The following is a 164,094-nucleotide window of genomic DNA, read 5'->3' on the forward strand; positions in this document are numbered from 1 at the left end:
AACACTAGGAGCGCTGGTCAGCACCCACATCGGACGTTGTGGACCAAGTTTTCGGCCGTGCATCGTCCGCTGCGGACAGTGTGATCTGGTTGACACCTCGAACGCGGCGCTGCAAACTCCCCGGACATGTCAGCTGGATCACAACTGCTCGGCTACTCCGATCCGGTACACGCCGAGCGAGCCCGGATCGTCGGGTGCGCCTACGACCACGCCGACGAGATCGCCGACGATGTGATGGCCAAGCTGCGCGTCGAACTGCCCGGCTACGACACCGCCGACCCGGGGTTCCTCGCCGACGTGCACGACCAGCTGGCCCGGCTCAGCCGCACCGGGCTCGGTGCCCTGCTCGAGCACAAGCGAGTCACCCCGGCCGACGTCTCCTACGCCAGGCAGGCCGCCGCCCGCCGCGCCCGCTGCGGGCTGCCGCTGGTCGACTACATCGCCGCGTTCCGGCTGGGTCAGCGCGCGATCTGGAAATCGCTGCTCGCTCACGCGGGCGACACCGAAGCGGGACGTGAGGCGGTGTTGTCGCTGGCCGGACCGCTGGCCCGCTACACCGACCTGATCAGCACCCAGGCCACCGACGCGTACCTGGAGTTCCAGCAGTACGTCACCGCGGAATCGAGCCGCGACGGCCAGGCGCTGATGGACTCCCTGCTCGACGGTGCCCTGCCCGCGAGCGGACCGCACCTGTCCGTGGCCACCGCGCACGGGATCGGCGCCGAACGGACCGCGCCGTTGGTGGTGGTCACCGCGATGGTTCTCGATTCCGCGCCGTCGGCCGACTCCCTGTGCGAGACGAGGCAAGTGGTGTCGGCCGCGCTGGCGCGCACCGGTGTCAACGGGTTGCGCACCCTGTCGGTGGTGCGTGACACCGAGATCGTGGCGATCCCGGCGCTGCGACCCGACGGGTCGGCCGAGCAGCTGTGCGAACGACTGCGGGCGCTGCGTGAACAACTCGCCGCCGACGGTGTGGCACTGGCCGTCGGGGTGAGTACCTCGGTCACCGAGGTCGGTCAGATCCCGCGGGCGCACCGGCAGGCCAGGGCCGCCCTCGCCCTGCTCCCCGAGGACGGTGGCGTGCTCGCGCTGCCGCAGATGACACCGTTCCGGTACCTGCTGCTGCGCGCCGACGACACCACCCGTCAGCTCGTCGATCCTCGTGTGGGCGCCGCCCTCGCCGACGACCGCGCCCGGGGCGGCACCCTCGCCGACACCGTGCGCGCGTTCGCCGCCGCCGACATGAACCTGCGCGAAGCCGCCGACGCCCTGCACATCCACCTCAACACCGCCAAGTACCGGCTGGGCCGCATCCAGGAACTCACCGGACGCAATGTGCGCAGCGTCAACGACCTCGTCGAACTTCTGGTGGCGATCGAGCTGTTATAAACGACGGATGAGTCTGGATCCTGCTATTGCCGCTCGCCTCAAACGCAACGAGGCCGGGCTCGTCGCCGCGATCGCGCAGGAGAAGGCGACCGGCGACGTGCTGATGATGGCCTGGATGGACGACGAGGCCCTGGCCCGCACCCTCGAAACCCGCAAGGGCACCTACTATTCGCGTTCACGGCAGCAGTACTGGGTGAAGGGGGAGACCTCCGGGCACACGCAGTACGTGCACGAGGTGCGGCTCGACTGTGACGGTGACACCGTGCTGCTGATCGTCGATCAGGAAGGGGCGGCCTGTCACACCGGCACCCACACCTGCTTCGACACCGATGTGCTGCTCGCACGCGAGGCCGAGTGAGATGACCGTGCCGGAGTTGCTCGCCGAGCTCGCCGCCCTCGACAATCCGCGCGTTCGCGAGGTCAACGAGAAGCACGGCGACGATCACGGCGTGAACCTCACCGAGTTGCGCGCGGTCGCCAAACGGCTGAAGACCAACCACGACCTCGCCCTCGAGCTGTGGGCCACCGACGACACCGCCGCGAAACTGCTCGCCCTGCTCGTCTGCCGCCCGAAGGCTTTCGACCGGGCCGAGCTCGACGCGATGATCCGCGCCGCCCGCACTCCGAAGGTGCACGACTGGCTCGTGAACTATGTGGTGAAGAAGAACCCGCACGCCGAGGAGCTGCGCGTGGCCTGGCTCGCCGACCCGGATCCGGCGGTCGCCGCCGCTGGTTGGGCGCTCACCGCCGATCGAGTGGTGAAAAAGCCTGCGGGACTGGATCTTCCCGGGCTCCTCGACGACATCGAAGCGCACATGAAAACCGCCCCCGACCGCCTGCAATGGGCGATGAACACCTGCCTGGCCCAGATCGGGATCACCCACCCCGAACACCGGGCTCGCGCCGTCGATATCGGGGAACGGCTGCGGGTGCTCGCCGACTATCCGACCTCGCCCGGCTGCACCTCGCCGTTCGCACCCACCTGGATCGCGGAAATGGTGCGCAGACAGGGCGATTGAGCCTCAGCGGAGCCGTTCGCCGGCGACCTTCGACGACGGCAGGCGCCCGGCTTTGGAGGTTCCCCGCAGGGTGTCACCGTCGACGGTCACGTCGAATGCCAGGTTCAGCCGAAGGGGTTTGGTGACGGCCTGTTTCCAGGTGAGCCGATCGCCGTCGGCGCGGAGCTCGGTGAGTGGCACGTCCTCGCCTGCTCCGCGCGCGACGCCGGTGAGAACACCGTCCTGCTCGCGGATTTCGACCACGGCGTCGATCTTGCCGATCGGGGTGGCGATGGACATGTTCCAGGTGCCTGCGAAAGACATGCTGATGCGTTCCTGACTGTTCGAATGGTGGGGTTCGCTGCTCAGAAGGCGGTCGGTGTCAGGCCGTCGGCGCGCCAGACGGTGCCACGTCGCTCGTGTGCGAAGAGCTCTTCGACGGCGTGCGCGACGCGGGGCCCCAGTTCGCGCTCGAGCAGATACAGGCCGAGATCCAGGCCGGAGGTGACACCCGCGCCGGTGACCAGGTCGCCGTCGTCCACGATCCGGGCCGAGACCGCGTGCGCACCGGTGGCGTCGAGCAGATCCAGGCCGAGATGGTGGGTGGTGGCGTGACGGCCTTCGAGCAGGCCGGCCATGGCCAGGACCAGTGAGCCTCCACAGACGGTGGCGACAGTGACGTCTGGGGCCTTCATCGCCTGCGTGAGGAGCGCGGGCAGCTCGGTGCTCAGCGTGCGACCGAGGAGCACCGGGATGGGCTGGTCCGGTTCCCATTCGCCCGCACCCACCTGTGCTTCCGGCACCTCGCCGAGGTCGCCCACCCGGCCCGAAGCGCCGGGCACCACAACGATGTCCGCACGTTCCGGGTCGAGGGTGCCGGTGGCGCGCAACGTCAATCCGCCGGTGCCGCTGACCACCTCACGAGGACCCTGTGCGGAGACCAGCTCGACGGTGACCGCACCGTCGGACGCCACGCCGCCCGCGTACAGCACTTCATAGGGAGCGATGGCATCGAGTGGGTCGAAGCCGTCGAAAAGGACGATCTGAACATGCATGGATGATTTCCCTCGCGCCGTTATCCGCTGGACATCCCACAGTCAACCGGTGCTCGCCGCGAGAGCCCAGTGGCACTGGCGACAGGTTTCGACGGAAAAATGCCAACCTCGCTACCCTCGTGCCATGCATACCGTGGCCGTCCTGGCACTGGACAAGGTGATCCCGTTCGACCTGTCCACCCCGATCGAGGTCTTCTCGCGGACCCGGCTGCCCGACGGACGACCCGGCTACCAGGTGCGGGTCTGCGCCGAGCACGCCGAGGTCGACGCGGGCGCCTTCACCCTGCGTGCCCCGTGGGGCCTGGACGGCCTCCGGAACGCGGACACGATCATCGTGCCGGGCATCGCCGATCCGACCGCCCCGCTCTCACCCGCCGTCCGCGAGGCGCTACGTGCGGCCGCCGCCGATGGCACCCGTATCGCCTCCATCTGCGTCGGCACCTTCCCGTTGGCCGCCACGGGTCTGCTCGCCGGGCTGCGCGCCACGACCCACTGGCATGCGGCCGACGCACTGGCCGCCACCCATCCCGACATCGACGTCGACCCGGACGTCCTCTACGTCGACAACGGTCAGTTCCTCACCTCGGCGGGCGCCGCGGCGGGAATGGACTTGTGCCTGCACATGATTCGCCGTGACTACGGCTCGGCCACGGCCGCGCACGCCGCCCGGCTGTCGGTGATGCCGCTCGAACGCGAAGGTGGACAAGCGCAGTTCATCGTCCACGACCACGTCCCGACACCGCAGGGCTCTGAGCTCGAAAAGCTGCTCACCTGGTTACAGCAGAACCTGGCCGAAGACCTCACCCTCGCCGATATCGCCGAGCGGGCCGGAACCAGCACCCGCACGCTCATCCGGCGCTTCCGTGAACACACCGGAACCACCCCGCTGCAATGGCTGCATCGCGTCCGGATCCGGCAGGCGCAGCATCTGCTCGAGACCACCCAGCATTCGGTCGAACGGATCAGCGGCCAGGTCGGTTTCGGGTCGGCCACCGCCTTCCGGGAGCGCTTCAAGCGCACCACCGGCGTCAGCCCGCAGAGCTACCGGCGCATGTTCAGCTGAACCGGATTCGAGGCCTAGTCGCACCCCTCGGCGAGGACCTGGTCCAATTGACTGGACAGGCTTTCGCCGAGGGCGGCCAGCTGGGCTGTCTGGGCGCAGTCGAGACCGTCGAGCACCAGCTTGCGGACGGCCTCGAGATATCCGGGCGTGGCCTCGATGACCTTCTCGAAACCGTCGTCGGTGAGCACCGCGTACACCCCGCGTCTGCCCGCCGCCGAATCGCGGCGCGCCCAGCCGAGTCGCTCCAGTTTGGACACCACATGCGACAGTCGCGATAGCGAAGCATTTGCCTTGTGGGCGAGATCACTGAGCTGCATTCGGTGCCCGGCTTCCTCCGACAGCAGGCTCAGCACCCGGAATTCGAAATGGGTGAGCCCGGACTCGCGCTGCAGCCGAGTGTCGAGGGCGGCCGGAACCCTTGTCATCAGGGCGACTACGGCCTGCCAGGCGCGCTGTTCTACCGGATCCAGCCATCTGGTCATGGCTGAGGCCGCCTCGCGGTCGGGCGGCACGGATCGAAGGGAGGGACGCGCACCGGACCGAGTTTGCCACGACGTCGCTGTGGCGTCCGCCGGATCGCCCGGGTCGTGAGGTCACTCACAACCCGGGACGCGTCATCGAAGCCTCAGTACTCGCGAGACTCCTGCGGCGGGACCGTCGGTTCGGGGGTGGCCTTGGCGGCCCGGCGGCGGTTGATGCCCCGCTTACCCATCAGACCGAGCACGAGGGCGAACACGATCGCGGCCACGATCGCACCGACCAGGCAGGCACCGCGGAACGCGGGCGCGTCGACATCGAGGATGCGTTCACCGGCGTGCGCCGCATTGTTGCCACCGAGCACGATGGTGAGCGTCATCAGGTTCGGAAGGGAGCCGAGCAGCGCGATGACGACTGCCACCCCGGCGATGAACTTGCCGCCTTTGCGCTTCCACATCCGCACCGCGAGCAGCAACAGCAGCAGCGGCACGAGGGTGAACACCAGGCCGTAGACCAGGCCCCACCAGATGCCCTGGGTGAAGCTGCCGTGCACGAGGCTCGCCAGGCGCTGCGCCCACCATCGTGGGATGAACGAGGCCAGGATGAAATAGGCGATCACCAGCACGACCGCTGTCGCCAGGATCATGATCGCCCGGTTGCGCCACACGGTAGCCGTGGACTTCTGACCGCTCGACCGCACTTCGCCGGATGTCATTGCCCCAGCGTAGGCGCGCCGAGGGCGCCGGGCGCCGATCCGTGCCCGGCGTTTCGCCAGATCGCTATCCGGCGGATTTCGCCCGTTCGCGCAGGAAGCGCAACGCCTCGTCGGCGTGCACGGCCGCGCGCAGTTCACCGGTGACGACCTTCAGGATCGTGCGATCGGTATCGATGACGAAGGTGTGCCGTTTGACCGGGGCCAGCTTGCCGAGTAGCCCACGCTTGACGCCGAAACCGGCCGCGACCTCGCCGTCGGCGTCGGAGAGGACCGGATAGTCGAGCCGCTGTTTGCCTGCGAAACCGGCCTGCACCTCGACACTGTCGGTGCTGATCCCGGCGCAGGACGCGCCGACGGCGGCGAACTCGGCGCTCAGATCACGGAAATGGCAGGCCTCGGCGGTGCAGACCGGAGTGTTGGCGGCCGGGTAGAAGAACAGCACGAGCGGCCCGCCTGCCAGCAGGGCGTCGAGGGAACGGAGTTCGCCGGACTGATCGGGAAGTTCGAACTGGGGCGCGGTCTGACCTGGCTGCATGCGCACGACCCTAACGGCCGGTACCCGAGCGCAAAAGGTCCCCGTTCACGGACGCGAACGGGGACCCGCCTTTTCGACCCGCCCTGCGGCTCTAAGGAATCCGCAACAGCGCTTTGATCTCCGGGTTGCGGATCTCCATCACGTCGAGGATGCCGTGCACGCGCAGCATCGGCTCCAGCTTCAGGAGACGATCGCGGTGCGCTTCGTATTCGACCGGGAACGACTTCTCGTCCAGATCCTGCATGGCCTTGGCGTAGGTGACGAACGACGTGAGCGCGCTCGCCGCGGACTGCTGTCCAGGACCGTTGTAGTGCTGCGACACAGGGGCCTGCCTGCCCAGCTGTGCGCCCTGATGCGAGGGATTCAACATGGCTCCTCTCGGAAGAAGGGATACCGCATGCGACATGGAACGCGCGCGAGTGTAGTGATGCCGGTCACGGCCGCATTCGGCGCCCGGTCGTGACGGCCTTCGGCGGGGTGATCGGGGCAGGATGCGGCCACGTCGCGGCGCCTGGGATGATGGCCGAATGCAGGGCGCGCCGACACCGACCACGACCACCCGCGAGCAGTTCCGGTTGCTCGCCGCCGAGCACCGGGTGGTCCCGGTGACCCGAAAGGTGCTGGCCGACTCCGAGACTCCGCTCTCGGCCTACCGCAAACTGGCCGACGACCGGCCGGGCACCTTCCTGTTCGAGTCCGCCGAGAACGGGCGCTCCTGGTCGCGCTGGTCGTTCATCGGCGCGGGCAGTCCGTCGGCACTGACGGTCGTCGACGGTGCGGCCGCCTGGCTCGGCACGGTCCCCGCCGACGCGCCCTCGGGCGGTGACCCGCTGCGTGTGCTGCACGAAACCCTCGAACTGCTGCGCACCGAACGCCTGCCCGGCCTGCCCCCGCTCACCGGTGGCATGGTCGGCTATCTCGGCTACGACGCGGTCCGCCGCATCGAGCGCCTGCCCGAGCTGGCCGAGGACGATCTGCGGCTGCCCGAGCTGGTCCTGATGCTGGCCACCGACCTGGCCGCCTTCGACCACCACGAGGGCGCGATCACGCTGATCGCCAACGCGGTGAACTGGAACGGCACCGACGAACACGTCGACGCCGCCTACGACGACGCCGTGGCCCGGCTCGACCGGATGACCGCCGCGCTGGCCACGCCTGCATCATCGACGGTGTCGGTCTTCGACCAGCCCGAACCCGACTACCTGCGCAGGCGGACCACCGAGGAATTCTGCTCGGGCGTGCGTCGGCTCATCAAGGAGATCGAGGCGGGCGAGGCGTTCCAGGTGGTGCTCTCGCAGCGCTTCGAAATGGACTACACCGGCTCCCCGCTCGCGGTCTACCGGATGCTGCGGGCCTCCAACCCGAGCCCGTACATGTACCTGATGCACATCCCCGACGGCGACGGCGGCACCGCGTTCTCCATCGTCGGCTCGAGCCCGGAATCGCTGGTGACCGTGAAAGACGGTGTCGCCACGACACATCCGATCGCGGGCACCCGCTGGCGTGGAGCGAGCGCCGAGGACGACATCCTGCTCGAGAAGGACCTGCTCGCCGACGACAAGGAGAACGCCGAGCACCTCATGCTCGTCGATCTCGGCCGCAACGATCTGGGCCGGGTGTGCCGTCCGGGCACGGTGCGCGTCACCCAATACCGGCACGTGGAGCGCTACAGCCACGTGATGCACCTGGTGTCGACGGTGTCGGGTCAGCTGGCCGAGGGCAGGATCGCGCTCGACGCTGTGCGCGCGTGTTTCCCGGCGGGCACCCTGTCCGGTGCGCCGAAGGTGCGGGCGATGGAACTGATCGAGGAACTCGAACCGACCAGGCGCGGAATCTACGGCGGCGTGGTCGGCTACCTCGATTTCGCCGGTGACGCCGACACCGCCATCGCCATCCGCACCGCCCTGCTCAAGGACGGCACCGCCTACGTCCAGGCGGGCGCGGGCGTAGTCGCCGACTCCGACCCGGTCGCTGAGGACACCGAGGCGCGCAACAAGGCCATGGCGGTCCTCAAGGCGATCGCGGCCGCCAAGACCCTTCGCACCTACGAGGGCGGCGCCGAGTGAGTGCGCGGGACGCCGACACACCGAACGAGGGCGCTACGGCGCGTGACAGCGGTCCGGTGGGCGATAGCGGCGCGGCGCGTGACAGCGGCCCGGTCGGCGATACCGGCGCGGCGCGTGACAGCGGCCCGGTGGGCGATAGCGGGTCGGTGGTCGACGGCGGCACAGCGGGCGACAGCGGCGTGAAGGGCGAAGGCTTGACAGCGGGCGCGCAAATGGCCGCACCCGCCGCCAAACCGGTACTTCCGGTGATCTTGCTGGCAGTGGCGGCGGCCGGACTGTGGGCGTCCTCGCGGATGACTTGGGTGACGGTGCACTCGGCCGACAACCTCACCGAGCCGCGCACCGACAACCTCGACGGCGGCACCTGGTTCGGGGCGCTCACTCCGCTCGCGCTGGTGCTCGTCGCCGCGATCGCCGCCGTGTTCGCGGTGAAGGGTGTGCTGCGTCAGCTGCTCGGCGTGGTGGTCGCGGTGGTCGCCGCGGTGGCGGCCGTCCCCGGCTTCGCCCTGACCATCGGGGCGGGCAGAACCGACGAACGGGCAGGCACGCTCGCCGAACTGCCCGGCCGGGCGACGGTCACCGGCGCCGAGACCCACATCTTCCCGGCCGTGCTCTCGGTGCTGGCGGCGGCGTGCGCCTTGGCCGCGGGTGTGTTGCTGACCCGGCGGGCCGAGACCACCGCCCAGCTGTCCGGCAAGTACGACAACCCCGTCTTCCGCCGGGCCGACGCCAGCGCCCAGGTGAACAACTCCGACGGCGCCGCGCCGCTGTCGGACCGGGTGCTGTGGGATGCCCTCGACGCGGGCACCGATCCCACCGACACCGCCGATACCCGGGACGACGACGACCGCCCGGGCCGGCGCGACCCGTGACCGGGCACGTGACCCCCGGCACCCCCGCCGCAGTGACACGCGCGGCGGCCATTTATTCTTGTCAGGCATCGGTGAGACAGCGCCCGGGGGGACTCTCGGGTGAGAAGTTCGTCTCCCCAGAAAGGATTCGAGCCAGATGACGGTACTCGACTCGATTCTCGACGGGGTTCGGGCGGATGTTGCCGCTCGCGAAGCCCTCCTCGATTTTCAGGCGATCAAAGCTGCCGCGGCTGCCGCGAAGGCACCGCTGGACGCGCGCGCCGCGCTGCACGAGGACGGGATCGGTGTCATCGCCGAGGTGAAGCGGGCCAGCCCCTCCAAGGGCGCGCTGGCCGACATTCCCGATCCGGCAGTCCTGGCCAAGGCCTACGAAGACGGTGGCGCCCGCATCATCAGCGTGCTCACCGAGCAGCGCCGCTTCGGCGGTTCGCTCGACGATCTCGACGCCGTGCGCGCCGCGGTGAACATCCCGGTGCTGCGTAAGGACTTCGTCGTCGGCCCGTACCAGATCCACGAGGCCCGCGCCCACGGCGCCGACGTGATCCTGCTGATCGTGGCCGCGCTCGAACAAGACGTGCTGTCCTCGCTGATCGACCGCACCGAATCACTCGGTATGACCGCTCTCGTGGAAGTACACACCGAAGAGGAAGCCGATCGTGCCCTGGAAGCGGGCGCCTCGGTGATCGGTGTGAACGCGCGCAACCTCAAGACTCTCGAGGTCGACCGCGACGTGTTCGCCCGGATCGCACCCGGTCTGCCCTCGGAGGTCATCCGGGTGGCCGAATCCGGCATCCGTGGTACCGCCGACCTGCTGGCCTACGCCGGCGCGGGCGCCGACGCGGTGCTCGTCGGTGAAGGCCTGGTGACCAGTGGAAACCCGCGCGCTGCCGTCTCCGACCTGGTGACCGCGGGCGCCCACCCCTCCTGCCCGAAGCCCGCACGGCGGAGCATCCGATGAGCGCGCTGCCCCAGGCCAGCGCGGGGGTGGCCCAGCACAGCGACTACGAACCCGACGCGGGTGGGCACTTCGGTGTCTACGGCGGACGGCACGTGCCCGAGGCGTTGATGGCCGTGATCGAGGAGGTCACCGCCGAATACGACAAGGTGCGCTCCGACCACACCTTCCTCGACGAACTCGACCGGTTGCAGCGCGACTACACCGGTCGCCCCTCGCCGGTGTTCGAATGCACCCGGCTGGCCGAACATGCCGGTGGCGCAAGGATTTTCCTCAAGCGTGAGGACCTGAACCACACCGGTTCGCACAAGATCAACAATGTGCTCGGTCAGGCCCTGCTCGCCAAGCGGATGGGCAAGACCCGCGTCATCGCCGAGACCGGTGCCGGTCAGCACGGTGTCGCCACCGCCACCGCCTGCGCGCTGCTCGGCCTGGACTGCGTGATCTACATGGGCGCGGTCGACACGGCCCGCCAGGCGCTCAACGTGGCCCGCATGCGCCTGCTCGGCGCCGAGGTGATCTCGGTGACCAGCGGTTCGCAGACCCTCAAGGACGCCATCAACGAGGCGCTGCGCGACTGGGTCACCCACGCCGACGACACCTACTACTGCTTCGGCACCGCCGCGGGCCCGCACCCGTTCCCGCTGATGGTGCGTGATTTCCAGCGTGTGGTCGGCATGGAGGCGCGCGAGCAGATGCTCGACCGCGCCGGTCGCCTGCCCGACGCCGTGGTGGCGTGTGTGGGTGGCGGCTCCAACGCCATCGGCATCTTCCACGCCTTCATCCCCGACGCGGACGTGCGGCTCGTCGGTTACGAAGCGGCCGGCGACGGTGTCGAAACCGGAAGGCACGCAGCCACTTTCACCGGCGGTACGCCCGGTGCGTTCCAGGGCGCCTACTCGTACCTGCTGCAGGACGAGGACGGCCAGACCATCGAATCGCACTCGATCTCGGCCGGTCTGGACTACCCGGGTGTCGGCCCCGAGCACGCCCACCTCAAGGACATCGGCCGCGCCGAGTACGCGCCGATCACCGACACCGAGGCGATGGACGCGCTGCTGTTGCTCTCGCGTTCGGAGGGCATCATCCCGGCGATCGAGTCCGCCCACGCCGTGGCCGGTGCGCTGAAGCTCGGCAAGGAACTCGGCGAGGGCTCCATCATTCTGGTCAACCTGTCCGGTCGTGGTGACAAGGACATGGACACCGCGGGCCGCTGGTTCGGTCTGTTCGACGACAACGCCGAGGAGAACGCTCAGTGAGTCAGCAGTCGCGCCTGGCCAATACGTTCGCGGCCGCGCGCAGCGAGGGACGGGCGGCGCTCATCGGGTACCTGCCCGCAGGCTATCCCGACCTGGCCGGTTCCATCGAGGTGTGCCGGACGATGGTCGAATCCGGTTGCGACATCGTGGAAGTCGGCGTCGCCTATTCCGATCCGGTGATGGACGGCCCGGTCATCCAGGCCGCCGCCGAGCAGGCGCTGCGCAGCGGTGTGCGCGTGCGTGACGTGTTCTCCGTCGTCGAGGCGATCACCGACGCCGGTGGTCAGGCCGTGGTGATGAGTTACTGGAACCCCGTCCTCAAGTACGGCGTCGACACCTTCGCCCGCGACCTGGCGGCCGCAGGCGGCGCAGGCATCATCACCCCGAACCTGATCCCCGACGAGGCCGACGACTGGTTCGTCGCGTCGTCGACCCACAACCTGGACCGCATCTTCCTCGTCGCCCCCTCCTCCACCGAGGAGCGACTGGTCAAGACCCTGGAAGCCTCCCGCGGATTCATCTACGCCGCCTCCACCATGGGCGTCACCGGCGCCCGCGACGCGGTCTCCTCAGCCGCCCCCGCCCTGTGCTCCCGCATCCGCGCCCACTCCGACATCCCGATCGGCGTCGGCCTCGGCGTCCGCTCAGGCGCCCAGGCCGCCGAAATCGCCGCCTACGCCGACGGCGTCATCGTCGGCTCGGCGTTGGTCTCGGCCGCCGCCGAAGGCCTCGACGCTGTGCGCGCACTGACTTCCGAGCTGGCCGAAGGCGTCCGCGCAGCTACCGTTCGCTCGTAGTCGAACCCGATTTCCCTGGGACACGGGTCGCTCGTCAGGGGACGGGCTGACCCGATTCCGGCCTCTCCACTAACGTGGTGGCCGTGAACTCAGTCCTGGCCTATATCCCGAGTCCGCCACAGGGTGTCTGGCAGCTCGGACCCTTTCCGTTGCGGGCGTACGCGCTGTGCATCATCCTCGGCATCGTCGTCGCCATCTGGTGGGGTGAGCGCCGGTGGCAGCAGCGTGGTGGGCAGGCCGGGGCGGTGCTCGACGTGGCCATGTTCGCGGTGCCGTTCGGTCTGGTCGGTGGCCGGATCTATCACGTGGTCACGGACTGGCACAAATACTTCGGGCCGGACAAGAACCCTGTCGAGGCGCTCTACATCTGGCAGGGCGGGCTCGGTATCTGGGGTGCTGTGTTCTTCGGCGGCATCGGGGCCTGGATCGCCTGCCGGATCTACAAGATCCCGCTGCCCGCGCTCGGCGACGCCATCGCCCCCGCGGTGCTGCTCGCCCAGGCGATCGGCCGGCTCGGCAACTACTTCAACCAGGAACTCTACGGACGCACGACCGAGGTGCCGTGGGGTCTCGAGATCTTCGCGCGCTACGACACCGAGACCGGCGCGCGCGACATGATGAACGGGGTGTCCACCGGGCAGGTGCTCGAGGTGGTCCACCCGACGTTCCTCTACGAGATGATCTGGAACGTCCTCGTCGTCGTGCTGCTCGTACAGATCGACAAGCGTTATCGAATCGGGCACGGCCGCCTGTTCGCGCTCTACGTCGCCGGATACAGCTTCGGCCGGTTCTTCGTCGAGCTGATGCGTAGCGACGAAGCGACACACATCCTCGGCATCCGGATCAACTCGTTCACCTCCGCGCTCGTATTCCTCGGCGCCATGGCCTACTTCGCGCTGGCCACCAAGGGCCGCGAGGACCCGGCCTTGCTGCAGCCGGGAGCGGCGCCGCGCCCGTGGCCGTGGCAGCTGTCGAAACTGCGCGCGCTCGGCGCCGCCGAGAACGCCGACGGCGGACAGGTCGACCTCGCGAAGAAGGCGGATTCCGCAGTGGGAAACAATGATTCGGCCGTAGCCACTAACGAACCGGCCGAGGACACGGCTGCTACCGAGGAAGAGGCCGACAAGGCAGGCGAGCCGACGAAATCGGACGCGAAGAAGGCCTGATCCCTCGAGAAACCGAACTGATCGACGGGTGTTCGTCAACACGACGAGCACCCGTCGCGATATTCCCGTGAGTGCTGCGTGCTCGTGACGACGAGGCACCCGAGAAGACAACGGCCGGTGGTACCGGCCACAATGACCGTGATCGTCGCGGGCGCACCGCCGTTCGGCCGATCACCACATGGCCGGGGGCCACGACGGGTACCCGCACGAATGATGGAGGACATGAGTGACCGACCCCTACAACCCCAATCCGCAATACGGCCCTGATCTGAGCAAGCAGCCCGATTCGGGCGCGCACCAGCAGTACGGTCAGCCGGCCTACGGCCAGCAGCCGTCGGACCCGTACGCCCAGCAGCCCGGTTACGGTCAGCCGCAGTACGGCGCGCCGCAGCCGCAGTACGGTCAGCCCGCCGACCCGTACGCCCAGCCGCAGCCGGGCTACGGTCAGCCGCAGCCGTACGGCATGCCGCAGGGGTACAACCCGGCCGACCCGGAGGCCCCTTACGGCCGGGACATGTACGGGGTTCCGTTCTCGGACAAGCAGAAGCTGATGGCCGGTCTGCTCGAGATCTTCCTCGGCAGCTTCGGTGTCGGCCGCTTCTACCTCGGCTACACCGGTCTCGGCATCGCCCAGATCGCCGTGGTCTGGCTGACCTGCGGTCTCGGCGCCATCTGGCCGCTGATCGACGGCATCATGATGCTCACCGGCAAGGTGCCCGACGCGCAGGGCCGCCCGCTGCGCGACTGAACCGACACGCGTCGCCGACGGGTGTCCTGCCTCGGCAGGGCACCCGTCGTGTTTCCCCGCCCCCATTCCGATCACGATGAGCGATACTCTGTGTCGGTCGTGCGCGGCGCCGTAGCGTCGCTTGGCCTGCGCGTGCCCTATGCGCGCAGCGGAGAAAGGGATGTCCGTGCGCAAAGTTCTTGCCGCCGTCGTACTCGCCGTCGTCGCGGCGACGGGTCTGTCGGCCTGCTCGTCCGCGTCCGACCCGAATGTGCTGAAGGTGGGCACCGAGGGCACCTACGCGCCGTTCAGCTACCAGGAGAACGGCGAGCTCACCGGATACGACGTCGAGGTCGCCCGCGCGGTCGGCGAGAAGCTCGGCAAGCGGGTCGAATTCGTGCAGACACCGTGGGACTCGATCTTCGCCGGACTGGAATCCAAGCGCTTCGACCTGGTCGCCAACCAGGTGACGATCAACCCCGAGCGCACCGCGAAGTACTCGCTGTCGCAGCCCTACACCACTTCCGAGGGTGTGATCGTCACCCGCGCCGACAACACCGACATCACCGGCCTGGCCTCGCTCGCGGGCAAGACCACCGCGCAGTCGGCCACCAGCAACTGGAGCCAGGTCGCCAAGGACGCGGGTGCGAAGGTCGAGGCGGTCGAGGGCTTCGTGCAGGCGGTGCAGCTGCTGAAGGCGGGTCGCGTCGACGCCACCGTGAACGACACTCTCGCGGTGGGCGAGTACACCAAGAAAACCGCTGACACCGGTATCAAGATCGCCGCCAAGACCGGCGAGGTCAGCAAGCAGGCCTTCGCCGGCCGCAAGGACGACGCAGCGCTGGTCGCCGATGTCGACCGGGCGCTCGCCGAGCTGGCCGCCGACGGCACCCTGGCCCGCCTGTCGGAGAAGTACTTCGGCACCGACGTCAGCAAGTAGCGGATGGATCAGGCGACCTGGGAGCTGATCCGGCGCAACCTGTGGCCGATGCTCGAGGCGACGGTCACGATGACGTTGCCACTCACCGCGATCAGCTTCGTCATCGGCCTGGCCATCGCGGTGGGTGTCGCGCTGGCCAGGATGTCGGCGCGGCGGGTGCTGTCGTGGCCCGCCCGCTTCTACATCTCGATCATTCGCGGCACCCCGCTGCTGGTTCAGCTGTTCATCGTGTTCTACGCGCTGCCGCAGTTCGGGGTCGTGATCGATCCGTTCCCGGCGGCGGTGATCGCGTTCAGTCTCAATGTGGGCGGTTATGCCGCCGAGGTGGTTCGCTCCTCGATCATGAGTGTGGCCCACGGTCAGTGGGAGGCGTCCGAATCACTCGGCATGACGTACGTGCAAACCCTGTGGTACGTCGTGTTTCCGCAGGCCGCCCGGATCGCGGTTCCCCCGCTGTCCAACACCCTGATCTCTTTGGTGAAGGACACCTCACTGGCTTCGACCATCCTGGTCACCGAACTGCTGCGCACCGCCCAGCTCGCCGCTGCCCCCACCTTCGACTTCTTCGCCCTCTACGGCGTCGCGGCCCTCTACTACTGGGCCATCTGCCTGGTCCTCGGCTTCGCCCAAACCCGCCTCGAGACCCGGCTCTCGCGCCACGTTGCCGTTCGGTAGCGAGCTCTTTCGGTGAACACGAAGGGAACTCGGGGTGTGACACGGCAGGCGAAAAGACTCGGCGCTCCCCGAGTACTAGGCTGGGCACTGTGATGCGACGGACGAAGATTGTGTGCACCCTAGGACCGGCGACTGCCTCCCAGGACCGAATTCGTGAGCTCGTCGAAAGCGGCATGGATGTAGCCCGGCTGAACTTCAGCCACGGCGAGCACGCCGACCACGCCGACAACTACAAGATGGTCCGCGCGGCCTCCGACGAGACCGGTCGCGCGGTCGGCATCCTCGCCGACCTGCAGGGCCCCAAGATCCGCCTCGGCCGCTTCACCGAGGGCAAGACCCACTGGGCCACCGGTGAGCAGGTGCGGATCACCGTCGACGACGTCGACGGCTCCCACGACCGGGTGTCGACCACTTACAAGGAACTCGCCAAGGACGCCAAGGCCGGTGACCGCCTGCTCGTCGACGACGGCAAGGTCGGGCTCACCGTCGAGGCCGTCGAGGGCAACGACGTGGTGTGCCGGGTCACCGAGGGCGGCCCGGTGAGCAACAACAAGGGCCTGTCGCTGCCCGGCATGAACGTGTCGGTGCCCGCGCTGTCGGGCAAGGACGTGGAGGACCTCGAGTTCGCGCTGAAGCTCGGCGTGGACTTCATCGCCCTGTCGTTCGTGCGCTCGCCGTCCGATATCGAACTCGTGCACGAGATCATGGACCGGGTCGGGCGCCGGGTGCCGGTGATCGCCAAGCTGGAGAAGCCGGAGGCGATCGAGAACCTCGAGGCCATCGTGCTCGCGTTCGACGCGGTGATGGTCGCGCGTGGCGATCTCGGTGTCGAGTTGCCGCTCGAGCAGGTGCCGCTGGTGCAGAAGCGCGCGATCCAGATGGCGCGCGAGAACGCCAAGCCGGTCATCGTCGCCACCCAGATGCTCGAATCGATGATCGAGAACTCCCGCCCCACCCGCGCGGAGGCCTCCGACGTCGCGAACGCGGTGCTCGACGGTGCCGACGCGGTGATGCTGTCGGGGGAGACCTCGGTCGGTGCCTGGCCGATCGACGCGGTGCGCACCATGGCCCGCATCGTCACCGCCGTGGAGTCCGAGACGTCGCGGGTGCCACCGCTGACCCACGTGCCGCGCACCAAGCGCGGCGTGATCTCCTACGCGGCGCGCGACATCGGCGAGCGGCTCAACGCCCGCGCCCTCGTCGCGTTCACCCAGTCCGGTGACACCGTGCGCCGCCTGGCCCGCCTGCATACCCCGCTGCCGCTGCTCGCGTTCACCCCGCTGCCGGAGGTGCGCAGCCAGCTCACGCTCACCTGGGGCACCGAAACTTTCATCGTGCCCATGGTCGACAGCACGGATGCGATGATCCACCAGGTGGATCAGGCGTTGTTGTCGCTGGATCGATACCGCAAGGGCGACCTGGTCGTCATCGTGGCCGGCTCCCCGCCGGGTACCGTCGGTTCCACCAACCTGATCCACGTGCACCGCATCGGCGAAGAGGACCATTAGCAGTGAGTAGTTCGGTAGACGAGATGATCGACATCGGGCCCGGCGAGCCGACATCCGACCTGCGGGTGCTGCTCGATCTGCTCGACCTGGAGCAGATCAGCGAGGACGTCTACCTGGGCAACCACCCGGAGAAGGTGTGGAGCCGCACCTTCGGTGGTCAGCTCGTCTCCCAGGCGATCGTCGCCGCGGGCCGTACCGCGGGTGATCGCCCGCTGCACGCGATCAACGCGCATTTCGTGCGCGGCGGCGACGTGAAGAAGCCGATCGAGTACCACGTGCAGCGGCATCGCGACGGGCGCGCGCTGGCCAACCGGACGGTGACCGCGAGCCAGGACGGCCAGGAGCTGTTCGTCATGCTCGCCGCGTTCCAGGACTGGGGCAAGGGCCTCGAGCACGCCCACGACGCGCCCGTGGTGCCCGATCCGGAGTCGTTACCCCGGATCGAGGAGCATTTCGCGGGGTTCGAGGACAAGCTCGAGATGTTCATCAACGCCCCGCACCCGATCGATATGCGCTACACCAACGATCCGGCATGGATCCTCAAGGGCAGCGGCGCCAAGCTCAACCACAACCGGGTGTGGATGCGCACCGACGGCACGCTGCCCGACGATCCGCTGCTGCATGTGGCGGCACTCGGCTATTCGTCGGACACCACGGTGCTCGATTCGATCATCACCACGCACGGTTTGTCGTGGGGGCTGGACCGGATTCTCGCGGCGACGGTGAATCATTCGATCTGGTTCCATCGCCCGTTCCGGTTCGACGACTGGTCGCTGTACGCCACCGAGTCGCCGGTGGCGGCGGGTTCGCGTGGGCTGGCGACGGGCCGGTTCTATTCGCGCAGTGGCGAATTGCTCGCCACCACGGTGCAAGAGGGCGTCATCCGCCACTTCCCGGCGCGCTGAGGCAGGTATTTCAGAGGCGCTCGACGTCGGGTTCGAACTCGACGTCGCTGCGCTGATGAGCGCGCAGCGTGAACGGCACCGTCTGATCCGCGCCGTACACGGCGAGCGCCAGCCCGGATTCGAGGTCGGCGATGTCGTCGTCGCTGAGGTCGGTGGGTTCACCGACCAGGCTCAGCGCGATCTCGAAGGTCGCCTCGGTCTCCGGCTGGTGGCCGGGATGGGTTGCGCGCCACTGGTTTTCGAGGTCCTGGTGGACGGTGTCGGTGGCGTCGACCGGGAGGGTGAAGCGCCAGGCGAATACGTCGCGGTCCTGGATGTGGTCGGCGAGGACGCCTCGGATGTCGCCGACGATGCGGTCGAGGACGTCCGGTGTCACGTACACATGGAGAGAAACATCCGAAATGCGTTTCGGCATGTCCGAGTCCTGTCGTGTGTCGAACCAGCATGGGTAACTTCCACGTCCGCGCCGAAGTGTAATCGGTGTCCGCTCTCGCGAACAGACCTTCATCTCCTGCGTTGCGCGGCGAGGAAGGCCGCGAGCGGGCGTGCACCGCCGGGCTCGATCACCAATCCCGGCCGTTCGTCCTCGCTGAGTTTGGTCTGCTCGTGCGGTGCGAGCGCGCTCAGCAACGGGAAGAGCACCTCGGCGATGCGGTCACCGACCTCGACGAATGCCTCGGCGGACAGTCCGATCGGGTCGGCGATGTTCTCCCGGCCCACATAGGCGAGGTCGTTGCGGGCGCGATGCAGTGCGGCAATGGATTTCGCGCCGGTGACCTTGGCGATGCGGTGCGCCTCGATGAGGGTGAACGTGCGCGGTGCGGCGCCGAAGGCCAGTTCGGCCACCTGGTCGCGTAATGCCTCGGTCATGGTGAGCACCAGATCGGCGCGATCGACCATTTCGGGCTTGAGTTTGCGGGCCTTGAATCCGGTGGTGTCGCCACCGAGCCCGGCGATCGTCTCCGCCGCGAGCGGTTCGGCCGGAAAGCCGACGAGGGCACGGGTTCCCGCGCTTTCGGCGGTGAGGCCTGGCAGTCCGTTGTGCGCCGCGAATGCCCGGGTGAGCCGTTCGGCGATCACCGACCGGCAGACATTGGAGTTGCAGACGAACAGCACGTGCATACCGATACCGTAATCCCGGTCATTGTCGTGCAGTAGGCCAGAATTGTAACCATCACAGGCGTGCTGCTATTTATTCACCTTTCGGTTGAATTCCGTACATTCATCGCGACGCGAAATCCGTTGTGTGTGACCGTGATACCCGTGTGATCGGAGTGGTAAACCTTCGTTCCGGATGTGTCGATCATCACTGGTTCCGGACCACGATAATTCGGTTCGGAAATAAATTCCGATCGGCCGGTCGATGCCGCCGACCCGCTCGGCGGGCCGGGGTCCGACGGCGGGCAAGGCCCGGTTCGCTTCCGGGCGTGCCGGGACGCTATAGTGACCGCGGTGCGCCGGGTTGGCGGAACTGGCAGACGCGACGGTCTCAAAAACCGTTGTCCGAAAGGACGTGTGGGTTCGAGTCCCACACTCGGCACCAACGGCGGTAGCGCGGCATCGGCCGCGCTCCGCGGGGGAGTATCTGTCGCGGGGCACGCGATGACCTCGCACACGTGTCACCCGCGGTTCCGGCAGCTCCACGCATTCGGAAGTGGACGCGATAGGTACTCTCGACATCGGCAGTCGGAATCCAGAGGGGTCGAACCTATGAGCACGAATGCAGCAGGCGCTGGCGCCGCGGGTGACGTGGTGGCCAAGCGCGTTGTCGTGGCCGAGGACGAGGCCCTCATCCGCATGGACCTCGTGGAAATGCTCAAAGAAGAGGGCTACGACGTCGTCGGCGAGGCCGGCGACGGTCAGCAGGCCGTCGAACTGGCCGAGCAGCTGCGCCCCGATCTGGTGATCATGGACGTGAAGATGCCGCGCCGCGACGGCATCGATGCCGCCGCCGAGATCGCGACGAAACGTGTTGCGCCCGTGGTGATCCTGACCGCGTTCAGTCAGCGCGACCTGGTCGAGCGGGCCCGTGACGCCGGCGCGATGGCGTATCTGGTCAAGCCGTTCACCAAGTCGGATCTGGTGCCCGCGATCGAACTCGCGGCGAGCCGCTTTCACGAAATCTCCGCGCTGGAAACAGAAGTCGCGAATCTGTCCGATCGGCTCGAGACCCGCAAACTGGTCGAGCGTGCCAAGGGCGTGCTCATGCAGACCCAGGGTTTGACCGAACCTCAGGCGTTCAAATGGATTCAGCGCACGGCGATGGATCGGCGCACCACCATGAAGGCGGTGGCCGAAGTCGTGCTGGAGAACCTCACCCCGCAGTGACGTCGAACCGTAAAGCTCCGGTGCGCGCCCAGGAAACCGGAAAAACTTTACGTAAGCGAAACAATAACGTGAACTATGACCGCACACGAAGCATCCGACATGATGCGAATGTGATGCGGATCTAACAAAGCGGCGATATGTTCTCACCGGGTCGAACGTGGGTCGGCCCCCTCGGTGACCCCGGGGTGCACAGGACATAGAGGTGAGACGTGCTCAGTTCGACATGGCGCAGTCGTTCGACGCGAGGAGTTCTGGTAATCGGAGCTGCCGCGTCGTTGGTGTTGTCCGGATGTAGTGACAAGTCGTCCGACGGCGGCGGTGGCGGCAACACCGACCTCTCCATCCAGCCCGTCGTGCAGCTCGATACCGAGGGCAAGGCCGTCGCCCAGACCGACGCCGGCGCGGCCGCCGATCCGGCCGGTGACGGCAAGGCCAAGTGCGCGCCGACGAGCATCGCGATGGCCGGACCGCTGACCGGTGGCAACGCCGCGCTCGGCATCAACATCACCATGGGCGTCAAACTCGCCCTGGACAAGCACAACAAGGCGAACCCGGATTGCCAGGTCTCGGTCAAGGAATTCGACACCGAGGGCAAGCCGCAGAACGCCAGCCAGAAGATCCCGACCATTGTCGCCGATCCCAGCATCGTCGGCCTGATCGGCCCGACCTTCTCCGGTGAGACCAAGGCGACCGGCCAGATCCTCAGCGAGGCGGGCATGCCGACGCTGACGGCCTCGGCCACCAACCCGACGCTGACCCAGAACGGCTGGAAGACCTTCTTCCGCGGCCTGGGCAACGACAACTCGCAGGGCCCGGCCGTGGCGAACTACCTCACCAAGGAGAAGGGCTTCAAGAAGATCTGCGTCGTGCAGGACAACACCGACTACGGTGCCGGTCTCGCGCAGGCCTTCCTCACCGCGGCCGGCGGCGCCGCCGATCCCTCCTGCGCGGCCAGCGTCAAGGAAGGCGACAAGGACTTCTCGGCGACGGTCTCCAAGCTGTCGGCGGCCAAGCCCGACGCAATCTTCTACGCCGGGTACTACGCCGAGGCCGCGCCGTTCGTGCAGCAGCTGCGTTCCGGTGGCGTGACCGCGACCTTCGTCTCGGCCGACGGCAGCAACGATCCCGAGTTCGTGCGCCAGGCCGGTTCGTCGTCCAAGGACGCGTTGCTGTCGTGCCCGTGCAGCCCGGCGCCGGAGAAGTTCGCCGCCGAGTACACCGCGTTCAACGGACAGGCACCCGGCGTCTACTCCGTCGAAGGCTACGACCTGGCCACGATCCTGCTCAAGGGCATCGACTCCGGCAAGGTGACCCGCGCCGACCTGGTCGAGTACGTGCGTACCTACACCGGGACCGGTGTGGCCCGTGAGTACAAGTGGGGCGAGACCGGCGAATTGGCCAACATCCAGATCTGGATGTACGAGGTCAAGTAGTCCCATCTGAGCGTGTTGCGGTGCGCGTGGCAGCTGTTGCCACGCGCACCGCTCGCCTGACGCGAGAGTAACCATGACATCAGCCGCATCGCTCGGTGTGACCCTGCTGGCCGAGGGGTCCATCGATTTCAATGTGTCCGGGGTGATCGACCAGTTCTGGAAACTGACGGTCGACGGTCTCACCTACGGCTCGATCTACGCGCTGGTCGCCGTCGGCTATACGCTGGTCTACGGCGTGCTGCGACTGATCAACTTCGCCCACTCCGAGATCTTCATGCTCGGTATGTTCGGTACCTACGTGGGGTTGGAGCTGCTCGGCTTCGCCCCGAGCGGCAATGTGTATTCCCAGGGTGTCGTCCTGACGATCACCTATCTCGGCCTGGCGATGCTGTTCGGCATGCTGGTCTCGGGCATCGCCGCCGTCGGCCTGGAACGCGTCGCCTATCGGCCACTGCGCAGGCGCGGCGCGAAACCACTCGCCTTCCTCATCACCGCGATCGGTATGTCGTTCGTGATCCAGGAATTCGTGCACTACATCCTGCCCAAGATCAAGCCGGGTCTCGGCGGTTCCAACGCCCAGACCGGCATCCGGCTGGTCGAGCCGAAGGTGCAGTTCACCTTCCTCGGCGCGCAGGTGACCAACGTGGCGCTGGTGATCTTCGCGGCGGCGATCGTGCTCGCGATCATCACCGAGGTCGTCATCAACCGGACCAAGTTCGGCCGTGGCATCCGCGCGGTCGCCCAGGACCCCGACACCGCGACCCTGATGGGTGTCTCGCGGGAGCGGGTCATCATGCTGACCTTCCTCATCGGCGGTCTGCTGGCCGGCGCGGCCGCCATGCTGTACACGCTCTACATTCCCACCGGCATCATCTTCTCCGGCGGATTCATTCTCGGTATCAAGGCTTTCAGCGCCGCGGTACTCGGTGGCATCGGCAACCTGCGCGGCGCACTGCTCGGCGGGTTGATCCTCGGCGTCGCCGAGCAGTACGGGCAGATCCTGTTCGGCACCGAATGGCGTGACGTGGTCGCGTTCGTGCTGCTGGTGACCGTGCTGATGTTCCGGCCCACCGGCATCCTCGGCGAGAGTCTGGGGAGGGCACGCGCATGACCGACACGACGAAAACCGCAGTGGCGCAACAGGACAAGCGTGGCATCGGCGACGCGATCCGCAGCTGGTGGGACGGGCTCTCGCGGCCCGGCCAGTGGGCGGTCGGCATCCCGGTGATCGCCGTGCTCGCGCTGCTTCCGCTGTTCCCCCCGCCGTTGCTCGACACGCCGGGCGCGAGTTTCGCGGGTGTGATGGCGCAGTTCGCCATGTACGCGCTGATCGCGATCGGCCTGAACGTGGTGGTCGGCCAGGCCGGTCTGCTCGACCTCGGTTACGTCGGCTTCTACGCCGTCGGCGCCTACACCGTCGGCCTGCTGACCAGCCCGAACAGTCCGTGGAACCAGACCGATGGTGGTTGGCTCGAACCCGGCTGGGCCTGGGTGGCGTGCCTGCCGCTGGCGGTGGCGCTCACCGCGGTGGCCGGCCTGATCCTCGGCGCGCCGACCCTGCGGTTGCGCGGTGACTACCTGGCCATCGTGACGCTCGGCTTCGGTGAGATCGTGCGCCTGATGGCCGACAACCTCGGCGATCTCACCAACGGCAGCCTCGGGTTGTCCAAGATCTCCTATCCGGAAGTCGGCGAGTCCGAGACCAAACCGGGCGGATTCTTCTCCCCGGGCAACCTCGGTGACCCCGACAGCTGGAATCCGTTCACCAGGGCGAGCAACGGCGCCTGGTGGTTCTGGCTCGGCCTGGCACTGGTCGTGGTCGTGCTGCTGGTGATCGGCAACCTCGAGCGCAGCCGGGTCGGCCGCTCCTGGGTCGCGATCCGCGAAGACGAGGACGCCGCCGAGATCATGGGCGTGCCGACGTTCAAGTTCAAGCTGTGGGCGTTCGTGATCGGTGCGTCGGTCGGCGGCCTGTCGGGCGCGATGTACGCCGGTCAGGTCACCTACGTCAACCCCAAGCAGTTCGACATCATCTTGTCGATGCTGTTCCTGTGCGCGGTGGTGCTCGGCGGATCGGGCAACAAGCTCGGCGTGATCGTCGGCGCTTTCCTCATTGCCTACCTGCCGGTTCGGCTGCAATCGGTGCAGCTGGTGTCGAACGAATCGACCGGTTATCTGCTGCTCGCGGTCGATGTCGCGGTCCTGGTCGGGCTGTGGCTGCTGTGGCGGTGGCGGGGCAACACGCTGGGGGTGTGGGCCACGCGCGCGGTGACCACCGTCGCGGTGGTCGCGGTGATCCTCGGGCTGCTGTTGCTCGGCAGTGTGCTGCTGCACCGCCAGGGCGGCGCGCAGTCCCTCGGTGACCTGAAGTACCTCTACTTCGGCATCGCGCTGGTGGTGATGATGATTCTGCGACCGCAGGGCCTGTTCCCGGTGCGGCAGAAACTGCTCACCTACGGCAGACAGGTGTACCAGGCCGTGCGCAAGCCGGCCGAACTGATCGGAGCAAGGCGATGACCGGGCCGGGCGCGGGCGACGCGCTGTACGACAACGAGGACATGGCCGCCGGGTACAAAGCGGCACCGGAGGTCGAGCCCGCGGGCGAGGTCGACGTGACCGCGGTGATGCCGGAACTGGGCGACGCCGAGGCCGTGGCCGACGCCGTCGCACCGCACCGCGCGATCGAGACCGCCGTCGGTGAGCCGCTGCTGCGCACCGACGGGCTGACGGTGAAGTTCGGTGGCCTGACGGCTCTGGACGGGGTGAGTTTCGAGATCCGCCGCGGCGAGATCCTCGGGCTCATCGGCCCCAACGGCGCGGGCAAGACCACCTGCTTCAACGCCATCACCGGTGTGTACAAGCCGGCGGCGGGCAGCGTGCACTTCGACGGCAAACCGCTGGCCAAGACCAAGCGCAACGAGATCACCCGGCTCGGGATCGCGCGCACCTTCCAGAACGTGCGGCTGTTCGGGGAGATGACGGCACTCGAGAACGTCGTCGTCGGCACGGACGCGCGCCACACCACCTCGGTGCCCGGCGCGGTGTTCCGCACCGCCAAGCACCGGCGCGAGGAACGCGACGCCATCGAGCGCGGCATGGCCCTGCTCGAATTCGTCGGCATCGCACCGCGCGCGGTGGAGAAGGCGCGCAACCTGTCCTACGGCGACCAGCGCAGGCTCGAGATCGCGCGAGCGCTGGCCACCGAGCCGAAACTGCTGTGCCTGGACGAGCCGGCCGCCGGGTTCAACCCCAGCGAGAAGTCGGCGCTGATGGACCTGATCCGCAAGATCCGCGACGACGGGTACACGGTGCTGCTCATCGAGCACGACATGCGGCTGGTGATGGGCGTGACCGACCGCATCGTGGTGCTCGAGTTCGGCCGCAAGATCGCCGACGGGCTGCCGACCCAGGTGCGCGAGGATCCGGCGGTGATCGCGGCCTACCTCGGTGTGCCCGACGCGGATACGGTGGCCGAGGTGCGGGAGGGAGCCGATGCCGCCGCGGCGGAGGGCGCGACCCCGACGGCGGGGGCGACCGTGGCGAGTACCACGGCGCTCGAGAAGGACGAACCCGCCGAGCCTGCCGCACAGACACCGCTGCTCGAAGTGCGCGACATGGTGGTGCACTACGGCCGGATCGAAGCGCTGCACGGTATTTCGCTGTCGGTCGCGCCGGGCGAGCTGGTCACGTTGCTCGGCGCCAACGGCGCGGGCAAGACCACGACCATGCGGGCGCTGTCGGGTCTGCTGCCGCTCACCTCGGGGCGGATCCTGTTCGAGGGCAAGGACATCACCACGATGAAGGCCCACGACCGGGTGGTCGAGGGTCTCATCCAGGCACCCGAGGGCCGCGGGGTCTTCCCCGGCATGACGGTGCTGGAGAACCTCGATATGGGTTGCTACGGCAGGCCTTTCGACGACAAGGCGGAGTATCAGAAGACGCTCGAGTGGGTGTTCGAGTTGTTCCCACGGCTGGCCGAGCGCCGCAAGCAGGTGGGTGGCACCCTCTCCGGTGGTGAGCAGCAGATGCTGGCCATCGGGCGCGCGCTGATGGCACGGCCCAAGTTGCTACTGCTCGACGAGCCGTCGATGGGTCTGGCGCCGATGGTGATCCAGCAGATCTTCCGGATCATCAGTGAGATCAACCGGCAGGGCACGACCGTGCTGCTGGTCGAGCAGAACGCCCAGCAGGCGCTGACGCGCAGCGACAGGGCCTACATCCTGGAAACCGGTGAGGTGACCAAGACCGGTGCCGGTGCCGATCTGCTCACCGACTCGGCGGTGATGTCCGCGTACTTGGGCGTGGATTGACCGGGTACTGAGGAGGCCGGGCACGCTGCCACAGCGTGCCCGGCCTTTTTTCCGAGCACGCCCGCGCACCAATAGCCGCGGTGTCGGTGGGTGTCCCTACACTCATGCGGGTGAGTTCACCGACGACTGCTCAGGCATCGACTACGACCACTGCCGCGGAGGGCGAGCGGCCGACGCTGCTGCTGCTCGATGGGCATTCCATTGCCTATCGTGCGTTTTTCGCGCTACCGGCGGAGAACTTCAAGACCGTCACGGGGCAGACGACGAACGCGGTGTACGGGTTCACGTCGATGCTCATCAACCTGCTGCGCGACGAACAGCCGACGCATGTGGCGGCGGCCTTCGATGTGTCGCGCAAGACGTTCCGGACCGAGGCGTACCCGGAGTACAAGGCGAATCGCAGCGCTACGCCCGACGAGTTCCGCGGGCAGGTCGAGCTCACCAAAGACGTGCTGGGGGCCATGGGCATCCCGGTGATGGCGATCGACGGGTACGAGGCCGACGATGTGATCGCCACGCTCACCACCCAGGCACAGGCCCAGGGGTACCGGGTGCTGATCGTCACCGGTGACCGGGACGCGATCCAGCTGGTCAACGACGATGTCACGGTGCTCTACCCGAAGAAGGGCGTCTCGGATCTCACGCGGTTCACCCCGGCCGAGGTGGAGACGAAATACGGACTCACTCCCGCCCAGTACCCGGACTACGCGGCGCTGCGCGGCGACCCGAGCGACAACCTGCCCGGCATTCCGGGGGTGGGGGAGAAGACGGCGGCGAAGTGGATCCGCGAGTACGGCGACCTCGCCACGCTGGTCGAGCGGGTCGACCAGGTGAAGGGCAAGGTAGGCGACGCGCTGCGCGCGAACCTGTCGAGTGTGGTCCTCAACCGCCAGCTCACCGAAATGGTGCGTGAGGTACCGCTGGCCTACACCCCCGATCAGCTCATCAAGGCGCCCTGGGACCGGGAGAAGATCCATCAGCTCTTCGACGACCTGGAATTCCGGGTGCTGCGCGATCGGCTGTTCGACACCCTCGGTTCGCCCGAGCCCGAAGCCGAGTCGGGTTTCGAGATCAGCGGCGGCGCACTCGACCAGGGCGCGGTCGCGGACTGGCTGGCAGAGCATGCGAAAGCAGGTGCGCGCCACGGGCTTTCGATCGTCGGCACGGGTACGCCGGTGCACGGTGAAGCCCGGGCGCTCGCCATCGCCGCGGCCGACGGCGAGGGCGGCTACATCGACCTGACCGTGCTCACGCCCGAGGACGAGACCGCGCTGGCGGCCTGGCTCGCCGACCCGGCGGTCGCCAAGGCGCTGCACGAGGCGAAGTCGGCAGGCCACGCCCTGCGCGGGCGCGGTTTCACCCTGGCCGGGCTCACCACCGATACCGCGCTGGCCGCCTACCTGGTCCGTCCGGGCCAGCGCAGCTTCAACCTCGACGACCTGTCGCTGCGCTATCTCAAGCGCGAACTGCGCGCCGAGACCGGCGAGCAGACCCAGCTGTCGCTGCTCGACGACGAGGACAGCGTCGCGGAGGGCATCGCCCGCGAGGAAATGCTGCGCGCCCGCGCGGTCGCCGACCTGGCCGTCGCCTTGGACGAGGAACTGGCCAAGATCGAATCCACCGCCCTGCTCGAGGAGATGGAGCTGCCGCTGCTCGGGGTGCTCGGTGAGCTGGAGCAGGCGGGTATCGCCGTCGACGTCACCCAGCTCGAGAATCTGCAGCAGCAGTTCGCCGACCGTGTCAGCGAGGCCGCCAACGCCGCCTACGACGTGATCGGCAAGCAGATCAACCTCGGTTCGCCCAAGCAGCTGCAGGTGGTGCTGTTCGACGAACTCGACATGCCGAAGACCAAGCGCACCAAGACCGGTTACACCACCGACGCCGATGCGCTGGAATCGCTGTTCGAGAAGACCGGCCACGCCTTCCTCGAACACCTGCTCGCCCACCGCGACGCGACCCGGCTCAAGGTGACCGTCGACGGCCTGCTCAAGTCGGTCGCCGACGACGGTCGCGTGCACACCACGTTCAACCAGACCATCGCCGCCACCGGTCGCCTGTCCTCGACCGAGCCGAACCTGCAGAACATCCCGATCCGCACCGATACCGGCCGCATGATCCGCGACACCTTCGTGGTCGGCCCCGGCTACTCGGAGCTGATGACCGCCGACTACAGCCAGATCGAGATGCGCATCATGGCGCACCTGTCGGGCGACGCGGGCCTGATCGAGGCGTTCAATTCGGGGGAGGACCTGCACACCTTCGTCGCGTCCAAGGCGTTCGACATCCCGCTGTCGGAGGTGACGCCGGAGATGCGCCGCCGCATCAAGGCGATGTCCTACGGCCTCGCCTACGGTCTGAGCTCATACGGCCTCAGCGCCCAGCTCAAGATCAGCACCGCCGAGGCGAAGGACCAGATGGAGGTCTACTTCGACCGCTTCGGCGGCATCCGCGACTACCTGTCGGAGGTCGTCGAGGCGGCCCGCAAGGTCGGCTACACCCAGACCCTGTTCGGTCGTCGCCGCTACCTGCCCGATCTGGACTCGAGCAACCGCCAGCGCCGCGAGGCCGCCGAGCGGATGGCGCTCAACGCCCCGATCCAGGGCACCGCCGCCGACATCATCAAGGTCGCCATGATCAACGTCCACACCGCGATCCGCGAGGCGGGCCTGCGCTCGCGCATGCTGCTGCAGATCCACGACGAACTCGTCTTCGAAGTGGCCGAGGGCGAGCGCGAAGCGCTGGAAGCACTCGCGCACGAACAGATGGCGAACGCGATCGAGCTGTCGGTCCCGCTCACCGTCTCGGTGGGCACCGGGCGCAGCTGGGACGCCGCCGCACACTGAGTCCACCGTCCACGACCTGGCGCGTTTGTCCAAGACGGCGCGCCGGTCGCGGTCCTAAGGTGGTGGTGATCGACCGAAGGAGTTGAGCATCATGACCGGATTCGTCGCGACCGTGCGGACCGACGTCGACGCCTCTCCACAGCGGGTGTGGGAGGTGCTGACCGACCCAGCGCAGATCCGCAAGTTCATGTTCGGTGCCGAGGTGCGCACCGATTGGCAGCCGGGTAGTTCGATCACCTGGACGGGGGAGTTTCAGGGCAGGGCATACGAGGACCGCGGTGAGATCCTCGCCGCAGAGCCCGGCCGGTTGCTGCGGATGACGCATTACAGCCCCCTGAGCGGGCAGCCCGACATTCCCACGAACTACCACACGCTCACCTACGAGCTAAGCGGCGACGACACGACGACACACCTGTCGATGAGCCAGGACAACAACGCCACCGAGGCGGACGCCGAGCACTCCCGGCAGATGTGGACCGCCCACGTCGACGGGATCAAGGCGGCCGCCGAAGAGTGAGCGCCCGGCATGCGGTCGACGCCGAGCATGCCGAGCATGCCGGGCCGGTCCGTGGACGCGTCGGCCGTGGCCGCACGACGTGACCTGGTCGTGCCGGTGCACCAGGGACCGCCCGCACAGTTGTGAGCACCCGCGACTCGCGAGTCGTCCCCGGCCACCGACCCCGATGTGTGACAGCATCGGCTCATGCCCGTCGACGTCATCCCCACCCCGCTGCCCGACTGCCTCGACATCACGCAGGCCTTCGCGCGCTCGTGGCCGGTCCGCCTGGGCGATACCGACGACCAGGACCGGCTGCGCCTCGACGCGGTCGCCCGGTACCTGCAAGACATCGGGTTCGATCATCTCGACGCGGTCGAAGACGGTGATATCCACCAGGCCTGGATCGTGCGGCGCACCGTCATCGACGTGTACGAGCCGATCGTGTTCGGCGACCGGGTGCAGTTGCGCCGCTGGGCCGACGCCCTGTCGAACCGCTGGTGCGATATGCGGATCCAGCTGAAAGGCGAGCGCGGTGGGCACATCGAAGCGGCCGCGTTCCTGATCCATATCGACCCAGTGGCCGGGCGACCCGCCCGCATGACCGACACCTTCATGGCGCCGATGCTGGCCAGTACCACCGAGCACCGGTTGCGCTGGAAAGCCGCCCTCACCGAACTCGACGACCCCGACGTGGAGACGGTGCCGTTCCCGCTGCGCGTCACCGATGTCGACCGCCTCGGCCACGTCAACAACGCCGTGTACTGGGAAGCTCTCGAGGAAACCCTCGCCGCCCACCCGGACACCCACGAACTGCCCTACCGGGCGATCATCGAACATGTCGGCCCGGTGATGGCCCGAGACAAGGTCGTCCTGCGTACGAGCGTTCGTCCGAACGGTCTGCGGATGCAGATGGACGTGGACGGCTCGGCTCGCGCACTGGCGTCGGTGACTGCGCTGTCTGCCCGCGCCGCGACCTGACGGCATCTTATTGCCGCACAGCGGCTTCCGTGCTCAGCGCTCGCGCGCGATCAACCGCGCGGACCTGCGGCCCAGATCTATTTCGTCGCGTGGCGGCGCACCGTCGGACGGGTTCTCCCGGTGCATCAGCGTGGTCTGCCGCTGTTCGAATTCGTGATGCTTGGACCCCTGGAACATGGCAGCCAGATGCTCGAAGCCCGTCGCGGCGACGGCCGGTCCACGGCGCTTGCGGGTCCAGGGCAGCACCCGGCTGCCGGTGAGCCGGTTGACAACCACTTCCAAGAGCGTGAGCAGGATGAGCCCGATCGCCAGCCCGGGGATCGTCATCGCGAAGACCGTACCCATGCGCTCACGGTACCCCGCCTTCGGTGAGTGGTCCCTGAGCTGCAGTGATGGTACTCACGAGTAGACACGTCGAGCGGGAAACAAGGTTGCGATTTCGCGACGACGCCCCTATTGTCGTAGTCGTGCCGAATCCCGCCGACCGCTTCGCCGCGCCGCTTGTCGCTCACCGCGACCGCGCGGTCGCTGCTGCGCAGACCGCGCCGGCAGCCACACGGCAGATTCTTCTCGTAGTAACCCGCCGTAGCGGGGTCTGATTCGGACCGGCCCCCTCGCTGCGGGCTGATTTCTCTTTTGTACTGCTGGTCCCCTCTGCCAACGAAGACATCTTCGGGAAGACCTCACCTGCAATGACACTGCTCACACTGGACCATGCCATGTTCGACGCCGCGCCCAAGGCCCTGCGCGCCGAGCTCCGTGACCTCGACCCCGCCGACTTCGCCGACCGCTACATCCGGATCACCGGACCGGTCACCCTCGGCGAATTCACTTGTTCCGGAACGGATTTCACCGCCACGCTGGAACTCCGCAACCACCTGCGCACCGTCATCGCCGCCGGTAACCCGGTCGCCGCGATGACCTCGGCGCTCTACGACGAGGGATACCCCCTCGAGATCCTCCGCTTCCACCAGCGCCGCACCGAGGCCGGTATCGCCACCTTCGTGCAGTGCGAGTTCAACGGCAAGCGTGGATGGGCCGCCGCCATGGGCGCCGGCGGCGCCGAGTCGACCGTGCGCGCCATGATCGCGGGCGTCAACTTGCTCGCCAACTGACAGATCGACGCGCAGGGCCCGTTCACCTCATGAAAGGTGAACGGGCCCTTGACGTTTCAGCGGTCGAGCAGGCGACCTATTCGGCAGGCGAGTTCTGCTGCTCGGCGATCTGCTTGCGCACCTCGTCCATGTCCAAACCCTTGACCTGGGTCACCAGATCCTCGAGCGCGGCGGCGGGCAGCGCACCGGGCTGGGCGAACACGAGCACGCCCTCGCGGAAGGCCATGATGGTCGGGATCGACCGAATGTTGGCGGCGGCGGCGAGCCCCTGCTCGGCCTCGGTGTCGACCTTGCCGTGGACGACGTCGGTGTGCTTCTCCGACGACGCCTCGAAGGTCGGTGCGAAACTCTTGCAGGGCCCGCACCAGGAAGCCCAGAAATCGACGAGTACCACGTCGTTTCCGGTGACGACTTCGTCGAAGTTCTGCTGGGTCAGCGTCTGGGTGGCCATGACGTCCTCTCCTTGTCGGTGTCCTCGGCTGTAACGCCTCGGCGTCCCTCTATCTTCCACCGACTACCACATGCTCTTGCCGCGCGTCTCCGTCCCAACGGCGAATGCCCACCACAACGGCCGGAAATTCGTGGTCGGTGGCCACCGCGTCCACCGCCGCACCGAGCTGTTCCGGGTTCACGCGGCGGGCGAGTGTCACGTGTGGTGTCCACGCGCCCGGCCGCGTGTTCGCCGGCATACCGGGGCACGGGCCGACCAGCTCGTCGACCCGGCGGTGCAGGTCGAGCAGTTCCTCGGTGACGATCACCGATCGCACGAGAATCGGCCTGCGTGCCCCGAAGATCAGCAGTCCGCCCAGGCGGACCGGCAACGGTGCGAACTCCAGGCCCGCCAGCGCCCGGTCGATCCTCGGCCAGATCTCGCGGGCCACCGCGACGGTGATGTGTGGTCGATGGGTTTCCCCGCGCGGGGCGGCAAGCCCGAGACGGGCCAGCTCGGCCCACTGCCTGCGGACCTCGGCCTCGCCCGCGTCGTCCAGGAGGAGCTCCACCGACTGCACCATGATCTGCAGAAACTAGTCGCTCCGGTATGTCCGCGTGCCGGTGGCGTGGCGGCAGGGGCGAGGATGGAGCGCGTGAACACGACGAAGGCGAGCGTGCGGCTCGGAGTGATCGACGGTGACGGCATCGGACCCGAGGTGGTGGCCGCCACCCGCGTGGTGGTCGACGAGGCGGTCGGCGCGGCCGGGCTCGACCCGGTGGACTGGGTGCCGCTGCGCATCGGCCACGACGCCATCACCGAATTCGGTCATCCGCTGCCCGAGCAGACCCTCACGGCACTCGACGAGCTCGACGCCTGGATCCTCGGCCCGCACGACAACGCCTCCTACCCGGCCGACATGCGGGTGGCGCCCGGCGGTGCCATCCGCAAGCGCCTCGGTCTGTACGCGAATATCCGTCCCGCCGTGGCCTTCCCGGGAGTGCGTGCCACGGCAGCCGATATCGACCTGGTGATCGTGCGGGAGAACAGCGAGGGCTTCTATGCCGATCGCAATATGTTCGCCGGGTCGGGGGAGTTCAAGCCGACCGAGGGCGTGGCCATGGCGGTGGCCGTGGTCACCCGGCAGGCGTGCGAACGGATCGCCCATCAGGCGCTGCGGCTGGCGCGGGGACGGCGCAAGCGGGTCACGGTGGTGCACAAGGCGAACGTGCTCCCGATGACCACCGGCCTCTTCCGTGACGTGTGCTACGAGATTGCCGAGCAGTATCCGGACGTGCGGGTCGACGACGCGCACGTCGACGCGATGGCCGCGCACCTCGTGCGCGCGCCCGGCGAGTTCGACGTGATCGTCACCGAGAACCTCTTCGGTGACATCCTCTCGGACCTGGCGGGCGAGCTGAGCGGGTCGCTCGGCATGGCGCCCTCGCTCAACTGCTCCGATACCAAGGCGATGGCGCAGGCGGTGCACGGTGCCGCACCCGGTCTGGCCGGGCACAATCGGGCGAATCCGGTGGCCTTGCAACTGTCGGCGGCAATGTTGTTGCGCTGGTTGGGAGTTCGCGACGGAAATCGTGCGCTGAATGCGGCGGCGGACCGGATCTCCGGTGCGGTCGCGGCCACGCTCGCCGCCGGAGTCGCCACCGCGGATCTCGGCAGTCTCGCCTCGACCAGCGAATTCACCGAACAGGTCGCCGCCCGCGTGCACCGGAGGTGAACCCACCCCTTTCACATTCGCTGATTAATCTTCGGTTACTGTCGCACCACGCTGTGTCCGGTTCGCATACATTGCCAAACAGGCGCTGACACGTGGCCGGCGTCGACGTGAAATGTGGAGGCTCCTTTGTCTGTTCGAACTGTGCTCGGCCGCGGTGCCGTGCGGTTGCTCTGTACCGCCGCCGTGGGCGCGATGGTGTTGACCGGCTGCGCGGAAAACACCGAGGGCGATACCACCGAGGTCACCAAGGTCTCGGCCGAGAAGGTCGATGCGATCGCCGCGACGCTGCCCGACAAGGTGAAGCAAGCAGGCAAGATCGTCGTCGGCGTGAACGTGCCGTACCAGCCGAACGAGTACAAGGACGCCAGCGGCAAGATCGTCGGCTTCGACGTGGACCTGCTCGACGCGGTCGCCGCCACCCTCGGGGTGACGGTCGACTATCAGGAGTCCGCCTTCGAGAAGATCATTCCCGCGATCCAGGCAGGCACCTACGACGTGGGTATGTCCTCCATCACCGATTCGCGCGAACGCGAGCAGCAGGTCGATTTCACGACCTACTTCAACGCCGGTATCCAGTGGGCCCAGCAGACCGGCAAGACCATCGACCCGAACAACGCGTGCGGTAAGCGCGTCGCCGTTCAGGCCACCACGGTCGAGCACACCGAAGAGATTCCCGCCAAGAGCGCGAAGTGCGTCGCCGAAGGCAAGCCGCCGATCGATATGAAGCCGTTCGACGAGCAGAGCGCGGCGACCAACGCGCTCGTCCTCGGTCAGGTCGACGCGATGTCGGCCGATTCGCCGGTGACGGCGTACGCGATCAAGCAGAGCGAAGGCAAGATCGAGTCCTCGGGCCCGCTGTTCGACTCGGCGCCCTACGGCTGGGCCGTGCAGAAGGGTTCGCCGCTCGCGGTGTCGCTGCAGAAGGCGCTGCAGCACCTGATCGACAACGGCAAGTACGGCGAGATCACCACGAACTGGGGTGTCGAATCCGGTCAGATCAAGACCTCGGTTATCAACGGCGCAGTGAGCTGACGTGACCGACGAGAAAGACACGGTGGAGGTGCCCCGACCGGGCACCGAACCCGAACCGATCAAAGCGGTCCCGCTGCGCAGGCCGGGCCGCTGGATCGCGGCGGCAATCATCCTGATCCTGGTCGGATTGTTCGTCTACGGCGCTGCCACCAACCCCGCTTACAAGTGGGACACCTACGGCAGGTACCTGTTCGACAGCCGGATCACCCAGGGCGCGATCGTCACCCTGGAACTCACCGTGCTCGCGATGGCGATCGCGGTGGGTCTCGGCACAATCCTCGCGGTGATGCGCCTGTCGCCGAACCCGGTGCTGCGCACCACCGCGTGGGTGTACCTGTGGATCTTCCGCGGCACCCCGGTGTTCGTGCAGTTGGTGTTCTGGGGCTTGGTCCCGTCGCTGTACAAGCAGATCGACCTCGGTGTGCCGTTCGGTCCGCAGTTCTTCCATATCGACGTGCAGAACCTGCAGGCCGCGTTCCTGTTCGCGGTGATCGGTCTCGGCCTCAACGAAGCCGCGTACATGGCCGAGATCGTGCGCGCGGGCATCAACTCCGTCGGCGAGGGTCAGCGGGAGGCGTCCATCGCCCTCGGCATGTCATGGACGCAGACCATGCGCCGCACGGTGCTGCCGCAGGCGATGCGGGTGATCATCCCGCCCACTGGCAACGAGCTGATCGGCATGCTCAAGACCACCTCGCTGGTGACCGCGATCCCCTTGAGTACCGATCTGTTCGGCCGTGCCCGCGACATCTACGGCGTGAACTTCCAGCCGATCCCGCTGCTGCTCGTCTGTGCCACCTGGTACCTGGCGATCACCAGCGTGCTGATGGTCGGGCAGTACTACTTGGAACGGTATTACTCGCGCGGTGCCACCCGGCAGCTGACGGCCAAGCAGCTCGAGGAACTGGCCACGGCGCAGGCGGCGGTGAAGGCGAAATGAGCGAAGCAGTGACCGCACCTCCCATGGTGCTCGCCGATCGGGTGTGCAAGAACTTCGGTGCGCTGCAGGTGCTCAAGGGCATCTCGCTCGAGGTGCACCGGGGCAAGGTGCTCACCCTGGTCGGCCCGTCGGGCTCGGGTAAGTCGACCTTCCTGCGTTGCATCAACCACCTCGAGCAGGTGAACGCCGGCAGGCTCTACGTCGACGGCGAACTCGTGGGGTACCGGGAGAAGAACGGCAAGCTCTACGAGATGCATCCGCGCGATGCCGCGGTCCAGCGCCGCGATATCGGCATGGTGTTCCAGCACTTCAACCTGTTCCCGCATCGCACGGCCCTCGAGAACGTCATCGAGGCGCCCACCCAGGTGCGTGGTATCCGCAAGTCCGAGGCGATCGCCCGGGCCGAAGAACTGCTCGAGCGGGTCGGTCTGTCGGCCAAGCGCAATGCCTACCCCGCGCAGCTCTCGGGCGGTCAGCAGCAGCGGGTGGCGATCGCGCGTGCGCTGGCCATGGATCCCAAACTGATGCTGTTCGACGAGCCGACCTCGGCGCTGGACCCCGAACTGGTCGGTGAGGTGCTCACGGTCATGCGTGAGCTGGCCGATTCGGGTATGACGATGCTGGTGGTGACCCACGAGATGGGCTTCGCCCGCGAAGTCGCCGACGAGCTGGTGTTCATGGACGGCGGTGTGGTGGTGGAGTCGGGACCGCCGCGTGAGCTGCTGTCCAATCCTCAGCACGAACGGACTAAATCCTTCCTCTCACGTCTGCTCTGAGAGATCGACCCGAACGGCCCCGCGGTGATCCGCGGGGCCGTTCGTCGTCAGGACTCCAGTCGTTCGAGGGACACCTGGGCCTGGGCGATGCGGCGGATGGCGGCGAGGGCGGTGTCGCCCAGGACGGTCAGGACGACGACCGCGTCGACGACCGCGTCGCGCTCACCTGCCGAAAGTGCCGTGGCGACATCGGTTTCGGCGACGATGCGCGCGCCGTCGAAGTAGGCGGGCAGCGCGGTCTCGCCCCACTCGGGGTAACCGAGCTGGGTGGCGCGCACGAGGACGGCGCTGAGGGCCTCGATCAGCGGCTGGGCCGGTTTCATCGACCATCCCCGCCGATCCATTTCCCTGCGCACGGTCTCGTAGGCGCGCTCCCACTCGGCGTCGGAGGCGGCGGGGGCGGGGGAGATGAGGCTGCCCTGCACCACGCCCAGCAGGCTGAACATCGGCAGGTCGGGGGTGTCGACGGCCCGCAGTACGTCACCGACCGTGGCCACCGGTAGCCCGCCGACCTCGATCAGCGCGCGCACCAGGCGCAACCTGCGCAGATGCTCGTCTCCGTAACTGGCCTGGTTGGGGCCGGTGCGTTCGCCGGGCGGCAGCAGCCCTTCACGCAGGTAGTACTTGATCGTCGCCACCGCGATGCCGCTGCGTTCGCTCAACTCAGAGATCCGCACCGTCGCCTCCTTCGTTCGCCCCCTCTTGCTTAGCGCCCCATTCGTGGATAGTCTAACTATCCATAACGGATAGTGTAGCTATCTAGAACGTCGGGAGATTCGCATGTCCGTCCCCATCACAGAGTCCTTGCCTCGCCGCCACGCCCCACTGCATCGGCCGCTGCTGTACTTCGCCGCCGTCAACGTGGTCCTGGCGGTGGTGACCGTCGTCGGGATGCTGGTCGACGACCGGGTGATCGCCGGATCGACCGCCTGGTTCAAGCCGTCCAAGTTCGCACTGTCGTTCGTGCTCTACAGCGTGGCGCTGGCCTGGCTGATCTCGTTGCGGCCCAAGCCATCCCGATTCCTGTGGTGGATGGCCACCGTGATCGTGATCGCCGGAACCATCGAGCAGGTGATCATCGTCGGGCAGGTGGTGCGCGGCACCCGCAGTCACTTCAACACGACGACAGTGTTCGACACGGTGCTCTGGGTGACGATGGCCGTCACCATCGTCGTGCTGTTCCTCGCGACGATTGCCGTCGCGGTCGGTCTGTGGCGCGCCCGTATCGGCGATGCCGCCGTCACCTGGTCGATCCGGCTCGGGCTCGCGATCACCCTCGTCGGTCTGGCGCTCGGACAGCTGATGCCCATGCAGAAAACGGGGGTGGAGGGCATCGCGGGCGCGCACACCGTCGGTGCGCCCGACGGCACACCGGGTATGCCGATCACCGGCTGGAGCACCACCAACGGTGACCTGCGCATTCCGCACTTCGTCGGCATGCACGCGTTGCAGATTCTGCCGCTGCTCGCCGCCGGGCTCGTGGTCCTCGCGCCACGGATTCCGCTGCTGCGGCACGCCCGCGTGCGGCTCGGCCTGATCCTCACCGCCTCGGGTGGTTACGCCGCGGTGCTGGCCCTGGTGACCTGGCAGGCGCTGCGTGGGCAGCCGCTCGTCCACCCGGACCGGACAACCCTTGTCGTCGCCGCGGTGATCGCCGTGGGAGTTGTCGTCGGAGTATTGGTTTCGTTCGCGAGCGCGATCGGGAACCGGAAGGTGGTCACCGCATGAGCACGCTGTTCGACCTGTCGTTCTATGTCACGGTGCCGTTCTGGGCACTGATGATCTTCGCGCCGACCTGGCGACGCACCCGCCCGGTCATCGCCTCGCCGTGGATCGTCGCGCCGTCCCTGGTGATCTGGGCGATCGTGGCGATCCCGGTCCTGGGGACCCTCTGGTCGCTGGTGACCTCGCCGTCGCTGGCCGCCATCACCGACGCCGCCGCCGAACCCGCGGTCCTGACCGCGCTGTGGGCCCAGATCCTCGCCTGGGACCTGTTCCTCGGCCGCTGGATCTACCTCGACAGCCGTGACCGCGCCATCCACCCGCTGCTCATGGGACCCCTGCTGGTCGGCACGATCCTGTTGTCGCCCATCGCGTTCCCGATCTATCTCGTGTTGCGGACAGTGGGGAGCCGGGCGCCGAATCCGCCCGCACCGCAGGCGGATCCGGCCATCGTGTGAACGCTGTCGGCGAGGTCAGCTGAGCCTGGTCAGTACGACGCGGTCGGCCAGCCGCTCCGGTTCGCCGGGCGGGGTGAAGTAGAGCTCCATGACCGTCCGATCCGACGACTCCGGCCTGATCACCGTGCGCATCGGGACGGACTTGCCGACATTGGCCGGTCCGGTGATGCCGGGGTCGGTGAACTCCCCGGTCATCGACAGCTCCGGTGCGTTGGCGCTGCCCTTGGCGCCACGGTAGGCCATGGTCAGCGGGGTGACGCTGTCGAAGGTCGACCATTCGTAGCGGTCGTCGACAGGGGAGTAGCCGAGCAGACCGAGCCGGTAGTAGGGGCGGTCGCCGAAGGTACCGGTGACCTCCTCGCGCAGGAAGTTGCCGCCGGTCTCGGCGACCCAGCTCCACCGTGAGACCGCGTCGCGGGTGACGATCGGGTTCTCCGGCGTGCCGCCCGCGACGAACGTGGACTTCTCGGCCGTCCACTGGCCGACCAGTTGGTTCAGCCGTGCGTGCCCCGCGTCCTGGGGCACCTGCTGGGCGGTCGTCGGCGGTACCGGAGCGGCCGAGGTGTTGTCACCGCAGGCCGATCCGAGCAGCGCGGCGGTGACCAGGAACAGCGGAGCGAGAGTGCGGAACAGTCTGGTGCGCATCGTCTTTCAGTTCTCGTCGAAGGTGGTGTCGCGCGAGACTTTCTCCCAGGTCAGCACGTCGTCACGGACGGCGTCGAGGTGGCCCAGCACCGCGTCGACCGAGTCGGACCCCAACGGCAGTCGCAGCGGGGTGTGCTCGGCGGCGAGGGCGGTGCGGATGGCGGCGGCGGCCTTGGCGGGGTCGCCCGGCTGGGCGCCGTCGCCGCCCTCGACCATCCGGCGGGTGGCGCCCGCGGTGTCGGCGTACACCTCGGACTCGGCGCTGAAGGCGGCCGCGCCCGGCCCGAACAGGCCCGTGCGGAAGGCGCCGGGCTCCACGATCAGCACCTTGATCCCGAAAGGCGCCACTTCCTCGGCCAGCGCTTCCGACAGGCCCTCCAGTGCGAATTTCGTCGCGCTGTAGGCGGAGAACCCGGCGAAGGACAGTTGCCCACCGACACTGCTCATCTGCACGATCGCACCGCTGCGCTGGGAGCGCATGTGCGGCAGTACCGCCCTGGTCAATGCCGCGGGACCGAACAGATGCAGGTCGAACAGGCCGCGCAGTTCGGCATCGGTGGTCTCTTCCACCGCACCCACATGGGTGCGGCCCGCATTGTTGACCAGCACATCGATGCGCCCGTGGCGGGCCACGACATCGGCGATCACCGTGTCGATACGGTCGGTGTCGGTAACATCGAGGGCGACGGTCTCGAGCTGATCGGGATGCGCGGCGACCAGATCGTCGAGGGCAGCGGTGCGCCGGGCGACGGCGATGACGATGTCGCCCGCCTCGATCGCCGCCTGCGCGATGGCCCGGCCGAAACCACTGCTCGCCCCGGTGACCAACCAGATCTGCGGAACACTCATCAGAACTCCTCTACCCGTTGATGTTTCGTCCCCGATCCTGCTCGAGTCCGCGGATGCCGTCCAAGACCCGTTGTGATAACCAATGGTTATGGATGTGCACGGGCGCGATCTGCGCTACTTCGTCGCGGTCGCCGAGCAGCTCACCTTCACCGGCGCCGCCGAACGGCTGTATGTGTCCCAGCCCGCGCTGAGCAAACAGATCCGCAAGCTCGAAAAGCAAATCGGCACCGCATTGTTCGTGCGTGGACCGCGGTCGGTCACCTTGACGGCGGCGGGTGCGGCGCTGCTGCCGCACGCCCGCCAGGTACTCGCGGCGTGGGAGCTCGGCGAAGCCGCGGTCGCGGCCGCCAAGGCCACGCAGGCGGCGGTCCTGACGATCGGGATCAGTACGAGCCCGGGTCGCGGCATCCTGCCCGCCATCCGCTCCCGGTTCGGCACCGCGTTTCCACACGCGAAACCGATACTGCGCCAGTTCAGTTGGGAAGATCCGTCAGCAGGGCTAGCCGATGGATCAAGTGATGTCGCCTTCGTCTGGTTGCCGCTCGACCGCGCCCGCTACGACTGGCACGTGGTCGCGACGGAACCGCGGCTGGTCGCCTTGCCGAGCACACACCGGCTCGCCACCCGCGAGCAGATCGCCTTCGCGGATCTCCTCGCGGAACCCTTTCTGGCACTTCCGCATTCGGCCGGGATTCTGCGCGACTACTGGCTCGCCCTCGATGCCCGTGACGGGCGTGAACCCGTCATCGGCGCCGAGGTCTCGAGCACCGAGGAAACCTACGAGGCCCTGGTCAACGGCGACGGCGTCGTGCTGCTGGCCACCGGAAACGCACCGATGGTGACCCGCGACGGCGTGGTGTGCCGACCGGTCACCGGGATCAGCCCCTGCGAACTGGCCCTGGCCTGGCGGCGCGACGACACCCGCCCCCTGGTCCGCGGCTATGTGGCGGCGTGCGGGCTGGCCCGGCGTGGGCGCCGGGCCGAGCACGGTGTCACAACGGCATGAGCAGGTGTTTGCGTGGCCCTCGGATCTCGCGCTTGTCGGCGAGCAGGCGCAGGGCCCTGCGGATTTCCAGGCGGGTCCGCGACGGTTCGATCACCGCGTCGATGTAGCCGCGTTCGGCGGCGATCCACGGGGTGGCCACGGTGGTGTTGTAGAAGTCGATCATCTGCTGACGCACCTGGCGGCGCTGTTCCTCGGGAACTGCGGCCAGCTGCTTCCGCTGCGTCAACCCGACCGCCGCCTCCGCGCCCATCACCGCGATACGCCCGGTCGGCCACGCCAGGTTCACATCGCCGCCGAGCTGCTTGCAGCCCATCACCGCGTAACCACCGCCGTAGGCCTTGCGCACGACGACGGTGACGATCGGCACGGTCGCCTCGACCACCGCGTAGAAGAACCGCCCGCCGCGCTTGATGACGCCGATCTTCTCCTCCTCGACCCCCGGCAGCACGCCAGGTGTGTCGACGACGAACACCAGCGGCAACCCGAACGCGTCGCAGAGGCGGATGAAGTGGGCCGCTTTGTCCGAGCAGCGGGCATCGATCGCGCCGCTGGACACGAGCGGCTGGTTGGCGATCACGCCGACGCTTCGGCCGTCGACGCGCGCGAAACCGGTGATGAGATTGCGGGCGGCATTGCCACCGATCTCGTGGAAATCGCCGTCGTCGAAGATGCGTAACAGCACGTCGTACATGTCGTAACCGGCGCGATCGGAATCCGGGATCAGCGAGTCGAGTTCGTGATCGGACTCGGTGATCCCGGGTTCTAGGCCGGGATTCACCACCGGCGCCTCGTCGAAACAGCTCGACGGCATGTAGCTCAAATACGCTCGCGCCCAGTCGAAGGCGGCCTGCTCGTCGGCCGCGACGTGATGGATGTTGCCGTTCAGCGCCTGGTTGAACGCGCCGCCGAGCTCCTCGAGGGTGACCACCTCGCCGGTGGTCTCCCGGATGATCTCGGGACCGGTGACGAACATGTACGCCGACTCGGTGGCGATCAGCACATCGGTGTTGATCGGCGAATACACCGCTCCCGCAGCACATTTGCCGAGCATGATCGACACCTGCGGCACCAGGCCCGACAGCCGGAGCTGGCGGCGGCTCATGGCCGCGTACCAGGCCAGCGAGGTCACCGCGTCCTGCACACGGGCGCCGCCGGAGTCGTTGATCGCGATGAACGGGCACTGCACGTCGGCCGCGCGGTCCATGGCCATGGCCACCTTGCGGCCGAACATCTCACCGACCGACCCGCCGTACACGGTCTGGTCGTGGGCGATCACCACCACGGGGCGCCCGTCGACGGTTCCGTGCCCCGTGACCACGCCGTCGCTGTAGAGGCCGTCGCCCGGCTGCCGCACGAGGGCGCCGATTTCGACGAAACTGCCCTTGTCCAACAGCATGTCGATCCGTTCACGCGGACTCGGTATCCCCTTGGCCGCCCGCTTGGCGACGCCGGCTTCCCCCGCCGGCTCCTGTGCCGCCACCAGATTCTGCCGCAGCTCCCGCAACTTCCCCGCGGTTGTCGACTGCCCCATGTCGCGCCCTTCCTGTCGTGGTCGAGCTCTCCTTCATCAGTGTGGTGCGAGCCTAACGCCGCCGTGACGACGGCGGCGCGGGCGGCATCAGGTGCCGGTGCGCAGCGCGATCCGCAGCTGACCGAGCAGCACCTTGGCCGCCGGGGTGAGTGGCCGATCGGCTCGCCAGGCCAGCGCCAGCCTGCCGCGGATCGCCGGCTCGACGATCGATAGCACCCGAACCCCGAATCCCGCGGCTTCCTCGGCGCCGAGCGCGGGCACCACCGCCGTGCCGAGGCCGCGTGCGGCGAGCTCGAGCAGCAGCGGGGGAGCGGCGGCCTCGAAGGCGATCTCCGGAACGAAACCCGCGGCAGCACAGGAACGTTCGAAGATTCCGCGCAGGCCGGTGCCGCGGGGCAGACAGATGAGGCGTCGCCCGGTGAGCGCCCGCAGGGTGATGGTGTCGGCGGGTTCGTCGGCCTCGGCGGCGACCGCGGCGACGAGCGGCGTCTCGAGCACCACGTCGGTGGCGATGCCGGGTCCGAGTTCGGCGCCGGTGAGGCCGACCAGGGCGAGGTCGAGGTCGTCGCGGTCGAGTGCGGCGAGCATGCGTTCGGACGTGTCCTCGGTCAGGCTGATCGCGACACCGGGATGGTCGTGGTGGAAGCCGGCCAGCACACCCGCGATGTCGAACTCGTCGGCCGCCGCACCGGAGATGGCACCCAACCGCACCCGGCCGCGCAGTAATCCGCTGAACTCCTGGACGGTCTGGTCGATGCGATCGACGGCGGCCAGGGCGGCGCGGGCATGGTCGAGAACCGCCCGGCCGACCTCGGTCGGGGTGACGGTTCGGGCGCCGCGATCCAGGAGCCGCTGGCCGAGTTCGCGTTCGAGCTGTTTGAGCTGGGCGCTCAGCCCCGGCTGACTCAGGTGCAGGCGCTGGGCCGCTCGCGTGAAGCCGCCCTCGTCGACGACCGTCACGAAGTAGCGCAGCTGCCGCAGTTCCATAATCAGAGATTATAGGATCCAGAAAAACTATCTGTTGGGCTTATTGCACCGAGGTGAGCACAGTGGAGTCATGACTGAAACCGCCACTTTCACCGGGCCCGTGTTCACCCCGGACGACGCCGGGTACCAGCAGGAGATCGCCGGGTTCCAGACCGCCTACACTCACCGGCCCGCACTCGTCGCCGGTGCCGTCCACGCCGAGGACGTGCGCGCCGCCGTGGAATACGCGGCACGACACCGTCTTCCCCTCGCGGTGCAGGCCACCGGGCACGGTCTGTCGGTCGCCGTCGACGGCGGTGTGCTCGTCACCACCGGCCGGATGAACGCGATCACCGTCGACCCGGACAAACGAACCGCGAGGGTCGGCGCCGGTGTGCGGGCCGGCGCACTGGTCGAGGCGGCCGCCGCGCACGGGCTGGCCCCGCTGAACGGTTCCTCACCGTCGGTGGGTGTGGTCGGCTACGTGCTCGGCGGCGGCCTCGGCCTGCTCGGCCGCGAATTCGGTTACGCCGCAGACCATGTGCGCGCGATAGAACTCGTCACGGCGGACGGTCGCGTCCGTACCCTCGGCCCCACCGACGAACTGTTCACGGCGGTCCTCGGCACCGGCGGCAACTTCGGTGTGGTGACCGCCCTCGAACTCGACCTCGTGCCCGTCACCGAAATCTATGGCGGCCAGCTGCTTTTCGACACCCCGCTCGTCGACACGGTGCTCGACACCTGGCGGCAGTGGAGTGCGACCGTGCCCGAGGAAATCACCTCAACCGTCGCCGTGCTGACCTTCCCCGACATCCCGCCGGTCCCGCCGCCGTTGCGCGGCAGGCATGTAGCCTCCATCCGGGTGGCGAGCACGTTGCCCGCCGAGGAGGCCGAGCGCCTGGTCGCACCGTTGCGCGCGATCGGTGACCGTCTGCGCGACGACCTGCGCACCATGCCCTACACCGAATCCCACACGGTGCACAGCGATCCCGACTTCCCGCACGCCTACGCCGCGACCAACGCGCTGCTCGCCGACCTCACCCCCGAGGCGCTGGCCGCGCTGCGGGCGCAGACCGCACCCGGCGGACCGGTCGACGCCGTGGTCGACATCCGTCATCTGGGTGGGGCGCTGCGCCGGGGGACCGCGTCGATCGGTCACCGTGACGCCGAGTACATCGTGCGGGTCATCACCGACGCGGGCGCCGGCGACGCCGCTCCCGACGCGCTGGACACGGTGCGAAAAGCGCTGGCGCCGTGGACGATCGGCCACAACCTCAACTTCCTTTACGGAGCGGGCGCCGCGGCAGGCCCCGAGCAGACCGCGGCGGGCTATCCACCTGCCGATTTCGACCGGCTGCGGGCCTTGAAGACGAAGTACGACCCGTACGGCATGTTCCGCGCCAATCGCACCATCTCCCGCGCGTAACCGGCGTTGTCGCCGCAGTCTGTATCTGCTATTGTAATGATATCACTCAGATATCGGAGGATGTCATGGAACTGCGGCCCGCCTTTCGCTTCAACGGATTTGCCGTCCTACTCGGGTGGTTGGTGTCCACCCTGCTGTTCGGCGCCCTCGCGGTGCTGTCGCTGATCTCGGTGTCCCAGCACGACGGCGGCGCGCTCGCCTGGGCAGGCGCGGTGGTCGGTGTTCTCGGCGTGGTGGTCGTCGCGGCGCTGGCCACCGGGCTGATCGTGGTCGACCCCAACGAGGCCAAGGTCGTCACCTTCTTCGGTCGCTACATCGGCTCGGTCAGCGAACCGGGCTTCTTCTCGGTGGTCCCGCTCAGCGACCGCAAGTCCATCTCGCTGCGAGTGCGCAACTTCGAGACCCAGAAACTGAAGGTCAACGACGCCGACGGCAATCCCGTCGAGATCGCGGCCGTCGTGGTCTACAAGGTGGTCGACAGCTTCAAGGCCGCCTTCGCGGTCGACGACTACGAGGAGTACGTCGAGACCCAGTCCGAGGCCGCGGTCCGTCACCTGGCGACCACGCACCCCTACGACGCTCACGACGACACCCGCACCAGTCTGCGCGACGGCGCCGAGGTGGCCGAGGAACTCACCGTCGAGCTGCGCGAACGCACCCTTACCGCCGGTATCGAGGTGATCGAGGCCCGCATCACCCACCTGGCCTACGCACCCGAGATCGCGCAGGCGATGCTGGTCCGTCAGCAGGCCGCGCAGGTGGTCGCCGCCCGCACCCAGATCGTCGAGGGCGCTGTCGGGATGGTCGCCCTGGCGCTCGACCGCCTCGCCGAGCAGGGCACCGTCGAACTCGACGAGGAACGCAAGGCCAACATGGTCTCCAACCTCCTCGTCGTCCTCTGCGGCGACCGCGCGACGCAACCGGTCGTCAACGCCGGATCCCTCTACTGAGGTCGACTGTGCCCGCGCCGAAGAGGGAACCCAAAAAGGTTCTGCTGCGGCTCGACCCGGCCGTCCACGAGGCCATCGCCAAGTGGGCGGCCGACGACCTGCGCAGCATCAACTCCCAGATCGAATACGCCCTGCGCCTAGCCCTCGAGCAGGTCGGCCGAAAACCCAAGCGCGACTGAGTCGCTCGGATCGAGGCCCTCGGTGGCTCACCGTGGTGATCTGTCACGGCACCCGACCGGCCGACCTGGGCGAACACCGGGTTTCGTCTGGAAGGACGCGCCGAGCCGTGCACGGCGACAACCGAACTCGACCACGCCGGTAAATTGATCCGGTGCCCATCTCGTTCGACATTCCTGGAATGCAACAGTTGGACGACACGACCTGGGGGAATCCGGCCACTCGTGATGTCGTCGCGCTGAACTACGTCAACGGCGCACCCGATCTGCCCGCGCGGCTCGACGACCCGAAGCGGCTGCGCAGGCGGCTGGCCGAACACCACGCGCGCACCGGCTGCCTGATCGAGGCATTCGTGGTGTGGGTCGACCAGTTGCCCGCGTTGCTGCGCGTCGAGAAGACGCGAATGCCGGGTCCACACGGTGAGCTCGTCTTCGCGGCGTCCATCGTGGTGCCCAAGGACCGCTGCTCGGCGGTGTTCCAGATCATCTGCCCGGAGACGGGGCCGCCGGGGGAGCGGGAACGGACGATCGGCCGCCGATTCCGCCGCGACGAGATGTGCCCGCCCCACCCCTACGCGCCGGGTCTGCGCGGGAAACTGCCGTACCTGCTGTCCGACGACGTCCGCTTCGACGCCGAATTCCCGCATCACGCGCTCACCAGGGCGCGTCGCTGGGTCGCCGAAACGGTGCCGAACGTCCAGGTCGCCCCGTCGTTCGCGGCGCTTCCCGAGTTCTAGGCGCCGGGCCGTCCGGTGCCGCCGGGCTTCTCGGTGACGAAGATGGCGGTGCCGGGGAAGATCTCCCCGCGCAACGGCGACCACTGGCCCCATTCGCGGTCGAGCCATTCCGGCCAGTCCGGTTCCACGATGTCGAGCAGGGTCAGCCCCGCGCCGACGATCTCGCGCACCCGGTCACCGATCGTGCGATGGTGCTCGACGTAGGTCGGCACACCGTCAGCGTCGACCTCTACATAGGGCGTGCGGTCGAAATACGGAATACGGGCCACCAGGCCGGCCTCGCCCGGATCGTCGGGAAAGATCCAGCGCATCGGGTGATTCACCGAGAACACCCACCGGCCACCCGGCACGAGCACCCGCGCCACTTCGCGCATCACCCGCGCCGAATCGGCGACGAACGGCACCCCGCCGAACGCGGAACAGGCCAGATCGAAGGTGGCGTCCGCAAACGGAAGCGCCTCCGCGCCCGCCTGGACCAGCGGCACCCGCGGTCCACCCTGCTCCATCGCCGCCACGCCGCGCGCGAGCATCCCCATCGACACATCGAGCCCGACCGGATGCGCGCCCTGCCCCGCCAGCCAGCGCGAACACGGCGCCGAACCGCACCCGATCTCGAGCACCCGCTTGCCCGTCACGTCGCCCAGAAAATGCATGTCGCCCTCGTGCAGCCCCTCCGGGCACCACACGAACTCGCCGCCGGGGGAGTCGACACCGAGGAAATCGGCGTGGGTCTGGTGGTACTGGTCGGCGTCGGCGTCCCACCAGCGCCTGCTGGCGCGTTCGCTGTCGGCCGAGCCGATCCTGGTTCGGGTGGTCGCCGCGGTTCCCAGCAGCGCGTTTGCCTGCGCATGGCGTTCGTCATCGGACACGGCGCCAAGGGTATCGGCGGGAACGGGGGGTGGTTTGCCCGGCTGGAACACCCTCGCGTACGCTGAGGCACGCGAGTGTCTTTCGAGGAACCTCTCACGAGGAACGCTGTGCGCCGGGGTTGATGCGTACAGTATCCGATGACGGAGTCGCCCGTGCTGAGTTTGATCAGCGGCAATGTCGGCGGTCCGTGCGATACTTGTTCGGTCCCTCGTCGCCTCGTCGCGGTGATCTCGCAGCGTACCGAAAGTTCCAATGTCCGCAACCGACCACAATCCGTCCGGAGCAAACCCACATATGCCCACCACCGTCACCTCGCCGCAGGTAGCCGTCAACGACATCGGCTCCGCCGAGGATTTCCTCGCCGCCATCGACGCCACGATCAAGTACTTCAACGATGGCGACATCGTCGAGGGAACCATCGTCAAGGTCGATCGTGACGAGGTCCTGCTCGACATCGGTTACAAGACCGAAGGCGTCATCCCCTCCCGTGAACTCTCCATCAAGCACGATGTCGACCCGAACGAGGTCGTTTCCGTGGGCGATGCGGTCGAGGCCCTGGTTCTCACCAAGGAGGACAAGGAAGGCCGCCTGATCCTGTCGAAGAAGCGGGCTCAGTACGAGCGCGCGTGGGGCACGATCGAGGAGCTCAAGGAGAAGGACGAGGCCGTCAAGGGCACCGTCATCGAGGTCGTCAAGGGCGGCCTGATCCTCGACATCGGTCTCCGTGGCTTCCTGCCCGCCTCGCTCGTCGAGATGCGTCGTGTCCGCGACCTCCAGCCGTACGTCGGCAAGGAGATCGAGGCCAAGATCATCGAGCTCGACAAGAACCGCAACAACGTGGTCTTGTCGCGTCGCGCCTGGCTCGAGCAGACCCAGTCCGAGGTCCGCAGCGAGTTCCTGCACCAGCTGCAGAAGGGCCAGGTCCGCAAGGGTGTGGTCTCCTCGATCGTCAACTTCGGTGCCTTCGTGGACCTGGGCGGCGTCGACGGCCTGGTGCACGTCTCCGAGCTGTCCTGGAAGCACATCGACCACCCGTCCGAGGTCGTCGAGGTCGGCAACGAGGTCACCGTCGAGGTTCTCGACGTCGACCTGGACCGCGAGCGCGTCTCCCTGTCGCTCAAGGCGACCCAGGAAGACCCGTGGCGTCAGTTCGCCCGGACCCACGCGATCGGCCAGATCGTGCCCGGCAAGGTCACCAAGCTGGTTCCCTTCGGTGCCTTCGTGCGCGTCGAAGAGGGCATCGAGGGCCTGGTGCACATCTCCGAGCTGGCCGAGCGCCACGTGGAGGTCCCGGACCAGGTCGTGGCAGTCGGCGACGACGCGATGGTCAAGGTCATCGACATCGACCTGGAGCGTCGCCGGATCTCGCTGTCGCTGAAGCAGGCGAACGAGGACTACCACGCCGAGTTCGACCCGTCGAAGTACGGCATGGCCGACAGCTACGACGAAGCGGGCAACTACATCTTCCCCGAGGGCTTCGATCCCGAGACCAACGAATGGCTCGAGGGCTTCGACAAGCAGCGTGAAGAGTGGGAAGGCCGCTACGCCGAGGCCGAGCGTCGCCACAAGATGCACACCGCTCAGATGGAGAAGATGGCTGCCGACGCGGCTGCCGAAGCCGCCGCTGGCGGTCCGGCCGCGGGCAACTACTCCTCCGAGAGCGGCAACGCCACGCAGGCCACCTCCGGTCCGGCCGAGTCCACCGGCGGTTCGCTCGCCAGTGACGCGCAGCTGGCGGCTCTGCGGGAGAAGCTCAGCGGTAACGCCTGATTCAGGTAGAGCAACACAGTCGAAGGCCCCGGTCCACACGGACCGGGGCCTTCGGCCTGTTTCCGGCCCGGTCATCACACAGGGCTTGCACGACAACGAGCCCACCCGTTCGTAACGGGTGGGCTCGGGTGGTCGGTGCTCAGTTCGCGGCGGCGGCGGGCACCCAGTAGGTGGCGCCCATGCTGGTGCGCTTGCGCATCGCGGCGAAACTGTGTCTGGCGGGCGAGATCAGAGCGGTGAACCAGGACCGGCGATACTCGGCGAGACTCGCTGCCACAGCAGGGAATTCAACGCAGTGCACACCGCCGGGCATGCCGAGGCGGTGGCGAGCCGTCCGGTGTTGTGTGGTGCCCATGATCATCCTTCGCTCGCTGGTGATTGGCCTTCTCGCCTGCGCGAAGGTTAGTCGACGCGACGCGCCCGGCCCCGGATTTGCCGCCGCCGCACATCGGCGTGTCGGGAACACCTGACCTGCTCCGGGCGCGGGGATGCGAGACTTGGCGCATGTTGCGGATCGGCCTCACCGGAGGCATGGGAGCGGGTAAGTCCACAGTGGCGCGGACCATGGTCGAACTGGGGGCGGTGGTGATCGACTCCGATGCCATCGCCCGCGAGGTCGTCGCGCCGGGAACGCCGGGTCTGGCCGCGCTCGTCGCCGAGTTCGGTGACGCGATCCTGGCTGAGGACGGCAGCCTCGACCGGCCCGCGCTGGCGGCGGTGGCCTTCGCCGACGACACCTCACGCGGCAAGCTCAACGCCATCACCCACCCGCTGGTCGGTGCCCGCACGGCCGAACTCATCGGCGCCGCCCCCGCCGATGCCATTGTGGTGCAAGACATTCCGTTGCTGGTGGAGAACGGGCTCGCCCCGCTCATGCAGCTGGTGGTCGTGGTCGGCGCCGATGTCGAGACCCGCCTGCGCCGGCTGGTCGAGCAGCGCGGTGTCGCCGAGGCCGATGCCCTGGCCAGGATCGCCGCCCAGGCCACCGACGAGCAACGCCACGCCGTCGCCGATGTGTGGCTGGACAACAACGGGGCCCCCGGTGTGGTCGAGGAGCAGGTGCGGGCGCTGTGGGAGCGGCGGCTGGTGCCGTTCGAACGCAATCAGCGCGAGGGGGTGCGGGCGCGGGCGGAGTACCGTTTGGTGCCGCACGACCCGGAGTGGGGAGCGCAGGCGCGCCGGATCATCGCGCGGCTGCATCTGGTGTGTGGTGCTGCGGCGGTGCGCATCGACCATGTCGGTTCCACGGCGGTGAGCGGGTTGCCCGCCAAGGACCTCATCGATATCCAGGTGACGGTGGCGAACCTGGAAACCGCTGACGCACTGGCGGATTCGCTGGCAGCCGCGGGATTCCCGCGCGCGGTCGGCATCACGCACGACACCCCGAAGCCCACGCCCGAGGATCCGGCGGGCACCGACGTGGACCTGTGGGCAAAACGCTTGCACGGCAACGCGGATCCCGGCCGACCGGCGAATATTCATCTGCGCGTGCAGGATTCGCCAGGCCAGCGGTTCGCGCTCGACTTCCGCGACTGGTTGCGGGCAGAGGAGGACGTGCGGACGGAGTATCTGGAGATCAAGCGGACGGCCGAACGGGCGGCGGCGGGGAAGTCGGGCGAGGCGGCGGGCGAGGCCTATTACGGGGTGAAGGAACCGTGGTTCGACGTGGTCTACCCGAGGGTCGGTGAGTGGGCTCGCGCCCGCGCGTAACCCCGGTCGGCATCTGTTAAACGTCAATGTTTCAAAAACTGTCCGTAGCGGGCGGCGCGCTGGTTACATTGTGGCGAGTCACTACCGGGTGACTCGATTCACAGGGAAGTTGTAGCGCGTATGACAACACATCACCGTCTCGGCCGTGCGGGCTTCGGCATCACCGCGTTCGGCGCTGTCGCCGCCACCATCGTGCTGGCCGCCCCGCAGGCCTCGGCCTGGGTGGGCAACCTCAGCGTCGCGGGCACCGATCACAAGGTCGGGTGCAGCTACAAGCTGACGGCCAGCGTCGAGGTCGACAGGCTGACCTCGGTGAAGTTCACCGACAACGGCCGCGACATCGGCACGGTCTCCCCATCGCTGCTCTCCGGCACGGTGAGCATGACCTGGAAGCCGACCACGACCGGCCAGCACAAGCTCGAGGCGCGGCAGCTGCTGATCAGCGACTCGATCACCGTCACCGTCGGTGAGGCGGCCGCGACCGGCAGCGCAGGCTGCGGTGGTGGCCTCGGCGACCTGCTCGGCAGCGGTTCGGCAGGCTGATCGATACCGAAACCGCCCGCGACCTGTCCGGTCGCGGGCGGTTTCGTCGTTTCAGCGCCAGGTCAGGGTCATACCGAGGGTGGCGAGCCACGCCTCGAGCGAGTACCCGTGCGCGGCGATCCCGTCGACCGCCGCGACCGCGTGTTCGATCGCCGCCTGAGCCTGTTCGGCATCGAGCAGACCGTCGGTCTGCGCGGCGAGCAGTTCGTCGATGTCGACCAGGCGCACATCGCGGCCCGTGCGGACCAGCAGGTCCAGGTAGTGGTCCAGCGAGCGCCACAGCGTCGGGGAGTCCCTGGTGAAGACGCCGACATCGACGTACACGTCCTGCCACTGCTCGATGCCGGGGTTGTACCAGAGTTTGGACGCGCGCAGCGACAGACTCGGGAGCAGCCACGACTCCAGATAGTGGAAGCTGGCATGGTCGGAGTGCCGCCCCATGTAGAGGCCCCACGGCTCCTCCCGGTACACCTCGACCGGCCGCACGAAACCCTTCGGATCGGTATTGGTCTTGGCCGCTACGTCGAACAGCTCGATTTTGGGCGGGTGCACGTGCACGGTCGAGGCCTGGGTCATGTGCGCAGAATCTACCGGCACGCGGGCCGGGCGCCGAGCGCTTTCCGCCGCCGCGAATCTGTCGGTGGGTACGCCTAACCTGGTGTGCATGGCATTCGCAACCGAGATCCCGGCCGAAGGGTACGAAGAGCGGGGGCACCCGCTCGCGCATTCGGAGCACCGCCCGGTCGGTGAGATCGAGCGCAAGGGTGGCCGCTTCGAGGTGGTCAGCCCGCATCAGCCGGCAGGCGATCAGCCCGCCGCCATCGCCGAGCTCGAGCGCCGCATCAACGCGGGGGAGAAGGACGTGGTGCTGCTCGGTGCCACGGGTACCGGCAAGTCGGCGACCACCGCGTGGCTGATCGAGAAGCTGCAGCGGCCCACCCTGATGCTCGCGCCGAACAAGACCCTCGCGGCCCAGCTGGCCAACGAACTGCGGGAGATGTTGCCGCACAACGCGGTCGAGTACTTCGTCTCGTACTACGACTACTACCAGCCCGAGGCCTACATCGCCCAGACCGATACCTATATCGAGAAGGACAGCTCGATCAACGACGACGTCGAGCGGCTGCGGCACTCGGCCACCTCCAGCCTGCTGTCGCGTCGCGATGTGGTGGTGGTCGCGTCGGTGTCGTGCATCTACGGTCTCGGTACGCCGCAGTCATACCTGGATCGCTCGGTGCAGCTCGAGGTCGGCGGCGAGATCGACCGCGACGCGCTGCTGAGGCTGCTGGTCGATGTGCAGTACACCCGCAACGACATGGCGTTCACGCGCGGGTCGTTCCGGGTGCGTGGCGACACCGTCGAGATCATCCCCTCCTACGAGGAGCTCGCGGTCCGCATCGAGTTCTTCGGCGACGAGATCGAGGCGCTGTACTACCTGCACCCACTCACCGGCGATGTGGTCCGCCAGGTCGACTCGCTGCGCATCTTCCCCGCCACCCACTACGTGGCGGGCCCGGAGCGCATGGAGAAGGCCGTCGCCGCCATCGAGGAGGAGTTGGCCGCCCGCCTGGCCGAGCTCGAGGGCCAGGGCAAACTGCTCGAGGCGCAGCGCCTGCGCATGCGCACCGAATACGACCTGGAGATGATCCGTCAGGTCGGGTTCTGCTCGGGCATCGAGAACTATTCGCGTCACATCGACGGTCGCCCCGCCGGGTCGGCGCCCGCCACCCTGCTCGACTACTTCCCCGACGACTTCCTGCTGGTCATCGACGAGTCCCACGTCACCGTCCCGCAGATCGGTGGCATGTACGAGGGCGATATGTCGCGCAAGCGCAACCTCGTCGAATTCGGGTTCCGGCTGCCCTCGGCGGTCGACAACCGGCCGCTCACCTGGGAGGAGTTCGCCGACCGGATCGGGCAGGCGGTGTACCTGTCGGCTACGCCCGGGCCGTACGAGCTCGGCCAGGTGGGCGGTGAGGTCGTCGAACAGGTCATCCGCCCGACCGGCCTCGTCGACCCCCAGGTGGTGGTGAAACCGACCAAGGGCCAGATCGACGACCTGGTACACGAGATCCGGCAGCGCACCGAGCGCGACGAGCGCGTGCTCGTCACCACACTCACCAAGAAGATGTCCGAGGACCTCACCGACTACCTGCTCGGGCTGGGGGTCCGGGTGCGGTACCTGCATTCGGAGATCGACACCCTGCGCCGCGTGGAACTGCTGCGTCAGCTGCGCCTCGGCGAATACGACGTGCTCGTCGGCATCAACCTGCTGCGCGAGGGCCTCGACCTGCCCGAGGTGTCGCTGGTGGCGATCCTCGACGCCGACAAGGAGGGCTTCCTCCGGTCGAGCACCAGCCTCATCCAGACCATCGGCCGCGCGGCCCGCAACGTGTCGGGTGAAGTGCACATGTACGCCGACAAGATCACCGACTCGATGCGCCACGCCATCGACGAGACCGACCGCCGCCGCGCCAAGCAGATCGCCTACAACGAGGCCAACGGCATCGACCCGCAGCCCCTGCGCAAAAAGATCGCCGACATCCTCGACCAGGTGTACCTGGAGGCGGGCGACGAGGTGGCCGTCGGCGGTTCCGGCCGCAACGTCAGCCGCGGCAGGCGGGCACAGGGCGAACCCGGTCGCGCGGTGAGCGCGGGCATCTACGCCGAACGCGACGTGAAGTCGATGCCGCGCGCCGAACTGGCCGACCTGGTCGCCTCCCTCACCGATCAGATGATGAACGCCGCCCGCGAACTGCAGTTCGAGCTCGCAGGCCGCTTACGCGACGAGATCGCCGACCTGAAGAAGGAGCTGCGCGGAATGGACGCCGCGGGGTTGAGCTGAGTATGTCGACCCGGCGACGGCCGGAAACCCCGCGGCGCCGGCCGCTAATCAGACCCAGCCATCCATTCGGCGATGCGGCGGTCGGCTTCCTCGCGGGAGACGTTCTCGACGCGGGTCATGACCGCCCAGCGGTGGCCGAACGGGTCGATGACGACGCCGTAGCGGTCACCGGTGACGAAGGTCTGGACGTCCTCGGCAACGCGGGCACCGCGGGCGACGGCACGCGCGAAGGCCTCGTCGACATCGGGGCAGTAGTGCACTATCGAGGTGTGCACCCAGCCTTCGGGGGCGCGAACGCTGTTGTCGGCCAGCGGGATTCCGAGCTGCAGAGTGGAGTCGCCGATGAGCAGTTCGGCGTGCACGGGTCTGCCCTCGGCATCGTCGGCGCGGCTGAGCACCTTCGCGCCGAAGACCTCGGAGTAGAAGTCGATGGCCGCCTCGCCATCGGCGACGGCCAGGAAACAGGTGATGGAGTGGTAGCCCTCCGGGATGGGCGCAACAGGATTCGTCATGGCTTCGATCCTGCTCACCCGGCGCCCGCCGGTCTTGTAAGAACGCGACACCGGCGATGACGACCGGCGACCTCGACGACGCGAAGGGGATCCTCCTCCCGCGCGAGCAGGCCAGACACCGCTCGCTGCGACGGCTCGAGGTCGGTCCCGCGCTGGCGGATTTCGCCGACCGGTACTGGGTGGTGCGCTGGGATCTGCGTGGCAGGCCCGCGTTCCGTGCCGAGGTGCTGTCGTTTCCGTGCGTGAACCTCACCTTCGAACGCAGCAGTACCCGTACCGGCGGATTCGTGAACGGCGTGTGCACCACCAAGTACGTGCGCGATCTCGACGGCGAGGGCGAGACATTCGGAATCCGTTTCCGCCCCGGCGGTTTCGGAGCCTTCACCGGCTGTGATGTCGGTGCCTTACGCGACGGTTCGGCGCTGCTCACCGAGGTGCTGCCCGAAGCGGCGGGACTGGCCGAGCGGGTGCTGGCGGAATCTTCCGACGAGAACCGGGTCGGGATCGTCGAGGAATTCTTCGGCGGCCGTGGCGGTGCCGACGATTCGCAGTTCGCGCTGGTGTCGCGCATCGTGACGGCGATGGAGCGGGATCCGGAGCTCACACGCGTGGACCAGGTCACCGAACGGTTCGCGGTGCCCATGCGCACCTTGCAGCGGTTGTTCCGCCGCTATGTGGGCGCCGGCCCGAAATGGGTGCTGTGCCGGTTCAGGTTGCAGGACGCCGCCGATCTGCTCGCTCACTCCGACCCGGATCTGGCCGAGTTGGCCACCGATCTGGGCTATTTCGATCAGGCGCATTTCAGCCGGGAATTCACCGCGCAGATCGGGATGCCGCCCCGCGAATACGCGCGCCGCGCCCGCGCGACGGGCGCGGCCGCCGCAACGCTGTGAACGGGCACGGCGCCGTCGGTGTTGTGACGAAAATCCCAGGCCCGCAGCGGCGTTGATTGTGTTGTGATTTGCCACAATTTCGTCGGCTCACCGTTCGATCGGCGCAGGTGAATGCCGACGACGGCGCCCATAATCCGGTACTGCCGGACAAAGTGACCCAACACTCCCGGTGTGATCTGTTGCGAATTGTCGATAAATCGGCGCGTTGTGGCGTTATGGTCGACGCAATTGCCGCGCCGATGCTCGATTCCCGGGTCGTTCGGCGCTGCACCGACCAAGTTGGAGGAGAGATGACCGCCTACCGGACCATTGTCGTCGGTACTGATGGCTCGGATTCGTCGTACGTCGCGGTGGAGAAGGCTGCGGCGCTCGCTGCCGACGCGGACGCGACTCTCGTGCTGGCCTGCGCCTACTTCCCGACCGATGATCGCGATGTCGCCGCGGCCGCCGATGTGCTCAAGGACGAGGCCTACCAGGTCCGTGGCTCGGCGCCGACCAACGAGATCCTGCACGTCGCCCGCGAGAAGGCGGTGGCCGCCGGTGCGAAGAACATCGTCGAGCGCGCCATCGTCGGCGAGCCGGTGGATTCCCTGCTCGACCTGATCAAGGAGACCAAGGCCGACCTGCTCGTCGTCGGCAACCGTGGCCTCAACACCCTCACCGGCCGCCTGCTCGGCTCCGTCCCCTCGGACGTAGCCCGCAAGTCGCGCTCGGACGTCCTGATCGTCCACACGGTGCGCTAGTACTGGACCGACGAGAAGTGCCGGTACCCGCTGGGTGCCGGCACTTCGTCGTCTCAGGCCAGTGCCGACAACACCTCGGGCAAATCCTCGGTGTGCACCACCGCGAGCCGCTGGGTGGCACGGGTGAGGGCGACGTAGAGGTCGTTGAGACCGCGCGGGGACTCCTTGACGATGGCCTGGGGTTCCACCAGGTACACGCGGTCGAACTCCAGGCCCTTGGCGTCGTGCACCGTGAGGACCTGCACCGATTCGCCTGCCAGCGGGGACAATTCGGGGACGAGAGCGGCGGGGGCGAGGACGGCGGCGGTGCCGGGGGCCTGCTCGGCGGCGATCAGCCGGGCCAGTTCGTCCTGTACTTCCGCAGGTGAAACACGATGTGCGCGAGGGGGATTGCCGGTTTCGCGGACCGAGCGCGGTGCCTGGGCGGTGGGATCGATGGCGGTGAGGACGTCGGCGGCCACCGCCATGATCTCGGCGGGGGTGCGGTAGTTGACCGTGAGCTCGGTGAGCTTCCAGCGTTTGGCCACATAGGGTTCCAGCACCCGCTGCCACGACGACGCGCCCGCCGGGTCACCGGTCTGCGCCACGTCACCGACGACGGTGATCCACCGATTCGGGATGCGGCGCATCACCATTCGCCACGCCATCTCCGACAGTTCCTGCGCCTCGTCGACGATCACGTGCCCGTAGGTCCAGGTGCGGTCGCCCGCGGCGCGTTCGGCCGTGGTCTGCCGGTTGCCGAACTCCTGGCGCTGGGCCAGCTGGGAAGCATCGATCAGGTCGTAGGCCATCAGGATCTCGGGGTCGAGTTCGTCCTCGATGTCCTGGGGTGCGGAACCGGTGAGGATGTCGAGTGCGTCCTGTGCCTCGGCCAGCTGCGCACGCCACCGGCGGCGGGCCCGTTCCCGCTCCTCGGTGTCGTCCACGCCCAGCAGTTCGGCGAGTTCGTCGAGCAGCGGCGCGTCGGCGGCGGAGAACGTGCCGTCGTCGGAGCGGACGAGTTCGGCACGGTCCTCGGGACTCAGCGACTTGGCGGCGCGGTCGAGCCGGGCCGGGTCGGCGAGCAGATCGGCGAGGACCTCCTGCGGGGAGAGCACCGGCCACAGCGCGCTGATCGCGGCCTGTACCTGCGGGTCGGCGCGCATCTCGTCGCCGATCTCGCTGAGATCGGCCGAGCTGAGCAGGCTGGTGCCGCCGGACAGATCGGCGCCCATCGTCGCGGCCAGCTGATCGGTGAGCGCGTCGATCACCGACGAGGCGAAGATCGGCCGTGCGAGATTGTGCGGACGGCGCGAGGAACGCGCCCGGCCACGCGCCCGGGTCGCGATCTTGCGGTCCAGCAGCACCGGGTAGCCGTCGAAGGTGAGCCGCACCGGTTCGGCGGGCACCTCCTGCCGGTCGCGCACCGCCTGCTTGAGCACCTCGAGCATGTCGAGCGAACCCTTGATCTCACCCGCGCGCAGCGAATCCTCCCGGACCGCCTTCACTCCCGGATACAGGTCGCCGATGGTGGACAGCAGCACACCGGTCTCACCGAGCGAGGGCAGCACCTGCCCGATGTAGTCGAGGAAGGTGGCGTTCGGGCCGATGATGAGCACACCACTCTTGGCCAGCTGCTGACGGAAGGTGTAGAGCAGGTAGGCGGCCCGGTGCAGCGCCACCGCCGTCTTGCCGGTGCCCGGCCCACCCTGCACCACGAGCACACTCTTGTGCTCGGAGCGGATGATCGCGTCTTGTTCGCTCTGGATCGTCTCGACGATGTCGTTCATGTGCCCGGTGCGGGCCGCGTTCAGCGCGGCGAGCAGGGCGCTCTCGCCGCCCACGCCGTCGTCGGTACCCACGGCACCGTCGCGTTCGGCGGCGCCAAGGTCGAGGTACTCGTCGTTGATCGCGGTGACCGTGCGGTTGCGTGAGCGGATGTGACGGCGGCGGACCACGTCCTCGGGATTGGCGGTGGTCGCCAGATAGAACGGGCGCGCCAGGGGAGCGCGCCAGTCCAACAGCAGCGGCTCGTAGTCGTTGTCCTCGTCGAGGATGCCGAGGCGGCCGATATAGCGGGCGGCGTCCTCGGTGGCGTCCAAGTCGATGCGGCCGAAGCACAGGCCGTGCTCGGCGGCGTCGTATTTGGCCAGGTCCTCGCTGTAGAGCGCGGTGAACGACTCGCGTTCGCTGCGCGCCTGCGGGGTCCCGCCCGCTTCCAGCAGCACGGTCTTGAGCCGGTTCTGCGCGTAGTCGCGCATGGCGTCGAGGCGGTCGTAGAGCACCGTGAGGTACTGCTGTTCCTGTTCGATCTCGCGGCCGCGCCCGCCCTGGTCGGTGCTGGCGCGGTCGTCGGCGAGGCGGTCGGGCAAAACAGGACTCCTTTGTCACCGCGTTGAGAACAGAGTTGTCGAGTCTACTTGCCCCCGGACGGCAGCGCGCCCGTCGCGGGGAAGAGTTCGTCACCGGTCACCGGCGTGAAGTGCTCGACCACCGGGAAAGGCTCGTAGAAGTGATGCAACAGCGCACGCCAGCGCTGATATTCCGGCGACCCGCGAAACCCCTCGGTGTGATCGCTCAGCCGCTCCCATCGCACCAGCAGCAGATAGGTGTCGGTCCGCTCCACACACCGCGACAACGACAGCCCGCCGAAACCGGGCATACCGGCGATGATGGGGTAGGCCTGCGCGAAGGCCTCCTCGAAGGCGGCGGCGCAACCGGGACGGACGGGCAGCAGGGCGTGTTCGACGATCACGCCGACCAGTGTGTCAGGACGCGTGCGTGGTGTGGTTGCGGCGACCGGAGGGCTTGTCGCGGTACATGGCCAGATCGGCGTCGTGCAGCACCGCCTCGGGGGTGCGGCGTTCGTGCGGGCCGAGTTCGGTGACGCCGATCGAGGCGCTGACCTCGAGACGGTGCCCGCTCGCGATGATCGGCTCGGCCATGGTGACGCGCAGCCGTTCGATCAGACGCGGCAGATCGGTGCGCTGCGGTTGCCCGGCGAGCAGCACGAGGAACTCGTCCCCACCGAGCCTGCCGACCACGTCCTCGGCGCGCAGCGCCCGTTGCAGCCGCTGGGCGACGATCTGCAGGACCGTGTCGCCGATGGCGTGGCCGAGTGTGTCGTTGATCGCCTTGAACCCGTCGAGATCGATGAACAGCACGGTAGTGACCAGGGTGCCGCCCTCGTCGGCCAGTGCCGCCGACAACTGCGACAGGATCAGCGACCGGTTCGCCAGCCCGGTCAGGGCGTCGTGGGTGGCCTGGTACTCGAGCTGCATCTTGCTGGCCCGGTACTCGGTGACATCGGCGAACGACGACACCCCCGCCGAGTCCGGGCTGTCGGGATTGAGCAGCCGACAGTTACACGACAGCCACACCTGCTGACCGTCGGCCCGGCGCACCCCGAACACGAACCGCGTCACCGGTTCGCCGGTCGTCAACGTGTGCGCCATCGGATGCCTGCCCACGGGCAGCGGCTGACCCTCCCAGTCGATCATCGTGACGGGCAGCTCGTCGAAGCGCGCACCGAGGACCGGCGCGGAGTCGGCGATGCCGAGGATGCGCCTGCCCGCCGGATTGATCGATTCGAGCCTGCCGCGCCGGTCGACGACAAGCACACCCTCCTCGAGCTGGGAGACCACGGTGGTGAAGTACGCTTCGGCCTGCCGTGCGGAGGCCTCGGCGGCCCGCTGCGCGGTCAGATCGTGCACCACCACCTGATAGGCCAGTTCGCCCTGCCAGGCCGTGAGCACCGACACCGTTTGCACGGGCACCTTCCGCCCGTCGATGCGCAACAGGTCCATCTCGGTCGGCGGTGACGCCGCGCCCTCGGCGGTGAGCTGGGCGATCCGGTCGAGCATCGGTGGAATGGAGTCGGGGTGCACGAAATGGGTGATCCGCAATCCGAGGAGATCCTCGGCCGTGTGCGCACCGAGCAGTTGCACCATCGCCGGATTCACGTAGACGATCACACCCGCCTCGTGCACGCAGATGGCATCGGGTGTGTGCTCGACCAGCGAGCGGTACCGCTGCGCGAGCAGCTCGGCGTTCGCCGCGTCGGTGTTGGGTTTTCTCACTGCGATACCCCCGATCTCGGCCTGGTCTTCGGATGACACACCGGACTATCGTGGTGACCCTCGACGAGATCCGCGAGGAGCGACGTGAGACCGGAAGGACGTCCCGGCGGCATGGCCCACCGAGTCGATTCTATGTCGATCGGTGGTATCGGTGTGGTCTCCGGTTACGGCTGGGGCCGTGAACAATTGTTTCAGGGGGTGCTGGGGGGAAAACCGGCCGCCGGTCTGTATCCGGGTTACGGGCCGGGACGTGACGAGCACGCCTGGGTCGGCCGGATTCCCGACGGCGGCGACCCGGCGCACGGTCGCGGATTGTTCGGGCGTGCCGTGGTCGCCTCGGCTGCCGAGGCGGTGGCCGACGCCCGCTCGCGTGGCTGGCGCGACGAGGGCCGAACGGTCGGTCTGGTGCACGCCATCACCCTCGGCGACGTGGCCGACTGGCGCGATTTCTACCTGCGCGACGGCGGACACCGCCGCTCCCGCGACTACCTGCCGATGCTGCCCTCGACGCCCATCTCCGTGGTGATGCAGCGCTACGGCTTCCACGGGCCCGCCATGAACGTGTCGGCGGCGTGCAGTTCGGGCAATGTCGCCGTGCTCACGGCGCGGCAGTGGCGCGACGCGGGCCTGGTGGACGACGTGCTGTGCGTGAGCACCGACCTGTCGGCCACCCCGGAGATGCTCGAGCATTTCGTCGGGATGGGTGCGGCCGTGTCCGATGTGGACCCGTTCACCGCGTGCCGCCCGTTCCAGGAGGGCAGCCTGGGGTTCGTGATGGCGGAAGCGTCGGTGGCGATGCTGCTCACCGACGCGGTGGATGAGCCTTACGCGCGGGTGCTCGGCGGCGCCATGAACAACGACGCCTACCACGTGGTCTCGGTCGAGCCGACGCACGAGCAGTACCTCGAATGCGTCCGGAAAGCCTTGCGCGACAGTGGGGTAGCGGCCTCGGAGGTGCACTACGTGAACGCGCACGGCACCGGTACCCGCCAATGCGACGCCGCCGAACGCGACGTGCTCACCACCGTTTTCGACGACCAGCCGTCGATCATCTCGGTCAAGCCGCTCACCGGTCACTGCCAGGGCGCCGCGGCGGCCGTCGAACTGGCGTTGATCGCGATGTCCTACGACAGCGGCGTCGTCGCGTCGGCACCGGTCGTCGCGCCTGCGCATCCGCGATTGCTCGACGGGCCGACACCGATGCGCGGAGGCCTCACCGTGAATCTGTCGATGGGGATGGGCGGCAACAACTCCGCCCTCGTCGTCGGTCCGGCCTGAGGTTCAGTCCTCGCCCGCCTCCGGCCCACCCGCCAGGGCGAAACCGCCGGTGTTCGGTTGGTCCTGTGGGAGCGGAACCGCCCAGCGCAGCCGCGTGCCCGGCATCTCCGAATGCTCGCCGTCGGCGTCGGCTCGCATCGCGGGTGCGATCTGGAACCGGCCGCCCGCCTCCACGGCGCGCTGCTCGAGATTGCGCAGTCCGCTGCGGATGACGTGATTGGGGATGCCCCACCCGTTGTCGCTCACGGTGATCGTGAGATCGTCGGCCACCTCGATCACGATGGCAACGGTGTCGGCGCCGGAGTGGCGCACCGCGTTGCTCACCGCCTCGCGCACAACGGCTTCGGCGTGATCGGCCAGTTGTGGGTCGAGCACCGAGAGCGGTCCCGATACCTGGATGGTCGCGCGCATCGCGATGTCGGCGGTCTGGCGCCGGATCGCCAGTTCGAGCCGCTGTTGCAGCCCCTCGCTGTGGCCCGAACCGCTGGCGTGCAGATCGAAAATGGAGGTGCGGATCTCCTGGACCACCTCCTGTAGATCCATGATGACTGTCGAAAGGCGTTGCCGCACTTCGGGAACGACCGCCTTGGGCATGGTGGCCTGCACGGTGAGGCCGATCGCGAACAGCCGCTGGATCACATGGTCGTGCAGGTCGCGGGCGATACGGTCGCGGTCGGCGACGATATCGAGCTCACGCATCCGCCGTTGCGCGTCGGCCAGGCGCACCGCCAGCGCCGCCTGATCGCAGAACGCGGCGGTGAGCTCGAGCATCTCGTCGGAATAGGGCGCGAAGCCGGGTGGGCGGATGGTCACCAGCACGCCGAGCGTGGCGTCGGGTGTGCACAGCGGAAGGACGAGAGCCGGTCCGGCACCGGGTAATTCGGCGACCGGGAAGTCCACGCCGAGGACGACCTCGGACACGTCGTCGAAGCGCAGCGGTGTGCGCCTGCTGAAAGCGTCGCCGAGTACCGTGCCCGCGATCGGGATCGTCTGCCAGTCCTGGCCGGCGTCCGGGCCGGTCCACTGGGTGACGACCAATTCGCTGACCTCGCCGGGGGATTCGTCGGGCACCGGTACCGAGGCCAGAAACGCCTGGTGCGAACCGGTCAGCCCGCGTGCGTGGTCGACCACGTGGGCGAGCACCCGGTCGGATTCGGTGCCCGCCAGGAATTCGGTGGCGATGTCGCGCGTCGCCTCGATCCAGGCCTGTCTGGTGCGTGCCTGCTCGTAGAGGCGCGCGTTGTCGACCGCGATGCCCGCCGCCGCGGCCAGCGCGAGGACGAGCACCTCGTCCTCCTCGGTGAACGGCTGCCCGTCGGACTTCTCCGTCAGGTACAGGCTGCCGAACACCTCGTCCCGGATGCGCACGGGGACACCGAGAAACGAGTGCATCGGCGGATGGCCGGGCGGGAAACCCACCGAGGACTCGTGCTCGGTGAGATCGTCGAGCCGCAGCGGTGCCTTCTCCGCGAACACGGCGCCGAGCACACCGCGGCCCGCCGGTAATCGCCCGATCCGGTCGCGGATGTGTTCGGGCATGCCCTCATCGATGAACTGCGCGACCTGCTGACCGTGCCCGCGGACCGCGAGCGCGCCGTAACGGGCATCGACCAGGTTCATCGCCGTCCGCACCATGGTGCGCAGGGTTTCGTCGAGATCGAGACCCGCGGTGACCGTGAGCATGGCCTCGACCAGGCCGTCCATCCGGTCGCGCGAGCCGATCATCACCTCGACCCGGTCGGCCACCTCGCCGAGCAGGGCGCGTAGGCGCTGCTGAGACGCGGTGCGGCCCGCCGAATAGCGGCCGCTCCGACCGTCATTCGCCATCGCCGTATCCCGTCGCCGCCCACCTTCGTACCGAGTCAGGAGAAGTCTAGTCCTCGAGGTTGGGGACTTTCGGCCCTTCTACCGCACCGCGCACAGTGGTGGCATAGGGCAGCGGGGGGACGCCGGATCGAGAAGTGGGGCAAGAGATGTATTCGTTGTCGAGCACCCAGCACTGGACTACCGCCGCCGACCCCGAGCTCGCGGTGACCACCCGTGGCGAGGTACCGGCTCAAGACGTCACCCGCGCGGTGCGTGCCATCACCCGCGTGATGCGGCGCCATCATCTCGACAGTCCGGCCCGGGTGCGCGTCACCGCTCCGCGCGGAAACGACGAGCCGACCCTGGTGCAGGCCAACATCCGCACCAACGACACCCTCACCCGTGTGCAGGTCACCGGCCCGGGCGGGTTCGCGGTGACATTCGCCGCCGAACGTCTGGACCGGCAGCTGGCGCGCCGCGCTGGTAAGGAAGCACGTGGCGCCTGGCCCGACCCGGCCCGGCGCCCGCTGGCCCAGGTCACCGAGACCCGCCCGATCATCCGCCGCAAAGACTGCGCCCTGATGACCGGTACTCCGCTGGAAGCCAGCACCGTCCTGGACGCGATGGACTACGACGCCTATCTGTTCACCGACGCCGATACCGGCGAGGACGCCATCGTCACCTGGGCCGACCCGCACGGTGTACGCCTGGCCCGCCAGCACCGCACCGTCGCCGCGGGCGACTCGGCGCACCTGCCGCTCACCGCCAGCGCCATGCCGGTGCGGGTGGTGCAGGACGCGGCCCCGGTCTTCGCCGAGGACGAGGCATCGGATGTGCTGTGCCGTGGCGGCCTGCCGTATCTGTTCTTCACCGACAGTCACAGTGGCCGGGGCAACCTGCTCTACCGCCGCTACGACGGGGACCTGACCATCGTCGTCCCGTCCTGATTCTCTATGGTTCGCGCAGCTTGGTCGCCAGGACCGCGGCCTGGGTGCGGCGTTCGACGCCGAGTTTGGCCAGCAGGCGCGAGACGTAGTTCTTGACCGTCTTCTCGGCCAGGAACATGCGGGCTGCGATCTGCCGGTTGGTGAGGCCCTCGCCGAGGAGTTCGAGCAGGCGGCGTTCCTGGTCGGTCAGACCCGCGAGGGGACCGGTCGGTTCGGTGCTGCGGCGCAGCCGGGCGCGCAGGGCGTCGGCCGCGCGGGTGTCGAGCAGGGAGTGACCGGCGCCGACCTGCTTGATAGCGTCGGCCAGCTTCATCCCGTCGATGTTCTTCACCACATATCCGCTGGCACCGGCCAGAATGGCGTCGAGCATCGCGTGCTCGTCGGAGAACGAGGTGAGGATCAGGCAGCGCAGGTCCTCGAACTCGGCCAGCAGATTGCGGCACAGCTCGATGCCGTTGCCGTCGGGTAATCGGACATCGAGCACCGCCACATCGGGCCGGCTCTCCCTGATCCGCACCATCGCCTCGGCCACGCCACCTGCCTGACCGATCACAGTGAGTTCAGGATCACCCTCGAGCAGGTCGATCAACCCTCGCCGCACGATCTCGTGGTCGTCGACCAGAAACACCTCGAGCACGGCGGCCCCTTCATCACGTAGAACGTCCCCCCTGTGCGGTCCAACATAATCCGCTAACCCACATCCCGTGCAGAGACAGACAATCGCCCACCCAAACCCTGTGCGCAGACAGCAAACTCGCTCACCCAAAGTCCGCCATGACCGCCCTCCCGACCCCGCACGACCCGACCTCGAGGAGGGTCCGCCGCGCAGCGGCGTAGCGGCCCGGCCGCGCGAACAGCGCTCGAAGCGCACGCGCGAAGCGCAAGTCTCGAGCGCTGTTCGCGCGGCCCCTCAGGGGCCGCGCTCGAGCGCGCCAGCGCTCCAACAAACACAGCTCAACCGTTCTTGTCGGTGGGTCCACCTAGCATTGATTCCTGGGGGTTCATGTCCGGCGAGCGGATGACGATGGAGAAGGGATTCACCAGGTGGCGGAACGCCTCACTGTGCGCGGAGCTCGGGAACACAACCTGAAAGGTGTGGACCTCGATCTGCCGCGCGACAGCCTGATCGTGTTCACCGGTCTGTCCGGTTCGGGTAAGTCGAGTCTGGCCTTCGACACGATCTTCGCCGAGGGACAGCGACGGTATGTCGAGTCGCTGTCGGCGTACGCGCGTCAGTTCCTCGGGCAGATGGACAAGCCGGACGTGGACTTCATCGAGGGCCTCTCGCCCGCGGTGTCGATCGACCAGAAGTCGACCAACCGCAACCCGCGTTCGACGGTCGGCACGATCACCGAGGTCTACGACTACCTGCGCCTGCTGTATGCCCGCGCGGGCACGCCGCACTGCCCGGTCTGTGGCGAGCTGATCGCCAAGCAGAGCCCGCAGCAGATCGTCGACCAGGTGCTCGCCATGGACGAGGGCCTGAAGTTCCAGGTCCTCGCGCCGGTGGTGCGGACCCGCAAGGGTGAGTTCGTCGACCTGTTCGACCAGCTCAAGACCCAGGGTTACTCGCGTGTGCGGGTGGACGGCGTGGTGTATCCGCTCACCGATCCGCCCAAGCTCAAGAAGCAGGAGAAGCACGACGTCGAGGTGGTCGTGGACCGCCTGTCGGTGAAGGCCGCGTCCAAGCAGCGGCTCACCGACTCGATCGAGACCGCGTTGCGGCTGGCCGACGGCATCGTCGTGCTCGACTTCGTCGACCGCGACGAGCACGCGCACGACCGGGAACGCCGTTTCTCCGAGCGTCTGGCCTGCCCGAACGGCCACCCGCTCGATATCGAGGATCTCGAGCCGCGCTCGTTCTCCTTCAACTCGCCCTACGGCGCCTGCCCCGACTGCACCGGTCTCGGCATCCGCAAGGAGGTCGACCCCGAACTGGTCGTCCCCGATCCGGATCTGAGCCTGGCCGAGGGCGCGATCGCGCCGTGGTCGCGTGGTCAGACGGCCGAATACTTCAATCGCCTGTTGTCGGGGTTGGCCGAGGCCATCGGTTTCTCCATGGACACGCCCTGGCGTGAGCTTCCGGCGAAGGCGCGCAAAGCGGTCCTCGAGGGCAGCTCCGATCAAGTGCATGTCTCCTACACCAACCGCTACGGGCGCAAACGCTCCTACTACGCCGATTTCGAAGGCGTGATGCCGTTCCTGCAGCGGCGCATGGACAACACCGAGTCCGAGCAGATGAAGGAGCACTACGACGGGTACATGCGCGATGTGCCGTGCCCGGTGTGCAACGGTGCCCGGCTCCGCCCGGAGATCCTGGCCGTCACCCTGGCCGCCGACGGCAAGAACAGGTCGATCGCCGAGGTCAGCGACCTGTCGATCGGGGAGTGCGCGCACTTCCTCAACTCGCTGACCCTGGGGGAGCGCGAGGCCGCGATCGCCGGCCAGGTGCTCAAGGAGATCCAGGCCCGGCTCGGCTTCCTGCTCGATGTGGGCCTGGAGTACCTCACGCTCTCGCGCGCGGCGGCGACGCTGTCGGGCGGTGAGGCACAGCGCATCCGGCTGGCCACCCAGATCGGTTCGGGCCTGGTCGGCGTGCTCTACGTGCTCGACGAGCCGTCGATCGGTCTGCATCAGCGCGACAACCGCAGGCTCATCGAAACCCTGCTGCGGCTCAAGAAGCTGGGCAACACCCTGATCGTTGTCGAACACGACGAGGACACCATCCGTGCCTCGGACTGGGTGGTCGACATCGGTCCGCTCGCCGGTGAGCACGGCGGTCGTGTGGTGCATTCGGGCCCCTATCAGGAATTGCTCACCGAGCCCGAATCCCTCACCGGCGCTTATCTTTCCGGCCGCGAGCAGATCGAGCTGCCGCTGGTGCGCCGGGCGGTGGACAAAAAGCGCAAGCTCACCGTCGTCGGTGCCACGGAGCACAATCTGCAGGGCATCGATGTGGCATTCCCCCTCGGTGTACTCACCTCGGTCACCGGCGTCTCCGGTTCCGGCAAGTCGACGCTGGTCAACGACATCCTGGCCACTACGCTCGCGAACAAGCTCAACGGCGCGCGGCAGGTGCCCGGCAGGCACACCAGGATCAACGGTGTCGACCAGCTCGACAAGCTGGTGCAGGTCGACCAGTCACCGATCGGGCGCACCCCGCGCTCGAACCCGGCCACCTACACCGGTGTCTTCGACAAGATCCGCACCCTGTTCGCCTCGACCACCGAGGCCAAGGTGCGCGGTTACCAGCCGGGCCGCTTCTCCTTCAACGTCAAAGGCGGCCGGTGCGAGGCGTGCTCGGGTGACGGCACGCTCAAGATCGAGATGAACTTCCTGCCGGACGTGTACGTCCCGTGCGAGGTGTGCCACGGCGCCCGCTACAACCGCGAGACACTCGAGGTGCACTACAAGGGCAAGACCATCGCCGAGGTCCTCGACATGCCGATCGACGAGGCCGCCGAGTTCTTCGAACCGGTTACCTCGATCCACCGGTACCTCAAAACCCTCGTCGAGGTCGGTCTCGGGTACGTGCGCCTTGGCCAGAGTGCCCCGACTCTGTCCGGCGGTGAGGCGCAGCGCGTGAAGCTGGCCGCCGAGCTGCAGAAACGCTCGACCGGTCGCACGGTGTACATCCTCGACGAGCCGACGACCGGTCTGCACTTCGAGGACATCCGCAAGCTGCTCAAGGTCATCAACGGCCTGGTCGACAAGGGCAACACGGTGATCGTCATCGAGCACAACCTCGATGTCATCAAGACCTCCGACTGGGTCATCGACATGGGCCCCGAAGGCGGTTCCGGCGGCGGCACGGTGGTCGCCACGGGCACTCCCGAGGAAGTGGCCCAGGTCGCCGACAGCTACACCGGTCAGTTCCTGAAGGAAGTCCTCGCGGCACCGGCGCCGAAGAAGCCCGCGGCGAAGAAGAAGGCCGCGCCGGCGGCGAAGAAGGCGCCCGCCGAGACGGCGACGGCCAAGCGGCTGGCCAGGAAAGCGGCCGCATTGCGCTGACCGGCAGGTGCGTCGGGGCGGAACGGGTTACCGTTCCGCCCGGGACTTCCCGAAAACCCTACGAAGTGAAACGGCCATAGGTAACATTCGCCTCGCCGTCGCCGGAAGACCGGTCAGTAGCGGTTTGTCGATCGACATCCAGTGGTGTCACGCGCGGCGTGGGCAGCGCGGTCGCGGATGTCGTGCAGTACGAAAGGAACGTCCCAATGGATGAAGCCACGATGGCGCTCATCGGCCAGATTCTGAATTTCCTCAGTGGCGGGTCCTCGCTGGCCTACGAGCCCACGACGCCGACGCCGACTGCCTGACCCGGCAGCCCCGAAAGGACCACCAGCAATGGATACCGGAAGCGCGGCCATCTTCACCGCCCTCGCCAACATGATCTCCTCCGGCTCGGCCGTCTCGGTCACCCCCGGTCAGCCGCCGACTCCGACCCCTACGGTCTGAGCGGCGCTCACGACGTAAAAAGATCCGCCGGCACCCAGGTAGGTGTCGGCGGATCTTCGCGTTTACGGCTCAGTGCACCGGGCCGGTGTACTTCTCACCCGGGCCCGCACCCGGCGCGTCCGGCACCGACGACGCCTCACGGAAGGCGCGCTGCAACGCCTGCAGGCCCTCGCGGATCGGCCCGGCGTGCGGCCCGAGGTACTCCACCGACGAGGTGACCAGGCCGGCCAGCGCGGTGATGACCCGGCGCGCCTCGTCGAGGTCGACATTGGCGCCGGTGTTCGGGTTCTCCTCGGCAAGGCCGAGCTTCTCCGCCGCCGAACTCATCAGCATCACGGCGGCCCGGCTGATCACCTCGACCGCGGGAATGTCGGCCAGGTCGCGCACGGGAGGATCGAGCTCGTCAGTCATGGGCATCAGGCTATCGCCAGCCCCGTGCGGGCCACCGCCGCCGGGCCGATTCGGCGATAGCGGAATGCGATGCTAGACTTTCTGCTGACGACCGCCCCTGGTCGTGTCATGCACGTCCTGGGGCAGATAAGTGGAGCCCGACTCCCACCGTTGCCGGCGAGCAATCGTACTGGACAAACGGTCCCGGTCACCCGCTCGTAGTGGCGGGTTCCTCGCGTGTTGTTCGCGCGGGGGTCGACATCGTGCCCTCGGGCGTGATGTCCGATGATCGGTCGACTCGGGCCCCGTCGCGGAGAAATACCGCAACGGGGCTTTCGCGTTGAATCAGGGGTTGCAGTTATTGCGTGCGGTCGTTAAGACGACACCGCTTGACCTAGGAGGCCCCATCAGCACTGAGACCCGCATCAACGATCGCATCCGAGTTCCCGAGGTTCGACTCATCGGACCCGGCGGCGAGCAGGTTGGGATCGTGCGTGTTGAAGATGCACTTCGCGTCGCGCTCGAAGCCGATCTCGACCTGGTCGAGGTGGCACCCGATGCCCGTCCGCCGGTGTGCAAGATCATGGACTACGGCAAGTTCAAGTACGAGACCGCACAGAAGGCGCGCGAGTCCCGCAAGAACCAGGTCCAGACCGTGATCAAGGAGCAGAAGCTCCGCCCGAAGATCGATGATCACGACTATGCAACCAAGCGGGGCCACGTGATGCGGTTCCTCGAGGCCGGGTCGAAGGTCAAGGTCACCATCATGTTCCGCGGTCGTGAGCAGTCACGTCCCGAACTGGGCTACCGGTTGTTGCAGCGTCTGGCTGCCGATGTCGCCGACCTGGGTTTCGTCGAGACCTCGGCCAAGCAGGACGGTCGCAACATGACCATGGTCCTCGCCCCGCACAAGGGCGCGAAGACGCGGGTGAAGGCACAGCAGGACTCCGCCCCGCGTCCGGCCGAGCCGACCGCGCCGGCACCGGCACAGCCGACCGCTCCGGCCGCCGCCGAGCAGGCCGCGCCCGCGGAGCAGGCGCAGGCCGACCCGCAGTAACACCGATTTCACCGACTAGATAGAGGAATCCATGCCGAAGAACAAGACCCACAGCGGCGCCAAGAAGCGATTCAAGGTGACCGGCCGGGGCAAGCTGCTTCGCGAGCAGGCGAACCGTCGCCACCTCCTGGAGCACAAGTCCTCCCGCCGGACTCGTCGTCTGGAAGGCACGGAGTCCGTTGCCGACGTCGACGCCCCCCGCGTGAAGCGGCTGCTCGGTCTCGCCTGATCCAGGCAGACCGTCGCACCCCGACGACTGCGCGGCCGGGATGACCGGACGCCGACAACTACCGAATTCGGGCGCCGCCGCGCCCCCCAGATGATCAAGGACTGAAAAGTGGCACGCGTCAAAAGGGCTGTCAACGCTCAGAAGAAGCGCCGTTCCATCCTCGAGGCCTCCAAGGGCTACCGGGGCCAGCGTTCGCGCCTGTACCGCAAGGCCAAGGAACAGCAGCTCCACTCGCTGACCTACGCCTACCGCGACCGCAAGGCGCGCAAGGGTGACTTCCGCAAGCTGTGGATCGCTCGTATCAACGCCGCCGCGCGTCTGAACGACATCACCTACAACCGCTTCATCCAGGGCCTCAAGGCCGCTGGTGTCGAGGTGGACCGCAAGATCCTCGCCGAGCTCGCCGTCTCCGACGCCGAGGCCTTCGCCGGTCTCGTCGCTGTCGCCAAGGCCGCGCTGCCCGCCGACGTCAACGCCCCGGCCTCGGCTGCCTGAGCTTGACGACGCACAACGATCTGTCGGAACGACCCGTGGACGCGCTCTCCGAGCGCAACCCACGGGTCGTTTCGGCTGTCAAGCTCCAGCGCGCCGCGCACCGTCGCAAGACCGGCCTGTTCCTGGCCGAAGGCGCCAATGCCGTCACCGCCGCGCTGGAGACCGGCCGGGTGCGTGAGCTGTTCTACTCGCTCGCCGCGGCCAAGCGCGATGTCGCGCTGATCGCCGGTGCCGACGCCGACGGCGTGCGCACCACATTGGTGAGCGATCGCGCCGCCGAGCACCTGGGCGAAACCGTCACGGCGCCGGGCCTGGTCGCCGTCTGCGAGCAGCTCGATGTGCCGCTCGGCCAGATCCTCGACGGTGCACCACGCATGCTCGCGGTGCCCGTGGAGATCGCCGAACCCGGCAACGCGGGCACCCTCATTCGGGTTGCCGACGCCGTCGGTGCCGATGGTGTCGTGCTCGCCGGTGACGCGGTCGACCCGCACAACGGCAAATGCGTCCGTGCCAGCGCGGGCAGCCTGTTCCACGTCCCGATCGCGCGCAGCCGCAGTATCGACGCCACCCTCGACGCGCTGTCCTCGGCCGGAATCACGCTGCTGGCCACCACCGCTCACGGCGAGGTCGACCTCGACGACGCCGACGACATCCTCACCGGGCCGGTCGCCTGGCTCTTCGGCAACGAGGCCCACGGACTCGACCCCGCCGTCGCCGCCCGCGCCGACCACCGCATCCGCATCCCCATCCACGGCCGCGCCGAAAGCCTGAATCTGGCTGCGGCAGCGGCGATCTGCCTCTACGCCAACGCCCGCGTCCAGCACGCGAAGTAAGGCCTCACAGTTCCACGGCGCATTGCAGTTCGTCGAGGACGGCCCTCGACCATGGGAGTTCGATGGCGTCGGGGCCTGCCACCTGCATCGCGGTCATGATGGTGAGCAGCATGCCGGTGGCGAGGAAGCGGCGGGCGTGCAGGGTGTCGGCGCCGGTGCGGTCGACGATCAGCTGGTAGATGCGGCCGAAGTGTTCGCGCACGTGATCGCCGATCTCCGGGTCGGCGCTGGCGGCGACGCCGTGCAGCAGCACCAGCGGTAGCTGGCGTTCGGAGAGAAATACGTCGTAGTTCGTGCCGAGGCTGCGCAGCGCCTCGGCGGTGTCGGCGTCGGGCGCGATCTCGGCGCTGCGGAACACGTCCTCGATGCGTGCGCACACGTGCTGAAGTACCGCCACGAACAGGTGCTGTTTGCTGCCGAAGAGCCGGATCACGTACGGCTGGGAGACCCCCGCGCGGCGGGCCACCTCATCGGTTTTCGTTGCGGCGTATCCGGATTCGGCGAAGGCGTCGACGGCGGCGGCGAGGACCTGGGCGCTGCGCTCGGCCGCGGTCATCCGGGTTCTCGTCGTCTCGCTCATGCATTCGCCTCCGGTCGGTACGCGGATTCCTCTTGACATGTTATCAGTCGATGCATAACCATTGGATTCAAGTTATCAGTGGATTACAACAAGGGTGGATCATGACTCAGACACTCGATCCCGGCGATGCCGTCCTCGCCGACGCGCCGTCGCCCGGCGGTACGAAGGCCAAGCCGCTCGGTGCGGTCATCGCCGCCGTCGGCATCCCGATGTTCATGGTCACGTTGGACAACCTCGTGGTGACCAACGCCCTGCCGGTGATCAAAACCGAACTGGGAGCGTCGCTTTCGGACCTGCAATGGTTCGTCAACGCCTACACGCTGTCGTTCGCGGCGCTGCTGCTCACCGCCTCGGCGCTCGGCGACCGCATCGGCCGCCGCCGGGTCTTTTTGGCGGGCATCGCCGTGTTCGTCGTCGCGTCGGCCGCGTGCGCGCTGGCCACCGAGCCGTGGATGCTCATCCTCGCCAGAGCGATCCAGGGTGCCGGGGGCGCGGCCGTGATGCCGTTGTCACTGACGCTGCTCGCCGCAGCGGTGCCCGAGCGGATGCGCAGCGCCGCGATCGGGATCTGGGGTGGCCTGGCCGGGCTCGGTGTCGCCGTCGGGCCGGTGGTCGGCGGTGCCGTCGTCGAGGGGCTGAACTGGCAGTGGATCTTCTGGCTCAACGTGCCCGTCGGCCTGCTCGCGCTGCCCTTCGCGGCTCGCATGCTGAGCGAATCACGCGGTGCCGCACGCAAACTCGACCTGCTCGGTCTCGTCCTGTCCGCCGTCGGCGTGCTCGCGCTGGTGTGGGGCGTGATCCACGGCGCCGAGGACGGCTGGACCGCTCCGCAGGTGCTCGCCGCCCTGGTCGGTGGTATCGCGCTGCTGGTCGCGTTCGTCGCCTGGGAGAAGCGCACCGCCGAACCGATGCTGCCGCTGCGCATGTTCGCCAACCGGGGCCTGAGCCTGAGCTACCTCGTGTCGTTCGGATTCTCCGCCGGTGTGTTCGGTGCCATCTTCCTGCTCGCGCAGTTCTTCCAGGTGGTGCAGGGGTATTCGCCGCTGGAATCCGGTATCCGCACGATGCCGTGGACGATGGTTCCGATGGTCGTCGCTCCGCTGGCCGGACTCGTCGTCGACCGGGTCGGCCCGCGCGTCCTCATCGCCACCGGCCAGGTGTGCCTGGCCGTGTCCCTGGCCTGGATGGCGCTGATCACGAGCACGGACGTCCCCTACATCTCCTTCGTCGCACCCTTCGTCCTCGGCGGCATCGGCATGGGTCTCACCTTCGCGCCGTCGTCCACCATCGTCATGGCCAGCGCCTCACCCGCCGACCAGGGCATGGCCTCAGGCATCAACAGCACCGTCCGCGAGGTCGGCGTCGCCATGGGCATCGCGGTCCTCGCCTCGGTCTTCGCCACCGCCGGCTCCTACACCGACCCCCAGTCCTACGTCGACGGCCTGATCCCCGCAGTCTGGGTAGGCGCCGCCCTGGTCGCCGCCGCCGCGATCATCGCCGCCTTCCTGCCCCGGCACACCAGAACTACTGCCTGACCTGGCGCTGGTGGGGGTTATGCCCGAAGGGCTCGCTGCCTACGAGGTGACATCGATCGCGATGCCTGGCGATACAGACGACTACTGCACACCGGACCTCGTCGTTCTGCCCGATTCCTGGGACACCGATGACGAATGGCTCGCCGATCCCGCCGACGTGGAACTCGCCGTCGAGGTGATCTCGAAGTCGGAGAAAGCGCACCAGATCACCGGCAAGAACGGCTGGTACGGCGCGGCAGGGGTACGCACTCTCCTGGTCGTCGACCCGCGGTTCGGCCGTTGGGCGCTCTACCGCGATCCCGACGCCGGTGTGTACCCCGCTCCGGTCGAGGGGACATTCGGTGACCCCCTCGTCCTCCCCGAGCCGCTGTCGACAGCCGTCGACACCGCCTGCCTGCCGCTCTACGGATAGAGCCCCACGCGTGCACCATCGATCGCAGCAAGGAGCGATGGGCTGTGCCTAATCCTGGTCGGGTGGGGTTTGTGGGTGGACTTCGGGGCACAGTCCGCCCGCACGCGGGAACGGGCGGGGGCGGATGGGGCGGATGCCGAGGCCGCACAGTGCCAGGCCGCTGCCGGGTGCGGTGCGTCGCGTGCGCCGACCCTGGGGTGGGGTGGAATCGCGGGTCTGTTCAGGCATCGGTTCGTCCTGTCTCGCGTCGAACACGGCGGATGTGTTTGAACGGTTGGACGGAACCGGGGACGATTCGGTTCCCTCGGATCGCGGTTCGGTGGTGATCTTGGTGAGAACCCTCCGAAAACCGGTCTGACCTGGACTTGTCGGTCCTGATGGCGACCTCGTCTGGGGTCCGGTAGTGCCCCCCGGTAATCCGGATGAACCGAGCGAACCCCATCCCATAGGATTTATGCAGCACCGATACGGGTAGGCAATGACGCACCCGTGAACCGATCCCCAGGGGAGAGTCGAACAATCGTGGCCGACGACAACAGCGGAGTCGAGCAGGGCGAAGGCCCGAAGGGCGCCGAACTGACCGAGGAGGCACTCGCGGCAGCGGCGGCGGAGGCCGAGAAGGCGTTCGCCGCGGCGGCCGATCTGGACGCGCTCGCGGTCGCCAAAACCGACTACATCGGCGGCAAGTCGCCGATCGCGCTGGCGCAGCGTGAGCTGGGTCGTCTGCCCAAGGAAGAGAAGGCCGACGCGGGCAAGCGGGTCAATATCGCGCGCAAGCGGGTCTCCGATGCCTTCGAGGCGCGCCGCGCGGCGCTGCTGGAAGAGCGCGATCAGGCCGTGCTGGTGGCCGAGAAGATCGACGTCACCCTGCCCGCTCGCCGTCGCCCGGCCGGTGCCCGGCATCCCATCACGGTCATCTCCGAGCAGATCGCCGACGTGTTCGTCGGCATGGGCTGGGAGGTCGCCGAGGGCCCCGAGGTCGAGACCGAGCACTTCAACTTCGACGCGCTGAACTTCCTGCCCGACCATCCCGCGCGCACGATGCAGGACACCTTCCACATCGCCCCCGAGGGGTCGCGCCAGGTGCTGCGCACCCACACCTCTCCGGTGCAGGTGCGTTCGATGCTGGAACGTGAGCTGCCGATCTACGTCGTGTGCCCCGGTCGCACCTTCCGTACCGACGAGCTCGACGCCACCCACACCCCGGTGTTCTCCCAGGTGGAGGGTCTGGCCATCGACAAGGGCCTGACCATGGCCCACCTGCGTGGCACCCTCGACGCCTTCGCGCGCGCACTGTTCGGTCCCGACACCCGAACCCGCATGCGCCCCAACTACTTCCCCTTCACCGAACCCTCGGCCGAGGTCGACGTGTGGTTCCCGGACAAGAAGGGCGGCGCGGGCTGGGTCGAGTGGGGCGGCTGCGGCATGGTCAACCCGAAGGTCCTCATCGCCAGCGGCATCGATCCCGAGGTGTATTCCGGATTCGCGTTCGGCATGGGCATGGAGCGAACCCTGCAGTTCCGCAACGGGATTCCCGACATGCGCGACATCGTCGAGGGTGACGTGCGGTTCACCCTGCCCTTCGGTATCCGGTCGTAGAGAGAGAGCGAAAACGTGCGAGTAGCACAGTCCTGGCTGACCGAGATCCTGCAGCGCACCACCCCCGAGTGGTCGGTGTCGGCCGAGGAACTCGACGCGGGCTTCGTCCGGGTCGGCCTCGAGGTCGAAGAGGTCGACAAGCTCACCCCGATCGGCGGTGACATCGACAAGCCGCTGGTCGTCGGCCGCGTCGCCGAGATCACCGAACTCACCGAGTTCAAGAAGCCGATCCGTTTCTGCAAGGTCGATGTCGGCAACCCCGAGTTGCAGGAAATCGTTTGTGGCGCCCGCAATTTCGCGGTCGGCGACCTGGTCGTCGTCGTGCTGCCGGGTGGTGAGCTGCCCGGTGGGTTCAAGATCTCCTCCCGCAAGACCTACGGCCACACCTCCAACGGCATGATCTGTTCGGTCGCCGAGCTGGGCATCGGCAAGGATCACGACGGCATCCTGGTGCTCGAGCCGGGTTCCGCGCAGCCCGGTGACGACGCCAACGTGCTGCTCGGCACCGACGACACGATCATCGAGCTCAACATCACCCCGGACCGGGGCTACTGCTTCTCGGTGCGCGGTCTCGCCCGCGAGCTGGCCTGCGGTTTCGACCTCGAATACGCCGACCCCGCCGTGCGGACGCTGCCCGACGGCGAGTCCGAGGCGTGGCCGGTGCGGCTGGAAGCCGACTCCGAATGCACCCGTTTCGGCGCCCGGCGCGTCACCGGGGTGAACCCGAACGCGGTGAGCCCGCTGTGGTTGCAGCGCAGGCTGATGCTGGCCGGCATGCGCCCGATCTCTCCGGCCGTCGACGTCACCAACTACGTGATGCTCGAACTGGGGCAGCCGCTGCACGCCTTCGACGCCGCGAAACTCAACGGCGGCTTGGTCGTTCGCTCCGCGCACAAGGGCGAGACCCTGCGCACCCTCGACGACACCGAGCGCACCCTCGACGCCGAGGACGTGGTGATCGCCGACGACTCCGGTGTCATCTCGCTGGCCGGTGTGATGGGTGGGGCGAGCACCGAGGTCGGCGCCGACACCACCGACGTGATCCTCGAGGCCGCCACCTGGAACCCGTTGCGCGTCTACCGGACCGCGCGTAGGCACAAGCTGTCGTCGGAAGCTGCCAAGCGCTACGAGCGGGTCGTCGATCCCGAGATCAATATCGTCGCCCTCGATCGCGCCGCCACCCTGCTCGCCGAAATCACCGGTGGCACCATCGAATCCACGCTCACCGACATCCGGGTGCCTCTCGACGCGGCGGCGCCGATCGCGATGGACATCGACCTGCCCGACCGGGTCGCGGGCGTCACCTACCCGGCGGGCACCGCCGTGCGCAGGCTGGCCCAGATCGGCGCGCACGTCGATATCGAGGTCAACGACGCGGGCAAGACCCAGCTGCTGGTGACTCCGCCGAGCTGGCGTCCCGATCTGTCCCAGCCCGCCGACCTGGTCGAAGAGGTGCTGCGGCTGGAGGGGCTCGAGCAGATTCCGTCGGTGCTGCCCTCGGCGCCCGCCGGTCGCGGTCTGACCGTGCAGCAGAAGCGTCGTCGTGCGGTGAGCCGGGCGATGGCGTTCGCCGGTGCCGTCGAAGTTCCCGCGCCGGTGTTCCTGCCGGGTGGCGTCTTCGACGTGTGGGGGCTGGATGCTGACGATCCGCGCCGCAACACCACGCGCGTGCTGAACCCCCTGGATGCCGAGCGTCCGGAGCTGGCGACAACACTGCTGCCCGGTCTGCTGGAAGTGGCCGCTCGCAACATTTCTCGCGGTGCACGCGACCTCACCATCTACGGCATCGCCCAGGTAGTCCTGCCGGGCGAGCAGACCCGTGCGGTGGAGGCGCTGCCGGTGGATCGCCGGCCGACCGACGAGCAGATCGCCGAGCTGAACGCCTCGCTGCCCGCCCAGCCGGTGCACGTCGCGGCTGTGCTCAGCGGTAAGCGCGATCCGCGCGGACCGTGGGGTCCGGGTCGTCCGGCCGAGGCCGCCGACGCGTTCGCGCTGGTCGACGAGGTGGCCGACGCCGCAGGTGTGGTGATCGAGCGCCGCGCCGCCGCCTACCTGCCGTGGCATCCCGGCCGCTGCGCCGAACTGCTGGTCGACGGCGTGGTCGTCGGCCACGCGGGCGAACTGCACCCCGCCGTGCTGGAACGCGCCGGTCTTCCTCCGCGCACCTGCGCGCTGGAACTCGACCTCGACGCGCTCCCGCTGGTCGAATCCCGCCCTGCCCCAACGGTTTCGGCGTTCCCTGCCGTGCTGCAGGACGTGTCGATCAGCGTGGAGAAAGCCGTGCCCGCCGCCCAGGTGGAGACGGCCCTGCGCACCGGCGGTGGTGACCTGCTCGAAGACATCGCCCTGTTCGACGTCTACGAGGGCACCCAGGCGGGAGAGGGTCGCAAGTCCCTCACCTACGCGCTGCGCTTCCGCGCACCCGACCGCACCCTCACCGAGGACGAGGCGAGCGCCGCCCGCGATGCCGCCGTCGCCTCGGCCACCGCCGCGGTCGGCGCCGAACTGCGCGCCTGATTCCCAAGCCGAGACTGAGGCCGCCCGGTTCTCCCGGGCGGCCTCAGCCGTCCGCGGGAAGTATTGGTGGCACCAGCCGGACGCGAGTGGTCCAGGCGCGTTCAGGCCGGTAGGGCCTCGGCTCCCGTCATCGGTGGGTAGTGTTCGCCGCCCATCTCCTCCGCCGCACTGATATAGGTGGTGAGGGCGTCGCGGGAGCGGGTGAGCGCGGCCATCTGTTCCTCGATGCGTGCGAGTCGTGACCGCATCGCCCCGATCAATTCCGGGCAGCCCGGCAGGTCTGGAACCTCTCCGTGGGCGCACGGCAGGAGGTAGGCGATGTCGGCCGAGGAGAGGCCCGCGGCGAGCAAGTGCCTGATCTGGGTCACCCGTAGCACTGCGCTTTCGTCGTAGTCGCGATAGCTGTTCGAACGGCGGTTCGCCTCCAGCAGCCCCTGGGCTTCGTAGTAGCGCAGTTGGTGGGCGTGCACGCCGGTTCGCCTGCTCAATTCGCCGATTCGCACGACATCCTCACTTGACCTTCACACCGGTATCAACGTTGACGATGGTGCCATGAGCGAAACAACCACTCCCGTCACCGTGCTCGGCCTGGGTCTGATGGGCCGGGCGCTGGCCCGCGCCTTCCTCGCCGCCGGGCACCCGACCACCATCTGGAACCGCACGCCCTCCGCCGCCGAAGAGCTGGTGCAAGGCGGCGCCCGTCGCGTCGACACCGTCGCCGACGCCGTGCGCGCCGCCCCGGTGATCGTGGTCTGCCTGACCGACTACCAGGCGGTCTACACGGTGCTCGAGCAAGCCGACCTGACCGGAACCGTCGTCGTCAACCTCACCTCCGGCGACTCCGCTCAGGCCAGGGCGGCGGCCCGCTGGACCGAGCAGCGTGGCGGCCGGTATCTCGACGGCGCGATCATGGCCGTTCCGCCGACGATCGGGACCGCCGACGCCGTCCTCCTGCACAGCGGCGCCCAGGCCGACTTCGACACTGCCGCACCGGTACTCGCGGCACTGGGTACCGTCACCCATCTCGGCGCCGATCACGGTCTGGCCGCCCTCTACGACGGCGCCGGGCTGGCCATGATGTGGAGCGTGCTCAACGCCTGGTTGCAGGGCACCGCGATGCTGCGGACCGCTGGTGTCGACGCACGCACCTTCGCGCCGTTCGCCGCACAGATCGCCACCGGGGTGGCCACCTGGCTGCCCGGATACGCCGAACAGATCGACAACGGCGCCTATCCCGCCGAGGTCGCGGCCTTGTCGACCGACGCCGCGTCGATGACACACCTCGTCGAGGAATGCGAAGCGCTGGGGGTGAACGCCGAGCTGCCGAGACTATTGAAGGCGATGGCCGAAAGGGCGATCGCGGCCGGTCACGGCGCCGAGCAGTACCCGGTGCTCATCACCGAGTTCGCCAAGCCGTAACCGGATCGGTGGTGAGCCGGTGGCGGGGCGGGATAGGTTGGCAGCGTGTCGATGATGAAAGGTGCCAATGTCGTGGTGCCTGCCGCCGAGGTCCGGGTCGAAGTGAGTTGGCAGGCGGGGCCGGGGGTGCCCGACGCGGACGTGTCCGCCCTGCTGCTCGCCGGGACGAAGGTGCGCTCCGACGACGACTTCGTGTTCTACAACCAGGCGGTGCACCCTTCCGGGGCGGTGCGCCACGTCGGGAAACGTCAGGGCCCGACGGTTGTCGACACCCTGACGGTGCAGTTGGCGCAGGTGGAACCGCAGATCGAGAAGATCGTGCTGGCCGCCTCCGCCGACGGCGGCACCTTCGGCCGGTTCCGCGAGCTCTGCATCCGGGTGCTCGACGCGGCGACCGGTGGGGAGGTCGCCCGCTTCGACAGCACCGGCGCCACCACCGAGACCGCGTTCGTCCTCGGCGAGTTGTACCGCCGCCAGGGTGCGTGGAAGTTCCGCGCCGTTGGCCAGGGGTACGACACCGGACTAGCGGGGCTCGCAACGGATTTCGGCATCACAGTCGATGATTCCCCGGTCGACCAGCCCTTCACCCCGCCCCCGAGCCCCGTAGCCCATCCGCAGTCAGCGGTGGTGCCGACCCAGCCACACATTCCCCCGCAGAGCCCATCTCGACCTGTCCCGCCGGCGCAGCCCGCTGTTCCGCCGCCGGTTCAACCATTCGCCGCGCCGCCCGGTCAGCAGAATCCGGTTCCACATGGCCAGCCGTTCGCCGCGCCATCCGGTCAACCGCATCCGGGCCAGCCGTTCGCCGCACCGCATCCGGGCGCTCAATTCCCGACTCCCGCAACACCATCCGGCCCGCCGGTGAACCTCGCGAAAGTCTCCCTCACCAAGGAATCCCCGAGCGTCTCGCTCACCGAGCACGGCGCCACCGGCGGTGTGATGCGGGTGAATCTCAACTGGACCTCCATGGCCGCCACCGGCCGCATCTTCGGCAAACTGCGCGGCAAGAACATCGACCTCGACCTGTGCTGCTTCTTCGAATTGGTCAACGGCGCGATCGGGTCCGTCCGGGCGCTCGATCGGCGCTTCGGCGCGCTCTACGAACCGCCGTTCATCCACCTCGACCAGGACGACCGCACCGGCGCGAGCATCACCGGTGAGAACCTGTCGATCAATCTCGACTACACCCGGTTCTTCCGCCGCATCCTCGTATTCGCCTCGATCTACGACGGGGCAAGCGATTTCCGCAACGTCCACGCCACCGTCACCCTGCACCCGGTGAATTCGGCGCCGATCGAGATGACGCTCGACGGGTGCACCGACAACTCCCGCGACGCCGTGCTCGCGGTGCTCGAGAACGTGAACGGTGAACTCGTGGTTCGCCGCGAAGGCGTCTTCGTCCGACCACCCGCCGGGCAGCCGGGCGGCGGCGTGATGGAGATCGCGCGACTCTACAACTGGGACTTCGGGTTTCAAGCGGGGCGCGGAAAGTGATGCGGCACCCCGCGACCAGGGTGCTCAACGCACTGGTCTACCACCCCGAGCGGCACCTCGCGCAGACCCCGGCCGCGCTCGGCCTGGACTACCGCGACCTGCACATGCGCACCGCCGACGGCATCGACCTGCACGGCTGGTTCGTACGGGCCGAACACCCGCGCGCCCACATCCTCTACGCCCACGGCAACGCGGGCACCATCGGTGACCGGGTGTCGATCATCGCACTGCTGGTCGCCGCCGGTTTCGATGTGCTCGCCTTCGACTACCGCGGTTTCGGGCACAGCACCGGCGCACCTGACGAGCACGGCACCTACCTGGATGCGCGTGCGGCGCGCACCGCTCTGCTCGAACAGCCGGAGGTAGACCCCGCACGGGTCGTCTACCTGGGCAAATCGCTCGGTGGTGGGGTGCTGCTCGAGCTGGCGGGCGAGTACCCGCCCGCGGGCATGGTCCTGATGTCGACCTTCAGCGGTATGCGTGACGCCGCCCGCTCGGTCTATCCGTTCCTGCCCGCACCGCTCGTTCCCGACGCCTACCCGAACCTGCGCCGCATTTCCGCGTTGCGGGCGCCGGTGCTGATGATGCACGGCGAACACGACGAACTGCTGCCACTGCGCCACGCCGAACGCCTGTATGCCGCCGCGAACGAGCCCAAGCAGCTGATCGTGGTTCCCGGGGCGGGGCACAACGATGTCATCGACACGCTCGGACCGCGCTGGCCACAGCTCATCGCGCAGTGGAGCGAGTTCCTCGACAGGTGAGCACGGCTGCGTAGCCTGGCGGTATGAGCGAAACGAGCGAGATCCTCGGCCGGCTGGCCGCGCTGCCCGACGCCGAGCTGGTGTCGCTGTTGCGCGCGGCGGTGGCGGGCAGGCCGGGGCTCGGCGCCGTCGCCGCCGCGCTGGCTCAGGTCGAGGGCGGTCATGCCGAGGTCGGTCCGCCTGTGATGCTCGACACCGAGGCCGAGATCGTCGACGCGGAACCTGTCGCATCGGAGCAGGTCGGAGATGTCCATGCGGTACCGCCGGTACCGTTCGGCGGTTCCGGACCCGCCGCGAACGCTGTGACCGGCGGATATTCCACTTCTGGAGTGCCGACATTCGACGCGGTTCGCGATAAGGTCGAGCAGCGTTTCGGCACCGCCAAGGGCATGGGTGAACTCGACCGGCAGACCCCGGCGGGCCGCAGCGCCGACGAACAATGGGAGGCGCGGGGCAAGGCCGCGCGCGAGCGTCTGGATCAGATCCGGAAGGCGATGCGGGACAACGATTCCGGCGCCTAGCCTCGTGTCCTCCCAACCGAGCGACAACCGTGATTGGGTGGACATACATGACGCAGGCGCGCCAGATCGCCGAACGACTGCTCGACGCGCAGGTCGACTACCTGCTCGGCGAGGTGACCGGTGAACGGTTCGCCGAGGTGATCGCCCGCGACGTGGCGGCCGTACTCGCCGTCGGCGACACCATCCGCTTCGGTGATGTGGTCTCCCTGGCCGACGGCGAGGAGACGGTGGCGCGGGTCTTCGATCGCATCGGGGGTTCGCCGATCATCGCCGACACGGTCGGGGTGTTCTCCGATGCCATCTACGACCACATCGCCACCAACACCGACTACACCCTCGGCGATGTCGTCGACCGTGAGCCGGTGGAAGCGCTGCTGGAGAAGATCTTCGGCATGCACCAGGCCCAGGAACGCATTCTGGACCGGCTCACCGAGAGCCCGCTCGTGGCGACCGTCGCGTCGCGGTTCGTCGACAAGCTGATCGGCGATTTCATGCAGGCCAATCGTGAACGCGCCGAGAAGATTCCGGGTGTGTCCTCGCTGATGTCGCTCGGCCAGTCCGCGGCCAACCGCGCAAAGAAGGTCGCCGCCGACAGCACCTTCGTCGGTGACCTCGCGGGCAAGGGTGCGCTGTTCGCGCTCAAGCGCACCAACAACGCCATCCGCGACATGCTGCGCGACGCCCCCGTGCACTCGGCGGCGATGGAATTCTGGGACCTGCACGCCGACGAACCGGTGGCGGGCCTGCGCGAATACCTCACTCAGAAGGACCTCAACGAACTGGTCCAGATCTGCTACGAAATCGCGGTCACCACCAGGGAGAAGGAATACTTCGGCCTGCTGGTCCGCGAATGCGTCGAGGTGTTCTACACCCGCTATGCCGACCACACCTTGTCCGCGATGCTCCCCGAACTCGGCCTCGACGCCGAGGACATCAGCACCGAAATCCTGCGGTACGGGCCTGCGGTCATCGAAGCTGCCAAGCGCAACGGCGTCCTCGCCGAGCTCCTGCGCGAACGCCTCGAACCCTTCTACTTCTCCGACCAGGTCCTCGGCATTCTCGCCGGCGAGTGAGCGTCGATCCGCCGCGCGGCGAGGTCGAGCCGAGGTCGAAGGTGCCGAGAGGCTGTCTGTTCCTGGTGGCGGCGGTCGTTGTGGTCATCGCTTTGTCGGCGGCGCTGCCCGTTGCGCTCGACCGGTGGACCAGGGCGCACCCGTCCGCGCCCGCACCGGCCGATCTGTGTGCCGCGATCGGTGTCGCCCGATTCGAGCGGTGGGTTCCGGCGGGCGTGCCGGACCCCGGCTCGACGTATTCGTCAGGGTCGGACGCGATGTGCACCTATCGGACACCCAGCGACGGGCCCGGCCACGCGGATGCTTACGGCTACCTGCAGGTCAGGGTGCTCCGTTACGGGGATATCGGCTCGACATCGGGCACGGAACGAGCGGCCGAAGCACTCGAGTTCGGTTGCGGCAACACCGCGATGGCAGGTTCCTTCCGGCCCCATGAGGGTTTCGGTGACGACGCGTGCCTCGCGACGGGTGATTCGGGTGATGACACCGCTGCCGGGTCGATGGTGATCCAACGCGGTGCGGACCTGATCTCGGTAGACCACTATCGGCACCGGGCCACACCACGGTTCGCGCAGATGGCTGTCGAGGATGTGACAGCCGCGGCGTTGGTGGCCGTGCAATAGGCAGTTGGCCGGTTTCGGTGAATTGCCCGAATTCTCGTGCTGGACGGCTATCGTTCGTATCCGGTTCCTCAACCGTATTCCCGAGAAACTTATCGCGGAAAATGTGGGCGCCGTCACGGTGGAGGCCGTGCGCGATAATTCGGGCAGCGAACGAATCTGTCACCGAATTACGGTGGGAGCGGTGAGCTTTCCGACACAGAAAGCCCCGTTGGTTTCCGGCATGTTGAGATCAATGCACGAATCCGGTTCTTACGCCGTCCCGGATTGACCGCGTACCCGGGGCAGTGCAAGTTGACACCTGACTTTCGGTGGGCCGCCGCGAAATACCGCGTGTGGTGTTTCAGAGGAGCAGGTGGTGCGTTCACATTCCCGTCGGCAGGCCGCGGGTGGCGGACTGATCCGGCCGCGCACCATTTCCGGGCAGCTCGCCCGGATTCTCGCGGTGTCGCTGGTGCTGGTGCTCGTGCTGCTCGGGGTGACGATGTCGACCCAGATCACCGCCTTCCGGCGCAGCGGGGAAACCGTGGACGCGGTCGCGGTAGCGCTGGCCGCACAGGATCTGGTGCACCAGGTGCAGCGTGAACGTGGGCTCAGCAACGGTCTGCTCGGCGGTGACACGAGGCTGGTGCAGGCGGTCGGGGACCAGCGCCCCGCCACCGACTCGGCGCTGCGCACCCTGAGCGCCGCCCTGACCGCCGACGTGCCCGGCGCGGGTGAGGTGCGCTCGGCGCTCGGTCAGCTCGGCGGGCTGCCCGGCGTCCGGTCGCAGATCGACACCAGAACCGTGTCACGACAGGCCGCTTTCCAGTTCTATTCCGACGGCATCGACGCGCTGAACCGGCTCGCCCTCGGCCTGGATCAGGCTCGCGACCCCGCCGTGCGCCACGGCCTGCAAGCCCTCTACGCCCTGGGTGACGCGAAGGAGTTCACGGCGCGCGAACGTGGCTTCCTCAACGGTGTTTTCGCGGCGGGGGAGTTCGTAGCGGGGGAGTACGTGCAATTCCTCGACATCCGCGCGGCCCGCACCGCCGCGCTCACCCAATTCGACCGCGAGGCGACCCCGACACAGCGCGACCGCCTCACCGCCGTCATGAGCGGTGAAAGCGCCACGCGGGCAGCGGAATCGGAGAACATCGCCATCGCGTCCACCGCCGGACCGTTGACTACTCCGGTCGACCCGGCGGTGTGGTGGTCGCAGATGACCGAGGTGATCGACGCACAGCGCACTGTGCAGCAGGCCGTCGGCGACGATGTGCGGGCCCGCGCCGCCGACCTGCGCCGCACCGCGGCCGTCGTGCTGGCCGCCTTCGCCCTTGCCGCGCTGCTGGCGATCGCCGCCGAGGTCGCGCTGGTGTTCGCGAGTGTCCGGGCCATCGTGCGACCCCTGGCCGAGCTCGCCGCCGAGGCCGACGACGTGGCTTCCACCCGATTGCCCGAGGTGATCGCCGCATGGCGCGGATCCGCCGACACCCGCCCCGACCCGCCCGCGCCCGTCCGCACTCCACCGGGTGCGAGTGCCGAGATCGGTGCTGTCGCAGACGCTTTGGACCGCGTGCAGAGCACCGCCTTCGACCTCGCCTCCGAACAGGCGCTGGTGCGGCGCAACACCACCGAGTCGATGGCGAACCTGGCCCGGCGCAACCAGAATCTCGTGCGCAGGCAACTCGGCCTGATCAGCGAGTTCGAACGCGAGGAACTCGACCCGAAAACGCTGTCCAACCTGTTCGAGCTCGACCACCTCGCCACCCGCATGAGGCGCAATGCCGAAAGCCTGCTCGTACTGGTCGGCGAGGCGAGCCCGCGCCGCTGGACCGAACCGATCGCGCTCACCGACGTCATCCGCGCCGGGCTCTCGGAGGTCGACGACTACCGGCGGGTGGTGCTGCGCCGCGTCGACGAGGTCGCGATCACCGGCGCGGTGGTCAGCGAGCTCGCCCACGCCCTGGCCGAGCTCATCGAGAACGGTCTGGCGTTCTCCCCACCCGACCTCGAGGTGGAGATCTACGGGCGCAAAGTAGCCGGTGGGTACCTGCTCGCGGTCGTCGACCACGGCGTCGGCATGTCCACCGATCAGCTCGCCGAAGCCAATGCCCGTCTACGCGGCGAGCAGGACTTCATCGTCGCCTCCACCCGCTACCTCGGCCACTACGTGGTCGGCCGCCTCGCCGCCCGCCTCGGTATCGACGTGGAACTCAACACCTCACCGGTGAGCGGCATCGTCGCCCGACTCCTCTTGCCGTCGAGCTTGATCGCCGACGAAAACTCCTCCGGGCGACCGGAATCCGGTGGTGCTCGAGTGAGCCGACCGTCCACGGGGAGCCACGACGTCGACGGCTCGCCCGACGATGCGCGGCACAGCCGGGGAGAGGTGGCGGCGAGCGGAGCCGGCCGCGTACCGGAAGCCGCTCGAGGTGGCGCTGGCAATAACGCCTCCAGCTGGCAGAAAGCCGGTCGCCCCGACGACCGGCACTCGGAGCCGGGCCGGAACGGTGCCGGTGTGCCGGATCTCGATGAGCAGGGTGCCCGGCACTCGGACCCGGGCCGGAACGGTGCCCGCGTGCCGGACCCCGACGAGCAGGGTTCCCATATTTCGACGCCGACGCCGACGCCGACGCCGACGCCGACGCCGACGCCGACGCCGACGCCGACGCCGACGCTGAACGGCATGTCACTGCCGAACTTCGATCAGCATCATGGCCGACAACTACGAGTCGATCCGCTGAACGGTCACCACCCGGCTCAGCGGCCCATCGTTCTTCCCGCCGATCCGCCCGGCGCCGACCAGGATTCCCCTATCGTCCTCTCGCCCTACATTCAATTCCTCACCGGCACAGCGTCTTATGTCGATGAAACGACCGGCCCCGACGGCCCGAACAGCGCGACGCCCAGTCGTGCCGCCGGTGGGCCGGCTGCTCGGACCGGCAATGTCGGCACTGCGGCGGCATCGGCCGCTCCCTTCGCCCGAGACGCCGGTTTCGCTGCCGAGGGCACACCCGACGCGATTGGTCGAGCGTCGATCGACATCGACCGCACCCGCAATGGCTCGTCCCGTGTCCCGAGCGGACTCGACCTGTCGCCGGAACCGCGCGGCACTCGGGGTGACGGGTCGGGCGGTGACCTCGACGTTCCTGGTCAAGCGCCGGTCGAACGTACCCGCAATGGCCTGGTGAAGCGCGCCAAACGCGCCACACCTCCGGACCGGCCCCGCCGCGAACCTGCGCGTCACGACCGCCCGCCGCTCGCCGAACGTACCCCCGACCAGACCCGCAGCATGCTCGCCGCATTCCGCACCGGCCACGAAAGCGGTAGCGGGACAAGCGAAGCCGATCCCATCCGCTGACCGCAAGGAGCCACGGTGACCACCCATCTCCCGACCGCCGACCCGCACACCTTCAACTGGCTGCTCGGCAATTTCGTGCGCAACACCGACGGGGTGCGCGATACGGTCGCTGTTTCTTCGGACGGCCTGCTCATCGCCATGTCCGAAGGCCTGGACCGCACCGGTGCCGACCGGCTCGCCGCCATGGTGTCGGGATTGTCGAGCCTGGCCCGAAGTGCCTCACGCAGTTACGAATTCGACGGTCTGAAGTTGATCCTGATCGAGATGAAACGCGGCTTCCTGCTCGTCTCGGCGCTGGGTGACGGGAGCTGCCTCGGCGTGATCGCCGACGGTGGCTGCGATGTGGGCCTGGTCGGCTACGAGATGGCCGTGCTCGCCGAACGCGCGGGCGCGCTGCTCGACCCGATGCTGATCGGTGAGCTGCGAGAGACGTTGCGCCGATGAGGGATTCCGACCGCCACCGCCTGCCCGATCCGCGGATGGTCCCGCTGAGTCGGCCGGCGAGCTGGAGTGCGGGGCAACCGGTCGTCCGGCGGGCCGACGAAGCCGACGACGATCGTTTCGTCCGCCCGTTCGTCGTCACCGCGGGCCGCACCGTCCCGGTTCTCGACGGCCTGCGGCTCGAAACCCTGGTTCTCGCCCCACCTTCCGCGCTGTCGGCGCCGTTGCGGTTCGAGGAACACACCGTGGTCCGGTTGTGTCAGCAGCCCCACTCCATCGCCGAAATCGGTGCCGCGCTGCGGGTTCCGGCCGGTATCGCCAAGGTGATCGTCAGCGATCTGGCCGCAGCCGGTCAGGTGACCGTGCGCGACGCGCCCGAGCTGACGACCGCCGCCATCGAAAGGATCACCGACCTTGTCCGCGCACTCTGAAATCCGCGGCGCAGCGTCGCCGCCGTCATCGGTGAAGATCGTGGTCAGCGGCGGTTTCGGCGTCGGCAAGACCACCTTCATCGGCGCCATCTCCGAGATCGAGCCACTGGTCACCGAGGCCGCGATGACCGAGGTATCGATCGGCGTCGACAACCCCGGTCGGCACGCCGAGAAGACCGCGACCACGGTCGCACTGGACTTCGGCCGCATCACCCTCGACCACTCCCTGATCCTGTACCTGTTCGGCACCCCCGGCCAGGACCGCTTCGTCTTCCTGTGGGACGACCTCGTCGACGGCGCCCTCGGTGCCGTGATCGTGGTCGACACTGCCCGCGTCGAAGACTGCTATCCCGTCCTCGACTACTTCGAAGACCACAACACTCCCTTCGTCGTCGTGGTCAACCGCTTCCCGGACACACCCCACTTCGACCTGTCCGAAGTCCGCGAAGCTCTCGGCCTCGACGACTGGATCCCCGTCCTGGACTGCGACGCCCGCGACCGTGACTCCGTGCGCGACATCCTCGTGGCGCTCCTCGAACAGGTCCTCCTGCACCGCGCCCTGCCCCGCCACCGGGAAGTCAGCTGAGCAGGGCCCGCAGATCGGTGGGCAGGACGTCTCGCTGCGCGGAATAGCACGCGCTGCAACGACATCCGATGATTCAGCGGCTACCCAGTGGGGCTCCGAAGAAGCTCGCGAATTTGTCGGCCAGTGAGTCACCGAGGAATGCGAGGGCACCCGGCGTGGCGGCCATAGTGCCTGCGTCGGAGGTGGTGCAGCCCTGTGCGGCGGGGATGCCGTCGAGCCGGTCACGCAGCCAGAGCAGGGCGGCGGGGCCGCCGACGACCTCGGCGACGATGTGTTCGCTGGCGTGGTCGCGGGTGTAGGTCAGGGAGGTCTTCGGGTCCCGGCAGTAGGTGTCGACCAGGGTGTCGGTCGCGGCGAGGGGGAGGATCTCGTCCCACGCGGAATGCCACAGGAACAGTGGCATATCAGGGACGGACTTACCCATGCGTGTGTCGTCCAGCATGGCCGCCACCGGTGGGTCGTCGAGCGGATTGCCGTCGGAACCGATCATGCCGGTGAGGTCGAGGAACGGCAGCAGCGCCGACTGATATTGCACGCACAGCGGCGACTTGACCGCCACCAGCCCCCTGCCGATCGGGTTCAGGCGTTGATCGAGATAGGTTGCGAATTCGGGGTATTCGCGGGTAAGGCCCAGGACGGCGGCGAAGACCAGGCCGGAGGTGAGCTGATTGTTCGCCATGGTGAGGGCGGCACCCAGATCCGCGCCGACCCCACCCTCGGCCGCGCCGACGATGTTCAGTTCGGGTGCGTAACTCGCGTGCAGTTCGGCGGCGTGCCCGGTGGCGATCGACCCGCCGGAGTACCCGTAGAGGCCCACCGGTGCGTCGGGCCCCACCTCGAGCGGTGCGAATCCCGTTGCAGCGCGGATTCCGTCGAGGGTGATGCGACCCGCCAGCGGCCCGGCGGCGTAGGCCGAGTGTGGACCCTGGTGGTCGGGCACGACGACCGCCCAGCCCTGCGCCAGTGCCGCCTGCGCGAACAGGAATTCGGCGGGTACCACGATCTGTCCGGCGACCGCGGCGACCGAAAGATGTTGCAGCGCATAGGACGGCGCGCAATAGCCGGCGGTCGAGTCCTCGGCCAGCTGGACCGAGAGCAGCTTGCGAGGTGAGATCGCCTGTCCGCGTGGCTTGATCAGCGTGGCCACGGCCGGGATCGCCTCGTCGCGGCTGTTGTTGGAGCGGTAGGACACCTGCCACGCGTCGACGTCGACCGGCAGCACACCGAAGTCGGCGATGGTGACCTGCCTGACCGCGATGATCTCACCGGGTGCGGTCGCAGCGACCACGTCGCTCGGCGGGAGGTAGAAGCCCGGGTCGAGCTCGGGCGGCAGCGGAATCACCGGGGCGGGCGGGATCGCCGTCGGCTCGGCCGCGACCGGACCGGCCGCCACCACCGTTGCCGCCGCGAGCACGCTGGTGGCCAGGGCGAGCCAGCGCGGAATCAGGGGAGATCTCATCGTGCACAGTCCTCACAGGAATTGAGACGCCTTCGTCTCAATGGCGGCTACTATGGCACGAGTGTGGTGTGGATCGCAATCAGCCGCAGGTTACGCGGGCGAGGTCAGGGCATTGAGCAGGGTGGTGAAGACATCGACCAGATCGTCGACGGGCGGGCGCGGATCGTCGAGACTCCATTGGTGCACGGCGCCGTTGACAGCGCCGATGAAGGCCGCCATCGCCATCCGCCAACCCCCCGGCGGCGTGCGCACACCATCGCGGGCGGCCGCGACGGTGGCGACCACCTCGCCCCACTGATCCCGGACCCGCGCCCGGTGTTTCTCGACCGAGGGGCTGACACCGACGATCTCGACGAACGCCACCTTGGCCGCCCGGATGTCGTCGGTGATGGCGGTCGTGTAGGCCCGCAGTGCGGCCTCGATGAGGGTGCGCAGATCGTCGGTGCCGACCGCCGCGAGCGCTGCGATCACGGCCTCGCGCGCCCGGCCCTGCACCACGTCGTACACCGCGACGAGCAGTTCCTCGCGACCGGCGAACTGCTCGTAGAACTGCCGCCGCGACAGCCCTGCCGCCGCGCACACATCGGTGAGCGAACTGTTGGCGTACGACTTCTCCGCGAAGACGGTCAGCCCGGCCTCGATGAACAGCGCACGGCGCTCGACCTGCCGCTCGGCGACCGAAGTGCCGGTGTAATTGTGCCGAGTGCGCCCAGATGTCACCCCACGACCCTACGAGGTGGGGGCCTCGACGGGTCCGATCGGGACCACCAGCGGGGTGCCGGTGACCGGGTCCTCGATCACCTTGGCGTGTAGCCCGAACACCTGCGCCACCACGTCCTCGGTGAGCACTTCGGCGGGCGTGCCCGCGGCAACCACGCGTCCGGCTCGCATCGCGACCAACCGATGGGCATAGCGTGCGGCGAGATTGAGATCGTGCAGCACCATCACCACCGTGCGGTTCGCCTCGACGTGCAGCCGCCGGACCAGGTCGAGCACCTCGATCTGGTGGGCGAGGTCGAGGAAGGTGGTCGGTTCGTCGAGCAGCAGCAGGTCGGTGTTCTGGGCCAGCGCCATCGAGATCCAGGCGCGCTGGCGTTGCCCGCCGGACAGTTCGTCGAGCGAGCGGTCGGCGAACTCGACCATGTCGGTCCAGGTCAGCGCCTCGGTGACGGCGGATTCGTCGTCCTGGGACCACTGGCGGTACCACCGCTGGTGCGGGTGCCTGCCCCGCGCGACGAGGTCGGCGACGGTGAGACCGTCCGGGGCGAGCGGTGATTGGGGCAGGATGCCGAGTACGCGCGCCACGTCCCTGGTCGACATCCGGTCGATGCGTTTGCCGTCGAGGTGCACATGACCATCGGTGGGCCGCAGGAGCCGGGCCATCGCGCGCAGGAGCGTGGATTTTCCGCACCCGTTGGGTCCGATCACCGCGGTGATCGTGCCGCCGGTGATCTCGAGATCCAGCCCGTCGACGACGGTGGTCGTCCCGTAGCCGAGGGTCAAGGCGTCGGCCTGGAGCCGAACGGTCATCACACGCCCGCTTTCCCGGCGCGATTGCGCCGCATCAACAGATAGATCAGATAGGGGGCGCCGAGCACGGCGGTGACCACTCCGACGGGCAGCTCGCCCGAGGGCAGCAGCGTGCGGGCAACCAGGTCGGCGGCGACGGTGAAGGCCGCGCCGAGTATCGCCGAGGTGAGCAGCGGCGGCTGGGCCGAGCCGGTGAGCCGCAGCGCTACCTGCGGCACCGCGAGGGCGATGAAGATGACGGCCCCCGCCGAGGCGGTCGCGACCCCGGCGAGCAGCACCGCGAGCACCAGCAGGGTCAGGCGGGCGGTATTGAGCCGGATGCCGAGCGAGCGGGCGGTGTCGTCGCCGAAGTGCAGGGCGCCGAGCAGGTGGGTGCCCGCGAGGACCACCGGCACCAGCACTGCCAGGGCGATGGCGACCGGTGTCACCTGGATCCAGCCGCTGCCGTTGAGGCTGCCGGTCAGCCAGGTCACCGCCCGCGTCGCGACATCGACTTCCCCGACACTGAGCAGCCAGAACGTCACACTCGACAGCAGCGAACCGGCGCCGAGGCCGACCAGCACGAGTCGATACCCTTCGATCCCGCCGCGCCAGGCCAGCACGAAAACTCCCAGCGCCGCGAGTAATCCGCCGAGCATGGATGCCACCGGAACTCCGACCTCGGCCACCGCCCCGCTGACCTGCCCCCGGCTGCCCGACAGCGCGATCACCGCGACCGCGGCAACGCTCGCGCCCGCGGTGACACCAAGAATATCGGGACTGGACAACGGGTTTCGCGCGATGCCCTGGGTGATCGCACCGGACAACGCGAGCGCCGCGCCGACCAGCGCACCGGTGAGAATCCTCGGCAGCCGCAGATCCCACACTACGTATGCCAGCCCGTCGTCGCCGCCACCGGTGAGCACCGCGAGCACATCCATCGGCGTGACCGGGCCGCCGTCGGGCATCGTGTAGGTGCCGAGTGCGAGCGCGACACAACTCGTGGCACCGAGCATCGCCACGCCGAGCACCAGGACCGCCGTGGTGCGCAACCGCAACTGCCAGGACACCGGCCCCAGCCGGACCGCCCGCACGGTACTCATACGGTCACCAGCTTCCGGCGACGGACCAGCACGATGAAGAACGGCACGCCGACGAAGGCGAGCATGATGCCCGCGGGCAGTTCGCCCTTGTCCAGCACCACTCGTCCCGCGATGTCGGCGACCAGCACCAGGATCACACCGAGCAGCCCGGCGACCGGAACCAGCCAGCGGTAGTCGGGTCCGGTGATGCCGCGCGCGAGGTGCGGAACGACGAGTCCGACGAATCCGAGCGGCCCCGCGATCGCCACCACCGCGCCGGTGAGCAGCACGATCGAGCCGATGCCGACGGTGCGGGCCAGGGTGACGCGATGACCTAGCGCGCGAGCGGTGTCCTCACCCAGGCCGAGCGCGTTGAGCGCGGAGGTGTTGGCCAGGGCGAGCACGATCCCGGCTATGACGAAAGGTGTTGCCTTACCGAGCAAGTCGAGACTGGTTCCGGCCAGCGACCCGGCCTTCCAGAAGCGGTAGATGTCGGTGACGTCGGTGTCGAACAGCACCACCGCCGAGATCAGCCCCTGCAGCAGATAGCTGACGGCGGCGCCGGCCAGTGCGAGCGTCACCGGGGTCGGCCCGCCCCGTCCCGTCGTCCCGATGACGAACACTGTGACGGTGGCGATCAAGGCACCCGCGAAACCGAACCACACATAGCCGAACAGGCTCGAGATGCCGCCGACCATCACCGCCGCGACGATGCCGAGCGCCGCACCCTGGGTGATGCCGAGCAGCGCCGGATCCGCGAGCGGGTTCCTGGTGTGGCCCTGGATCACGGCGCCCGCGATGCCGAGCGCGAGCCCGGCCAGGATCCCCAGCAGGGTGCGCGGCAGCCGAAGGCCGTTGACGATGGCACCGGTTTCGGTGTCGGTGGTGCCACCGAGCGCTCGCAGAACCTCGAGGGGAGCGATGAATTTCGAGCCGACGGCCATGCTGAGCAGCACGGCCGCGAGCACCGCGATCAGCAGACCCGCGATGAGTAGCAACCGGCGAGACCGCGTGTCGGCGAACACGGCTCCGGGCGGCGATGCGGTCACTTTTCCTCTTCGTAGTTGGTAATTAGGTAAGGCTTCGCTACGTTAGCAACCCTGAGGACAACCGAACCACCCGGGAGACGTCGATGAATACCCCACTGAGCCGTCGGCTCGCCGCCGCCGCGGCAGTCGCCGCCGCTGTACTGAGTCTTTCCGCGTGCGGCCAGGAACGCGCGAACCCCGGCGCCGCGGGCAGCGACTGCGACACCGCGAGCAATCTCGACGGCGGCGCCTACCCGCGCACCATCGAGAAGGGCGCGGTCAAGGACGCGGCGGGTGCGGATGTCGGCACCGTCGTCGACCCGGCGACCATCGCCACCCGCCCGGTTCGCGTCGCCGCGCTCGATCAGACGTTCGTCGACGCGGCCCTGGTGCTGAACACCGAACTCGTCGCGTACACGACCTACCAGTCCATGGGCGACAAGCTGCCCGCGTTCCTCGGTGCGTCGGCACAGACCTGCGGCAGCCGCGCGGTCAACATCGGCAGCGTCCAGACCCCCGACATCGAGAAACTGGCCGGCGCCCGCCCGGACCTGATCGTGTCGGCCAAGGTGCGTCACGAGAAGCAGTACGAGCAGTTCCGTGGCATCAAGCTCGGTTCGGGCACGGTGCCGGTGGTGTTCAGCCAGACCACCGGCGCCACCTGGAAGGAGAACCTACTGTTGCTCGCGAAGGCGGTCGACAAGGAGAACCTCGCCAAGGCCAAACTCACCGCCTATCAGGACCGCGCCACCGCGATCGGCGCGGCGATCAAGGCCAAGAACGGGGGGAGCGCGCCCACTGTGTCGCTGCTGCGCTTCATGGGCAAGGAGGACCGGCTCATGCAGCGGGTCAGCTTCATCGGTGACATCTTCGCCGACACCGGCCTGAACCAGCCCGACAAGTCCGCCGATCCGAAGAACGACTTCGCGATCACGCTGAGCCCGGAGCGGCTGCTCGACGCCGACGCCGACTACGTCTTCCTCACCAGCAGCGGCGAGGACGCCGCGACACAGCGTAAGGCGGCCGCCGAGGCCAACCCGCTGTGGAACCAGCTGCGCGGCAAAATCACCCCGGTCGACGACCTGGTCTGGCTGACATCGGTCGGTCTCACCGGCGCACACGCGGTACTCGACGACATCGCCGCGACCTTCGGGGTCGACCCGGCGAAGTAGGCGCGGAGCTTCCTGTGCGCCCACCCCTACACTCGGCGGGGTGGGCGAACAGAAGCAGCGCATGCTGGCGGGGGACCTGTACAAGGACAACGATCCGGAACTCGTGGCCGAACGGCAACGGGCGCAACGGTTGTGCGACGAGTTCAATCGCACCGGGCCCGACGAAACCGACCGGCGGACCGAGCTCCTTGGTGATCTCCTCGGAAAACTGGGTGAGGGGTCGTGGATCATGCCGCGATTCCAGTGCGACTACGGCTATCTGATCGAGATCGGCGCCAACAGCTTCCTCAATTACGACGCGATCCTGCTCGATTGCGCGCCGATCATCATCGGGAACGACTGTTCGATCGGGCCCCGCTGTCAGCTGCTCACCGCCCTTCATCCGATGCAGGATCACGAAAAGCGCAGGCAGCGCTGGGAATCGGCGGCTCCCATCCGGATCGGGAACAACGTGTGGTTCGGCGGCGGAGTCATCGTGTGTCCCGGGGTCACCATCGGCGACGACGTTGTCGTCGGTGCGGGCAGCGTGGTCACCCGCGACTTGCCCGACCGCGTGTTCGCGGCGGGCAATCCGGCCAGGGTGATCCGGGCGCTGTAGGTGTGATCCGCGCGTCGCCGGGTCGCGTTCGGTGGGTCGGCGGCAATACTGTCTGTTCATGGGCCAATCGCGAGTCGTGCAGGAGCAGGAAGCCACCCGGCCGTTGCGCGAGGACATCCGGTTCCTCGGCGGCATCCTCGGTGAAACCATCCGTGACCACGAAGGACCCGAGGTGTTCGACCTCATCGAGCGGGTCCGCATCGAGGCGTTCCGGGTGCGTCGCGAGGAAGTGGAGCGCAGTGCCGTCGCCGACATGCTCGACGGCACCCCCACCGAGGTGGCGCTGCCACTGATCCGGGCGTTCAGCTACTTCGTGCTGCTGGCCAACCTGGCCGAGGACATCCAGCGTGACCGCCGCCGCGCCGCGCACGTGGCGGCGGGTGAACCACCGCAGGACTCCTCGCTGGCCGCGACCTACGCCAAGCTCGACGCCGCCGACCTCGACGGCGCGAGCGTGGCCGAACAGCTCACCGACGCCCTGGTGTCCCCGGTGATCACCGCGCACCCCACCGAGACCCGCAGGCGCACGGTCTTCGACGTGCAGGCCAAGATCACCGCCCTGATGCGGTTGCGGCGCAGGCTCGAGCCCGGCGATCCCGGTTTGGACGACACCGAACTCCGTATCCGCCGTGAAGTGCTCACCCTGTGGCGCACCGCGCTGATCCGCTTGGCGCGCTTGCGGATTCAGGACGAGATCTCGGTGGGTCTGCGCTACTACGACCTGACCCTCTACGACGTGATCCCCGCGATCAACGCCGAGGTCCGTGCGGCCCTGCGTTCCCGCTGGCCCGATGTCGACCTGCTCGAGCGACCGATCCTGCGCCCAGGGTCCTGGATCGGTGGTGACCGTGACGGAAACCCCTATGTGACAGCCGAAGTCGTGCACACCGCCGCCGAGCAGGCCGCCGCCTATGCCTTCGGCCGCTATCTGGGCGAGCTGGTGGAACTGGAGAAGTCGCTGTCGCAGTCGGCGCGGCTGGTGCGGGTGAGCCCGGCGGTCACCGCGCTCGCGGAGGCCGGTTACGACGACCCGGCCGTGTTCGCCGACGAACCGTATCGCCGTGCGCTGCATGCCATCCGGGCACGCCTCAGTGCCACCGCGCGACGCGCGCTCGACCGCCTCCCGGACAACGGTCTCACCACCGACGCCGAGCCGTACCCCACCCCGCAGGCCGTGCTCGACGACCTGGACGCGATCGATGCCTCCCTGCGTGACAGCGGTGACGCCCTGCTCGCCGACGATCGCCTCGCCGCCCTGCGCCACGCCGTGGAGACCTTCGGGTTCCACCTGCAGGGCCTCGACATGCGCCAGAACTCCGAGGTGCACGAACAGGTCGTCGCCGAACTGCTCGCCTGGTCCGGTGTGCACCCGGACTACGCAAGCCTGGGTGAAGCCGAACGGGTAGACCTGCTGGCATCCGAATTGCTCACGCGCAGGCCACTTCTCGGCCCGAACGCGCGGCTGAGCGAGCTGGCGGCCAAGGAACTCGGTGTGCTGCGCGCGGCCAAGGACGTGATCGATACCTTCGGTGCCGCCGCCGTCCCGAACTACATCATCAGCATGTGCACCTCGGTGAGCGACATGCTCGAGGCCGCCCTGCTGCTCAAGGAGGCGGGGATTCTCGACCCCGGCACCCCGGATGGCTCACCGCAGAGCCCGGTCGGGATCGTCCCGCTGTTCGAGACCATCGAGGACCTCGGTGCGGGCGCGGCGACTCTCGCGGCCGCACTGGAGGTTCCGGTGTACCGCGACCTCGTCGCCGCCGCCGGGATGCGACAGGAAGTGATGCTCGGGTACTCCGATTCCAACAAGGACGGCGGGTACCTGGCGGCGAACTGGGCGCTCTACCGCGCCGAACTGGACCTGGTCGAGGTGGCGCGCAAATCGGGAATCCGGTTGCGGCTCTTCCACGGTCGCGGCGGAACCGTCGGACGTGGTGGTGGTCGCAGCTACGACGCGATCCTCGCCCAGCCCGCCGGCGCCGTGCGCGGGTCGTTGCGGCTCACCGAACAGGGCGAGGTGATCGCCGCGAAGTACTCCGAATCCGGTGCGGCACACCGCAATCTGGAATCACTCATCGCGGGCACCCTCGAATCCACCCTGCTCGACGTGGAGGGCCTCGGCGACGACGCCGAACCCGCCTACGAACTGCTCGACGACCTGGCGACCCGGGCCCGCGCCGCCTACGCGCACCTCGTGCACGACACCCCCGGCTTCGTGGAGTACTTCCGGCAGTCCACCCCGGTCGCCGAGGTCGGCGACCTCAATATCGGCAGCCGCCCGGCCTCGCGCAAACCCACCAATTCGGTGTCGGACCTGCGGGCGATCCCGTGGGTGATGGCCTGGAGCCAGGCCCGCGTCATGCTGCCGGGCTGGTACGGCACCGGCACCGCGCTCGAGGACTGGGTGGGTGACGATCCGGCGCGCCTGGCCCGGCTCACCGACCTGTACCAGCGCTGGCCATTCCTGCGCACCGTGCTGTCGAATCTGGCGCAGGTGATGGCCAAGAGCGACCTCGACATCGCCGCCCGCTACGCCGACCTCGTCGACGACGAGCACCTGCGCGACACGATCTTCGGGATGATCCGCGAGGAACACGCGCGAACCATCCGCATGTACAAGGCGGTCACCGGGCACGAGGAACTCCTCAGCGACAACCCGTCTTTGGCGGAGTCGATCCACAATCGTTTCCCCTACCTGGAACCGCTCAATCAGCTCCAGGTCGATCTGCTGCGCCGGCTGCGCGGGGGTGACGATTCCGAACTGGTGAAGCGGGGCATCCTGCTCACCATGAACGGTCTCGCCACCGCCCTGCGCAATTCGGGCTAGGCCCTAGCCCGCGTGACAGGTCGTGTCGTGTTCGGGCATGGTGCCGTCCACCAGGTAGCCGGTGACGACGTCGGTCGCGCAGGGATTGGCGCCGAGAACGTAGACCCCGTGCCCACTCCCGTCGACGGTGACCAACCGGGACCGCTGACCGAACTTCTCGTCGAGCAGTTCGCCGCCGCGTAGCGGGGTGACCGGGTCGCGCTGGTTCTGCACGATCAGCACATCGGCCGGGCCGGTGTTGTCGATCCGCACCGGCGGCTCGGAGGGCCCGAGCTTCCAGTAGGCGCAGGGCATCACGTTCGCGGCGGCCGCGCCGTAGAGCGGGTGCCGTTCCCGGTCCTCGGCGACGGCACGCTGGTAGACCTCGATGTCCTCGGGCCATTCGACGTCGTTGCACGTCACGGCCAGAAAGACCGACCAGGCGTTGTCGTACGGCGAAGGCGCGCCCGTGCCCGGCGGGCGGCTGCCCGCCGGACCTGGACGTCCGGTTTCGAGCAGCGATTTCCAGCTCTCGGCCGCCGACGCGTACAGCGCCGGGCCATAGAGCGTGAAGAAGGTGCCGAACCGGAAGAGATTGCCGTCCATCCCGTCCACCGGGTTCGCGTCGAGTCGCTCGGCGAGGGTGAAGTACGTGCGCCGCACCTCTTCCGGTGTGCGGCCGAGGCCGTACGTGTCGTGGCGGTCGGCGGCCCATTTCGCGAAGTCGGGAAAGGTCTCTTCCATGCCGCGGCCGTACCGGCGCATCCCGTCGTGGTCGAGATGGGTGTCGCCGATATTGCTGTCGAGCACGATGCGGTCGGCTCGCTGCGGGAACATCGAGGCGTAGGCGGCGCCCAATGCGGTGCCGTAGGAGTAGCCGAGGAAGCTGGCCTTGTCCTCACCCAGTGCTGCCCGGATGCGGTCGAGGTCACGGTCCATATTCGCCGTCGAGAGGGAGCGCAACCAGCCCTCGTCGTCGTTGGCCGCGCACTGCTCGGCGACCCCCTTGGCGACTACAGCCCGCTCGGTGACCGCCGCGTCGTTCACCGCATACGGCGGGATATTGCCGAAGTACGTCTGATCATCGGTGAACCCGCAGCTCACCGGTGCCGAATGCCCTACCCCGCGCGTATCCATGCCGATCACGTCGTAGCTGTCCAGCACATCGGCCGGCAGTCCATGAGCAGCAAGGAACTTGGGCTGGTCCAAGCCCGCACCACCCGGACCGCCGGGGTTGAGCAACAACACTCCGCGTCGCTTGTCCGGGTTCTTACTCGCCAGCCGCGAGATCGTGATCTCGATGTGCGCGCCCTCGGGCTCGCTGTAGTTCGAGGGCACCGGCACGGTGGCGCACTGCAACTGGGCAGGCCCGGCCGCTGGATCTTCGACCCCCTCCGGGCATGGGCCCCAGCGCACCTGCGCTGAGAGGTCTTCGGTCGGCTGCGCGGCCACGATGGGCGACCCGACCAGTGCTCCGGTGAGGCCGAGCACGGCAAGCAAGCTCCGGGTCCGTTGTCGATTCATCTGTTGCTACTCCCCGACGAAATGGCGCCTACCACGAGCAGACCGTCAGCGGGGGCTCGTGTCCGGCTGGTACATGACCGAGTCTGTCGAGTCCGCGCCGCAGGCACATCGCCCCGGCGGCGGCGATCGTGTTCGACGAAAGTCGAGTCGGCCATTCGCCCCGGGTCGAGCACATCTCAGCCGCTGGGTGGGTGCTCCAAGCCGGTCGTCGTCGCGATAATGGCCGGGTGGACACCGACGGCCCGGCACGACTCGGGGTATGGCAGCAGACCTGGCGGCTGACGGCGGCCGCGGCAATCGGCGCCGCCCTCTGGTTCTCCGTCGCCGCCGTACTGCCTGCAGGCTGTACGGCCGACACATGTTCCTGGCTGGTGACCGGTGATCCGCTGATCGCACTCGGCTGCCTGGCGGTGCTGCCGTGGCGGCGCCGGTTCCCGTTCACCGTCGCCCTGGTGGTCGTGATCGCCTCGGCCGCGTCGGCGCTCGCCACCGGTGCCGCGCTGCTTGCCCTGTGTTCGCTGTCCACCCGTCGCCGTCCGGTCGAGATCGCCGTGGTCGTTGCGGCGTATGTGACGGCGGCGCAGTTCGCTCAGGGTCTCTACCCGGTCGACACCCCGCCCGCCCCGGTCTGGCTGCAATTCGCACTGACGGTCTCGACCGCGGGGATCGCCGTGGCCACCGGCGTGGCCATCGATGCCCGCCGCGTCGAAGTGCGATCGCTGCGCGAACGCGCCGACAGCGCCGAACGCGAACAGGGTGCCCGGGCGGCACAGGCACGGGCCACCGAACGCAACCGAATCGCCCGCGAAATGCACGATGTGCTCGCCCACCGGATCTCGCTGGTCGCCATGCAAGCCGGCGTCCTCGACCACCGTGCAGACCTCTCGGCCGAGGAGAAGCGCACGCTGATCCGCGGGATCGCCGACGGTTCCCGCCAAGCGCTGGAAGAACTTCGGGATGTCCTCGGCGTCCTCCGTGCCGACCCCGACCGCCCCGAACCACCGCAACCCACCCTGGACCGGATCCCGGAACTCGTGGCCGACGCCCGGTCGTCGGGCCTGGACGTGACGCTCGCCAGCACGGTGACCGACACCCCACCCGAGACCGTGGGGCGGACGGGCTACCGGGTGATCCAGGAAGGGCTGACGAATGCGGCCAAGCATGCCCCGGACGCGGAGGTCCGCATCACGGTTGACGGGACACCCGGCGGCGAACTGCACGTCAGCGTCCGGAATTCGGCGGGTGCCACCGCCGTCGCCCGGCCACCGGCCTCGGGCTTCGGGCTCCTCGGCCTCGCCGAACGCATCACCCTTGCAGGCGGAACACTCGACCACCACCACACCTCCGACAACGGGTACGTTCTCACCGCGCAACTTCCCTGGCCGGAGCACGACCACGAGAAAAGAGCATGAGTGCACAGTGATCAGGAGCCGGTGCGCGTCGTCATCGTCGACGACGACCAGCTGGTGCGGATGGCGCTACGACTCGTCATCGACGGCGAACCGGATCTGACCGTCGTCGCGGAGGCCGCCGACGGTGGCACCGCGATCGAGGCGGTGCGAGAACATCGACCCGACGTCGTGCTGATGGATGTGCGGATGCCTGGCCGCGACGGCGTCGACACCACCCGGTCCCTGCGCGCCGAACCGGCCGCGCCCGCAGTGCTCATGCTGACCACCTTCGACTCCGACGAACTGGTACTCCGTGCACTCCGCGCCGGAGCACTCGGCTTCGTGCTCAAGGACACCCCGCCCGCCCGGATCGCCGACGCGGTGCGCACCGTCGCGGCCGGCAACCCCGTGCTGTCTCCCACGGTCACGGCGCGGGTGATCGCCGCGGCGACCGGGCCTGGTTCCGCCGAGGCCCGCAGCGACTCCCGCGACGCCGCGCGGAAACGGCTGGCCGCCCTGTCGGAACGCGAACTCGACACCGCCCGAGCCATCGCGGACGGGCTCGGCAACCAGGAGATCGCCGCGCGGTTACAGGTCACCGTCGCCACCGTCAAGGCGCACACCAGCAATCTGTTCACCAAACTCGGCCTCGCCAATCGAGTGCAGATCGCACTGTTGGTTCGCGACGCGGAACGATGAGCCGGAACGCAAGTGGGGTGGCACCGCTGTGCGGCACCACCCCACCTACTACTTCGACAGGCCTAGGTCACAGGCAGACGCTGATGGTGAGCGGCCCGACCGGGATGCCGGTGCAGATCGACACCGAACCGACGACGGGCGTCGCGGTGGCGGCCGAGGCGGTGCCCGCACCGGTGGCGGTGACGAACAGGGCGAGCGCGGCGACGGCGAGCGGACGGGCGGTCTTGACGAACATAGGCTGATCCTCGGGTAGGACGGGTCGAACAGGCCCCAGGCGGGGCCCGCCTCATCTCAACACGAGCCCCGCTCCGGTGTCCTTCGCATCGCGGGAAACGCAGTCGCTCAATCGGTCACGATCGCCACGGCATCGATCTCCACGAGCATCTCGGCGCGCGGCAAACCGGTGAACACGGTGGTGCGCGACGGCAGCACTCCGTCGGTGGTGTGCTTGGTGACGAACTCGCCGTACGCCTCGTTCATGACCGCGAAGTCCTCGCGCTTGGTGAGGTACACGCGCAACATCACCACGTCGTCGAAGGTGGCGCCGGACGCGTCGATGATGGCTTTCACGTTCATCAGGGTGCGGGTGGTCTGGGCGGCCACGTCACCCTGGTGCAGGTACTCGTTGGTTTCCGGGTCGACCGGACCCTGCCCGGAGACCTGGACGAACGGTCCCTTGCGCACGCCCTGGGAGAAGGTGTGGGCGGGGGCGGGAGCGTCGGAGGTGCGGACGGCGATCTTGTCGGACATTGGTTCAGCCTTTCCTCGCGGGGACGGCTCGGCGGGGATCCCAGCCGAGTTCGGTGGAGATGGCATCGGCGCACGCACGCACCTGAGGCAGCAGTGCGAGCACCTGGTCGTGATCGAGCAGCACATCGGGTACCGAGACCGACACGGCGGCAACGACATTGCCGATGCCGTCGCGCACAGGCACCCCGATGCAGTTGACGAAACTCTCGTGTTCCTCGTGGTCCTCGGCGAAGCCCTGGGCGGCAACCCTTTCCAGCTCGGCGAGATATCGCTCCGGCGTACGCAGGGTGCGTGGGGTGAACGGGTGGTAGTCCAAACGTGCTGCCACCGTGGCCCATTCGGGTCGAGGCAGCGCGGCGACGAGAACCTTGCCGACGGCCGTGCAATGCAGGGGAGCGGGCCTGCCGATGCGCGAGTACATCCGCACCGATTGTTCGGCATCGACCTTGTCGATGTAGACCGCGTCGCCGGACTCGTAGGCGGCCAGGTGCACCGTCTGACCGGTGGTCGTGCCGAGGGCGCTCAGATGCGGCCTGGCGACCGTGCGCACATCCCGGTTTTCCAGTGCGTGGCTTGCCAATTCGAACATGCGGCTGCCCAGTGAGTAACGGTGTACGGCGTCGCGGACCACGAATCGTTCGGCCTGCATGGTCTGCAGCAGCCGCAGCACGGTCGACTTGTGCACCCCGAGCCGACCCGCCAGTTCGTCGAGGGACTGGGAGTCCTCGCCGAGCGCGATCAGAATGGACAGGGCTCGCGACACGCTTTGACTCATGGCCCGATCGTCCCATCTGCTCGCGGTGGATAGGTGAGCCCCGTCCAGGCGTCGTCGGGAAGCGCGGCCAGTCGCCGGAGTTCCTGGGACGGTGGAAGTTTCGCCGAATCGCCCGAGGCGGTGAGGGTCGCGGCCGCGCACAGGTGCCCGTAGCGCAGGCGGGTGCGCAGGTCGGCGCCGTGCAGCAGCGCCGCGAGGTAGCCGCCGGCGAAAGCGTCACCGGCGCCGATACGTTCGGTGACGGTGAGGTTCAGCGCGCGAACTTCCACCACGTGATCACCGTCGAAACCGATCGCGGTGTGTTTGTCGTTCTTGACGATCAGCTGCCCTGGTTCGGGGAACAGGCCACGCAGGGCCGCCGGATCACCGGTACCGAAGATCTCGGTGGCCTCGTCGGCGCCGAGGAACACGACATCGGCGCCACGCACGTGCGCGGCGAGTTCGTCGGCTGCTTCGCCGATTCGTGAACCCCACACGGCCGGACGGTAATTCAGGTCGAAGCTGACCAGTGACCCGTGTCGTGGACGGTCGAGCAGGCCGCGGGTGAGCGCGCACGCCGACTCGGACAGTGCGGGGGTGATGCCGGTGAAGTGCACGAGGTCGGCTCGTGCCAGTGGCGGTGCGTCGAGGTCGGCGGGCGAGAGCGCGCTGGCGGCCGACCCCGACCGGTAGTAGTGCATACGGCTCTCGCCCCGGGGTAGGTCGTGTGCCGCGTCCGAGCCGCTCCCGCGTTCCTTGACGTAGATGCCGGTCGGCCGCATCGGGTCGACCGCGACCGCTGCCACGTCCACCCCCGCACGGGCCAGTTCGGCCGTCAGGTAGCGCCCGAACCCGTCGTCACCGACCCGCGACAGCCACGCCGCCGATATCCCGAGCTGGGCCAGCACCGAGGCCACGTTCGCCTCGGCGCCACCGGCGCAGCGCTCGAACATTCCGGAGCGTTCGAGCGGACCTGGCTCGGCGATGAGCACCGCCAATCCCTCGCCCACGGTGACCGCCCTGGGCTGCGCCTTTGTTACGTGGGTCACCTCATCGGACCTTTCGTGGTTGCGGTCACTGCTGTCTGCATGCACAATAACGAGCAGAAACATTCAGTGCAACTCACGTTGCACATAGTGCAATAGCTGTCGGACATGTCCGATCGTGCTGTGTACCCGCCGGGAAAGGGATGCTGTGACCATCGACAACGATGTCGTCGACGCGCTGGCCGCCGAGCTGCTCGGCCCGCACATCAAGAGCGCCCCACCCGCCGCGTGGGGCCACACGGTCCGCGAATACTTGACGGGCGCACCGCGACTCACGCACTGGCAGACGCCGCTGCTCACCCTCGACCGTGCTGCCCTCGACGACAACCGAGCGCTGATGGCCGACTGGAGCAGTGCAGGTGGTGTCGCGCTCGCCCCGCACGGCAAGACCACCATGGCGCCGCAGCTGTGGCGCGAACAGCTGCGGGCAGGCGCCTGGGGGATCACCCTGGCCACCGCCTGGCAGGCACAGCTCGCCCGCTCCTTCGGGGTCGGCCGGATCCTGCTCGCCAACGCGCTGGTCGACCCGATCGGGCTGGCCTGGGTGGCCGAGGAGTCGGCGCGCGACGAGAATTTCGAGTTCTACTGTTGGGCCGACAGCGTCGCCACCGTCGAACTGATGGACAAGATCCTGCGCGACACCGCGCCCGGTCCGCCGGTCCGCGTGCTCGTCGAACTGGGTGGCGCGCATGGCCGTACCGGTGCGCGGACCCGTGCCGAGGCGCTCGCGGTCGCGCACGCCCTGGTGGGCAGTGAACGTCTCGTGCTGGCGGGCGTGGGTGGATACGAAGGCGCGCTCGCCCACGATCGCACCCCCGCGGCGCTGACCGCGGTTCGTGGCTATCTGCGCGAACTCGCCTCCCTGCACATCGAGCTCGGCGAACTGTATTCCGGGCCCGCGGTCGTCTCGGCGGGTGGCAGTGCCTATCCCGAACTGGTCGTGGAGGAACTGGCCGGTCTGGGATCGGACCAGCTGCCGACCGTGCCGGGATCAACCACCGTGGTGTTGCGTAGCGGGGCGTACCTCGTCCACGACGACGGCTTCTACGCGGGCATCTCCCCGCTGAGCGCCCCCGCCGCCGACCCCGGCTTGCGTTCGGCGATGCACGGCTGGGCTCGGGTCGTCTCCCGCCCGGAGCCGGAACTCGCCCTGCTCGACGGCGGCAAACGCGATTTCCCCTTCGACGAGGGCCTGCCGACACCGCAACTCGTGGTCGGCGGGGCGGCACTCCCCTCGGGCGCGCATGTGAGCGCGCTCAACGACCAGCACACCTTCCTGCGTCTGCCCGGTGCCACGTTCGCGGATCTTCCCGTGGGAAGTGTTGTTCGGCTGGGTCTTTCGCATCCCTGTACCGCCTTCGACAAATGGCGGCTCATTCCCGTGATCGACACCGCCGAGACGGCGCACCCGCGCGTGGTCGACCTCATCCGCACCTACTTCTGACGGACGACCATGACCTCCTTGCTCTTTCGTGACATCGATATCGTCGACGGCACCGGCGGACCACGTACCCACGGTGACGTCCTCGTCCGCGACGGCCGCATCGCCGAGATCGCCGACTCGATCCACACCGACGCCCGCGTGATCGGTGTGCGGCCGGGCTCGGTCCTCGCGCCGGGCTTCATCGATATGCACGCCCATTCGGATCTGTACCTGCTCACCCACCCCGAGCACATCCCGAAGATCACCCAGGGCGTCACCACCGAGGTGATCGGGCAGGACGGGCTGTCCTACGCGCCGATCGACGACGCCGCACTCGCGCTGGTGCGCAAGCAGATCGCCGGCTGGAACGGCAATCCCGCGGATTTCGACTTCTCCTGGCGCACCGTCGGGCAGTACCTGGACCGGCTCGACCAGGGCATCACGCCCAACGCGGCCTACCTGGTGCCGCAGGGCACGCTGCGCCTGCTCGTCGTGGGCGCCGACCAACGTGCGGCCACCACCGCCGAAATCGACCGGATGTGCGCACTGCTCGCACAGGGGCTCGACGAGGGCGCGGTCGGCATGTCGAGCGGGCTCACCTATACGCCCGGAATGTATGCCGACACCGGTGAACTCGCCGCCCTGTGCGCCGTCGTCGCCTCCTACGGTGGCTTCTACGCTCCGCACACCCGCTCCTACGGTGCGGGCGCGCTGGAGGCCTACGCCGAGATGATCGGTCTGGCGAAGGCCACCGGCTGCGCCCTGCACCTGACCCACGCCACCATGAACTTCGGCGTGAATCGCGGTCGCGCACCGGAATTGCTCGCCATGATCGCCCACGCCCGCGCCGACGGCTGCGACATCACCCTCGACACCTATCCGTACCTGCCCGGCGCGACGACGCTGTCGGCATTGCTGCCCAGCTGGGCGATGTCGGGCGGTCCCGACGCCGCGCTGGACCGGCTCGGCGACCCGGCCGCGCGCAGCCGCATCGCCACCGATGTGGACGTGCACGGGTCCGACGGGTGTCACGGTGTCACCGTCGAGTGGGAGACCATCCAGATCAGCGGTGTCGGCAACGACGAACTCGCCGAGCACGTCGGCCGCACCGTCGCCGAGATCGCCGCCGAGCGCGGCACCGCGCCCGTCGAGGTGTTCTTCGAGCTGCTGGTCCGCGACCAGCTGGCCACCACCATCCTGCAGCACGTGGGCCACGAGGAGAACGTGCGCGCGATCATGGTCGACGCCGGGCACATGGGCGGCAGCGACGGTTTGCTCGTCGGCGCCCGCCCGCACCCGCGGGCGTGGGGCACCTTCCCGCGCTACCTGTCGCGCTATGTCCGTGAGCTCGGCGTCCTCGGTCTCGAGGACTGCGTGCATCACCTCACCGGCCGTCCCGCCGCCCGGCTGCGGCTGGCCGAGCGCGGGCTGATCCGGCCCGGTTTCGCCGCCGACCTGGTGGTGTTCGATCCGGCGACGATCCACGACACGGCCACGTTCGAGCAGCCACGTCAGCAGGCGCGTGGTATCCAGCATGTGCTGGTCAACGGCGAATTCGCCGTGGAGAACGGCACCGCGACCGGGGTCCGCGCCGGTCGTGCCCTGCGTATGGACGCCACGCGAGAGGAGACCCGATGAATCCGCTGCTGAGCTCGTCGTCACGGGCGATGGAGGTGATCCGGGCCGACCGGGCGCTCACCGTCGTTCGCGCACCCGCCGTCCCCGATCCCGTCGCACTGGCCGAGGCACTGGCCGGCGCGGGGTTGCGTGCGGTCGAATTCACCTTCACCACCCTCGGTGTGCTCGACGCGATCGCGAAGGCGCGCAGTGCCGCCGACGCGGTGATCGGCGTGGGTACCGTCACCACCCGCGACCAGGCGGCGGCGGCCGTCGACGTCGGCGCACAGTTCCTCGTCACCCCCGCGGTGCGCCCGGAGGTCGCCGAAGTCGCTGTGGCGAACCAGATTCCGGTCATCATGGGGGCTTTCACACCCACGGAGGTGCTGGCGGCGGTCGACCTGGGTGCGGCAGCGGTGAAGATCTTCCCCGCCCGCTCGCTCGGCCCCGCCTACCTCAAAGACCTGCTCGGCCCGTTCCCGCACGTGTTCCTGATTCCCTCCGGCGGCGTCAACACGCACAACGCGCGGGAATACCTGCAGGCGGGCGCCATCGCCGTCACCGCGGGCACCGAGGTGGTCGCGCCCCTGGACGTCGCGAGCTCGCGCTGGTCCGAGATCGGCTCCCGGGCCGCACGTTTCGTTCATTCGCTGGATTGAGAGGTTTGTCCATGGGCGCCACAGTCGACTGGTTGCGCACCACCACCCCCGGGTTGCTGGTGCTGTGCGGTCTCGCGATCGCCGTACTGCTCATCGCCATTATCAAGATCAAACTGGAGCCGTTCGTCGCGCTGCTGCTCACCGGTCTGTTATTGGCGCTGGCCGCCGGGCTACCGGTCTCCGAGATCGTCGGCACCCCGCTCAAGGCGGGTGAGTCGCTGCTCGAGACCGGCTTCGGCAATATTCTCGGACACATCGCGGTGATCATCGGGCTCGGCACCGTGCTCGGTGCGATCCTCGAAAGATCCGGTGGTGCCGATGTTCTCACCGACAAGCTGCTGCGGGTGTTCGGTGAGAAGGGCGCGCCCGTCGCGATGGGCATCCTCGGTCTCATCTTCGGCATCCCGGTGTTCTTCGACATCGGCATCTTCGTCCTGGCACCCCTGATCTACGTCGCGGCCAAGCGCGGTGGGCGATCGCTGGTGCTCTACGCCATGCCCATGCTGGCCGGTCTGTCCATGACGCACGCGTTCCTGCCGCCGCATCCTGGCCCGGTCGCGCTCGGCGGGCTGCTCGGAGTGAGTCTCGGCTGGTTGATCGTGATGGGATTCGTCTGCGGCATACCGGGTTTCATTGCGGCGGGCATCCTGTGGGGCACCTATATCGGCAAGCGCGTCTTCGTACCGGTTCCCGAGGAATTCGTTCCGCTCGAACCCGACACCGACGACGAGGAGGGCGGCATCGTCGCCACCGGCGTGGTCACCAAGGCGCCACCCTCGGTGGCATTGATCGGCGCCATCATCGCCATCCCGCTGGTACTGATCCTCGGCGCCACCTTCGGATACCAACTGCTGGACAAGGATTCGTCCCTGCTGCAGGTGCTCACCTTCTTCGGCACGCCCGCCGTGGCACTGCTCATCACCGTGCTCGTGGCGTTCTATCTGCTCGGTATCCGGCGTGGCTCCACCGTGCAGGAACTCAGCGTCATCACGGCCGAATCGCTCAAACCGGTCGGCATGGTGCTGCTGGTCGTCGGTGCGGGCGCGTTCTTCGGCAAGGTCATCTCGGCCACCGGTATCGGCACCGCCCTGGCCGACACGATGTCGGCGGCCGGCCTGCCCGTCATCGTGCTCGCCTACCTCATCAGCTGCGGCCTGCGGATCGCCCAGGGTTCGGCCACGGTCGCCATCGTCACCACCGGCGGCATCGTCGCCCCGCTGGTCGCCGAGCAGAACTACTCGCAGATGTCGATCGCCCTGATCGCCATGGCGATCGCCGCGGGCTCGATCATCCTCAGCCACGTGAACGACGGCGGTTTCTGGATCATCGCGAAGTACTTCAACATGACGGTGAAACAGACACTGCAGACGTGGACGGTGCTCGAAACCGTGTTGTCAGTGGTGAGTTTCGCGGTCGCGGCGCTGCTGTTCTCGATCGTGTAGCGGTTCGGCGGCAACCGGGCTGTCCTGCGTGGGCAGCCCGGTTGCGCTGTCTTCGGTCCATGCGCACGCGGCCCGGTGGTCGTGGCTGGGGACGATGCGGACCGCATCGCGAACAGCGTGCAGGCGATGGATCGTTCGCCAGGCCCCGGTGCGGTCGTCGTCGGCCAGCGCACCGGGGTAGCCCGACTTCTGCCGCAGCGCGGTGGTCTGGAGGTTGTGCCAGACCGCGTCGCCCGCCAGCAGGACGGGCCCGCGTGCGGTGCGGAGCAGAATTCCGATGCTGCCCGGTGTGTGCCCGGCCAGATCGACCAGCACCACCGCGCCGTCGCCGAACACATCGTGGCTCGCGGCGAAGGTGAGGACGGGCGGGCCGTCGAGTTCGTAGCAATCGAGCGGGCGATCGCGGACGGCTTGCCGCACGCCGCCGACGGGGGCGACCGGGCCGGTCATCGCCCACCGGTGTTCGGGCCGATGCAGCCGCAACGGCAGGCCCGGCAGATCGAGCAGTCCGGCGACATGGTCCCAGTGCAGGTGGGTGGGCAGCGCGAAGTCGATATCGTCGGCATCGATTCCGCTGCGCTGCAAAGACTCTCGGATGTCGAGCACATCGCTCGGTGGGTTCACCGCGACTCGCAGCACCTGCGGTAGTTCGGCTATCGCCCGGCGCCGCACGTCGACGCAGATGCCCGGGTCGACGAGGAAGGTCGCCCGGGGGTGTCGCACAACGAAGGCCGTCATCGCGGATTCGATCCGGCGCGGAGTGAACACACCTTCGACGACGGCGGCGGTCGGCACGCTGCGGGCATTCTGCGCCAAGGCGACCAGTTCGACCGTTGTCGAGCCACGCGGTAATCCGTTGTCCCGCAGTGCGGAAAGGAATGGGCGATCGGGTCGGCGCGGCAGTACAGCGCCGGTGATCGCCGTCGTCGCGGCGCGGCAGCATTGCCAGATATCCGGCGTCGCTACTCGCTCGCCCTTGTGCTCGGTTGTCATGGAGCTACGCTAAAACTTCAGGTGGACCTGAAGTAAAGAGGCGAACGTGACCGATACCGCCGGACCGCGCCGAATCGGTGATGTCGCCGTCGAACTGGGTGTCGCCGCTCATGTGCTCCGTCATTGGGAGGACGTCGGGGTGCTCGTTCCGCCCCGGGCGCCGGGCGGTCACCGGGTCTACAGCGATGACCTGGTGGTGCGGGCTCGTCTGGTGCTGCTCTGTCAGCGCGCCGGGCTTTCGCTGGCCGAGATCAAGGACCTGTTCGCGGCTCGGTCGCGTGCGGAGCGGGTCGAACTCTTCGCGGGCAAGCAGGCCGAACTCGGTGCGCGCGTGCGTGATCTCACGCGCACCATCGAATTCCTCGCCCACGTCCTGCGCTGTACACACCCGATCGTCGATGAATGTCCGGAGTGCGTCGGGTTCAGTCGCGAGGATGCGGCGAAACGCATCGGCGCGTTGTTCGGGTAGCCGGGTGCGTCGGCCGCGAGGTGCGTCAGCGCGCCTTTCGGGCAGGCGACGAGAGGATTCGAGTCAGCCGTTCGAGCGCCTCGCGGGGGTCTTTGCCGTGCTCCGCGCCGGTGAGGCGATGGATGACCGCGCCGTCCATGTAGTCGACCAGGATTCCGGCATCGACCGGGCCGATGCCCGCCTGAGCGGCGAGCTCGACCGCCTGCTGGCGTAGTCGGCCGTGCCCGCGTCGCAGCGATTCGGCAACGGTCGGCATCGCTTGGGCTTCGCCGAAGAGGGCGAGGCGGGCCTGGGTGCGGATGCGGTCGGTGGTCGTCGCGTGGGTGATGAATCGGGCCAGTGCGTCGACGAGGTGGTCGACGGTGGGCGGCCCGAGAACGCGGTGCAGGGTGCTCCAATCGGCGTGATCGCGCTGCTCGAGACGCTCGGCTACTCCGCACAGCAGCGCTTCCCTGGTGCGGAAGTAGTTCGACGTGGAGCCGGCGGGCAGGTCGGCGGCTTGGTCTACGGCGCGATGGGTAAGGCCACGTGAGCCGCGCGTGCCCAATACCTCGATGGCCGCGTCGAGGATCTGTTCGCGTTTGGTTGCCACACATCGATACTACGGACGTAGTGATGGACACTACACCCGTAGTGTCAGGCACTACAGCTGTAGTACGGTGGCATCGCACCGGGAAGGGCGTCGTGTGGAAACCCCTTCCGGTCCGCAAGTGGTACCCGGACAGGGATCGTCACTCGATACGAAGGGTTCGGAATGGCTACAGCGATTGTTGTCGGCGGTGGAATCGGGGGGACGGCGGTCGCCCTCGGGTTGATCGAACGCGGCTGGTCGGTGCGAGTGCTCGAACGGGCGGCGCGGTACACCGAGGTCGGGGCGGGAATTTCGCTGTGGCCCAATGCCCTGCGGGCGCTGGACTTGCTCGGTGTCGGCGAGGCGGTGCGGGCGCAGGGGTTGGACGATGTGTCGGCGGGGATTCGGGACGAGCGTGGGAGATGGCTGTCACGGACCGATGTGGCGACTATGCGGCGTCGATTCGGGGCGCCGGTGATGATCCATCGGGCTGCGTTGCTGGATATTCTCCGAGAGGCTCTGCCGGAAGGGGTTGTGGAGACGGGGATTTCGGTGGAGCGGGCCGATCTGGACGGGACGGTCGTGCATTCGGCCGGGTCGGGGCGAGACATGAGCGAGGTCACTGCAGATCTGGTTGTCGGCGCCGACGGTATTCGCAGCGTCGTGCGGCGGGCCGTCTGCGGGGAGGTCGCGCCGCGTTATGCCGGGTACACGGTGTGGCGTGCTGTGGTCGGTATCGCCGAGCCACTGACCGAATTCGGTGAAACGTGGGGTCGGGGTGCGCGTTTCGGCATGGCGCCGTTGCCCGATGGGCGCATCTACTGCTTCGCGGTCTACGACGCGGAGGAAGGTGTCGGCGGCAGTTTCGCTGAGGTACGTGCTCGCTTCGCCGGCTGGCATCATCCCATCCCTGCGTTGCTCGCGGCTGCCGATCCGAGCACGGTGCTGCACAACGATATCTATGAACTGCCTGCGCTGACGACCTTCACCGCAGGTCGTCTCGCGCTGCTCGGCGATGCCGCTCACGCTATGACGCCGAATCTCGGGCAGGGCGGGTGTCAGGCGCTCGAGGATGCGGTTGTTCTTTCGCGGCTGGCCGGTACGCCTGATGGGTTGAGGCGCTATGACTCCGAGCGTCGGCCTCGTACGCAGATGATCGCTCGGCGGTCGGGAACGATCGGGGTTGTCGCTCAATTGTCCGCGCGGCCGTTGGTCGCGGTTCGTGATGCGGCTTTGCGGATGACTCCGGCCAGTGCTCAGTTTCGTTCGCTGGGAAAGGTTTTGGATTGGGTGCCGTGAGGTTGGGTTGGGGCAGTGGTCGTTGTTTCGGGCGGTGCTGGTAGGTGTACCTGCCGCACTTTCGCCCGGACAGAACCACTGCGGTGGTTTGTGCACCAAAAAGGTATTGGGCTGTATTTTTGGAGCGCTGGCGCGCTCGAGCGCGGCCCCTGAGGGGCCGCGCGAACAGCGCTCGAGACTCGCGCCTGCGGCGCATGCGCTTCGAGCGCTGTTCGCGCGGCCGGGCCGCTGCGCCGCTTCGCGGCGGACCCTCCTCGAGGTCGGGTCGTGGGGGCTGGGAGTGCGGTCATGGCGGATTTAGGTGGTGCGGTAGCGGGCGGCTATGGCCTCGGTGATCGTCCGTAGGTGGGCGCGGAACTCGGGTGGAGCGAGGACTTCGATGTGGTCGGCCAGGGAGAGTAGGGCGTGGGTCAGTACTTCGTAGGATTCGGAGGGGATGGTGATGTCGGCCCAGCCGTCGGGGGCGGTGGGGCCGAGGGAGGCCAGTGCGGCGTGGACGGCTGCTGGGTCGTTCATGAGGTGCAGGAGGCCGAGGTGCTCGGTGGCGATCCGGCATTGTGCGCTGACTTTCAGCATGGACCGCCCGAAGTCGACCGCTGCTGCCTGCCAGTGGGCAGCGAGGTCGAAATCGGCTGGGCGGTCGAATGTTTCGCCGGTGGGGGCGGCCGTGTCAATTCGGCTTGCGCGGTAGGAGCGGATATCGGAGCGGACGCGCGCGACGAGATACCAGGTGCCCGCCTTCATCACCAGGCCCAAGGGGTCGACCGTGCGTTCGACGACGTCGTCACCCCGCCGGTAGGTGATCGCGAGGCGGCGGTCGTGCCAGACGGCGTCGGCGATGGTTGCGAGGGTGGGGGTTTCGTCGGGGCGGTGGAACCAGCCGGGCATATCGATGTGGACGCGTTCGGCGATGCGAGTGGCCCGGCCGCGCAGTTCCGGTGGCAGCGCGGCCAGCATTTTCAGCTGTGCGGTGGCGAGGACGGTGCCGAGGCCGAGGTCGGCGGCGGCGCCCGGTAGGCCGGCCAGCAACACGGCGTCGGCCTCGTCGGAGGTGAGGCCGGTGAGCCGGGTTCGGTATCCGTCGACCAGTCGCACCCCGCCGCCGCGCCCGGGTTCGCTGTACACCGGCACACCCGCCGCCGACAGGGCCTCCACATCCCGGTACACCGTGCGCACCGACACCTCCAGCTCCCGCGCGAGCTCCCCGGCCGTTGCCCCGCCGTTGGCTTGCAGCAGGAGCAGTAGCTGTACCAGCCTGCTCGCTCGCATACTCCGAGGCTAGCCGCGAACCTTGACACAGGATGTCAAGGTTGCGTCGTAGCGTGGGCGTATGACCACTTGGAGCCAGTTCACCGAGGAAGCGCCGCGCATCTGCGAGCTGTTCCTGCGCAGACACCGAGCCACCGGCAATCTGTGCATGCTCGGCACCCTCCGCGCCGACGGATGGCCACGGATCAGCCCGATCGAGCCGATGGTCTTCGAGAACATGCTGGTGCTGGCGGGCATGCCGGACACGCGCAAGTTCGACGACCTCGCCCGCGACCCCCGCTTCTGCCTGCACACCGCAACCGTCGACACCAACGTCACCGAGGGCGACGCCAAACTCTTCGGCACCGTCACCGACCTGAAGGACGAATCCGTCCACGCCCGCTTCGCGCAGAAACTCTTCGACGACAGCGGTTTCGACATCCGCGGCCAGAAATTCGACCACTTCTACATCGCCGACCTCACCAGCGCCTCCACGGTCGAAGTCGCCGACGACCAGCTCGCCATCACCATCTGGAAACCCGGCGAAGGCGAACGAGTCGTCACCAAACGCTGAATCCCACCACCGACGGCGCTGGTCAGCCGATCACCACGCTCTGGTGGCGGCATCGTCTGAAAGCCCGCCGCCACCACAGCGTGGTGATCGCGCGTCCGACCGACTATGGACTATGGCTGACTGGTCAGTCATTATTAGCCCATGTCGAAGCGAGTGGATGTGGATGCGAGGCGGACCGAAATTCTGGAGGCGGCCGTCCGGGTCTTCGCCAGAAAGGGGTTCGCCGCATCGCGGATCGAAGATGTGGCGGCGGAGGCCGGGGTCGCGAAAGGGAGTGTCTACCTCGCGGTCAGCAGCCGGGAGGAGCTGCTCACCGCCGCGTTCGACCAATACCGTGCGCGCGCGGAACAGCAACTCGCCGCGCCGGGAACCGGGCCCGCGTTGGATCGGCTGGCTCAGTTGATCCGGTCGACCGTGGCGATGCTGGCGGCCCACCCGGATTACGCGCGCGTGTTGCTGGACGTGTGGTCGGCCAGGACACCGTTGGACATGGCCGCTGTCTACGAGGGCTACCGGGCGGCCGTCGCGGAATTGCTGCGCGCGGCCGACGCCGAGGGGCAATTGCGGGCGGGCATCGGCGACGCGCACGCGGCGGTGATCGTCGGCGCCATCGAAGGGTGTCTGGTGCAGTGGCTGGCCGATGACCGCATCGCGCTCACCGATTTGACCGAACCCCTCGTGCAAGTGTGCGTGGAAGGTATCCGGCGATGACGATCACCGACCGGCTGATAGCGCCGGGAGCGACGAGAAGCGAAGCAGCCCTGTGCTATTCGTCCGCGGTCTTCGGTGGGGTGACGGCTGCGCTGCTCGCGCGAAACGCAGGCGGCTCCGCGCTGATCGTCGCGGTTGTCGCCCTGATCGGCTTCGACCTCTTCGGCGGCGCCGTGGTCAATGCGACAGCATCGGCCAAAAACTGGTTCCACCGGCCCGGCCGAAGCACCCGCCATCACCTCACGTTCGTCGCCGTCCACGGCCAACCGTTCCTGCTGGCGTTGGTGGTCCCGGGTTTCGGTTGGTGGGTCGCGGCGGCCATCTACAGCCTCGTCCTCGCGGCGGCCGTCGTCGTGCTCTCGGTGCCCGATCAGCTGCGCGTGCCGATCGCCTTCGCCGCCACAGTATTCGGCGTCGTGATCACCACGACAATGCTCACAGTGCCCACCTTCCTGCTCTGGTTCGGCCCGGTACTGCTGATCAAACTCCTCCTCGCGCACCTCCAACCCGATACCGCCGCACCGGTCCAGGCTATTTCGTGGTCCCCAGCAGTGCGGCGGTGAACCCGTAGTCGGGGCCGAGGTCATGCAAGTTCCCGGAACGGCAATCGTCGGAACGCATCTGGATACGCTCACAGAACAGACTGACCATCTCGCCGGAGAGCGTGGTCCCGATCAATGCGTGTGAGCGGAAGATCTTGCGCTCGGGGTCCATCGCGCCGTCGATGTTCTGCATCAGCAGGGGCGCGATATCGACGATCTCGATCATCGCGCCGGAGTTGGCGCGCAGCTGGTTGGTGACGTTCGTGATTCCGGTCAGCGATGCCGACAACGTGTCGGCGTGCTCGCCGAAGGTCGTGGAGGTGTTGGCCAGGAACCCGTTGAGCTGGTCGAGGGTGGCCTGCAGGCCGGGGGCCTGTTCGGCGAGCAGCCCCGACATCTGGGTGACCTGGTTGCTGAAGTCGCGCACCGACTGGTCGTTGTCGGCCAGCATCGTGGTGAGCTCGTTGAGCTTGATGATGATGTTGGAGATCGCGTCCTTGTTGTCGATACCGACCTTCAGCGCCGACGACAGGGCATCGAGGGTTTCGCGGATCTTCTGGCCGTTGCCGTTGAGCACCGGGTACAGCACCCGGCCCGAGAGCGGACCGAGCCCTTCCTGGCCCTCTTCGGGCTCGAGTGCGGCGGCGAACTGGTCGATGGTCTTGATCATCGTGTCCAGCTCGACCGGGGTCCTGGTGCGCGCCTTGGGCAGGTGATCACCGGACTCGAGTGCCTCCCCACCGGTATAGGGCGGGGTGATCTCGATGTGGCGGTCGGTGACGATCGAGGGGGAGATGATCGCGGCGATCGCCTCCTTGGGGATCTTCACCCCCGACTCGATGGTCATGTGGACCTCGACGAAGGTGCCCTTGGGCACGATCTTGTCGACCTTGCCCACCGCGATACCGAGGACCATCACGTCGTTGCCCTCGAAGATCCCCGCGATGTTCTCGAAATCCGCGGTGATCTGGGTCGAGCCATCGCGTGCCTGCTCGGCGCCATGTAGCGAACAGCTCGCGATCATTGTCACCGCCGCTGCAGTGAGGAGGAGGCGAAACCGTCTGTTGTGCAGCAGCTTCACGATGCGGTCCTGCCTCCGTACGCCCTGGCCATGGCGGCCTCGATCACCCGGCGTGGCAACAACCGCTGAGCCAGGAACACGACAGGCGCATTGGAGCCGACGGCGTAGAGCGGCAAAGTGCGCTCGGCGTCGATAGCTTCGAGCACGGTGCGGGCGACCTCGTCTGCCGAGATCCCCGTGGCCTCCTTGGCATCGAGGGCGGCGATCGCCGCGGTGAACCGCGCACGGTAAGGGGAGTCGTCGCCCAGGTACTTCGTGCGGCGTCCGGACAGTCCGGTGGCGATGGAGCCGGGTTCGACGGTGGTGATGTCGATGCCGTACGGCTTCAACTCGTAGCGCGTGGCGGTCGCGAAACCTTTGAGGGCGGCTTCGGCCGCGACATAGGACGATCGGTAGGCGAGCGGGAAGCTCGCGAGCATGGACCCGATATTGACGATCTTGCCGCGACCGCATTCCCGCATCCCCGGCAACAGCAGCTGGATCAGTTCGACCGCACCGAAGACGTTGAGCTGGAACAACCTCTGCACGGCGTCCATCGGCAGCTCTTCGAGCGGTCCACATTGACTCTCCCCGGCGTTGTTGACCAGCACGTCGACGGCTGTGCTGTCGAGTGCGTCGACGAAACGGGCGATCGAGCCACGATCGGTGAGATCCAGATCGCGGTAGTCCACCCCCGGCACGGGATCAGCCACGGTGGAACTGTCACGGCTCGTCCCGAGGACGTGGTAGCCGCGCGCGACCAGGGCGGCGGCCACGGCCCGCCCGATTCCGGAGGACGCTCCGGTGACGATCGCTGTCTTCATGCCGACTCCCGTCCGGCCGAACGAGCGCGAGCGGAAGACTCACCGGCCTGCGAATGATGTGGTCTACGAAGCACTTCGGTCTGCGGGCCGGTTCGACCACGGTCTGCGGGCGCGGTCGACAGGGTGGGGCAACTCGGTACGCGGGTATGGAGGGAAGAGACCGAGCGAGAAGCCGCCAGTACGGTTTTATCGGGGCGCACGATCGCGGCGCTCGCTCGTCCACGGCGCAGCCATTCGCCGAGCTCCGACGACGCCGATACCACCAATATCGCTGCACCGCGCCGGTCGAGTTCGGTCCGCTGTTGGCGGGAGATCGGGGCGGTCGCGACGAAGAGGAAACGCCCGGCAGCGATGTCGTCGACCCGCCTGCCACCCTCGACCAGGCAGTTCGGGCACAGCGATCCGGCCAGGTCGAGCGGCCGAAACGCGCGTCGCGCCACGAACATCGACCGGGTCAGTCGCGGTGTGGCGCTGTCGGTCAGCTTGGCTTCGAGGCCGGGAACCCGGCCGAGCACGGGCCACACCCACTCGCAGGCCAGGGCGCGGGTCGTCGCGCCGCACGTCATCGCCCATCCGACGGCGACGGCCAGCGCGATCATGGACCTGACGTGCGGTTCACGCTCGGTTCGATAAGAGTCGAGTGCGTCGTCGGGCAGTGCCGAGCCGAGGACGGCGACCAGCTTCCAGATCAGATTCTGGGCGTCGCGCAGACCCGCGCCCATGCCCTGCCCGATGAACGGCGGGGTGAGATGCGCCGCGTCACCGAGCAGGAAGATCCTGCGATCCCGCCACCGGTCGACCACCTGGGCGCGAAAGGTGTATCCGGCGGACCGGATCAGCGTCAGGTGGGGATCGCTCACCTCGCGTAGCCAGGGGGACAGGAGCGGCTCGATGGCGTCGAGTGTGGCGAACTGGTCCGCGGACTCGTCGTCACGCAGACGGAACTCCCAGCGGTAGCGGGCGGCGCCGATGCGCATGTACGTCGCGGCCCGTTCCCGGTCGCACACCTGGTGCACGCCATCCCACTGCCCGAGGTCGGCGTCGGTGGCGATGTCGACCACCAGCCACCGCTGTTCCAGACCGAGATCGCGCATGCGTGCACCGATCGACGCGCGCACGACACTGTTGGCGCCGTCGCAACCGAGTACGAAATCCGCTGTGACAGTGCGCGTTTCACCGGCTTCTGCAGCGAGGTATCGCACACGGGCGTGCTCGGGCGTGTTCGCCACGTCCAGCACCTCACAGCCGCCCCGCATTAGGACGCCCGCCGTCGATGCCAGCCGCGACCGCAGCAGGACTTCGAGATCCGGCTGGTCGAACATGTTGGCCGGCGGGAATCCGTGTGGCATCCGGGCGGGATCGCGCTCGAACTCGGCGAGCGTGGCGATGGCGGAGTCGACCAGCCGAAGGCCGCGGCCGGGCCGGGAGATCTCCGCGAACGCGTCGCCGAGACCGAGGTCGGCGAGAATGCGGTACACCTCGTCGTCGAGGTGCACCGCCCGCGGCTGCGGATACACCTTCTCCCAGCGATCGAGGATCAGACACTCGATGCCGTATCGCGCCAACAGCAATGCGGCGGTCATGCCGGTCGGACCCGCACCGACGATCACGACCGGGTAGTGCTCGATCCGGCCTTGCTCAGTGCCCATAACGCACCCTGGTGCGCTGAACGCCGAGGTCGAGCGCGCCGTCCGGTGTCGAGACGGTCAGCTCGAGCACATCGCCGTCGTGCAGGTAGTCCGGGTTCGATGCCTGCTTGGCGAAGAAGATCTTCCACTTGAGCGCGGGCGGGATCAGCGAACCGAGAATCTCGACGGGTTTGGCGGGGGCCTTCAAGGCGGTTCCGCCCGGGGTGCCGGTGAGCAACAGGTCGCCCGGATCCATACGCTGGAAACCGGTCAGGGCGCGCAGGGTTTCGAGTGGGCCGTAGATCATGTCGGCCACCGTGCTGTGCTGGCGCACCCGGCCATTGACGCGCACTGTCAGGCACAGCTCGTCGAATCTGTCGAACTCGCCCGCTTCGAGCAGCAGCAACACCGGGCCGACCGGTGTGAAGGTGGGATAGGACTTACCCTCGTAGAACTGGGTTTTGGGCAGTTGGACGTCGCGGGCGGAGACATCGTCGGTGATGACCAAACCGGCGATGAAGCCCCCGATATTCGACGCGTCGAGTGTGGTGCCGACCGGCAGCGGCGCGCCGATGACGAGCCCGATCTCGATCTCGTAGTCCAGCAACCGCACGTGCGGCGGTTTGACGATGTCGTCCTCCGGACCGCTGATGGATCCGGACGATTTGCGGAAAAATGTCAGCGGAACCGTCTGCGGGTTCATCCCCGAATCCCGCACGTGCGACACGTAATTGGTCATCTGCGCGACCACCCGGCACGGCGCGGTCACCGGGGAGACCAACGCCAGGGTCTCCACCGGCGTGGTGTCGGTGCCGCGGCGTGCCGATTCGATCGCGGCGCGGTCGGCCAGCAGTTCGCCCGTGGTCACGGCCTCGGTGTCGATTCGGGCAGCGCCGTCTGGGGTCAGTACCCACCATGCGTCGTTGGTGCGCACCACGGAAATGCTCATGAGCCGGCTACTTTCAGAAGGCCCCGCAAGCGCTGGGCGTCGAATTCGTTGTCTCGGTGGAGCGAAGAGAAGAGGGAACGCAGTTCCCGCAGCGAGTTGCGGCTCGGTGCGATACCGAGGAAGTCCTTGGTCGCCGGTGGGCCCCACTGCGCCAGCCCCGAGGCCGTCATCGGTGCCCAGCCGGGTTCCAGTGAGCTGTCGAACAGGTCACCGTCGGTGAAGTGCTCGACGAGGAAACCGTCGGGATCGCGCCAGTAGTCGAAGATCTGACTGCCCTGGATATGTCGTCCGATTCCCCAGGACCGCCGATAGCCACGTGCGGTCAGGAACTCGCCACCGGCCGCGAGCGCGTCGAGGTCGCACACCTGATACGCCGAATGCACGTAACGATCCGAGGGGCCGAGCGTGATGGCGAGGGTGTGATGGTCGGTCGGCGTGTTCCCGCGGTCGCAGCGGATGAAGGCCATCACCGGCCCGCGTGCGCGCTGTCCGTCGAAGTACAGAAAATCGCTCACGATCAGGCCGAGATGCTCCAGATACCAGTTCAGGTTCTCGAGGAAGCGGGTGCGCGAGACCACGACATGGCCGAGCCGCTCGACACGGGCAGGCACCCGCGGTGGTCGCTGCGTCGCGTTGATCCGCGGGGTGGATGCACCGACGTTGAGTGGGTGCGCGGGCTGCCCCGGTAGCTCTGGCAACTGATGCGTGCCCGCCACGACCCGGACGGTCCCGCCACCCGGGTCGTGCAAGGTGACGCCCGTTCCGCCGAGGCTCTCGGGTAGCCGTCGTACTCGATGACCTGTCGCTTCGGCGAGCCTGAGCAGGTCGGACTCCTCGGCGGCCTGGAACGCCGCGCCCGTGAAGTGAGAGCGCACTGCCTTCCGGACGATCACGCACGGCGTGCCTGCCTGCGTGCCGCGCAGGTGTATCTCCGCCGAGCTGCGGTAGGCGACCGAGAACCCGAACGCCAGCGCGAACGCTTCGGCCTTCAGCAGGTCGGGCTTGCCGAACTCGAGCCAGGCGAGGCCGGCGACCTTGACGATCGGGTTTCCGGCGCGGCCGGGGTGCTCGCCCGGCAGCGCGCCCTGATCGACGTGCAAGTCGCGATGTGTGTCGCTGTGGCCTACCGACATCTCGCCTCCTCCTCGGCATTCGCTATTTCTGACGATATCGTCAACTATGACTATCCGTTCAGTCAAGGGTTCTGAGGAATTCGTCAGCTTTGATGGTGGATAAGATCGCGGCAGGTCGAACCACTGCCGGAAGGTGACCAACGACGATGCCCACTGCAGCGAACCGGCTCGAACGCCGCAAAGCTCGCACCCGCTCGGCGCTGATCGCGGCCGGGCAACGCTTTATCGCCGAGGGCAGGCTCAACGCCCCCATCCTCGAGATCACGCAGGCCGCGGACGTGGGAATGGGCTCGTTCTACAACCACTTCGCCAGCCGGGAAGAACTGTTCGTCGCGGCGGTCGACAGCGCGTTGGAGTCGCTCGGCGACTACCTCGACGCACTGACGGCCGACCTCGCCGATCCGGCGGAGATATTCGCCAAGTCGTTCCGTATCGTCGGGCGACTGTTTCGGCTGCAGCCCGACCTCAGCCGGATCCTGATCAACTCCGCCGCCTCGCTGATCGAATCCGACCACGGCCTCGCGCCGCGCGCCGAACGAGACATCGCCGCCGCGACACGCGCGGGACGTTTCGTCGTCGAGGACACCGACCTGGCGATGGCGCTGGTGACCGGATCGCTACTCGGCCTCGGACGCCTGCTGCTCCGGCAACCCGACCGGGACTGTGCCGTGACCGTAGACGACATGACCGTCGGAATCCTTGTCGCACTTGGCCTCTCGCGTAACGATGCCGAGGAGTTGTGCAGTACACCGGTGTCGCTGGATGCCGTGCCCGGCACGGACGGTGACGGCTGACCGGGTGGTGCCACCCCCGTGCTGTCTTGCGCGGGACTCGCGTGGTCGCACGGGGACACGCGCGGTGCCGGGGATCGGGTGGTGGGCTGTGCCACGATGACCCGCATGGAGCTGCTCGCTTCCGCCGGTGCCGACGGGCCGACGCCGATCGTGTCGCTGTTCTGGATCGCGCTGGTCGCGGTGATCGCGCCGGTGGTGTCGCGCCTGCTGCGCGGATATCTGCCCGATGTGGTGATCCTGCTGGTCGCGGGTGCGGTGCTCGGCCCGTACGTGCTCGGGTGGGCGGGCACCGGGGGCGGCGTCGACCTCGTCAGCGAGCTCGGGCTCGGGATGTTGTTCCTGCTGGCGGGCTACGAACTCGACCCGGCGCTGCTGCGGGGGAAGTCGGGGCGAACGGCCTGGCTGGTCTGGCTCGTGTGCCTGGTCTTCGCGTTCGGGATCGTCACCCTGGCCACCGACCGGTCGACGGGCACCCGCGTCGCCGTGGCCATCGCGCTCACCTCCACCGCGCTCGGCACGCTCCTGCCGATTCTGAAACAAGCCGGAATCGCCGACTCGCCACTCGGTCGCACGGTGATGACGCACGGTGCGGTGGGTGAACTCGGGCCCATCGTCGCGATGTCGGTGCTGCTGAGCAGCCGCGACTCCATGTCGGCGCTCGTCACCGTGCTGATGTTCGTGGTCGCGGCGATGCTCGTCGGCCTGATCCCGGTGCGCATGCTCGACCGGATGCCCGACCTCGGATCGGCGCTCGGCAGGCTCGACGGCGGCACCTCGCAGCTCCCGGTGCGCGGGGTCGTGCTGCTACTCCTCGTCCTCATGGTGATCGCCGAGGAATTCGACCTCGACGTGGTACTCGGCGCCTTCGCCGCGGGCATGATCCTGCGCAAACTCATCGCCGCGGGCCACCCCGACGTGGACGCCTCGCTCGAGGCCATCGGCTACGGCCTGCTGATCCCGGTGTTCTTCGTGGTCTCCGGAATGGGCATCGACGTGTCCGCCGTCGCGGGTAACCCGGCGCTGTGGGTGTGGTTCGTGGTCACCATCGCGATCGCACGCGGTCTGCCGGTGTGGCTGAGTGAGCGTTTCGTGTCGCACGGGCTGAACCTTCCCACTGGTCGTGAGCGGGTGCAGTTGGCCCTCTACGCGGCAACCGGTCTGCCGATCATCGTCGCGGTGACCCAGGTCGCGACCCGCACCGGCCTGCTGAGTAGCGAGGTAGCCTCGATACTGGTGGCCGCGGGCGCCACGACGGTGCTGGTGTTCCCGCTGGTCGCGCGCCTGATCGGGGCACGCGGCGCCGAATCGGTCACACCCGCGCATGAATGAGCTTGCATACTCGTGCATAATCATCACATGGTGGAAACGTCCGGAGGACCCGTATTGCGGGTGGCGGTTGCCGGTGCCAGTGGGTACGCCGGTGGCGAGGTGTTGCGTCTGCTGCTCGGCCATCCCGAATACCGAGCCGGGCGCCTCGAGATCGGGGCGCTGACCGCCGGATCCAACGCGGGCACCGCCCTCGGCGCGCTGCAGCCGCAGCTGCTGCCGCTGGCCGACCGGATCCTGCAGGAAACCACCCCCGAAACCCTGGCCGGGCACGACATCGTGTTCCTCGGCCTGCCGCACGGCCAGTCCGGTGCGATCGCCCAGGCACTGCCCGAATCGACGGTCGTCATCGACTGCGGTGCCGACTTCCGGCTCACCGACCCCGCCGCCTGGGAGAAGTACTACGGCAGCGCCCACGCGGGCAGCTGGCCCTACGGTCTGCCCGAACTGCCCGGCGCCCGCGCCCGGCTCGCCGGTGCCCGCCGCATCGCGGTGCCCGGCTGCTACCCGACGGTGTCCAGTGTCGCGCTCGCCCCGGCCGTGGCGGCGGGCATCATCGAGCCCACCGTGAACGTCGTCGCGGTGAGCGGCGCCTCCGGCGCGGGCCGCAAACTCGACATCGGCCTGCTCGGCTCCGAGGTGATGGGCAGCGTGCGCGCCTACAGCGTGGCGGGTGCGCACCGGCACACCCCCGAGATCGCGCAGAACCTCAAAGCCGCAGGCGGCGTGGATGTCTCGGTGTCCTTCACGCCGGTGCTCGCGCCGATGCCACGCGGCATCCTCGCCACCTGCACCGCGCCGGTGAAGGTGGACGCCACCGAGGCCCGGGCGGTCTATGAAAAGGCCTACGCCGACGAACCTTTCGTGCACCTGCTGCCCGAAGGCATGCTGCCGCAGACCGGTTCGGTGCTCGGCTCCAACGCCATCACCCTGCAGGTCGCCGTCGACGCCGACGCGGGCCTGCTCGTGGTGATCGGCGCGATCGACAATCTGACCAAGGGCACCGCGGGCGCCGCGGTGCAATCGATGAATCTGGCCGTCGGTTTCGACGAGACCGCAGGACTTTCCACCGTAGGAGTGGCACCGTGACAACCCCTGATCCGCACGCGCCGGACCACGGCAAACTCATCCACACCCAGGGCGTCACGGCCCCGCTCGGCTTCCGCGCGGCGGGCATCGCGGCGGGCATCAAGGCCAGCGGCAAGCCCGACCTCGCGCTGGTGCTCAACGAGGGGCCCGAATACGCGGCGGCGGGCGTGTTCACCCGCAACCAGGTGAAGGCCGCCCCGGTGCTGTGGTCGCAGCAGGTGCTGAAGTCCGGTCACGTGCGCGCGGTCATCCTCAACTCCGGTGGCGCCAACGCCTGCACCGGCCACGGTGGTTTCCAGGACACCCACAAGACCGCCGAGGAACTCGCTGCGGCACTGAGCAATTGGGGCACCGAGACCGGCGCCGGTGAGATCGCGGTCTGTTCCACCGGCCTGATCGGTGACCGGCTGCCGATGGACAAACTCGTCCCCGCGATCACCGAGATCGTGCACGAGATGGGCGGTGGTCTCACCGGCGGCTCCGACGCGGCCCACGCCATCATGACCACCGACACGGTTCCCAAGGAATCGGCCTTCCACCACGAGGACAAGTGGAACGTCGGCGGCATGGCCAAGGGCGCGGGCATGCTCGCCCCCTCGTTGGCCACCATGCTCGTCGTGCTCACCACCGACGCGGTGGCCAGCCCTGAACAGCTCGACGAGGCGCTGCGCAAGGCCACGAAATACACCTTCGACCGGCTCGACGTCGACGGCTCCTGCTCCACCAACGACACTGTGCTGTTGCTGGCCAACGGCGCGAGCGGCGTCGCCCCGTCCCAGGACGACCTCGACGCCGCCGTGTTCACCGTGTGCGACGACCTGGCCGCTCAGCTCATGGCCGACGCCGAGGGCGTCACCAAGCGGGTACGAGTCACTGTCACCGGCGCGGCTACCGAGGACGAGGCGCTCACCGTCGCCCGTGCCGTCGCCCGCGACAACCTGGTCAAGACCGCGCTGTTCGGCTCCGACCCGAACTGGGGCCGGGTGCTCGCCGCCGTCGGCATCGCCCCGGTGACCCTCGACCCACATCGGATCGCGGTGTCGTTCAACGGGAATCCGGTCTGTGTCGACAGTGTCGGCGCTCCGGGCGCGCGTGAGGTCGACCTGTCCGGTGCCGATATCGACGTGCTGATCGAGCTCAACGTGGGCGAGGGCACCGCCATGGTGCGCACCACCGACCTCTCGCACGGCTACGTCGAAGAGAACTCGGCGTACAGCTCATGAACGCCGGTGTCCTGCACAGCCTTTCGGCTCTCGACAAGGCGCATGTCCTGGCCGACGCGCTGCCGTGGCTGCAGAAGTTCCGCGACAAGATCGTCGTCGTGAAGTACGGCGGCAACGCCATGATCGACGACGACCTCAAGTCCGCCTTCGCCGCCGACATGGCGTTCCTGCGCACCGTCGGCGTGCACCCCGTTGTCGTGCACGGTGGCGGCCCGCAGATCAATGCCATGCTGAAAAAGCTGGGCATGGAAGGCGAATTCCGCGGCGGTTTCCGCGTCACCACCCCCGAGGTGATGGATGTGGTGCGGATGGTGCTGTTCGGTCAGGTCGGGCGCGAGCTGGTCGGGCTGATCAACGCGCACGGGCCGTACGCGGTCGGCATCTCCGGTGAGGACGCGCACCTGTTCACCGCCACCCGGCGCACCGTCGCCGTCGACGGGGTAGCCACCGATATCGGCCTCGTCGGCGATGTCACCGAGGTCAACCCCGGCGCCGTGCTCGACCTGATCGACGCGGGCCGCATCCCGGTGGTCTCCACCATCGCCCCCGACGCCGACGGCGTAGTGCACAACATCAACGCCGACACCGCCGCGGCCGCGCTGGCCGAGGGCATCGGCGCCGAGAAGCTCGTCGTCCTCACCGATGTCGAGGGCCTCTACACCGACTGGCCGGACCGCTCCTCGCTCACCAGCCGGATCGACGCCGACGCCCTCGCCGAGTTGCTGCCGAGCCTGGACGCGGGCATGGTGCCGAAGATGGAGGCCTGCCTGCGCGCGGTGCGCGGCGGGGTGCCGAGTGCCCACGTGATCGACGGGCGCGTCCCGCATTCGGTACTACTGGAACTGTTCACCGGAGAAGGAATCGGAACCATGGTGACCCCGGCGGGAGCGCAGTCATGAGCGAAGTGGCGAAACTGCAGCAGCGGTGGTCGGCCGCGATGATGAACAACTACGGCACCCCCAAGGTGGCGCTGGTGCGCGGCGCCGGGGCGGTGCTCTACGACGCCGACGGCAAACGCTACGTCGATTTCCTCGGTGGTATCGCGGTCAACAGCCTCGGCCACGGGCATCCGGCCATCCTCGAGGCGGTCACCCAGCAGCTCGGCACCCTCGGCCACGTGTCGAACCTGTATGTCAGCGAACCGGTGATCGAGCTGGCCGAGAAGCTGCTCGCCCACTTCGGTGACGGCGAGGGCAAGGCGTTCTTCTGCAACTCCGGCACCGAGGCCAACGAGGCCGCGTTCAAGATCGCGCGGCTCACCGGGCGGTCCAAGATCGTCGCCGCCGAGGAGGCGTTCCACGGGCGGACCATGGGTGCGCTCGCGCTCACCGGTCAGCCGTCGAAGCGGGCGCCGTTCGAGCCGATGCCGCCCGGCGTCGTGCACGTGCCCTATGGTGACGCCGCCGCCCTGGAAGCCGTCGTCGACTCCGACACCGCCGCGGTGTTCCTGGAGCCGATGATGGGGGAGAGCGGTGTGGTGGTCCCGCCGTTCGACTACCTCGCCAAGGCCCGCGAAATCACCTCGCGGGCAGGGGCTTTGCTGATCCTGGACGAGGTGCAGACCGGAATCGGCCGCACCGGAACATTTTTCGCACACCAGGCGGCCGGAATCGTGCCCGACGCGATCACCCTCGCCAAGGGTCTGGGTGGTGGCCTCCCGATCGGCGCCGTGCTGGCGCAGGGACGGGCGGCCGAGCTGCTCACCCCGGGTCTGCACGGCACCACCTTCGGTGGCAATCCGGTCTGCGCCGCGGCGGCGCTGGCCGTGCTGCGCACCATCGACTCCGAGGACCTGCTGAGCCATGTGGAATGGGTCGGCAAGAAGCTCAGCGACGGCATCGCCCTGCTCGAGCACCCCGAGATCGACCATGTGCGTGGGGCGGGTCTGCTGATCGGCATCGTGCTGCGCAACGACATCTCCGCCCACGTGGACGAACGGGCGCGCAAGGCGGGATACCTGCTGAACCCCGCCAAGCCCAACGTGATCCGGTTGGCACCGCCCCTGGTGCTCACCGAAACCCAGGCCGACAATTTCGTCGCCGACCTGCCCGAGATCCTCGACAAGGCCGCCGCCGATGCCAAGGGAGCGACCAAGTGACCCTGCGCCATTTCCTGCGCGACGACGACGTGAGCCAGGCCGAACAGGCCGAGATCCTCGCGCTCGCCGCCGAACTCAAGAAGAACCCCTTCGCGCACCGCCCGCTGGACGGCCCGCGCGGAGTCGGGGTGATCTTCGAGAAGAACTCCACCCGCACCCGGTTCTCCTTCGAACTCGGCATCGCCCAGCTCGGTGGGCACGCCGTGGTCGTCGACGGTCGCGACACCCAGCTCGGCCGTGAGGAAACCCTCGGCGACACCGGCAGCGTGCTGTCGCGCTATGTCGACGCCATCGTCTGGCGCACCTTCGAGCAGTCACGGCTGGACGAAATGACCGCCACCGCAACGGTTCCCGTGGTGAACGCGCTGTCCAACGAGTTCCACCCGTGTCAGGTCCTCGCCGATCTGCAGACGATCGCCGAGCGTAAGGGTTCGCTGGCCGGGCTCAATCTCACCTTCTTCGGTGACGGCGCCAACAACATGGCGCACTCGCTGCTGCTCGGTGGTGTCACGGCGGGGATGAACGTGACCGTCGCCGCGCCCGCCGGTTTCGAGCCGCTGCCCTGGATCATGGAGGCCGCCGCCAAGCGTGCCGCCGAAACCGGTGCGACAGTGGCGGTTACGGGCGACCCCGTCACCGGTGCCACCGGCGCCGATGTGCTCGTCACCGACACCTGGACTTCGATGGGTCAGGAGAACGACGGGCTCGATCGCGTCGGCCCGTTCCGCCCGTTCCAGCTCAACACCGAACTGCTGGCCGCCGCAAACCCGGAAGCGATTGTGCTGCACTGCCTTCCGGCGCACCGTGGCGAGGAGATCACCGACGAGGTGCTCGACGGTTCGCACAGTGTGGTGTGGGACGAAGCCGAGAACCGACTGCACGCCCAGAAGGCGCTGCTGGTGTGGCTGCTCGCGAAAGCCGCCGCGTGAGACCGCGATCCGGGGCCGGCGCGGAGGGCAGGCGATGAGCGCACCCGAGAAGGGCACACCCGCCATCGCCCGCACCCGCGCCGGCCGCCAGTCACGTATCGTCGAATTGCTCTCGGCGCATTCGGTGCGCAGCCAGACCGAACTGGCCGCACTACTGGCCGCCGAGGGCATCGAGACCACCCAGGCCACCCTGTCTCGTGACCTGGACGAACTCGGCGCGGTGAAGCTGCGGGCCGCCGACGGCGGCGCCGGGGTCTACATCGTCCCCGAGGACGGCAGTCCCGTCCGCGGCGTCACCGGCGGCACCGGCCGCCTGTCGAAACTGCTGGCCGACCTGCTCGTCTCCACCGATTTCAGCGGCAACCTCGCCGTCCTGCGCACCCCACCCGGCGCCGCCCACTTCCTGGCCAGCGCCCTCGACCGCGCCGCCCTGCCCTACATCGTCGGCACCATCGCAGGCGACGACACCATCGCCGTCATCGCCCGCGAACCCCTCACCGGCGCCGAACTCGCCGCCAAGATCGAAAGCCTGGCCTGAGGATCAGTCTTCCGACAGCTGCCGCCAGGTCCAGTCGACTCGCACATCGAGAGGGTTGCTCGGTGTGACCATCCTCGGCTCGGTGTTCAGGCCGTCCGGTGGTCCGGATTGTGCTTCGACCGAGAGGGATTCCTCCGGCAATGTCCACACGACCACGTCGGTGACGGGGCTGGTGATCGTGAACTCGAGGAACCCCGGCCAGGTGAGGCGGGCACGGACGCCGTCGGGCATGGCGAAGCAGTCGTCCCATGGCGGGGGAGTCGGTGGGATGTGGCGGCCGGTCGGGAGGTAGTCGCGGCCACGTTCGTACTGCCAGGCCGGGTGGAAGTCGAGTTCGAGTGGGCCGGTCGCGGGGGCGACGTCGCGCAGGAACCACGGATGCCAGCCGCCCTGGGCGGGGAACGGGTCGTGGTCGGTGGTGATGCGCATCGCCAGGGTCAGGCCCGACTCGGTGAGGGTGAAGGTCTGGACGACCGTGCCCGCGAACGGCCACGGCGCCGTCAGCCGGGAACGCAGAATCGCCTCGTTCGCCGTCCTGGACACGACCTCCCACGCCCTGTCGCGGACGGTGCCGTGAATGCTGTGCGGCGGATTGTCGATCGGCAACTGGTAAGTGCGATCACCCACGGTGAGCTTGCCGTAGCCGAGCCGGCCTGCCCATGGCGCCATCACGAAACACCCAGTCCCGGGGTCCTGGCGCAGCAATTCCGTGCCCGCCACGGTGAGGCTGTGGATCGCACCCCCGTCGTCGGGGGCGATGGTGACTGTCGCGGTACCGGCGCTGAGCCGCACGTCGTCGCTCATGCCGGGGACACTATCGGCGCGGGCGCGTCATCCGGCGCAGCCCGCGCCGAGCGAACATCAGTTGAACGGGTAGTCCCCGCCACCCGCACCACCGTTGTGGCCCGGTGTGGCGACATCGATGATGTCCTGCACCAACTCGACCACGGCGCGGCCGACATCGAGCACACCGTTGCCGAGCGTCGAGAATTCCTGCGCGATGTAATGAAGCATCTTGTTCGTCCTCACTTCTGGCGGGCCGAATAGTGCTGTCCCAGAGTGCCGTACACCGTGTACGGCGCACTACCCTGCGAGGGTGCTTCCCGATCTCGCACCCTTCAAACCGCCCGCCGAGCGGTACGACCGCGTTCAGGACGCGAGGAAATTCAGGACGGCCAGGATCAGTGGTGAGCTGAGGTCGAACAGTACGCGGCCCACGTGCAGGCCGACCGCCGCGCCGGGCTCGTAGTTCTCCATGAGAAATTGCAGGATGGCGTCTTCCATGGTGGCCTCCGGTGTCGAGGGTCAGGCGAAGAAATCCTGGAGAATGGGGGTGCTCAGGTCGAACAGGGTCTTGCCGACGGTCAGGGCGAAATTCCCGACGCCGATGACGACGAGCCCGATGAGGTCGTAGTTGGCCTGAGCGAAATCACGTAATTGCTGCATGTTTACTCCTCGACCCCGACTGGATGAGTAGCTACTGTGACCAGCGTCTCACAGATGGTGTCGGCCGTCGAGGAGTCGCACCCCGGTGATGAATGAGCTTGCATCATCGTGCATAATCATTTGCAGCAACGGCGCGAGCCGTCCACAGACACCAGTTCAAGGAGCGCAACAAACATGTCCGATCGCGTCGTACTCGCCTACTCCGGTGGGCTTGACACCTCCGTCGCCATCAGCTGGATCGCGAAGGAGACCGGTTCCGAGGTCGTGGCCGTCGCCATCGACCTGGGCCAGGGCGGCGAGGACATGAACGTGGTGCGCCAGCGAGCCCTGGACTGCGGCGCCGTGGAGGCCATCGTGGTCGACGCGCGCGACGAGTTCGCCGACGAGTACTGCCTGCCCACCATCCAGGCCAACGCCATGTACATGGGCCAGTACCCGCTGGTCTCGGCCATCAGCCGCCCGCTGATCGTCAAGCACCTCGTCGAGGCCGCCAAGTTCCACAACGCCACCACCGTGTCGCACGGCTGCACCGGCAAGGGCAACGACCAGGTCCGCTTCGAGGTCGGCATCGGCGCGCTGGCGCCCGACCTGGAGGTCATCGCCCCGGTCCGCGACTACGCCTGGACCCGCGAGAAGGCCATCGCCTTCGCCGAGGAGAACAAGCTCCCGATCAACGTCACCAAGAAGTCGCCGTTCTCGATCGACCAGAACGTGTGGGGCCGCGCGGTCGAGACCGGGTTCCTCGAGGATCTGTGGAACGCGCCGACCAAGGACGTCTACGACTACACCGCCGACCCGACGGTGAACTTCGAGGCCCCCGACGAGGTCATCATCACCTTCGACAAGGGTGTGCCGGTCGCGATCGACGGTCGCCAGGTCACCGTGCTGCAGGCCATCGAGGAGATGAACACCCGCGCCGGTCGCCAGGGCGTCGGCCGCCTCGACATGGTCGAGGACCGGCTCGTCGGCATCAAGAGCCGCGAGATCTACGAGGCGCCGGGCGCCATCGCGCTGATCACCGCGCACCAGGCGCTGGAGAACGTCACCGTCGAGCGCGAGTTGGGCCGGTACAAGCGTCAGGTCGAGCAGCGCTGGGCCGAGCTGGCCTACGACGGCCTGTGGTACTCCCCGCTCAAACGCGCCCTCGACGCGTTCGTCCAGGACACCCAGCAGAACGTCTCCGGCGACATCCGGATGGTGCTGCACGGCGGTTCCGCCGTGGTCAACGGCCGCCGCTCCGAGCAGTCGCTCTACGACTTCAACCTGGCCACCTACGACGAGGGCGACACCTTCGACCAGTCCCTGGCCAAGGGCTTCGTCCAGATCCACGGCCTGTCCTCGAAGGTCGCCGCACGTCGCGACCTGAACCAGAAGTAGGCTCGCCCGCCTCCCCGCGACTCTTGCGTGTCGCGGGGACGAGGCCGGGCTCAGCTGGGGTTCTGGGGGCGCCCCGTGAGTTACCCATGTTCCGCGAGATCGGCCGGAGCGAAGCTGTGGCGCTCGAGCGGTCGGCCGTCCACCTCCGTGTCCCCGAGTTGTCGGGACTGGTTACGGTGGTATCTGCATGTCGGCCGTGGTCCGAACGCCGCGGGTCGGGCAACCCCCACTCACATCAACCCAAGGAGACGGCAGACCATGACCGACGGCGGCAGCACGAACACCGGTGCCCTCTGGGGTGGGCGCTTCGCGTCCGGGCCCGCCGAGGCGATGGCGGCGCTGAGCAAGTCGACGCATTTCGACTGGGCGCTGGCTCCCTACGACATCCGCGCCTCGCAGGCGCACGCCCGGGTGCTGCACAAGGCGGGGCTGCTGTCCGACGAGGATCTGTCCGGCATGCTGGCCGGGCTGGACGCGCTGGCCGCCGACGTGGCCTCGGGGGCGTTCGGTCCCGCCGATTCCGACGAGGACGTGCACGGCGCGCTCGAGCGGGGCTTGATCGAGCGGGTCGGTACCGAGCTCGGTGGCAGGCTGCGGGCGGGCCGGTCGCGAAACGACCAGGTGGCCACCCTGTTCCGCATGTGGCTGCGTGACGGTGTGCGCCGCGTGGCCGCCGGTGTGCTCGACGTGGTCGACGCGCTCGTCGCCCAGGCCGCCGCGCACCCGGACGCGGTGATGCCGGGCAAGACCCATCTGCAGGCCGCCCAGCCCGTACTGCTGGCCCACCACCTGCTCGCCCACGCGCACCCGCTGCTGCGCGACCTGGAACGCCTGCGCGACTTCGACAAGCGTGCCGCGATCTCGCCCTACGGTTCGGGCGCGCTCGCCGGCTCCTCGCTCGGTCTCGACCCCGAGCAGATCGCCGCGGAACTGAATTTCACTGCCTCGGCGGCCAATTCGATCGACGCCACCTCTTCGCGTGACTTCGCCGCGGAGGCCGCGTTCGTCCTCGCCATGATCGGTGTCGACCTGAGCCGCATGGCCGAGGAGATCATCCTCTGGAGCACACCGGAATTCGGCTACGTCACCCTCGCCGACGCCTGGTCCACCGGCTCGTCGATCATGCCGCAGAAGAAGAACCCCGACGTCTCGGAACTCACCCGTGGCAAGGCGGGCCGTTTGATCGGCAACCTGACCGGCCTGCTCGCCACCTTGAAAGCCCAACCGCTGGCGTACAACCGGGACCTGCAGGAGGACAAGGAGCCCCTGTTCGACTCGGTCGCCCAGCTCGAACTGCTGCTGCCCGCCATCGCCGGCCTCGTCGGCACCCTCACCTTCCACACCGACCGTATGGCCGAACTCGCCCCCGCCGGTTTCACGCTCGCCACCGACATCGCGGAATGGATGGTGCGCCAAGGTGTTCCGTTCCGTGTGGCCCACGAGGCGGCCGGTGCGTGCGTGCGCGCCGCCGAGGCCCGCGGTGTGGGCCTCGACGAACTCACCGACGAGGAATTCGCCGCCATCGACCCCTCGCTGACCGCCGGTGTGCGTGAAGTACTTACCGTGCCCGGCTCGATCGCCTCCCGCAACGCGCGTGGTGGCACCGCGGGCGTCCGCGTCGCCGAGCAACTCGACGAGGTTCGCGAGAACGCCGACGAAGCCCGCGCCTGGCTGAACTGACCAGCCAGCCGCGCAGACCTTTTGAGGGCGGCTCGGATCGGTTGCGCGACTGACAGTTCGCCGCCGATCGCGCACCTTCCCGCGGTTCGGATGCGCTGGAGATGTCCGTGACCGATCGAGCGCGGCGCCCGTTAGTCTGCCGCCATGACCCTGCTCTTGCTGGCGCTGGCCATCGCATCCGAGGTGACCGCGACCGTTTCGCTGAAACTGTCGGAAGGATTCACCAAACCGGCGCCGTCGGTGGTGGTTGTGCTCGGATACGGTGCGGCCTTCTTCTTCCTGTCCCAGGTGCTGAAGCGGGGGATGGGTATCGGTGTCGCGTACGGGATCTGGTCTGCCGTCGGGGTGGCTGCCATCGCCCTGATCGGTGTGCTGTTCCTGGGTGAGCGGCTGTCACTGGTGCAGGTCGGTGGAATCGGCTTGGTCATTCTCGGCGTGCTGGCACTGGAACTCGGTGGCGCGCACTGACATCGGACGGCGCCGACGCGAATCCCGCTCGGCTCACAACTCGGCGCGGACCCGGAATCCCGCGTCGCGCAGTGCGTCCAGCACGTCGTCGCGGTGCGCGGGTCCCCGCATCTCCACCGTGAGCGACACCTCCACCTCGTCGACCGCGAGCCACGTCCCGGTCCTCGAGTGGACGACGTCGACCACACTCGCCCCGGCCTTGCCGACCACTCCGAGTAGCGCGGACAACGCGCCCGGTCGGTCCGAGATGGTCACGCGCATCGCCAGATAGCGCCCGGCCGCGCTCAGACCGTGATTGATCACCCGGGTGAGCAACAGTGGGTCGATGTTTCCGCCGGACAGGATCACCACGATCGGTCCCGGCAGGTCACGCAATTCGGGGCCGAGTAAGGCGGCGACCCCCGCCGCACCCGCCGGTTCGACAATGAGTTTGGCCCGTTCCAGGCACAGCAGCAAGGCTTTGGACAGCGATTCCTCGTCGACGGTGACGATCCGCGACACCAGTTTCGACACATGATCGAACGGCACCGCGCCCGGCATCCCCACCGCGATCCCGTCCGCCATCGTCGACATCCGCGACGCCCGAATGGGCGTGCCTGCCCGGAGCGAATCCGGCCACGCCGCCGCCTCCGCCGCCTGCACACCGATCACCCCCACCTGCGGCGCGAGCTGATTCATCGCGATGGCCACGCCCGCGAGCAACCCGCCGCCACCGGTCGGCACCACCACGGTACGCACATCCGGCACCTGCTCGAGAATCTCCAGAGCGACACTCGCCTGTCCGGCCACGATGTCGGGATGGTCGAACGGGTGGATCAGCGTAGCTCCGGTCCGCTCCGCGAATTCCTTTGCCGCCACGAGCGATTCGTCGATCGTCTCACCGACCTGATGCACTTCCGCCCCGTAGGCCCGGGTGGCGACCAGCTTCGGCAACGACGCCCCGATCGGCATGAACACCGTCGAGGTGATTCCCAGCTCCGCTGCCGACCACGCCACCCCCTGCGCGTGATTGCCCGCGCTCGCCGCCACCACCCCGCGAGCCCGTTCCGCCGGCGACAGATTCGCGATCCGGTTGTACGCGCCCCGCGGCTTGAACGACCCGGTTCGCTGCAAATTCTCACACTTCAACCACACCGGCACCCCGGCCCGTTCCGACAGCACCCGCGACCCGACCACCGGCGTCCGCCGCACCACCGCCCCCACCACCCGCGCCGCGGCCTCCACCTGCCCGAACTCAACGCTCTCCATCGCCCCATCGTGCCAGCCGCCGCCTCCCCACGGACCTGGACGCGCGATCACCACGCTCTGATGGCGTTTGCCACTCGGGCGATGCCGCCACCAGAGCGTGGTGATCGAATGACCAGGTCAGGCGCGGAGGGCGGCCTTGGCGATGTTGTGGGCGATGGTGCCGAGGCGGGTGAGGCGACCGTCGCCGAGGGGTGTGAGTTTGCCGCCGAGGCGGTTGGTGACGAAAGCGAGGGACAGGCCGGTTTCCGGGTCGGCGAAGGCGCCGGAGCCGCCGAGACCGAAGTGGCCGAAGGCCGAGATCGGCTCGGCGCGTGAGGGTTTCATGGGCACGCCGTGGTATCCCATCGCCCACGGGATGCGGAAGGCGAGCACATAGTCGGGGGTGAAGACCTGCCGGGTGGCGGCGCGGCGAATCGTGTCGGGGGACAGGATGCGGGTGCCGCCGAGTTCGCCGCCGTTGGCCAGGGCGCCGTAGACGCGGGCCAGAGCCCGGGCGGAGAAGACACCGTTGACGCCGGGCATCACCGCGTCGTGCACGCGCGGGTCGACGATGAGGTCGGCGAAACCGCGCGGGGTGGTTTCGGCCGCCGCCGCGAATCGGGTGCGGGTGAGCAGGTCGGAACCGCGCTCCCAATCCATGCCTGCGGCGGTGAGGCGGGGGAAGGTGGTGGCGATGCGATGACGTTCCCCGGCGGGCACGCGGAACCAGAGTTCCTCCGCGTCGAGAGGTTCGGCGAGTTCGGTGCGAACCACGTCGACGAATTCGCGGCCGGTGACGCGCTGCACCAGCTCGGCGGCCAGGTGCCCGTAGCTGATTCCGTGGTAACCACTGGTGACGAGATGACGCGGGTCCGGGGTGGCGGCGGCGAGCGCGGCGGTGACTGCCTTGTCGTCGAGGAAGGTGTCGATCGGCCCGGAGATCAGGCCGCGCAACCGGTGTAGCCCGGCTCGGTGGGTGAGCACGTCGCGGACCGTGATGCGGCCCTTGCCCGCTGCCGCGAACTCGGGCCAGTACTCGGCGACCGGGGTGTCGTAGTCGAGCTCGCCACGCTCGGCGAGCTGGTGAATCACCGTGGACGCCACACCTTTTCCGGTGGAGAAGGCCAGCGCCACCGAGTCCGCCGTCCACGGCACACCCGGGCGTGCGTACCCGGCCCAGACATCGACCACCGGTTCGCCGTGCAGGTACACGCACAGCGCGCCACCCCCGTGCGAAGGCTTACGGAACAATTGATCGAACACGGTGACCAGACGGACGAAACGGCGATCCACCGACTGCGCTGTCGAAACTCCCATCACCCGAGCATGCCAAATCACCCATGGGACCGGTCGGTACGGTGATCTTTTCCTGACCGTCACATCCGGCAGCGTGGGCGCAATACTCGGGTCATAGCGTGCACGCATGTCCTCGAGACGACGATCGGCGCTGCTCGCGAGGCTTGTGGTGGACGAACCCGGTAGGCCACAGGTGATCCTGGGCGAACTGCGCCGCGTGATCCTCGACGGTGCCGTCCCGCCGTGCACCGTGATCCCGCTGCGCGAGGTGGCCGTACTGTTCGGAGTGAGTCACATCCCGGTGCGCGAAGCGCTGAAAACCCTGATCGGGGAGGGGCTGGTCACCCACCGCCCGCAGCGTGGGTACCAGGTCGCGCAGCTGACGGCGCGTGAACTGCGGGAGATGTACATCGTGCGCGACACCCTGGAATCGGCGTCGCTCGCCGCGGCCGCGCTGTCGGCGGACGACGCCGAACGTGCCGAACTGCTCGCCGTGAACGACCTGCTCGAGCAGGCGATCCTCGACGACGACCCGGCGGCGTATCAGCGCCAGTCACGCTGTTTTCACGTGGCGCTGACCCGACCGTCGCGCATGTTCCGCCTGTTGCAGATGCTCGAATCCGCCTGGAATGTCACCGAACCCGTGCAATCGATGGTGCACATCGACCGCGCCGACCGTGAGCTCCTGCACACCGACCACCTCGCGATGCTCGACGCCTTCCTCGCCCGTGATGTGGCCCGTCTGCTCGTCGCGGCCGAGGAGCACCATCGGCGGCTGGAATCGGTGATCGCGACCCTTCCCACCGACACCGGTCTGCTCGCGCCGGAGAATATATCTTCGGCGCAATAGCGGCGAAATTCGCGGGAAACCGCAGGGCAACTGCTGAAACCTACGGTCATCGCAGCAGCTGAACCCTTCCGATGGGAACGACCATGACCGATACCATCACCGTCGCCACCGGTGCGCCCGCCACTGAACCGCCCGCCTACGATCCACGATTGACCAACGAGGATCTCGCACCGCTGCGCAAGCAGACGTGGGGCACCTACAACATCTTCGCGTTCTGGATGTCGGACGTGCACAGCGTCGGCGGATATGTCACCGCGGGAAGCCTTTTCGCACTCGGTCTGGCGAGCTGGCAGGTTCTCGTCGCCCTGCTGATCGGCATCGTCATCGTCTACTTCTTCTGCAATCTGGTCGCCAAACCGAGCCAGGTCACCGGTGTTCCGTATCCGGTGATCTGCCGGAGCGCGTTCGGAGTGCTCGGTGCCAATATCCCGGCGATCATTCGCGGACTGATCGCGGTGGCCTGGTACGGAATTCAGACTTTCCTCGCCTCCGCCGCACTGGATGTGGTTCTGGTGAAACTGTTTCCGGGTCTGGCGCCGTACGCCGTCACCGCCGACTACGGTTTTCTCGGTTTGTCGGCGCTGGGCTGGGGCAGCTATCTGCTGTTGTGGGTGGCGCAGGCGTGCGTGTTCTGGCGTGGCATGGAATCCATCCGCAAGTTCATCGATTTCTGCGGTCCCGCCGTGTATGTCGTGATGTTCGTGCTCTGCGGTTACCTGATCTCGCGCGCCGGCTGGAGTGCCATCGACCTGAACCTGGGGGAGGTGACCCACACCGGCTGGGCGTCGGTGCCGGTGATGCTCGGCGCGATCGCCCTCGTGGTGTCGTACTTCTCGGGTCCGATGCTCAACTTCGGTGACTTCTCCCGCTACGGCAAAAGCTTTGCGGCCGTGAAGACCGGCAACCTACTGGGCCTGCCGGTGAACTTCCTGCTGTTCTCCCTGCTCGTGGTGATCACCGCCTCGCTGACGGTGCCCGTCTACGGCGAGCTCATCACCGATCCGGTCGCTACCGTCGCCCGCATCGATTCCACGTTCGCGATCGTGCTCGGCGCGCTCACCTTCACCATCGCCACCATCGGCATCAATATCGTCGCCAACTTCATCTCGCCCGCGTTCGACTTCTCCAATGTGAGCCCGCAACGAATCAGCTGGCGCGCGGGCGGGATGATCGCCGCGGTCGGTTCGATCCTGATCACGCCCTGGAATCTCTACAACAATCCCGAGGTGATCCACTACACGCTCGAGGTGCTCGGCGCCTTCATCGGACCGCTGTTCGGCGTGCTGATCTGTGACTACTACCTGGTGCGCAAGCAGAAGGTGATCGTCGACGACCTCTTCACCATGTCGGAGCAGGGCAGCTACTACTACCGAAAGGGCTACCACCCCGCCGCGATCGTCGCCACCGCGGTCGGCGCGGGAGTCGCGGTGTTCCCGGTGCTGGCCAATGGTTTGCGCGGCATGCACACCGCAGCTCAGTACAGCTGGTTCATCGGCTGCGGCCTCGGTTTCGCCACTTACTACCTGCTCACCGCCGCCAGGCGCCGGACCCGGCCGGAGGTTCTCGCCTGATGCGTATCCGGGTCGTCAATCCGAATACCACCCGGGCGATGACCGACACGATCGAGCAGTGCGCCCGGGCTGTCGTCGGCGCGGGCACAGTGCTCGACGCGGTCACCTCCGCGACCGGACCGGTCTCGATCGAAAGCCACTACGACGAGGCGATGAGCGTGCCCGGGCTGCTGGCGGCCATTCGGCAAGGTGAGGCCGCCGGGGTCGACGGCTACGTCATCGCCTGTTTCGGTGATCCGGGCCTGGACGCCGCACGCGAACTGGCAACCGGACCGGTGATCGGGATCGCGGAGGCGGCGATGCGAACAGCGAGCCACCTGGGCCGGGGCTTCAGCGTCGTGACCACCCTCCAGCGCACCACAGGCCGCGCGGTGGATCTGGCCGAACACTATGGGCTGCAACGTTTCTGCTACGGAGTGCACGCTTGCGAACTACCCGTGCTCGCGCTGGACACCGACCCGGACGCGCGCAAGGTCGTCACCGAGGCGTGCCGGGCGGCGGTGCTGGCCGACGGTTCCGACGCCGTCGTCCTGGGCTGTGCCGGAATGGCGGATCTGTGCGCGCACATCCGTGCGGAGATCGGCGTGCCGGTGATCGACGGTGTCGCGGCGGCCACGTTGACCGTGCAATCTCTGCTCACACTCGGACTGCGCAAGTCGGGCAGCGGCGAGTTCGCGACACCGCCGGCGAAGCTCTATACCGGGTTGCTGGAATCGTTCGGGTCGGAATAGATCAGGCGTCGGCCAGCTCGCCGGTCAGGGCGTCGAGCACCGCGTCGAGGTTGTCGACGTCGACGACCAGGCGGGTGAAGTCAGGGCCGTTCAGGTCGATGCGAACCGCGTTTCCGCCGAAAGTGGTGTCCCAGAACTCTTTCCGGCCCTTGCCCCGGTAGACGCCCGCGGCGATCACGCCGGGGATGAAGGTGCCTGGCGCGCGGACCCACGGCGGGCGCAGATCCACCTCGGCGGTGGCGATCTCGGTGATGGCGGCACGGTCGATCACGACCTGCTGGCGCAGCGCGAGCAGCCGATGCCCACCGAGTACATGGACCGTCACCGTGTCGTTGTCGACCTCGAGCTCGACCATTACTACCTCACTCACCATCTGCGGAAACGTTCCCTGTCGAGAGTGCTCCCGTGGCCTGGCTTGCGACTGTGGCGAAGCTGTGAGTTAGCCAAGGAAGTTCTTCGCATAGTCAAATGTAGATATACGCATCTATCTGGGTCGTGTTCCGAGTCCAGCTCGCCGAGGGATGGTCGGGAAAAAGATGGCAAGGAGGGGACGGGTGTGCCCGGTGGTCGATGGCGACTACCGGGCACTCCGAGGGCATGTCAGTCAGCGGTCAGCAGGCGACCTTGTCCGCCACGATCAGCAGATACTGGAAGCTCCCCTCCCGGTACGCCGTGAGAAACGGCTGTTCCACCCCGGTCGCGAGTTCCGAATGGGTCCGCAGATCCCAGTACGGAATCGTGTCCGGTGTCAGATCGATGACCGTGGTCGGCACCAGACCGTTCTCCGACAGCGCACGGAAGTACTCGCTGCGCGGATGGATCATGCAGCCGTAGTGGGCGTCGATCCAGCTCACCGATGCGGACCGGCCGCCGATGACATCGTTGGAGCAGCCCGTGATGCACACATAGCGCCCACCCGGTTCCAGCACGCGGGAGAACTCCGCGAACAGCGGGAACAGATCGACGTACATGGTCGTCTCGTTGGTCCACACGGCCCGTACCGACTCGTCGTCGAAACCGGTGTCGAGCATATTGCGGAAGTGGAAGCGCACCCGATCGGAGACACCGCGTTCGACGGCCTGGTCGTTGGCGAATCCGACTTGATACTCGGAGATGCTCACCCCGTCGACCGAACAGCCGAAGCGCTCGGCGGCCATGAAGCTGGTTCCGCCGCGACCCGAACCGCCGTCGAGGAGGCGGTCGGCGGGGGTGATGGCGCCGAGGTTGTCGAGGAGGAGGTCGGCCTGGGCGGTCTCGAGGCGGTGCAGTTCGCGCACAAGGCGCTCCTGCCGGGTGTCCTCGGGACCTTCGATGACCGACCAGTCGGGTTCACCGATGCCGTAGTGGTGGTGGTAGAGGCCGTCCACCTCGCCGAGTTTCGTGTTGACACGGTCGTCGTTGGGATTGTTGTTCCAGTAGGCAGCGACCGAACGCTGGTAGGTGGTGCGCAGGACGGTGCTGTCGGTGTGGGCGTTCGCGATGGTCATCGGTCGTCCTCTCGTGATGCGGTGTCGTCGTGGTACCGGCGGCTGTCGGCGTGCCAGGCGCGGTTGCCGCCCATCCAGGCCCACAGGCCCGTCAGGAATCGGCGCAATTGCGGTGAACCCGCGGCGGCCAAGGGTGCGGCCTCGCGTTCGAAGCGGTGCATGAGTTCGTCGTGGATCTCGGCGGTGCGCAGCACGGCATCGGCCCGGCTGCACCCCTCCTCGGCGGCGAGAACGGTCGGCAGGTTGAACTCCCGCCCGCCCGAAAGGTCTTCGCGCGCCATCGAATACAGATCGTTGACCATCTGTGCGGCCAGTGCCGCGGTGGTGACGACCCGCCGGACGGCCGGGTCGGTGTACTCGGGTGCGCCGAGTTCGTAGCGGCCGACCGCGTCGATCGGCGCCATACACGGCAGGAAACTGTGCGGTTGCCGGTTGGTCAGGTACTCCCACACCGGCGGCATCCGCCCCGCTGCTCGCCAGCCCGCCTCGGCGCCGAGGGCGATGAACCAGCCCGCGATCTCGGTCCGGAGCCTGGCCAGCTGGGCGTCGCTCGCGTACCCCGCCAGGTGCGCGAACGAGGTGCGGAACGCGCGCAGGATCGGGTCGGCCTGCATGGCCTGTTCGAGCCGTGGCGCGTAGCGCATGGGCAGGTGCGCCGGGTCCATGGCGGCGGCGGCGAGTTCGAGCCGTGGCCCGAGTTCGGCGGCGGCGCTGGACGGGGTGCCGTCGGGTGCGGTGTCGCCAGGGGCGTCCTCCTCGCAGTAGTAGTCGTCGACCGACCATTCGGCTACAGCACAGCGCGCCGCGGCGAGCAGCAGATCGGGGTCGTCGCAGTCGGGGTGGGCCAGCATGATGAGCCTGCCGAAATCGGCTTTGCCGAGTTCGTCGAGACGGCCCTCGTACAGGCCGATCTCGGCGGCCCAGGCGAGCAGGCCGACATTGACGGCTTCGGCCAGGGCGGGGTCGTCGCGTTCCGGCGGCGGGCAGTAGAGCGCCGGGATGTCTCGTCTGCCGCTGCTTTCGGGTTGCTCGGTGGTGCGGTGCGCGAGGAGCGACACCCGCAGGCCCGACGTGCCGAGCCCGGTCGGACCGCGCAGCCGGTGCGCGGTGGGCGGGATCACCACATCGGACGTGCCGCTCCGTGCCACCGAGGTGGGTGCCGCGAGCCGGGGGATACGACCGATGAGCTCCGTGCCGTGATTCGAGTGGAGCGCGAAGGGCCGGGCGACCGGTGACGCACCCGCGAACACGTCGGCCGGGGCGGTCGCACCGTGTAACAGGGCGACGACCGTCGCGGCGAGGTCGCCGGCCGCCGGGGGAGCGGCGGCTCTGCTGAGCAGGGACATGGCCCGACCGTTCAGTCGGCCCGGCGCGCGACGAGGACGTCGTCGAGCACACCGAGCGCGTCGGGCACCAGCACAGCCGCCGAGTAGTAGCAGCTCACCAGGTACGACATGATCGACTGATCGTCGATCTGCTTGAACCGCACGTTCAGGCTCGGCTCGTACTCGTCGGGAATCCCGGTCTGGTGCAGGCCGACCACGCCCTGGTCCTTCTCGCCGATACGCATCGCCATGATCGAGGTGGTCTGGGTTTCGCTGATCGGGATCTTGCCGCAGGGCAGAATCGGCACACCGCGCCAGCCGGGCACCCGGTGACCCTGGAATTCCACCGGGTCGGGGTACAGGCCACGGCGCGAACATTCCCGACCGAACGCGGCGATCGCCTTCGGGTGGGCGAGGAAGAATTTCGTTCCACGGCGCATGCTGAGCAATTCGTCCATGTCGTCGGGGGACGGTGCGCCGGATTCGGTGGTGATGCGCTGTTTGAGATCGCAATTGTGCAGCAGGCCGAAGTCGGGATTGTTCACCAGATCGTGTTCGCGACGCTCGTAGAGCGCCTCGACGGTGAGTCGCAGCTGCTGGTCGACCTGGTTCATCGGGTCGTTGAACAGGTCGGCGACCCTGGTGTGGATCCGCAGCACGCTCTGGGCCAGGCTCAGCTCGTACTCGCGCGGACTGGCGTCGTAGTCGACGAAGGTGCCTTCGAGCAACGGCTCCCCGGAATGGCCCGAGGCGATCTCGATATCGGCCTCGCCCTTGGAATTCTGGTTCCGGCTCGACGCGGTCGACGTATCCGCCCGGATCCGGGCCAGGCCGGGGGTCGACTCGAGGAACTGCTCGAATTCCTGCCTCGGCAGGCAGAGGACGGTGGTCTTGGTGACTGTTTTCACGGTGTCCGGCCAGATCGCCGACGGGTCGGTGAGCATCTCCTCGCCGTAATAGTCACCGCCGGACAGCAGGCCGAGTTTGGTGGCCTCCCCGTATTCACCCGAACCGATCCTGGCCAATTTCCCGTGGACGACGAGAATGACCTGATCCATCGGATTCCCGAATTCCGCGAGCACGGTTCCGGGGTCGAGATCGTATTGCACGAAACTGTCCGCGAGGGGACGCAAGAGGTCGTCGTCGTCGATTTCGCGCAGCGGGGGCAGTTCGCGCAATTCCTGCGGGATCACCCTGGCCCGGGCGCCGTCGACGACGAATTCGACCTCCCCGTTGCCGACGGTATGGGTGAGCCTTCGGTTGACCCGGTAGATACCGCCCGCCACCTGCACCCATGGCAGTGCGCGCGAGAGCCAGCGCGAACTGATGCCCTGCATCTGCGGCTCGGATTTGGTGGTGTGGGTGAGCTTCTGTGCTGCGTTGGTGGACAGGCTCTTGCGTACGGAATTGTCTGTGGGCAGCGGCATTTCGATGGTCATAGCATCCTCACCTCGAGTGGATTCGGGTACGGCCGATCGACCTGTCGTCGTGTGACGACAGGTTGGGGCGTTGGTGAAGCGAATGCGAATGGTCCTGCGCGGGTCGACCCCGGCGTGTGAAACGTGTTGCACGAAAAGTGATGTGCGGCAGAGCGTTCCGGACGACAACGATGTTAGGTGCTGGACGGCTTGCTCGCGCACGATCGCGAAAAATCGGGTCCTGACCGGGAGATCCCTTGTGCGATAGGCGATTGCGGACACGGCGGTGTCCGCGAACGGCCGGTCGAACACCTGGACTTCCGGCTCCGCAACACGCTCGTTTCGGACTGCGGCCGCGCCGGTGACGAAGGGGCCACCGACCGGCGTGGTGTGACATGAAACGCCGCAACATGCGGCCTGTCACAGCCGACACATAATGGAGGTCCGGTGTGGTTAGCTCATATGAGCACATCGGGGTGTGTGAGGTGCATCACAGTCGGTAGGGTCAGGTGGGAACGGTGAATATCAGTCCAAAAGGTGTGGTCGGGTCGGTGCAGCGATTGCTGGCTACCGCGCAGAACGGGCTGGAGGTGATCCGCTTCGGCGGACTGGCGCACGACGTCGAGTCCTCGCCCTTCGAGGTCGTCGAACGCAGGCGCATGTACCGCCTGCGGCACTACTTCCCGGATGACACGACGCCGGGCCGTCCGGTGGCGCTGCTGGTTCCGCCGCTCATGGTGAACGCCGACATCTGGGACGTGAACGCGGCGGGTGGTGCCGTCGGGATTCTGAACGCGGGCGGAATCGACTGCTGGGTCATCGATTTCGGTTCCCCCGCCACCGAGGAGGGCGGCTGGGAACGCGACCTGGCCGATCACGTGCTGGCCGTGAACTCCGCCATCGACACCGTGTGCGAGGCCACCGGCGCGCAGGTACACCTCATGGGCTATTCCCAGGGCGGCATGTTCGCCTACCAGACCACCGCCTACCGCTACGGCAAGGGCGTCGCCTCCATCGTCACCTTCGGCAGCCCCGTCGACATCGTGGCGGGCATGCCGTTCGGGCTGCCCTACGGCCTGGTGTCGGAGGTGGCCGACTTCCTGGCCGACCACGTGATGCACCGGCTGCCGATCACCGAATCGATGGTGCGCTTCGGCTTCCAGATGCTCGACCCGGTGAAGACGGCGAAGTCGCGCATCGACTTCCTGCTGCAGCTGCACGACCGGGAGGCGCTGCTGCCCAAGGAACGTCAGCGCCGCTTCCTCAACAGCGACGGCTGGGTCGGATACGCGGGGCCCGCGGTCGCCGACCTGCTCAAGCAGTTCGTCGCGCACAACCGGATGATGCTCGGCGGCTTCGTGATTCGCGATCATCCCGTCTCGCTCGCCGAGCTGAAGTGCCCCATCCTCGCCTTCGTCGGCGAGGTCGACGATATCGGCCAGCCTGCCGCCGTCCGCGGCATCGTGCGCGCGGCGCCGCACGCGGAGGTGTACGAGGCCAGCCTCGTCGCGGGTCATTTCGGGCTGGTCGCCGGTTCTACCGCCACCAATCACACCTGGCCGATGGTGCGCGACTGGATCGCCTGGATGGACGGCCACGGCCCGCTGCCCGAAACCATCGCCCCGATGCAGGAGCACGTGCCGGGCAACGCCCCGCGCACGGCGGCCACCCGCATGGTGCACACCGCCGCCAGCCTCGCCGAGGCAGGCGCCGGGGTCGGCAAGGCGCTGGAAGGCGTCGCGGGCAGCACGATCCGCGGTTCCATCGAGATGGCGGGCGAGGCGGCGCGCGCACTGCCGCGCCTGACCCGCCTGGGCATGATCCAGCCGCACACCCGCATCTCCCTCGGCAAACTGCTCAGCGAACACGCCAGGCGTGCGCCCCAGAAGGACCTGGTCCTGTTCGACGACCGCGTGCACACCAATGCCGCCGTCGAGCAGCGGGTCGACAATGTGGTGCGCGGCCTGATCTCGGTCGGTATCCGGCCCGCCATGCGGGTGGGCATCGTGATGGAGACCCGTCCGAGCGCGCTGGCCTCGGTGGCCGCGCTCTCGCGACTCGGTGCCGTCGCCGTGCTGCTCGCCCCCGGCGCCGAACTCGATCGGGCCATCGAACTCACCGGCGTGAAGACGCTCGTCACCGACCCGGAGAACCTGCGCGCCGCCGCCGGGACGAACGCCCGGGTGCTCGTGCTCGGCGGCGGAGACCAGCGCCGGCTCGCCGTGCCGACGAGCGACCGGGTGATCGACCTCGAGCAGATCGACCCCGACACGGTTCGTGTCCCCGCGTGGTACCGGCCCAACCCCGGCCTCGCCCGCGAACTGGCCTTCGTGCTGGTGCTCGGCACCGGCGATCGCCTCGAGGCGAAGTACATCACCAATCACCGCTGGGCCCTGTCCGCCTTCGGCACCGCGAGCGCCGCGGACCTGGACCGCCGCGACACTGTGTACTGCCTTGCGCCACTGCACCATTCGTCCGGGCTGTTGGTGAGTCTCGGTGGCGCTATCGCAGGCGGCAGCCGCATCGCGCTGGCCAGGCCGGTGGACATGGACCCGGGCCGGTTCGCCGAGGAGGTGCACCGCTACGGCGTCACCGTCGTCACCTACACCTGGACCATGCTGCGCGATCTGCTCGACGCGCAGGTCTTCCCGGCCGGGTACAACCATCCGATCCGGTTGTTCATCGGCTCCGGTATGCCGAAGGGGCTGTGGCGAAGGACCATCGAACAATTCCCGCCGGCGCGGGTGCTCGAGTTCTACGCCTCCATCGACGGTGACGTGGTGCTCGCCAATGTCACCGGCGCCAAGATCGGCGCCAAGGGCAGGCCGGTTCCCGGCACCGCGACGGTGGAACTGGTGGCCTACGACCCGGTCAGCGAGCAGATCCTCGTCGGCGACGACGGCTTCGCCCGGCGCTGCGCCGACAACGAGCCCGGCCTGCTGCTCGGCAAGGCCGTCGACGGCGGCGACATCTCCGATGGCGGGCTGCGCGGGGTGTTCCGCGCGGGCGACGCCTGGTGGCCGACGGAGAATCTGTTCCGCCGCGACGGCGACGGCGACTACTGGCTCGTCGACCGCCGCGACACGGTGATCCGCACCGCCCGGGGCCCGGTGTTCACCCAGCCGATCGTCGACGTGCTCAACGACATCACCCCGGTCGACCTCGAGGTGGCCTTCGCCCTGCCGACCCCCTCGGGAACCCTTGCCGCGGCCGTGCTGAGCGTGCGCGACGGGTTCCGGATCGAACCGGGCGATGTCACCGAGGCGATGCGCGCGCTCGATCGCAGTCAGCGCCCCGACCTGGTCTATGTGGTCGAGGAGATCCCGCGCAGCACGAGCTTCCGGCCGTCGGCGTCGGCGGTCCAGGCGTTCGGATACCCGAAGGCTGGGCCCGGCACCTGGATCTACAACCGCGAGACCGACACCTACGAGGTGCTCACCGACGCGGCCGCGGCGGAACTGTTCGGCGGCAACTGACACATCGACGACGAAGGCCGCCCGGCGAAACCGGGCGGCCTGCGTCGTATCCGAAACCTAGACGCGGTACTCCGTGACGGCATCGACGACGCGACCGAGCTGCGCCTCACTGAGCATCGGCCACAACGGCAACCGTACGATGGTGGCCGAGAACTGCGCCGACCGCGTGCACGGCACCGGAGTGCGCCCGTACTTGAGCCCCGCCGGGCTCGAATCGAGCGGAATGTAGTGGAACGGGGCGACGATGCCGCGCTCGGCGAGGTGCGCGATGATCCCGTCGCGGCTGTCCTCGGTCGGCATCCGCAGGTAGAACAGGTGCGCGGTGTGGCCACGGTCGGCGGGCACCGTCATCGGGCGCACGTCGTTGGCGGCGGCCCAGTCGGGCAGCGCGGCCGCGTAGGTGTCCCACACCCGGTGACGAGCGGCCTGGATGGTGTCGAACTCGGCCAGCTGTGCGTCGAGGACCGCGGCGTTGAGTTCGCTGGGCAGGTAGCTGGAACCGATGTCCTGCCAGGAGTACTTGTCGACCTGCCCGCGCAGGAAACGGGCCCGGTCGGTGCCTTTCTCGCGCATGATCTCGGCGCGACCCATCAGGATCTCGTCCGACAGCAGCAGTGCGCCGCCCTCACCGCAATGCACGTTCTTGGTGTCGTGGAAACTCTGGGTGCCCACCGTGCCGATGGTGCCGAGTTGCCTGCCGCGCCACGTTCCGCCGAGGCCGTGCGCGTTGTCCTCGATGATCGCCACACCGTGCTGCGCGGCCAGTGCCAGCAGCGGTTCCATGTCGGCGGCGACACCGCCGTAGTGCATCACCACGATCGCCTTGGTGCGCTCGGTGATCGCCTCGGCTGCCGCGGCGGGGTCGATATTGCCGGTCGCGTCGTCGATATCGACGAACACACAGGTCGACCCGCGCAGCGCCATCGCGGTGGCGGCCGAGGTGAACGCGAAACTCGGCACGATCACTTCGTCGTCGGGGCCGAGTTCGAGCAGCAGCGCGCCGAGTTCGAGCGCGTGCGTGCATGACGTGGTGAGCAGCGCGTGTTCGGCGCCGGTGATGGCCTTGATCTTGGCCGTCGCCGACTTGGTGAACTGACCGTCGCCGTGGCTGTGATCGGAATCCAAGACGGCCGACAGGTTGGCGCGCTCGGCGGCGGCACGGAACGGCCTGCTGAAGATGATGCGGTCGTTCACTCGCGGAGGTCCTTGTCCGTCACGGCTGCCGGCACCGCGACGTCGACTCGATGGTTGGAGACCGGCGCGTGCATCGTATCCGGGCGCGGTGTCGGGGTCTGCACGGTCAGGTACAGCGGCTTACCGACCAGGATGTGCAGGGCCACACCGAGATACTCCGCGATCAGGCCGAGCGAGAACAGGGTGGCACCCGAGCACAGCAGCAGTACGACGATGATCGACGCCCAGCCCTCGGGGTCGTGATTGTCCTGGGTGAGCGCCTGCACCACGATGAACGCGGCCATCGCGACACCGGCGAGCGCCAGGCTCACACCGAGCATGCTCACCAGGCGCAGGCCGCGAGTCCCGCTGCACAGCACCATCTTCCAGAACAGCGAGAACAGGCGACGGTAGTTGTAGCCGGACTCGTCGCGCCCCTCGGCGCGCAACACCACCGGCACCGAGACCGTATTGCCGACAACCCAGGTGAGCGCCACGTCCAGGTAGACGCCGTTGGCGGCGACCTCGGCCAGCTGACGGCCGATATCGCCGCGGATCAGCCGGAAGCTCTCGAACCGGGTGGAATCGGGGAAAGCGAACACGGTGGCCAGCACGATCTTCGCGCCGCGTGAGGTGAGGTTGCGCAGGAAGCCGTGCGGGCGGGTGTTGGACGGCTTGGAGTAGACGAGATCCGCGCGCGAGGCCAGTGCCGCGTCGAGGAAGTCGGCGATGAAGGCCGGGTCGTGCTGGCCGTCCTCGTCCATCGTGACGATCCAGTCGCCGCGCGCTGCCGCCATGCCCGCGATGGTCGCCGCGTCCTGACCGAAGTTGCGGCTCAACCACACCGCGCGCACCTGCGGGTAGGAGCCCTCCATTTCCTGCAGCACCACATCGGAGCGATCCGGCCCGTTGTCGTGGACGAGGATGATCTCTTCCACCGCGAACCGCGCACCCGATGGGGTCGTGCTCGGCCCGGTGAGCCCGTCCAATTCGGCGACCAGCGCGGCGATCGTGTCCTCACCGCGGTAGACGGGGACGACCACCGACACCGAATGCACCGGATGCGAACCGTTGCGCTCGGCGGCGCCCGCGCGTGGCACAGCGCCGGACCGGGACGAATGTGCGGTGGGAAGCGGCATGGGTCGACTTTCGGTGTCTTGGCAGGCGAGGGGTGTGGGCACTCTAACACCGCACGGTAACGGGTCGGCGGTGCCGGATCGGGCTGTGCGAGGAGCTGTCACGCGGGGATGCCTGTAGGGTCTGGTGCTCGTGGTGGAAAGTAGAAACCCGTCCCGACGTTCGGTCTACATCTGGGGCTTGATCACCGCCCTCGGCGTGATCGCGGGCTATGGCGCGGTGCTACTCGCCAACGTCCGGCACTTCTACACCGACGACACCGAATCGCAGTACGTGCCGCTGTGGGTGATGCTCGGCAACCGGCTGCGCGACGGCGATCTGCCGGTGATGGTCCCCGAGCACTGGATGGCGGGCAACTACGCCATCGAAGAAGCGGGCCTGCTGAATCCGCCGCAGCTGCTGATCGATCTGATCGCGCCCTCGGTGGACAACCTCGTGCTCTACGCGACCGTGGTGAAGCTGATCTTCGCGATCATCCTCGGGCTCGGCGTCTACCGGATCTGCCTGGTCTACGGCTCGCGCGTGCAGTGGGCGGCGCTGGCCGGTGTGTCGATCCCGTTCACGGGCTGGCTGCTGTTCTTCGACGAGGCCAGCTGGATGACGGCGTTCACCGGCACCGCCTGGATGGTGCACGCGTGGGCTTCGGGTGTGCGCTACGCGCGCGGAAACAGCGGCCCGATTCCGGTTTTCGTGTATCTGTACCTGGCGATTTCGGTGCAGTACATCTTCCCGGCGGTCGAGGCCGGGCTGATGATCGGCGCGGTCGCCATCGGCGAACTCGTCTACCAGCGGACCTGGCGGCCGACGCTGCGGCTGCTGTTCGTCTCCGGCCTCGCCGCGCTGGCCGGGCTGGCCACCTATCTGCCGAGCATGCTGTCGGCGAAGGTCACCTGGCGCGGAACTGCCCAGATCAACAACGACCAGTTCCTCACCGTGCCGTGGTCGGAGTCGCTGAACGCGAGCCTGCCCACCACACTGCCCGCGTTCACCTCCTGGTGGGGCTATGTGCAGCCGATGCCGGTGGTCTACATCGCCTGGTTCCTCGTTCCGGCACTGGCGTTCGTGGACTGGAACCGGGCGCGCGGTGCGTGGCGCGAGCTCACCGGCATCGCCGTGTTCGCGATCGCCGCACTGATGTGGACCGCGGGTCCCGGCACCATCGGCCCGCTGCGCTGGCCGGCCCGGGTGCTGCCGATGGTCGCGCTCGGTCTGTTGCTGCTGGTCTGTGTGCTGCTCGGCCGGTTCGCGACCTTCAAGGACTGGCGGGCGCGAGGCATCGCGGCGGCTGTGCTGATCGGACTGCTGTGGGTGCGGTCGTTCTCGGCCGACCCGCACAACTGGATCGCCCACGTCATCGCCGCGCTCGCGCTCGCGGCGCTCGGTGCGGCCGTGGTGTGGCTGGCGGTGCAGAAGAGCACGACCGCCGCGGTCGCCCTCGCGATCATCGCGGTGTTCCCCATCGCCTACATCCAGGTCGAACGCGCCCAGCCGACACCCATGAGCTGGAACCTGCCGAGCGACCGGGCCGCCGCCCGCGCCGCGTTCCCCGAATTCGCGGGCACCACGCTGCAACTCGGTGACCGTGCCCTGATCCCGCCGGGGGAGCGCACCCTCGACGGCGCCTACGGTTCGCTGGTGTTCGGCAACTACGCCAAGGACATCGAACGCACCTACGTCAGCGGCTACACCCCGAACGGGCACTACTGGTTCGGCGACATGCTCTGCATGCGCTGGGACACCAGCGTCTGCCCCGACGCCTACCGGCGCGCGTTCGCCGTCGAGCCGTCGACGGGCAAGACCGTGGTCGACCTGATGAACATCGACCGGGTGGTCCTGCACCGCGCCCTCTACCCGGACGCCGCCACCCAACCGGCCCCGACGGGCTGGAAGTGGGTCGACTACCCCGGCCACGAGAAGTACATCGCGGTGCTCGAACGCGAGGACGGCCTGATCTCCACCCGCAACGGCCGCATCTCGGCCGTCGAGAACGCGACCGCCGTCTCCACCTCCGAGAGCGACACCACCAGCAAGGTGCGGCTGAGCTCGGAAAACGGTGGGCGGGTGGTGTTCGCGCGGCTGGGCTGGCCGGGCTACCGGGTGAGTCTCGACGGCAAGGACATCCCGTTCAAGGTGGTCGCCAAGAGCTTCGTCGCCGTCGACGTCCCCGCCGGAACCACCGATGCCGAACTCGAACTGACCTGGCGTCCGCCGGGCTGGAAGATCGGCGGCGCCGCGATCGGCCTCGGCCTGCTCGGGCTCGCGTTCTTCCAGTGGCTGTACGTGCGCGGCCGCAAGCCCGAACAGGAAGCGCCCGCCGCGGAAACCATCCCCGACGGCGACGCCGAACTCGCGGACGCGCTGCGATGACCACCGAGGCGGTCCCCGCCGACGGCGTGCTCGCCACGCCGGGCCCACTGCTGCGGATCGTCAAGCGCCAGGAACTGGCGTTCGCGATCGTCGGCGGGTTCAACACGCTGCTCGGCATGGTGCTCGTCGTGTGCTGGCTGCAGGTACTCGGCGACGACCGCCCCGGCCTGTCCGTCGTCGCGGCGTACGCGGTGAGCACGGTGGTGGCCTTCGTCCTGCACCGGACCCTGGTATTCCGGGTGAGCGGCAGACTCCTGCGTGACTTCGTCGCCTTCTGTGGCGTGAACGCGGGCGGGCTCGTGCTGAACGTGGTGCTCGTGGAACTCGCGGTGAAGGCGTTCGGGTTTCCCGCCGAGCCGGCGTCGGTGGTGGTGATGGGTCTGGTCGCGGTGCTCAGCTTCTTCGGACACCGCTACATCTCGTTCCGGCGGGCGCGGTAGGTTAGGCACCATGGCGCACGAATCCACCATCGACGCAACCCTGCTCGGCCTGCTGGCCTGCCCCCAGGACAAGGGCCCGCTGCAGCTGGTGCGCACCGAAGCCGGTGCCAGCGTGCTCTACAACCCCCGCCTGCGCCGCGCCTACCCGATCGACAACGGCATCCCGGTGCTGCTGATCGACGAGGCTCGCGACGTCACCGACGCCGAACACGAATTCTTCCTCGCCGAATCCTGAGCCGGTTCAGTTCGGCTGAGCGGCATCGATCCGGCCCGTCAGATATCGCTGCATACTCGGCCCGACCGCCGCGACGACCGCGTCGAGCGGCATCGAGGCGAGCGGCTCCACACAGATCACTTTGCGCGCGATCAGGACACCCATCATCTGGGCCGCCGCCAGTGACACACGGGCGTGACCATCGTCGTCCGGTCGCGCGATCCGGACGCGCACCCGTTCCAGCACCACCTTCAGCAGGAATGTACGCGTCATGTCCGCGTCGCCGGTGAGCATGCTGCGCACCATGGCGACGATGCCTGGCCCGGCGGGCGAGTCCCATATCCCCACCACCGCGCGCACGATCGTCGCACCGAGCTCGTCCAGCGGCGCCGAATCCACAATGCCGAGGGTGGCTTCCGGGTCGACCGGGAATTCGACGACGGCCGCGAACAACTGCTGCTTGGTGCCGAAATAGTGGTGCACAAGGGCGGGGTCGACCTGCGCGGCGGCGGCAACCGCGCGGATCGAGGTCTTGTCGAACCCGGCCTCGGCGAAGCGCGCACGGGCGGCGTCCAGGATCGCCGCCCGGGTGTCGACATTGCCCGGCCGTCGCCCCGACCGTGTGCCAGGCGATCTCTTCGCGCTCATTCCAGGACTCCTCCACCGACCGACACGCGGACCCGCTCCGCGCCGTGCTCCGCTACGGCGTGCGTCTGCGCAGTGTCGCAGCGCCAAGACACAGTGCCACAATCGCGAACCCGGCAACGACGGCGATATCGCGCCACATCGTCGCGGTGGGTTCGGCATTGATCGACACCTCTTGGAGCGCGTCGACGGCGTAACTCAACGGCAGGACATCGCTGATCGCCTCCAGCCAGCCGGGCAGCCGGTCACGCGGAACGAGCAAGCCGCACAGGAAGATCTGCGGCGCGACGATCACCGGCATGAACTGCACCGCCTGGAATTCGGTGCGCGCGAACGCGCTGGCGAGCAGGCCGAGCGCCACCCCGCACACCGCGTCGACCACGGCGATCAGCATCACCCACCCCGGACTGCCCGCCGCCTCGAGATCGAGCAGCCAGAACGCCACAACACATGCCACGGCGGCTTGCGCGGCGGCGGCCAGCGAGAACGCGGTGCCGTATCCGGCGAGCAGATCCAGTTTGCGCAGGGGAGTGGTGAGCAGCCGTTCCAGGGTGCCCGAGGTGCGTTCGCGCTGCATGGCGATAGCGGTGATCAGGAACATCACGATGAACGGCAGGATGCCGAGCATGGTGATGCCCACCCGGTCGAACAGGGTCAGCGGTGCGTGTGGCGCCTGTGGTGTGTCCTGATAGATGAAGTACAGCAGCGTCATCAGTAGGGCCGGGACGACGAGGATCATGGCGACGGTGCGGTGATCGTTGCGCAGCTGCCGCAGGATCCGGCCGGTGGTCGCGGTGTAGGGAGTGCTCATGCCCGCGTTCCCTTCGTGATGAGGGCGAGGAACGCCGTTTCGAGGTTCTGTTCGCCGGTGCGTTCCCGGAGTTCGGCGGGGCTGAGCTGGGCGAGGAGCTCGCCGTCGCGCATCAGCAGCAGCCGGTCACAGTGTTCGGCCTCGTCCATCACATGACTCGAGACGAGCAGGGTCGTTCCCGCCGAGGCCAATTCGCGGAATCGCTGCCACAGTTCCACCCGCAGCACCGGATCGAGGCCGACGGTCGGTTCGTCGAGAACCAGCAGCTCGGGCCTGCCGACCAGCGCGCACGCCAGCGAGGCGCGGGTCTTCTGCCCACCGGAGAGCTGGTCGCCCAGTTGGTCGGCGTGATCGGTCAAACCGACTGCGGCGAGGGCGGATTCGGTGTCTCTGCGGTCGCGCCCGTAGAGCGCCGCGTAGTAGGCGACATTGTCGCGGACGCTGATATCGGCGTAGATGCTCGGCGCCTGGGTGACGTACCCGACCCGGCGTCGCAACCCGCCGCTACCCGCGGCTTCGCCCAGGACGGTGACCGTGCCCGATTCCACCAGCTGGGTGCCGACGATGCTGCGCATCAGAGTGGTCTTGCCACATCCGGACGGACCGAGCAGCCCGGTGATGGTTCCCGGCTCGATCCGTAGATCCAGTCCTTGGAGCACAGCGCGTTTCCCTCGGCGGACGGTCAGACCCACCACCTCGACGGCGGGTGATGATGCGGTGCGCGACATGGTCGCCTCAATTCATCAAGTGTTGAATTCACTACCTGATGAATTTAACTCCGTACTGGCAGCGCGGCAAGGGTCAGTGCTCGTGACCCGGGAGTGTCGCGGGAGCCTGACCAGACTCGACGACCACGAACTGGCCCATCATTCCCTGGTCCTCGTGCCACAGCAGATGGCAGTGGTACATGTACGGCGTGTCCGGATCGGCGGGCCCGTCGAACCGGAGTACCAGCCGCGCCGTCGTGTTCGGCGGCAGGAACACGGTGTCCTTGGCGCCGGCCAGTTCGGGCGGTGGTGGGCCGCCGTTGTACTCGGTGATCCGGAATTGCACGTCGTGAACGTGGAAGTTGTGGGCCTGACCGTCGGCATTGGCCACCGCCCACGTCTCGGTGGTGCCCCGGGTGACGACGGTGTCGATCCGGTCCATGGCCATCGCGCTTCCGTTGATCGCCGTACCGGCGAGCTCGAACCGCCGTTCGGTCACCGAGTCCTCGGGGTTCGGAAGAGTTTGCGCGGCGAGGTATTCCGGGACAGCCGTCGAGGGCCTCAGGGTCTCGGCCGCACGCAACTCGAGCACGTTGAAACTGTCGTCACCACCGGAGAACCGATTTCCCCAGAAGTCCATGCCCACATCCAGCTGACCACTGCGCAACACCGTGCGCTCACCCGGCCGCATCCGCACCACGATCTCGGCGCGTTCGCCAGGCGACAGCCGCACCCAATCCAGAGTCACGGGTCGCTCGAGCAACCCGCCGTCGGTGCCGACCAGCGCGAACTGCCGGGTGTCGTCGAAGGCGAAGGTGTAGACCCGCGCGGTCGAGGCATTGAGCAGTCGCAACCGGACGAGCTCGTCGCCCACCTCGCGATACGGGTCGAGGGTGCCGTTGACCATCGTCCGATCGCCGAGGAAGCCGGTATTGCGGAAGATCTTGTGCGCGCCGTCGAGCCGGTCGTCGCGCAGCCGCACGTCCTGCACGATCACCGGCAGGTCGTCGACGCCTCGGGCAGCTCGTTGCGCACCCGCACCCGGACCTTCTCGCCCCGGTTCGCACGCAATGTCGGCCCGAGATAGCTGCCGTTGAATCCCCATGTCTCGGTGGCTTCACCGGACTCGAATTCAGTTGTCCCCGTGCGCATATCGAGGGAGAAGACCCTGGTGCCGTCGGCATCGATGCTGCTGTCGGCCAGGGGTGGGATATTCAGCGGTCGCGTGAACTCTGTTGTGCCGACCGTCGATACGTCGGCCGACGACCACGTCCACGTCACCACGCTCGCGATCACTGTGACGAAAGCGATCGCGAGCGCGCAGCTGCCGAGGACGAGCCGGCGGAGAGTTCGCATGTCACGACGGTAGGTCTGCCCGACCCACCGTCACATCGGGAGCGTCACCCATTCGGACCCTGACTTTCCGCCGCTGTGATGCGGGTCACTTCGGTGGGTTGTCACGTTCGAGGGTCCTGTCTTGTCCCATGCACGACTTCACCGAAAAGGAGCAGGACATGACCACCACCACGCATCGCATCGTCGTCCTCGGCGCCGGCTACACCGGCTTGCTCGCGGCCGTCCGCCTGGCCCGCCGTACCAGGAAAACGAACGTGCACATCACCCTGGTCAACCCGTCGGCCCGCTTCACCGAACGCCTCAGGATGCACCAGATCGCGGCCGGTCAGGAGTTGGCGCACCACGACATCCCGACGATCCTCGCCGGCACCGGAATCCGGTTCGTCCAGGGGTTCGCCATCGCCATCGATCCGGACGCCCGCCGCGTATACGTCGACGGATTCGGTGACATCACCTACGACGAACTGATCTACGCCCTCGGCAGCAGCACCGACACCTCCGTGGTCCCCGGCGTCGCCGACCACGCCTGGACACTGAACGATCCCCGGCGCGCGCACGACTTCGCGCGCCGGGTGGCGGCCTGCCGCACCGTCACCGTGTGCGGCGGTGGTCTCACGGGGATCGAGGCAGCCACCGAGATCGCCGAAAGCCACCCGGACGTGCGCGTCACCCTCGTCAGCTCCGGCGAACTCGGCGCCATGATGGGTACCAAGGCCCGCGCCTATCTGAACACCGTGCTCGACCGGCTCGGCATCGTGCGGGAGATCGGTCAGCGGGTGACCGAGGTGACCGCCGATTCCGTCGTCCTCGCCGACGGCCGACAGATCGACACCGATCTCACCCTGTGGACCAGCGGTGTGCGCGTATCACCCCTGGCCGCCGAGTCCGGGATCGAGACGGACGAACGCGGACTGATCGTCGTCGGGCCAACACTGAAGTCGGTGTCGCACCCCACGATTCGCGCCATCGGCGACGCCGCCGCGATCCGTCAACCGTGGGGGCAGATCCACGGCACCTGCCAGAGCGGCCTGCCCTCGGCCACCTACGCCGCCGATGCGATCGCCGCCGAGCTGCGCGGAAAGACCGTGCGTCCCTTCCGCTTCGGCTACTTCCACCAGCCCGTCAGCCTCGGACGCCGCGCCGCCGTCATCCAGTTCACCCGCGCCGACGACACACCGGGCCGGTTCTACCTCACCGGCTGGGCCGCCCGGACCTACAAGGAGATGGTCAGCAGCAGCCCGGTCCCGGCGATCAAGGCGACCAAGCGGGTCCCCGTCGATCTGCAACTGTCCAAGGGTGGCGCGGCGACCCGCGATCTCGTCCGTCATGGTTGAGCACATGCAGGAGCACGACCCGTTCGTCGACCATCGCAGGCTGCTGTTCGCCACCGCCTACCGCATGCTCGGTACCGTCACCGACGCCGAGGACGTCCTGCAGGACGCCTGGCTGAAGTGGCACGAGACCGACCGGTCGGCGGTGGCCAACCCCCGCGCCTACCTGGTCCGCACCGTCACCAATCTCGCGCTGAACCGGCTCACCAGCGCCCGCGCCGTCCGTGAGAAGTACGTCGGTCCGTGGCTGCCCGAGCCGGTGCTCACCACACCCGACATCGCCGAGGACACCGCATTGGCCGACACCGTCTCCACCGCCATGCTCGTCGTACTGGAAACACTGACCCCGGTGGAACGGGCGGTCTTCCTGCTGCGCGAGGTGTTCGGCTACTCCCATGCCGAGATCGCCGAAACACTCGACCGCTCCGAGGCGGGCGTCCGCCAGATCGCGCACCGTGCGAAGAGCCACGTCCAATCACGACGCCCCCGCTTCGACGCCGACAAGGCCGCTCGCGCCCGCGTCACCGAACAGTTCATGGCCGCCTGCTCCGGCGGCGACCTCAACGCCTTGATGAACCTGCTCGCTCCCGACGTGACCTGCTGGTCCGACGGCGGCGGCATCGTCACGGCCGCTCGCCGCCCCCTGCACGGCCCCGATCACGTTGCGCGCTGGATCCTCGGCGTGCTCGCCAAACCGTCCTCGACCGGCGCCGAACTCGCCGCCACCGACATCAACGGTGAACTCGGCGCACTGATCACCTTCGCGGGCACGCCGGGTGCCGCCTTCACCTTCGACCTGGTCGACGGCCGGATCCAGAACCTGCGTTTCCAGGTCAACCCGACCAAACTCGCCGGCCTGAACGAGGGTCGCGACCTGCTCGGCTGACGGGATGTGGCGCTCGCGCGGATCGTTGCGGGTGAGAATGGGCGTCGTGTCTGCTCAGGAACTCGCTGTCGACCCGGCCGCCGCGGCGTGCCGGGTACTCGGATCGGTATTGAGGTCGGGGCCGGTGGCGATGCGCATCGTGGAAGTCGAGGCCTACGGGAGCGATGCGACCGGGCCGTGGCCGGATCCGGCGGCGCACTCGTGGCCGGGACCGACCGCGCGCAACGCGGTGATGTTCGGCCCCGCCGGGCGGCTCTATGTGTACCGCTCGTACGGAATTCACCTGTGCGTCAACGTGACCGCAGGCTTCGACGGTGTCGCGTGCGCGGTGCTCGTCCGGGCCGGGGAAGTGGTCGAGGGCGCCGAGATCGCCCGTGGACGCAGGCCCGCCGCACGCACCGACGCCGACCTCGCACGTGGACCGGGCAATGTGGGCAGTGCGCTGGGAATCAGCCTGTCCGACTACGGAACCGAGCTGTTCGACCCGTTCTCACAGGTACGACTCGAACTGAAGCCCCCGGTGCCGCTCGCCGAGATCGCCTCGGGCCCACGCGTGGGGGTGAGCCTGGCCGCCGAGGTGCCCTGGCGGTTCTGGTTGCCCGGCTCGTCGGCCGTCTCGACCTACCGGCGCAGTCCGCGTGCCACCAAACCCGTGAGCTAGCCGGGATTTCGAAATTCTTCGCCGACAGCGATGAGTTCTGCGGCGACGGCCCGTCCTATCAGTTGAACGCGCTACCCACCGAGCGCGACCGACCAGAAGGACGACAAGATGACCACCGCCACGCTTTCCGCGAACTCCACCTCCGCCGCCACCTACCGCCCCGGCAAGATCCGCAACCGCGTCCTGTGGACCCTGCAGATCGTGCTCGGCCTGTTCTTCATCATCGCCTCGGGCGGCCCCAAGCTGGTGATTCCGCACATTCTCATGGAGAACCCGCCGGCGAACATGACGATCCCGCTGGGGCTGCTCATCTTCATCGGCGTCGCGGAGGTCGCGGGCGGAATCGGTCTCATGGTGCCGCGCGTGTCCGCGCTGGCCGCCGCCGGTCTCTCGGTGCTCACCGTGCTCGCCGCCGCCACCCAGGCCTTCATCGCCGACCTGCCCGGAATGGCGATCTTCCCGCTGGTGCTCGCCGCGATCTTCGCCTGGATCGCCTACGAACGCCGCGCCACCATCACCGCGCTGACGCGATGAGCCACAACCCGACACGCTGACGATCACCGGACACCGAGTCCGGTGATCTCGGCGTGTTCGGGGCAGTCCCGCGACCGAATGGTGGGTTCGGTCGCGGGAGACAAAGTGTCGGCGCCGATCTCGTCTGCGAAGCCACTGTGGCGCGCGCCACGTAGGTGCGACGATCAGGGACCGGTTCGAGATCGCATCCCAGGAGCGCCCGTGTTCAGTTTTTCCAGCACCGACGGCACCGAGATCCATGTGCGCAGCTGGCTGCCGTCGGACACCGAACCGCAGGGCGTCGTGCAGATCGCCCACGGCATGGGCGAACACTCCGAGCGCTACGGCCATCTCGCCGAGCGATTGTCCGCTCTCGGCTTCGCCGTCTACGCCGACGATCACCGAGGCCACGGCCTCAGCATGGGCGAGGTACCGGGCGAGCTGGGCCCCGACGGCTGGAACCTGCTCGTCGCCGACCTGGTGGCGCTCACCGAGATCCTGCGCGAACGTCACCCCGGCCTGCCGGTGACGCTCTTCGGCCACAGTCTCGGATCCTTCGCCGTACAGCAGTACATCCTCGATCACGCCGACCTCGTCGACGACGTCGTGCTCTGCGGGTCGACCGCCGTCGACGGGCTGTTCGCCGAGATCGCCGCGGCGGGCGGTGACCTGACCGCCTTCTTCAACGCCCGCTTCCAGCCGACCCGCACCGACGCCGACTGGATCAGCCGCGACGAAGCCCAGGTCGACGCCTACATCGCCGACCCATGGTGTGGCTTCGCCATCGACCCGACGAACCTGGGCGAGCTGGCGGCCGTCGCCACCGAGCGGCTGGCGAAGCCAGTGGTGCGTCCCGATCTGCCTGTCTATGTGATGGTCGGCGATCAGGACCCGCTCAACGCGGGACTGCGATTGAGCGATCTGCTGGTCCAGCGCTACCGCGACGCGGGCCTGACCGACCTCACCTATCGGGTCTACGCCGGTGCCCGGCACGAGGTCCTCAACGAAGTCGACCGCGACGAGGTCGAAGCCGAGTTGGCCGCCTGGATCACCCGCGCCCGGACCTGAGGACATAACCGGGGTGCGCCCGGCCGACGCGATGCGCAAAGATAGATCCTCGTGACCGGCGACATCTTCGACGAACTGACCTGGCGCGGCCTGATCGCGCAGTCCACCGACCTCGACGAGTTGCGCGCAGCCGCGGCCGCGCAGCCGTTGACGCTGTATGCCGGCTTCGACCCCACCGCCGCCAGCCTGCACGCGGGCCACCTCGTCCCGCTGCTCGCGCTCAAGCGTTTCCAGCGCGCGGGTCACCGCCCGATCGTGCTCGCCGGCGGCGCGACCGGCCTCATCGGCGACCCTCGCGACGTGGGCGAGCGCACCATGAACTCCACGGACACGGTCGCGGAATGGGCTCAGCGCATTCGCGGCCAGCTCGAGCGGTTCGTCGACCTGGACGATTCGCCGACGGGCGCGGTGATCGTCAACAACATGGACTGGACCGGGCCGCTCACCACCGTCGACTTCCTGCGCGATATCGGTAAGCACTTCTCCGTGAACGTCATGCTCGCCCGCGACACCGTCAAACGGCGGCTCGAAGGCGAAGGCATCTCCTACACCGAGTTCAGCTACATGCTGCTGCAAGCCAACGACTACCTGCAGTTGCGCCGTGAACACGGCTGCACACTGCAGGTCGGTGGCTCCGATCAGTGGGGCAACATCATCGCCGGCGTCGAACTCAACCGGCGGGTCGACGGGGCGCACGTGCACGCGCTCACCGTCCCCCTGGTGACCTCGGCCGACGGCAAGAAGTTCGGCAAGTCCACCGGCGGCGGCAGCCTCTGGCTCGACCCGGAACTCACCAGCCCCTACGCCTGGTACCAGTACTTCGTGAACACCGCCGACGCCGATGTGGTCCGGTACCTGCGCTGGTTCACCTTCCTGAGCCGCGAAGAACTCGACGAGCTGGAACAGGCCACCGCCGAACGGCCCTTCGCACGCGAGGCCCAGAAGCGGCTGGCCGCCGAAATGACGACCCTGGTACACGGCGAAGCCGAGACCCGGGCGGTGGAACTGGCGAGCCAGGCCCTGTTCGGCCGTGGTGATCTGCGCGAACTGCCCGAGTCGACGCTCGGCGCGGCCCTGCGCGAGACCGCGATCGACGGCAAGGTCGCCGAGGTCGCGCCCGGTGAGCCCGACACCATCGTCGATCTGCTCGTGGCCTCGGGGCTGTGCGACAGCAGGGGAGCGGCACGGCGCGCGGTGAACGAAGGCGGTGCCTCGGTGAACAACGAGCGCATCAGCGACATCGACTGGACCCCGTCGGACACCGACTACCTGCACGGCCAGTGGCTGGTGCTGCGTCGCGGAAAGAAGAACATGGCGGGCGTGCGTCGGATAGCCTGATCCAGGAGCGGAGGCCTGAATCACATTCGTGTGATTCAGGCCGGTTCCGGCGCGTCGGTCGTGGCGCTGACCTGCGGGAATGCTGTGGCATCCAGGCGATTTGACGTTGCGTTATCCGGCGCGTAACTTATTGGAAGTCAGAGCGACACGGACGCAAGAGCCGGAGAGCGCCTGACAGGCCAAGATCAAGTGACCAGGGTAACGATTGACATCGCCTGGAAGCGTGGTTAGGCTGGAACAGTTGCCCAGCGGAAGATCTGAACAGATTCGGTGATCTGCTGGTGCGTGTGTTCTTTGAGAACTCAATAGTGTGTCGATGAATGTCAGTGCCAATATTTTTATTGGTTCCAGCCTTCGCGTACCCCCCGGTCGTGGG

At 68.0% G+C, this 164,094-nt stretch carries 164 protein-coding genes, 1 tRNA gene and 1 pseudogene; 102 read left to right on the plus strand and 64 right to left on the minus strand.

Annotated features, from left to right (window positions below):
* The first annotated feature begins 126 nt into the window (after positions 1-126).
* Genes AB0F86_RS26330 through AB0F86_RS26340 form a run of 3 tightly spaced genes read left to right on the plus strand, consistent with a single transcriptional unit; the run spans position 127 to position 2,408 of the window.
* Positions 127-1,389, plus strand: coding sequence for a helix-turn-helix domain-containing protein (locus tag AB0F86_RS26330; protein WP_356987281.1), 1,263 nt, complete (start codon positions 127-129; stop codon positions 1,387-1,389).
* Positions 1,390-1,396: 7 nt separating this feature from the next.
* Positions 1,397-1,747, plus strand: coding sequence for a phosphoribosyl-AMP cyclohydrolase (gene hisI / locus AB0F86_RS26335; protein WP_181697649.1), 351 nt, complete (start codon positions 1,397-1,399; stop codon positions 1,745-1,747).
* Position 1,748: 1 nt separating this feature from the next.
* Complete coding sequence (locus AB0F86_RS26340) at positions 1,749-2,408, plus strand: DNA alkylation repair protein (protein ID WP_356987283.1); 660 nt, start codon at positions 1,749-1,751, stop codon at positions 2,406-2,408.
* A 3-nt stretch (positions 2,409-2,411) separates the two neighbouring features.
* Here the strand turns inward: AB0F86_RS26340 and AB0F86_RS26345 are convergent, their stop codons facing one another.
* Together AB0F86_RS26345 and AB0F86_RS26350 are read right to left on the minus strand one after the other, a co-directional pair.
* Positions 2,412-2,711 carry a hypothetical protein gene (locus tag AB0F86_RS26345; RefSeq protein WP_225282496.1) on the minus strand — a complete coding sequence of 100 codons (300 nt, stop codon included), beginning with the start codon at positions 2,709-2,711 and terminating at the stop codon, positions 2,412-2,414.
* 41 nt (positions 2,712-2,752) lie between these two features.
* Positions 2,753-3,442 (minus strand): DJ-1/PfpI family protein, encoded by a 690-nt coding sequence (locus AB0F86_RS26350; RefSeq protein ID WP_356987285.1) that lies wholly within the window; start codon positions 3,440-3,442, stop codon positions 2,753-2,755.
* Positions 3,443-3,566: 124 nt separating this feature from the next.
* Here AB0F86_RS26350 and AB0F86_RS26355 point away from each other — a divergent pair, with 124 nt between their 5' ends.
* Complete coding sequence (locus AB0F86_RS26355) at positions 3,567-4,505, plus strand: helix-turn-helix domain-containing protein (protein WP_356987287.1); 939 nt, start codon at positions 3,567-3,569, stop codon at positions 4,503-4,505.
* Between the two features lie 14 nt (positions 4,506-4,519).
* Here AB0F86_RS26355 and AB0F86_RS26360 read toward each other — a convergent pair whose 3' ends face one another.
* From AB0F86_RS26360 to AB0F86_RS26375, 4 genes are all read right to left on the minus strand, one after another.
* On the minus strand, positions 4,520-4,987 hold the full coding sequence (locus AB0F86_RS26360) for a MarR family transcriptional regulator (RefSeq protein ID WP_225282499.1): 468 nt from the start codon (positions 4,985-4,987) through the stop codon (positions 4,520-4,522).
* 143 nt (positions 4,988-5,130) lie between these two features.
* On the minus strand, positions 5,131-5,697 hold the full coding sequence (locus tag AB0F86_RS26365; RefSeq protein ID WP_181697655.1) for a permease: 567 nt from the start codon (positions 5,695-5,697) through the stop codon (positions 5,131-5,133).
* Between the two features lie 64 nt (positions 5,698-5,761).
* The gene (locus AB0F86_RS26370) at positions 5,762-6,232 is read right to left on the minus strand and encodes a peroxiredoxin (RefSeq protein WP_225282500.1); all 471 of its coding nucleotides are present in this window, start codon (positions 6,230-6,232) and stop codon (positions 5,762-5,764) included.
* A 91-nt stretch (positions 6,233-6,323) separates the two neighbouring features.
* Complete coding sequence (locus AB0F86_RS26375) at positions 6,324-6,602, minus strand: hypothetical protein (RefSeq protein ID WP_181697657.1); 279 nt, start codon at positions 6,600-6,602, stop codon at positions 6,324-6,326.
* Positions 6,603-6,759: 157 nt separating this feature from the next.
* Here AB0F86_RS26375 and AB0F86_RS26380 point away from each other — a divergent pair, with 157 nt between their 5' ends.
* From AB0F86_RS26380 to AB0F86_RS26430, 11 genes are all read left to right on the plus strand, one after another.
* Complete coding sequence (locus AB0F86_RS26380; RefSeq protein WP_225282501.1) at positions 6,760-8,298, plus strand: anthranilate synthase component I; 1,539 nt, start codon at positions 6,760-6,762, stop codon at positions 8,296-8,298.
* Positions 8,295-9,170, plus strand: coding sequence for a TIGR02234 family membrane protein (locus AB0F86_RS26385; protein WP_356987290.1), 876 nt, complete (start codon positions 8,295-8,297; stop codon positions 9,168-9,170). The genes AB0F86_RS26380 and AB0F86_RS26385 overlap by 4 nt, the downstream gene beginning before the upstream one ends.
* Positions 9,171-9,306: 136 nt before the next feature.
* Positions 9,307-10,128, plus strand: coding sequence for an indole-3-glycerol phosphate synthase TrpC (gene trpC, locus AB0F86_RS26390; RefSeq protein WP_067988162.1), 822 nt, complete (start codon positions 9,307-9,309; stop codon positions 10,126-10,128).
* Positions 10,125-11,384 (plus strand): tryptophan synthase subunit beta, encoded by a 1,260-nt coding sequence (gene trpB / locus AB0F86_RS26395; RefSeq protein ID WP_356987293.1) that lies wholly within the window; start codon positions 10,125-10,127, stop codon positions 11,382-11,384. Before trpC ends, trpB begins: the two co-directional genes overlap by 4 nt.
* On the plus strand, positions 11,381-12,181 hold the full coding sequence (gene trpA, locus AB0F86_RS26400; protein WP_356987294.1) for a tryptophan synthase subunit alpha: 801 nt from the start codon (positions 11,381-11,383) through the stop codon (positions 12,179-12,181). Before trpB ends, trpA begins: the two co-directional genes overlap by 4 nt.
* 74 nt (positions 12,182-12,255) lie before the next feature.
* The gene (gene lgt, locus AB0F86_RS26405) at positions 12,256-13,347 is read left to right on the plus strand and encodes a prolipoprotein diacylglyceryl transferase (RefSeq protein WP_356987296.1); all 1,092 of its coding nucleotides are present in this window, start codon (positions 12,256-12,258) and stop codon (positions 13,345-13,347) included.
* 226 nt (positions 13,348-13,573) lie between these two features.
* The gene (locus tag AB0F86_RS26410) at positions 13,574-14,095 is read left to right on the plus strand and encodes a TM2 domain-containing protein (protein ID WP_181697666.1); all 522 of its coding nucleotides are present in this window, start codon (positions 13,574-13,576) and stop codon (positions 14,093-14,095) included.
* Positions 14,096-14,255: 160 nt separating this feature from the next.
* A complete protein-coding gene (locus AB0F86_RS26415) occupies positions 14,256-15,014 on the plus strand; it encodes an amino acid ABC transporter substrate-binding protein (protein WP_220139262.1) in 759 nt (252 codons plus the stop codon).
* Positions 15,015-15,017: 3 nt separating this feature from the next.
* The gene (locus AB0F86_RS26420; RefSeq protein ID WP_067644687.1) at positions 15,018-15,689 is read left to right on the plus strand and encodes an amino acid ABC transporter permease; all 672 of its coding nucleotides are present in this window, start codon (positions 15,018-15,020) and stop codon (positions 15,687-15,689) included.
* 89 nt (positions 15,690-15,778) lie between these two features.
* Complete coding sequence (gene pyk, locus AB0F86_RS26425) at positions 15,779-17,197, plus strand: pyruvate kinase (RefSeq protein ID WP_225282504.1); 1,419 nt, start codon at positions 15,779-15,781, stop codon at positions 17,195-17,197.
* 23 nt (positions 17,198-17,220) lie between these two features.
* The gene (locus tag AB0F86_RS26430) at positions 17,221-18,102 is read left to right on the plus strand and encodes an acyl-CoA thioesterase II (protein ID WP_356987305.1); all 882 of its coding nucleotides are present in this window, start codon (positions 17,221-17,223) and stop codon (positions 18,100-18,102) included.
* Positions 18,103-18,112: 10 nt separating this feature from the next.
* Here the strand turns inward: AB0F86_RS26430 and AB0F86_RS26435 are convergent, their stop codons facing one another.
* Together AB0F86_RS26435 and AB0F86_RS26440 are read right to left on the minus strand one after the other, a co-directional pair.
* The gene (locus tag AB0F86_RS26435; protein ID WP_356987299.1) at positions 18,113-18,517 is read right to left on the minus strand and encodes a hypothetical protein; all 405 of its coding nucleotides are present in this window, start codon (positions 18,515-18,517) and stop codon (positions 18,113-18,115) included.
* An 89-nt stretch (positions 18,518-18,606) separates the two neighbouring features.
* The gene (locus AB0F86_RS26440; RefSeq protein WP_067498086.1) at positions 18,607-19,224 is read right to left on the minus strand and encodes a protein tyrosine phosphatase; all 618 of its coding nucleotides are present in this window, start codon (positions 19,222-19,224) and stop codon (positions 18,607-18,609) included.
* A gap of 334 nt (positions 19,225-19,558) precedes the next feature.
* Between AB0F86_RS26440 and AB0F86_RS26445 the strand changes: the two genes are divergently transcribed.
* The 10 genes and pseudogenes from AB0F86_RS26445 (at position 19,559) to AB0F86_RS26490 (ending at position 30,493) form a co-directional block, all read left to right on the plus strand.
* Positions 19,559-19,645, plus strand: a tRNA-Leu gene (locus AB0F86_RS26445).
* Positions 19,646-19,812: 167 nt separating this feature from the next.
* Positions 19,813-20,430 (plus strand): ANTAR domain-containing response regulator, encoded by a 618-nt coding sequence (locus tag AB0F86_RS26450; protein WP_067498083.1) that lies wholly within the window; start codon positions 19,813-19,815, stop codon positions 20,428-20,430.
* A gap of 275 nt (positions 20,431-20,705) precedes the next feature.
* On the plus strand, positions 20,706-21,863 hold the full coding sequence (locus AB0F86_RS26455; protein WP_225282507.1) for a branched-chain amino acid ABC transporter substrate-binding protein: 1,158 nt from the start codon (positions 20,706-20,708) through the stop codon (positions 21,861-21,863).
* A 73-nt stretch (positions 21,864-21,936) separates the two neighbouring features.
* A complete protein-coding gene (locus AB0F86_RS26460) occupies positions 21,937-22,974 on the plus strand; it encodes a branched-chain amino acid ABC transporter permease (protein WP_067498077.1) in 1,038 nt (345 codons plus the stop codon).
* Complete coding sequence (locus AB0F86_RS26465) at positions 22,971-24,380, plus strand: branched-chain amino acid ABC transporter permease (protein WP_356987463.1); 1,410 nt, start codon at positions 22,971-22,973, stop codon at positions 24,378-24,380. The genes AB0F86_RS26460 and AB0F86_RS26465 overlap by 4 nt, the downstream gene beginning before the upstream one ends.
* A gap of 41 nt (positions 24,381-24,421) precedes the next feature.
* Positions 24,422-25,330: pseudogene (locus AB0F86_RS26470) on the plus strand (ABC transporter ATP-binding protein); the annotation flags it as partial.
* 147 nt (positions 25,331-25,477) lie between these two features.
* Positions 25,478-26,173, plus strand: a complete 696-nt coding sequence (locus AB0F86_RS26475) for an ABC transporter ATP-binding protein (protein WP_225282571.1) — start codon at positions 25,478-25,480, stop codon at positions 26,171-26,173.
* Positions 26,174-26,277: 104 nt separating this feature from the next.
* Positions 26,278-29,016: a DNA polymerase I gene (polA, locus tag AB0F86_RS26480; RefSeq protein ID WP_181697784.1), complete on the plus strand. Its 2,739-nt coding sequence runs from the start codon at positions 26,278-26,280 to the stop codon at positions 29,014-29,016.
* Between the two features lie 91 nt (positions 29,017-29,107).
* Positions 29,108-29,533 (plus strand): SRPBCC domain-containing protein, encoded by a 426-nt coding sequence (locus tag AB0F86_RS26485; RefSeq protein ID WP_181697672.1) that lies wholly within the window; start codon positions 29,108-29,110, stop codon positions 29,531-29,533.
* 186 nt (positions 29,534-29,719) lie between these two features.
* The gene (locus tag AB0F86_RS26490; protein WP_356987461.1) at positions 29,720-30,493 is read left to right on the plus strand and encodes an acyl-ACP thioesterase domain-containing protein; all 774 of its coding nucleotides are present in this window, start codon (positions 29,720-29,722) and stop codon (positions 30,491-30,493) included.
* A gap of 33 nt (positions 30,494-30,526) precedes the next feature.
* On the opposite strand, the gene AB0F86_RS26495 is transcribed toward AB0F86_RS26490, so the two are convergent.
* Positions 30,527-30,838, minus strand: a complete 312-nt coding sequence (locus AB0F86_RS26495) for a DUF6191 domain-containing protein (RefSeq protein ID WP_181697674.1) — start codon at positions 30,836-30,838, stop codon at positions 30,527-30,529.
* A 347-nt stretch (positions 30,839-31,185) separates the two neighbouring features.
* Between AB0F86_RS26495 and AB0F86_RS26500 the strand changes: the two genes are divergently transcribed.
* Positions 31,186-31,608, plus strand: coding sequence for a 2-keto-3-deoxygluconate kinase (locus tag AB0F86_RS26500; RefSeq protein ID WP_356987459.1), 423 nt, complete (start codon positions 31,186-31,188; stop codon positions 31,606-31,608).
* A gap of 76 nt (positions 31,609-31,684) precedes the next feature.
* Here AB0F86_RS26500 and trxA read toward each other — a convergent pair whose 3' ends face one another.
* Positions 31,685-32,059: a thioredoxin gene (gene trxA / locus AB0F86_RS26505; RefSeq protein WP_181697676.1), complete on the minus strand. Its 375-nt coding sequence runs from the start codon at positions 32,057-32,059 to the stop codon at positions 31,685-31,687.
* Positions 32,060-32,108: 49 nt separating this feature from the next.
* Positions 32,109-32,609 carry a 2'-5' RNA ligase family protein gene (locus AB0F86_RS26510; protein WP_356987458.1) on the minus strand — a complete coding sequence of 167 codons (501 nt, stop codon included), beginning with the start codon at positions 32,607-32,609 and terminating at the stop codon, positions 32,109-32,111.
* Between the two features lie 75 nt (positions 32,610-32,684).
* On the opposite strand from AB0F86_RS26510, the gene AB0F86_RS26515 reads away from it, so the two are divergent.
* The 4 genes from AB0F86_RS26515 to AB0F86_RS26530 all read left to right on the plus strand — a co-directional run bounded on the left by AB0F86_RS26515 (position 32,685) and on the right by AB0F86_RS26530 (position 36,521).
* Entirely contained in the window at positions 32,685-33,773 is a 1,089-nt protein-coding gene (locus AB0F86_RS26515) for an isocitrate/isopropylmalate dehydrogenase family protein (protein WP_357171739.1), read from the plus strand.
* A 192-nt stretch (positions 33,774-33,965) separates the two neighbouring features.
* On the plus strand, positions 33,966-34,805 hold the full coding sequence (locus tag AB0F86_RS26520) for an ABC transporter substrate-binding protein (protein WP_225282573.1): 840 nt from the start codon (positions 33,966-33,968) through the stop codon (positions 34,803-34,805).
* Between the two features lies 1 nt (position 34,806).
* A complete protein-coding gene (locus AB0F86_RS26525) occupies positions 34,807-35,745 on the plus strand; it encodes an amino acid ABC transporter permease (protein ID WP_356987455.1) in 939 nt (312 codons plus the stop codon).
* 23 nt (positions 35,746-35,768) lie between these two features.
* On the plus strand, positions 35,769-36,521 hold the full coding sequence (locus AB0F86_RS26530) for an amino acid ABC transporter ATP-binding protein (protein WP_133734253.1): 753 nt from the start codon (positions 35,769-35,771) through the stop codon (positions 36,519-36,521).
* 47 nt (positions 36,522-36,568) lie between these two features.
* Here AB0F86_RS26530 and AB0F86_RS26535 read toward each other — a convergent pair whose 3' ends face one another.
* Positions 36,569-37,198 carry a MerR family transcriptional regulator gene (locus AB0F86_RS26535; protein ID WP_356987453.1) on the minus strand — a complete coding sequence of 210 codons (630 nt, stop codon included), beginning with the start codon at positions 37,196-37,198 and terminating at the stop codon, positions 36,569-36,571.
* A gap of 103 nt (positions 37,199-37,301) precedes the next feature.
* On the opposite strand from AB0F86_RS26535, the gene AB0F86_RS26540 reads away from it, so the two are divergent.
* On the plus strand, positions 37,302-38,249 hold the full coding sequence (locus AB0F86_RS26540; RefSeq protein WP_356987451.1) for a hypothetical protein: 948 nt from the start codon (positions 37,302-37,304) through the stop codon (positions 38,247-38,249).
* Positions 38,246-38,701, plus strand: coding sequence for an ABA4-like family protein (locus tag AB0F86_RS26545; protein WP_356987450.1), 456 nt, complete (start codon positions 38,246-38,248; stop codon positions 38,699-38,701). The genes AB0F86_RS26540 and AB0F86_RS26545 overlap by 4 nt, the downstream gene beginning before the upstream one ends.
* Before the next feature lie 15 nt (positions 38,702-38,716).
* Here AB0F86_RS26545 and AB0F86_RS26550 read toward each other — a convergent pair whose 3' ends face one another.
* Positions 38,717-39,346 carry a DUF1579 family protein gene (locus AB0F86_RS26550; RefSeq protein ID WP_356987449.1) on the minus strand — a complete coding sequence of 210 codons (630 nt, stop codon included), beginning with the start codon at positions 39,344-39,346 and terminating at the stop codon, positions 38,717-38,719.
* Between the two features lie 6 nt (positions 39,347-39,352).
* Entirely contained in the window at positions 39,353-40,195 is an 843-nt protein-coding gene (locus tag AB0F86_RS26555) for an oxidoreductase (RefSeq protein ID WP_356987448.1), read from the minus strand.
* Positions 40,196-40,283: 88 nt separating this feature from the next.
* Here AB0F86_RS26555 and AB0F86_RS26560 point away from each other — a divergent pair, with 88 nt between their 5' ends.
* Positions 40,284-41,201, plus strand: a complete 918-nt coding sequence (locus AB0F86_RS26560) for a LysR substrate-binding domain-containing protein (RefSeq protein WP_356987447.1) — start codon at positions 40,284-40,286, stop codon at positions 41,199-41,201.
* Here the strand turns inward: AB0F86_RS26560 and AB0F86_RS26565 are convergent.
* Both AB0F86_RS26565 and AB0F86_RS26570 read right to left on the minus strand, forming a co-directional pair.
* Positions 41,188-42,732: an acyl-CoA carboxylase subunit beta gene (locus AB0F86_RS26565; RefSeq protein ID WP_356987446.1), complete on the minus strand. Its 1,545-nt coding sequence runs from the start codon at positions 42,730-42,732 to the stop codon at positions 41,188-41,190. The genes AB0F86_RS26560 and AB0F86_RS26565 overlap by 14 nt on opposite strands.
* A gap of 87 nt (positions 42,733-42,819) precedes the next feature.
* Positions 42,820-43,719, minus strand: a complete 900-nt coding sequence (locus tag AB0F86_RS26570; protein WP_181697687.1) for a LysR family transcriptional regulator — start codon at positions 43,717-43,719, stop codon at positions 42,820-42,822.
* 70 nt (positions 43,720-43,789) lie between these two features.
* Here AB0F86_RS26570 and AB0F86_RS26575 point away from each other — a divergent pair, with 70 nt between their 5' ends.
* The 4 genes from AB0F86_RS26575 to AB0F86_RS26590 all read left to right on the plus strand — a co-directional run bounded on the left by AB0F86_RS26575 (position 43,790) and on the right by AB0F86_RS26590 (position 46,987).
* Positions 43,790-45,124, plus strand: coding sequence for an FAD-binding oxidoreductase (locus tag AB0F86_RS26575; RefSeq protein WP_356987445.1), 1,335 nt, complete (start codon positions 43,790-43,792; stop codon positions 45,122-45,124).
* 65 nt (positions 45,125-45,189) lie between these two features.
* Complete coding sequence (locus AB0F86_RS26580; RefSeq protein WP_356987444.1) at positions 45,190-46,074, plus strand: SPFH domain-containing protein; 885 nt, start codon at positions 45,190-45,192, stop codon at positions 46,072-46,074.
* Between the two features lie 8 nt (positions 46,075-46,082).
* Complete coding sequence (locus AB0F86_RS26585) at positions 46,083-46,253, plus strand: hypothetical protein (protein ID WP_166655833.1); 171 nt, start codon at positions 46,083-46,085, stop codon at positions 46,251-46,253.
* A gap of 179 nt (positions 46,254-46,432) precedes the next feature.
* Positions 46,433-46,987 carry a hypothetical protein gene (locus tag AB0F86_RS26590; protein WP_181697690.1) on the plus strand — a complete coding sequence of 185 codons (555 nt, stop codon included), beginning with the start codon at positions 46,433-46,435 and terminating at the stop codon, positions 46,985-46,987.
* Here AB0F86_RS26590 and AB0F86_RS26595 read toward each other — a convergent pair.
* Complete coding sequence (locus AB0F86_RS26595; RefSeq protein ID WP_356987442.1) at positions 46,984-47,856, minus strand: class I SAM-dependent methyltransferase; 873 nt, start codon at positions 47,854-47,856, stop codon at positions 46,984-46,986. The genes AB0F86_RS26590 and AB0F86_RS26595 overlap by 4 nt on opposite strands.
* A 295-nt stretch (positions 47,857-48,151) precedes the next feature.
* On the opposite strand from AB0F86_RS26595, the gene rpsA reads away from it, so the two are divergent.
* Positions 48,152-49,627 (plus strand): 30S ribosomal protein S1, encoded by a 1,476-nt coding sequence (gene rpsA / locus AB0F86_RS26600; protein ID WP_067498011.1) that lies wholly within the window; start codon positions 48,152-48,154, stop codon positions 49,625-49,627.
* Positions 49,628-49,766: 139 nt separating this feature from the next.
* On the opposite strand, the gene AB0F86_RS26605 is transcribed toward rpsA, so the two are convergent.
* Entirely contained in the window at positions 49,767-49,982 is a 216-nt protein-coding gene (locus AB0F86_RS26605; protein WP_181697692.1) for a hypothetical protein, read from the minus strand.
* 149 nt (positions 49,983-50,131) lie between these two features.
* Between AB0F86_RS26605 and coaE the strand changes: the two genes are divergently transcribed.
* Together coaE and AB0F86_RS26615 are read left to right on the plus strand one after the other, a co-directional pair.
* Positions 50,132-51,337 (plus strand): dephospho-CoA kinase, encoded by a 1,206-nt coding sequence (gene coaE / locus AB0F86_RS26610; protein ID WP_356987440.1) that lies wholly within the window; start codon positions 50,132-50,134, stop codon positions 51,335-51,337.
* Between the two features lie 120 nt (positions 51,338-51,457).
* Positions 51,458-51,880 carry a hypothetical protein gene (locus AB0F86_RS26615; RefSeq protein ID WP_181697694.1) on the plus strand — a complete coding sequence of 141 codons (423 nt, stop codon included), beginning with the start codon at positions 51,458-51,460 and terminating at the stop codon, positions 51,878-51,880.
* A 51-nt stretch (positions 51,881-51,931) separates the two neighbouring features.
* Here AB0F86_RS26615 and AB0F86_RS26620 read toward each other — a convergent pair whose 3' ends face one another.
* The gene (locus tag AB0F86_RS26620; protein ID WP_356987438.1) at positions 51,932-52,456 is read right to left on the minus strand and encodes a DUF402 domain-containing protein; all 525 of its coding nucleotides are present in this window, start codon (positions 52,454-52,456) and stop codon (positions 51,932-51,934) included.
* Between the two features lie 88 nt (positions 52,457-52,544).
* Here AB0F86_RS26620 and uvrB point away from each other — a divergent pair, with 88 nt between their 5' ends.
* A complete protein-coding gene (uvrB, locus tag AB0F86_RS26625) occupies positions 52,545-54,725 on the plus strand; it encodes an excinuclease ABC subunit UvrB (RefSeq protein WP_067497998.1) in 2,181 nt (726 codons plus the stop codon).
* A 44-nt stretch (positions 54,726-54,769) separates the two neighbouring features.
* On the opposite strand, the gene AB0F86_RS26630 is transcribed toward uvrB, so the two are convergent.
* On the minus strand, positions 54,770-55,237 hold the full coding sequence (locus tag AB0F86_RS26630; protein ID WP_356987436.1) for a VOC family protein: 468 nt from the start codon (positions 55,235-55,237) through the stop codon (positions 54,770-54,772).
* Positions 55,238-55,293: 56 nt separating this feature from the next.
* Here AB0F86_RS26630 and AB0F86_RS26635 point away from each other — a divergent pair, with 56 nt between their 5' ends.
* Positions 55,294-56,130, plus strand: a complete 837-nt coding sequence (locus AB0F86_RS26635; RefSeq protein WP_356987434.1) for an AraC family transcriptional regulator — start codon at positions 55,294-55,296, stop codon at positions 56,128-56,130.
* Positions 56,131-56,420: 290 nt separating this feature from the next.
* A complete protein-coding gene (locus tag AB0F86_RS26640) occupies positions 56,421-56,873 on the plus strand; it encodes a universal stress protein (protein ID WP_181697698.1) in 453 nt (150 codons plus the stop codon).
* 53 nt (positions 56,874-56,926) lie between these two features.
* On the opposite strand, the gene AB0F86_RS26645 is transcribed toward AB0F86_RS26640, so the two are convergent.
* From AB0F86_RS26645 to AB0F86_RS26655, 3 genes are read right to left on the minus strand one after another with little or no spacing between them, the layout of a single operon-like run.
* A complete protein-coding gene (locus AB0F86_RS26645; RefSeq protein ID WP_356987433.1) occupies positions 56,927-59,224 on the minus strand; it encodes a 3'-5' exonuclease in 2,298 nt (765 codons plus the stop codon).
* A 44-nt stretch (positions 59,225-59,268) separates the two neighbouring features.
* Positions 59,269-59,607: an antibiotic biosynthesis monooxygenase gene (locus AB0F86_RS26650; RefSeq protein ID WP_356987431.1), complete on the minus strand. Its 339-nt coding sequence runs from the start codon at positions 59,605-59,607 to the stop codon at positions 59,269-59,271.
* Between the two features lie 13 nt (positions 59,608-59,620).
* Positions 59,621-60,931, minus strand: a complete 1,311-nt coding sequence (locus AB0F86_RS26655; protein WP_356987429.1) for a diguanylate cyclase — start codon at positions 60,929-60,931, stop codon at positions 59,621-59,623.
* Between the two features lie 132 nt (positions 60,932-61,063).
* Here AB0F86_RS26655 and AB0F86_RS26660 point away from each other — a divergent pair, with 132 nt between their 5' ends.
* Positions 61,064-62,209 (plus strand): beta-ketoacyl synthase N-terminal-like domain-containing protein, encoded by a 1,146-nt coding sequence (locus AB0F86_RS26660; RefSeq protein ID WP_356987427.1) that lies wholly within the window; start codon positions 61,064-61,066, stop codon positions 62,207-62,209.
* A 3-nt stretch (positions 62,210-62,212) separates the two neighbouring features.
* Here AB0F86_RS26660 and AB0F86_RS26665 read toward each other — a convergent pair whose 3' ends face one another.
* The gene (locus AB0F86_RS26665) at positions 62,213-64,036 is read right to left on the minus strand and encodes a GAF domain-containing sensor histidine kinase (protein ID WP_225282535.1); all 1,824 of its coding nucleotides are present in this window, start codon (positions 64,034-64,036) and stop codon (positions 62,213-62,215) included.
* A 146-nt stretch (positions 64,037-64,182) separates the two neighbouring features.
* Here AB0F86_RS26665 and AB0F86_RS26670 point away from each other — a divergent pair, with 146 nt between their 5' ends.
* A complete protein-coding gene (locus AB0F86_RS26670; protein ID WP_181697704.1) occupies positions 64,183-64,962 on the plus strand; it encodes a sigma 54 modulation/S30EA ribosomal C-terminal domain-containing protein in 780 nt (259 codons plus the stop codon).
* A gap of 4 nt (positions 64,963-64,966) precedes the next feature.
* Here the strand turns inward: AB0F86_RS26670 and AB0F86_RS26675 are convergent, their stop codons facing one another.
* Entirely contained in the window at positions 64,967-65,599 is a 633-nt protein-coding gene (locus AB0F86_RS26675) for a response regulator transcription factor (protein ID WP_181697705.1), read from the minus strand.
* A 407-nt stretch (positions 65,600-66,006) separates the two neighbouring features.
* Between AB0F86_RS26675 and uvrA the strand changes: the two genes are divergently transcribed.
* Positions 66,007-68,973 carry an excinuclease ABC subunit UvrA gene (gene uvrA / locus AB0F86_RS26680; protein WP_225282536.1) on the plus strand — a complete coding sequence of 989 codons (2,967 nt, stop codon included), beginning with the start codon at positions 66,007-66,009 and terminating at the stop codon, positions 68,971-68,973.
* 516 nt (positions 68,974-69,489) lie between these two features.
* Here uvrA and AB0F86_RS26685 read toward each other — a convergent pair.
* A complete protein-coding gene (locus tag AB0F86_RS26685) occupies positions 69,490-69,831 on the minus strand; it encodes a DUF1844 domain-containing protein (protein ID WP_067498543.1) in 342 nt (113 codons plus the stop codon).
* Positions 69,832-70,162: 331 nt separating this feature from the next.
* Between AB0F86_RS26685 and infC the strand changes: the two genes are divergently transcribed.
* The 4 genes from infC (at position 70,163) to AB0F86_RS26705 (ending at position 72,424) form a co-directional block, all read left to right on the plus strand.
* Positions 70,163-70,867 carry a translation initiation factor IF-3 gene (infC, locus tag AB0F86_RS26690; protein WP_181697787.1) on the plus strand — a complete coding sequence of 235 codons (705 nt, stop codon included), beginning with the start codon at positions 70,163-70,165 and terminating at the stop codon, positions 70,865-70,867.
* 31 nt (positions 70,868-70,898) lie between these two features.
* On the plus strand, positions 70,899-71,096 hold the full coding sequence (rpmI, locus tag AB0F86_RS26695) for a 50S ribosomal protein L35 (protein ID WP_067498539.1): 198 nt from the start codon (positions 70,899-70,901) through the stop codon (positions 71,094-71,096).
* A gap of 108 nt (positions 71,097-71,204) precedes the next feature.
* Positions 71,205-71,591, plus strand: coding sequence for a 50S ribosomal protein L20 (gene rplT, locus AB0F86_RS26700; RefSeq protein ID WP_067498536.1), 387 nt, complete (start codon positions 71,205-71,207; stop codon positions 71,589-71,591).
* A gap of 35 nt (positions 71,592-71,626) precedes the next feature.
* Positions 71,627-72,424 (plus strand): RNA methyltransferase, encoded by a 798-nt coding sequence (locus AB0F86_RS26705; protein WP_067644845.1) that lies wholly within the window; start codon positions 71,627-71,629, stop codon positions 72,422-72,424.
* 4 nt (positions 72,425-72,428) lie between these two features.
* Here the strand turns inward: AB0F86_RS26705 and AB0F86_RS26710 are convergent, their stop codons facing one another.
* Positions 72,429-73,004, minus strand: a complete 576-nt coding sequence (locus AB0F86_RS26710; RefSeq protein ID WP_356987421.1) for a TetR/AcrR family transcriptional regulator — start codon at positions 73,002-73,004, stop codon at positions 72,429-72,431.
* A gap of 101 nt (positions 73,005-73,105) precedes the next feature.
* Between AB0F86_RS26710 and AB0F86_RS26715 the strand changes: the two genes are divergently transcribed.
* On the plus strand, positions 73,106-74,539 hold the full coding sequence (locus AB0F86_RS26715) for an MFS transporter (protein WP_356987419.1): 1,434 nt from the start codon (positions 73,106-73,108) through the stop codon (positions 74,537-74,539).
* Positions 74,540-74,558: 19 nt separating this feature from the next.
* Positions 74,559-74,951, plus strand: a complete 393-nt coding sequence (locus AB0F86_RS26720) for a Uma2 family endonuclease (protein ID WP_356987417.1) — start codon at positions 74,559-74,561, stop codon at positions 74,949-74,951.
* A 48-nt stretch (positions 74,952-74,999) separates the two neighbouring features.
* Here the strand turns inward: AB0F86_RS26720 and AB0F86_RS26725 are convergent, their stop codons facing one another.
* Complete coding sequence (locus tag AB0F86_RS26725) at positions 75,000-75,179, minus strand: hypothetical protein (RefSeq protein ID WP_157105158.1); 180 nt, start codon at positions 75,177-75,179, stop codon at positions 75,000-75,002.
* Between the two features lie 294 nt (positions 75,180-75,473).
* On the opposite strand from AB0F86_RS26725, the gene pheS reads away from it, so the two are divergent.
* Positions 75,474-76,550: a phenylalanine--tRNA ligase subunit alpha gene (gene pheS, locus AB0F86_RS26730; protein WP_181697710.1), complete on the plus strand. Its 1,077-nt coding sequence runs from the start codon at positions 75,474-75,476 to the stop codon at positions 76,548-76,550.
* Positions 76,551-76,565: 15 nt separating this feature from the next.
* Entirely contained in the window at positions 76,566-79,067 is a 2,502-nt protein-coding gene (gene pheT, locus AB0F86_RS26735; protein ID WP_356987415.1) for a phenylalanine--tRNA ligase subunit beta, read from the plus strand.
* A gap of 101 nt (positions 79,068-79,168) precedes the next feature.
* Here the strand turns inward: pheT and AB0F86_RS26740 are convergent, their stop codons facing one another.
* Positions 79,169-79,570, minus strand: coding sequence for a MerR family transcriptional regulator (locus AB0F86_RS26740; protein WP_356987413.1), 402 nt, complete (start codon positions 79,568-79,570; stop codon positions 79,169-79,171).
* A 49-nt stretch (positions 79,571-79,619) separates the two neighbouring features.
* Between AB0F86_RS26740 and AB0F86_RS26745 the strand changes: the two genes are divergently transcribed.
* From AB0F86_RS26745 to AB0F86_RS26790, 10 genes are all read left to right on the plus strand, one after another.
* Entirely contained in the window at positions 79,620-80,486 is an 867-nt protein-coding gene (locus AB0F86_RS26745; RefSeq protein ID WP_356987411.1) for an NAD(P)-binding domain-containing protein, read from the plus strand.
* A gap of 51 nt (positions 80,487-80,537) precedes the next feature.
* On the plus strand, positions 80,538-81,980 hold the full coding sequence (locus AB0F86_RS26750) for a TerD family protein (protein WP_356987425.1): 1,443 nt from the start codon (positions 80,538-80,540) through the stop codon (positions 81,978-81,980).
* Positions 81,980-82,744 carry an alpha/beta hydrolase gene (locus tag AB0F86_RS26755; RefSeq protein WP_356987409.1) on the plus strand — a complete coding sequence of 255 codons (765 nt, stop codon included), beginning with the start codon at positions 81,980-81,982 and terminating at the stop codon, positions 82,742-82,744. Before AB0F86_RS26750 ends, AB0F86_RS26755 begins: the two co-directional genes overlap by 1 nt.
* A 23-nt stretch (positions 82,745-82,767) precedes the next feature.
* The gene (locus tag AB0F86_RS26760; protein ID WP_225282543.1) at positions 82,768-83,265 is read left to right on the plus strand and encodes a hypothetical protein; all 498 of its coding nucleotides are present in this window, start codon (positions 82,768-82,770) and stop codon (positions 83,263-83,265) included.
* A gap of 47 nt (positions 83,266-83,312) precedes the next feature.
* A complete protein-coding gene (locus tag AB0F86_RS26765; protein ID WP_181697715.1) occupies positions 83,313-84,338 on the plus strand; it encodes a hypothetical protein in 1,026 nt (341 codons plus the stop codon).
* Positions 84,335-84,961 (plus strand): hypothetical protein, encoded by a 627-nt coding sequence (locus tag AB0F86_RS26770; protein WP_356987407.1) that lies wholly within the window; start codon positions 84,335-84,337, stop codon positions 84,959-84,961. The genes AB0F86_RS26765 and AB0F86_RS26770 overlap by 4 nt, the downstream gene beginning before the upstream one ends.
* 355 nt (positions 84,962-85,316) lie before the next feature.
* Positions 85,317-88,301: a nitrate- and nitrite sensing domain-containing protein gene (locus tag AB0F86_RS26775; protein WP_356987405.1), complete on the plus strand. Its 2,985-nt coding sequence runs from the start codon at positions 85,317-85,319 to the stop codon at positions 88,299-88,301.
* Positions 88,302-88,316: 15 nt separating this feature from the next.
* The gene (locus AB0F86_RS26780; protein ID WP_225282546.1) at positions 88,317-88,745 is read left to right on the plus strand and encodes a roadblock/LC7 domain-containing protein; all 429 of its coding nucleotides are present in this window, start codon (positions 88,317-88,319) and stop codon (positions 88,743-88,745) included.
* Positions 88,742-89,173 (plus strand): DUF742 domain-containing protein, encoded by a 432-nt coding sequence (locus tag AB0F86_RS26785; RefSeq protein ID WP_181697720.1) that lies wholly within the window; start codon positions 88,742-88,744, stop codon positions 89,171-89,173. Before AB0F86_RS26780 ends, AB0F86_RS26785 begins: the two co-directional genes overlap by 4 nt.
* Positions 89,157-89,759, plus strand: a complete 603-nt coding sequence (locus AB0F86_RS26790) for an ATP/GTP-binding protein (protein ID WP_225282547.1) — start codon at positions 89,157-89,159, stop codon at positions 89,757-89,759. The genes AB0F86_RS26785 and AB0F86_RS26790 overlap by 17 nt, the downstream gene beginning before the upstream one ends.
* A 73-nt stretch (positions 89,760-89,832) precedes the next feature.
* Here AB0F86_RS26790 and AB0F86_RS26795 read toward each other — a convergent pair whose 3' ends face one another.
* The 5 genes from AB0F86_RS26795 to AB0F86_RS26815 all read right to left on the minus strand — a co-directional run bounded on the left by AB0F86_RS26795 (position 89,833) and on the right by AB0F86_RS26815 (position 94,858).
* Positions 89,833-91,218 carry a lipase family protein gene (locus tag AB0F86_RS26795; RefSeq protein ID WP_356987403.1) on the minus strand — a complete coding sequence of 462 codons (1,386 nt, stop codon included), beginning with the start codon at positions 91,216-91,218 and terminating at the stop codon, positions 89,833-89,835.
* A gap of 90 nt (positions 91,219-91,308) precedes the next feature.
* Positions 91,309-91,938, minus strand: a complete 630-nt coding sequence (locus tag AB0F86_RS26800; RefSeq protein ID WP_356987402.1) for a TetR/AcrR family transcriptional regulator — start codon at positions 91,936-91,938, stop codon at positions 91,309-91,311.
* A gap of 9 nt (positions 91,939-91,947) precedes the next feature.
* Entirely contained in the window at positions 91,948-92,748 is an 801-nt protein-coding gene (locus tag AB0F86_RS26805) for an ABC transporter ATP-binding protein (RefSeq protein WP_356987400.1), read from the minus strand.
* A complete protein-coding gene (locus tag AB0F86_RS26810; protein WP_356987398.1) occupies positions 92,748-93,830 on the minus strand; it encodes an iron chelate uptake ABC transporter family permease subunit in 1,083 nt (360 codons plus the stop codon). Before AB0F86_RS26810 ends, AB0F86_RS26805 begins: the two co-directional genes overlap by 1 nt.
* Positions 93,827-94,858: an iron ABC transporter permease gene (locus AB0F86_RS26815; RefSeq protein WP_356987396.1), complete on the minus strand. Its 1,032-nt coding sequence runs from the start codon at positions 94,856-94,858 to the stop codon at positions 93,827-93,829. The genes AB0F86_RS26810 and AB0F86_RS26815 overlap by 4 nt, the downstream gene beginning before the upstream one ends.
* A gap of 83 nt (positions 94,859-94,941) precedes the next feature.
* Here AB0F86_RS26815 and AB0F86_RS26820 point away from each other — a divergent pair, with 83 nt between their 5' ends.
* Genes AB0F86_RS26820 through ppc form a run of 3 tightly spaced genes read left to right on the plus strand, consistent with a single transcriptional unit; the run spans position 94,942 to position 99,437 of the window.
* Complete coding sequence (locus AB0F86_RS26820; RefSeq protein WP_356987394.1) at positions 94,942-96,009, plus strand: iron-siderophore ABC transporter substrate-binding protein; 1,068 nt, start codon at positions 94,942-94,944, stop codon at positions 96,007-96,009.
* Positions 96,010-96,049: 40 nt separating this feature from the next.
* Positions 96,050-96,607 carry a sugar O-acetyltransferase gene (locus tag AB0F86_RS26825; RefSeq protein WP_356987392.1) on the plus strand — a complete coding sequence of 186 codons (558 nt, stop codon included), beginning with the start codon at positions 96,050-96,052 and terminating at the stop codon, positions 96,605-96,607.
* Between the two features lie 58 nt (positions 96,608-96,665).
* On the plus strand, positions 96,666-99,437 hold the full coding sequence (ppc, locus tag AB0F86_RS26830; RefSeq protein ID WP_356987390.1) for a phosphoenolpyruvate carboxylase: 2,772 nt from the start codon (positions 96,666-96,668) through the stop codon (positions 99,435-99,437).
* 3 nt (positions 99,438-99,440) lie between these two features.
* Here ppc and AB0F86_RS26835 read toward each other — a convergent pair whose 3' ends face one another.
* On the minus strand, positions 99,441-100,940 hold the full coding sequence (locus tag AB0F86_RS26835; protein ID WP_356987388.1) for an alpha/beta hydrolase: 1,500 nt from the start codon (positions 100,938-100,940) through the stop codon (positions 99,441-99,443).
* Between the two features lie 227 nt (positions 100,941-101,167).
* Here AB0F86_RS26835 and AB0F86_RS26840 point away from each other — a divergent pair, with 227 nt between their 5' ends.
* Entirely contained in the window at positions 101,168-102,352 is a 1,185-nt protein-coding gene (locus tag AB0F86_RS26840; RefSeq protein ID WP_356987387.1) for a histidine kinase, read from the plus strand.
* Positions 102,353-103,030 carry a response regulator transcription factor gene (locus AB0F86_RS26845; protein WP_356987385.1) on the plus strand — a complete coding sequence of 226 codons (678 nt, stop codon included), beginning with the start codon at positions 102,353-102,355 and terminating at the stop codon, positions 103,028-103,030.
* A gap of 67 nt (positions 103,031-103,097) precedes the next feature.
* Here AB0F86_RS26845 and AB0F86_RS26850 read toward each other — a convergent pair whose 3' ends face one another.
* The 4 genes from AB0F86_RS26850 to AB0F86_RS26865 all read right to left on the minus strand — a co-directional run bounded on the left by AB0F86_RS26850 (position 103,098) and on the right by AB0F86_RS26865 (position 105,583).
* Entirely contained in the window at positions 103,098-103,265 is a 168-nt protein-coding gene (locus tag AB0F86_RS26850) for a hypothetical protein (protein WP_166655834.1), read from the minus strand.
* 107 nt (positions 103,266-103,372) lie between these two features.
* Positions 103,373-103,780: a RidA family protein gene (locus tag AB0F86_RS26855; protein ID WP_356987383.1), complete on the minus strand. Its 408-nt coding sequence runs from the start codon at positions 103,778-103,780 to the stop codon at positions 103,373-103,375.
* A 4-nt stretch (positions 103,781-103,784) separates the two neighbouring features.
* The gene (locus AB0F86_RS26860) at positions 103,785-104,555 is read right to left on the minus strand and encodes an IclR family transcriptional regulator (RefSeq protein WP_181697732.1); all 771 of its coding nucleotides are present in this window, start codon (positions 104,553-104,555) and stop codon (positions 103,785-103,787) included.
* Positions 104,552-105,583 carry a sugar kinase gene (locus AB0F86_RS26865; RefSeq protein WP_356987381.1) on the minus strand — a complete coding sequence of 344 codons (1,032 nt, stop codon included), beginning with the start codon at positions 105,581-105,583 and terminating at the stop codon, positions 104,552-104,554. Before AB0F86_RS26865 ends, AB0F86_RS26860 begins: the two co-directional genes overlap by 4 nt.
* 145 nt (positions 105,584-105,728) lie before the next feature.
* On the opposite strand from AB0F86_RS26865, the gene AB0F86_RS26870 reads away from it, so the two are divergent.
* From AB0F86_RS26870 to AB0F86_RS26885, 4 genes are read left to right on the plus strand one after another with little or no spacing between them, the layout of a single operon-like run.
* On the plus strand, positions 105,729-107,024 hold the full coding sequence (locus AB0F86_RS26870) for an amino acid deaminase (RefSeq protein ID WP_356987380.1): 1,296 nt from the start codon (positions 105,729-105,731) through the stop codon (positions 107,022-107,024).
* A 9-nt stretch (positions 107,025-107,033) separates the two neighbouring features.
* On the plus strand, positions 107,034-108,641 hold the full coding sequence (locus tag AB0F86_RS26875; protein WP_356987378.1) for a D-aminoacylase: 1,608 nt from the start codon (positions 107,034-107,036) through the stop codon (positions 108,639-108,641).
* Positions 108,638-109,279, plus strand: coding sequence for a bifunctional 4-hydroxy-2-oxoglutarate aldolase/2-dehydro-3-deoxy-phosphogluconate aldolase (eda, locus tag AB0F86_RS26880; protein ID WP_356987376.1), 642 nt, complete (start codon positions 108,638-108,640; stop codon positions 109,277-109,279). Before AB0F86_RS26875 ends, eda begins: the two co-directional genes overlap by 4 nt.
* An 11-nt stretch (positions 109,280-109,290) precedes the next feature.
* Positions 109,291-110,721, plus strand: coding sequence for a gluconate:H+ symporter (locus AB0F86_RS26885; RefSeq protein ID WP_181697737.1), 1,431 nt, complete (start codon positions 109,291-109,293; stop codon positions 110,719-110,721).
* Here the strand turns inward: AB0F86_RS26885 and AB0F86_RS26890 are convergent.
* A complete protein-coding gene (locus AB0F86_RS26890) occupies positions 110,674-111,714 on the minus strand; it encodes an MBL fold metallo-hydrolase (RefSeq protein WP_356987374.1) in 1,041 nt (346 codons plus the stop codon). The two genes, AB0F86_RS26885 and AB0F86_RS26890, sit on opposite strands and share 48 nt — an antisense overlap.
* A 46-nt stretch (positions 111,715-111,760) precedes the next feature.
* Here AB0F86_RS26890 and AB0F86_RS26895 point away from each other — a divergent pair, with 46 nt between their 5' ends.
* Positions 111,761-112,183, plus strand: coding sequence for a MerR family transcriptional regulator (locus tag AB0F86_RS26895; RefSeq protein ID WP_356987372.1), 423 nt, complete (start codon positions 111,761-111,763; stop codon positions 112,181-112,183).
* A 25-nt stretch (positions 112,184-112,208) separates the two neighbouring features.
* On the opposite strand, the gene AB0F86_RS26900 is transcribed toward AB0F86_RS26895, so the two are convergent.
* Positions 112,209-112,775, minus strand: coding sequence for a TetR family transcriptional regulator (locus AB0F86_RS26900; RefSeq protein ID WP_356987370.1), 567 nt, complete (start codon positions 112,773-112,775; stop codon positions 112,209-112,211).
* Between the two features lie 162 nt (positions 112,776-112,937).
* Between AB0F86_RS26900 and AB0F86_RS26905 the strand changes: the two genes are divergently transcribed.
* Positions 112,938-114,053: an FAD-dependent monooxygenase gene (locus tag AB0F86_RS26905; RefSeq protein ID WP_356987368.1), complete on the plus strand. Its 1,116-nt coding sequence runs from the start codon at positions 112,938-112,940 to the stop codon at positions 114,051-114,053.
* Between the two features lie 297 nt (positions 114,054-114,350).
* Here the strand turns inward: AB0F86_RS26905 and AB0F86_RS26910 are convergent, their stop codons facing one another.
* Positions 114,351-115,322, minus strand: coding sequence for a YafY family protein (locus AB0F86_RS26910; protein WP_356987363.1), 972 nt, complete (start codon positions 115,320-115,322; stop codon positions 114,351-114,353).
* Between the two features lie 61 nt (positions 115,323-115,383).
* Between AB0F86_RS26910 and AB0F86_RS26915 the strand changes: the two genes are divergently transcribed.
* The 3 genes from AB0F86_RS26915 (at position 115,384) to AB0F86_RS26925 (ending at position 117,149) form a co-directional block, all read left to right on the plus strand.
* On the plus strand, positions 115,384-115,875 hold the full coding sequence (locus AB0F86_RS26915) for a pyridoxamine 5'-phosphate oxidase family protein (RefSeq protein ID WP_356987361.1): 492 nt from the start codon (positions 115,384-115,386) through the stop codon (positions 115,873-115,875).
* A 141-nt stretch (positions 115,876-116,016) separates the two neighbouring features.
* Positions 116,017-116,586: a TetR/AcrR family transcriptional regulator gene (locus tag AB0F86_RS26920; RefSeq protein WP_356987359.1), complete on the plus strand. Its 570-nt coding sequence runs from the start codon at positions 116,017-116,019 to the stop codon at positions 116,584-116,586.
* A complete protein-coding gene (locus tag AB0F86_RS26925; RefSeq protein WP_356987357.1) occupies positions 116,583-117,149 on the plus strand; it encodes a hypothetical protein in 567 nt (188 codons plus the stop codon). Before AB0F86_RS26920 ends, AB0F86_RS26925 begins: the two co-directional genes overlap by 4 nt.
* Here the strand turns inward: AB0F86_RS26925 and AB0F86_RS26930 are convergent.
* Genes AB0F86_RS26930 through AB0F86_RS26950 form a run of 5 tightly spaced genes read right to left on the minus strand, consistent with a single transcriptional unit; the run spans position 117,118 to position 122,722 of the window.
* Positions 117,118-118,203, minus strand: a complete 1,086-nt coding sequence (locus AB0F86_RS26930; RefSeq protein WP_356987366.1) for an MlaD family protein — start codon at positions 118,201-118,203, stop codon at positions 117,118-117,120. The genes AB0F86_RS26925 and AB0F86_RS26930 overlap by 32 nt on opposite strands.
* A 2-nt stretch (positions 118,204-118,205) precedes the next feature.
* Complete coding sequence (locus AB0F86_RS26935) at positions 118,206-119,012, minus strand: SDR family NAD(P)-dependent oxidoreductase (RefSeq protein ID WP_356987355.1); 807 nt, start codon at positions 119,010-119,012, stop codon at positions 118,206-118,208.
* Positions 119,009-120,661 (minus strand): bifunctional 3-(3-hydroxy-phenyl)propionate/3-hydroxycinnamic acid hydroxylase, encoded by a 1,653-nt coding sequence (locus AB0F86_RS26940; RefSeq protein ID WP_356987353.1) that lies wholly within the window; start codon positions 120,659-120,661, stop codon positions 119,009-119,011. The genes AB0F86_RS26935 and AB0F86_RS26940 overlap by 4 nt, the downstream gene beginning before the upstream one ends.
* Complete coding sequence (locus AB0F86_RS26945; protein WP_356987351.1) at positions 120,651-121,589, minus strand: fumarylacetoacetate hydrolase family protein; 939 nt, start codon at positions 121,587-121,589, stop codon at positions 120,651-120,653. Before AB0F86_RS26945 ends, AB0F86_RS26940 begins: the two co-directional genes overlap by 11 nt.
* Positions 121,586-122,722 (minus strand): VOC family protein, encoded by a 1,137-nt coding sequence (locus AB0F86_RS26950; RefSeq protein WP_356987364.1) that lies wholly within the window; start codon positions 122,720-122,722, stop codon positions 121,586-121,588. The genes AB0F86_RS26945 and AB0F86_RS26950 overlap by 4 nt, the downstream gene beginning before the upstream one ends.
* Before the next feature lie 146 nt (positions 122,723-122,868).
* Between AB0F86_RS26950 and AB0F86_RS26955 the strand changes: the two genes are divergently transcribed.
* The 8 genes from AB0F86_RS26955 to AB0F86_RS26990 all read left to right on the plus strand — a co-directional run bounded on the left by AB0F86_RS26955 (position 122,869) and on the right by AB0F86_RS26990 (position 130,719).
* The gene (locus AB0F86_RS26955) at positions 122,869-123,516 is read left to right on the plus strand and encodes a TetR/AcrR family transcriptional regulator (RefSeq protein ID WP_356987349.1); all 648 of its coding nucleotides are present in this window, start codon (positions 122,869-122,871) and stop codon (positions 123,514-123,516) included.
* Positions 123,517-123,621: 105 nt separating this feature from the next.
* Positions 123,622-124,845: a cation:proton antiporter gene (locus AB0F86_RS26960; protein ID WP_356987347.1), complete on the plus strand. Its 1,224-nt coding sequence runs from the start codon at positions 123,622-123,624 to the stop codon at positions 124,843-124,845.
* Between the two features lie 27 nt (positions 124,846-124,872).
* Complete coding sequence (argC, locus tag AB0F86_RS26965) at positions 124,873-125,931, plus strand: N-acetyl-gamma-glutamyl-phosphate reductase (RefSeq protein ID WP_356987346.1); 1,059 nt, start codon at positions 124,873-124,875, stop codon at positions 125,929-125,931.
* The gene (argJ, locus tag AB0F86_RS26970; protein WP_356987345.1) at positions 125,928-127,154 is read left to right on the plus strand and encodes a bifunctional glutamate N-acetyltransferase/amino-acid acetyltransferase ArgJ; all 1,227 of its coding nucleotides are present in this window, start codon (positions 125,928-125,930) and stop codon (positions 127,152-127,154) included. The genes argC and argJ overlap by 4 nt, the downstream gene beginning before the upstream one ends.
* Positions 127,151-128,053, plus strand: coding sequence for an acetylglutamate kinase (argB, locus tag AB0F86_RS26975; protein WP_356987343.1), 903 nt, complete (start codon positions 127,151-127,153; stop codon positions 128,051-128,053). The genes argJ and argB overlap by 4 nt, the downstream gene beginning before the upstream one ends.
* On the plus strand, positions 128,050-129,252 hold the full coding sequence (locus AB0F86_RS26980) for an acetylornithine transaminase (protein WP_356987342.1): 1,203 nt from the start codon (positions 128,050-128,052) through the stop codon (positions 129,250-129,252). Before argB ends, AB0F86_RS26980 begins: the two co-directional genes overlap by 4 nt.
* Positions 129,249-130,181: an ornithine carbamoyltransferase gene (argF, locus tag AB0F86_RS26985; RefSeq protein ID WP_356987340.1), complete on the plus strand. Its 933-nt coding sequence runs from the start codon at positions 129,249-129,251 to the stop codon at positions 130,179-130,181. Before AB0F86_RS26980 ends, argF begins: the two co-directional genes overlap by 4 nt.
* Positions 130,182-130,215: 34 nt before the next feature.
* A complete protein-coding gene (locus AB0F86_RS26990) occupies positions 130,216-130,719 on the plus strand; it encodes an arginine repressor (RefSeq protein ID WP_181697751.1) in 504 nt (167 codons plus the stop codon).
* Between the two features lie 3 nt (positions 130,720-130,722).
* Here the strand turns inward: AB0F86_RS26990 and AB0F86_RS26995 are convergent, their stop codons facing one another.
* From AB0F86_RS26995 to AB0F86_RS27010, 4 genes are all read right to left on the minus strand, one after another.
* The gene (locus tag AB0F86_RS26995; protein ID WP_356987338.1) at positions 130,723-131,523 is read right to left on the minus strand and encodes an aldose 1-epimerase; all 801 of its coding nucleotides are present in this window, start codon (positions 131,521-131,523) and stop codon (positions 130,723-130,725) included.
* A 57-nt stretch (positions 131,524-131,580) separates the two neighbouring features.
* Positions 131,581-131,733: a hypothetical protein gene (locus tag AB0F86_RS27000; protein ID WP_157102182.1), complete on the minus strand. Its 153-nt coding sequence runs from the start codon at positions 131,731-131,733 to the stop codon at positions 131,581-131,583.
* A gap of 135 nt (positions 131,734-131,868) precedes the next feature.
* Positions 131,869-132,003 (minus strand): hypothetical protein, encoded by a 135-nt coding sequence (locus AB0F86_RS27005; protein WP_255284058.1) that lies wholly within the window; start codon positions 132,001-132,003, stop codon positions 131,869-131,871.
* Positions 132,004-132,024: 21 nt separating this feature from the next.
* A complete protein-coding gene (locus AB0F86_RS27010; protein WP_166655845.1) occupies positions 132,025-132,165 on the minus strand; it encodes a hypothetical protein in 141 nt (46 codons plus the stop codon).
* A gap of 174 nt (positions 132,166-132,339) precedes the next feature.
* Between AB0F86_RS27010 and AB0F86_RS27015 the strand changes: the two genes are divergently transcribed.
* The 3 genes from AB0F86_RS27015 (at position 132,340) to AB0F86_RS27025 (ending at position 135,690) form a co-directional block, all read left to right on the plus strand.
* Positions 132,340-133,542 carry an argininosuccinate synthase gene (locus AB0F86_RS27015; RefSeq protein ID WP_181697753.1) on the plus strand — a complete coding sequence of 401 codons (1,203 nt, stop codon included), beginning with the start codon at positions 132,340-132,342 and terminating at the stop codon, positions 133,540-133,542.
* A 258-nt stretch (positions 133,543-133,800) separates the two neighbouring features.
* Positions 133,801-135,222 carry an argininosuccinate lyase gene (argH, locus tag AB0F86_RS27020; RefSeq protein ID WP_067644424.1) on the plus strand — a complete coding sequence of 474 codons (1,422 nt, stop codon included), beginning with the start codon at positions 133,801-133,803 and terminating at the stop codon, positions 135,220-135,222.
* A 144-nt stretch (positions 135,223-135,366) separates the two neighbouring features.
* On the plus strand, positions 135,367-135,690 hold the full coding sequence (locus AB0F86_RS27025) for a multidrug efflux SMR transporter (RefSeq protein WP_356987335.1): 324 nt from the start codon (positions 135,367-135,369) through the stop codon (positions 135,688-135,690).
* A gap of 33 nt (positions 135,691-135,723) precedes the next feature.
* On the opposite strand, the gene ilvA is transcribed toward AB0F86_RS27025, so the two are convergent.
* Both ilvA and AB0F86_RS27035 read right to left on the minus strand, forming a co-directional pair.
* The gene (ilvA, locus tag AB0F86_RS27030) at positions 135,724-136,938 is read right to left on the minus strand and encodes a threonine ammonia-lyase (RefSeq protein WP_181697756.1); all 1,215 of its coding nucleotides are present in this window, start codon (positions 136,936-136,938) and stop codon (positions 135,724-135,726) included.
* Between the two features lie 117 nt (positions 136,939-137,055).
* Positions 137,056-138,234 carry a serine hydrolase domain-containing protein gene (locus AB0F86_RS27035; RefSeq protein ID WP_356987333.1) on the minus strand — a complete coding sequence of 393 codons (1,179 nt, stop codon included), beginning with the start codon at positions 138,232-138,234 and terminating at the stop codon, positions 137,056-137,058.
* Positions 138,235-138,340: 106 nt separating this feature from the next.
* On the opposite strand from AB0F86_RS27035, the gene AB0F86_RS27040 reads away from it, so the two are divergent.
* From AB0F86_RS27040 to AB0F86_RS27050, 3 genes are all read left to right on the plus strand, one after another.
* Positions 138,341-139,063, plus strand: coding sequence for a GntR family transcriptional regulator (locus AB0F86_RS27040; RefSeq protein ID WP_181697758.1), 723 nt, complete (start codon positions 138,341-138,343; stop codon positions 139,061-139,063).
* Between the two features lie 83 nt (positions 139,064-139,146).
* Positions 139,147-140,634 (plus strand): NCS1 family nucleobase:cation symporter-1, encoded by a 1,488-nt coding sequence (locus AB0F86_RS27045; protein ID WP_356987331.1) that lies wholly within the window; start codon positions 139,147-139,149, stop codon positions 140,632-140,634.
* Positions 140,634-141,365, plus strand: coding sequence for an aspartate/glutamate racemase family protein (locus AB0F86_RS27050; RefSeq protein WP_356987330.1), 732 nt, complete (start codon positions 140,634-140,636; stop codon positions 141,363-141,365). The genes AB0F86_RS27045 and AB0F86_RS27050 overlap by 1 nt, the downstream gene beginning before the upstream one ends.
* A 1-nt stretch (position 141,366) precedes the next feature.
* Here the strand turns inward: AB0F86_RS27050 and AB0F86_RS27055 are convergent, their stop codons facing one another.
* The 4 genes from AB0F86_RS27055 to AB0F86_RS27070 all read right to left on the minus strand — a co-directional run bounded on the left by AB0F86_RS27055 (position 141,367) and on the right by AB0F86_RS27070 (position 145,616).
* Positions 141,367-141,720, minus strand: a complete 354-nt coding sequence (locus AB0F86_RS27055; RefSeq protein ID WP_181697796.1) for a hypothetical protein — start codon at positions 141,718-141,720, stop codon at positions 141,367-141,369.
* A 256-nt stretch (positions 141,721-141,976) separates the two neighbouring features.
* Positions 141,977-142,852 carry a geranyl diphosphate 2-C-methyltransferase gene (locus tag AB0F86_RS27060; protein WP_181697761.1) on the minus strand — a complete coding sequence of 292 codons (876 nt, stop codon included), beginning with the start codon at positions 142,850-142,852 and terminating at the stop codon, positions 141,977-141,979.
* Positions 142,849-144,198, minus strand: a complete 1,350-nt coding sequence (locus AB0F86_RS27065; RefSeq protein ID WP_356987328.1) for a family 2 encapsulin nanocompartment cargo protein terpene cyclase — start codon at positions 144,196-144,198, stop codon at positions 142,849-142,851. The genes AB0F86_RS27060 and AB0F86_RS27065 overlap by 4 nt, the downstream gene beginning before the upstream one ends.
* 11 nt (positions 144,199-144,209) lie before the next feature.
* The gene (locus tag AB0F86_RS27070) at positions 144,210-145,616 is read right to left on the minus strand and encodes a family 2B encapsulin nanocompartment shell protein (protein WP_181697763.1); all 1,407 of its coding nucleotides are present in this window, start codon (positions 145,614-145,616) and stop codon (positions 144,210-144,212) included.
* A gap of 497 nt (positions 145,617-146,113) precedes the next feature.
* On the opposite strand from AB0F86_RS27070, the gene AB0F86_RS27075 reads away from it, so the two are divergent.
* Complete coding sequence (locus AB0F86_RS27075) at positions 146,114-149,071, plus strand: AMP-binding protein (RefSeq protein WP_356987326.1); 2,958 nt, start codon at positions 146,114-146,116, stop codon at positions 149,069-149,071.
* A 57-nt stretch (positions 149,072-149,128) separates the two neighbouring features.
* Here AB0F86_RS27075 and rffA read toward each other — a convergent pair whose 3' ends face one another.
* Both rffA and AB0F86_RS27085 read right to left on the minus strand, forming a co-directional pair.
* A complete protein-coding gene (gene rffA, locus AB0F86_RS27080; RefSeq protein ID WP_356987324.1) occupies positions 149,129-150,265 on the minus strand; it encodes a dTDP-4-amino-4,6-dideoxygalactose transaminase in 1,137 nt (378 codons plus the stop codon).
* Positions 150,262-151,302 carry a glycosyltransferase gene (locus AB0F86_RS27085; protein WP_225282608.1) on the minus strand — a complete coding sequence of 347 codons (1,041 nt, stop codon included), beginning with the start codon at positions 151,300-151,302 and terminating at the stop codon, positions 150,262-150,264. Before AB0F86_RS27085 ends, rffA begins: the two co-directional genes overlap by 4 nt.
* A 259-nt stretch (positions 151,303-151,561) precedes the next feature.
* On the opposite strand from AB0F86_RS27085, the gene AB0F86_RS27090 reads away from it, so the two are divergent.
* Genes AB0F86_RS27090 through AB0F86_RS27100 form a run of 3 tightly spaced genes read left to right on the plus strand, consistent with a single transcriptional unit; the run spans position 151,562 to position 154,423 of the window.
* Positions 151,562-153,748: a hypothetical protein gene (locus tag AB0F86_RS27090; protein WP_356987322.1), complete on the plus strand. Its 2,187-nt coding sequence runs from the start codon at positions 151,562-151,564 to the stop codon at positions 153,746-153,748.
* Complete coding sequence (locus AB0F86_RS27095) at positions 153,745-154,188, plus strand: GtrA family protein (protein ID WP_067499127.1); 444 nt, start codon at positions 153,745-153,747, stop codon at positions 154,186-154,188. The genes AB0F86_RS27090 and AB0F86_RS27095 overlap by 4 nt, the downstream gene beginning before the upstream one ends.
* 10 nt (positions 154,189-154,198) lie before the next feature.
* The gene (locus AB0F86_RS27100) at positions 154,199-154,423 is read left to right on the plus strand and encodes a Trm112 family protein (protein ID WP_181697768.1); all 225 of its coding nucleotides are present in this window, start codon (positions 154,199-154,201) and stop codon (positions 154,421-154,423) included.
* Between the two features lie 6 nt (positions 154,424-154,429).
* Here AB0F86_RS27100 and AB0F86_RS27105 read toward each other — a convergent pair whose 3' ends face one another.
* From AB0F86_RS27105 to AB0F86_RS27125, 5 genes are all read right to left on the minus strand, one after another.
* The gene (locus tag AB0F86_RS27105) at positions 154,430-155,050 is read right to left on the minus strand and encodes a TetR family transcriptional regulator (RefSeq protein ID WP_356987320.1); all 621 of its coding nucleotides are present in this window, start codon (positions 155,048-155,050) and stop codon (positions 154,430-154,432) included.
* A gap of 52 nt (positions 155,051-155,102) precedes the next feature.
* Positions 155,103-155,858: an ABC transporter permease gene (locus AB0F86_RS27110; protein WP_225282600.1), complete on the minus strand. Its 756-nt coding sequence runs from the start codon at positions 155,856-155,858 to the stop codon at positions 155,103-155,105.
* On the minus strand, positions 155,855-156,586 hold the full coding sequence (locus tag AB0F86_RS27115; protein ID WP_356987318.1) for an ABC transporter ATP-binding protein: 732 nt from the start codon (positions 156,584-156,586) through the stop codon (positions 155,855-155,857). Before AB0F86_RS27115 ends, AB0F86_RS27110 begins: the two co-directional genes overlap by 4 nt.
* A 73-nt stretch (positions 156,587-156,659) precedes the next feature.
* On the minus strand, positions 156,660-157,562 hold the full coding sequence (locus AB0F86_RS27120; RefSeq protein ID WP_356987316.1) for a multicopper oxidase domain-containing protein: 903 nt from the start codon (positions 157,560-157,562) through the stop codon (positions 156,660-156,662).
* Positions 157,559-157,921: a multicopper oxidase domain-containing protein gene (locus AB0F86_RS27125; RefSeq protein ID WP_356987315.1), complete on the minus strand. Its 363-nt coding sequence runs from the start codon at positions 157,919-157,921 to the stop codon at positions 157,559-157,561. The genes AB0F86_RS27120 and AB0F86_RS27125 overlap by 4 nt, the downstream gene beginning before the upstream one ends.
* 158 nt (positions 157,922-158,079) lie before the next feature.
* Between AB0F86_RS27125 and AB0F86_RS27130 the strand changes: the two genes are divergently transcribed.
* The 6 genes from AB0F86_RS27130 to tyrS all read left to right on the plus strand — a co-directional run bounded on the left by AB0F86_RS27130 (position 158,080) and on the right by tyrS (position 163,718).
* Positions 158,080-159,255: an FAD-dependent oxidoreductase gene (locus AB0F86_RS27130; RefSeq protein ID WP_356987313.1), complete on the plus strand. Its 1,176-nt coding sequence runs from the start codon at positions 158,080-158,082 to the stop codon at positions 159,253-159,255.
* Positions 159,256-159,259: 4 nt separating this feature from the next.
* Positions 159,260-160,138, plus strand: a complete 879-nt coding sequence (locus AB0F86_RS27135; protein ID WP_220139268.1) for an RNA polymerase sigma-70 factor — start codon at positions 159,260-159,262, stop codon at positions 160,136-160,138.
* A 37-nt stretch (positions 160,139-160,175) separates the two neighbouring features.
* Complete coding sequence (locus AB0F86_RS27140) at positions 160,176-160,799, plus strand: DNA-3-methyladenine glycosylase (RefSeq protein ID WP_356987311.1); 624 nt, start codon at positions 160,176-160,178, stop codon at positions 160,797-160,799.
* 108 nt (positions 160,800-160,907) lie between these two features.
* Positions 160,908-161,333, plus strand: a complete 426-nt coding sequence (locus AB0F86_RS27145) for a DoxX family protein (protein WP_181697775.1) — start codon at positions 160,908-160,910, stop codon at positions 161,331-161,333.
* A 201-nt stretch (positions 161,334-161,534) separates the two neighbouring features.
* Entirely contained in the window at positions 161,535-162,380 is an 846-nt protein-coding gene (locus AB0F86_RS27150; protein ID WP_356987309.1) for an alpha/beta hydrolase, read from the plus strand.
* A 51-nt stretch (positions 162,381-162,431) separates the two neighbouring features.
* Positions 162,432-163,718 (plus strand): tyrosine--tRNA ligase, encoded by a 1,287-nt coding sequence (tyrS, locus tag AB0F86_RS27155; protein WP_356987307.1) that lies wholly within the window; start codon positions 162,432-162,434, stop codon positions 163,716-163,718.
* The last annotated feature ends 376 nt before the right edge of the window (positions 163,719-164,094 follow it).

Origin of the sequence: Nocardia sp. NPDC023733 (assembly GCF_040639775.1) — a bacterium.
Classification (GTDB): domain Bacteria; phylum Actinomycetota; class Actinomycetes; order Mycobacteriales; family Mycobacteriaceae; genus Nocardia; species Nocardia rosealba.

Coding starts and splice junctions, on each gene's coding strand:
- AB0F86_RS26355 (WP_356987287.1), top strand. CDS start 3,567: ATGCATACCGTGGCCGTCCTGGCACTGGACAAGGTGATCCCGTTCGAC.
- AB0F86_RS26795 (WP_356987403.1), bottom strand. CDS start 91,218: ATGAGATCTCCCCTGATTCCGCGCTGGCTCGCCCTGGCCACCAGCGTG.
- AB0F86_RS26665 (WP_225282535.1), bottom strand. CDS start 64,036: ATGGCGAATGACGGTCGGAGCGGCCGCTATTCGGCGGGCCGCACCGCG.
- rpsA (WP_067498011.1), top strand. CDS start 48,152: ATGCCCACCACCGTCACCTCGCCGCAGGTAGCCGTCAACGACATCGGC.
- AB0F86_RS26460 (WP_067498077.1), top strand. CDS start 21,937: ATGACATCAGCCGCATCGCTCGGTGTGACCCTGCTGGCCGAGGGGTCC.
- AB0F86_RS26555 (WP_356987448.1), bottom strand. CDS start 40,195: ATGAGTGTTCCGCAGATCTGGTTGGTCACCGGGGCGAGCAGTGGTTTC.
- AB0F86_RS26890 (WP_356987374.1), bottom strand. CDS start 111,714: ATGACAACCGAGCACAAGGGCGAGCGAGTAGCGACGCCGGATATCTGG.
- argC (WP_356987346.1), top strand. CDS start 124,873: ATGGTGGAAACGTCCGGAGGACCCGTATTGCGGGTGGCGGTTGCCGGT.
- AB0F86_RS27060 (WP_181697761.1), bottom strand. CDS start 142,852: ATGACCATCGCGAACGCCCACACCGACAGCACCGTCCTGCGCACCACC.
- AB0F86_RS26415 (WP_220139262.1), top strand. CDS start 14,256: ATGTCCGTGCGCAAAGTTCTTGCCGCCGTCGTACTCGCCGTCGTCGCG.
- AB0F86_RS27095 (WP_067499127.1), top strand. CDS start 153,745: ATGACCACCGAGGCGGTCCCCGCCGACGGCGTGCTCGCCACGCCGGGC.
- AB0F86_RS26820 (WP_356987394.1), top strand. CDS start 94,942: ATGAATACCCCACTGAGCCGTCGGCTCGCCGCCGCCGCGGCAGTCGCC.
- AB0F86_RS26710 (WP_356987421.1), bottom strand. CDS start 73,004: ATGAGCGAGACGACGAGAACCCGGATGACCGCGGCCGAGCGCAGCGCC.
- AB0F86_RS26630 (WP_356987436.1), bottom strand. CDS start 55,237: ATGACGAATCCTGTTGCGCCCATCCCGGAGGGCTACCACTCCATCACC.
- AB0F86_RS26960 (WP_356987347.1), top strand. CDS start 123,622: ATGGAGCTGCTCGCTTCCGCCGGTGCCGACGGGCCGACGCCGATCGTG.
- AB0F86_RS26550 (WP_356987449.1), bottom strand. CDS start 39,346: ATGCGCACCAGACTGTTCCGCACTCTCGCTCCGCTGTTCCTGGTCACC.
- AB0F86_RS26485 (WP_181697672.1), top strand. CDS start 29,108: ATGACCGGATTCGTCGCGACCGTGCGGACCGACGTCGACGCCTCTCCA.
- AB0F86_RS26855 (WP_356987383.1), bottom strand. CDS start 103,780: ATGTCCGACAAGATCGCCGTCCGCACCTCCGACGCTCCCGCCCCCGCC.
- AB0F86_RS26755 (WP_356987409.1), top strand. CDS start 81,980: ATGCGGCACCCCGCGACCAGGGTGCTCAACGCACTGGTCTACCACCCC.
- AB0F86_RS26565 (WP_356987446.1), bottom strand. CDS start 42,732: ATGGGGCAGTCGACAACCGCGGGGAAGTTGCGGGAGCTGCGGCAGAAT.
- AB0F86_RS27040 (WP_181697758.1), top strand. CDS start 138,341: ATGTCCTCGAGACGACGATCGGCGCTGCTCGCGAGGCTTGTGGTGGAC.
- AB0F86_RS26760 (WP_225282543.1), top strand. CDS start 82,768: ATGAGCGAAACGAGCGAGATCCTCGGCCGGCTGGCCGCGCTGCCCGAC.
- AB0F86_RS26850 (WP_166655834.1), bottom strand. CDS start 103,265: ATGTTCGTCAAGACCGCCCGTCCGCTCGCCGTCGCCGCGCTCGCCCTG.
- AB0F86_RS26570 (WP_181697687.1), bottom strand. CDS start 43,719: ATGGAACTGCGGCAGCTGCGCTACTTCGTGACGGTCGTCGACGAGGGC.
- AB0F86_RS26365 (WP_181697655.1), bottom strand. CDS start 5,697: ATGACATCCGGCGAAGTGCGGTCGAGCGGTCAGAAGTCCACGGCTACC.
- AB0F86_RS26520 (WP_225282573.1), top strand. CDS start 33,966: ATGGTGTTGACCGGCTGCGCGGAAAACACCGAGGGCGATACCACCGAG.
- AB0F86_RS27035 (WP_356987333.1), bottom strand. CDS start 138,234: ATGGGAGTTTCGACAGCGCAGTCGGTGGATCGCCGTTTCGTCCGTCTG.
- AB0F86_RS26495 (WP_181697674.1), bottom strand. CDS start 30,838: ATGGGTACGGTCTTCGCGATGACGATCCCCGGGCTGGCGATCGGGCTC.
- AB0F86_RS26560 (WP_356987447.1), top strand. CDS start 40,284: ATGGATGTGCACGGGCGCGATCTGCGCTACTTCGTCGCGGTCGCCGAG.
- AB0F86_RS26765 (WP_181697715.1), top strand. CDS start 83,313: ATGACGCAGGCGCGCCAGATCGCCGAACGACTGCTCGACGCGCAGGTC.
- AB0F86_RS26530 (WP_133734253.1), top strand. CDS start 35,769: ATGGTGCTCGCCGATCGGGTGTGCAAGAACTTCGGTGCGCTGCAGGTG.
- AB0F86_RS27145 (WP_181697775.1), top strand. CDS start 160,908: ATGACCACCGCCACGCTTTCCGCGAACTCCACCTCCGCCGCCACCTAC.
- AB0F86_RS27070 (WP_181697763.1), bottom strand. CDS start 145,616: ATGACCATCGAAATGCCGCTGCCCACAGACAATTCCGTACGCAAGAGC.
- AB0F86_RS26615 (WP_181697694.1), top strand. CDS start 51,458: ATGACAACACATCACCGTCTCGGCCGTGCGGGCTTCGGCATCACCGCG.
- AB0F86_RS26990 (WP_181697751.1), top strand. CDS start 130,216: ATGAGCGCACCCGAGAAGGGCACACCCGCCATCGCCCGCACCCGCGCC.
- AB0F86_RS26980 (WP_356987342.1), top strand. CDS start 128,050: ATGAGCGAAGTGGCGAAACTGCAGCAGCGGTGGTCGGCCGCGATGATG.
- AB0F86_RS26380 (WP_225282501.1), top strand. CDS start 6,760: ATGCAGGGCGCGCCGACACCGACCACGACCACCCGCGAGCAGTTCCGG.
- trpB (WP_356987293.1), top strand. CDS start 10,125: ATGAGCGCGCTGCCCCAGGCCAGCGCGGGGGTGGCCCAGCACAGCGAC.
- AB0F86_RS26745 (WP_356987411.1), top strand. CDS start 79,620: ATGAGCGAAACAACCACTCCCGTCACCGTGCTCGGCCTGGGTCTGATG.
- AB0F86_RS26580 (WP_356987444.1), top strand. CDS start 45,190: ATGGAACTGCGGCCCGCCTTTCGCTTCAACGGATTTGCCGTCCTACTC.
- AB0F86_RS26345 (WP_225282496.1), bottom strand. CDS start 2,711: ATGTCTTTCGCAGGCACCTGGAACATGTCCATCGCCACCCCGATCGGC.
- AB0F86_RS26490 (WP_356987461.1), top strand. CDS start 29,720: ATGCCCGTCGACGTCATCCCCACCCCGCTGCCCGACTGCCTCGACATC.
- AB0F86_RS27025 (WP_356987335.1), top strand. CDS start 135,367: ATGACCCTGCTCTTGCTGGCGCTGGCCATCGCATCCGAGGTGACCGCG.
- AB0F86_RS26875 (WP_356987378.1), top strand. CDS start 107,034: ATGACCTCCTTGCTCTTTCGTGACATCGATATCGTCGACGGCACCGGC.
- AB0F86_RS26915 (WP_356987361.1), top strand. CDS start 115,384: ATGACCACTTGGAGCCAGTTCACCGAGGAAGCGCCGCGCATCTGCGAG.
- AB0F86_RS26725 (WP_157105158.1), bottom strand. CDS start 75,179: ATGCCTGAACAGACCCGCGATTCCACCCCACCCCAGGGTCGGCGCACG.
- coaE (WP_356987440.1), top strand. CDS start 50,132: ATGTTGCGGATCGGCCTCACCGGAGGCATGGGAGCGGGTAAGTCCACA.
- AB0F86_RS26945 (WP_356987351.1), bottom strand. CDS start 121,589: ATGAGCATTTCCGTGGTGCGCACCAACGACGCATGGTGGGTACTGACC.
- AB0F86_RS27105 (WP_356987320.1), bottom strand. CDS start 155,050: ATGAGCGCGAAGAGATCGCCTGGCACACGGTCGGGGCGACGGCCGGGC.
- AB0F86_RS26440 (WP_067498086.1), bottom strand. CDS start 19,224: ATGCACGTGCTGTTCGTCTGCAACTCCAATGTCTGCCGGTCGGTGATC.
- AB0F86_RS26925 (WP_356987357.1), top strand. CDS start 116,583: ATGACGATCACCGACCGGCTGATAGCGCCGGGAGCGACGAGAAGCGAA.
- AB0F86_RS26545 (WP_356987450.1), top strand. CDS start 38,246: ATGAGCACGCTGTTCGACCTGTCGTTCTATGTCACGGTGCCGTTCTGG.
- AB0F86_RS26475 (WP_225282571.1), top strand. CDS start 25,478: ATGGTGGTGCACTACGGCCGGATCGAAGCGCTGCACGGTATTTCGCTG.
- AB0F86_RS26940 (WP_356987353.1), bottom strand. CDS start 120,661: ATGGGCACTGAGCAAGGCCGGATCGAGCACTACCCGGTCGTGATCGTC.
- AB0F86_RS26860 (WP_181697732.1), bottom strand. CDS start 104,555: ATGAGTCAAAGCGTGTCGCGAGCCCTGTCCATTCTGATCGCGCTCGGC.
- ilvA (WP_181697756.1), bottom strand. CDS start 136,938: ATGGAGAGCGTTGAGTTCGGGCAGGTGGAGGCCGCGGCGCGGGTGGTG.
- AB0F86_RS26640 (WP_181697698.1), top strand. CDS start 56,421: ATGACCGCCTACCGGACCATTGTCGTCGGTACTGATGGCTCGGATTCG.
- AB0F86_RS26350 (WP_356987285.1), bottom strand. CDS start 3,442: ATGCATGTTCAGATCGTCCTTTTCGACGGCTTCGACCCACTCGATGCC.
- rpmI (WP_067498539.1), top strand. CDS start 70,899: ATGCCGAAGAACAAGACCCACAGCGGCGCCAAGAAGCGATTCAAGGTG.
- AB0F86_RS27015 (WP_181697753.1), top strand. CDS start 132,340: ATGTCCGATCGCGTCGTACTCGCCTACTCCGGTGGGCTTGACACCTCC.
- AB0F86_RS26920 (WP_356987359.1), top strand. CDS start 116,017: ATGTCGAAGCGAGTGGATGTGGATGCGAGGCGGACCGAAATTCTGGAG.
- AB0F86_RS26575 (WP_356987445.1), top strand. CDS start 43,790: ATGACTGAAACCGCCACTTTCACCGGGCCCGTGTTCACCCCGGACGAC.
- AB0F86_RS26635 (WP_356987434.1), top strand. CDS start 55,294: ATGACGACCGGCGACCTCGACGACGCGAAGGGGATCCTCCTCCCGCGC.
- eda (WP_356987376.1), top strand. CDS start 108,638: ATGAATCCGCTGCTGAGCTCGTCGTCACGGGCGATGGAGGTGATCCGG.
- AB0F86_RS26685 (WP_067498543.1), bottom strand. CDS start 69,831: ATGACTGACGAGCTCGATCCTCCCGTGCGCGACCTGGCCGACATTCCC.
- AB0F86_RS26375 (WP_181697657.1), bottom strand. CDS start 6,602: ATGTTGAATCCCTCGCATCAGGGCGCACAGCTGGGCAGGCAGGCCCCT.
- AB0F86_RS27050 (WP_356987330.1), top strand. CDS start 140,634: ATGCGTATCCGGGTCGTCAATCCGAATACCACCCGGGCGATGACCGAC.
- AB0F86_RS26370 (WP_225282500.1), bottom strand. CDS start 6,232: ATGCAGCCAGGTCAGACCGCGCCCCAGTTCGAACTTCCCGATCAGTCC.
- AB0F86_RS26500 (WP_356987459.1), top strand. CDS start 31,186: ATGACACTGCTCACACTGGACCATGCCATGTTCGACGCCGCGCCCAAG.
- AB0F86_RS27065 (WP_356987328.1), bottom strand. CDS start 144,198: ATGTCCCTGCTCAGCAGAGCCGCCGCTCCCCCGGCGGCCGGCGACCTC.
- hisI (WP_181697649.1), top strand. CDS start 1,397: ATGAGTCTGGATCCTGCTATTGCCGCTCGCCTCAAACGCAACGAGGCC.
- trxA (WP_181697676.1), bottom strand. CDS start 32,059: ATGGCCACCCAGACGCTGACCCAGCAGAACTTCGACGAAGTCGTCACC.
- AB0F86_RS26660 (WP_356987427.1), top strand. CDS start 61,064: ATGTCGATCGGTGGTATCGGTGTGGTCTCCGGTTACGGCTGGGGCCGT.
- polA (WP_181697784.1), top strand. CDS start 26,278: ATGCGGGTGAGTTCACCGACGACTGCTCAGGCATCGACTACGACCACT.
- AB0F86_RS27115 (WP_356987318.1), bottom strand. CDS start 156,586: ATGTCGCGCACCGCATCATCACCCGCCGTCGAGGTGGTGGGTCTGACC.
- AB0F86_RS26620 (WP_356987438.1), bottom strand. CDS start 52,456: ATGACCCAGGCCTCGACCGTGCACGTGCACCCGCCCAAAATCGAGCTG.
- AB0F86_RS27005 (WP_255284058.1), bottom strand. CDS start 132,003: ATGGAAGACGCCATCCTGCAATTTCTCATGGAGAACTACGAGCCCGGC.
- AB0F86_RS26955 (WP_356987349.1), top strand. CDS start 122,869: ATGCCCACTGCAGCGAACCGGCTCGAACGCCGCAAAGCTCGCACCCGC.
- AB0F86_RS26910 (WP_356987363.1), bottom strand. CDS start 115,322: ATGCGAGCGAGCAGGCTGGTACAGCTACTGCTCCTGCTGCAAGCCAAC.
- AB0F86_RS26905 (WP_356987368.1), top strand. CDS start 112,938: ATGGCTACAGCGATTGTTGTCGGCGGTGGAATCGGGGGGACGGCGGTC.
- uvrB (WP_067497998.1), top strand. CDS start 52,545: ATGGCATTCGCAACCGAGATCCCGGCCGAAGGGTACGAAGAGCGGGGG.
- AB0F86_RS27010 (WP_166655845.1), bottom strand. CDS start 132,165: ATGCAGCAATTACGTGATTTCGCTCAGGCCAACTACGACCTCATCGGG.
- AB0F86_RS26430 (WP_356987305.1), top strand. CDS start 17,221: ATGATCGACATCGGGCCCGGCGAGCCGACATCCGACCTGCGGGTGCTG.
- AB0F86_RS26785 (WP_181697720.1), top strand. CDS start 88,742: ATGAGGGATTCCGACCGCCACCGCCTGCCCGATCCGCGGATGGTCCCG.
- AB0F86_RS26720 (WP_356987417.1), top strand. CDS start 74,559: ATGCCCGAAGGGCTCGCTGCCTACGAGGTGACATCGATCGCGATGCCT.
- AB0F86_RS26605 (WP_181697692.1), bottom strand. CDS start 49,982: ATGGGCACCACACAACACCGGACGGCTCGCCACCGCCTCGGCATGCCC.
- AB0F86_RS26360 (WP_225282499.1), bottom strand. CDS start 4,987: ATGACCAGATGGCTGGATCCGGTAGAACAGCGCGCCTGGCAGGCCGTA.
- AB0F86_RS27125 (WP_356987315.1), bottom strand. CDS start 157,921: ATGCGAACTCTCCGCCGGCTCGTCCTCGGCAGCTGCGCGCTCGCGATC.
- AB0F86_RS26835 (WP_356987388.1), bottom strand. CDS start 100,940: ATGAATCGACAACGGACCCGGAGCTTGCTTGCCGTGCTCGGCCTCACC.
- AB0F86_RS27000 (WP_157102182.1), bottom strand. CDS start 131,733: ATGCTTCATTACATCGCGCAGGAATTCTCGACGCTCGGCAACGGTGTG.
- AB0F86_RS26935 (WP_356987355.1), bottom strand. CDS start 119,012: ATGAAGACAGCGATCGTCACCGGAGCGTCCTCCGGAATCGGGCGGGCC.
- AB0F86_RS26805 (WP_356987400.1), bottom strand. CDS start 92,748: ATGACCGTTCGGCTCCAGGCCGACGCCTTGACCCTCGGCTACGGGACG.
- AB0F86_RS27135 (WP_220139268.1), top strand. CDS start 159,260: ATGCAGGAGCACGACCCGTTCGTCGACCATCGCAGGCTGCTGTTCGCC.
- trpC (WP_067988162.1), top strand. CDS start 9,307: ATGACGGTACTCGACTCGATTCTCGACGGGGTTCGGGCGGATGTTGCC.
- AB0F86_RS26540 (WP_356987451.1), top strand. CDS start 37,302: ATGTCCGTCCCCATCACAGAGTCCTTGCCTCGCCGCCACGCCCCACTG.
- AB0F86_RS27110 (WP_225282600.1), bottom strand. CDS start 155,858: ATGAGCACTCCCTACACCGCGACCACCGGCCGGATCCTGCGGCAGCTG.
- AB0F86_RS26330 (WP_356987281.1), top strand. CDS start 127: ATGTCAGCTGGATCACAACTGCTCGGCTACTCCGATCCGGTACACGCC.
- AB0F86_RS26810 (WP_356987398.1), bottom strand. CDS start 93,830: ATGAGTACCGTGCGGGCGGTCCGGCTGGGGCCGGTGTCCTGGCAGTTG.
- AB0F86_RS27100 (WP_181697768.1), top strand. CDS start 154,199: ATGGCGCACGAATCCACCATCGACGCAACCCTGCTCGGCCTGCTGGCC.
- AB0F86_RS26715 (WP_356987419.1), top strand. CDS start 73,106: ATGACTCAGACACTCGATCCCGGCGATGCCGTCCTCGCCGACGCGCCG.
- AB0F86_RS27045 (WP_356987331.1), top strand. CDS start 139,147: ATGACCGATACCATCACCGTCGCCACCGGTGCGCCCGCCACTGAACCG.
- AB0F86_RS26450 (WP_067498083.1), top strand. CDS start 19,813: ATGAGCACGAATGCAGCAGGCGCTGGCGCCGCGGGTGACGTGGTGGCC.
- argH (WP_067644424.1), top strand. CDS start 133,801: ATGACCGACGGCGGCAGCACGAACACCGGTGCCCTCTGGGGTGGGCGC.
- ppc (WP_356987390.1), top strand. CDS start 96,666: ATGGGCCAATCGCGAGTCGTGCAGGAGCAGGAAGCCACCCGGCCGTTG.
- AB0F86_RS26590 (WP_181697690.1), top strand. CDS start 46,433: ATGCAACAGTTGGACGACACGACCTGGGGGAATCCGGCCACTCGTGAT.
- AB0F86_RS27140 (WP_356987311.1), top strand. CDS start 160,176: ATGGGCGTCGTGTCTGCTCAGGAACTCGCTGTCGACCCGGCCGCCGCG.
- AB0F86_RS26515 (WP_357171739.1), top strand. CDS start 32,685: ATGGAGCGCGTGAACACGACGAAGGCGAGCGTGCGGCTCGGAGTGATC.
- AB0F86_RS26465 (WP_356987463.1), top strand. CDS start 22,971: ATGACCGACACGACGAAAACCGCAGTGGCGCAACAGGACAAGCGTGGC.
- AB0F86_RS26750 (WP_356987425.1), top strand. CDS start 80,538: ATGATGAAAGGTGCCAATGTCGTGGTGCCTGCCGCCGAGGTCCGGGTC.
- argB (WP_356987343.1), top strand. CDS start 127,151: ATGAACGCCGGTGTCCTGCACAGCCTTTCGGCTCTCGACAAGGCGCAT.
- AB0F86_RS26670 (WP_181697704.1), top strand. CDS start 64,183: ATGTATTCGTTGTCGAGCACCCAGCACTGGACTACCGCCGCCGACCCC.
- AB0F86_RS26885 (WP_181697737.1), top strand. CDS start 109,291: ATGGGCGCCACAGTCGACTGGTTGCGCACCACCACCCCCGGGTTGCTG.
- AB0F86_RS26420 (WP_067644687.1), top strand. CDS start 15,018: ATGGATCAGGCGACCTGGGAGCTGATCCGGCGCAACCTGTGGCCGATG.
- AB0F86_RS27055 (WP_181697796.1), bottom strand. CDS start 141,720: ATGGTCGAGCTCGAGGTCGACAACGACACGGTGACGGTCCATGTACTC.
- AB0F86_RS26995 (WP_356987338.1), bottom strand. CDS start 131,523: ATGAGCGACGACGTGCGGCTCAGCGCCGGTACCGCGACAGTCACCATC.
- AB0F86_RS26435 (WP_356987299.1), bottom strand. CDS start 18,517: ATGCCGAAACGCATTTCGGATGTTTCTCTCCATGTGTACGTGACACCG.
- AB0F86_RS27130 (WP_356987313.1), top strand. CDS start 158,080: ATGACCACCACCACGCATCGCATCGTCGTCCTCGGCGCCGGCTACACC.
- AB0F86_RS26340 (WP_356987283.1), top strand. CDS start 1,749: ATGACCGTGCCGGAGTTGCTCGCCGAGCTCGCCGCCCTCGACAATCCG.
- AB0F86_RS26950 (WP_356987364.1), bottom strand. CDS start 122,722: ATGTCGGTAGGCCACAGCGACACACATCGCGACTTGCACGTCGATCAG.